199 protein-coding genes and 11 tRNA genes (2 of these 210 cut by a window edge) are annotated in these 228570 nt (G+C 62.3%); 138 read left to right on the top strand and 72 right to left on the bottom strand.

The genetic code is table 11. The features are described from left to right. Together ACQ4WZ_RS14475 and ACQ4WZ_RS14470 are read right to left on the bottom strand one after the other, a co-directional pair. Positions 1-800, bottom strand: the 5' portion of a protein-coding gene (locus tag ACQ4WZ_RS14475; protein WP_436573744.1) for a YihY/virulence factor BrkB family protein. Its footprint begins 148 nt before the window's first position; 800 of the gene's 948 nt are visible here — the first part of the coding sequence; it begins with the start codon at positions 798-800; the stop codon falls past the left edge of the window. 70 nt (positions 801-870) lie between these two features. Continuing rightward, positions 871-1896: an OmpA family protein gene (locus tag ACQ4WZ_RS14470; RefSeq protein WP_101480364.1), complete on the bottom strand. Its 1026-nt coding sequence runs from the start codon at positions 1894-1896 to the stop codon at positions 871-873. Between the two features lie 471 nt (positions 1897-2367). Between ACQ4WZ_RS14470 and ACQ4WZ_RS14465 the strand changes: the two genes are divergently transcribed. The 3 genes from ACQ4WZ_RS14465 to ACQ4WZ_RS14455 all read left to right on the top strand — a co-directional run bounded on the left by ACQ4WZ_RS14465 (position 2368) and on the right by ACQ4WZ_RS14455 (position 11098). Next, positions 2368-8130, top strand: a complete 5763-nt coding sequence (locus ACQ4WZ_RS14465) for an alpha-2-macroglobulin family protein (RefSeq protein ID WP_436573743.1) — start codon at positions 2368-2370, stop codon at positions 8128-8130. A gap of 32 nt (positions 8131-8162) precedes the next feature. Then, the gene (pbpC, locus tag ACQ4WZ_RS14460) at positions 8163-10247 is read left to right on the top strand and encodes a penicillin-binding protein 1C (protein ID WP_436573896.1); all 2085 of its coding nucleotides are present in this window, start codon (positions 8163-8165) and stop codon (positions 10245-10247) included. A 284-nt stretch (positions 10248-10531) separates the two neighbouring features. After that, the gene (locus ACQ4WZ_RS14455) at positions 10532-11098 is read left to right on the top strand and encodes a hypothetical protein (RefSeq protein WP_436573742.1); all 567 of its coding nucleotides are present in this window, start codon (positions 10532-10534) and stop codon (positions 11096-11098) included. Positions 11099-11119: 21 nt separating this feature from the next. Here the strand turns inward: ACQ4WZ_RS14455 and ACQ4WZ_RS14450 are convergent, their stop codons facing one another. The 9 genes from ACQ4WZ_RS14450 to ACQ4WZ_RS14410 form a co-directional block, all read right to left on the bottom strand. Continuing rightward, on the bottom strand, positions 11120-11350 hold the full coding sequence (locus ACQ4WZ_RS14450; protein WP_436573741.1) for a hypothetical protein: 231 nt from the start codon (positions 11348-11350) through the stop codon (positions 11120-11122). A gap of 56 nt (positions 11351-11406) precedes the next feature. Next, complete coding sequence (locus tag ACQ4WZ_RS14445; RefSeq protein ID WP_436573740.1) at positions 11407-12087, bottom strand: hypothetical protein; 681 nt, start codon at positions 12085-12087, stop codon at positions 11407-11409. 69 nt (positions 12088-12156) lie between these two features. Beyond that, positions 12157-12447, bottom strand: coding sequence for a hypothetical protein (locus ACQ4WZ_RS14440; RefSeq protein ID WP_133992770.1), 291 nt, complete (start codon positions 12445-12447; stop codon positions 12157-12159). A gap of 105 nt (positions 12448-12552) precedes the next feature. Further along, on the bottom strand, positions 12553-13899 hold the full coding sequence (locus ACQ4WZ_RS14435) for a sigma-54-dependent transcriptional regulator (RefSeq protein WP_436573739.1): 1347 nt from the start codon (positions 13897-13899) through the stop codon (positions 12553-12555). Continuing rightward, positions 13899-15785, bottom strand: coding sequence for a sensor histidine kinase (locus ACQ4WZ_RS14430; RefSeq protein WP_436573738.1), 1887 nt, complete (start codon positions 15783-15785; stop codon positions 13899-13901). Before ACQ4WZ_RS14430 ends, ACQ4WZ_RS14435 begins: the two co-directional genes overlap by 1 nt. Positions 15786-16019: 234 nt before the next feature. Next, positions 16020-16811: an ABC transporter ATP-binding protein gene (locus ACQ4WZ_RS14425; protein WP_034786306.1), complete on the bottom strand. Its 792-nt coding sequence runs from the start codon at positions 16809-16811 to the stop codon at positions 16020-16022. Between the two features lie 11 nt (positions 16812-16822). Beyond that, positions 16823-17632 carry an ABC transporter permease gene (locus ACQ4WZ_RS14420; RefSeq protein WP_373917182.1) on the bottom strand — a complete coding sequence of 270 codons (810 nt, stop codon included), beginning with the start codon at positions 17630-17632 and terminating at the stop codon, positions 16823-16825. Between the two features lie 42 nt (positions 17633-17674). Then, entirely contained in the window at positions 17675-18676 is a 1002-nt protein-coding gene (locus ACQ4WZ_RS14415) for an ABC transporter substrate-binding protein (protein ID WP_436573737.1), read from the bottom strand. 406 nt (positions 18677-19082) lie between these two features. Continuing rightward, on the bottom strand, positions 19083-19319 hold the full coding sequence (locus ACQ4WZ_RS14410) for a hypothetical protein (RefSeq protein WP_436573736.1): 237 nt from the start codon (positions 19317-19319) through the stop codon (positions 19083-19085). A 447-nt stretch (positions 19320-19766) separates the two neighbouring features. Here ACQ4WZ_RS14410 and ACQ4WZ_RS14405 point away from each other — a divergent pair, with 447 nt between their 5' ends. Next, positions 19767-20267: a winged helix-turn-helix domain-containing protein gene (locus tag ACQ4WZ_RS14405; protein ID WP_010396453.1), complete on the top strand. Its 501-nt coding sequence runs from the start codon at positions 19767-19769 to the stop codon at positions 20265-20267. 274 nt (positions 20268-20541) lie between these two features. Beyond that, positions 20542-21414 (top strand): M90 family metallopeptidase, encoded by an 873-nt coding sequence (locus tag ACQ4WZ_RS14400; protein ID WP_436573735.1) that lies wholly within the window; start codon positions 20542-20544, stop codon positions 21412-21414. A 12-nt stretch (positions 21415-21426) separates the two neighbouring features. Here the strand turns inward: ACQ4WZ_RS14400 and ACQ4WZ_RS14395 are convergent, their stop codons facing one another. Together ACQ4WZ_RS14395 and ACQ4WZ_RS14390 are read right to left on the bottom strand one after the other, a co-directional pair. Next, positions 21427-22116, bottom strand: coding sequence for a LytR/AlgR family response regulator transcription factor (locus ACQ4WZ_RS14395; RefSeq protein ID WP_436573734.1), 690 nt, complete (start codon positions 22114-22116; stop codon positions 21427-21429). Further along, on the bottom strand, positions 22104-23798 hold the full coding sequence (locus ACQ4WZ_RS14390; RefSeq protein WP_436573733.1) for a histidine kinase: 1695 nt from the start codon (positions 23796-23798) through the stop codon (positions 22104-22106). The genes ACQ4WZ_RS14395 and ACQ4WZ_RS14390 overlap by 13 nt, the downstream gene beginning before the upstream one ends. Positions 23799-23962: 164 nt before the next feature. On the opposite strand from ACQ4WZ_RS14390, the gene ACQ4WZ_RS14385 reads away from it, so the two are divergent. The 7 genes from ACQ4WZ_RS14385 (at position 23963) to ACQ4WZ_RS14355 (ending at position 30341) form a co-directional block, all read left to right on the top strand. Beyond that, positions 23963-26077 carry a serine hydrolase domain-containing protein gene (locus ACQ4WZ_RS14385; RefSeq protein ID WP_436573732.1) on the top strand — a complete coding sequence of 705 codons (2115 nt, stop codon included), beginning with the start codon at positions 23963-23965 and terminating at the stop codon, positions 26075-26077. A gap of 95 nt (positions 26078-26172) precedes the next feature. Continuing rightward, positions 26173-27003 carry a transporter substrate-binding domain-containing protein gene (locus ACQ4WZ_RS14380; protein WP_101480380.1) on the top strand — a complete coding sequence of 277 codons (831 nt, stop codon included), beginning with the start codon at positions 26173-26175 and terminating at the stop codon, positions 27001-27003. Between the two features lie 20 nt (positions 27004-27023). After that, complete coding sequence (locus ACQ4WZ_RS14375) at positions 27024-27701, top strand: amino acid ABC transporter permease (protein ID WP_101480381.1); 678 nt, start codon at positions 27024-27026, stop codon at positions 27699-27701. Beyond that, positions 27701-28393: an amino acid ABC transporter permease gene (locus ACQ4WZ_RS14370; RefSeq protein ID WP_436573731.1), complete on the top strand. Its 693-nt coding sequence runs from the start codon at positions 27701-27703 to the stop codon at positions 28391-28393. The genes ACQ4WZ_RS14375 and ACQ4WZ_RS14370 overlap by 1 nt, the downstream gene beginning before the upstream one ends. After that, complete coding sequence (locus ACQ4WZ_RS14365; RefSeq protein ID WP_436573730.1) at positions 28390-29133, top strand: amino acid ABC transporter ATP-binding protein; 744 nt, start codon at positions 28390-28392, stop codon at positions 29131-29133. The genes ACQ4WZ_RS14370 and ACQ4WZ_RS14365 overlap by 4 nt, the downstream gene beginning before the upstream one ends. A 98-nt stretch (positions 29134-29231) precedes the next feature. Further along, a complete protein-coding gene (locus ACQ4WZ_RS14360) occupies positions 29232-29798 on the top strand; it encodes a glycine zipper domain-containing protein (protein ID WP_101480384.1) in 567 nt (188 codons plus the stop codon). 186 nt (positions 29799-29984) lie between these two features. Beyond that, positions 29985-30341, top strand: coding sequence for a hypothetical protein (locus ACQ4WZ_RS14355; RefSeq protein ID WP_101480385.1), 357 nt, complete (start codon positions 29985-29987; stop codon positions 30339-30341). A gap of 21 nt (positions 30342-30362) precedes the next feature. Here ACQ4WZ_RS14355 and ACQ4WZ_RS14350 read toward each other — a convergent pair whose 3' ends face one another. Continuing rightward, positions 30363-31229 carry a universal stress protein gene (locus tag ACQ4WZ_RS14350; RefSeq protein ID WP_101480386.1) on the bottom strand — a complete coding sequence of 289 codons (867 nt, stop codon included), beginning with the start codon at positions 31227-31229 and terminating at the stop codon, positions 30363-30365. A gap of 168 nt (positions 31230-31397) precedes the next feature. Here ACQ4WZ_RS14350 and phbB point away from each other — a divergent pair, with 168 nt between their 5' ends. Beyond that, positions 31398-32144 (top strand): acetoacetyl-CoA reductase, encoded by a 747-nt coding sequence (gene phbB, locus ACQ4WZ_RS14345; protein WP_101480387.1) that lies wholly within the window; start codon positions 31398-31400, stop codon positions 32142-32144. 201 nt (positions 32145-32345) lie between these two features. Here phbB and ACQ4WZ_RS14340 read toward each other — a convergent pair whose 3' ends face one another. From ACQ4WZ_RS14340 to ACQ4WZ_RS14315, 6 genes are all read right to left on the bottom strand, one after another. Then, positions 32346-32759 carry a TraR/DksA family transcriptional regulator gene (locus ACQ4WZ_RS14340; protein ID WP_243858197.1) on the bottom strand — a complete coding sequence of 138 codons (414 nt, stop codon included), beginning with the start codon at positions 32757-32759 and terminating at the stop codon, positions 32346-32348. 78 nt (positions 32760-32837) lie between these two features. Next, positions 32838-33257 carry a VOC family protein gene (locus ACQ4WZ_RS14335; protein WP_101480389.1) on the bottom strand — a complete coding sequence of 140 codons (420 nt, stop codon included), beginning with the start codon at positions 33255-33257 and terminating at the stop codon, positions 32838-32840. 80 nt (positions 33258-33337) lie between these two features. Next, on the bottom strand, positions 33338-33799 hold the full coding sequence (locus tag ACQ4WZ_RS14330; protein ID WP_436573729.1) for a hypothetical protein: 462 nt from the start codon (positions 33797-33799) through the stop codon (positions 33338-33340). Then, positions 33784-34590, bottom strand: a complete 807-nt coding sequence (locus ACQ4WZ_RS14325) for a hypothetical protein (RefSeq protein ID WP_436573728.1) — start codon at positions 34588-34590, stop codon at positions 33784-33786. The genes ACQ4WZ_RS14330 and ACQ4WZ_RS14325 overlap by 16 nt, the downstream gene beginning before the upstream one ends. A gap of 88 nt (positions 34591-34678) precedes the next feature. Then, positions 34679-35488, bottom strand: a complete 810-nt coding sequence (gene otnI / locus ACQ4WZ_RS14320; protein WP_101480392.1) for a 2-oxo-tetronate isomerase — start codon at positions 35486-35488, stop codon at positions 34679-34681. Between the two features lie 243 nt (positions 35489-35731). Beyond that, complete coding sequence (locus ACQ4WZ_RS14315; RefSeq protein WP_101480393.1) at positions 35732-37099, bottom strand: DEAD/DEAH box helicase; 1368 nt, start codon at positions 37097-37099, stop codon at positions 35732-35734. 284 nt (positions 37100-37383) lie between these two features. Between ACQ4WZ_RS14315 and ACQ4WZ_RS14310 the strand changes: the two genes are divergently transcribed. From ACQ4WZ_RS14310 to ACQ4WZ_RS14295, 4 genes are all read left to right on the top strand, one after another. Next, positions 37384-39105 carry a methyl-accepting chemotaxis protein gene (locus tag ACQ4WZ_RS14310; RefSeq protein ID WP_436573727.1) on the top strand — a complete coding sequence of 574 codons (1722 nt, stop codon included), beginning with the start codon at positions 37384-37386 and terminating at the stop codon, positions 39103-39105. Positions 39106-39199: 94 nt separating this feature from the next. After that, on the top strand, positions 39200-39577 hold the full coding sequence (locus ACQ4WZ_RS14305) for a BlaI/MecI/CopY family transcriptional regulator (RefSeq protein WP_101480395.1): 378 nt from the start codon (positions 39200-39202) through the stop codon (positions 39575-39577). 3 nt (positions 39578-39580) lie between these two features. Next, entirely contained in the window at positions 39581-41008 is a 1428-nt protein-coding gene (locus tag ACQ4WZ_RS14300) for a peptidoglycan DD-metalloendopeptidase family protein (protein WP_436573726.1), read from the top strand. 65 nt (positions 41009-41073) lie between these two features. Continuing rightward, entirely contained in the window at positions 41074-43218 is a 2145-nt protein-coding gene (locus tag ACQ4WZ_RS14295; protein WP_436573725.1) for a TonB-dependent receptor plug domain-containing protein, read from the top strand. A 2-nt stretch (positions 43219-43220) separates the two neighbouring features. On the opposite strand, the gene ACQ4WZ_RS14290 is transcribed toward ACQ4WZ_RS14295, so the two are convergent. Further along, entirely contained in the window at positions 43221-43463 is a 243-nt protein-coding gene (locus tag ACQ4WZ_RS14290) for a hypothetical protein (protein WP_143452511.1), read from the bottom strand. 214 nt (positions 43464-43677) lie between these two features. Here ACQ4WZ_RS14290 and ACQ4WZ_RS14285 point away from each other — a divergent pair, with 214 nt between their 5' ends. The 4 genes from ACQ4WZ_RS14285 to ACQ4WZ_RS14270 all read left to right on the top strand — a co-directional run bounded on the left by ACQ4WZ_RS14285 (position 43678) and on the right by ACQ4WZ_RS14270 (position 46607). Continuing rightward, positions 43678-44331 (top strand): hydrolase, encoded by a 654-nt coding sequence (locus tag ACQ4WZ_RS14285; RefSeq protein WP_101480399.1) that lies wholly within the window; start codon positions 43678-43680, stop codon positions 44329-44331. 70 nt (positions 44332-44401) lie between these two features. After that, positions 44402-46252, top strand: coding sequence for an amidohydrolase (locus tag ACQ4WZ_RS14280; protein WP_436573724.1), 1851 nt, complete (start codon positions 44402-44404; stop codon positions 46250-46252). An 8-nt stretch (positions 46253-46260) separates the two neighbouring features. Then, positions 46261-46452, top strand: a complete 192-nt coding sequence (locus tag ACQ4WZ_RS14275; protein WP_101480401.1) for a DUF1427 family protein — start codon at positions 46261-46263, stop codon at positions 46450-46452. Further along, positions 46449-46607, top strand: a complete 159-nt coding sequence (locus tag ACQ4WZ_RS14270; RefSeq protein WP_101480402.1) for a DUF1427 family protein — start codon at positions 46449-46451, stop codon at positions 46605-46607. Before ACQ4WZ_RS14275 ends, ACQ4WZ_RS14270 begins: the two co-directional genes overlap by 4 nt. Before the next feature lie 53 nt (positions 46608-46660). On the opposite strand, the gene ACQ4WZ_RS14265 is transcribed toward ACQ4WZ_RS14270, so the two are convergent. After that, positions 46661-47443, bottom strand: a complete 783-nt coding sequence (locus ACQ4WZ_RS14265) for an inositol monophosphatase family protein (protein ID WP_035826389.1) — start codon at positions 47441-47443, stop codon at positions 46661-46663. Between the two features lie 195 nt (positions 47444-47638). Between ACQ4WZ_RS14265 and ACQ4WZ_RS14260 the strand changes: the two genes are divergently transcribed. The 12 genes from ACQ4WZ_RS14260 to ACQ4WZ_RS14205 all read left to right on the top strand — a co-directional run bounded on the left by ACQ4WZ_RS14260 (position 47639) and on the right by ACQ4WZ_RS14205 (position 61561). Next, positions 47639-48403: an RNA methyltransferase gene (locus ACQ4WZ_RS14260; protein ID WP_101480403.1), complete on the top strand. Its 765-nt coding sequence runs from the start codon at positions 47639-47641 to the stop codon at positions 48401-48403. After that, on the top strand, positions 48400-49314 hold the full coding sequence (locus ACQ4WZ_RS14255) for a LysR substrate-binding domain-containing protein (RefSeq protein WP_436573723.1): 915 nt from the start codon (positions 48400-48402) through the stop codon (positions 49312-49314). The genes ACQ4WZ_RS14260 and ACQ4WZ_RS14255 overlap by 4 nt, the downstream gene beginning before the upstream one ends. A gap of 92 nt (positions 49315-49406) precedes the next feature. Then, entirely contained in the window at positions 49407-50600 is a 1194-nt protein-coding gene (locus ACQ4WZ_RS14250; protein WP_243858196.1) for an MFS transporter, read from the top strand. Positions 50601-50700: 100 nt separating this feature from the next. Continuing rightward, complete coding sequence (locus ACQ4WZ_RS14245) at positions 50701-51225, top strand: hypothetical protein (RefSeq protein WP_101480405.1); 525 nt, start codon at positions 50701-50703, stop codon at positions 51223-51225. A 10-nt stretch (positions 51226-51235) separates the two neighbouring features. Further along, positions 51236-52876: a GMC family oxidoreductase N-terminal domain-containing protein gene (locus ACQ4WZ_RS14240; protein WP_436573722.1), complete on the top strand. Its 1641-nt coding sequence runs from the start codon at positions 51236-51238 to the stop codon at positions 52874-52876. Further along, positions 52873-53832 (top strand): esterase/lipase family protein, encoded by a 960-nt coding sequence (locus ACQ4WZ_RS14235; RefSeq protein ID WP_436573721.1) that lies wholly within the window; start codon positions 52873-52875, stop codon positions 53830-53832. Before ACQ4WZ_RS14240 ends, ACQ4WZ_RS14235 begins: the two co-directional genes overlap by 4 nt. 302 nt (positions 53833-54134) lie before the next feature. Further along, positions 54135-57773, top strand: coding sequence for an EAL domain-containing protein (locus tag ACQ4WZ_RS14230; RefSeq protein WP_101480408.1), 3639 nt, complete (start codon positions 54135-54137; stop codon positions 57771-57773). A 132-nt stretch (positions 57774-57905) separates the two neighbouring features. Then, on the top strand, positions 57906-58487 hold the full coding sequence (locus tag ACQ4WZ_RS14225) for a phasin family protein (protein WP_101480409.1): 582 nt from the start codon (positions 57906-57908) through the stop codon (positions 58485-58487). Positions 58488-58625: 138 nt separating this feature from the next. Next, positions 58626-59297 (top strand): TetR/AcrR family transcriptional regulator, encoded by a 672-nt coding sequence (locus ACQ4WZ_RS14220; protein WP_101480410.1) that lies wholly within the window; start codon positions 58626-58628, stop codon positions 59295-59297. 41 nt (positions 59298-59338) lie between these two features. Then, a complete protein-coding gene (locus tag ACQ4WZ_RS14215; RefSeq protein ID WP_101480411.1) occupies positions 59339-60112 on the top strand; it encodes a tetratricopeptide repeat protein in 774 nt (257 codons plus the stop codon). 11 nt (positions 60113-60123) lie between these two features. Continuing rightward, complete coding sequence (locus tag ACQ4WZ_RS14210) at positions 60124-60657, top strand: LOG family protein (RefSeq protein WP_436573895.1); 534 nt, start codon at positions 60124-60126, stop codon at positions 60655-60657. 310 nt (positions 60658-60967) lie between these two features. Continuing rightward, positions 60968-61561 carry a PEP-CTERM sorting domain-containing protein gene (locus ACQ4WZ_RS14205; protein WP_133993630.1) on the top strand — a complete coding sequence of 198 codons (594 nt, stop codon included), beginning with the start codon at positions 60968-60970 and terminating at the stop codon, positions 61559-61561. A gap of 87 nt (positions 61562-61648) precedes the next feature. On the opposite strand, the gene ACQ4WZ_RS14200 is transcribed toward ACQ4WZ_RS14205, so the two are convergent. The 3 genes from ACQ4WZ_RS14200 to ACQ4WZ_RS14190 all read right to left on the bottom strand — a co-directional run bounded on the left by ACQ4WZ_RS14200 (position 61649) and on the right by ACQ4WZ_RS14190 (position 63261). After that, positions 61649-62161 (bottom strand): YgjP-like metallopeptidase domain-containing protein, encoded by a 513-nt coding sequence (locus tag ACQ4WZ_RS14200; RefSeq protein ID WP_096234633.1) that lies wholly within the window; start codon positions 62159-62161, stop codon positions 61649-61651. Between the two features lie 138 nt (positions 62162-62299). Further along, positions 62300-62701: a KGG domain-containing protein gene (locus tag ACQ4WZ_RS14195; RefSeq protein WP_101480414.1), complete on the bottom strand. Its 402-nt coding sequence runs from the start codon at positions 62699-62701 to the stop codon at positions 62300-62302. A gap of 47 nt (positions 62702-62748) precedes the next feature. Next, positions 62749-63261 (bottom strand): phasin family protein, encoded by a 513-nt coding sequence (locus tag ACQ4WZ_RS14190; RefSeq protein ID WP_436573720.1) that lies wholly within the window; start codon positions 63259-63261, stop codon positions 62749-62751. Between ACQ4WZ_RS14190 and ACQ4WZ_RS14185 the strand changes: the two genes are divergently transcribed. The 3 genes from ACQ4WZ_RS14185 (at position 63260) to ACQ4WZ_RS14175 (ending at position 65069) form a co-directional block, all read left to right on the top strand. Next, positions 63260-63442: a hypothetical protein gene (locus ACQ4WZ_RS14185; RefSeq protein WP_166674834.1), complete on the top strand. Its 183-nt coding sequence runs from the start codon at positions 63260-63262 to the stop codon at positions 63440-63442. The genes ACQ4WZ_RS14190 and ACQ4WZ_RS14185 overlap by 2 nt on opposite strands. A gap of 164 nt (positions 63443-63606) precedes the next feature. Then, complete coding sequence (purU, locus tag ACQ4WZ_RS14180) at positions 63607-64476, top strand: formyltetrahydrofolate deformylase (protein ID WP_133992736.1); 870 nt, start codon at positions 63607-63609, stop codon at positions 64474-64476. Between the two features lie 50 nt (positions 64477-64526). Continuing rightward, the gene (locus ACQ4WZ_RS14175; protein WP_034758748.1) at positions 64527-65069 is read left to right on the top strand and encodes a YaeQ family protein; all 543 of its coding nucleotides are present in this window, start codon (positions 64527-64529) and stop codon (positions 65067-65069) included. A gap of 60 nt (positions 65070-65129) precedes the next feature. On the opposite strand, the gene ACQ4WZ_RS14170 is transcribed toward ACQ4WZ_RS14175, so the two are convergent. Beyond that, positions 65130-65918 (bottom strand): head GIN domain-containing protein, encoded by a 789-nt coding sequence (locus ACQ4WZ_RS14170; protein WP_436573719.1) that lies wholly within the window; start codon positions 65916-65918, stop codon positions 65130-65132. A gap of 188 nt (positions 65919-66106) precedes the next feature. Here ACQ4WZ_RS14170 and ACQ4WZ_RS14165 point away from each other — a divergent pair, with 188 nt between their 5' ends. After that, positions 66107-66742, top strand: coding sequence for a class I SAM-dependent rRNA methyltransferase (locus tag ACQ4WZ_RS14165; protein WP_046682538.1), 636 nt, complete (start codon positions 66107-66109; stop codon positions 66740-66742). Positions 66743-66794: 52 nt separating this feature from the next. On the opposite strand, the gene ACQ4WZ_RS14160 is transcribed toward ACQ4WZ_RS14165, so the two are convergent. Further along, a complete protein-coding gene (locus ACQ4WZ_RS14160) occupies positions 66795-68069 on the bottom strand; it encodes a c-type cytochrome (RefSeq protein WP_436573718.1) in 1275 nt (424 codons plus the stop codon). Next, positions 68066-68794 (bottom strand): c-type cytochrome, encoded by a 729-nt coding sequence (locus ACQ4WZ_RS14155; RefSeq protein ID WP_436573717.1) that lies wholly within the window; start codon positions 68792-68794, stop codon positions 68066-68068. Before ACQ4WZ_RS14155 ends, ACQ4WZ_RS14160 begins: the two co-directional genes overlap by 4 nt. Before the next feature lie 150 nt (positions 68795-68944). Between ACQ4WZ_RS14155 and ACQ4WZ_RS14150 the strand changes: the two genes are divergently transcribed. Continuing rightward, entirely contained in the window at positions 68945-70357 is a 1413-nt protein-coding gene (locus tag ACQ4WZ_RS14150) for an aminotransferase-like domain-containing protein (RefSeq protein ID WP_436573716.1), read from the top strand. 100 nt (positions 70358-70457) lie between these two features. Further along, positions 70458-70805, top strand: a complete 348-nt coding sequence (locus ACQ4WZ_RS14145) for a DUF4870 domain-containing protein (protein ID WP_208327750.1) — start codon at positions 70458-70460, stop codon at positions 70803-70805. 21 nt (positions 70806-70826) lie between these two features. Here ACQ4WZ_RS14145 and ACQ4WZ_RS14140 read toward each other — a convergent pair whose 3' ends face one another. The 3 genes from ACQ4WZ_RS14140 to ACQ4WZ_RS14130 are packed head-to-tail and all read right to left on the bottom strand — an operon-like array spanning position 70827 to position 72434. Next, positions 70827-71252, bottom strand: coding sequence for an SMI1/KNR4 family protein (locus ACQ4WZ_RS14140; protein ID WP_101480422.1), 426 nt, complete (start codon positions 71250-71252; stop codon positions 70827-70829). Positions 71253-71273: 21 nt separating this feature from the next. Continuing rightward, positions 71274-71915 (bottom strand): 3'-5' exonuclease, encoded by a 642-nt coding sequence (locus ACQ4WZ_RS14135; protein WP_101480423.1) that lies wholly within the window; start codon positions 71913-71915, stop codon positions 71274-71276. Positions 71916-71924: 9 nt separating this feature from the next. Then, entirely contained in the window at positions 71925-72434 is a 510-nt protein-coding gene (locus ACQ4WZ_RS14130; protein WP_436573715.1) for a ProQ/FINO family protein, read from the bottom strand. Between the two features lie 567 nt (positions 72435-73001). On the opposite strand from ACQ4WZ_RS14130, the gene rpoD reads away from it, so the two are divergent. Continuing rightward, the gene (gene rpoD / locus ACQ4WZ_RS14125) at positions 73002-75551 is read left to right on the top strand and encodes an RNA polymerase sigma factor RpoD (RefSeq protein WP_133992722.1); all 2550 of its coding nucleotides are present in this window, start codon (positions 73002-73004) and stop codon (positions 75549-75551) included. 64 nt (positions 75552-75615) lie between these two features. Here the strand turns inward: rpoD and ACQ4WZ_RS14120 are convergent, their stop codons facing one another. The 3 genes from ACQ4WZ_RS14120 to ppc form a co-directional block, all read right to left on the bottom strand. Then, positions 75616-76755, bottom strand: a complete 1140-nt coding sequence (locus ACQ4WZ_RS14120; protein ID WP_436573714.1) for an HAF repeat-containing protein — start codon at positions 76753-76755, stop codon at positions 75616-75618. Between the two features lie 55 nt (positions 76756-76810). Continuing rightward, a complete protein-coding gene (locus ACQ4WZ_RS14115; RefSeq protein WP_436573713.1) occupies positions 76811-78604 on the bottom strand; it encodes a PAS domain-containing sensor histidine kinase in 1794 nt (597 codons plus the stop codon). A 178-nt stretch (positions 78605-78782) separates the two neighbouring features. Continuing rightward, positions 78783-81632, bottom strand: coding sequence for a phosphoenolpyruvate carboxylase (gene ppc / locus ACQ4WZ_RS14110; protein ID WP_436573712.1), 2850 nt, complete (start codon positions 81630-81632; stop codon positions 78783-78785). 280 nt (positions 81633-81912) lie between these two features. Between ppc and hemC the strand changes: the two genes are divergently transcribed. From hemC to ACQ4WZ_RS14090, 4 genes are read left to right on the top strand one after another with little or no spacing between them, the layout of a single operon-like run. Next, complete coding sequence (gene hemC, locus ACQ4WZ_RS14105; RefSeq protein ID WP_373918893.1) at positions 81913-82884, top strand: hydroxymethylbilane synthase; 972 nt, start codon at positions 81913-81915, stop codon at positions 82882-82884. Next, positions 82877-83659 (top strand): uroporphyrinogen-III synthase, encoded by a 783-nt coding sequence (locus ACQ4WZ_RS14100; RefSeq protein WP_436573711.1) that lies wholly within the window; start codon positions 82877-82879, stop codon positions 83657-83659. Before hemC ends, ACQ4WZ_RS14100 begins: the two co-directional genes overlap by 8 nt. Then, a complete protein-coding gene (locus tag ACQ4WZ_RS14095) occupies positions 83656-84810 on the top strand; it encodes a uroporphyrinogen-III C-methyltransferase (protein ID WP_436573710.1) in 1155 nt (384 codons plus the stop codon). The genes ACQ4WZ_RS14100 and ACQ4WZ_RS14095 overlap by 4 nt, the downstream gene beginning before the upstream one ends. A gap of 4 nt (positions 84811-84814) precedes the next feature. Beyond that, entirely contained in the window at positions 84815-86011 is a 1197-nt protein-coding gene (locus ACQ4WZ_RS14090; RefSeq protein WP_101480429.1) for a heme biosynthesis protein HemY, read from the top strand. An 86-nt stretch (positions 86012-86097) separates the two neighbouring features. Here ACQ4WZ_RS14090 and ACQ4WZ_RS14085 read toward each other — a convergent pair whose 3' ends face one another. Beyond that, entirely contained in the window at positions 86098-88524 is a 2427-nt protein-coding gene (locus ACQ4WZ_RS14085) for a membrane-bound PQQ-dependent dehydrogenase, glucose/quinate/shikimate family (RefSeq protein WP_436573709.1), read from the bottom strand. A 670-nt stretch (positions 88525-89194) separates the two neighbouring features. Between ACQ4WZ_RS14085 and ppa the strand changes: the two genes are divergently transcribed. Then, the gene (gene ppa / locus ACQ4WZ_RS14080; RefSeq protein ID WP_101480430.1) at positions 89195-89737 is read left to right on the top strand and encodes an inorganic diphosphatase; all 543 of its coding nucleotides are present in this window, start codon (positions 89195-89197) and stop codon (positions 89735-89737) included. Between the two features lie 59 nt (positions 89738-89796). Here ppa and ACQ4WZ_RS14075 read toward each other — a convergent pair whose 3' ends face one another. Next, the gene (locus tag ACQ4WZ_RS14075) at positions 89797-90930 is read right to left on the bottom strand and encodes a GNAT family N-acetyltransferase (protein WP_436573894.1); all 1134 of its coding nucleotides are present in this window, start codon (positions 90928-90930) and stop codon (positions 89797-89799) included. A 102-nt stretch (positions 90931-91032) separates the two neighbouring features. Between ACQ4WZ_RS14075 and ACQ4WZ_RS14070 the strand changes: the two genes are divergently transcribed. Then, the gene (locus ACQ4WZ_RS14070; protein WP_436573708.1) at positions 91033-92649 is read left to right on the top strand and encodes an NAD+ synthase; all 1617 of its coding nucleotides are present in this window, start codon (positions 91033-91035) and stop codon (positions 92647-92649) included. A 41-nt stretch (positions 92650-92690) separates the two neighbouring features. Then, on the top strand, positions 92691-93029 hold the full coding sequence (locus ACQ4WZ_RS14065) for a P-II family nitrogen regulator (RefSeq protein WP_034758685.1): 339 nt from the start codon (positions 92691-92693) through the stop codon (positions 93027-93029). Positions 93030-93195: 166 nt separating this feature from the next. Here ACQ4WZ_RS14065 and ACQ4WZ_RS14060 read toward each other — a convergent pair whose 3' ends face one another. The 3 genes from ACQ4WZ_RS14060 to trxB form a co-directional block, all read right to left on the bottom strand. Beyond that, on the bottom strand, positions 93196-93825 hold the full coding sequence (locus tag ACQ4WZ_RS14060) for a trimeric intracellular cation channel family protein (RefSeq protein WP_034786156.1): 630 nt from the start codon (positions 93823-93825) through the stop codon (positions 93196-93198). Positions 93826-93959: 134 nt separating this feature from the next. After that, positions 93960-94634, bottom strand: coding sequence for a Smr/MutS family protein (locus tag ACQ4WZ_RS14055; RefSeq protein ID WP_071078510.1), 675 nt, complete (start codon positions 94632-94634; stop codon positions 93960-93962). 7 nt (positions 94635-94641) lie between these two features. Then, positions 94642-95595 (bottom strand): thioredoxin-disulfide reductase, encoded by a 954-nt coding sequence (gene trxB, locus ACQ4WZ_RS14050; RefSeq protein ID WP_436573707.1) that lies wholly within the window; start codon positions 95593-95595, stop codon positions 94642-94644. A 215-nt stretch (positions 95596-95810) separates the two neighbouring features. Here trxB and ACQ4WZ_RS14045 point away from each other — a divergent pair, with 215 nt between their 5' ends. The 3 genes from ACQ4WZ_RS14045 (at position 95811) to ACQ4WZ_RS14035 (ending at position 100211) form a co-directional block, all read left to right on the top strand. Next, positions 95811-98171 carry a DNA translocase FtsK gene (locus ACQ4WZ_RS14045; protein ID WP_101480434.1) on the top strand — a complete coding sequence of 787 codons (2361 nt, stop codon included), beginning with the start codon at positions 95811-95813 and terminating at the stop codon, positions 98169-98171. Positions 98172-98176: 5 nt separating this feature from the next. After that, positions 98177-98833, top strand: a complete 657-nt coding sequence (gene lolA / locus ACQ4WZ_RS14040; RefSeq protein WP_436573706.1) for an outer membrane lipoprotein chaperone LolA — start codon at positions 98177-98179, stop codon at positions 98831-98833. A gap of 70 nt (positions 98834-98903) precedes the next feature. Continuing rightward, the gene (locus tag ACQ4WZ_RS14035) at positions 98904-100211 is read left to right on the top strand and encodes a replication-associated recombination protein A (protein ID WP_436573705.1); all 1308 of its coding nucleotides are present in this window, start codon (positions 98904-98906) and stop codon (positions 100209-100211) included. A gap of 2 nt (positions 100212-100213) precedes the next feature. Here the strand turns inward: ACQ4WZ_RS14035 and ACQ4WZ_RS14030 are convergent, their stop codons facing one another. Both ACQ4WZ_RS14030 and ACQ4WZ_RS14025 read right to left on the bottom strand, forming a co-directional pair. Further along, the gene (locus tag ACQ4WZ_RS14030) at positions 100214-100957 is read right to left on the bottom strand and encodes an NAD-dependent epimerase/dehydratase family protein (protein WP_436573704.1); all 744 of its coding nucleotides are present in this window, start codon (positions 100955-100957) and stop codon (positions 100214-100216) included. Beyond that, entirely contained in the window at positions 100954-101244 is a 291-nt protein-coding gene (locus tag ACQ4WZ_RS14025; protein ID WP_166674831.1) for a DUF2917 domain-containing protein, read from the bottom strand. Before ACQ4WZ_RS14025 ends, ACQ4WZ_RS14030 begins: the two co-directional genes overlap by 4 nt. Positions 101245-101424: 180 nt before the next feature. Here ACQ4WZ_RS14025 and ACQ4WZ_RS14020 point away from each other — a divergent pair, with 180 nt between their 5' ends. The 14 genes from ACQ4WZ_RS14020 to ACQ4WZ_RS13955 all read left to right on the top strand — a co-directional run bounded on the left by ACQ4WZ_RS14020 (position 101425) and on the right by ACQ4WZ_RS13955 (position 115899). Then, a complete protein-coding gene (locus tag ACQ4WZ_RS14020; protein WP_436573703.1) occupies positions 101425-102846 on the top strand; it encodes an aminotransferase-like domain-containing protein in 1422 nt (473 codons plus the stop codon). A 149-nt stretch (positions 102847-102995) separates the two neighbouring features. Continuing rightward, the gene (locus tag ACQ4WZ_RS14015; protein WP_133992697.1) at positions 102996-103199 is read left to right on the top strand and encodes a hypothetical protein; all 204 of its coding nucleotides are present in this window, start codon (positions 102996-102998) and stop codon (positions 103197-103199) included. A gap of 147 nt (positions 103200-103346) precedes the next feature. Next, entirely contained in the window at positions 103347-104636 is a 1290-nt protein-coding gene (serS, locus tag ACQ4WZ_RS14010) for a serine--tRNA ligase (protein WP_101480441.1), read from the top strand. Positions 104637-104747: 111 nt separating this feature from the next. Further along, positions 104748-104837: transfer RNA gene (locus ACQ4WZ_RS14005), tRNA-Ser, on the top strand. A gap of 320 nt (positions 104838-105157) precedes the next feature. Then, positions 105158-105247 (top strand) — tRNA-Ser (locus ACQ4WZ_RS14000). A 224-nt stretch (positions 105248-105471) separates the two neighbouring features. Beyond that, positions 105472-106527, top strand: a complete 1056-nt coding sequence (gene hisC / locus ACQ4WZ_RS13995; RefSeq protein WP_436573702.1) for a histidinol-phosphate transaminase — start codon at positions 105472-105474, stop codon at positions 106525-106527. A gap of 56 nt (positions 106528-106583) precedes the next feature. After that, the gene (locus ACQ4WZ_RS13990) at positions 106584-107453 is read left to right on the top strand and encodes an NAD(P)-dependent oxidoreductase (protein ID WP_436573701.1); all 870 of its coding nucleotides are present in this window, start codon (positions 106584-106586) and stop codon (positions 107451-107453) included. A gap of 203 nt (positions 107454-107656) precedes the next feature. Further along, on the top strand, positions 107657-108721 hold the full coding sequence (locus ACQ4WZ_RS13985; protein WP_101480444.1) for a YeiH family protein: 1065 nt from the start codon (positions 107657-107659) through the stop codon (positions 108719-108721). A 16-nt stretch (positions 108722-108737) separates the two neighbouring features. After that, on the top strand, positions 108738-110042 hold the full coding sequence (locus tag ACQ4WZ_RS13980) for a D-amino acid dehydrogenase (protein ID WP_436573700.1): 1305 nt from the start codon (positions 108738-108740) through the stop codon (positions 110040-110042). Beyond that, the gene (locus ACQ4WZ_RS13975) at positions 110039-110854 is read left to right on the top strand and encodes a thiazole synthase (protein ID WP_133992693.1); all 816 of its coding nucleotides are present in this window, start codon (positions 110039-110041) and stop codon (positions 110852-110854) included. The genes ACQ4WZ_RS13980 and ACQ4WZ_RS13975 overlap by 4 nt, the downstream gene beginning before the upstream one ends. Positions 110855-110934: 80 nt before the next feature. Then, positions 110935-111945, top strand: a complete 1011-nt coding sequence (locus ACQ4WZ_RS13970) for a porin (protein WP_133992691.1) — start codon at positions 110935-110937, stop codon at positions 111943-111945. 226 nt (positions 111946-112171) lie between these two features. Continuing rightward, entirely contained in the window at positions 112172-113998 is a 1827-nt protein-coding gene (gene xsc, locus ACQ4WZ_RS13965; protein WP_436573699.1) for a sulfoacetaldehyde acetyltransferase, read from the top strand. 136 nt (positions 113999-114134) lie between these two features. Then, positions 114135-115136: a phosphate acetyltransferase gene (pta, locus tag ACQ4WZ_RS13960; protein WP_436573698.1), complete on the top strand. Its 1002-nt coding sequence runs from the start codon at positions 114135-114137 to the stop codon at positions 115134-115136. A 1-nt stretch (position 115137) separates the two neighbouring features. Beyond that, positions 115138-115899 carry a TSUP family transporter gene (locus ACQ4WZ_RS13955; RefSeq protein WP_436573697.1) on the top strand — a complete coding sequence of 254 codons (762 nt, stop codon included), beginning with the start codon at positions 115138-115140 and terminating at the stop codon, positions 115897-115899. 9 nt (positions 115900-115908) lie between these two features. On the opposite strand, the gene ACQ4WZ_RS13950 is transcribed toward ACQ4WZ_RS13955, so the two are convergent. Beyond that, positions 115909-117315, bottom strand: coding sequence for an RtcB family protein (locus ACQ4WZ_RS13950; protein ID WP_436573696.1), 1407 nt, complete (start codon positions 117313-117315; stop codon positions 115909-115911). 436 nt (positions 117316-117751) lie between these two features. Here ACQ4WZ_RS13950 and ACQ4WZ_RS13945 point away from each other — a divergent pair, with 436 nt between their 5' ends. The 3 genes from ACQ4WZ_RS13945 to ACQ4WZ_RS13935 all read left to right on the top strand — a co-directional run bounded on the left by ACQ4WZ_RS13945 (position 117752) and on the right by ACQ4WZ_RS13935 (position 120914). Continuing rightward, a complete protein-coding gene (locus tag ACQ4WZ_RS13945; RefSeq protein WP_436573695.1) occupies positions 117752-118639 on the top strand; it encodes an RNA ligase family protein in 888 nt (295 codons plus the stop codon). After that, a complete protein-coding gene (locus ACQ4WZ_RS13940; protein WP_373917216.1) occupies positions 118636-119778 on the top strand; it encodes an AAA family ATPase in 1143 nt (380 codons plus the stop codon). Before ACQ4WZ_RS13945 ends, ACQ4WZ_RS13940 begins: the two co-directional genes overlap by 4 nt. A gap of 221 nt (positions 119779-119999) precedes the next feature. After that, a complete protein-coding gene (locus ACQ4WZ_RS13935; RefSeq protein WP_436573694.1) occupies positions 120000-120914 on the top strand; it encodes an NAD(P)H-binding protein in 915 nt (304 codons plus the stop codon). Between the two features lie 4 nt (positions 120915-120918). Here the strand turns inward: ACQ4WZ_RS13935 and ACQ4WZ_RS13930 are convergent, their stop codons facing one another. The 3 genes from ACQ4WZ_RS13930 to ACQ4WZ_RS13920 are packed head-to-tail and all read right to left on the bottom strand — an operon-like array spanning position 120919 to position 124498. After that, positions 120919-122649: a cobaltochelatase CobT-related protein gene (locus ACQ4WZ_RS13930; RefSeq protein ID WP_436573693.1), complete on the bottom strand. Its 1731-nt coding sequence runs from the start codon at positions 122647-122649 to the stop codon at positions 120919-120921. After that, a complete protein-coding gene (locus ACQ4WZ_RS13925; RefSeq protein WP_436573692.1) occupies positions 122646-123620 on the bottom strand; it encodes an AAA family ATPase in 975 nt (324 codons plus the stop codon). The genes ACQ4WZ_RS13930 and ACQ4WZ_RS13925 overlap by 4 nt, the downstream gene beginning before the upstream one ends. A gap of 41 nt (positions 123621-123661) precedes the next feature. After that, positions 123662-124498 carry an IclR family transcriptional regulator gene (locus ACQ4WZ_RS13920; protein WP_369811606.1) on the bottom strand — a complete coding sequence of 279 codons (837 nt, stop codon included), beginning with the start codon at positions 124496-124498 and terminating at the stop codon, positions 123662-123664. A 200-nt stretch (positions 124499-124698) separates the two neighbouring features. On the opposite strand from ACQ4WZ_RS13920, the gene xsc (ACQ4WZ_RS13915) reads away from it, so the two are divergent. From xsc (ACQ4WZ_RS13915) to ACQ4WZ_RS13865, 11 genes are all read left to right on the top strand, one after another. Continuing rightward, complete coding sequence (xsc, locus tag ACQ4WZ_RS13915; protein WP_436573893.1) at positions 124699-126504, top strand: sulfoacetaldehyde acetyltransferase; 1806 nt, start codon at positions 124699-124701, stop codon at positions 126502-126504. A 232-nt stretch (positions 126505-126736) separates the two neighbouring features. Further along, positions 126737-127162 carry a nuclear transport factor 2 family protein gene (locus tag ACQ4WZ_RS13910; RefSeq protein WP_133992673.1) on the top strand — a complete coding sequence of 142 codons (426 nt, stop codon included), beginning with the start codon at positions 126737-126739 and terminating at the stop codon, positions 127160-127162. Between the two features lie 25 nt (positions 127163-127187). Further along, positions 127188-128627: an NAD(P)/FAD-dependent oxidoreductase gene (locus ACQ4WZ_RS13905; RefSeq protein ID WP_436573691.1), complete on the top strand. Its 1440-nt coding sequence runs from the start codon at positions 127188-127190 to the stop codon at positions 128625-128627. Positions 128628-128750: 123 nt separating this feature from the next. After that, entirely contained in the window at positions 128751-129803 is a 1053-nt protein-coding gene (gene tauA, locus ACQ4WZ_RS13900) for a taurine ABC transporter substrate-binding protein (RefSeq protein WP_373917220.1), read from the top strand. A gap of 80 nt (positions 129804-129883) precedes the next feature. Then, positions 129884-130699 (top strand): taurine ABC transporter ATP-binding protein, encoded by an 816-nt coding sequence (locus ACQ4WZ_RS13895; RefSeq protein ID WP_070219220.1) that lies wholly within the window; start codon positions 129884-129886, stop codon positions 130697-130699. 79 nt (positions 130700-130778) lie between these two features. Beyond that, positions 130779-131573, top strand: coding sequence for an ABC transporter permease subunit (locus tag ACQ4WZ_RS13890; RefSeq protein ID WP_243858333.1), 795 nt, complete (start codon positions 130779-130781; stop codon positions 131571-131573). Positions 131574-131851: 278 nt separating this feature from the next. Further along, on the top strand, positions 131852-133285 hold the full coding sequence (locus ACQ4WZ_RS13885) for an amino acid permease (RefSeq protein ID WP_101480459.1): 1434 nt from the start codon (positions 131852-131854) through the stop codon (positions 133283-133285). Then, on the top strand, positions 133278-134504 hold the full coding sequence (sorA, locus tag ACQ4WZ_RS13880) for a SorA family sulfite dehydrogenase catalytic subunit (protein WP_436573690.1): 1227 nt from the start codon (positions 133278-133280) through the stop codon (positions 134502-134504). Before ACQ4WZ_RS13885 ends, sorA begins: the two co-directional genes overlap by 8 nt. Positions 134505-134514: 10 nt before the next feature. After that, positions 134515-135135, top strand: a complete 621-nt coding sequence (gene sorB / locus ACQ4WZ_RS13875; RefSeq protein ID WP_436573689.1) for a SorB family sulfite dehydrogenase c-type cytochrome subunit — start codon at positions 134515-134517, stop codon at positions 135133-135135. 302 nt (positions 135136-135437) lie between these two features. Beyond that, the gene (locus tag ACQ4WZ_RS13870) at positions 135438-136865 is read left to right on the top strand and encodes a glycoside hydrolase family 19 protein (RefSeq protein ID WP_436573688.1); all 1428 of its coding nucleotides are present in this window, start codon (positions 135438-135440) and stop codon (positions 136863-136865) included. Between the two features lie 103 nt (positions 136866-136968). Further along, the gene (locus tag ACQ4WZ_RS13865; RefSeq protein ID WP_436573687.1) at positions 136969-139353 is read left to right on the top strand and encodes a chitinase C-terminal domain-containing protein; all 2385 of its coding nucleotides are present in this window, start codon (positions 136969-136971) and stop codon (positions 139351-139353) included. A gap of 72 nt (positions 139354-139425) precedes the next feature. Here ACQ4WZ_RS13865 and ACQ4WZ_RS13860 read toward each other — a convergent pair whose 3' ends face one another. Beyond that, positions 139426-140694 carry a maltoporin gene (locus ACQ4WZ_RS13860; protein WP_436573686.1) on the bottom strand — a complete coding sequence of 423 codons (1269 nt, stop codon included), beginning with the start codon at positions 140692-140694 and terminating at the stop codon, positions 139426-139428. A 310-nt stretch (positions 140695-141004) separates the two neighbouring features. Here ACQ4WZ_RS13860 and ACQ4WZ_RS13855 point away from each other — a divergent pair, with 310 nt between their 5' ends. The 8 genes from ACQ4WZ_RS13855 to ACQ4WZ_RS13820 all read left to right on the top strand — a co-directional run bounded on the left by ACQ4WZ_RS13855 (position 141005) and on the right by ACQ4WZ_RS13820 (position 150741). Next, the gene (locus tag ACQ4WZ_RS13855; RefSeq protein ID WP_133992665.1) at positions 141005-142309 is read left to right on the top strand and encodes an ABC transporter substrate-binding protein; all 1305 of its coding nucleotides are present in this window, start codon (positions 141005-141007) and stop codon (positions 142307-142309) included. 139 nt (positions 142310-142448) lie between these two features. Next, positions 142449-143309: a carbohydrate ABC transporter permease gene (locus ACQ4WZ_RS13850; RefSeq protein ID WP_101480465.1), complete on the top strand. Its 861-nt coding sequence runs from the start codon at positions 142449-142451 to the stop codon at positions 143307-143309. Positions 143310-143319: 10 nt separating this feature from the next. Beyond that, the gene (locus ACQ4WZ_RS13845; RefSeq protein ID WP_101480466.1) at positions 143320-144138 is read left to right on the top strand and encodes a carbohydrate ABC transporter permease; all 819 of its coding nucleotides are present in this window, start codon (positions 143320-143322) and stop codon (positions 144136-144138) included. A gap of 31 nt (positions 144139-144169) precedes the next feature. After that, positions 144170-145219: an ABC transporter ATP-binding protein gene (locus ACQ4WZ_RS13840; protein WP_436573685.1), complete on the top strand. Its 1050-nt coding sequence runs from the start codon at positions 144170-144172 to the stop codon at positions 145217-145219. Continuing rightward, positions 145219-146694, top strand: coding sequence for a mannitol dehydrogenase family protein (locus ACQ4WZ_RS13835; protein ID WP_436573684.1), 1476 nt, complete (start codon positions 145219-145221; stop codon positions 146692-146694). Before ACQ4WZ_RS13840 ends, ACQ4WZ_RS13835 begins: the two co-directional genes overlap by 1 nt. A gap of 15 nt (positions 146695-146709) precedes the next feature. Beyond that, positions 146710-147627 (top strand): helix-turn-helix domain-containing protein, encoded by a 918-nt coding sequence (locus ACQ4WZ_RS13830; RefSeq protein WP_436573683.1) that lies wholly within the window; start codon positions 146710-146712, stop codon positions 147625-147627. Between the two features lie 54 nt (positions 147628-147681). Beyond that, positions 147682-148608 carry a helix-turn-helix domain-containing protein gene (locus ACQ4WZ_RS13825; protein WP_436573682.1) on the top strand — a complete coding sequence of 309 codons (927 nt, stop codon included), beginning with the start codon at positions 147682-147684 and terminating at the stop codon, positions 148606-148608. 72 nt (positions 148609-148680) lie between these two features. Further along, positions 148681-150741, top strand: a complete 2061-nt coding sequence (locus tag ACQ4WZ_RS13820) for an esterase-like activity of phytase family protein (protein WP_436573681.1) — start codon at positions 148681-148683, stop codon at positions 150739-150741. Between the two features lie 170 nt (positions 150742-150911). On the opposite strand, the gene ACQ4WZ_RS13815 is transcribed toward ACQ4WZ_RS13820, so the two are convergent. After that, positions 150912-152996, bottom strand: coding sequence for a S9 family peptidase (locus tag ACQ4WZ_RS13815; protein ID WP_436573680.1), 2085 nt, complete (start codon positions 152994-152996; stop codon positions 150912-150914). A 238-nt stretch (positions 152997-153234) separates the two neighbouring features. Between ACQ4WZ_RS13815 and ACQ4WZ_RS13810 the strand changes: the two genes are divergently transcribed. The 3 genes from ACQ4WZ_RS13810 (at position 153235) to ACQ4WZ_RS13800 (ending at position 156533) form a co-directional block, all read left to right on the top strand. After that, positions 153235-153831, top strand: coding sequence for a hypothetical protein (locus ACQ4WZ_RS13810; protein ID WP_436573679.1), 597 nt, complete (start codon positions 153235-153237; stop codon positions 153829-153831). A 358-nt stretch (positions 153832-154189) separates the two neighbouring features. Continuing rightward, positions 154190-154735, top strand: coding sequence for a cyclic di-GMP phosphodiesterase (locus ACQ4WZ_RS13805; RefSeq protein ID WP_436573678.1), 546 nt, complete (start codon positions 154190-154192; stop codon positions 154733-154735). 145 nt (positions 154736-154880) lie between these two features. Beyond that, positions 154881-156533 carry a methyl-accepting chemotaxis protein gene (locus ACQ4WZ_RS13800; RefSeq protein WP_133992655.1) on the top strand — a complete coding sequence of 551 codons (1653 nt, stop codon included), beginning with the start codon at positions 154881-154883 and terminating at the stop codon, positions 156531-156533. Here ACQ4WZ_RS13800 and ACQ4WZ_RS13795 read toward each other — a convergent pair. The 3 genes from ACQ4WZ_RS13795 to ACQ4WZ_RS13785 form a co-directional block, all read right to left on the bottom strand. After that, the gene (locus ACQ4WZ_RS13795) at positions 156505-157353 is read right to left on the bottom strand and encodes a DUF2071 domain-containing protein (RefSeq protein ID WP_436573677.1); all 849 of its coding nucleotides are present in this window, start codon (positions 157351-157353) and stop codon (positions 156505-156507) included. The two genes, ACQ4WZ_RS13800 and ACQ4WZ_RS13795, sit on opposite strands and share 29 nt — an antisense overlap. 63 nt (positions 157354-157416) lie before the next feature. Then, the gene (locus tag ACQ4WZ_RS13790; RefSeq protein ID WP_101480476.1) at positions 157417-158199 is read right to left on the bottom strand and encodes a 3-hydroxybutyrate dehydrogenase; all 783 of its coding nucleotides are present in this window, start codon (positions 158197-158199) and stop codon (positions 157417-157419) included. A 91-nt stretch (positions 158200-158290) separates the two neighbouring features. Next, complete coding sequence (locus ACQ4WZ_RS13785; RefSeq protein ID WP_436573676.1) at positions 158291-159367, bottom strand: AraC family transcriptional regulator; 1077 nt, start codon at positions 159365-159367, stop codon at positions 158291-158293. 139 nt (positions 159368-159506) lie between these two features. Here ACQ4WZ_RS13785 and ACQ4WZ_RS13780 point away from each other — a divergent pair, with 139 nt between their 5' ends. From ACQ4WZ_RS13780 to ACQ4WZ_RS13765, 4 genes are all read left to right on the top strand, one after another. Next, positions 159507-161117, top strand: coding sequence for an FAD-binding oxidoreductase (locus tag ACQ4WZ_RS13780; RefSeq protein WP_436573675.1), 1611 nt, complete (start codon positions 159507-159509; stop codon positions 161115-161117). Next, on the top strand, positions 161114-162682 hold the full coding sequence (locus ACQ4WZ_RS13775) for a glycerol-3-phosphate dehydrogenase/oxidase (protein WP_436573674.1): 1569 nt from the start codon (positions 161114-161116) through the stop codon (positions 162680-162682). The genes ACQ4WZ_RS13780 and ACQ4WZ_RS13775 overlap by 4 nt, the downstream gene beginning before the upstream one ends. A 63-nt stretch (positions 162683-162745) precedes the next feature. Continuing rightward, positions 162746-163033: a hypothetical protein gene (locus ACQ4WZ_RS13770; RefSeq protein WP_436573673.1), complete on the top strand. Its 288-nt coding sequence runs from the start codon at positions 162746-162748 to the stop codon at positions 163031-163033. Positions 163034-163035: 2 nt separating this feature from the next. Beyond that, a complete protein-coding gene (locus ACQ4WZ_RS13765; protein WP_436573672.1) occupies positions 163036-164616 on the top strand; it encodes an FGGY-family carbohydrate kinase in 1581 nt (526 codons plus the stop codon). Positions 164617-164646: 30 nt separating this feature from the next. Here the strand turns inward: ACQ4WZ_RS13765 and ACQ4WZ_RS13760 are convergent, their stop codons facing one another. The 3 genes from ACQ4WZ_RS13760 to ACQ4WZ_RS13750 all read right to left on the bottom strand — a co-directional run bounded on the left by ACQ4WZ_RS13760 (position 164647) and on the right by ACQ4WZ_RS13750 (position 168589). Further along, positions 164647-166005 carry a diguanylate cyclase domain-containing protein gene (locus ACQ4WZ_RS13760; protein WP_101480481.1) on the bottom strand — a complete coding sequence of 453 codons (1359 nt, stop codon included), beginning with the start codon at positions 166003-166005 and terminating at the stop codon, positions 164647-164649. Between the two features lie 302 nt (positions 166006-166307). Beyond that, positions 166308-167501, bottom strand: a complete 1194-nt coding sequence (locus tag ACQ4WZ_RS13755; protein WP_101480482.1) for an aminotransferase-like domain-containing protein — start codon at positions 167499-167501, stop codon at positions 166308-166310. Between the two features lie 176 nt (positions 167502-167677). Further along, positions 167678-168589 carry a DMT family transporter gene (locus ACQ4WZ_RS13750; RefSeq protein WP_133992639.1) on the bottom strand — a complete coding sequence of 304 codons (912 nt, stop codon included), beginning with the start codon at positions 168587-168589 and terminating at the stop codon, positions 167678-167680. A 132-nt stretch (positions 168590-168721) separates the two neighbouring features. Between ACQ4WZ_RS13750 and ACQ4WZ_RS13745 the strand changes: the two genes are divergently transcribed. The 3 genes from ACQ4WZ_RS13745 to ACQ4WZ_RS13735 all read left to right on the top strand — a co-directional run bounded on the left by ACQ4WZ_RS13745 (position 168722) and on the right by ACQ4WZ_RS13735 (position 172596). Beyond that, the gene (locus ACQ4WZ_RS13745; protein WP_436573671.1) at positions 168722-170140 is read left to right on the top strand and encodes an aminotransferase-like domain-containing protein; all 1419 of its coding nucleotides are present in this window, start codon (positions 168722-168724) and stop codon (positions 170138-170140) included. A 98-nt stretch (positions 170141-170238) separates the two neighbouring features. Further along, positions 170239-172158, top strand: coding sequence for a molecular chaperone HtpG (htpG, locus tag ACQ4WZ_RS13740; RefSeq protein WP_101480485.1), 1920 nt, complete (start codon positions 170239-170241; stop codon positions 172156-172158). A 72-nt stretch (positions 172159-172230) separates the two neighbouring features. Beyond that, entirely contained in the window at positions 172231-172596 is a 366-nt protein-coding gene (locus tag ACQ4WZ_RS13735) for a hypothetical protein (RefSeq protein ID WP_436573670.1), read from the top strand. On the opposite strand, the gene ACQ4WZ_RS13730 is transcribed toward ACQ4WZ_RS13735, so the two are convergent. Next, entirely contained in the window at positions 172573-173304 is a 732-nt protein-coding gene (locus ACQ4WZ_RS13730) for an alpha/beta fold hydrolase (protein WP_436573669.1), read from the bottom strand. The genes ACQ4WZ_RS13735 and ACQ4WZ_RS13730 overlap by 24 nt on opposite strands. A 134-nt stretch (positions 173305-173438) precedes the next feature. On the opposite strand from ACQ4WZ_RS13730, the gene ACQ4WZ_RS13725 reads away from it, so the two are divergent. Next, positions 173439-174476 carry a hypothetical protein gene (locus ACQ4WZ_RS13725; RefSeq protein ID WP_101480488.1) on the top strand — a complete coding sequence of 346 codons (1038 nt, stop codon included), beginning with the start codon at positions 173439-173441 and terminating at the stop codon, positions 174474-174476. Positions 174477-174478: 2 nt separating this feature from the next. Here the strand turns inward: ACQ4WZ_RS13725 and ACQ4WZ_RS13720 are convergent, their stop codons facing one another. From ACQ4WZ_RS13720 to kynU, 5 genes are all read right to left on the bottom strand, one after another. Then, entirely contained in the window at positions 174479-175504 is a 1026-nt protein-coding gene (locus ACQ4WZ_RS13720) for a leucine-rich repeat domain-containing protein (RefSeq protein ID WP_436573668.1), read from the bottom strand. Between the two features lie 2 nt (positions 175505-175506). After that, entirely contained in the window at positions 175507-177561 is a 2055-nt protein-coding gene (locus ACQ4WZ_RS13715) for a toxin-antitoxin system YwqK family antitoxin (RefSeq protein ID WP_436573667.1), read from the bottom strand. A 96-nt stretch (positions 177562-177657) separates the two neighbouring features. Next, positions 177658-178203 carry an RBBP9/YdeN family alpha/beta hydrolase gene (locus tag ACQ4WZ_RS13710; protein ID WP_436573666.1) on the bottom strand — a complete coding sequence of 182 codons (546 nt, stop codon included), beginning with the start codon at positions 178201-178203 and terminating at the stop codon, positions 177658-177660. A 9-nt stretch (positions 178204-178212) separates the two neighbouring features. Then, positions 178213-179100 carry a tryptophan 2,3-dioxygenase gene (gene kynA / locus ACQ4WZ_RS13705; RefSeq protein ID WP_133992627.1) on the bottom strand — a complete coding sequence of 296 codons (888 nt, stop codon included), beginning with the start codon at positions 179098-179100 and terminating at the stop codon, positions 178213-178215. A gap of 8 nt (positions 179101-179108) precedes the next feature. Then, a complete protein-coding gene (gene kynU / locus ACQ4WZ_RS13700; protein WP_101484447.1) occupies positions 179109-180359 on the bottom strand; it encodes a kynureninase in 1251 nt (416 codons plus the stop codon). 604 nt (positions 180360-180963) lie between these two features. Between kynU and flhD the strand changes: the two genes are divergently transcribed. The 14 genes from flhD (at position 180964) to cheY (ending at position 193942) form a co-directional block, all read left to right on the top strand. Then, positions 180964-181281, top strand: a complete 318-nt coding sequence (gene flhD, locus ACQ4WZ_RS13695) for a flagellar transcriptional regulator FlhD (RefSeq protein WP_034758381.1) — start codon at positions 180964-180966, stop codon at positions 181279-181281. Between the two features lie 39 nt (positions 181282-181320). After that, positions 181321-181875, top strand: coding sequence for a flagellar transcriptional regulator FlhC (gene flhC, locus ACQ4WZ_RS13690; protein WP_101480493.1), 555 nt, complete (start codon positions 181321-181323; stop codon positions 181873-181875). A gap of 65 nt (positions 181876-181940) precedes the next feature. Continuing rightward, the gene (locus ACQ4WZ_RS13685; RefSeq protein ID WP_436573665.1) at positions 181941-182747 is read left to right on the top strand and encodes an SAM-dependent methyltransferase; all 807 of its coding nucleotides are present in this window, start codon (positions 181941-181943) and stop codon (positions 182745-182747) included. 219 nt (positions 182748-182966) lie between these two features. Continuing rightward, positions 182967-183827, top strand: coding sequence for a flagellar motor stator protein MotA (gene motA / locus ACQ4WZ_RS13680; protein WP_077401985.1), 861 nt, complete (start codon positions 182967-182969; stop codon positions 183825-183827). A gap of 58 nt (positions 183828-183885) precedes the next feature. Then, entirely contained in the window at positions 183886-184863 is a 978-nt protein-coding gene (motB, locus tag ACQ4WZ_RS13675) for a flagellar motor protein MotB (RefSeq protein WP_101480495.1), read from the top strand. Between the two features lie 46 nt (positions 184864-184909). Further along, entirely contained in the window at positions 184910-185458 is a 549-nt protein-coding gene (locus ACQ4WZ_RS13670) for a chemotaxis protein (RefSeq protein WP_101480496.1), read from the top strand. An 83-nt stretch (positions 185459-185541) separates the two neighbouring features. Then, positions 185542-185907, top strand: a complete 366-nt coding sequence (locus ACQ4WZ_RS13665) for a response regulator (RefSeq protein WP_034758362.1) — start codon at positions 185542-185544, stop codon at positions 185905-185907. 43 nt (positions 185908-185950) lie between these two features. Beyond that, on the top strand, positions 185951-188152 hold the full coding sequence (gene cheA, locus ACQ4WZ_RS13660) for a chemotaxis protein CheA (protein ID WP_436573664.1): 2202 nt from the start codon (positions 185951-185953) through the stop codon (positions 188150-188152). A gap of 31 nt (positions 188153-188183) precedes the next feature. Continuing rightward, positions 188184-188690: a chemotaxis protein CheW gene (locus tag ACQ4WZ_RS13655; RefSeq protein ID WP_071078260.1), complete on the top strand. Its 507-nt coding sequence runs from the start codon at positions 188184-188186 to the stop codon at positions 188688-188690. A 195-nt stretch (positions 188691-188885) separates the two neighbouring features. Continuing rightward, positions 188886-190598 carry a methyl-accepting chemotaxis protein gene (locus ACQ4WZ_RS13650; protein ID WP_436573663.1) on the top strand — a complete coding sequence of 571 codons (1713 nt, stop codon included), beginning with the start codon at positions 188886-188888 and terminating at the stop codon, positions 190596-190598. Positions 190599-190668: 70 nt separating this feature from the next. Continuing rightward, positions 190669-191541 carry a CheR family methyltransferase gene (locus ACQ4WZ_RS13645; RefSeq protein ID WP_070278818.1) on the top strand — a complete coding sequence of 291 codons (873 nt, stop codon included), beginning with the start codon at positions 190669-190671 and terminating at the stop codon, positions 191539-191541. Between the two features lie 9 nt (positions 191542-191550). Then, entirely contained in the window at positions 191551-192159 is a 609-nt protein-coding gene (cheD, locus tag ACQ4WZ_RS13640) for a chemoreceptor glutamine deamidase CheD (protein WP_071078257.1), read from the top strand. 166 nt (positions 192160-192325) lie between these two features. Continuing rightward, a complete protein-coding gene (locus tag ACQ4WZ_RS13635; RefSeq protein WP_101480500.1) occupies positions 192326-193396 on the top strand; it encodes a protein-glutamate methylesterase/protein-glutamine glutaminase in 1071 nt (356 codons plus the stop codon). Positions 193397-193543: 147 nt separating this feature from the next. Next, positions 193544-193942, top strand: coding sequence for a chemotaxis response regulator CheY (cheY, locus tag ACQ4WZ_RS13630; protein WP_010396677.1), 399 nt, complete (start codon positions 193544-193546; stop codon positions 193940-193942). Between the two features lie 77 nt (positions 193943-194019). On the opposite strand, the gene ACQ4WZ_RS13625 is transcribed toward cheY, so the two are convergent. Continuing rightward, on the bottom strand, positions 194020-194772 hold the full coding sequence (locus tag ACQ4WZ_RS13625) for a glucose 1-dehydrogenase (protein ID WP_436573662.1): 753 nt from the start codon (positions 194770-194772) through the stop codon (positions 194020-194022). A gap of 293 nt (positions 194773-195065) precedes the next feature. On the opposite strand from ACQ4WZ_RS13625, the gene ACQ4WZ_RS13620 reads away from it, so the two are divergent. Continuing rightward, positions 195066-195530: a hypothetical protein gene (locus ACQ4WZ_RS13620; RefSeq protein ID WP_436573661.1), complete on the top strand. Its 465-nt coding sequence runs from the start codon at positions 195066-195068 to the stop codon at positions 195528-195530. A gap of 40 nt (positions 195531-195570) precedes the next feature. On the opposite strand, the gene panC is transcribed toward ACQ4WZ_RS13620, so the two are convergent. The 5 genes from panC to metG all read right to left on the bottom strand — a co-directional run bounded on the left by panC (position 195571) and on the right by metG (position 200384). Next, positions 195571-196410, bottom strand: a complete 840-nt coding sequence (gene panC, locus ACQ4WZ_RS13615) for a pantoate--beta-alanine ligase (protein WP_101480503.1) — start codon at positions 196408-196410, stop codon at positions 195571-195573. 54 nt (positions 196411-196464) lie between these two features. Beyond that, positions 196465-197397 carry a segregation and condensation protein A gene (locus tag ACQ4WZ_RS13610; protein ID WP_166674828.1) on the bottom strand — a complete coding sequence of 311 codons (933 nt, stop codon included), beginning with the start codon at positions 197395-197397 and terminating at the stop codon, positions 196465-196467. Between the two features lie 17 nt (positions 197398-197414). After that, a complete protein-coding gene (locus ACQ4WZ_RS13605) occupies positions 197415-197624 on the bottom strand; it encodes a DUF3460 family protein (protein ID WP_034778041.1) in 210 nt (69 codons plus the stop codon). A gap of 108 nt (positions 197625-197732) precedes the next feature. Continuing rightward, positions 197733-198212 (bottom strand): GNAT family N-acetyltransferase, encoded by a 480-nt coding sequence (locus ACQ4WZ_RS13600; protein ID WP_101484448.1) that lies wholly within the window; start codon positions 198210-198212, stop codon positions 197733-197735. Positions 198213-198221: 9 nt separating this feature from the next. Continuing rightward, entirely contained in the window at positions 198222-200384 is a 2163-nt protein-coding gene (gene metG, locus ACQ4WZ_RS13595) for a methionine--tRNA ligase (RefSeq protein WP_101480505.1), read from the bottom strand. Between the two features lie 160 nt (positions 200385-200544). Here metG and apbC point away from each other — a divergent pair, with 160 nt between their 5' ends. From apbC to ACQ4WZ_RS13580, 3 genes are all read left to right on the top strand, one after another. After that, the gene (gene apbC, locus ACQ4WZ_RS13590; RefSeq protein WP_101480506.1) at positions 200545-201633 is read left to right on the top strand and encodes an iron-sulfur cluster carrier protein ApbC; all 1089 of its coding nucleotides are present in this window, start codon (positions 200545-200547) and stop codon (positions 201631-201633) included. Positions 201634-201719: 86 nt separating this feature from the next. After that, the gene (locus tag ACQ4WZ_RS13585) at positions 201720-202127 is read left to right on the top strand and encodes a DUF4399 domain-containing protein (protein WP_436573660.1); all 408 of its coding nucleotides are present in this window, start codon (positions 201720-201722) and stop codon (positions 202125-202127) included. Positions 202128-202266: 139 nt separating this feature from the next. Next, on the top strand, positions 202267-203970 hold the full coding sequence (locus ACQ4WZ_RS13580) for an alkaline phosphatase family protein (RefSeq protein ID WP_436573659.1): 1704 nt from the start codon (positions 202267-202269) through the stop codon (positions 203968-203970). A gap of 131 nt (positions 203971-204101) precedes the next feature. Here ACQ4WZ_RS13580 and ACQ4WZ_RS13575 read toward each other — a convergent pair whose 3' ends face one another. Beyond that, the gene (locus ACQ4WZ_RS13575) at positions 204102-205664 is read right to left on the bottom strand and encodes a phospholipase D family protein (protein ID WP_436573658.1); all 1563 of its coding nucleotides are present in this window, start codon (positions 205662-205664) and stop codon (positions 204102-204104) included. Positions 205665-205736: 72 nt separating this feature from the next. After that, positions 205737-206981 (bottom strand): diaminopimelate decarboxylase, encoded by a 1245-nt coding sequence (lysA, locus tag ACQ4WZ_RS13570; RefSeq protein ID WP_436573657.1) that lies wholly within the window; start codon positions 206979-206981, stop codon positions 205737-205739. Positions 206982-207083: 102 nt separating this feature from the next. Between lysA and ACQ4WZ_RS13565 the strand changes: the two genes are divergently transcribed. From ACQ4WZ_RS13565 to aqpZ, 19 genes are all read left to right on the top strand, one after another. Next, positions 207084-207995, top strand: a complete 912-nt coding sequence (locus ACQ4WZ_RS13565) for a LysR family transcriptional regulator (protein ID WP_101480511.1) — start codon at positions 207084-207086, stop codon at positions 207993-207995. A 68-nt stretch (positions 207996-208063) separates the two neighbouring features. Beyond that, positions 208064-209470: a glutamate--tRNA ligase gene (gltX, locus tag ACQ4WZ_RS13560; RefSeq protein ID WP_101480512.1), complete on the top strand. Its 1407-nt coding sequence runs from the start codon at positions 208064-208066 to the stop codon at positions 209468-209470. Positions 209471-209594: 124 nt separating this feature from the next. Continuing rightward, a tRNA-Ala gene (locus tag ACQ4WZ_RS13555) sits at positions 209595-209670 on the top strand. Between the two features lie 67 nt (positions 209671-209737). After that, a tRNA-Glu gene (locus tag ACQ4WZ_RS13550) sits at positions 209738-209813 on the top strand. 134 nt (positions 209814-209947) lie between these two features. Next, positions 209948-210023: transfer RNA gene (locus tag ACQ4WZ_RS13545), tRNA-Ala, on the top strand. 36 nt (positions 210024-210059) lie between these two features. Further along, positions 210060-210135 (top strand) — tRNA-Glu (locus tag ACQ4WZ_RS13540). Between the two features lie 50 nt (positions 210136-210185). Continuing rightward, positions 210186-210261, top strand: a tRNA-Ala gene (locus ACQ4WZ_RS13535). 238 nt (positions 210262-210499) lie between these two features. After that, positions 210500-210575 (top strand) — tRNA-Ala (locus ACQ4WZ_RS13530). 583 nt (positions 210576-211158) lie between these two features. Next, positions 211159-212253, top strand: a complete 1095-nt coding sequence (locus ACQ4WZ_RS13525) for a DUF5694 domain-containing protein (protein ID WP_436573656.1) — start codon at positions 211159-211161, stop codon at positions 212251-212253. Positions 212254-212438: 185 nt separating this feature from the next. Then, positions 212439-212514 (top strand) — tRNA-Glu (locus ACQ4WZ_RS13520). Between the two features lie 124 nt (positions 212515-212638). After that, positions 212639-212714 (top strand) — tRNA-Glu (locus ACQ4WZ_RS13515). A gap of 57 nt (positions 212715-212771) precedes the next feature. After that, a tRNA-Glu gene (locus tag ACQ4WZ_RS13510) sits at positions 212772-212847 on the top strand. Between the two features lie 98 nt (positions 212848-212945). Then, the gene (earP, locus tag ACQ4WZ_RS13505) at positions 212946-214115 is read left to right on the top strand and encodes an elongation factor P maturation arginine rhamnosyltransferase EarP (RefSeq protein ID WP_436573655.1); all 1170 of its coding nucleotides are present in this window, start codon (positions 212946-212948) and stop codon (positions 214113-214115) included. A 135-nt stretch (positions 214116-214250) separates the two neighbouring features. Further along, on the top strand, positions 214251-214826 hold the full coding sequence (locus tag ACQ4WZ_RS13500) for an elongation factor P (protein WP_100876390.1): 576 nt from the start codon (positions 214251-214253) through the stop codon (positions 214824-214826). Positions 214827-215032: 206 nt separating this feature from the next. Further along, positions 215033-216208, top strand: coding sequence for an amidase family protein (locus tag ACQ4WZ_RS13495; protein ID WP_436573654.1), 1176 nt, complete (start codon positions 215033-215035; stop codon positions 216206-216208). 35 nt (positions 216209-216243) lie between these two features. Then, on the top strand, positions 216244-216654 hold the full coding sequence (locus ACQ4WZ_RS13490) for a hypothetical protein (RefSeq protein WP_101480517.1): 411 nt from the start codon (positions 216244-216246) through the stop codon (positions 216652-216654). A gap of 65 nt (positions 216655-216719) precedes the next feature. Further along, entirely contained in the window at positions 216720-217178 is a 459-nt protein-coding gene (locus ACQ4WZ_RS13485) for an Ivy family c-type lysozyme inhibitor (RefSeq protein ID WP_166674827.1), read from the top strand. Further along, entirely contained in the window at positions 217178-217588 is a 411-nt protein-coding gene (locus ACQ4WZ_RS13480) for a GNAT family N-acetyltransferase (protein ID WP_436573653.1), read from the top strand. The genes ACQ4WZ_RS13485 and ACQ4WZ_RS13480 overlap by 1 nt, the downstream gene beginning before the upstream one ends. A gap of 220 nt (positions 217589-217808) precedes the next feature. Next, positions 217809-218498 carry an aquaporin Z gene (aqpZ, locus tag ACQ4WZ_RS13475; RefSeq protein WP_101480520.1) on the top strand — a complete coding sequence of 230 codons (690 nt, stop codon included), beginning with the start codon at positions 217809-217811 and terminating at the stop codon, positions 218496-218498. A 30-nt stretch (positions 218499-218528) separates the two neighbouring features. Here the strand turns inward: aqpZ and ACQ4WZ_RS13470 are convergent, their stop codons facing one another. Next, a complete protein-coding gene (locus tag ACQ4WZ_RS13470) occupies positions 218529-219356 on the bottom strand; it encodes an AraC family transcriptional regulator (protein WP_101480521.1) in 828 nt (275 codons plus the stop codon). Between the two features lie 177 nt (positions 219357-219533). Between ACQ4WZ_RS13470 and ACQ4WZ_RS13465 the strand changes: the two genes are divergently transcribed. From ACQ4WZ_RS13465 to ACQ4WZ_RS13450, 4 genes are all read left to right on the top strand, one after another. Continuing rightward, positions 219534-220736, top strand: a complete 1203-nt coding sequence (locus ACQ4WZ_RS13465) for an MFS transporter (protein ID WP_101484449.1) — start codon at positions 219534-219536, stop codon at positions 220734-220736. Positions 220737-220974: 238 nt separating this feature from the next. Then, positions 220975-222351, top strand: coding sequence for a cysteine--tRNA ligase (gene cysS, locus ACQ4WZ_RS13460; RefSeq protein ID WP_436573652.1), 1377 nt, complete (start codon positions 220975-220977; stop codon positions 222349-222351). Positions 222352-222407: 56 nt separating this feature from the next. Then, the gene (locus ACQ4WZ_RS13455; RefSeq protein ID WP_436573651.1) at positions 222408-222977 is read left to right on the top strand and encodes a hypothetical protein; all 570 of its coding nucleotides are present in this window, start codon (positions 222408-222410) and stop codon (positions 222975-222977) included. Further along, positions 222970-223521 (top strand): hypothetical protein, encoded by a 552-nt coding sequence (locus tag ACQ4WZ_RS13450; RefSeq protein ID WP_436573650.1) that lies wholly within the window; start codon positions 222970-222972, stop codon positions 223519-223521. The genes ACQ4WZ_RS13455 and ACQ4WZ_RS13450 overlap by 8 nt, the downstream gene beginning before the upstream one ends. On the opposite strand, the gene dbpA is transcribed toward ACQ4WZ_RS13450, so the two are convergent. The 4 genes from dbpA to ACQ4WZ_RS13430 all read right to left on the bottom strand — a co-directional run. Further along, a complete protein-coding gene (gene dbpA / locus ACQ4WZ_RS13445) occupies positions 223508-224935 on the bottom strand; it encodes an ATP-dependent RNA helicase DbpA (RefSeq protein WP_133992586.1) in 1428 nt (475 codons plus the stop codon). The genes ACQ4WZ_RS13450 and dbpA overlap by 14 nt on opposite strands. 104 nt (positions 224936-225039) lie before the next feature. Continuing rightward, positions 225040-225276: a hypothetical protein gene (locus ACQ4WZ_RS13440; protein WP_101480526.1), complete on the bottom strand. Its 237-nt coding sequence runs from the start codon at positions 225274-225276 to the stop codon at positions 225040-225042. Positions 225277-225510: 234 nt separating this feature from the next. Further along, positions 225511-227175 (bottom strand): acid phosphatase, encoded by a 1665-nt coding sequence (locus ACQ4WZ_RS13435; RefSeq protein ID WP_133992584.1) that lies wholly within the window; start codon positions 227173-227175, stop codon positions 225511-225513. Positions 227176-227291: 116 nt separating this feature from the next. Beyond that, positions 227292-228570, bottom strand: the 3' portion of a protein-coding gene (locus tag ACQ4WZ_RS13430) for a TonB-dependent siderophore receptor (protein ID WP_436573649.1). It continues 1178 nt past the right edge of the window; the window shows 1279 of its 2457 coding nt (coding positions 1179-2457); its start codon lies beyond the right edge, outside the window; its stop codon occupies positions 227292-227294.

Below are 228570 nucleotides of genomic sequence, written 5' to 3'. Positions count from 1 at the left end.
AGCAGGGCTACCAGCGAACCGGCCGCGCCATAGCTGCTGGCCACGCCGCTATTGCCGATATACACGCCTATGGCATATTTGCCCAAGGAAAACATGAAAGCCGTGCCCACGGCTCCGATCAACACGTCGCGCCAGGACAGGCGCACGCGCGGCAGCATTTTATAGATGACGGCGAACAGGCTGGCGATGACGGCAAAGCCGATCAGGTTCGACAATATGGTAAACAGCACGGCTGTGTCTTTCCACACGCCTTCCCAGAAGTTGGCGAGGATGGCCATGGCGGCGTTGACTACCAGCGACACCATTAGCAGGAAGGCCAGCACCAGCACCAGGCCGAAGGACAGCAAACGCGTGCGCAGCATGTCCCAGGCGCCCGCTTCCTTCAGCGGCGGCACTTGCCAGATTTCATCGAGACTGGCTTTCAGTTCGGCAAACACGCTGGTGGCGCCAAACAGCAGCAGGGCGCTGGCGATCAGGGTGGCGATGCGCCCCTGTTCATGGTTCTTTGCGCCAGCCAGCACCAACTGGATGGCTTCGGCGCCCTGCGTGCCCAGCAAACCTTGCAGTTGCCCCATCAGCTCGCCGCGCGCGGCGGCCGGTCCATAGAAAAAGCCGGCGATGGCAATCACCAGCACGAGGATGGGGGCGATGGAAAACAGGGTGTAGTAGGCGAGGGCCGCGCCCTTGCTTGAGGCGCGGTGTTCCAGCCATTCGGTGACGGAACAGACGAGGACACTGCGCATCTGTTTGCTGAACGGTGCCAGGCCGGCCAGTCTGGGATAGCGGGTAGAAAAATTCATGATGGCTTTCAATGCAAAAAAGGGGCGCGAGCCCCTTTTTTTATTCATAAGTGGCGTACCACTGTTCAGCTTACTGCACGCGGCGTTCGATAGTGATTTGTTCCACTTCAACGCGGCGGTTTGGTTCCAGGCACTTGATCAGGTCGGCACGCTTCTTGTTATTGCAGGTGACGACAGGATTGGTGGAGCCCTTGCCTTCGGCCGTCAGGCGGTTGGCGGCGACACCGTTAGCGACCAGGTATTCCTTGACTGCATCAGCGCGCTGCTGCGACAGTTTCAGATTGTACTTGGGCGAACCGATGCGGTCGGCATAACCACTGATGACGACGTTGTTGACGTCCGGCGCTGCGTTCAGCACGCGGGCGATTTCGTCGAGCTTGGTCTGTGTCGGACCCAGCTTGGCGCTGTCGAACGCGAACAGTTCCGTTGCTGCCATCGTCACTTTTTCAAAGCGCGGTGGCGGTGGTGGCGGTGGCGGCGGCACGACCACGACGACTTCCTCGCGTACTGGCGGCGGTGGCGGTGGTGGTGGCGGTGCAGGTGGTTTGTCGAACGCGAAGTTCAGGCCCAAGGTCACGTAGTAGTTGTTGGACTTGCTGCTCGGATCGAAGGTATTGCCACGCAGGAAACCGTGCACATTGCGCACGTCGGCCTGGAACGACAGTTGATCGGTGATGGTGGACTGGAAGCCCAGGCCCACGCTCGCGTATGGCGAGCTCTTGCTGCGTTCACCGAAAGCGAAGCTGGTGTCCTTGTCGCGCTGCATGCCGGCACCGACCAGCAGGAAGGGGCGGAAGGCTTTGCGAGAGAACATGTACAGACCGTCTACGCCCAGCGTATTTTGCTGGTAGCGCTGACCGCCATCCTTGGAGCGGGCATACGTGGTGCCCAATTGGATATCCCAGTCCTGGGAAACGGGTTTACCGAAACGCAAGCCTGCGCCATAGCCGGTTTTATCCGTGGCGAAGTCGGAATCTGGCTTGAGTGCGTTGAGGCTAGGTTGAATGTACCAGGAAGGATTGATTTCCTGGGCCTGTGCGCCGAGGGCGGAGCACAGAACTGCGGCGGCAACGGCGATTTTTTTTAGTTTATTCACAAGTAACTCCCAACGTTGATAAGAGATTTTCTCTATTGCATCAATGCGACTACTGCCAGACATGCTATTGCTAGAGATAGACAACAATTCCAGGTGCGCTTTCTTGCGATAAATGCACTGCTGTTGGACTAGAGAATACGATGGCAGGTTCGCAAGTTCCGTGCGTTAGCGCACAAAGCATTGTGGTATATCAATGATGTTGCAGATTCACGACAAAGACTTCAGTGTTGAAAAAAACTAATTTGCCTCGGGAAACTTTTGCAATCACAGGCACTTCCCGGGGGCGCGACCAGCGGCAATCGTACGACTTGTTACCCGCGTGCCACTGTATATTAGCAACAATGATGAGCTTGATAACTAATATTACATTGATGTTGTATTCTTGCCGCGTTCTGTTGCCTTGCCGGGCTTCCTCCGGGCAACTTTTGCGCGCCGCAGCCAGCTCCGCCACTTTTCATCAAGGAGTCACCCGTGCCTGACCTGTCCCGTATCTTTTCTTCCCCGCTTGCTGGCAAAGTGGGCCCGCTGGGTCTGCTGTGCCTGCTGCTGTCACCGGGCATGGCGACGCCGGCCTGGGCCGATAGCGGCGTGTCCCTGTTTTCGCCCAGTGGCACGGTCAAGGCCGTGCGCCAGGTGCGGGCCCAGTTCGCCACGCCGATGGTGCCGTTCGGCGACATGGGTTTGCCCGCGCCGTTCGCCATCGATTGCGGCAAGGCCGAGCCTGCCGTCGTGGCGGGTGCGGGGCGTTGGGCCGACGAGCGCAACTGGAACTATGATTTCGAGCGCGACTTGCCGGCCGGCGTAGCATGCAGCTTTACCTTGAAAGCGGGGCTGAAGGACCTGGCGGGCAAGCCCTTGCAAGGGACGACGTCCTACCGCTTTTCCACGGGAGGCCCGGCCATCGTCGAGGCTGTACCCTATGACGGCCAGCCGTATATCGATGAAAACCAGATCTTCGTGCTGGGCCTGGACGCCGTGCCAAACGAGGCCAGCGTGGCCGCGAATGCATATTGCCGCGCCGATGGCATCAATGAAAAGATTCCCGTGCGGCGGCTTGTGGGCAAGGAGCTGGAGCAGGTATTGACCCTGCGCAAGAGCTTTCTCGACCGCTACTTGACCGTGTACTTCAAGAAGCGGGGCACGCTGTGGAAAGTGGGTATGCCCGTCGCCAGCAAGGGTGCGCCGCCGTTGCCCGTCACCGTGCTGCAATGCAAGCGCAGCTTCCCCGCCAACGCCAAGGTCTCCCTGGTCTGGGGCGAGGGCATCGCCAGCGCCAGCGGCATCGCCACGGAGAAGGCGCAAACCCTGCAGTTCAAGACGCGTCCCGATTTTACGGCCAAGTTCAGTTGCGAACGCAGCAACCCGAAGGAACAGTGCATCCCCTTCCTGCCCATGCGCTTGCAGTTTTCCGCGCCCGTGAAAGCGTCGCTGGTGCGCGCCATGACCCTGACAGGGGGCGGCAAGACGTATGCGCCAACGATCTCGAAGGAAGAGGAAAAAGCGGAATTTGTACAAGACGTGACGTTTAACGGGCCATTTCCCGTGCAAGCCAGTTTTGTCCTGAACCTGCCGCCGAAACTCACGGACGACGCGGGCCGTGCCTTGCTCAACCGCGCGCGCTTCCCCATGACGGTGCGCACGGGCGAACAGCCGCCGCTGCTGAAGTTCCCGGCCCCGTTCGGTATCATCGAAGCCAAGGGCGACGGCTTGCTGCCCGTCACGGTGCGCAATATCGAGCCCGTGCTGTCGGGCAAGGAAATCGCCAGGGAATCGGCACCGGCATCGGCCGCCACGGGCGCCACCTTGCGCGTGCCCGACAATGACGACAAATTCATCATCGAGTGGATGCAGCGCCTGGCCGGCAATGGCGACGGGGGCGAATACTGGCAACCGTATGCCCAGTATGCTGGCAACATGAGCAAATCCGTGCTGGCCGGTGCCGCCGGCACGCGCCCCATCAGCCTGCCGCGCCCCGATGGCAAGAAAACCTTTGAAGTGATCGGCATTCCGCTGCAGAAACCAGGCTTTTACGTGGTCGAGCTGGCCAGCCCCATCCTGGGCAAGGTGCTGCTGGGTAAACCGACCACGGCCTACATCCGCACTGCCGCGCTGGTGACCAACCTGGCGGCCCACTTCAAGCACGGTGCGCAATCGTCACTCGTGTGGGTAACGTCGCTGGACAAGGGCGCGCCTGTTGCGAAAGCACAAGTGGCCGTGCGCGACTGCGCCGGCAAGCTGCTGTGGCAAGGCGCCACGGGCGCGGACGGCGTGGCGCACATCCCCGGCGAGCTGGCCAATTCCAGCTGCAAGAACAATGGCCGCTACTTTATCAGTGCGCGCAGCGGCGGCGACATGACGTTCACCCTGTCGGACTGGGTGGGTGGCATCGAAGCCTGGCGCTTCAATTTGCCTACGGACGACACGCGCGCCGACAACACTTTGCTTGCCACGGTATTTGACCGCACCTTGCTGCGCGCCGGCGAAACCGTGCACATGAAGCATTTCATCCGCAAGCACACGGCCGAAGGCATGAGCCTGGTCGACAGGAACAACGGCCCCGGCAGCGCCACTTCCGTCGTCATCACGCACCAGGGCAGCGACCAGAATTACCAGCTGCCCCTGCGCTGGTCGGCCAGCGGCACGGCGGAAAGCGACTGGCTCATTCCCGCCGACGCCAAGCAGGGCGAATACAGCGTGACCATGGCGGGCCGCCCGTCCGGCAGTTTCCGTGTGGAAGCGTTCCGCGTGCCCACCATGAAAGCCGTGCTGCAGGGCCCGAAAGCGCCCGCCGTGCAGGCGAAACAGCTGGCCCTGGATGCGCAAATCACGTATCTGGCCGGCGGCGCCGCCACCAACGCGCCCGTCAAGCTGCGCACGGTGCTGCAGGACAAGAGCGTGACTTTTCCCGATTATCCCGATGTCAGCTTCAGCAATGGCGACGTGAAAGAAGGCCTGGTGAAACAGGGCACGGGCTATGACGACGATGAGGGCGAATGGCAGGACGAAGGCAATGGCGGGCCAGCGGGCCCCGGCGCCACGGCCGCGCGCACGCAAAGCTTGACCCTGGACAAGGCGGGCGGCGCGCGCATCGTCATCGACCAGCTGCCGCAGCTGTCCGCGCCGCGTGACCTGGTGGCGGAAATGGCTTTCCAGGATGCGAATGGCGAGACGGCTTCCGTCGCCACGCGCGTGCCGCTGTGGCCATCGAACTATGTGATCGGCATCAAGCCAGACGCCTGGGCCTTGAGCAAGGATGCCTTCAAGTTCACAGTGGCCGTGCTGGGCACCAATGGCAAGCCCGTGGCAAACGCGGCCGTGGCCGTCGACTTCTTTCAGCGCAACAGCTATTCGCACCGCCGCCGCCTGATCGGTGGTTTCTATGCGTATGAAAACAGCAGCGAAATCGTCAAGCTGGGTTCCGCCTGCACTGGCAAGACGGACAACAAGGGCTTGCTGGTCTGCGACGTGAAGGCACCGGCCAGCGGCAATTTGATTCTGCGCGCCCGCACGCAGGATGCGTCCGGCAACGCGGCAGTCGCCAATCGCGAAACCTGGGTGGCCGGCAGCGGCGACTGGTGGTTCAACGCCAGCGACAATGACCGCATCGACGTTTTGCCTGAAAAGAAACGCTATGAACCGGGCCAGGAAGCGAGCTTGCAAGTGCGCATGCCGTTCCGCTCGGGCACGGCGCTGATCACGGTCGAGCGCGAAGGCATCCTCGACACCTATGTGCGCCAGCTCAATGGCCGGGAACCGGTGGTGAATATCCCGGTCAAACCGAACTACGCGCCAAATGTGTATGTCTCCGTGTTTGTCGTGCGGGGCAGGGTGGATGGCGTGCAGCCGACGGCCCTGGTCGACCTGGGCAAGCCAGCCTACAAGATGGGCATCGCGCCCCTGAACGTGGGGTGGCAGGCGCATGAGCTGAACGTCATGGTGGTGTCCGACAAGGAAGTGTATAAAACGCGCGACAAGGCAGAGGTGTCCGTGCGCGTGCGCCGCGCCGATGGCAAAGCCTTGCCAGCTGGCGCGGAAGTGGCGCTGGCAGCTGTCGATACGGGCTTGCTGGAACTCATGCCCAACGATAGCTGGAAATTGCTCGACACCATGATGGCACAGCGCAGCCTGCAGGTGGAAACGGCGACGGCGCAGATGCAGGTGATCGGCAAGCGTCACTTCGGCCGCAAGGCCTTCCCGGCCGGCGGTGGCGGCGGCAAGGGCGCCAGCCGCGAACTGTTCGACACCCTGCTGTTCTGGAAGGGTACCGTCAAGCTCGACGCCAAGGGCGAAGCCACGGTGCAAGTACCGCTGAACGACTCGCTGACGGCGTTTCGCATCGTCGCCATCGCCAGCGCGGGCAAGGAATTGTTTGGCACGGGCAGCACGGATATCCGCAGTTCGCAAGACCTGATCCTGATGTCCGGCTTGCCGACCCTCGTGCGTGAAGGCGACCAGTTGCGCGCAGGATTCACCGTGCGCAACACCTCGGCCGCATCCTTGAGCGTGGAACTCAATGCAACGGCGGCCGGCAAGGCGCAGCCGCGCCAGAACTTGACCTTGGCGGCGGGCGAAGCGCGCGAAGTGGGCTGGGATTACCAGGTGCCGCTTGGCGCGCAAACTGTCGTGTGGGAGATTAGCGCGAAAGCGGGCAGCCATACGGATAAACTGAAAATCACGCAAAAGGTAGGCCAGGCCACCCCCGTGCGCACCTACCAGGCCACCTTGCTGCAGTTAGAAAAGCCGGTGAATATGTCGGTGCAGATGCCGGCCGGTGCCTTGCCTGGCCGGGGCGGTATCCAGACCAGCTTTGTCGCCAAGCTGGGCGGCGAGCTGCCCGGAGTGCGCGAGTACATGGCCGCCTACCCCTACACCTGCTTCGAGCAGAACACCTCGAAAGCCATCGCCCTGCAAGACCAGGATGCGTGGAACAAGCTGGCCGCCAGCTTGCCCGCCTACCTGGACAGCGATGGCATGCTGAAATATTTCCCCATCATGGAGCAGGGCAGTGACAGCCTGACGGCGTATGTGCTGTCGGCAAGCAGGGAAGCGGGCTATGCAATTCCCGAGCAGACGAAGAACCGCATGGAAGAAGCCTTGACCGCCTTCGTGCAGGGCCGCATCGTGCGCCGCTCTGCGCTGGCCACGACCGACCTGGCCGTGCGCAAGCTGGCCGCGCTGGAAGCACTGTCGCGTTCCAACAAAGTGCCACCCGATGCCTTGGAGAGCATCAGCATCAGTCCGAACCTGTGGCCCACTTCCGCTGTCATCGACTGGAGCTTGTTGTTGCAACGCACGCCAAGCCTGGCGCGCCGCGATGCGCTGCTGGCCGAGGCGCAGCAGATTTTGCGTTCGCGCCTGAATTTCCAGGGCACGACCATGGGCTTTTCCACCGAGCGCAAGGATAACTGGTGGTGGCTGATGGTCTCCGGCGACGTCAACGCCAACCGACTGCTGCTGGCCGTGATGGACGACCCGGCGTGGAAGGATGACATCGGCCGCCTCGTGCGCGGCAGCATGGGCCGCCAGAAAAAGGGCCGTTGGGATACCACGGTGGCCAACGCCTGGGGTACCCTGGCGATTGCCAAATTCTCGGCCAAGTTCGAGTCCACTCCCGTGACGGGCGCCAGCGCCGTGAAGCTGGGCAGCGACACGCAAGCGCTCGTGTGGAACGGCGCCGCGAAAGTCGGCCCCGTGCTGCAAGCGTGGCCGAAGGGCATGGATACCCTGGGCCTGGCCCACAGCGGCACGGGCAAGCCTTGGGCCACCGTGCAAAGCCTGGCGGCCATCCCGCTCAAGGCGCCCGTGTCGAGCGGTTACACGATCAAGAAGACCATTACGCCCGTGGAACAGAGAACCACTGGCGTATGGTCGCGCGGCGATGTGTACCGCGTGCGCCTGGACTTGTCGGCGCAGGCGGACATGAGCTGGGTGGTGGTCGACGACCCGATTCCCGCCAGCGCTACAGTGCTGGGCAATGGCCTGGGGCGCGATTCGCAGCTGATGACGGCCAGCGAAAAATCCACCGGCTGGGTCTGGCCTACGTTCGAGGAACGGGCCTTCGACGCCTTCCGCGCCTATTACGCCTTCGTGCCGAAGGGTAACTGGAGCGTGGAATACACGGTGCGCCTAAACAATGCGGGCGACTTCAGCCTGCCTGCCACGCGCATCGAAGCCATGTATTCGCCCGAGATGTTTGGCGAGTCGCCGAACTCGAATGTGAAGGTCGGGCAGTGAGAGGTAAGACTGTGAAGCGGTTGATTTTTGTCATGGGTTGCGTGCTGGCTGGCCCCGCATTTGCGCAAGCTGTGCTGACGCCGGCCCAGGTGCAGGCCGCCTACCGCAGTTCGGAAGCGCAGCTGCTGGACCGCAGTGGCGCCCCGCTGCAATCCTTGCGCGTTGACATGAAGGTGCGGCGTTTGCCGTGGGTGCCGCTGGCCGAAATCTCCCCCGCCGTGCAGCAGGCCGTGCTGCTGGCGGAAGACCAGCGCTTCATGCGCCATGGCGGCGTGGATGTGTCCGCGCTGGCCACGGCCGCCTGGGACAATCTGTTTTCAAAAAAGCCCCGGGGCGCCTCGACCATCACCATGCAGCTGGCGGGCCAGCTCGACGCGGACTTGCAGGCTCAAGCGGGCGGGCGCAGCCTGCGCCAGAAATGGGACCAGATGCGCGCGGCGCAAGCCATCGAGGATAGCTGGAGCAAGGCCCAGATTTTCGAGGCTTACCTGAATCTCGTCTCGTTCCGCGGCGAGCTGCAAGGCATCGCGTCCGCCTCGTACAGCCTGTTCGGCAAGGCGCCATCGGGCCTGAACCAGACGGATGGCATCATTCTGGCCAGCCTGGTGCGGGCGCCGAATGCGCCGCCGGCCACTGTCACGCGCCGTGCCTGCGCGCTGGCGAAGGAATGGCGCATGGACAGCAGCTGCCAGCTGATCGGCCAGCGCGTGCAGACGGCCTTGCAGCGCACGGCCCTGTACGCCGACCTCGCACCGGCGCCGCAGGTGGCGCAGCAGCTGCTCAAGCAATCGGGCGCCTCCGTGCGTAGCACCCTCGATGGCCCCTTGCAGCGCTTTGCGCAGGAAAATCTGCGCCAGCAGCTGGCGTCCTTGCGCGAGCGCAATGTCAACGATGGCGCCATCATCGTGCTCGACAACCGCAGCGGAGAAGTCCTTGCTTATGTGGGCAATGCGGGCGGCAGCCATGTCGATGGCGTGACGGCCCTGCGCCAGGCCGGTTCCACTTTGAAACCATTCCTGTATGAACTGGCCATCGAGCGCCGGCTGATGACGGCCGCCTCCGTCATGGACGATTCGCCGCTGGACGTCGCCACGGCATCGGGCATGTATGCGCCGCAAAACTACGACCGCAACTTCAAGGGTTATGTCAGCGCGCGCACCAGCCTGGCCAGTTCGCTCAACATTCCCGCCGTGCGCACGGTGCTGCTGACGGGGCAGGACGGCTTCTACAATCGCCTCAAGGAAGTGGGCCTGTCCAGTCTGACGGAACCGGCCGAATATTACGGCCCTTCGCTGGCGCTGGGCTCGTCGGAAGTGACCCTGCTGGAACTGGCCAATGCCTACCGCGCGCTGGCGAATGGCGGGCTGTACAGCACTGCCAGCCTGCAGCCGGGGCAGGCGGGCAAGGATAGGCGCCGCGTGATGGAGCCGGGCGCCGCCTTCATCGTCGGCGATATCCTGGCAGACCGCGCCGCGCGCAGCATGACCTTTGGCTTGCGCAACGAGCTGGGGACGAATTTCTGGAGCGCCGTCAAGACGGGCACCAGCAAGGACATGCGCGACAACTGGTGCATGGGCTACTCGGAACGCTACACGGTGGGCGTGTGGGTGGGCAACTTCGACGGCAAGCCCATGTGGGACGTCTCGGGCGTGACGGGCGCCGCGCCCGTGTGGCGCGACGTCATGGACTACCTGCACAAGAACGTCCCCAGCCATGCACCAAAAGCGCCGCCCGGCGTGCTGCAGCAGATGGTCGCTTACCAGCCCGCGCTGGAAGCGCCGCGCCGCGAATGGTTCATCGCTGGTACGGAAAGCCCCGTCATCGCCGTGCTGGGCGACACCGTGAAGCCAGCCGCCATCGTGTATCCGGCCGAGGACAGCATCCTTGCCATCGACCCCGACATCCCGCCCGCCCTGCAGCGCGTGTTCTTCCAGGCGCAGGGCAGCCATGCCTTGCGCTGGGTGCTCGACGGCAAGGATATGGGCGCCGCTCTTGATAGCATCAGCTGGCGCCCCGTGCCGGGCAAGCACGCACTGGCCCTCGTCGACGACCTTGGCAAAACGGTGGCGCAGGTGGCGTTCCAGGTGCGGGGGAATGCGCTGGCGCAGAGGCATTAGGTCTGACGGTATTGCGGCTGCCATTCGCCTGTCCTGCTGTTTGAATCATGCCCGTTGACTCATTGATCAGAAAAGTGTGCTGCTGTTCCTGTCATGGATGCTGTCTCTGTTGGAATAGTGTGTGGAATGTCAAAGTGGAAATATCGGCAAAAATGTGTAGATGAAAAGCTCCAAAAAAAGCGGGAAAAAATAGATACATTCCAATAGGGGGAGTATATTCTCGCTGTCTTCTGCTGCAAGATCGCTAGCGGCTGGTGTATGGCAAGAGAGGTTGTGGAACAACCTTGCCCTATTTTTATGTTGAAAATAAATTTCAGAAATATTTTGCGGTAATTAAGATGCGGAACTTCTATTTTCTTGTTATTTTTTTGGGGTTTGGAATAATGCTGCCACCAGGGCATGCTACAGAGAGAGTAGTAGCTACTGAGGAAAAAACTGTCAATGTCAGAGCATTGGATTTTAGCTTTATGAAAGAGCCACCTGATCGGAAGATAAAAAACAGGGTGGATCTTTCTGCAATCAAGACTGCCGAAGATTTGGCTGTGGTGAAAGATGCTATTAATCCTGTGATGGACTTTTTCCAGGTTTATAGCCAGGTTCGAGCAACCCCATCATCATTTTCCGCGCTTGCTTCCAGTGACGGGATCAAGCAGATGCGATTTCCTCCGAAAATAGATCACCTAAATTATTACATATCGAAAAAAATATGGAATTGGGTGGTGCACGATCCCCAGACTATTTTCTTGACCGTGGATTTTCGCGGCATGCCGCCCGACACCGGAGTTCATCGCGATACTTTTGTATTTGTGAAAAGGGATGGCGTATGGTTGTTTGATCGCCATGATCTCTAGCTGCGGCGGGGGACGGCCCTATCACTGGGCCAGTTTTTTGACTGCCAGGCCAGGCGCCAGCCATAGCAGCAATATCCAGAGCAGAAAAGAAAGGCTACGCTGCAGCGGCACGCAGCACAGGCTGAAAATAGTGATCCAGGCCAAAGAAAACGTGCGTGGTACTTGCGCGCAATCTAGCAGCCACAGCGTCGCGCCCATGGCGAGAAACATGACTGGCATGGCAAACCACCATTTGCGTTCGATCGGCGACATGATTTCCTGATAAGAGAAGTATGTGTCCCCGATTCTAACGTAAAAGTTGTCAAAAATTACGGCGCGCTGATGATTTTCGTCAATGCGATACGGTAAGCCGGCTGCACATCGCCATCCTTGTCCAGCTTGTCCGTCATGATCACGCCGTAGCCTTGCGCGTACCACACGTATTCGCCGCTTTTGCCTTTGCTTTTGCCACCGACGTCACGCAGTTCGAACTTGCAGGCGTCGGGGAAGCGGCGCCCGCCCAGTTCCAGGCGTTCCCAGCCCAGGAAGGTGATGGAGAAATCGCGTTTATCCGTGCGCGTGGAGGTGGTGATTTTGTCGGACAGGCCCGCCAGCGGGTAGTGGGTGCTTGTTTGCGTGTCCGTGAACTGTACGCGCACTTCCTGGCCGGGGCGCATATTGGCGGGGATGGCCGACTGCGGCGCGTAAACGTTCTTGCTGCGCACGCTGCCGTCTTCATTGTAATGGACCGTGCCCGTCAGGAATACCTGGCCGTCGCGGATGTCCTGATAAGACGTGGCCAGCAGGACGCCGCCGTCGAGGATTAGCTGCGTGCCCTTGAGTTTTTTGCCCTCGAACAGTTCCTCGACGTTGACTTGGGCGTCGCCATTGTTCTTGCTGAACTTGATACCCGTGGTCAGTTCCATGCACTCGCCCACCGTGGGGGCCGCCTGTACACCGGCGGCGGCCAGCACGCCTGCCGCCATCATCGTTTGCCATGCTGCTTTCATTGCCATCCTAGCTATCTTGTAAAGTCGCGATGATAGCGTGCCTGGAAGCAACGTGGCGCAGCGCTGATACTATTTCGTAGGGGAGATGGGGATGCTGGGCATAGCGGGTGTGGACGCTGGCGTGGCCGTCGGCTTGTTACGCCGCGTGCGCTTGTCCGTGCGCGCCTTGGCTGGCTTGCCGTCGTGCACCAGCTTGCCTTTGTTGTCCAGTTTGTCGGACTGATCCGATTTCTGGCCCGGATCATTCGGATTGTTGGTGTGGTTGCCCGTCTGGTTGACATTTGTCGTCGACTGGGCTTGTACCCAGGCGCCGCCGACGGTCATCAGGGTGGCGGCCAGCAAGAGAGCGGCGGTTTTCATGGCAGTGTCCTGTGCAAGTATTGATTCGAGCTGGCATTGTCACACAGGAGTCCGCCCGCACGGGTAGGACGGCGCCTCATGCTTGTGTCGGTTAGTTGCCAATGATTATCGGAATTGCTCCGTCGAGATATCAAAGCGCTTGAGCTTGTCGTACAGGGTTTTCTTTGGGATATTCAGTGCGGCCGCCGCCTCGATGACGTTGCCATTGTGGCGGCGCAAGGCTTCTTCGATGATGGAAATCTCGAAGGTGTCGACTTGCTCGGCCAGCGACGCTTCGCGGCAGCCGGCCGGGCTGAGGGTGTCGTCGAGCAAGCCCAGCACGAAGCGGTCGGCCACATTGTGCAGCTCGCGCACGTTGCCGGCCCAGCGCTGCGCCATCAGGGACGCGATCAGTTCGCCGCTGACGAGGGCGGCCGGCTGGCCATAGCGCAGCGCCGCCTGCAGCACGAAAAACTCGAACAGCAGGGGGATATCCTCGCGCCGGTTGCGCAGCGCCGGCAGGGTCAGGCTGGCCACGTTCAGGCGGTAATACAGGTCGGGGCGGAACTTGCCCTGTTCCGCCAGCACACTCAAGTCTTCCTTGGCGGCCGCAATCACGCGGAAATTGACGGAAATGAGCTTGTTCGATCCCAGGCGTTCGACTTGCCGTTCCTGCAGCACGCGCAGCAGTTTTACTTGCAGGGCCAGCGGCATGCTTTCGATTTCGTCCAGGAACAAGGTGCCGCCGTTGGCGTACTCGATCTTGCCGATGCGCTGGCGTTGCGCGCCCGTAAAGGCACCTTCCTCGTGGCCGAACAGTTCCGATTCAAAAATCGATTCGGGCAGCGCGCCGCAGTTGATCGCCACGAAAGGGTGGTCGCGCCGCTCGCTGAAGTCGTGCAGGCAGCGGGCAATCAGTTCCTTGCCGGTGCCCGTTTCGCCCAGGATGATGATGTCGGCCGACTTCGGCGCCAGGTTCAGCACCAGCTGGCGCACCTTGGCCATGGCCGCGCTGCGCCCCACGATGCGCGCCTTGATGCCCACCCGCTGCTCGAGCTGGCGGCGCAAGTTCATGTTTTCCAGCACCAGATGGCGTTTATCGAGCGCGCGCCGGCACACTTCCACCAGCAAGTCGGCGGAAAACGGCTTTTCGATGAAATCGTAGGCGCCACGGCGCATGGCGCCCACAGCCATCGATACGTCGCCATGACCGGTGACGAGGATGACGGGCAGGCTGGCATCCTGCGCCACGGCGATATCGAGCAGTTTCAAGCCATCCATGCCGGGCAGTTTGATATCGCTCAATAAAATGCCCGCAAATTCGGGCACCAGGTAAGGCAGCGCTTCTTCGGCCGTGGCGACGGCCGTCACTTGCAGCCCTGCCAGTTCCAGCGATTGCCGGGCGCCCTTGCGCACGACGGCATCGTCTTCCACCAGCAGCACTTGCATGCCTTCAAAATTATTCTCGTGCATCAGATGTGTCCTTCGTCTCTCTCCCCCGGGTCGCAGCTCAGGGTGATGGTAAATTGTGCGCCGCCCCCTTCCTGCGCGCTGCGGTTGCGCACGGCCAGTGCGCTGCCGGCCGCGCGCAGTATGCCTGCACTGATCGACAATCCCAAGCCCAGCCCGTGTTCCTTGGTGGTATAAAAAGGGTCGAAGATCTTGTCGAGCGAGGCCAGCGGGATGCCGGGGCCATTATCGGTGATATGCAGCACGGCGAGGTCGCCTTCGCGGCGCACCTGGAACCATATATGCACGGGCTCGCTTTCCGGCACGGCATCCATGGCGTTGGTGATCAGGTTGGTAAACACCTGCTCCAGCCCGATGGCGTTGCACAGCACGATGATGTCGTCCTCAAGCCAGCTTTCATGCAGGGTCAGGCGTTGCGAATGCTTGCGCGTGCGGATTTGCAGCATGGTTTGCGCAAACGCCTGGCGCACGCTGACCGGTTTGCGCGCATCGTCGCTGCGCCGCGCAAAGCCCTTCAGTTGCGAGGTGACATAGCCGAGGCGCTTGACGAGGTCGGAAATGGTGGACAGATTGTCCAGCGCATCGTCGATGCGACCCCGTGCCAAAAAGACTTTGGCATTGTCGGAAAAGGTTTGCAGGGCGGCCAACGGCTGGTTCAGTTCGTGCGTGACGCCGGCCGCCATCTGCCCGATGGCAGCCAGCTTGCCGCTTTGCACCAGTTCTGCCTGGGCATAGCGCAGGGTCTGTTCGGCCCGCTCGCGTTCGGCTACTTCCGCCTGCAGGCGGCCATTCGCGTGCACCAGGTCGGCCGTGCGCTGCTCGACCTTGATTTCCAGCTGTTCATAAGCGCGCGCCAGGGTTTGTTGCGCATTGAGCTTGTCGGCGATGCGGCGCCGGCGCTGGCGCGCATACATCTGGGCCAGCAGCAGCAAGGCCCAGCCCAGCGCGGCGGCCATGGCCGCGTTGCGCGCCGCCTCGTTGACCTGGTCGAGTTCGGCCAGCACGGTGATTTGCCACTGCAGCGGACCCAGCGAGCGGTTCACGGCCAGGTAGTCGGCGCTGCCGGACAGGGCCGGCGTGTCGCCCGACTGCTGGCGCTCCAGCGTCATGACGCTGGCGCCGTCGGCGAACTGGCGCAGCACCTTGTGCGGCAAAATGGGCAAGTTTTCCTGCAGGAACTGGCGTTGTTCGCTGATGTCGTTCTTGGCGGCTGGCGACAGGGGCGCCAGGGTCTTGAACTTGAAGGCTTGCGTGGTGGCCAGGATGATCACGCCATTCGCATCCTTGACCCAGATCTGTTCGCCCGCACCGGGCGTGCGCCACGATTGCTCGATCCAGTCCAGGTTGACCTTGGCGGCGACGATGCCGATGATGCGCCCGTCGCGCAACACGGGCTGGGAAATGAAATAGCCAGCCTCGAAGGTGGAGAAGCCGATGCCGTAGAAGCGGCCGATGCCGCCCGCAATGGCGTTCTTGAAATAGGGACGGAAGCCGTAGTTGACGCCCACGTAGGAACTGCGGTCTTGCCAGTTGCTTGACGCCAGGGTCGTGCCCTTGTCGTCGAGCACGTAGACGGCAAAGGCGCCCGCGCGGCGGTTCATGTCGACCAGGTAGGCGTTGATCTGCGTGACTTTGTCGGCGCTGGGTTGCTCCAGCAGCTGCGCCACGGCATCGCTCTGGGCTACGGCCAGGGGCAGGAATTCGTATTTGTTGAGGGCGCCGCCGATGGACGCGGCATACAGTTCCGCGCGCGAGTCGAGCGTGCGGTGCAATTCATCGAGCTGGCGCTGCTTGACCCAGGCATACGACGCCCATGTCAGCATGACCAGTGAACCCACGGCCAGCAGGGGGGCGAGCGCGGGTCTCAGGGGCCATTTGCCGAATGCCATGGTGCTCCGTGTGTCGGGTTGATCTTGCGTGCGCCGCAAAGAAGGAATGGTAGTGTACGGCGGGATTCACCCGAGAGGGTGAATCCTGATTTACGACTGACATGCAAATTTGCAGTGTCTGACAAAACCGTAGCGAGCGGAAGGAAGAGGTGGCCTGCGATGCTCACCGTACTCTAGTACGGTGAGCATCGCAGGCCGCCTATACCGACGCGCAGTAGGTTTGGTCAGACACCACTAATCAGCGGTACTGGCCATCGTTTCTGCATTATGGTGCCTTTGCTGCTCTTCCATCACCATCTCGCCCAGCATGCGCTTGAGGCGATTGAACTCCGGGTCGCTCGGGTCGCGCGGGCGAGGCAGGTCGATGGCCACGTCGCGCTTGATGGTGCCGGGACGGTAGGTCATGACGATGGTGCGGTCGGCCAGGTAGATCGATTCCTCGATCGAGTGCGTGACGAAGACGATGGTGGTGCCGAAGACTTTCCAGATTTTCAGCAATTCATCTTGCAGGTTGCGCCGCGTCAAGGCGTCCAGTGCGCCAAACGGTTCATCCATCAGCATGATGGGCGAATCGAGGGCCAGCACGCGGGCAATGGCCACGCGCTGGCGCATGCCGCCGGACAAGTCTTTCGGGTAGCGGGCACGGAATTCCGTCAAACCCAGCATGCTCAGCAGCATGTCGACACGTTCCTTGATTTCGGCCGGCGTCTTGCCGGCGATTTCCAGGCCGAAGGCGATATTGCTCTCGATGGTCATCCATGGGAATAGCGCGTATTCCTGGAACACCATGCCGCGGTCGGGACCGGGCTCGGTGATCAGCTTGCCGCCGGCCAGGATCTGGCCGGAAGTCGGCTGCGAGAAGCCGGCGATGGCATTGAGCAGGGTCGACTTGCCGCAGCCCGATGGCCCCAGCAGGCAGATGAACTCGCCGCTGGCAATTTCCAGGTTGATGTCCTTGAGGGCGATGACGTCGGCGCCGCCCGTGGTGAAGATTTTATTGACTGCATTGATATTGATCGTGGTCATGGCCGTTCCTCTCAGTGTTCCAGGCCGCGGTGCCACTGCAGCAAATGATTATTCAGGGCATTCATGGCCATATCGATGGCCAGGCCGAACAGGCCGATGGTAAACATGCCGGCGATAATTTTGTCAGACCAGAAATACTCGCGCGCTTCCAGGATGCGGAAGCCCAGGCCGCTGTTGACGGCGATCATTTCCGCCACGATCACGACGATAAAGGCCGTGCCCATGCCGATGCGCGCGCCGGCCAAAATATACGGCGTGGCCGCTGGCAGGATGACGCGGCGGAACATCGTCATCTGGCTGGCGCCCAGGTTGCGCGCGGCGCGGATATAGATGCCGTCGACCTGGCGCACGCCGGCGATGGTATTCATCAGCACGGGGAAGAAGGAACCGATGCTGATCAGGAAGAAGGCGGGCGGATTGCCCAGGCCGAACCACAAAATCGCCAGCGGGATGTAGGCGATGGGCGGAATCGGGCGCAGCACCTGCACCAGCGGGTCGAACAGTTTATAGATGGTCTTGTTGGTGCCCATCAGCAAGCCCAGCGGCAAGGCCAGGCCGGCGCCGATGGCGAAGCCGCCCAGCACGCGCGAGAGGCTGGCCCACGCGTCGTGCGGCAGTTCGCCGGAGAACATCCACACCAGGTAGTTGCCCGCTTCCGGCGTGTACGCTTGCATGGGAATCAGGTATTCATACCACTTCACCAGTACGGCCACGGGCGAGGGCAGGATTTGCGGATTGATCCAGCCAAACGTGGACAGTGCTTGCCAGAACAGCAACACGACCACGGGCACGATGGCACCGTGCGCGAAGCGTTTCATCATTTGAATATTCATCGTGACACTTTCAGATTAGCGTGGTCGTGTTTAGCGTGCTACGTAGGACTTCTTGGCTTTTTCCAGCAAGTCCAGCTTGACCCAATCCTGGGCGGCAGGCGCCTTGGCCATGCGGCCCACGCCAAATTTCACCATGTAGTCGGTGGTCAGCTGCACGTGGCTTTGCGTGATGTCTTCCGTGAAGATGGCGTTGTCGATGGCATCGCGGTAATCCTCGGACGTGATCTGGTTCTTGAACATCGATTCGCGCACGTATTTTTCCGCCAGTTTCGGGTCGGCCAGGAAGGCGCGGGTGGCGGCGACGAAGCAATCCATGAAGCGCTGGGCCACGGCCGGCTTTTCCTTGTACATCTTTTCCGTCATCACGAGGGCGCGCACGGGCTCGCCCAACGGCGTGTCATACGGCTTGATGATGGCCGCACCGTATTTCTTGTGGATTGCCTGGGTCGAGTACGGCTCGGACTGGCTCATGACGTCGATATCCTTGGTCAGCAGCGCCTGGTTCAGGTCCGGGTAGCCCATGTACAGGATTTGCACGTCCTTGCCCGGCTTGTCGGACCAGGTCAGCTTGGCCTTGGTGAGTTCGGCAAACAGCAGGATTTCCTGTGGGCCGCCGCGCGTGACGCCGACTTTCTTGCCTTTCAGATCGGCAATGCCCTTGATGTTCAGGTCGGGACGCCCGACGATTTGCACGCCGCCCTTGGCGAAGCCGCCCACCAGGTACACGGGCAAGCCCGTGGCGCGGCCCGTGATGGCCGCTTCCAGCGCGCTGGCGGACACGTCGATTTCGCCGGCGATCATGGCTGGCACGATGTCGAGGCCCTTGGCGAAGATGCGTTCTTCGATCTTCAGGTCGTATTTGGGCGCGATTTCCTTCATGTAGGCGACGGCGCCGTAATGGGCAAATTTCAGGTTGCCCAGGCGTACCAGGTCGGCCGCGTGGACGGCCAGCGGGAATTGTGCGGCCAGTGCGACGGCCACGGCCAGTGCCTTGGTGTTCAGTAAGGACGAGATGCGGAAGGTGATTGCCATGCTGTTGTCTCCAAAAAGTAGATGGTTTTTATATAGTGGGTCAGGCTGCCGCTCTGGTGGCGGTTATGAAAATATAAAAGCATCTTCCGTGCCAGTGGAGCGCATTTTGGCGTTTATTGCAAGTGATTGTTTATAAAGGTTTAATTTGATTTTGTTGAAAGTGGGAAATATGGATATTCCGTCTTTCCGCACGGCGAGGGTAAAGCTCGTGCGGAATGCCGCATTCTTGGCGGGTGGATTTCATGCTGGCCGGTGCTGCGCCTGCCGTGGAACCTTCATGGCGTGACCGACTCCAATCGTAAAAAAACGCGTTGCAAACAGGCTGGCAACGCGTAACTCCCCCGAGGAGTAGGGGCGGCGCCGCGCGGGCGCCTGCGGGATCGCCGTCTGGCGGTCCTCGTCTGACTTATTTTGGCGTGGTGGCGGGCGGCAGTGCTGGCGCGGTGGCCGGATCGGTCAGCGGCGCGGGCGGTGTCACGTGGCCGGGACCCGTCTCCGGCATGGCCGGGGGCACGGGAGCAGGCATCACTTGTGGGGCGGAGGTGGGGTTAGGCGCCGTTTCGGGTAGCGGCGCTTCTGCCGGTTTTTTACAGGCGGACAGGGTGACGAGCAAGGCGGCGGCCAACAGGGCAGGTATTTTCATGATGTTTCCTTTGCAAGAGTCGAAGGTTCGCGATGCGGGCGGCGGCGCCGCGCGCGAAGCTTAAATTTATTGCAAGATTGTCGACGCATCTGTTCGCTACTTCACCATGAACGCAGAAATGTCACCGTGTTTAGATGCTGTATGGAAATAATTCAGTAGGGAAATATTTTTCACTTTCTTGCTTCTAATGTTCGTTAACGCACAGACCAAGGAAGAGCAGGGTGGCATTCTGTGCCCAGACGCTCAGGATTCGTGGTGTTCTGGTATAAAAATTGCCAAGAACTTAACAATCCGGGCTACCGGCAATCGTTTAAAAGGAGTATTCAAATGCATGCAATGACTCAGTCTCACGTGAAGAGCGAATTAAAGGCAGCGCACCAGGAACTTCGTAGCCCCGAAAAAGGCTCGCAAATGGTAGAACGCGCAGCACCCATCCCCCCGGAGCGCATGAATCCCATTTCCATGGCACCGATAGAGCGCGTGCGTTCGACGTCGGCCACCCTGCGCCGCATCGAAAACATGCAAAAACTGATCGGCGAACTGTCGCTGCACGAGATGCTGGCCGATGAAATCGCCTGGTTCCTCAAGTTTTCGCCATCGGGTGCCCGCAAATACATCCGCGACCTGCGCGAAGCGGGCGTGATCGAACTGGCCCGCTACATCGAAGGCACCGCCACTTATCTGGGCAAGGCAGTGTACCAGCTGACGCCAGATCCAGAGCGCGTGCGTGCTTTCCTGGCCGCTATCGTCCAGCCAAAACGCGAAGGCGCGCCACCGCGCAAGGATCGTCCCGGCCTGCGCGAGCAAAGCATGGCTGGCAGCGGCCGCCACTTCCACATCCTGGCCGATGACACACATTACGCCATCCGCGTCAACCGCGGTCCCGTGACGCGCGATCCATTGGTTGCCGCCCTGTTTGGTGCGCCTCAGCAGAAGGCTGCAGAGTAAACAATATTGCGCCTGACTGGCCGCGCGGCGGCTGGCGGGCCTGATGCTTGTCGTGTGCATTATCGGAAGCATGTTGAAAGCCGGGTTAAGCCCCGGCTTTTGGCGTTGGACCAGGCCCTTTGATCTTGGCGGATTGAAAAGAAGTTAATCAACCCCATGTGGGCTGGACTGCCCGCCCGTCCCGATGCGGGTTCATTCGAAGGAGCTTGTCCTTGTCTGCCTACGCCGTTTTCCTTGGTCTCATTTCCCTCCTTGTCCTGAAGCGGGCCGTCGCATGAATCCGCTGCTATGGATCGTCCTCGTCACGGCCGCCATCGTCTTTTCGCTGTGGTTCCCCCGCTGGCGTTTGAGGCGTGCCCTGGCCAGGCCCTTGCCGCCCGAAGGCCTGGCCGTGCTGGAAAAGAATATTCCCGTGTATGCGCACATGCCGGCGCCGCTGCAGGAACAATTGCGCCGTCTCGTCGTGCAATTCCTGTACCAGAAGAAATTCGTCGGCTGCAGCGGCCTGGAGATCACCGATGAGATGCGCTACACCATCGCCGGCCAGGCCTGCCTGCTGCTGCTGAATCGTCAGACGCAGGTGTATCCTGAACTCGATACCATTCTTGTGTATCCCACGGAATTCATTGTCACGCGCAATGAAGTGGGGCCGGGCGGCGTGGTGACGCCATCGGCGAATGGTTTATTGGGCGAATCCTGGGGCGATGGCCGCGTGGTGCTGGCCTGGGACCACGTGCAGCGCGGGGCCGCCGACTGGACTGATGGCCACAATGTGGTGCTGCATGAATTCGCCCACCAGCTCGACAGTGAATCGGGCGCCGCGAATGGCGCGCCTTACCTGCCCAGCGTGTCCAGCTACCGCAGCTGGGCCACGGTGCTGTCGCGCGACTTCGACAATCTGCGCCACGACGCCATGGTTCAGCAGCAAAGCGTGATGGACCATTACGGCGCCACCAATCCCGCCGAATTCTTTGCCGTGGCCACGGAAACCTTTTTTGAAAAGCCCTACCAGATGGCCGAGCACCATGCAGAGCTGTATGCGCAATTTTTGCAATACTACAAGGTCGACCCGCGCGACTGGATGGCGCCGCCCGTGGAAGCCGAGCACATGGCTTCGCCATTTCCCAACTTTGCCCAGCATTGGTAGCCGGCCTGCATTTCAGCCCAGCAGCCGCTGTTTCAGCGCCGGATAGCTGCTGCGCGACACGGGGATGCCCGTGCTGGTCTGCGTGTCGAGCGCGTATTTTCCGCCCGCGGCGATCTGCAGCCGCTTGAAACCCAGGCTGTTGACGATGTAGGAGCGGTGCACGCGCAGGAAGTGGGGCGGCAGCAAGGCCATGAGCTTGTCGATAGGCAAGTCGTGAAAGCAGTGCTCGCCGCTGCGCAGCACGATATTGCTGTAGTGGCCATCGGCTTGCACGTGGTCGATGTCTGCCATGGCGATCCATTCCAGCGCGCCCCGTTTCTTGACGGCCAGCGAGGCCGCTTCCGTGTGCCGCCCGGTATAACGTTGCAGCGCCTTGTGCAGGCGCTCGCGGCTGAAAGGCTTGGCGACGAAGTCGAGTACGCCGAAATCGAACGCGGTGATAGAGCGTTCCGCGTGGGCCGAGACGATGATGGTCTGGAACGGGGCTTTTTGGACCTGGCGCAGCAAGTCGTAGCCGTCCGCGCCGTGCAGGTGCAAGTCCAGCAGCAACAAGTCATAGTCATGCTGCCGCAAGGCGGCCAGCGCCTGTTCCACATTGTCATGTAGCGCCAGCGCCGCCAGGCGTGCGCCGAAATGCGCGCGCACCTCGCGTTCCAGGCCTTGCGCGATCAGCGGTTCATCTTCCAGTATCAAGACATGCATGGTGTCACCGGCAAGGTGAAGGTGAGGCGCCAGCCTGCTGGCTGTTGTTTGCTGGCATATCCGCTGGCAAATTCGCTGGCATAGCTTGCGGCATCGCCGAAGACGGCATGCAGGCTGGCGCGGATGTACTGTTCACCCACGCCGCTGCCCGCATGCGGGCGCGCCTCGCCTTCGGGCAAGATCAGGGTAAGTACTTGCGTCTGCGCAAGCCTGGCAATGTGCAGGACAAACAGGGCACCCTGGCGGTAGCGGTTGTGGCTGAACGCATTTTCCAGCGCCGTCAGCAGCATGGCGGGCGGCACGGTGATGCCCGCCGCCTCGCCATCGAACTGCAAACGGCACGGCTGCTGCAGCCGCGTGCCCATGATGCTCAGGTAATTCTCGCACAGGGCCAATTCCTGCGTCAGGGCAATGCTGGGCTGCTGGGCAAACTCGTTGAGCATGCGCAACTCGGCGCCCAGCGCCTCGATGAAGGTTTCGGCCGCCTGCGGCGATTGCGCATTGAGTTCGCTGATCAGGCTGAGGGAATTCATCAGGAAATGCGGTTGCATGCTTTTGCGCAAGAGCTGGTTTTCCAGTTGCTGGGCGCGCGCCGCCTTGCTACGTTCGTGCAATAGCTGTGCCAGCAATTGTGCGCACAGGGGCAGCAGCAAAAAGCACACGACGAGGGCGAAGCCGCCTTCGGCAAACTGGCTGCCCGTCAACAGGAACAGGGCGCACGAGGCCAGCGCGATCAGCGCGCCGCCGCGGCTGCCCGGCAGGCGGCGCCACAGGGCAAGCAGGTTGAGCGCCAGGCTCGCTGCCAGGCCCGTCAGAAACATCAGCCAGCAGCGCGCGTCGAAATGCGCGGGCAGCGCGCCGGCCAGCGCGATGCATGCCAGCAGCACTGCCGCCGCCAGGGGCCAGCGGGGCAGGCGCCAGGCCGTATAAAAATACAGGGGCAGCAAGGCGGAAAACAGCCAGGTCAGGGCGCTGACGGCATACAGGCGCGGCAAGTGCCACGGATAGGCATAGCCGGTCAAGCTGCGCCAGATCTCCACCACCAGCAGCAGCGCCGCCACCAGGCACAGCGCGGAAAACATGGACCAGTGCCGTTGCCGCTGGTACAGCACCGTCAAGGCCAGGAAGAGCAGGGCGACGGCGCCCAGCGCCCCGGCCAGCAGCAGCGGCGGCAGCCGGTACCAGGCCAGCCCCGCGCGGTAGTCTTGCCGGTCGACCAGGTACAGCGCATAAAATGGCGACGCCAGGTGCGCCGGCACCTGCTGCGTCGATAACAGCAGGCGCAGGTGGTGCTTGCCGGCGGTCAGCTGCTGTGGCGTCAGGTGGATGGCGAAATCGATGTCACCCGCACGTTCCCCGCTGGCCTGACGGGCCGGTTGGCCATTGCTGCCGATCAATACGCCATCCAGCCACAGCTCGCTGGAAGTCAGCGCGGACAGTACCAGCAGCTGCGTCGACGATGGCGTGGCGGCCAGGGTGACGTCGCGCTCGACGCACAGCAGCTGGCCCGGCCGGACCAGCTGCTGCAGTGAGGCGGCTGGCGCAGATGGTGTGTTGCCGCAAGTGCGCCAGCCTTCGTCCAGCCATAGCGGCTGCATGGCGCAGGCAAAGGTGGGCAAGGCCAGGCAGCAAGCGAGGCAGTACCGCAGCAGGTAGTGGAAGTAAGAGGGCATGGCGGGCATTGTAGCTGCTCATTTGCGACCCCTTTGCAACATTTTCATCAACTTCGGTGCCGTTCGTGCGGGGCAAGTGCATTTCGTGCACCGCCCGCCAAAAATGTGTAAAAGACACTTACCATGCATCAGCGCCGCGTGGTGGACGCGGCCCTCACCAGGAATGATTGACTATGCAAAGCAGCAAACATTACGGTTTCGCCGGCGCACTGGCGCTATTGTGCGGCGTGGCGCAGGCCGCTTCCGAACCTGCCCCCGCTCTGGCCGCGCGCCTGGCGGACTTCGACGGCTGGGCGGCCCAGCGCATGGCCACGCAGCGCTTGCCGGGCGTGACCGTCGGTTTCAGCCAGGGCGACGTGGAATGGGTGAAGGGTTACGGCTATGCCGACCTGGAAAACCGCGTGCCGGCCACGGCCCGCTCCAGCTACCGGCTGGCGTCCGTCACCAAGCCCATGACGGCGGTAGCCATTCTGCAACTGGTCGAACAGGGCAAGGTCGACCTGGATGCGCCCGTGCAAACCTATGTGCCGTACTTCCCCGTCAAACCGTTCCCCGTGACGGTGCGCCAGCTGCTGGGCCACCTGGGCGGCATCGATGCCTACCGCAATAGCCAGGTGGAACAGCATTTCAAGGAGCACAAGGATACGCGCCAGTCCATCGCCGTCTTCGAGCAGTTCGACCTGATCGCCGAACCGGGCACGCGCTTCCGCTACACCAGCTATGGCTACAACTTGCTGGGCGCCGTCATCGAGGGCGCCTCGGGCGAAAGCTATGGCGGCTACATGCGGCGCCATGTGTGGGGGCCGCTGGGCATGGATGCCACCGTGCTGGATGACCCGGACGCCGTGATCGCCCATCGCGTGCGCGGCTACCGGCTGGCCGGCAAGGAGTTGAAGAATTCCGAATTCGTCGACATCAGCAGCCGCTTTTCGGCCGGCGGCACACGCGCAAGCGTGCCCGACATGCTGGCGTTCGGCAGGGGTGTCCATGCAGGCAAGATACTGTCGGCGGCCAGCGTGGCCGCCATGGTGCAGCCGATGGCCACGCGCGCCGGCCGCTTGACGAACTATGGCATGGGCTGGGAAATCTTCCCCACGGGTGGGCGCTACGCCATCGCCCACAGCGGCCAGCAGCCGGAAACCGTCACCTATCTGTACAGTTTTCCCTCGCGCAAGCTCACCATTGCCGTCGCCGCCAATCTTGAACGCGTCAATCCCGAGGCCTTCGTGCAGCGCCTGTTCGAGGTGGTCACGGGCGAGCCGTGGCAGCTGAAAACGTATATCGCCGATGCGGGCGCGCAGCGCGCTTACCAGGTGGCGCAGGGCCTGTTCGAGGAGGGCAGGGCGCACGCCGAGCGCACGCATGAACCTTATGCCGATGCGGCCGCCACGCGCCTAGCCTTTACGCAAATCAACGGGCAAGCGCTGGCGCCGGACGCCACGGTGGCGCGCCCCTTCATCGAGGCGGCCCGCCATCCCGCCGGCGGAAGAGTCTTCCTGGCGGCCGGCGCCAGCATGGCCGAGGCGCTGCGCCAGTCGGGCATTGACCTGGACACCTACTCGCGCGGTGGCGCGCTGGCGTTTGCGCGCGACTATGTCCTGTTGTCACGAAGCAAAGCGGCCGGCACCTTGCCCCGTTTTGACCCCGCCTTCGAGCAAGCCATGGTGGCCCTGGCCGCCAGTTGGGACAGCACGTCCGCCATCGCCTGGCCGGCCGCACCTGCACCCGCCTCCGCCTCCATCGCCGCAATCGACAGGCAGCTGCGTGCGGCCTTCCACGGCCAGCGAGCCTATCCCGATTTCGTGCCCGAGCTGCAAGAACTGGCGCAAGCGTCGGCCGGGCGCGGCGAGGCGGAATCGGCGCTGGCGGCCAGCCGCCTGGCAGTGGAGCTGTATCCGCTCAGCGATCGCGCACATGCGCTGCAGGGCTTGACCTTGCTGGGCGCCGGCAAGCGGGAACCGGCCCTTGCCGCCCTGCGCCTGGCGCTGGCCCGCGATCCGCTGGGTGCGGCCAGTCCGGCGGCGCTGAACCTGGAAGCTTACCGCTTGAAAGGCAGCGGCGCCGTGGCACAAGGCATGGCCGTGCTGCAGGCGGCCGCCAGCCTGCATCCGCGCGATGCGAATCTGCAGGACAGCCTGGCCGAGTTTTATGTCGAGCAAGGCTTGCGCCCGCAGGCGGTAGCAGCGTATCGCCAGGCGCTGCAGCTCGATCCCCGCTATCCGGGCGCTGTGGGCGCCAGGGCGGCAATCATTCGCCTCGGTGGCGAGACGAAGGCGCTGGCGCCTTAGATGAATTCTGCATAAACATGGGTGAAAAGATTCCTTTTTGGAAATAAGCGCGCCGCGGTCTAATGGCGGCATTCGTTATCCACCAGAGGAATTCCATGCAGACCCGTCTTCACTTCGCCGCGCTTCTTTTCACCTCCATCGCCTTCACGCAAGTGGCGCAAGCGGACCAGCTGGCCGCCATCAAGGCGAAGGGCGAGCTGGTCTGCGGCACCCTGGGAACGGACGAGCCGAACAGTTTCATCGACGCCAAGTCGCGCCAGCTGGTCGGCTATGAAGTGGACCTGTGCCGCGCCATCGCCCAGGGCCTCGGCGTCAAACCGGTGATCAAGCAGCTGGCCGTGGCTGCCCGCATCCCCGAATTGCAGCAGGGTCGCATCGATATCCTGACAGCGTCCCTGACGCACAACAAGGAACGTGAAGCCTTGATCGACTTTTCCCTCTCCACGTTTTACACGGGCCAGCGCGTGCTGGTCAAAAAAAGCAGCAATATCACGACGGTCGCTGGCCTGGCCGGCAAGAAAGTGCTGACCGTCAAGGGCGGCACGCAGGAACCGAATATCCGCAAGGCCGTGCCCGGCGTGGACGTGGTGACGTTCGAGACGGCGGGCCAGGCCTATCTGGGCTTGCAGCAAGGCAAGGGCGTCGGCTATGTCGACGATGAAGTCTCGCTGCTGAATAATTACGCCAAGCTGGGCGCCGCGCAAAAGGATTATCTTGTGCTGCCGCAAAACATCAGTCAGGAAGTGTTTGCCTTCGGCATCCGCAAGGGCGAGACGGGCGTGAAAACAGCCGTCGACCAGGTGCTGCGCGGGCTGGAAAAATCGGGCGAGGCAGAAAAACTGTTTTTCAAATGGTATGGCCCGACCAGCAATGTGAAATTTCAAAAACGCACATTCAAGATCGAATCGGACAAGATCGACGCCTGAACCTCGCCTGACTCTTCCGCATGTTTGATCTGAACTTTTTGCTGTCCGGCGACTACCGCGACTGGCTGGTTTCCGGCTTGCTGCTGTCATTGCACCTGATGGGCATCACCTTGCTGCTGGCCCTGCCGCTGGCGTGCGGTGTCGCCATGCTGCGCCTCGCCCCGTCGCGCCTGCTCAATGCCCTGGGCGCCGCGTATGTCGAGCTGATCCGCAACGTGCCCTTGCTGGCGCACTTCCTGTTCTGGTACTTCGGCGCACCAGAACTGCTGCCCGACACGTGGAAGGAGCGCTTGTATGCCGGCAATATCGAAGCCGTCAGCGCCGTCACTGCCCTGACTTTATACACGGCCGCCTACATGGCGGAAGACATCCGCAGCGGTATCCGCGCCATTCCTGTCCAGCAATTCGAGGCGGGCCGGGCGCTGGGTTTCAGTTTTCTCGCCACCATGCGCCTGTGCATCGTGCCGCAGGCGCTGCGCCTGGCCGCGCCACCGCTGCTGTCGCAAACCCTGAACCTGTGGCAAAACACCAGCATTGCCACCGTCATCGGCGTGGCCGAGCTGATGTACCAGACGCAGCGCGTGGAAGCGGCCTCGTTCCGCAGCGTCGAGGCGTTCGTCTTCGCCAGCGTGGCTTACCTGCTCGTCTCTCTGGTGATCGCCGGCCTGGCAGCCTTGCTGCAAAGGAAGGTGTCCTGATGCTGGAACTGTTGCAGGACTACTGGCTGTATTTTCTCGTGGGACGCTATCCCGAGGGGCCGCTGGGCGGTTTGGCGCTGACGGTGCTGCTGGCCAGCCTGGCGCTGGTGCTCAGCTTGCCCTTCGGCCTGCTGCTGGGGCTGGCGCGCCTGAGTCCCTGGCAATTGTTGCGCTGGCCTGTCGCCGCGCTGATCCACGTGGTGCGGGGCATCCCCTTGCTGCTGGTGATCTTCTGGGCATATTTCTTCCTGCCCAGCATCACCGGCCACGAAAGCGGGCAGTTCGGCACCATGCTGGCGGCCCTCGTCATCTTCGACGGTATTTACCTGGCCGAGATCGTGCGCGCCGGCGTGCAAGCCGTGCCCAAGGGGCAGGTGGAGGCGGCCCGTTCGCTGGGCTTGAACTACTGGGACAGCATGCGCTCGGTGGTGTTGCCGCAGGCGCTGCGCCACATGCTGCCGTCCTTGGTGAACCAGTTCGTCTCGACGATCAAGGAAACGTCGCTCGGTACCATCATCGGCCTGGCCGAAGTGTCGTTCATCGCCTCGCAAGTCAATGGCCTGGTGCTGACGAAACCCGTGCAAGTGTATTTCCTGCTCGGCATGACGTATTTTGTTTTGTGTTTCAGCCTGTCGCGCGCCGCCTTCTGGCTCGAGCGGCGCCAGGCGCGACTCCTGAAAGCGGCTGCATGATTAGCTTTGACAACGTCAATAAATACTATGGCGACTATCACGCCTTGAGCGGCATCAATGAACACGTCGCCAAGGGCGAAGTACTGGTCGTGTGCGGCCCGTCCGGTTCCGGCAAGTCGACCCTGATCCGCACCATCAACCGCCTGGAGGCGATCGCCTCGGGCCGCATCACGGTGGCGGGCCAGGACATTTACGCTCCAGGGCTGGACGTGAATGCCCTGCGTTCGCACATCGGTTTTGTGTTTCAGCAATTCAACCTGTTTCCCCATTTATCGGTGCTGGACAATTGCGCGCTGGCGCCGCAGCGCTTGCGCGGCCTCAGCCGGCGCGAAGCGCAAGAGCGGGCGCTGGCCCTGCTGGAACGGGTGGGGCTGGCGCACAAGGCGCACGCCATGCCGGCTGCCCTGTCGGGCGGGCAGCAGCAGCGGGTGGCCATCGCCCGCGCGCTGGCCATGCAGCCGCCGCTGATGCTGTTCGACGAACCGACCAGCGCGCTGGACCCGGAAATGGTGGGCGAGGTGCTGCAAGTGATGCGCGACCTGGCGCAGGGCGGCATGACGATGGTATGCGTCACGCACGAGATGGGTTTCGCGCGCGAGGTGGCGGACCGCATCTGGTTCATGGATCACGGGCAAGTGCTGGAGCGGGCCACGCCCGAAGAGTTCTTTGCGCGGCCGCAACATGCGCGCGCCCAACAGTTCCTGTCCGATATCCGCAGCCCGTTCAGCGTGTCCGCATGATCGGCTGTGTGCGCAAGCGAACGGTATTTCGCGGTCGGTGAGCGCACTCTAGAAGAGTGGCGCATGGTGCGCCCGCAGCCGACCAGGAGGGCCGTATCATGTCACGCATCATTGCAGGTCATTTTCAGTTGCAGGAGCAGATAGACGCCGCGCGCGCCGCCCTGAACCAGGCGGGCTTTCCCGATAGCCGCATCAGCGCCTTCTTCGTCAACCAGCCGGGCCAGCACGACTTGCACGCGTTTGGCGGCGACCGCGACGTGTCGCCTGGGGCCAAAGAGACGCCGGAGGGCGTGGTCGAAGGCGTGGCCGTCGGGGCCGCCGTGGGCGCGGGCATCGGCGCGGCCGCCACCCTGGCGACGGGGCCGCTGGGCCCGGTGGTGGGAGCGCTGGTGGGCGCCCACGTGGGCTCGCTCTACAGTTTCAATAAAATGAAGGAGGCGGGCGAATCCGAGAAGCATGGCGACAAGAACGGCGAAAACCGCCGCCAGCCACGCCATCCGGGCATGCTGATTGCCGTGGCACTGGGCGGCCTCGACGAGCGCGAACGGGCGCTCGAGGTGATGCACCGGCTGGGCGCCGAGCATATCGAGGAAGCGGAAGGCACGATTGCCAATGGCGACTGGTACGACTTTGATCCGCTCAGCATTCCCGTGCTGGTGGCGTGAGCCTGCGCACCAGCCGTGCAATATGCTTAAATGCCGCGCCGTACGAATTTTAGGTATGATCCTTGTTAGTATTGGTAATCAATGCCGACAGGGATAGTTTCCGCGCGCCCGTAGTGACACTGGACCAAGGTGACTGCCTGTAGTACTTGCCTCGCATGCTAACGAGTATGAATAGGAGGTCGCGTCATGACACAGGCATGGTTCATTCTGACACGGGCCGATGGGCGCGACATCTGCGCGCCCTCGCCGGCACAGCTGGCCGATGCGCTGGCCGAAGTCTACCGCGGCGGCGTCACGCCGGACGGTAGTCCGGCCGCTGTCTTGTTACGCTTTGGCTACGACGACGGCTTGATGTATCAGGTCGAGGTCGCTAGCGGAGGCGAAGTTACTTTCGAGGAATGGTCGGACCGCGATTGCGAAATCGCCCTGGCCAGTCCGCGCCATATGTCAGCCCTGCCGCAGGACGCCGCTCTGCAGCTGTGGCAGTGGCTGACGCAGCGCCAGGTGGCGAAGATCCGCAGCCAGCCCTGGCAGGGCGGTTAGCCCTGCCGTCTCTCCCAAGGCCTAGTGCGCCATCAGCACGGGGATCGTCATGCTTTGCAGTATCGTGCGCGTGACGCCGCCCAGGATGGTCTCGCGCAAGCGCGAATGGCCATACGCTCCCATCACCAGCAAATCGGCCGACAGGTCGGCCGCCTGCGACAGCAGCGCTTCGCCGATATCGCCGCGCCGCACGCCACCGCCATCGAGCAAATGCAGGCGCGCCTCCACGCCGTGCCGCGCCAGGTAGTGCGTCAGCTCGGCGCCCGGCTGTTCGCCATGCTCGGTGGCATGCACCTGGGCATCGAAGATGGCTACGTGGACTTGCCCCGCGCGCTGCAGCAGGGGCAGGGCGGCGCTCACTGCGCGGCTCGCTTCCTTGCTGGCATTCCAGGAAATGAGCACATTGCGCGCGGCCGCCGGCGGCGCCAGCAGGGGAAGCGGCGGCGCATACGGCACGATCAGCACGGGGCGGCCCGAATGCAGCAGCACATAGGCGGGAAAGTCGCGCATCACGGACGGCGATTTATCCTTGGCATTGTATTGGCTGATGACGACCAGGTCCGCATAGCGGGCCAGCTGGCTAATGCCGCCCGCCGCCTCGTCGTCGAGCACGCGCTGTTCGAACGAGGCGACGCCGGCCGCGCGCACCTGTTGTTCGAAACCGTCGAGGGCGCGCGTGGCCCGTTCGCGCAGGAAATTGAGGTGCAAGCTCAGGTTCGGGTCGGCATCGAGGTCGGGCTGGTTCTGGTACAGCAGGCGCGACACGCCCGTCAGCGCTACGCCCGTCAGGTGGCCGCCGCAAGCTTGGGCGATGCTGGCGGCCGTTTCGATGCGGGCTGCGCGCCCGGCGCTGTCGTCGATGTGGAGCAATACGGTCTTATACGTCATGGCCTGGCCTCTCGCTGTGCAGTAGTGGCCATTCTGGCACAATCCGGGGTGCCGGCCGCGCACGACTGCATCAGGCTGAGCACTTGATCTGGCGCAAAGCTGGCGATAAGAACTGCTCCTACACTTGATCCCACGCAGAATAACCATAACAAGCGGGGAGGGACAGCAATGAGGGAACAGAAGGTAGCGCTGGTCACAGGCGGCATGGGTGGGCTGGGCACGGCCTTGTGCCGCCGGCTGTATGCGGCGGGCTTTGCCGTCGTGGCGGCGCACACGCCTGGCAATGCGCGCGTCGGAAGCTGGCTCGACGAGCAACAGGCGCAGCAGTATTATTTTCATCCCTTGCCGCTCGACGTGAGCGATTTCGATGCCTGCAGCGTAGCCGTGGCAGGCGTGCTGGCGCAGTTTGGCCGCATCGACGTGCTGGTCAACAACGCCGGCATCACGCGCGACCAGAGCATGCGCAAGATGGAATTGCCGCACTGGGCCGAGGTCATGCGCACCAATCTCGACAGCCTGTTCAACATGAGCAAGCAGGTGCTCGAACCGATGCTGGCCAAGCGCTGGGGCCGCATCATCAATATCTCGTCCGTGAATGGCCAGAAGGGCGCATTTGGCCAGTGCAACTACGCGGCCGCCAAGGCGGGCGTGCATGGCTTCAGCAAGGCGCTGGCGCTAGAAGTGGCGCGCCACGGCATCACCGTCAACACGGTCTCGCCCGGCTACCTGCGCACGCAGATGGTGACGGCCGTGCCAGCCGATATCCTGGAAACGAAGATTTTGCCGCAAATTCCCCTGGGTCGCCTGGGCGAACCGGACGAGGTGGCGGCCCTGGTGGCCTACCTGGCGTCGGACGAGGCGGCGTTCGTCACGGGCGCAAACATCGCCATCAATGGCGGACAGCACATGAGTTAATCAAGCCGAGTCAAGCAAGTTGAGTCAAGCAAGCTGAGTCAGGCGAGCTGAGTCAGGCAAGCGTGCAGCTTGCAGCAGGGCAATGGCAGTAGAGGAGACCCGTCCACCCAGCCGGCACACAGACGCTGGCGGACAGACGGATGGCAGTTGCTAGACAACAGGGGGCAGGGTAGTGATGCCTTGCCCTTTGTTGTTGCGCAGTCATGGTGGCGAGCGCTGGGCTTTTTCCAGCCGTGTCTGGCAATCGATGCACAGGAGCGCCTCGGGGCGCGCATTCAGACGCGACAGGCCAATGGCTTCGCCGCAGTTGTCGCACAGGCCGTAGCTGCCATCGGCAACCTTGACCAGTGCGTGCTTGATGATGGCCAGCTGTGCCTGATTGTGCTCGGCCGCTTCGCTGACGAGGTCGTTCAAGGTGCGCACGCTGGCGTTGTCGGCCGGCGAGGCTTCGATTTCATTGAGCAGCGAGGCGCGCGCATCCGCTTCGGCCGCTTCGTTCTCTATCTGTTCCAGCAACGCCAGCTTGCGTTGCTCCAGCACGCCTTGCAGGTGCTGCAGCTGGTCTTGCGGCAATCCATTCATGGTCATCACCCGGTAAGAGCTTATTGTCATCATGGTAATCCAAGATTGGCAGCTCTGCTTGCGCCACTACCTGCGCCGCATTTGACGCGACGCAGGCAGGCATGGGCCGTTCTAAGCTGGGTCCTTCAGGCAGTTGACCATCCAGGCGACGCCGAACTGGTCTTTCAGCATGCCGAAGCGCTTGGCCCAGAATGTTTCCTCCAGCGGCATCTGGATATTGCCGTCCCGCGCCAGCGCGTTGAAGGCCTGTTCCGCTTCCTCGGGCGTGTCGAGGGTCAGGCAGACGGCGCTGCCGCTCATGCCCTTGGCGCCATCTTCGGTGCAGCCACCGTCCGAGCCCATCAGCATGGTGGGACCCAACTGCACGGAGCCGTGCATGATCTTGTCGTACCAGTCTTCCTTGACTTGGTCCTGGGCTGGCGAGCCCCGATACGGCATCAGGTACAGCCTGTCGCCATGCAGGTGCTGGCGGTAGTATTCCAGCGCTTGCGCGCAATTTCCATTGAATTGCAAATACGGTTCGATACGCATATTGGCCTCCTCTGGTTGGCCCGCCGACACGATTGCCAGGCCGGGACGTCCCAGTATAGGCGCTCGCCGGCCAAATTCAATCAGTCCGGCGCCATCTCCTGCAACCGCTCACGTACCTTGCCCAGGGTGCCGAGGATGCGCTCGGGATTGCCGGCGAGGACGGCGCTGCCCAGGTGCAACAAGCTCGTCGCCAGGCTGATCCAGTGCCGCACGTCGTCGTTGCGGGCGATACGCAGGCGCACCGTGTCGAGCAGGCCGCTGAGGTGGCGCTGCGCCGTTTCCAGGCCGGCCACCGTATGCCCGGCGGCATCGGCATACAGCTGGTTGGCTTGCTGGCGCAATGCCACTTCCAGGGCGAAGACGGCCTGTGCCTGGCTGTGGCTGATACCGTTTTCTCCCTGGCTGGCGCGCTTGCGGATGGCGCGCATGACGGCACCATGCAGGGTGACGGCCGCCTGCGACAGGCTATCGGCCAGTTGCTCGACGCGTATGGCGCTGCTGAGAGCCGCTTCGCGTCGTTCGCTGCTTAGCGATCCGTCCATCGTGCCTCCGTGGTGGTGAGGGCGGCAGCGAGCTGGGCGTGTTCGCACCCCAGTGCTGCCAGTTTCCGGCGCGCCAGCGTATGGCGCAGGCCAATCAGCCGATATTCCTCGGCTTTGCTTTGCTGCATGTTTTTCGCCAGCACGGCCAGCAGGCGCTGCTGCGGCGTGTCGGCATACGCGATGTCCACGTCCAGCAAGCCGAGCACGATGTCGCGCTCGTTATCACCGCTTTTGTCGTACAGCAGCAGCAAGTTGTCGAGCGCGGCCAGCAGGGCTTGCAGCGGCGCGTCGCCGTCGTGCAGCACTTGTGCCAGGTGCGCCTGCTGGCTGGCCGCGCCGCCAAGGCGCGATAGTTGCTGCAGCAACAGGGTGTAGGCGCTGACATGGCGGTCGTCGATGCCGCTGCCAGGCCAGGCGCGGATGGCGGCGCCAGCACCAGCCAGTTCGGGCTGCACGTCATACGCATCGGCTTGCGCCAGCCGGCCCAGCGCCTGCAGGTACAGGCGCACGGCTTGCGTCAGGCGCGCGACATCCGCTTGCGCGGCGTGGCGCTGCGCATCGAGCAGCCGTTCGCGCGCGTCTTCGGCCGGTGATAGAAAGGGACGGGCGCGCTGGTAGCTGTCCACGTGGCGTTGCGACAGTTCGCTGAAGGCGTTCAGGGCATCGGTGCCGGCGGCAAGGGCGCGTACTTGCGCGAGGTCGGTACGTGGAGTGGTGCAGCCGCACAGGACTGCAACCAGGCAGAGGCGCAGGCAAAGGGTGCGGCGATGGCGGGCGGGCAGGGCGAACACGTCACCTCTCGACAGGAAATACTGTATGGAAAGGTATTGTCGTGTCGCACTGCGCTGCCCGCCTTGTGCGGGCGCAAGCGCGTTGCGATCAGTTGCCTATCGCGCGCGCAATGTTTGATGTGCCCGTCAATTGCTCTCGCCAGCCCAGTCCGGCCACGGTATCGCTGGCGGGACGGTATTCGCAGCCGACCCAGCCTGCGTAGCCGACCTGGTCCAGCAGCTTGAACAAGTGGCGATAGTTGATCTCCCCCGTGCCCGGTTCGTGACGGCCCGGCGTGTCGGCGATCTGGATGTGGCGGATCAGGGGCAGCATGGCGCGGATAGTATTGCTCAGTTCGCCTTCCATGCGCTGCATGTGATAAATGTCGTATTGCAAGAAAATATTGCTGCGCTGACAGTCGGCGATGATGTCGGCCGCCTGCTGGCTATGGTTCAGAAAGTAAGCGGGCATGTCGTAGTGGTTGATCGGCTCGATCAGTACGTTGATGCCGTGTGGACGGCAGGCGTCGGCCGCACATTGCAGGTTGCCGATCAGGCATTGCCGCGCCCGCTCCTGGCTCATGCCGGGCGGCACAATGCCAGCCATGCAGTGCAACTGTTTCGCCCCCAGCGCTAGCGCATAGTTGAGCGCCAGTTGCACGTTGCTGTGGAATTCCTCGCGCCGGCGAGGATCGCAGGCGATGCCCCGTTCACCATGTTCCCAGTCGCCGGGCGGAAAGTTGAACACGGCCAGTTGCAGGTGGTGGCGTTCCAGCCGCATGGCGATCTGGCGCGCCTCGACGGCATAGGGAAACAGGAATTCGACGGCATCGAAGCCCGCTTCCCTGGCGGCGGCAAAACGGTCCAGGAAGGGCAGTTCGGTAAACATCATGCTGAGGTTGGCAGCGAAGTTCGGCATGGCAGCACGCAGGTGAGGACGATAGACACTATCCTAGCCCAAATTGGCAATTGGTGGCGTGCATAAAAAAACCGTTCCAGAAGCAAGTTCTGGAACGGTCTTATCGTCTTTTTAATCAAGACAAACGCCGCCTGAAAGCGTAGCGAGCGGCAGTGATATTGCGTCGAGTCGCGCAGCCGTACTGGCGTACGGCGAGCAAGGCAAACGCAATAGCGCCCCGCGCAGCAGCTTTAAGGCCGCGGTTTAGCGGCCGCGGCCGCCGGAACGGTGATTCGCTGCCGAACGCGGCGCATTGCCGCTACGGTTGCCACCACCGCCGCCCGCTGGGCCGGCGCTGCGTGGCTTGGCGCCGCTGCCGCCGGTTTTCACGCGCACCACGGCGCCTGCTGGCGCGCGGCTGTTGTTGCGATGACCACCGGTGCCGCTGCGCAATTGCACAGGCTGGGCGCGGGCGTTCAGGTCTGGCTCGAAGCCTTCGATGACTTCGCGCGGCAGGGTTTGCTTGATCAGCTTTTCGATGTCTTTCAACATTTCGTGCTCATCCACGCAGACCAGCGACACGGCTTCGCCCTTGGCGCCGGCACGGCCCGTGCGGCCGATACGGTGTACATAGTCTTCCGGAATGTTCGGCAAGTCGTAGTTGACGACGTGCGGCAACTGGTCGATATCGATACCGCGCGCGGCGATGTCGGTGGCGACCAGCACTTGCAAGGTACCATCCTTGAACTCGGACAGCGCGCGCGTGCGCGCCGACTGGCTCTTGTTGCCGTGGATGGCCAGGGCGCCAATGCCGTCCGCGCCCAGTTGCTCGACCAGTTTATTGGCGCCATGCTTGGTGCGCGTAAACACCAGCACTTGCGTCCAGTTGTTCGATTTGATCAGGTAGGACAGCATCGGGTGCTTCTTGTCGCGGTCGACGGGATGGATCTTTTGCTTGATCACTTCCACGGTCGAATTGCGGCGCGCCACTTCGATCATGGCTGGCTTGTTCAGCAAGCCGTCGGCCAGGGCCTTGATCTCTTCCGAGAACGTGGCCGAGAACAACAGGTTCTGGCGTTTTGGCGGCAGCACGGCCAGTACTTTCTTGATGTCGCGGATGAAGCCCATGTCGAGCATGCGGTCGGCTTCGTCGAGAATCAGGATTTCCACTTTCGACAGGTCAACCGTACCCTGGCCCATGTGGTCCAGCAGGCGGCCCGGCGTGGCGACGAGCACGTCGACGCCGTGTTTGAGCTGCTTGATTTGCGGGTTGATGCCGACGCCGCCGAAGATTACGGTGGAGTTCAGCTTGGTGTATTTGCCGTAGGTGCGCACGCTTTCCTCGACCTGCGCGGCGAGTTCGCGCGTCGGTGCCAGGATCAGGGCGCGGATCGGGCGCGTGGAAGTGTTGCTGGTGATGGCCGCGCCATTCGCGTCAGTCGACAGGCGGTGCAGCACGGGCAGGGTGAAGCCGGCCGTCTTGCCGGTGCCGGTCTGTGCGCCGGCAAGCAAGTCGCCGCCAGCCAGCACGGCGGGAATCGCCTGCGACTGAATCGGGGTCGGCACGGTGTAGCCGTGTTCGGTAACGGCACGTACGATAGCGTCGGACAATCCGAGGGAGGAAAAGGACATGGTAACTTTATTGTGAGATCGGCCTGTCGCCATCGTGGGGCGCCAGTCGCAGGCAATCAGATTAGGGGTCGAAAGACAGCGGCAAGGGGACTGGTCATATGTGCCGCACACGCGAAGTATAACAGCATGGCAAAAACGCGCCTGTTTTGTTTCAGGTTTGCAATGCCGCAAGTAAAGAAAAGTAAGGGCGCGCTTCGTATTGTCGTTCTTCCCTATTATTCCCTGCAGCACTCCATGCGCGGGACTCACCGTGGCGCCGGGGTGTTCATTCCTGGAGGATTATCATGCGTATCGCCGATCTTCGCATCGCCACCCGCCTGTATGGCGGTTTCGGCACCATCGTCCTGTTGCTGGCCGCCCTGGTCACTGTCGCCACACTGAATGTCTCACGGCTGGGCGACGCCAATGCCATCAATACCCACACTTACCAGGTACTCGCCGAAAACAGTGCGATCCTGGAAAGCCTGATCAACATGGAAACAGGCCAGCGCGGCTACGTGATCACGGGCGCGGAGGCATCGTTGGAGCCCTACAAGGCGGGTCAGGCCGGGTTTGGCACGCACCTGGCCACGGCGCGCGCCTTGACTATCGATAACCGGGCTCAGCAGGAGCGCCTGGCGAAGCTCGATATTGCCAAGCAAGCCTGGCTGGCTGGCGCGCTCGAGCCCGTGATCGCCATGCGGCGTGCCGTGGCGCAGGGCACGGCCGCCATCGAGCCTGTACTGGCGCTGGTGAACGAGGGCCGGGGCAAGCAGGGCATGGATGGCATGCGGGCACTGCTGGGCGAAATCGGCCAGGCGGAAACGACGCTGCTGGCGCGGCGCTCGGAAGCGGCGGCGGCCTTGCAGGCGCAGGCGCATTGGACCTTGCTGGGCGGCGGCGCGGTGGCGCTGATCCTGGCCGCCATGATCGCCTGGTGGCTGGCGCGTAACATCAGCACGCCGTTGCGCTCGGCGATCAACGTGGCCAGGCAGGTGGCGCAGGGCGACTTGACGGTGCAGGTGGAAGTGCGCTCAAAGGATGAGACGGGCGAGCTGATGCAGGCATTGAAAGACATGACGACCAGCTTGCTGCGCATCGTCACCGAAGTGCGCGGCGGCACGCAGGCCATCGCCACGGCATCGCGCCAGATTGCCTCGGGCAATATCGACTTGTCCGCGCGCACGGAACAGCAGGCCAGTTCCCTGGAAGAGACGGCGTCGTCGATGGAGGAACTGACCAGCACGGTACAGCAGAACGCGCAGAATGCCAGCGAGGCCAACGGCCTGGCGGCGTCGGCCTCGGCCGTGGCCGGCAAAGGCGGCGCAGTGGTGGCGCAAGTGGTGGACACCATGGGGTCGATCAACGACTCGTCGCGCAAGATCGTCGACATCATCGGCGTGATCGACGGCATCGCCTTCCAGACGAATATCCTGGCCCTGAACGCGGCCGTCGAGGCGGCCCGGGCGGGTGAGCAGGGGCGCGGCTTTGCGGTCGTCGCCACCGAGGTGCGCAACCTGGCGCAACGTTCGGCCAGTGCCGCCAGGGAAATCAAGGCTCTCATCAACGACTCGGTGGCGCAGGTGGAGAGTGGCGCGCGCCTGGTCGACGAGGCGGGCCACACCATGCGCGAGATCGTCGATAGCGTGCACAAGGTCAGCAGCATTGTCGGGCATATCTCGGCCGCCAGCGACGAGCAGCGGGCCGGCATCGAGCAAGTCAACCAGGCGATCAGCGAGATGGACCAGGTGACCCAGCAAAACGCCGCGTTGGTGGAAGAGGCTGCCGCAGCGGCGGAATCCATGCAGGAGCAGGCCGCCCGTCTGGCCGATGCGGTGAGCGTGTTCACGACAGCGCAGGTGGACGCCATTCCGGCGCTGGCTCCCCGTCCCATCGTGCGCCATCCCGCGCCCGTGGTGGCAGCGCGCGCTGTGGCCCGTCTTCCCGCCAGGGCAGTGGCGCCCCGCGCGCCACAAGCTCTGGCGGGAAAACAGCATTCGGGAGGAGATGAGTGGGAAGAATTCTAATGATTCAGCGCATGCGACATTTGTCGCAAATAGGGCTTGCGCGCGTGTGACTGTTGTCGCATAATTGTGTCAATAGTCACTAGAAGGAATCACCATGAGCACGCCCTCCGTCACTGAACTATCGTTATTGAAAGCCCTGTGGAAAGAGCAGCCGCTTTCCGCGCGTGAGTTGCACGCCCGCGTGGAAGATGCGCTGGGCTGGTCGTTTTCATCCACGCGCAAGACCCTGGAGCGCATGCTGGACAAGGGCATGCTGCTGCAGCGCAGCGTGCACGGCGTACTCGTCTATGAAGCCAATGTGGACAAGGTGGCCACCCTGGCCGCGTTCGCCCATGACTTCGGCCGCCGCGTGATGGAAATCGATAGCCCCTTGCCGGTCAGTATGTTTACAGGCAGCAAACTGGTGGACCAGCAGGAACTGGCGGCGCTGGAACAACTGCTGCACGACTGGCCTCTCGACAGCAAGGAGTAAGCGATGAGCTTGTTTACCCTGACTTTGCTGCAGGCAACGGCTGCCTGCCTGCTGAGCGGCTGGCTGCTGCAAGGCTTGCTGTACCTGGGGCAACGGCGCTGGCCTGCGCTGGCGGCGCAGCGCAGCGTGTGGCTCGGCGCGCAATTGGTGCTGGCCGCCGTGTTTGTGCTGCCGCTGTTGCCTGACACGCGACAGCTGAGCGTGGTGCCCGGGGTGAGCGTGCCGGTTTCCCTGGCCAGCGCAATGCCCGGCATGGCGATGGCCATGGATGCGCCAGTTGCCGGGCTGCCATCCGGTGCTGCGTGGCTGTCCCTGGTTCCGGCCGCCTGGAGCCTGGTCTATCTGCTGGGCGTCGCTTGCACAGCCTGGCGCTGGCAGTGTGGCCGCGCCATGTTGCGCACCTTGCTCCGGCTGGCGCAGCGGCGCCGGCTGCATGGCATGGATGTGCTGGAAGTGGATGCGCCTATTTCGCCGATGCTGGTGGGCGTATGGCGGCCGCGTCTGCTGCTGCCGGCACACCTGGCGCAATTTACGCCCGAACAGCAGCAAATGGTGATCGCCCATGAGTTGACCCATGCACGCCGCCGCGACCCCTCGCTCCTGCTGCTGGCCACCATGCTGCAGGCGCTGCTGTGGTTCAATCCGGCCGCACGCTGGCTGTCCGGCAAGCTGGCTTGGGCGCAGGAGCTCGGTTGCGACCGCCAGGTACTGGCTGGCCGCCCTGCGCGCCAGCGCCAGCAATATGCGGCGGCGCTGGTCAAGCAGCTGGGCCTGCAGGCCCAGCCGCTGCCAGGGTTGGCGTTTGGCGGCGGCCGCCTGGCCGAGCGCCTGCTGCGGATGCGTGACGGGCAGGATCGCTTGCCTCCGGCCTTGCGGGCACTGACGGCGCTGCTGCTGTGCGCCATCGGCGCGGCCAGCCTGGCGCTGCAGCCGGCACTGGCGTGGGCGGTGGCTGGCGCACCGGCAGCCGTGCTCGCTGCGCCAGCCCCGGCGCCAACTGTCTGGCGCAATCCCCTCGATACCATGCGTGTGACCGGCTTCTTTGGCGTGGTGCGCGAGATGACGCCGCAAGGCCATGGCGGCATCGATTTGGGCGCCAGGCGCGGCACGCCCGTGCATGCGGCGGCCGACGGCATCGCCAGCGTCAGCGAAGATGCGCGCCTCGGCAAGGCCGTCCGCATTGATCATGGCGGTGGCATCGAGACGCTGTATGCGCATCTCGACCGGGTCACGCTCACGACCGGCATGGCCGTCACGGCAGGGCAGGCCATCGGCTCAGTGGGCGCCACGGGCCTGGCGACGGGGCCGCATTTGCATTTCCAGGTCAGCCATAACGGGCGCTTGCAGGATCCGCAGCAGTGGCTGGCCGGCCTCGATGCCAACGCCAGCGCGCGCGCCTTGCGCATGCGCAAGGAGCAGTTCGGCCGCTGACGCCTGCAGGCCGGGCCGGCGCGGCGCGCCTGGCCCGGTGACCGTTCATCCTTTTTGGAATTCCCATGCGATTGAGTATTCTCTTGTGCAGCCTCGCGCTGCCGTTGACGGCGCACGTCCGTGCCGACGACACCCTTCCTTCCGTGACAGTCAGTGCGGGAAAAATGGACCAGCGCCGCAGCGACTCTGTCGCCGGCATCGTCGTCGGCCACGATGAGCTGATACGCCAGGGCGACCGCGTGCTGTCCGATGCCTTGAAGCGCCTGCCCGGCGTTACCATCGGCGCGCCGGCCGGCACGCCTTCGGGCACGACTGGCGGGCAAATCCAGCTGCGCGGGCTGGGACAGGGGTATACCCTCGTCATGCTCGACGGCGTGCCCGTGCCGGCCGGTTTTTCGCTCGACTCTCTGGACCCGGAACTGGTCGAGCGCGTGGAAATCATGCGCGCCGCCACGGCGGAGTTTTCCGCGCAGGCGATCGCCGGCTCCATCAACATCGTGCTGAAAAGATCTGGCAAGCGGCGCGAGCGCACCTTCAAGCTGGGTAGCTCGGCCAGCAACGGCATGTCCGCCGGCAGCGCTGGCGTGCAATGGACGGACCGGGACGGGCGCCTGTCGTATGCGCTGGCCGGCACGCTAGGCCACACAGGGCGCCGGGGTTTGCTCGATGAATGGAACCGCGAATATGCTGCCGGTGGCACGCCCACGGTAGTGCGCCACATGCCGCTGACCGAGCGCGTGACCAGTGATACGTTCGAGCTGGCGCCCCGATTGCAATGGGCGCTGGCGGGCGAGGGCAGCCTGGCCTGGCAAAGCCTGCTCAATGTCCGCCGCCTGGCCAGCCGCCGTCATGTGGTGGAAACGGCTTACCTGGGCGGTCATACCGGGTATCCGGACAACGACGCCGCCTTCAATCAGGACAGCAGCACCGTGCGCAGCGATCTGCACTGGCTGCGCAAGCTCGAACATGGTGCCAGCCTCGATGTAAAACTCGGCCTCGATGTCAACCACCGCAGCAGCGATTATCTGTTCCAGGGTGTCGGCGCCGTGCCCGGGCCGGCGAATGTGCGCCTGGTCGATGCGGGCGTGGACGATGTGGGCGTGCAGGCCAGCGGAACTTATCGCCGGACTCTGGGCGAGGGGCACGCGCTGGCGGCGGGCTGGGAAGCGGGCCACCGGCGGCGCGCGGATTTTCGCCGCGAGCGACAGCTGGAACCGGGCGGGCCGCCTGTCTTGCCGGAAGAAGAGTATGTGGCCACGGTGCGGCGCCTGGCTCTGTTCGCGCAGGATGAATGGGAGGTGTCCGCGCGCTGGTCGCTGTATCTGGGCCTGCGCTGGGAAGCCTGGCGCACGGCCAGCGCCACCGGTGGCGCGGAGCCCGTCGACGTGCGCGCACAGGTGTGGAGCCCCGTGCTGCAAAGCCTGTGGAAGTTCGCTGGCAAGGATCAAGTGCGCCTGGCCATCACGCGCACCTACAAGGCGCCGCAGATTTTCCAGCTGATCCCGCGCCCCTATATCGTCGACAACGGCAATAGTCCCACGAACCCCGACAACCAGGGCAACCCTGCGCTGCGCCCTGAACTGGCATGGGGCCTGGATGCCGCCTACGAATACTACCTGGGCGAGGGGGCCATGTTGGGTGCCAGCGCTTCGCTGCGCACGATCAGCGACGTCATGCTGGACCGCCTGCACCTGGCCAACGGGCGCTGGTTGGCCGGGCCCGTCAACAATGGCCGTGCGCAGGTGCGCAGCATCGAGCTGGAAGCGAAGCTGCCGTTGACGGCGCTGTTTGCCGGTGCCCCTGCGCTGGACCTGCGGGCGAATCTGGCGCGCAACTGGTCCGCGGTGGACGCCGTCCCCGGCCCATACAACCGCCTCGATGGCCAGCTGCCGTGGAGCGCCAACCTGGGCGCGGATTACCAGCTGGCCAACAGGCCGCTGACCCTGGGCGGCAACCTGCATTACCAGGCGGGAGGGCTGTCGCGCGAGTCAAGCCAGCTGCTGGCCTGGCAGGGCGCCCGGCGCGAGCTGGATATTTATGCGCTGTGGAAGTTCAGCGAGCAGCTGCGCCTGCGCGTGTCGGGCGCCAACCTGCTGCGGCAGCCTGAGCGCACGCGCAGCCTGTATGCGGATGGCGCGGGCAGTGCCCTGCGCACGGTCGCTGCGGGCACCTACCGCAGCTGGCGGGTGATGCTGGAAGGCGCCCTGTAGCTTCAGTCGTCGATCTCCTCGACGGCATGCGGCACGCCCTGCGCATCGAGGTAGGAGCGCAGGGCGTCCAGGCCATGCCACGCCTCCGGGCGCAAGGACTGGCAGATATACAGGCCGGCATTCGTCAGCCTGACGTCCGTGTCGGGCATGTTGCTGGGCGCCTGCGGCCGCGCCGCCAGCAGTTGTTCGAGGTGCTGGCGCTGGCCCGGCGTCAGGCTGGCCGTGATCCTGAATTCAAATCCCATGTTTTTCTCCGTGTAGTTGGTCTCGGTGTGCTTATTTTGTATCATCGAAAAAATCGAATATAGCTTGGTATTCTTTCCGTTTTTGTTTTCAATTTGATGCATGCATACTGCATATCACTGACCCGCAGCATGCTGGCGCAAGAAGAAAGGCGCTACATTGCGCGGGAGGGACACGATTATTTTTATATTCAATTATTTTCACGAGGAAAACATCATGCCTGTCGCCACCGCCCAAGCCGCACAAAAACTGCTGACCCCGAACGATCATACCCTGATCATGATCGATCACCAGTCGCAGATGGCGTTTGCCACCCGCTCCATCGACCTGGCCCTGCTGCGCAACAATGCGGCCCTGGTGGCCAAGGCGGCGGCCGAATTCACGGTGCCGACGATCCTGACGACGGTGGCCGCCAAGTCCTTCTCCGGCCCCATCTTCGACGAAATCCAGTCCGTCTTCCCGGAACAGGCGCCGGTCGACCGCACCAGCATGAACACCTGGGAAGATGCCCGCATCGCCGACAAGGTGAATGGCTACGGCAAGGACAAGATCGTGCTGGCGGGCCTGTGGACGTCCGTCTGCATCGTGGGCCCCGCGCTGTCGGCGCTGGAGCAGGGATTCGAGGTGTACGTGATCGCCGATGCCAGCGGCGACGTGTCCGATGAAGCGCATGCGATGGCCATGCAGCGCATGATACAGGCGGGCGCGCAGCCGATGACGTCCGTGCAATACTTGCTGGAACTTCAGCGCGACTGGGCCCGCGGCGAGACCTACAACGAGACGGTGGCGACGGCCGTGGCGCACGGCGGCGGCTATGGCCTGGGCTTGATCTACGCCAAATCCATGTTCAACGCCAGCGAAGGCCATTGAGATTTTATTGATATCACGCCACCGCCGCCCTACGGCGGGGCGGTATCATTCACCTGAATCGGGAGTTCCCATGCACGCTAGCACGATTTTACTCAATGGCCGTTTCCATACGGTCGACAGGACGCAGCCGCTGGCGTCCGCCGTCGCCATCGCCGATGGCAAATTTCTCGCCGTGGGCGACGCTGAAGACGTGATGCGCCATCGCGGTCCCGCCACGCAGGTGATCGACCTGGATGGCCGCACGGTGATTCCCGGCCTGAACGACTCGCATTTGCACCTGATACGAGGCGGCTTGAACTACAACCTGGAATTGCGCTGGGAAGGCGTGCCCTCGCTGGCCGACGCCTTGCGCATGCTGAAAGATCAGGCGCTGCGCACGCCAAATCCGCAATGGGTGCGCGTGGTGGGCGGCTGGACGGAATTCCAGTTCGCGGAAAAACGCATGCCCACTCTCGATGAAATCAACGCGGCCGCGCCCGACACGCCCGTCTTCATCTTGCACTTGTACGACCGCGCCCTGCTGAACCGCGCCGCCCTGCGCGCCGTCGGCTACGATAAAAATACGCCGAACCCGCCGGGCGGCGAAATCGTGCGCGACGCTGCCGGCAACCCCACCGGCTTGCTGATTGCCCGCCCGAACGCCATGATTTTATATGCGACCCTGGCGAAAGGCCCGAAATTGCCGCTCGATTTGCAAGTCAACTCCACGCGCCAGTTCATGCGCGAACTGAATCGCCTGGGCATCACCAGCGCCATCGACGCGGGCGGCGGCTTCCAGAATTATCCCGAGGATTACGCCGTCGTCGATGAGCTGGCGCAAAAAGAGCAGCTGACCATCCGCATCGCTTACAACCTGTTCACGCAGAACAAGGGCGCGGAATTGCAGGACTTCCAGAAGTGGACCGGCATGGTGAATCCCGGCGACGGCACGGACTTTTACCGGCATAACGGCGCCGGCGAAATGCTGGTGTTTTCCGCCGCCGATTTCGAGGATTTCCTCGAACCGCGCCCGGAGCTGGCGGCCGGCATGGAAGACGAGCTGGAAAAGGTCGTGCGCCACCTGGTCGAGCAGCGCTGGCCCTTCCGCCTGCACGCTACCTATGACGAATCGATCAGCCGCATGCTCGACGTGTTCGAAAAGGTCAACCGCGACACGCCTTTCGGGGGCTTGCACTGGCTGTTCGACCACGCGGAAACCATCAGCCCCAAAAATATCGACCGCGTCAAGGCGCTGGGCGGCGGCCTGGCCATCCAGCACCGCATGGCTTTCCAGGGCGAGTACTTTGTCGAGCGCTATGGCGCCGACGCAGCCAAGGCGACGCCGCCAGTGCAGCGCATGCTGGATGCGGGCGTGCCCGTGGGCGGCGGCACGGATGCAACGCGGGTCGCCAGCTACAACCCGTGGACGGCGCTGTACTGGCTGGTATCGGGGCGCACCGTGGGCGGGCTGGCCCTGACGGATGCAGCGGGCAGATTGTCGCGCGATACGGCGCTGGAACTGTGGACGGCGGGCAGCGCCTGGTTTTCCAGCGAACAAGGCAAGAAGGGACGTATCCGCGAAGGCATGCTGGCCGACCTTGCCGTGCTGTCGGCCGATTATTTCACGCTGCCGGAAGAGGCGATCAAGTCCATCGAATCCGTGCTGACCATGGTGGGCGGCAAGATCGTCTACGGCCAGGGGGCATTTTCCTCCCTGTCGCCGCCTTTGATTCCCGTGCTGCCCGAATGGTCGCCCGTGCGCGCGGTGCCGGGCCATTACCGTCCTGCAGCCAAGCCGGCGCAAGCCTTGCTGCCGCACCAGTGCGCGGGCGCCTGCGGCGTGCATGCCCATGCCCACGACAGGGCACGCAAGTCGGCCGTGCCGATTGCCGACTTTTCCGGTTTCTGGGGCACGCTGGGCTGCAGCTGCTTCGCGTTCTAGGAGGCGACATGCGCTACCGGAAAGTGATGCTGGGCCTGCTGCTGGCCTTTGTCGTGGGTTTTGTCTGCCAGTTGGCACGCATCCCCGTACCGGCGCCGCCCCTGCTGGGCGCCGCGCTGCTGGTGTTTCTGACCAGCTGCGGCTACTGGTTGACGGACCTGTACCTGCAGCGCCGTGCATTGACGGGGGAGGCGCCATGAACGTGATGCTGGCCGGCTCCGTGCTCGGCGTGCTGGTGGGCGTGGCATGCCGCTGGTTCGACCTGCCATCGCCCGCGCCACCCACGCCGACAGGCGCGGCGATGGTGGTGGCCATGACCCTGGGTTTTGTCGTGGCGGGGCATTTCAGCCCCTGAATGCAAAAAAACCGGCCAGAGCCGGTTTTTTCGTGGGAGCTGCTTGTGTTACATCAAGCGAATGGCGTCAGCAAGGTAATCATCTGGCCAAAGATCTTCGGGCTGGCGGCGATGACGTCGCCCTTGTACAGGTAGTCCGATTCGCCGCTGAATTCACCGACGATTCCGCCCGATTCCGTGATCATCAGGGCGCCGGCGGCGATATCCCATGGCTTCAAGCCTTTTTCGTAGAAGCCGTCCAGGCGGCCGCAAGCGACGTAGGCCAGGTCCAGTGCGGCCGAGCCGGCGCGACGTACGCCCTGGCTGCGTTCACCCATGATCGCGTACATCTTCAGGTATTCATCCAGCGCGCGGGCGCTGCCGGCCACGTAGCCGGTGCCCAGCAGGGCGTTCGAGATGCGGTCCAGCTTGGTCACGCGGATGCGTTTTTCGTTCAGGTAGGCGCCGGCGCCCTTGGTGGCCGTGAACAGGTCGTTGCGTACCGGATCGTAGATGACGGCTTGCGTGACGACGCCGCGATGCGCGAGCGCGATCGAGATGCAGTATTGCGGGAAACCGTGGATAAAGTTGGTGGTGCCATCGATCGGGTCGATGATCCACTGATATTCATTCTCGTCGTGCGAGTTGGCGGAAGCTCCCGATTCCTCAGCCAGGAACGCGTGGTCCGGGTAGGCTTTGGACAGCACCTCGATAATGGCTTGTTCAGCCGCCTGGTCGACGTCAGTGACGAAATCGTTATGTTGTTTTTCCGTGACGACGACGCGGTCGAGGTCAAAAGAGGCGCGATTGATGACGGCGGCGCCGCGGCGGGCGGCTTTGATCGCCGTGTTGAGCATTGGGTGCATGTGAGCTTCCGTTAAAAGCACGCGACCGCCCAGCGTCGCCTTTCGGCGCCGGTACGATAGAGTGCAAGAATGAATTAAAGAGCGGAGCGGTGCCGAAGTGGTTAAAATCCCGGCCTGGAGTCAGCGTTTTGTGACTCCGTTTCCCGAAATTTCCTGTATCGATACCGCGCAATAGCGCTATTTTAAATGAATCTGCCCGAAATCAACACGTCTCTTTTCAAACGCCTGCGATTTATTCTTGTCGAAACTAGTCGTCCTGGCAACATTGGCGGCGTCGCGCGGGCCATGAAAACGATGGGTTTTTCCGATCTGGTGCTGGTCAATCCCCGTTTTCCCGATGCCTTGACGGACGCGGAAGCGGTGGCCTTCGCCAGCGGCGCACAGGATATTTTGTCCGGCGCGCGCATCGTTGGCTCGATCGCCGAGGCGCTCGAAGGCTGCAACTACGCGGCCGCTGTCTCGGCCCGCCTGCGCGAATTCTCGCCGCCCGTCACGGCCCCGCGCGCCATCGCGGCCCAGCTGGCGGCCGGCACCGAGCTGCACGCGGCCGTCATCTTCGGCAACGAGCGTTTCGGTTTGCCCAACGAGATCGTCGAGCAGTGCAATGTGCTGATCAACATCCCCGCCAATCCCGAGTATTCCTCGCTGAACCTGTCGCAGGCGGCGCAGGTCGTCGCCTATGAATGCCGCGTGGCGGCCCTGGGTGATGGGCAGCTGGCCAGCCCCGTCGGTTTCCATGGCGACGCAGCCAGCCTGGCGCAGGTCGACGGCATGTACGATCACTTGCAGCAGGCGCTGGTGGCGATCGATTTTCTGGACGCCGACAACCCGAAAAAACTCATGCCCCGCTTGAAACGCCTGTTTTCGCGCACGGGGCTGGAAACGGAAGAAGTCAATATCCTGCGCGGCATCGCGCGGCATATCCTGGCGATGGCGAAAAAAGGCCCATGATAGAAACCCGGCTGCTGCGCCAGTTCATCGCCGTCGCCGAGGAACTCAATTTCCGGCGCGCGGCCGAACGGCTGCACATGGCGCAGCCGCCGTTGTCGCAGGCTATCCTGCGGCTGGAAGCGGCGTTGGGCTACCCCGTATTCGAGCGCAGCAACCGCAAGGTCAGCTTGAGCCCGGCCGGCAGCACTTTTCTTGTCACGGCGCGCCAGGTGCTGGCCAGCCTGGAAGAGGGCGTGGCCGCCACGCGCCGCGTGGGGCAGGGCATCGAGGGGCACTTGCGCCTCAGTTTCATCCACATCACGCCGTATGCCCACGTATTGCAAGCCTTGCGCGCCTTCCGCGCCGCTTCGCCCGCCGTGCAATTCACCTTGCGCGAAGCGTCGACGCAGCAACAGGTCGAGTGGCTGGAGCAGGGTGAGGTGGATATCGCCCTGCTGCGCGCGCCGGGGCGCAGCACGCCGGGCTTGCGCTTCGAGCGCCTGTCCGGCGAAGACATCCTGGTAGCGCTGCCGTCCGACCACCGCTGCGCGGGGCAGGCGAGGGTGGATCTGGCAGACCTGGCCGGCGCCGATTTCGTCGCCTCGCCACGCGAGTTGGGCCAGGGTTTTCATGACCAGCTGGCCAGCCTGTGCCTGCATGCGGGCTTCGTGCCGCACGTGGCGCAGCAGGCGCGCCGATTGCAAACGGTGCTGGGCCTGGTAGCGGCCGGTTTCGGCGTGGCCCTGCTGCCGGCCAGTCTGGCCGCGTCTATGCCCGCCGGTGTCGTCATGCGACCGCTGCACAGCGCTGCGCCCGAAGCTTTGCGTCAGCTTGACCTGTATATGGCGTGGGACCCGCAGCGCCATTCTCCCGTCCGCGAGCGGCTGCTGGCGCAACTGCGGCTGTCTGCACCCAGTGTGACGTTAGATTGAGACGTTAAGCGTCTCGTTTCAAGATAAATAAGATATTTTACAGATGATGGCCCAGGGGCCAGCATGGCGTTTTTGCCTGTCCTGGAATCGCCATGTCCCTAGCTTCTACCTCCGCCGCGCCCCGCGCCGCCACCGCACTGCCGCCCGCCATTTATCTGCTCTCCCTGTGCAGCTTTGCCTTCGGCCTGTCCGAATTCATTGCCGCCGGCATGTTGTCCGGCATGGCGCGCGACTTGCATGCCAGCGTGGCCGCCGCCGGTGGCGCCATCGCCGCGTATGCGCTGGGGGCGGCCATCGGTGCACCCATGCTGACGGCCATGCTGGCGCGCCGGCCCACGCGCCAGGTCCTGGTGGCCACGATGGCCGTGCTGGCGGTCGGCAGCTTGGGCATGGCGCAAGCGCCGGCACTGGGCGCGCTGCTGGGCGTGCGCTTTGTCGTGGGCCTGGCGCATGGCGTGTTCATGGCGGTGGCCTCGCACGCGGCCACGAGCCTGGTCGACCCTTCCCGTGCGGGGCGCGCCCTGTCCATCGTCTGGCTGGGCCTGACCCTGGCGCTGGCCGGCGGCGTGCCGCTGGGGACCTGGGTGGGCGCCGTCTCGTCCTGGCGCTGGGTATTCGCCGCCATCGGCGTGCTGGCCCTGTGCGGCGGCGCCGGCTTGCGCTTCGCCATGCCTGCCGCGCGCCAGGAGACGGTTGCCGCATCGCCGCTGGCCAGCCTGCGCGCCATCGTGCGGCCGCCCCTGCTGCTGGCGGCCGGGGTGGCGGCGCTGGTCAGCGTAGCCGCCTTCAGCTTTTTCACGTATATCTCGCCCTTCCTGCTGCAACTGGGCGGACTCGATGCGGGCTGGCTGGGCGCCGCCATGCTGTGCTTTGGCGCGGGCGCCATCGGCGGCAACCTGCTGGGCGGCTGGTGCGCGGATCGCCCATCCGCATTGAGATCCACCATGCTGGCCCTGGCTGCGCTGGCGTGCAACCTCCTGGGGTTTTATGTACTGCGTGCCCAGCCGCTGGCCATGCTGGCCCTGTGCGGCACTTTGGGCTTGCTGTTCTTTGCCCTCGTCACCCTGTCGACCATGCGTTTGCTACGCCTGGCGCAGCAGCATTGCCCGGGCAGTGACGCCGTGGCGGCGGGCTTGAATATTGCCGCCTTCAATGCGGGCACGGCCGCTGGCGGTGCGCTGGGCGGCGCGCTGATCGTCGCCTTCGGCTTGCCCAGCATCGCCATCGGCGGCGCGCTGGCGGCGCTGCTGGCCATGCTGCTGTTATGGTTTGCGTCGAAAAAATAGACGCGACGCTCTAGGTTTTGCGTGCGGACAGCCCATGCCTTTGGCGTACACTGGCCTGCAAAAGGCCGTACAAAACAAGGGGAGACATGGTGGTGGAGACATGCTGATGCGACGCAGATCGTTTCTGAAACTGGGCTTGCTGGGCGCCTGTGCGCTGGCCGCCGGCGGCGCCGCGTACCGCGCGCTGCGGGGGCCGGCGCCACCGGGCCGTTTTGTACTCGATGGCGAGGCGCGCGCGGCGCTGGCGGCCATCGTGCCGGCCATGCTGGGCGAGGCCTTGCCACAGGGGGGCGATACACGCAGCAAGGCGCTCGATGGCGCTATCGCCGGGGTGGAAACGGCCATCCACGGCCTGCCCCTGGCGGCCCAGCAAGAGGTGCAGGACCTGTTTGGTTTGCTGGCGCTGGCACCCGCGCGGCGCTTCGTTGCCGGCGTGCACGGTGGCTGGCCCGGGGCCGACCCGGCCCAGGTGGCCGCTTTCCTGCAGTCGTGGCGTACGCACCGCCTGGCTACCCTGCAGACGGCTTATCTGGCCCTGCACGACCTGATCCTCGGCGCCTGGTACGCCGATGCCGCCCACTGGGCCGCCATCGGCTATCCGGGACCGCTGCCCGAACTGAGCTGACATGGACACTATGAGCACATCTCCCATTCCCGACCCCATCGCCATCGGCGTGGCCAGTGGCTGGAACGTCACCGACGCCAGCACCCTGGCCTCCGACCGAAGCCTGGAAGCTGATGTCGTCGTCATCGGCAGCGGTGCCGGTGGCGGCGTGACGGCGGAAATCCTCGCGCTGGCTGGCCTGAAGGTCTTGATCGTCGAAGAGGGCGGCTTGAAGTCCTCAAAAGACTTCAAGATGCGCGAAGCGCAGGCCTATCCTGCGCTGTACCAGGAATCGGCCGCGCGCAAGACGCGCGACAAGGCCATCAACATCCTGCAGGGACGCACCGTGGGCGGCTCCACCACCGTCAACTGGACCTCGAGTTTTCGCACGCCGCCCGGCACCCTGGAATACTGGCACAAGCACTTCGGCCTGGCCGGCTACACGGTGGATGCGATGGCGCCGTGGTTCGCCATGATGGAAAAACGCCTGCACGTGAGCGACTGGGCCGTGCCGCCCAACGAAAACAACGATCTGCTGCGCCGTGGCGCCACGGCGCTGGGCATCCCGACGGCAGCCATCCGGCGCAATGTGAACGGCTGCTGGAACCTTGGCTACTGCGGCATGGGCTGCCCGACCAACGCCAAGCAGTCGATGCTGGTGACGACGATCCCCGCTGCGCTGGCGCTGGGCGCGGGCCTGCTCGTGCATGCGCGCGCCGAGCGTTTCATCTTCAAGGGCGAGCGCATCGACAGCCTGCAAGTGACCGCGCTGGACGCCAGCGGGCAGGTACCGACGGGCGTGCGCCTGACCGTGAAGGCGAAACATTTTGTGCTGGCCGGCGGCGCCATCAACTCGCCGGCGCTGCTGCTGCGCTCGCAGGCGCCTGACCCGCATGGCTTGCTGGGCCGGCGCACCTTTTTGCATCCGACGGTGATCTCGGCGGGCCTGTTCCCGCAGCGCGTCGACGCCTACGCGGGCGCGCCGCAAACGATTTATTCCGACCATTTCCTGCACGTGGCGCCCATCGATGGTCCTATCGGCTACAAACTCGAAGCGCCGCCTTTGCACCCGCTGCTGATGGCCACCACCATGGGCGGCTTCGGTGATGAACATGCGCGCACCATGCGCGAATTCCCCCATGCGCACGGTTTGCTGGCGTTGCTGCGCGACGGCTTTCACCATGATTCGGCGGGCGGCAGCGTGTCCATCGACAGCTTCGGCGCGCCCGTGCTCGACTATCCGCTCACGCCATTCATCTGGGATGGCGTGCGGCGCGCGCTGCTGTCGATGGCGGAAATCCAGTTCGCCGCTGGCGCGAAAAGCGTGTATCCCGTACACGAGCTGGCCAGCCACTACACCAGCTGGGCTCAGGCGAAACAGGCCATTAACGGCTTGCCATTCAAGGCGCTGCTGGCCAGAGTGGTGTCAGCCCACGTGATGGGCGGCTGCGCCATGTCGGACGATGCGCGCCTGGGCGTGACGGGGGCCGATGGCCGCTACCACGGCGTGCGCAACCTGTCGGTGCATGACGGTTCGCTGTTCCCCACCTCGATAGGCGCCAATCCGCAGCTGAGCATCTATGCGCTGGCCGCGCGCCTGGCCAGCGGCCTGGCGCAAGCGTTGACGGGCAAGCCCGCGCCCGTTCCCGTTTCTGCTGCGACGACGGCATGATCGCGCGCATCCTCAAGTGGCTGATGCTGCTGCAAGTGCTGGCCGTGCTGGCAGTGGCATATCTGGCCATGCAGGCATGGGGCGTCGCCTCTCCCGCCTTGGCCGTGCTGCTGGCGCTGGCCATGCTGCTGGCCGTGCGTGCGCTGATCGTGGCGCGCAATTTCTGGCAGAGCCGACGCGCCGGCAGCCCCGTGCCAGCGCAATATCAGTTGGGTGTGCTGGGCGTCGCGCGCCTGTTCCTGGGCGAATTGCGCGCCACCTTGTGGACCTCGTCGTGGGACATGCTGCGGCCGCGCCTGCAGGCGCCTGGCGCCGCCACGGATGCTGGGGACTTGCCGGTGCTGCTGATTCACGGCTATGTGTGCAACCGCGGCTACTGGACGCAGCTGAGCCGTCAATTGGCGCGGGCCGGCATCGCGCATGACGCCGTCGACCTGGAGCCCATAGCCGCCGATATTGAGGATTTCGTGCCGCAAGTCGAGCAAGCCATTACCCAGCTGTGCGCCCGCACGGGCAGCGGGCAAGTCATTCTGGTGGCCCACAGCATGGGCGGCCTCGTGGCGCGCGCCTGGCTGCGCCGGCATGGCGTGGCCCGCGTGGCCCGCATCATCACCATCGGCACGCCGCACCATGGCACGGCGCTGGCCAACCTGGCGGCTGGCAGCAATGCGCGCCAGATGAGCCGCATCAATGGCGCACCGGACGCCTGGCTGTCGCAGCTGGCCGCCAGCGAGACGCCGGAACGGCGCGCACTGATCACTTCGATGTATTCACATCACGATAATATTGTCGCGCCTCAAACTTCCGCCCATTTGCCCGGCGCGCGCAATCTGGCCTTCGGCGGCATCGGCCATGTGGCGCTGGCCAGCGATGCGCGCGTGCTGCGTCAGCTCTTGGCACAAATCACTATCAAGAACGAAGTCACCCAGCCCCCGTCTTGCGCCCACTTTTCCTGAATCTTGTTGTGTTTTGTCTGCACGGCAAGACTGACTCTTTTGACTCTGCTGTTGCCTGTATTTAACAGCGCAAGGGACAGATAATGCTGTTTTCCACTGGCGTACTGTATTAAGCTAGCGTCGGAAGACAGCCGGGAAAAATTTACTCCCGAGGCCGCTTGTGCCGTTCCGCAGGCGACTTGCAGCCACCTATTTCTCTGAATGTATGGCAAGATGTTGCAGGATTGTTATGTAGGCCGCGCATGCGGAAAATCGAACGCAGGCAGAAAATGAGTCCATGCAGTTTTTATTGGGGGTGCTAATTGTCCGCACGTATCCTGATTATCGAAGATAACGCCACCAATATGGAATTGATGGTGTACCTGTTGCGTGCCTTCGGGTACACACCACTGGCCGCCTATGACGGCGAAGAAGGCGTGCGCATGGCACGCAGCGAATTGCCGGACCTGATCATCTGCGATGTGCATTTGCCCAAGCTTGATGGCTATGGCGTGGTGGCCGAACTGAAGAAAGACCCGCTGCTGCGCAAGATCCCGGCCCTGGCCGTGACGGCGCTGGCCATGGTGGGCGACCGCGAACGCCTGCTCGAAGCGGGTTTCAATGGCTATATAGGCAAACCGATTGAGCCGGACCTGTTCGTGGCGGAGCTGGAATCTTTTTTACCCGGGGCGCCGTCGACGCCAGTTAAAAACGACATAGCTACCATCTTGATCGTTGACGATCATGTGCTGAATCGCGAATTCCTGACAGCACTGCTGGGCTACGGCGGCCACCGCCTGCTGGAGGCGGCCAATGGCGCCGACGCGCTGGAGATACTGCGCACCGAGCGGCCGGACCTGATCATCTCGGACATCCTCATGCCGAACATGGACGGCTACGAATTCGTCACGCGCGTGCATGCCGATCCCGCGCTGACCGACGTGCCCATCATCTTTTATACGGCCACCTACCGCGAGCAGGAAGCGATCTTGCTGGCGCAGGCATGCGGCGTGCGCTGGGTGTTGCCCAAGCCGTCCGACCCCGAGGTGATCGTGCGCACGGTCAATGAGGCGCTGGGACTGATGCCGGCGGCCGCCCAGGCGCCCGTTGTGCCGGGCGCGGGCGATGGTGCGGCCCCTCCCGCCACTGGCAAGCTGGCCGGCATCGATCACCAGGTCAGCGGCTACCTCGACGAAGTTGAGTCCAGCAGCCAGCAGATTTCGCAGCTGGCCAGCCAGAGCGAAGGCCATGCCGCCATGCCCGAAGACCTGGGCATCATGACCGAGCGCCTGTCGCGTTCTCTGTCGAGCCTGCAGGCGGTGAGCCTGCGCCTGACGGCCCTGATCGAACTGGGCATCGAGCTGGGTGCAGAACGCGATCCGCGCGCCTTGATCGAGGCGGGTTGCAAGGTGGCGCAGAATATTTGCGTCTCCAAGTACGCCTGCATCGGCGTGCTGGAAGAGGGCGCCGAAAAGCTCAGCTATTTTTCGTCGTGCGGTGCAGAGAAAGACCTCGAGCGTATCGCCAGCGCACCGCGCACGGGTATCCTGAACCGCTTGCTGGAACAGCGCCAGCCCTACCGTGTAAATGGCTTGAAGGGCGACCCCGGCGCGCTGGGTCTGCCCGACACGCACCCGCCCGTGCACTCCTTCCTGGGCGTCGCCATCGCCTCGCGCGAGCGCAGTCACGGCTGGCTGTACCTGGTCGACAAGCTGGGGGCGAACGAGTTTTCCGAAGTCGACGAGCGGGTGGCCGCCACGGTGGCGGCGCAGATCGCCGTCGCCTATGACAACCTGCTGCTGTACGACGAGATCAAGCGCCACCACGAGCAGCTGACCCTGGACATGGCGGCGCGCATCCGCCTCGATGAAGACTTGCGCCGCTTCCGCCTGGCGATGGATGCCACGGCTGACGCGATTTTTCTCGTCGACCGCGCCGGCATGTGCTTCGTCGACGTCAACCAGACTGCCTGCCGCATGCTGGGCTTTGAACGCGAGGACTTCCTGCGCGTGGGGCCGGGGCGCGCGAACGAGGGCGAGACCCAGTTGGAAGAGCTGTACAACAAGCTGCTGGCCGGCGACCAGGGCGGCCCGATGACGGAATTGCAGCTGCAGCGCAAGGATGGCTCGCCGCTGTCGGTGGAAGTGCAGCGGCGTACCCTGCGCTCGGGGCAGAGCTGGATTCTGGTGGCCGTGGCGCGCGACATCACCGAGCGCAAGGATGCCGAGCAGCGCCTGATGAAGCTGGCCCATTTTGATACCTTGACGGGCTTGCCGAACCGCAGCCAGTTTTACGCCTCGCTGACGCACTCGCTGTCCCAGGCGGCCGAGCACCAGTGGGCCGTCGCCGTGCTGTTCATGGACATCGACCGCTTCAAGAATATCAACGACACCCTGGGCCACACCATCGGCGACGACCTGCTGCGCCAGTTTTCCAGCCGCCTGGTCGATTGCCTGCGCGTGCGCGATACCATCGGCCGCTTTGGTGGCGATGAGTTTGCCACCATCCTGGTGCTGCCAGAAGGCGCCCAACATGCCGTGGGCGTGGTCGACAAGATCCGCGAAGCGATGCGCAAGCCTTTCGACTTGCAGGGCCACGAGGTGACGGTGACGGTCAGCATCGGCATTTCGGTGTTCCCCGAAGACGGCGTCGATGCGGACACCCTGATTCAGTACGCCGACACGGCCATGTACCGCGCCAAGGAGGCCGGGCGCGATGCCTTCCGCTTCTTTACGGCGGAAATGAATGCGCAATCGATGGCGCGGCTGGACATGGAAAATGCCCTGCGGCGTGCCATCGACAACGAGGAATTCGTACTGTTCTTCCAGCCCAAGGTGAATATCATCTCGGGGCGCATCAGCGGCGCCGAGGCGCTGATACGCTGGCGCCGCCCCGGCCACGGCATGGTCTCGCCGGCCCTGTTCATCCCCCTGCTGGAAGAAACGGGGCTGATCGTGCGCGTCGGTAACTGGGTGCTGGACGAAGCCTGCAAGAAGATCAGCGAATGGTGTGCCAGCAGCATCGGCCCCGTACACCTGTCGGTGAATGTGTCGGGTATCCAGTTTTTCGTCGGCGGCCTGGAAGAAGAGGTCCTCAAGGCGATCAGCAAGCACGATATCGCGCCCGACCTGCTGGAACTGGAGCTGACGGAAAGCTCGCTGATGTCGAATGCCGAGGAAACCATCGCCGTGCTGCGCAACCTGAAGGCGCTGGGCATCCAGATTTCCATCGACGATTTCGGCACCGGCTATTCCAGCCTGGCCTACCTGAAGCGTTTCCCCATCGACAAACTGAAGATCGACATCGCCTTCGTGCGCGAAGTGACCAGCAATCCGGACGACGCGGCCATCGTGCTGGCCATCATCAGCATGGCGCACAGCATGAAGCTGGAAGTGATCGCAGAAGGCGTGGAAAACGATGCGCAACTGGCCTACCTGCGTCGCCACGGCTGCGACGAGATGCAGGGTTATTATTTCAGCCGCCCCGTGCCGCAGGAAGAATTCGAGCAGATGCTGATGGGCGGCAAGCTGCTGCAGGCGCCGCAGGATGCCGATGGCGACGAACAGCAAACCTTGCTGATCGTCGACGACGATGTTTTCATGCTCGACGTGCTCAGCGACTTCCTGGCGCAGGACGGCTACCGCATCCTGACGGCGCAGACGGCCGCGGAGGGCTTCGACATCCTCGCGCGCCACAAGGTGCAGGTGATCCTCTGTGACCAGTGCATGCCGCTCATGAGCGGCACCGAATTCATGGAGCGGGTCAAGCACTTGTGTCCCGCCACCTTCCGCATCATGCTGTCGGCCTTCGCCGACCTGACGCCCATCATGGCGGCCATCAACCGTGGCGCCGTCGACCGCTTCTATACCAAGCCGTGGAAAGGCGCTGTGCTGCGCGAGAATATCCGCGAAGGCTTCCGCCTGCACAAGCTGCTGCATGGCCCGGTGAAAGCGGCCGCCTAGGGGGGCATTGGGTGCGCTGGCGTACGTTTAGAAGCAGCTTTCTATCGAATTAGACTCCCGTCTCTAGTTTTGCTCTCTAGAATAAAAAGCATCCATGAAGTGGCATGGCCTTTCATATGACGGGAGCGGGCGATGGTGAAGAAATTGAAGGAGTTGACGGAAGACAAGGAATTGGCGAGCGCCGTGCGCGCGTCCGCGCAGCAGATCTGGCAAGCGGGCCTCGGTGCCTTCGCCAAGGCGCAGGAAGAGGGCGGGCGCGTGTTTTCCAAGCTGGTGAAGGACGGCACGGAGTTCCAGAAGCGCGCCGAAGACAAGGTGGCCGATGTCAGCGACAGCGTCAGCAAACTGGCCGATGGCGTGGGCAAGCAGGCCAGCGGCTCCTGGGACAAGCTGGAACAGGTGTTTGAAGAGCGCGTGGCGCGTGCTCTGGCCACCATCGGCGTGCCCATGCAAAACGATATCGCCGCGCTGCATGCCAAGATCGATGCCTTGAGCCTGCAGGTGGCAGCGCTGTCCGGCAAGGCTGCGCCGGCGCCCAAGCCGAAGGCTGTGGCCAAGCCCGCCGTGAAAGCGGCGCCGAAAGCAGCACCGAAGGCGGCCGTCGCCAAGGCCCCGGCCAAGCCGGCAGCCAGGGCCGCGCCGCGCGCCGCAGCCCAGCCAGTGAGCAAGCCTGCTGCGAGAGCGGCGGCGAAGAAAAAAGCGCCGCCAGCCTGAGTCGGCGCAGCATTCCTCCAGCCTGCTCGCGCAGGCTTTTTTTTGCCCGGACTTTTCGCCGGCGCCGTGGGGCGGCGTGTTTCATTACGGCTATCTAAGGTGGTATGCTTGAGGCAGAACACAGAGAGATTGCCCGCCATGCTACAAAAAGCACCACGCCGTACCCGCGAACGCATCCTGGAGTTGTCGCTACGCCTGTTCAATGAGTTTGGTGAGCCGAATATCACGACGACCGTGATTGCGGAAGAGATGAATATTTCGCCGGGAAACCTGTATTACCACTTCCGTAACAAGGACGACATCGTCAATTCGATCTTCGTCCAGTTCGAGGCGGAAATCGAACGCATCCTGACCGTGCCTGACGGGCGCCGCTCGAATATCGAGGATGTCTGGCTGTATTTGCACCTGATGTTCGAACTGATCTGGCGCTACCGCTTTTTCTATCGCGACCTCAATGATTTGCTGTCGCGCAACCGCAAGCTGGAACTGCACTTCAAGCTGATCCTGGCGCACAAGATCAAGGTGGCCACGCAGCTGTGCGAAGATTTGCGCAGCGAACAGTCCCTGGAGGCGTCGGACATGGAAGTCGCTGCCATGGCGACGAATATGGTGGTCGTTGCCACCTACTGGCTGTCGTACGAGTATGTGCGCAACCCGCGCAAGTATAGCGAGCAGCAATCGATGTCCGATGCGCTGGCGCGCGGCTGCTACCAGGTCCTGTCCCTGATCGGGCCGTATTTGCGCAATGAAACGCATTTGCTGTTTCGCAAACTGTCGGAAGAGTATGTGACCAAACTCAAGAAAGACTGACACGGTCGCTGGCGGCAAGTGCTTATTTACAGGAGAAATGTATGGCTTGGAAACAATTCCCCTATCCGGGCGAAGCATATGTCTACACGCCGCAAACCCTGGAGGCAGCCTGGGCGCGCCTGCATGCGGGCGACGTGGAACCGTTTCCCACGCACGCGGCGCTGGTGCAGGCCTGGCTGGCCTTCCACGCGGGCGACTTCGAGCGCGCCGTGAAGCTGGGCCTGGCCGTCGGCGTGCCCGGCTATGCGGTGGCGCACAAGGCGACCTGTATTTATGCCACGCACCTGGAGGTGAACGACAGCCAGAAACTCGACATGTACGAAGAAGTGGCCGAGCGCTGCGAGCGCCAGCAGAGCGAGCAGCCGGACAATCCGGCCGGCTACTACTGGCATGCCTACAGCCTGGGCCGCTACGCGCTGGGTACGTCCGTCGTCAAGGCCCTGGCGCAGGGCATGGGGGCGCGCGTGCGCAACAGCCTGGACCGCACGATGACCATGGCGCCCATGCATGCGGAAGCGCATATCGCGTTTGGGATATATCATGCGGAAATTATCGACAAGGTCGGCGCCATGATAGGCGGCCTGACCTACGGCGCCAACAAGGAAGATGGCTATCAGCACTTCAAGACGGCGCTGGCCCTGACGCCGTATTCGGCGCTGGCGCACAGCGAGTACGCGCGGGCCTTGAACATGCTCGACGGAAAGAAAAAGCTGGCGGAAGCGCTGGCCCTGTATGAAAAGGCGGCCGAGTGTGTGGCCCTAGACGCCAAGGAACGCCTCGAGGTCGAGGCGGCGATCGATGAACTGAAAGGGTAGGAAATACTGTGATCAAGGCTTTATGTGTGTACTGTGGCGCTAACGCGGGTGTCTCGCCCGACTATGCGGTGGCGGCGCGCGTGCTGGTGGCGGAAAATATCTCACTGGTGTATGGCGGCGGCAAGGTCGGCCTGATGGGCGTGATCGCCGATGAAGTGCTGCGCCTCGGTGGCGAGGTGACGGGCGTGATTCCCACCCAGCTGGTTGAACGCGAAGTGGGCCACACGGGCTTGACGCGTCAGTTCATCGTGAAGGACATGCATGAACGCAAGGCGATGATGGCCAGCCTGTCCGATGCCTTCATCGCCATGCCCGGCGGCTATGGCACCCTGGAAGAGCTGTTCGAGATGCTCACGTGGGCCCAGCTGGGCTTGCATGCCAAGCCCATCGGCCTGCTCAATGTTGACCGTTTCTATGATGGCCTGATTGCTTTCGTGGAAAACGGCAGGGAACAGGGCTTCATCCGCCCGCAGCACGCGGCTTTCCTCAACGCCGATGCCGATCCTGCCGCGCTGGTGCAGCGCCTGAAGGACTGCGCGCCCTAGCGTCGTCGATGCCTTGCGATACAGCCATGCCTTGGAAAGTGCATGGCTTTTTTGTTTCCGCACGGGAAAATTGATCGCGCTCAACATTTCAATTAATAAAAATATATCTAAAATATTTCCTTCGAGGCATGTTTTTTTGAAAATGAAGATGCTTTTTATGCATGGATGTGGTCTACTGGCATGGTTCAAAAGTTAGGAATATCGGACACCGACGAGTGTTGTACGGACTCCCAAAAAAAGGTGCCGATCCGTTTCCAGTTGCCGCAACCACGCTACTTCATCATCTCGAAAGGATGCTATTTTGAAACCAATGACCCTCTTGCGCGCGACTGCTGTCGCTGCCCTTCTCGCCGCTGGCGGCGCCCACGCGCAAACCACTACCATCGGCTTCGATGCGCTGGAACAGCCCGGCATCCTCGGTTCCCTTTTCCCCTCCTACTCGGAAGGCGGCTACGATTTCAACAGCAGCTTCCTGGGTCTGTTGAGTTCTGCGCATCAGAGCAGCTTGGCCTACGCGGGCTCGGCCGGCCTGAGCGCCACGCTGCTGTCGACGACAACCTTGAGCCGTACCGACGGTGCTGCATTCTCGCTCAGCTCGATCAGCCTGGCTGACTTCGTGAGCCTGCCCGGTTCCTACGACGTGACCTTTGTCGGCCATCAGGTGGGCGGCGGCACGGTGACCCAGACCTTCAGTCTCGATGGCAGCCATACTTTCAGCGATTACACGTTCACGGGCTTCGACAATCTGGTGTCGGCATCGTGGAAGGAAGGCGCCTTGCACACCTTCCAGGTCGATAATATCGCCGCCAGTGTGAGCGCCGTGCCCGAACCGGCCACGTATGGCATGCTGCTGGGCGGCCTGGGCCTGCTGGCCTTCCTGCGCCGCCGCAAGAACGCCGCCTGAGCCTGAATTAGCGCCGACCCTGCCGGCGAACACGAAAAAAAGCCGCCTTTTACCAGGCGGCTTTTTCACGCCGGTCGACACCGGCCGTCACGACCACAGGCGCTGGCCCGACAGGTCGAGCTGGGTCAGGTACAGGCGCACGTCGAATTCGTACTGGTGGTACTGCGGTTCCATGTACGCACACAGCTTGTAGAAGGCCTTGTCATGTTGCTTTTCTTTTACATGCGCCAGTTCGTGCACGGCGATCATGCGCAGGAATTCCAGCGGCACTTCCTTGAACATGGTGGCCACGCGGATTTCATGCTTGGCCTTGAGCTTGCCGCCCTGCACGCGCGAGATCGAGGTATGCAAGCCCAGCGCATGCTGGATCACGTGGATCTTGCTGTCGAACGCCACCTTGTTAATGGGCTCGGCGTTGCGCAGGAATTCATTCTTCAAGTCTTGCACGTACTGGTACAACGCCTTGTCGTTGCGCACATCGTGCGCATTCGGGTAGCGTTTTAACAGGACTTCGCCCAGCTTGTCTTGCGCGATCAGTTGCTGCACTTGCGCTTGCGTTTGTTCGGAATAGGCGCTCAGGTATTTCAGGGATGGCTGCATGCGGGGAAGGGCGGGGTGGCGGGGAAGGCGAGAATGTACCATACCGCCGCCCCCCGCGCTGCGCCGGCCCCGGCATGGGGCCGCCAGCGCCGCCCCGTGCCGTCCTCAAGCCGTGCGTGGCAGGTCAGCCAGTCAGCACTAGCCCTGGCCCTTGTCGTCCTCGTCTTTGCTGCCTTGCCGGCTCGCCTTGGCTTGCTGCTCGGCGCTGCCGCTGCCTGCCGTGCTGCTGCTGCGGCTTTCATTGGCGCGCTGGGCCGATTGCCGGCTTTCGCCACCCTTGCGGCCGATTTCCGCCATGTGTACACGGTTGCGGCTGACGGCTTCACCGCCTTTCTGCCCGGCCCGGCGCGCCTCTTCCGAGTCGAATTCATGCGCCGTGCCCTTTTGATGGGCTGCCTGACCGCCCTTGCTGGCAATTTCGCGTTGCTGCTGCTCGTTCATGGCGGCGAAGCCGCGCTTGATCGTTCCTTTGGCGTTGCCCGATTCCTTGGTTTTCTGGCTGCTGCCAGCGCCGTTGCCCTGCTCATTACTGTTAGCCATGTCGCTCTCCTTGCTGTCGGGTGGGGTCTGGTGTTCAATTCAAGTGCTCAATGCACCTGATCGGATTGCCTGCTGGTATCGCCGCTGTGGCCCGCGCCATCGCGGTGCTCCATGGCGTGCATTTTCTCGATCATGTCGCGCTGGCGCTGCGTGGCCTTTTCCGTTTCTGCCGCTGTCTTGCGCGCCACTTCGTCAGCAAAGGCCACGGCTGTGCGGCTCGCTTCGGGCAGGTGATACTGTGCCGTTTGGTTCATCTCGACATTGGCACTGGCGACGAGATTGCCGAGTCGCTGCTGGTATTGGCGTAGTTTGTTGCTGCCCGGCTGGAATTGGGCAGCGGCCAGCGACATGAACTCGCCCGTGTCGCGCGCGCACAGCAGTTGCTGGCTGGCGCTGATCCACTCCTGCAGCAGGTCTTTCGCCAGCCGCAGATTGAGCTCGCTCAGTTGCTGCGCCGTGTCGAACAGCTTGCGCGATAGGTCTGTGGCGAAATTGCACTGGGCCTCCAGATGGGACTTCAGGGCGGGGATGGGACTTGGGGGGAGACTGTTTGTGGACATGTTCTACCTCAATGAAAAGCTGATCCAGGAAACACCCGGCGCACCGGATGCGACGTATGCGGAGACAAGCAAAGAGATAGACGCCGAATGGCGTGCCAGGTTCCACGCCGGATGCCCGTTTAGCCCGGAAATGGCAGCTGGCAGGTGGAAAATCGCGATGACTTTGTGCCAGATCAAATGAACGACAATCGTCTTGCCAGCGCTGGCAGTCATGCTGCTTGTGTGGAAAATGCTGGCTTACAGGCCCTGCCGTGCGACAATAGCTAGCTCGCGGCAGCGCAGCCGATGGCCGGCGCGCGTGGCTGAGCCGAGCATAGACCACCTTTTTTGCCTTATTCCGCGACCATGACGCATCCCGAATACATCCTGACCCTGTCCTGCCTGGACCAGCGCGGCATCGTGCACCGCGTATCCGGCTTCCTGGCCGAACACGGCTGCAACATCATCGATTCCGCCCAGTTCGGCGACCAGGAGTCCCAGCTGTTCTTCATGCGCGTGCATTTCGCGCTCGAAGACGGCGCCATCAGCGACGCCCAGTTGCGCAGCGACTTCGCCGACCTGTCGCAAGCCATGCAGCTCAATGGCCAATTACACGATGCGCGCGTCAAGCCGCGCGTCATGCTGATGGTGTCGAAGATTGGTCACTGCCTGAACGATTTGCTGTTCCGCTACAAGAGCGGCTTGCTGAACGTGGAAATCCCCGCCATCGTATCGAACCACATGGAGTTCTACCAGCTGGCGGCCAGCTACAATATTCCCTTCCACCACCTGCCGCTGGCGGCTGGCGCGCCGGAAGCGGCCAAGCTGGCGCAGGAAGCGAAGATCATCGACTTGATGGACACGCACAAGATCGACCTGGTGGTGCTGGCGCGCTACATGCAGATCCTGTCGCCCGGCCTGTGCCAGGCGCTCGACGGCCGCGCCATCAATATTCACCATTCTTTCCTGCCCAGCTTCAAGGGCGCCAAGCCGTATGCGCAGGCGCACTTGCGCGGCGTCAAGCTGATCGGCGCGACGGCCCATTTCGTCACGGGCGACCTGGATGAAGGCCCGATCATCGAGCAGGATGTCGAGCGCGTCGACCATGCGATGGATGCCGAAACGCTGACGGCCATCGGCCGCGACGTCGAGTGCGTGGTGCTGGCGCGCGCCGTGAAATGGTTCGTCGAACACCGCATCCTTAAAAATGGCGACAAGACGGTAGTGTTCCGCTGATACCGTCGCCCGTACAATATTGACACCCACTTTACCGAGACAGAAACACGATGGCCCTTAAAGCAACAATTTTCAAAGCCGATCTGCAGATCGCCGACATGGACCGTAACTATTACCAGGATCACGCGCTGACCCTGGCACGCCACCCGTCAGAAACGGACGAGCGCATGATGGTGCGCCTGCTGGCGTTCGCCATCCACGCCGACGAGGCGCTGACTTTCACCAAGGGCTTGTTCGATACGGAAGAACCCGACCTGTGGCAGAAAGACCTGACGGGCGCCATCCAGCTGTGGATTGAAGTGGGCCAGCCCGACGAAAAGCGTATCCTGAAGGCGTGCGGGCGTTCGGAACAAGTGATCGTCTACAGCTATGGCGCAACCAGCCATATCTGGTGGAAGCAAATCGCGAACAAACTGGAACGGGCGAAGAACTTGACCGTAATCAACCTGCCATCCGAGGCGGCGCAAGACATGAGCAAGCTGGCGCAGCGCAACATGCAGTTGCAATGCACGATCCAGGATGGCCAGATCTGGCTGACCGACAGCGTCAACACGGTCTTGATCGACCGCGAACCGGTGAAGCCGGCGCGCTGATTCTGACCGTTAGAAACGCCAAAAGCCCGGAGCGATCCGGGCTTTTGTCATTGCAGGCGCTTAATTCGGCGCGCTGCCCAGGCGCTTGATGCTGCTGGAGCGTTGCATGCTGCGGCTGATGCGCGGATCGCCGTAGTAGCTCACCTCGCCCGAGCCGCCTATGCTGATGGTCAAGTCGTCCTTGGCCCACACTTCCGCCTCGCCCGAGCCGCCGATGCTTACCTGCACCTCACGCGCGGCCAGGCGGCCCGCCTGGATATTGCCCGAGCCGCCGATCGATGCCGTCAGTTGCTCCGTCTTGCCGCTGGCCTTGAAGTTGCCGCTGCCGCCGATGGCCACGGCCACCTGGCGGCTGTCGAGATCGCGCGCGTTGATGGAACCGGAGCCGCCCACGTCGAAGCGCAGATTGTCGGCGCGCAAGCCCGTCGCCGTGATGCTGCCCGAGCCGCCCACGCTGATGCGCTCCACCTGGCGCGCCTGGATGACGATGGTCAGGTTGCTCTGGCGGAAAAACGTATTGCGCCTGGCGGGGCGGATGCGCAGGGTGCCGTTTTCCACCACCGTTTCGATCAGCGGCAGGATATTGTCGTCGGCCTCGATGGTGATGCTGTCCGTGTTGCCAATGCGCAATTCGACCGTGCCCTGCACATTCAGCGCCACGCCATGGAAGCTGCCCACTTCGCGCGTCTGTTTTTGCAGCTTGCCGCTGCCCTGGATACCGTTGCTGGAGATCCAGTCGAGCGGCGACGCCAGCGCCGGCGCCGCCGGGATGGCCAGGGCGCAGACGGCCAGCAGCAGGGCGGCGCCAGCGTGGCGGCGGTGGCGCAGGTGGAAAAGTGGCTGTGTCATTCTTGCTCCCTGTTTTGAATTGGACTGCCTGCATGGTATGCCAGCCGGTGGTGCCTGCGTACCGTGCTGCGACAGACTGCGGCAGCGGCGGCACAGAATGCGGGAGGATGCGACAGGATGGCATGAGGTATCATGCGGGTATTGGACATACGACGACCGGCACGCGCCGGCCACACTACTGGAATTACATGCTGATCATCACCATCAAACAGGGCAAGGAAAAGAGCTTGCTGGGCCAATCGTGGATTTACGCGTCCGCGATTGAAAAAGTCGAAGGCAAGCCGCAGGAAAAAATGAAGCCCGGCTCGACGGCCATCGTGCAAAGCTCGGCCAAGCAGTTCATCGCCCGCGCCGCCTACAATTCGAAGTCGCAGATCCGCGCGCGCATCTGGAGCTTCAAGGAAGACGAACCGGTCGACCACGCGCTGATCAAGCGCAGGGTCAAGGCCGCCATCGAGAAAAAGCTGCCGGCCATCAAGAAGGCGGGCGAGAACCAGCTGTTGACCCTGATCAAGGGCGAAGACGAGGGCTTGCCGGGCCTGGTGGTGCAGCTGTTTGGCGGCGTGCAAGGCTATCTGATCTGCGAATTCAATGCCGGTGGCGTCGATGCGTGGAAAGTGGCCATCGTGCAATCGCTGATGGCGTCCACGGGCTGCGTGAACGTGTATGAGCGTTGCGACGACTTGATGCGCAAGGGCGAAGGCTTGCCCCTGATCGACGGCGCCCTGGCCGGCGAAGAGCCGCCCGATGAAGTCATGCTGACGGACAACGGCGTGCGCTATGCGCTGGATTTGAAGACGGGGCACAAGAGCAAGTTTCGCTGAGAATTGCTGTGGTTCATGAAAAAGCCGGCGCGAGCCGGCTTTTTCATGCCTGCTACTCCAGCGGCACGCTGCGGTATTTATTGACTTCCAGCGCAGACACCGCCGGCGCGTCATTGCCCCAGGAAGCGCGCAGATACGTCACCACGGCTGCCACCTCGGCGTCATCCATGACGGGGCCGAACGGCGGCATGCCGTAGGGGCGCGGGTTGCCGCTTGTCCCCGGCGCAAAACCGCCGTTGAGCACCAGGCGGATGGCGTTGACGGCCGAGGCCGTCGTCAGCGCGCGGTTGCCGGCCAGCGGCGGGTAGCCGGGCGGCACGCCCTTGCCGTCGGCCTGGTGGCAGCTTGCGCATTGCGCTTCATACAGTTTTGCGCCCAGCGCCAGTTGCTGCCTTGCTTGTTCCGATGTCTCGCGCGGCGCCCGTGGCGCCGCCTGCGCCGGGCCGGGCAAGCTTTTCAGGTACACGGCCATCGCTTGCAGGTCGGTGGTGCCCATGTATTGCAAGCTTTGCCGCACCACCTCGGCCATGGGGCCGAAGACGGTGGCGCGCGGCGAGACGCCCGTTTGCAGCAATTCCACGATATGCGCCGTGTCCCAGTCACCGAGGCCCGCTTCCGCGTCCGACGTCAGCGAAGGTGCGTACCAGCCCAGCACGGGGATCAGGCCGCCCGACAGGCCGTCGTCGCTGCCGCCCAGGGTGGTGCGGCTGCTATGGCAGGCGCTGCAGTGGCCCAGGCCCTGCACCAGGTAGGCGCCGCGGTTCCATTCCATGCTTTGCGTCGTCAGCGGCTGGTACACGCCCGGCTTGAAGTACAGCGCGCGCCAGGCGGCCAGCGCGATTTGCTGGTTGTAGGGGAAGCGCAGCGCGTGCGGCGCGTTTGCCTGCCTGTGCGGCGGCACGCTCTGGAAGTACGCGTACAGGGCGTCGCTGTCTTCGCGCCGCACCTTGGTGTAGCTGGTGTAGGGAAAGGCCGGGTACAGCAAACGGCCATCTTTCGACTTGCCGTTGTGGATGGCGCGCCAGAAATCGTCGGCCGTCCAGCTGCCGATGCCCGTTTCCCTGTCGGCCGTGATGTTGGGCGAGAGCACTTTGCCGAACGGCGTCTGCAAGGTCCGTCCGCCAGCGTACGGCACGCCGCCCCGTGTCGTGTGGCATGCCATGCAGTCGCCCGCCTTGGCCAGGTAGGCGCCGCGCGCGACCAGCTGCTGCTGGCTCAGGGTGCTGGCAACGGCGGGCGGGCCGATGTCGTCATCCGGGTACAGCAGGAATTTGGCGCTGCCGCCAGCGATCAGCACCAGGCCGGCCGCGATCATCCATTTTTTCATGGCGCCACCTGCGCGCCGGAGCCTGGCACGCCGCCGCAGTGCAGGTGCAAGGGCAGGGCAATGCTGCTGGCGGGACGCGCATCGGCGCTGGCCACCTGCGTGCCGAGCCAGGCCGAGACGGCACCCACGTCCGCGTCCGACAGGCGCTGCGCTACCTGCGCCATGCAGTCGGGCGCATGGGCGCGGCGGATGCCGTTCTTCCAGGCGCCCAGCTGGGCGTTGATGTAGTCGCGCGGCAAGCCCAGCAAGCCGGGAATGGCAGGCGCCACGCCAGCCAGTTGCTGGCCATGGCAGGCGATGCAGGCCGGGATTTTTTTCGCGCTATCGCCTAGCAGCACCAGTTGCTTGCCCCGCGCCAGGGCCGTCGTGCCGGCGCTGCTGGGCTGGGCCGGCGGCGGGGCAGGGTGCTGCGCCGCAAAATAGTCGGCGATCTCGCGCAGGTAATCGTCCGGCAAGTGCTCGACCATGTAATTCATCATCGGATACTGGCGCCTTCCCTCGCGGAAATTGAGCAGCTGGTTGTACAGGTAGCCGGCCGGCTTGCCGGCGATGCGGGGGAAAAAGGCGTCATGGCGCTCTTTTTGCGCATGACAGGCCGTGCAGGCCTTGATGCGCTGTTCCAGGCTGTCGTGGCCCGCTGGCAGGGTGGCCGGTGCGGCCTCCGCCATGCGGGGCAAGGTGCTGGCCAGGACCAGCACCAGCACGAGGGGAGAATGCAGTAGCATGGAAAGTCGCATGGGAAAATAAGCTGTCTCGTCGGTCGGTGATATGCCGGTGTTGCTGCCCGGATGTTGTTACCCTAGCATATACCGGGCACTGTCATTGTGACAGGATCAGTTGTGCAATAAAACTACGGATCAGTTTGAGGAGCAGGGTTGAAACGATATGAGGAATTGGCGGAAGAAGTTGCCGCCATGATCAGCACGCAGTTGTTGCTGCCAGGTGATAAATTGCCCTCCGTGCGCCAGCAGCATGCGCGCAGGGGCGTGAGCCCGTCGACGGTGTTCCAGGCGTATTATTTGCTCGAAGCGCGCGGCATGATCGTCTCGCGTCCCCGCTCCGGCTATTACGTGGCGCCGCAGCGCGCCGCGCTGGCGCCCGAGCCGGACAGTTCGCGCCCGCTCGACGCCAGCACCACCGTCGATGTCAGCGACCTCGTCTTCGAGGTGCTGGGCGCCGTCGGTGCGCGCGATATCGTGCCCTTCGGCTCGGCCTTTCCCAGCCCCCATCTGTTCCCGATGGAACGGCTGGCGCGGGCCGTTTCGGCCAGCATGCGCCGCCTCGACCCGTGGAGCACGGTTACGGATTTATCCCTGGGCAATGCAGAATTGCGCCGCCAGATCGCCCTGCGCTATCAGCTTGACGGCGTGCTCGTCTCCAGCGAGGACATCGTCATCACGAATGGCGCGCTGGAGGCGCTGAACCTGTGCCTGCAAGCCGTCACGCGGCCCGGCGACACGGTGCTGATCGAGTCACCCAGCTTTTATGCCTGCCTGCAGGCGCTGGAGCGGCTGGAACTCAAGGCCGTCGAGATCGCCACCAGCCCGCGTGAGGGCGTCGATCTGGCGGCGCTGGAAGAGTTGTTGCAGCGCCACCAGCCCAAGGCGTGCTGGCTGATGACGAGTTTCCAGAATCCCCTGGGCAGCCTGATGCCGCCGGAAAAGAAGCGTGCGCTGGTGGAACTGCTGGCGCGCCATGGCGTGCCGCTGATCGAAGATGATGTGTATGGTGAGTTGTATTTTGGCAAGCAGCGCCCGGGCCTGACGAAAAGCCATGACAGCGCTGGCCTCGTCATGCATTGCAGTTCGTTCTCCAAGACCCTGGCGCCCGGCTTCCGCCTGGGTTGGGCCGTGGCGGGCCGCTACGCGCGCCAGGTCGAGCGCTTGAAACTGACCACCAGCCTGTCGGCGCCGATCCCGCTACAGATGGCACTGGCCGATTACCTGGCGCAAGGTGGCTACGACCGCCATTTGCGCCAGCTCCGGCTGACGTTGGCGGCACAGCAAAACACCATGCTGCAAGCCATCGCCGTGCATTTTCCGCGCGGCACGCGGGTCACTCGGCCGCAGGGCGGTTATTTTGTCTGGGTGGAAATGCCTGCCGGCGTCGATGCGCTGGCCTTGCACCGCAGCGCGCTGGCGGCAGGCATCAGCATCGCGCCCGGCCCCATTTTTTCCGCCACGCGCGCGTTTCGCCACTGTATCCGCCTCAATTACGGCCACCCGTGGAGTCCGCAGCTGGAAGAGGCCATCGCTACCCTTGGGCGGCTGGCGCTGGCGGCGGCATAGGGGCGCGTGAAAAAAAGTCCCTTGCGCCAGCAAGTGTTTCATTTCAAAAAGAAATATTACTGTTATATTGGTGTATCTATAACTAATGATGGGAATAATAATGGATAACATGCAGCCGGAAGTGGCTCGTACGCAAGATACGACGCTGGCCATCCTGTCCCACGTTGGCGGCCTGTTCACCAGTTGGGTGGCGCCGCTGATCATTTATTTGATCAAGAAAGATGATGCGGATAAATTCTCGGCCGAGAACGCCCGCGAAGCGCTGAATTTCCAGATCACCCTGATCATCTGGTATTTCGCCTGCTTCATCCTGTCGTTCGTGCTGATTGGCCTGTTCCTGTTCTGGGTGGTGGCGCTGGCCAACCTGGTGTGCTCGATCGTCGCGGCAGTCAAAGCCAGCAATGGCATCACTTACCGTTATCCATTGACCTTGCGCCTCGTCAAATAAGGTTGTGCTGGCTGCCGGGTTTCAGCCCGGGCGGCCGGGCAGTGCCAGGAATGCGGCAAAGTCGGGCGCCACCGAGCTGGTGGCGCCTGTTTCGTGCGACCACAGCACGACCACTGCTTCACCGCTCGGCCCCGTTTGCGCATAGTCAAAGCAGTAATAGTCGCCGGTGCCGAACTGGGCAAAGGGCAGCAGCTCACCCGCATCGTTGCCGCCATCCACATTCTCCAGCCATTCCTGCCAGCTTGTGTTGTAGTGGCGTGTTATCGATTCCCAGGTCTTGCGCGCACAGTTCGCGTCGTAGACGGGAAACACGTTCAAGGCGCCCAGCGCGCGGCCATTGTTTTCCAGTAACCATTGCACGTAGGACGCGGGCAGTAGGCGTCCCAGCGTCTGTTCGGCAGCGGTGATCGCTGCCAGGCTGGTGCCGATGGATTTGTTCTTGCTCATGCTGCAGGGCGGCGCGCCGGCTCAGGCGGTAATAGGCGGCGTGGCCGGTGGCGTGCTGGCACGCGGCGCTTTTTGTGGCGCTACCTTGCCACCGTCGGCGATCCAGCGGCGGTACACGCGCAGGGCCACTTGCGCATCGTCGGCGGCATACAGGATCTGCTTTTCCGTCAGGCGCGACGTAGCCCAGTTGGTGGTGGAGATCTTTTTCGACTTCTGCAGGTGCAGGCCGAAGAATTTGGCCACGGCCGTCTTGGCGCCCAGATCGTTGCGCTGGCCGCCGCGCAGGGCGACAGACAGGTCCAGCACTTGCGCTGGAACAATTCCCAGCTTGTTGCGCAGGCGCTTGACGTCGTCGGACAGGCCAAAGCCCACCTTCAGGGTCGTGGTTGATTCGAGGATGGCTTTCAGTTCGGCCAGGGGCGGCGTGGCGCCCACCTGGAACAGGTAGGCAATCTCGTCGGTGGCCAGCTGGATCAGGTGTGGCCCCGTGGAGGACTCGCCCTTGACGAACGTCGGCTTCGATTCCGTATCGAAGCCGATGGCGTCCGCTGCCAGCAGGGCGGCCATGGCTGCCCTGGCGTCGTCACTGGTGCGTACCAGCTTGACATGGTCGAGTGCAATGCCTTGATAGGGGGGCAATGGCGGTGCGGCAGCTGTATCCATGAAACCGGATCAACCTTTGCGCGAGAATTTCGCGGTCAGCTGATTCAGTTTTTCCAGGCGCAAACGGTTCGCTTCTTCGGCGGCAGCCGCGTCGCGCTCGGCTTTCTTGCGCTCGGCTTCCTTCTTGAAGCGCTGCTGCAGTACTTGCGTGGCGTGGTCGCGGTGGGTTTGCGTCACTTCCGCGCCGGCGGTGCCGTCGAGGTCGTAGCGGATCTTGGCTTTTTCCATCACGCGCAGGTAGCGCAGCGAACCCGTGTGGATGCCCAGCGCCGTGCGCATCAGCTTGCGGTCCAGATCTGGCAGGCACGCCAGGATCTGCTTGTCGATACCGATCGACAAGGGCAGGCAATCGCGGAATGGCGGGAATTGCTCCTGGAACTGCTTCAGCAGGGCGCGCGCGGTCAGGCCGGCAGGTGCCGGCGTGGTTGCTGCGGCCGGTGCCGCCGCTGGGGCTGCATCGACTGGCGTGTCAGGAGTGGTGGCTTGCTGGTCTGGCGTGGAGCTGGTCATCGACATCATTGGTTGGGCTATAAAAGGGGAGCATAGCACGCGCCACAGGCAAGTGCATTGTCTTTTTTGGCAACTTGCACAGAGATAAGCGGGCCCGGACTACAGTGTGCGCAGCGCGAAATGCGGGAAATGTGTATAATGTCGGCTTGCGCTGATGACTGGACCCCGTATTTGACGGTCTGGCTCAGGTGTGCAGGGGATAGGAGCAGTGCGGTGCAGGGCCATCATTATTGATATTTTTGATATCAGATATTTTGCTTATCAATTATCCAGATAACTGGCCTTCGTGCATAATCTTGCTCTCCGCTGTGTCTTCACTGAACAACAATAGATTCAAGCCCGTTCTGGTACGGGCTTTTTTTCATTCCGCAATGTACATCGCTTATTTATCTGATCCGGCTTCGGCCCCGCCGCTCTCGTTGCGGGATGCGCGGGCTTTGAGCGCCCCGATAGACAGGCGCCGCTGCCTTTGACGGCAGCCGCAACAACACGCTCCATCGAGTCCGGTTTCGCAGGCTTAGGTGGAATCATTCACTTCGCGCCGACACCATCTGGTCTCGCATTAAGAGATATCTCATGAAGAATACGCCAAAAACTTTAACGTTGTCCGCCAAGGCGCCACGCCCAGCTGCGGCGCCACTTGCCGTACCCAAAACGACTTTATCTTACTTCATCGATAATGCGCAAGCGAATCCGGAAGCCACCGTCACGACGGCGCCCACCGTCGTCACCGTGGTCAAGAAAAGCCGTTCGCGTCTCGCTGCCGTGCCACCGGCCGAGTTGGCTGCGGAAGCCTCCGTTGCCGTACCGGCCGCCGAGGCCGTTGCCGAGGTCGCCGACGCCGCAGCAGTCAAAACGCCGAGCGTCAAAGTGGCCCCAGGCGCCAAGGTGGCGCCTGCGCCACGCAAGGTCAGCGAAAGCGCCGCCACGAATAAAGTGGTGACGGCAGCCCGTTCGAAAGTCGTGCGCGCCAAGCCCGAAGCGGCGCCCGTGACCATCATTACCGGCGCGCAAGTGGTCAGCAAGACGACGGACGCCGATGCCCTGGCTGCCATCGATACCTCGAATTACTTCTTGCCGACCGTCAAGGTGCCGGGCCGCCGTGGCCGCAAACCAAGCGAATTCACGCCGGAAAACGATGAAGTGGCAGCACTGAACGCCGTCGAGCGCGCCGAACTGAAGGCCGTGTCGAAAGCGCGCGACCGCAAGGCCAAGGGCGGCCTGGCGGACGCGCTCGGTGATCCGGAAGCCTCGGCAGCGGACCTGGAACGCCGCCGCAAGCAGATCACGGGCTTGATCAATATGGGCAAGGAACGCGGTTTCCTTACCTATGCCGAGATCAATGACCAATTGCCGGAAAACATCATCGATCCGGAAGCGATCGAAGGCATCATCGCCACTTTCAACGACATGGGCATCGCCGTCTACGAGCGCGCCCCTGACGCGGAAAGCTTGTTGTTGACCGACAACGTCGCCACTGTCACCAGCGACGATGAAGTGGAAGCGGCTGCCGCTACCGCCCTGTCGACGGTCGACTCCGACTTCGGCCGCACCACCGACCCCGTGCGCATGTACATGCGTGAAATGGGCGCCGTGGCGCTGCTGACGCGCGAAGGCGAGATCGAGATCGCCAAGCGCATCGAAGGCGGCCTGAAAGACATGATCCAGGCGATTTCCGCCTGCCCCACCACCATCGGCGAAATCGTTGCGCTGTCGCAAAAAATCGCACGCGATGAAATCAAGGTCGATGAAGTGGTCGATGGCTTCGTGGATTTGAATGAAAGCAATGCCCCGGCGCCTGCCGTTGCCGCCGCACCTGCCGCCGCCAGCGGTGACGACGAGGAAGAGGAAGAAGAAGCCGAGGAAGAAGATGGCGACGCCAATGGCGGCGCGGCCGGTTTCTCCAGCGAACAGTTGGCGCAGCTGAAAAAGAATGCCTTGGAGAAATTCAACGTCATTTCGACGCAGTACGACAAGATGCGCAAGGCGCCCGAGGGTTACAACTCGAAAGCCTACATCAAGGCGCAGGAAGCCATTTCGCAGGAATTGCTGGGCATTCGCTTCACGGCCAAGGTCGTGGAAAAGCTGTGCGACACCCTGCGCGGCCAGATGGAAGAAGTGCGCCACATCGAGCGCGCCGTGCTGGAGTTGTGCGTGAACAAATGCGGCATGCCGCGCGCCCACTTCATCAAGGTATTCCCGGGCAATGAATGCGACCTGGAATGGGTCGACCGCGAAGTCGATTGCAAGTATCCGTACAGCGCCATCCTCAGCCGCAACGTGCCTGCCGTCAAGGAACTGCAAAAGAAGATGATCGATCTGCAAGCGCGCGTGGCCCTGCCATTGGCTGACTTGCGCAAGATCAACAAGCAGATGGCTGCAGGCGAAAAGCGCGCCCGTCACGCGAAACGCGAAATGACGGTCGCCAACTTGCGTCTGGTCATCTCGATCGCCAAGAAATACATCAACCGCGGCTTGCAATTCCTCGATCTGATCCAGGAAGGCAACATCGGTCTGCTGAAGGCGGTCGATAAATTCGAATACCGCCGCGGCTACAAGTTCTCGACCTACGCCACCTGGTGGATCCGCCAGGCCATCACGCGTTCGATCGCCGACATGGCCCGCACCATCCGTGTGCCGGTGCACATGATCGAAACGATCAACAAGATGAACCGCATCTCGCGCCAGATCATGCAGGAAACGGGCAGCGAGCCGGACCTGGCGACCCTGGCCGTCAAGATGGAAATGCCGGAAAACAAGGTGCGCGAGATCATGAAGATCGCCAAGGAGCCGATTTCCATGGAAACGCCGATGGGCGAAGATGGCGATTCGCAACTGGGCGACTTCATCGAAGACAACACCACCCTGGCACCGCTGGACGCCGCGTTGCACGCGTCGATGCGCAACGTGATCAAGGAAGTGCTCGATTCGCTGACGCCGCGCGAAGCGAAAGTGCTGCGCATGCGTTACGGCGTGGAAATGTCGAACGACCATACGCTGGAAGAAGTGGGCAAGCAGTTCGACGTGACGCGCGAGCGTATCCGCCAGATCGAAGCGAAAGCCATGAGCAAGCTGCGCCAGCCTTCGCGTTCGGACAAGCTGAAGACTTTCCTGACGCAAAATTAAGCGTAGGGCAAGCACACAAAAAAGAGGCGCAAGCCTCTTTTTTTACGCCTGTAGCATGCCTTGTCTACATAAAACGCGTGCGCTCTCCCAGCAGGCCCATGCGATAGTTGTGCTGCAATTTGTACAGCACCACGCCGCTGGCGGAGATGAGGATGGTGATGACCAGCCAGTCCAATGGGTTGCTGCGGTGTGGTGCGGGAGCCGCTTGCGATGGCACGGCGAAGGCCTGGAATTTATGCCCCGTATAGATGGCGCCCACCACCAGGCCGGCGTCCGTGATCTTGTTGGTCAGGTACAGGCCATCGTCGCGGCGGCGCACCGTCATCACGCCTTCCTTGTAGACAAAGGTCATCGGTTCAAAGCCGTTGATGTTGACGCTGCCGACGATATGTCCGGCCGCGTTGACTGCCGTGGCGTAGCTATCGCCCTGGCCGATCATGGCGCCCAGGTCGAGCATGCGCTTGCCATCCCAGGCAAAGGCGTGCCAGCGGCGTTTTTCCGTTTCCGAGGCGCCCACGACCAGGCCCGCGTCATTGATGGCGGTGGCCGAGCTGATGCGTCCGCCGGGCAGGGTGCCGATTTCCTGCATGCCCGCGCCGGGACGGTAGACGAAGGCGCGGCGGTAGCCATCGCCCCGCTGCGCCGTGCCCACCACCACGCCATGCCGGTTCAGACCGCTGGCATAGCTGCTGGCACCGCCCAGGGTGCCCAGGTCCTGCAGGCTGTGGTCGGCTTTCGTGACAAAGGCGTGGAAATCGCCGTCGCTGGTATCGGCATAGCCGGCCACCTGGCCGTCGCGCGTGATGGCCGTGGCATAGCTGCTGGTGCCGCCCAGGGTGCCCAGGTCGCGCATGCCGCCCGCTTCTTCAAAGCGGAATGCATGCCAGGCGCCACTGGGCGTTTGTGCCGAGCCCACCACCACGCCATGGGTATTGATGGCCTTGGTGAAACCTTCATTGCCGCCCAGGGTGCCCAGCTCGCGGATGCGGCCATGCTGATACGTCACGGCGCGGCGTCGTCCTTCTGCTTCCATGATGATGCCGGCCACCAGGCCGGCCGGGTTCAGGTCGGACGCGATGCTGCCATTGCCATCTTTTTCACCAAAGCCGTGTTCGGCATAGATGGTGGCGCTGGCAGCGGGGACGGTGGCCAGAAGGAATAGGCCGAGCACTGTGGCAGGGAGGCAGGGGAACCGTAGCAGCATGATAGTTTCCTCATAGAAAAAACTTACTATACTTTTTTATGCTGCAAATGCATACTTAATTTGCTACCATTTTTACTAATTTTTGTTTATTGCTATCGGCATGCCCTTTACTTGCCCGCTGCGGCAGATGGATGGCCAGCGCCGTCCCCTGGCCTGCCTGGCTGTCGATGTGCAATTCACCACCCAGCGCGTGGACACGTTCGCGTATGCTTTTCAGGCCGAAGGCGGCCCGCTTGCCGTGGTCGCCCGGCTGCATGCCGATGCCGTTGTCGCTGATGCGCAGCACGATGGCATCCGCATCTTGCGCCAGCGCGACTTCCACTTCGCTGGCCTGGGCGTGGCGCACGATGTTCGACAGCGATTCCTGCAGCACGCGGAAGATGGCCAACGTCTGGCGCTGGTCCAGGCCCAGGTCGGGCGCCTCGCTGTCGAGCGTGAGCCAGTAGCGGATGGCGCTGCGGCTTTCCATCTGGCGTATCAGCCACTCGGCCGCCGGGCCCAGTCCCAGCTCCAGGGTGCTGGGATGCAAGTCATTGATGATGGTGCGCACGGAGCGGATGGTGGTGTCGATGGTGTCGAGCACGCGCTGCGCATGGTGGTGCAGGCGCGGGTGGGTGGTGGCCGTGCGCGCGTGCAACAGCGACACATCGATGCGCAGCACCATCAGATTCTGGCCCAGGTCGTCATGAATATCGAGCGCGATGCGGCGTCTTTCCTGTTCCTTGATGGTTTGCTGGTGGTCGGTCAGTTCGCGCAGCTGGGCCAGGGTGCGCTGCAGGTTTTCCTCGTTGCGCTTGCTGTCGGTGACGTCGACGGCCATGGCGATGATCATCTGCGGCCGGCCGTCGGCGTCAAACACGGGTTTCTTGTGCGTCTGCACGAGGCGATTTTCCTGCAACTGCGCGTTCCATACCAGTTCTTCGCGTATCACCACCTGACGGCTGGCAAACGCCTGCTGGTCGGCAGCGAGGAAGCCCGCGTTCTGTTCCTCGGGGAAGTGCTGCAAGTCGCGCCCTTCGGCGATGTCCTGCTGGCGCACGCCCCATTGCTGCTCGCAGGCCTGGTTCATCAGCACGATGCGCGAATCGGCATCTTTCAGGAATAGCGACAGGGGCATCATGGAAATGATGTCCTGCAGCCGCTCCTCGCTGCGCGCCAGGGCCGCTTCCGTTTGCGCGCGCATGGCGATTTCCGCGGATAGCTGGATATTGACGTCGAGCAACTGGGCCGTGCGCAGGGCCACGCGGCTTTCCAGTTCCGCATGGGCCAGGCTCAACGCGTGTTCGGCCCGCTTGTGTTCCGTGATGTCGCTGGCCATGACCAGCGCGCCCGTCAAGGCGCCGTGCTGGTCGTGCAGGCGGCGGCCGCTGAGCATGGCCCAGCGCTGCGTGCCGTCGCCATGCTGGTAATGCAGTTCGCCCATGCAGCTATCGCTCGCCGTCTGGCGTAGCGGACACAGACGCAGCAAGGTGGCCTCGTCGTGGAATTCGTCCATGGCGTGGTCCAGCAACTGTTCGGCGGGGATGCCCAGCATGTCGCACAGTCGCTGGTTGACGTACAGAATGCGGCCGTGCGCATCTGTTTGCCACATGCCGTCCTGCGCCGTTTCGCTCAGGTGCTGGTAGCGCATGAGGCTGGCATCCAGCTGGGAGCGCGTGCTGGCGAGGTGGGCGCGCAGCCTGTGCATCAGCCACATGGCCGTGCCGGCGGCGGCGGCCAGCAGCAGGGTCAGCCAGACATGCTCCCAGAAGTCGAGCGCCGGCCAGGCCGCGCCCGCCAGCCAGCCCAGCATGATCAGGATCAGGGCGGCGCATGCCGCACTCGGCGTTTCAATCGACCATTTGCTCATCCGCGTCCCTGGCGTCATGGTTGGCCGTTGCTGTGCGCATGGGGCCGGAGTAGGGGAAAGTACCCGACGCTAGTGTAATACCAATTGTTGTTTTATTGAGAATATTTTGCTAACGAGCAAGCAAAAGGGCCGGCCCTTGCGGTGCCGGCCCCTGCCTGGCAAAAGCAGCCTGACGCGATCAGCCCGTGTTGCGCAGGCCGGCCGCGACGCCGTTGATCGACAGCTGGATGCCGCGGTGGACCCTTTCGTCGATCTTGCTTTCCGTCGACAGGGCGCGGTTGCGCTTGATCAATTCCACTTGCAAGTGGTTCAGCGGGTCGAGATAGGCGAAGCGGTTCTGGATCGAGCGGGCCAGCAGCGGATTGCCCGCCAGGCGCTCGGTGTTGCCGGTGATCAGCTCCAGGCAGCGCAGGGTGTTGCCATGCTCATCCGTGATGCGCTTGTAGATGCGTTCGCGCAAGTCCTGGTCGGCCACCAGTTCCGCATAGCGCGAGGCAATTGCCAGGTCCGTCTTGGCCAGCACCATGTCCATGTTCGACAGCAGGGTGGCAAAGAAGGGCCATTCGGCGTACATGGCGCGCAGGGTGGCGATCTTTTCCTCTTTCGCGGCACCCGCAGCATCGTTGATCCACGCCTCGATGGCGCTGCCGAAGCCGAACCAGCCCGGCAGCAGCAAGCGGCACTGGCCCCAGGAAAAGCCCCAGGGAATGGCGCGCAAGTCTTCGATGCGCTGGTTGGCCTTGCGCGAGGCCGGGCGCGAGCCGAGGTTCAGCTCGGCGATTTCCGCAATCGGCGTGGCCGAGAAGAAATACTCCGTAAACCCCGGCGTTTCATACACGAGGTGTCGGTAGGCGTGGTAGGCCAGTTTCGACAGGTCCGCCATCACGGCTTCGAACTGCGCCAGCTGGCTCGCGTGCGCGGGATTGGCAGCCTGCGGTGCCAGGCTCGCTTCCAGGGTGGCGGCGACCAGCAATTCCAGATTGCGCCGGCCGATTTCCGCGTTGGAAAACTTTGAGGCGATGATTTCGCCCTGTTCCGTCAGGCGGATCTGGCCGTTGACGGTGCCCGGCGGCTGGGCCAGGATGGCTTCATAGCTGGGCCCGCCGCCACGGCCCACCGTGCCGCCGCGGCCATGGAACAGACGCAGCTTGACGCCTGCCTTCTGGAAGTCGGCGACCAGTGCCAGTTCCGCCTTGTACAGTTCCCAGTTCGAGGTGAGAAAACCGCCATCTTTGTTTGAATCGGAATAGCCGAGCATGACTTCCTGTAACTGCCCTTGCTTGGCGATCAATTGCTTGACCAACGGCAAGGCCATCACCTCGCTCATGATGCCGGCCGCGCGCTGCAGGTCGGGTATCGTCTCGAACAGGGGGATGACCATCAGCTCGCACGTGCTGTCGCCGCCGGCCCTGGCCTTCCAGTCGGTGCGCAGCAAGCCCGTTTCCTTTTGCAACAGCAACACTTCCAGCAAGTCGGACACGGTTTCCGTGTGCGAAATGATGTAGTTGCGGATGGCCCGCGCGCCGTAGCGCTGGCGGATGTCGCGCGCCGCGCGCAAGATCGCCAGCTCGGAATCCGTTTCCGTGGCGTAGGCGATGTAGGGCGAGTACAGCAGACGCGGCTGGGCCAGTTCGCTCAGCAGCAGCGCCTGCTTGTCTTCCTCGCTCAGGGATGGGTAGTCGGCGGCCACGCCGCTTTTCGCGAACAGGTCGGCCAGCACGCGCTCGTGCACATCGGAAGTCTGGCGCATGTCCAGCGATGCCAGGTGGAAACCGAAGATGTCTGCCGCACGGGCCAAGGTGGCCAGGCGGGGGCGCACGAGGGCTGCGCCATGGTGCGATTCGAGCGAGGCGACGATGGTGCGCAAGTCGGCGACAAACGCGGCCGCGTCGGGATACGCGGCGGCCGGCCCCACTTCCTTGCGCAGGATGTTGGTGGCGCCCAGGGCGCGAGCCGTGGCGGCCAGGCGCGCATAGATGCCGATCAGGGCGCGGCGGTACGGTTCGTCGCTGCGGTGCGGCGAGGCGTCCGGCGACTGGTCGGCCAGCGCCTGCAGTTCGGCGCTCACGCCCACCATCAGGGTCGAGACGGATAATTCCGCGCCCAGGGTGTGCACTTCGTCGAGGTAAAAGTCGAGTATGGTGGTGGCGTGGCGCGCCAGCGCATGCTGCATGGTGCCCGCATTCACGTTGGGGTTGCCGTCGCGGTCGCCGCCGATCCAGCTGCCCATCTGCACGTAAGCGGCGTTGATGGGTTCGATGGTGCCGTCGCCGTTCGGGTATTCGGCGGCGATATCTTCCTCGATATCGTCATACAGGCCCGGCAGTTCGCGCAAAAAGGTGATGCGGTAGTAGGACAGGGCGTTTTCGATCTCGTCGGCTACAGTCAGCTTCGAGTAGCGCAGCATGCGCGTCTGCCACAGGGTGGAGACGCGCGAGCGCAGCAGTTGCATATTGGCTTGCCGCTCTTTCGGCGTCTGCGGCAGGTCGCGCTCGGCCAGCAGGCGGGCGATGTCGTGCTCGGCGTCGAGGATGCTCTTGCGCTGCACTTCCGTCGGGTGGGCCGTCAGCACGGGGGCGATCAGGGCGTCCTGGAAGAAGGTGTCGACGGTTTTGCGCGGCACGCCGGCGGCGCGCAGTTTTTTCAGCGCGAAGCTGACGCTGCCCTTTTGCGCAGGCGAGCCGGCCAGCAGGTGGGCGCGGCGGCGGCGGATGTGGTGCTGGTCTTCCGCGATGTTGGCCAGGTGCGAAAAATAGGAAAAGGCGCGCACCACGGAAATCGTCTGTTCGCGGCTCAGTTCCTTGAGCATGGCGTCGAGTTCCAGCGCGGCGCCCGCGTCCGCTTCGCGGCGGAAGCGTACGGACGTCTGGCGTATGGTTTCCACCACATTGTAGACGGCGTCGCCTTCCTGTTCGCGCAGCACGTCGCCCAACAGGCGGCCCAGCAGGCGGATATCTTCTTTCAGTGGCGCGTCCTTGTCGGAGCCGGCCGCTGGAACTATTTCTGGTGCTACTGCGTCATTGAGCATAATAAAGAACCAAAGTAAGTGTAAAAGCAAGGGAATGTGGATCGCACCGGGCGTTTGGCCGCAGAGGGGAGGGGGCGCATGATAAAATTTATGGTCTTCAACATGGACGCTAGCCTGACTTGGCCTTCTAGGCTAAGGGATACCGATTATAGCGACGCCGGGCGCCACCCGATACAACTGATATCGGACGGGCGAAATGGCAACGATAATGACAACGACAGTCACAGCGAAAGAACTTGTTTTGAAAGCATCCGAATTGACCCCGAACGAATTGAAGCCGATGATTCCCGCCCGCCTGGTGATCGCCTCGCGCGAGAGCCGTCTTGCCATGTGGCAAGCTGAACATGTGCGCGCGCGCCTGGCCGCCCTGTATCCGCAGTGTAGCGTTGAAATTCTCGGCATGACCACACGCGGCGACCAGATTCTCGACCGCGCCCTGTCCAAGGTAGGCGGCAAGGGCCTGTTCGTCAAGGAACTGGAAGTGGCGATGGAGGATGGCCGTGCCGACCTGGCCGTGCATTGCCTCAAGGATTTACCGATGGACTTGCCGGAAGGGTACACCCTAGCCGCCATCATGGAGCGCGAAGATCCGCGCGACGCCTTTGTGTCGAACGACTATGCCAGCCTGGCCGAGTTGCCGCATGGCGCCGTCGTCGGCACCAGCAGCCTGCGCCGCCAGGCCCTGATCGCCGCGCACTATCCGCACCTGACGATTTTGCCCCTGCGCGGCAACCTCGATACGCGTTTGGGCAAGCTGGACCGTGGCGATTACGCCGCCATCATCCTGGCTGCCGCCGGCCTGAAACGCCTGGGCCTGGCGTCGCGCATCCGCGCGCTGTTGTCGCCGGAACTGAGCCTGCCAGCTGCCGGCCAGGGCACGCTGGCCATTGAAATCATGGGCCAGCGCGCCGATGGCATCGACCTGCAGCGCCTGCTGGCGCCCCTGAACGACGTCGAGGCCACGCAAGTGTCGCTGGCCGAGCGCAAGGTGTCGCGCATCTTTGGCGGCAGTTGCCAGATTCCATTGGCGGCCTACGCCACCATTGACGGCGACACCATGCGTTTGCGCGCCATGGTCGCCACGCCGGACGGCGCACGCATGGCCAGCGCCGACGTCAGTGGCCCGGCTGCTGCGCCGGAACTGCTGGGCGAACAGGTGGCCGAATTGCTGCGCGGCCAGGACGCCGCCGGCATCCTCGCCTCGTGCGCCGTCACCCCCGACAACCATGAAGGCCTGGCGCCGCATGCCTGACACCGTGGTGATCACGCGGCCCGCAGCGCAAGCGGGGCCGCTGGCCGCCAGAATCGCGGCGCTGGGCTTGCCCGTGACCTTGCTGCCGCTGCTGGAAATTCATGCGCTTGACGGCGAGGACGAATGCGCGCAGCTGCAAGCCGTGCTGGCGCGCCTGGCCGAGTACGACCTGGTGGCGTTTGTCTCGCCCAACGCCATCGATTGCGTCTTTGCGCACTTGCCGGCCTGGCCGCCTGGTGTGCCCTTGGCAGTGGTGGGCGAGGGCAGCCGTATGGCATTGGGGGCGCACGGCGTCACGGATGCCAATGCGACCATCACCAGCCCGCTCGATACGGCGCGCAGCGATTCCGAACATTTGTTACTGGCGCTGGACTTGCCGGCCCTGCGCGGCAAGCGCGTGCTGATCGTGCGCGGCGATGGCGGCCGCGATTACCTGGCCGACGGCTTGCGCGCAGCGGGCGCCGAAGTCGAGTTCGTCACGGCCTACCGCCGCAAGGTGCCGCTGCTGACGCCAGCCTTGCGGGCGACCCTGGAGAACCTGTTGCAGCATAATAATGACTGGGTCATCACCAGCTCGGAAGCGCTGCGCGGTTTGCTGGCGCTGCTCGAAGAATTGGATGGTAAAAAGACGGCTGTTGCGAAAATGCAACAGCAGCATCTGATCGTGCCGCACGCCCGCATTGCACAAACGGCGGCGGCCCTGGGTTTTGCCCGTGTCACCTTGACAGGATCAGGCGACGCAGGAGTGCTCGCCGCGTTACAATCACGACCATGAACGAAATGCCTACACTCTCCGAACCGAATGCAACGCCTGGCAGCGCCGTGAAGACGGCGCCGCAGGCGGCCGACCAACCCGCTGGCCGCGCGCCGACCCTGCTCGAACAGCTGCAAAAGCCCATGAGCATTGCCGTCATCGTGCTGGCCGTGCTGCTCGCTGCGCAAAGCTGGTCGACCAGCAAGCAGATCCGCAACCTGCGCGAAGAAGTGGCCAAGCGCCTGCAAAAGGGCGATGTCAGCAATGCCGAAACGGGCGTGCTGGCGCGCAACGTGCAAGAAGGCACGAAAGAGCTGCAAATCAAGGTGGGCGCGCTGGAAAACCGCCAGAGCGAAACGCAAAGCCAGCAGCTGGCCCTGGAACAACTGTATAACGACTTGTCGAAGAACCGCGACGAGTGGGCGCTGACGGAAATCGAGCAAGTGCTGTCGACGGCCAGCCAGCAGCTGCAACTGGCCGGCAACGTGCCCGGTGCGCTGATCGCGCTGCAAAACGCCGACCGCAGCCTGTCGCGTTCCGACAAGCCGCAATTCATCACCATCCGCCGCGCCATCGGGCGCGACATGGAAAAACTCAAGGCCCTGCCCAGCGTCGATTCGACGGGCGTGGCCTTGCGCCTCGATGCCGTGATCGCCCAGGTCGACTCCCTGCCGATGCTGTCGGATGAAACGCCCGCTTTGCCGGCCGCGCCGGAAAAGCCAGGCAAGGCCGGGGCCAAGCCCGTGCGCGATGCCAGCGGGAAGCTGGTAGGGCCGCCCGCGCCGGAACCGCTGCTGCAAAAAGTGCGCGACGGCTGGAATACCTGGAGCGGCGACATGTGGGCCGACGTGCGCCAATTGATACGCATCCGCCGCGTCGATACGCCGGAAGCGCTGATGCTGTCGCCGACGCAATCGTATTTCTTGCGCGAAAACGTCAAGCTGCGCCTGCTCAATGCCCGCATGGCCTTGTTGTCGCGCAACGAAACAGCTTTCAGGAATGATCTGATCGCCGCGCAGGATGCGCTGGCCAAGTATTTCGATACCCGCGCCAAGAGCACGCAGACGGCGCAAGCCTTGCTGCGCCAGGTGCAGGGCAGCAACCTGGCCATCGAAATGCCAACCTTGTCCGACAGCCTGACGGCTGTGCGCAACTACAAAGCGAAGTCCTGAGCCCATGCGTCTATTTCTCTGGTTACTCGCCCTGATGGCCGCGGCGATCGGTATCGCCGTGACGGCCCGTTTCAATCCCGGCAACGTGGTGCTGTTCTATCCGCCTTACCGCATCGATTTGTCGCTGAACTTCTTCCTGTTGCTGCAGGTCGTGCTGTTCGTGCTGCTGTACCTGCTGGTGCGCGCCGTGCGCGCCACCGTGCGCATGCCGGCGCAAGTGGCAGCCTACCGCCAGCGCAAGCGTGAGCGCGATGGCAACAAGGGCTTGCGCGAAGCCTTGAAAGCCCTGTTCGAAGGGCGTTTCGGCCATGCGGAAAAAGCCGCCCTGCGCGCCGCAGAACTCGATGAGAACGCCGGCCTGGCCGCGCTGATCGGCGCGCGTGCCGCGCACCGCATGCGCCAGTCCGAGCGCCGCGACAGCTGGCTGGCCAGAGTCGAAGGCGATGCCAGCCTGAAGACGGCCCGTTTGATGACGGTGACGGAATTGCTGGTCGACGACCACCAGCCGGAAGCGGCCCTGGCGGCGGTACGCGAACTCAATGCCAGCGGCACGCGCCACATCCACGCGCTGCAATGGTCGCTCAAGGCCGAGCAGCAGGCGAAGAACTGGCCGGAAGTGCTGCGCCTCGTGCGTTCGCTCGACAAGCACCGCGCCCTGCATCCGGCCCTGTCGTCGCGCTTGCGCGAGCTGGCCTACGACCATCTGCTGTCCGACCCATCGCATGACGCCGAATCCCTGATGCGCGTGTGGTCCACCGTGCCAAGCGCGGATCGCGTCAAGCCGTATATTGCCTGCCGCGCCGCCACGGCCCTGAATGCGCGTGGCCTGCACGATGAAGCGCGCCTCGTGTGCGAAGAGTCGCTGGCCGCCGATTGGGACGAGCGCGTCGTGCGCGCCTACCGCGAAGCGGCGGCACCTGCCGGCACGCCGGCCCTGCTGCTGCAGATCGAGCATTGCGAACAATGGATGAAACAGCGTCCGCTGGATGCGGAACTGGCGCTGACCCTGGGCACCTTGTGCCTCAAGCAAAAACTGTGGGGCAAAGCCCAGCGTCACCTGGAGCAGGCTTTGTCGGACGCGAACGAGCCGCAAATGGTGCGCGACGCTCACCTGAAGCTGGCGCAAATGCACGATGCCTTGCAGCAAACGGAGCAGGCCGCGGCCCATTACCGGCAGTGCGCCTTGGCCACCATGCTGTAAGCTACTCGCAGACGTAAAAAAGCCGTTCAGTGCAGACTGAACGGCTTTTTTTACGTGCGCACTGCATGGCGCAGTGCGCTGCTACCTTACTTCTTCGGTACGGCGGTGCCTTCCGGCAAGGCATACGCGATCAGGGTGTCGCTCATCTTCGTACCCAGCGAACCGTGGCCACCGGCCATGACGACGACGAACTGGCGTCCCGACTTGTTCGAGACATAGCTCATCGGCGTAGCCTGGCCGCCGGCGGGCAAGCGGGCCTTCCAGATGACTTTACCGTTGCTGACATCGTAGCCGCGGATATAGTAGTCGAGCGTGCTGCTGAGGAAGGTCACGCCGCCACCCGTGGTGACCATGCCGCCCAGGCTGGGCACGCCCAGCGGCAGTGGAATCGGCACGGGACCGCTGTCGCGCGTGGTGCCGTTCTTGTGCATCCACACTTTTTTCATGGTGCGCAGGTCGACGGCGGCCACATAGCCCCAAGGCGGTGCCTGGCATGGGAAGCCCAGCGGCGACAAAAAGGCCTTGATTTCCACGGCGAACGGTACGCCCGTCTGTGGCTGCAAGCCCATTTCGCCGCCCGTGCCGCCCTTGGCCGTCGTTTCGGCGCGTGGCACGAGTTTTTCCAGGAAGCCCATGTAGTCAGGGTTGACGATCAACAACTGGCGCACGGGGTCGATGGCTGCGCCGCCCCATTCGAAGATGCCCAGCGGGCCCGGGGAGATGACGGCACCCTTGCCGGCTGTTTGCGGCGTGAACGGGCCTTCATAGCGGCGTTCCTTGAAGATGATGCGGCAAGCAAGCTGGTCGAACGGCGTCGTGCCCCACATGTCTGCTTCGCTGATGTTGCGCTCAGGTAAGAAGGTCAGGGCCGAGAAAGGCTGCGTGGGTGACAGGGTGTCGCCAGCGGCAGGATTGCTCGTTGGCACGGGTTTTTCCGGCGCCGGCACGACCAGGCTGCCATCGCGGCGGTCGATCACATAGATATCGCCCCGCTTTGTCGTGGCAACCACGGACGGGACCTTGCCTTTTGGCGTATCGATGTCGACCAGCGAAGGTTGTCCGCCGATATCCATGTCCCAGATATCGTGGTGCACGGTCTGGTACACCCAGCGTACTTTGCCCGTCGCCAGGTCCAGCGCGACGATGGCGCTGTTGAATTTCTCGCCATTCTTGTTGCGATTGCCGCCCCAGGTATCGGGGGTTTCATTACCCATCGGAATGTAGACCATGTCCAGCTTTTCATCGATGCTGGCCACGCCCCACGAGTTGGGCGAGTTGTTGGTGTAGTTCTTGCCTTCAGGGAAGGGCTTGGTATCTTCCGGCGTGGCGGGGTCCCAGTTCCACAGCAGCTTGCCCGTGACAGGGTCATAGCCGCGGATAACGCCCGACGGTTCTTCCGTCGAATGATTGTCCGTCACGCTGGCGGCGATCACGGCCACGTTTTGCGCTACGGCCGGCGGGGAAGTGGGCATCAGGAAACCGCGCTTGATCATGGCCATGTTTTTATACAGGTTGACGACGCCGTTGTTGCCAAAGCTCTTGCACGACTCGCCCGTATCGGCATTGACGGCGATCATGGTGCCATCCATGGTCGGCGCCAGGATGCGGCGCGGACATTCCATGCTGGCAGCTTCGGGGGCAGGATTGTTCCTGGCGCGGCCCGCATTGACGTCCCAGTAGGCGACGCCACGGCAGATCATGTGCTGGTAACTGGCCGCGTCGCGGTTGATCTTCGGGTCGTGGCGCCAGATTTCCTTGCCTGTGTCCGGATTCAGGGCGATGACGATATTGTGCGGCGTGCACAGGTACAGCATGTCATTGACCTTCAGCGGCGTGACTTCGTTGGCGATCTCGCCCGGGTCGTTCGGTCCCTTGAAGTCGCCCGTGTGATAGGTCCAGGCTTCTTTCAGTCCGGAAATATTGGCCGGCGTGATCTGCGCAGCCGGGGCATAGCGGTCGCCATAGCCGGAGCGGCCATACGCGGACCAGTCGTTGTGCTCGACGCCGGGCGCCAGGTCGCCAGTGGCGGTAGCCGCCATGTTGTCGGCTGGTACGTCGCCATGCAAGTCATGGTAGTCCTGGAACAGGGCGATGACGCCGGCGATGACGGTCAGGGCCACGGCGGCGCTGAGGGCCGTCTTTCCCACTTGCGGCTGTTTCGCTGCGGCGGGTGGCGCCAGGCGGCGGCTGACGAAGGGCAGCAGCAGCCAGACGGCGGCGGCAAACCAGATGTCGAGGCGCGGCAGCAATTGCCACCAGTCGAATTTCACTTCAATGACGGACCAGATGAGGGTGGCGATCAGCAGCAGCGCCATGAACGGTTGCGCACTGCGCTTGCCCTGGAACACCAGCACGCCGGCAACGAGCATGCCTATGCCTGCCAGCAAGTAGTACCAGGAGCCGCCGAGACTGGCCAGCCAGATGCCGCCGCCCAGCAGGGCGAGGCCAAACAGAATGAAAATAACACCGGTGACCTTTAATAAAGGACCGGGTCGGAAAGAGGGAATCATCATATTCCTTTTTGCAAGGATTTATCGGTGGCGCGTTGAGAACGCCATATTGAATTCAGGGAAGGCGTCGATTGCAGAATATACAAAGTTTGGAATCACCAGAATGTTATAGTTTATCAGAATTGATGATTGTCTTCTGGTTGCGCCATTTTTTGGCGGGGTCGCCATTTGAATCAATTGAAGGCTTCAAATAAGAACAAATATTATGCTCGATGGTGGGTTTGCCGGGCTGGAAGGTTCCCTGCCGGGCGATGATCGACGGGTCTTGACATGGCGGCGCAATAACAGGGATTTATTGGGTATAGATTAATCGGCAAAACCGTTGCCATAAGTGGCTGTAAAAATTGCAATTCCACATATAATAACCATATTATCGGCATGGTGATATTGAAGTGAAAATATGCAGATGCTTCCTGTATTAATTCAGGGTTCCCGTAGTATTACTTAAGTGTTTTCACTTATTATGTTCGGCGGCCGCTTTATTCTCTCGTTGGCCGGCTGCGGCGGACAGTAAAGCCGGGCGGGCGGCAGGCTGCGCGGGCGAGGGGGCCGTGCATGCCACTGTTGTTGGCGTGATGCGCAATACGCCGGCGGGCCGCTGCTGCATCGCACAAGCCGCCTGTACTTCGCTATAATTGCGCGGTTAAAACACAATCCGCTAATGAGGAACCCCATGAGTTTGAATAACGTCTCTTCCGGCCGCGACCTGCCGAACGATTTCAACGTCGTCATCGAAATCCCGATGAATGCCGATCCGATCAAGTACGAAGTTGACAAGGAAAGCGGCGCGATCTTCGTCGATCGCTTCATGGGTACCGCCATGCATTACCCGTGCAACTACGGCTATGTGCCGAACACCCTGTCGCCGGACGGCGACCCGGTTGACGTGCTGGTCATCACCCCATTCCCGCTGATCCCGGGCGTGGTCGTGCGCTGCCGTCCTATCGGCGTGCTGAAAATGACCGACGAGTCGGGCGAAGACGCGAAAGTACTGGCCGTGCCAGTCGACAAGGTCCTGTCGATCTACAGCCACTGGCAAAAGCCGGAAGACTTGAACGAACTGCGCCTGCGCCAGATCCAGCATTTCTTCGAGCACTACAAAGACCTGGAAAAAGGCAAATGGGTCAAGATCGACGGCTGGTATGGTCCAGACGTGGCCAAGGAAGAAATCCTGAACGGCGTCGCCGCCTTCAAGAAAGATGCTGAAAAAGCATAACAGCACCTGGTAAAAAAAACGCTCCCCGCCAGCGATGGCCGGGAGCGTTTTTTATTTTTCTAGCCGCGAAACGGGCTGTGGTCGTTCAATTCGTCGAGGTAGGCATCGATGCCGCCCCGTTCGCGCTCGAGGAAGCGCTGCACGGCGTCGGCGAAAGCCGGATGCGCCAGCCAGTGGGCGGACCAGGTCTTCTGCGGCAGGAAGCCCCGCGCCATCTTGTGCTCCCCCTGGGCGCCCCCTTCGAAGGTGGTGATGCCGTTAGCGATGCAAAATTCCAGCGGCTGGTAATACGCCGTCTCGAAATGCAAGCAGGGCACGTGCTCGAGCGCGCCCCAGTAGCGGCCATACAGGGTGTCAGTCGTGTGGATCACCAGCGAGGCGGCAATGGCCCGGCCTTCGCGCTCGGCGATCACCAGTAAAATGTTCTGCGGCATGCTGGCACCGATGCGCCGGAAGAAGTCCAACGACAAATACGGCGAGGAGCGGTGTTCCGCATAGGTATTGCTGTAGCAGCGATGGAACAGTGTCCAGTCGGCGTCAAGGGCGTCCACCCCGCGCACCTGGCGCATGGTCACACCCGCTTCCTGTACCTTGCGCCGCTCGGCGCGGATATTCTTGCGCTTCTTGTTTTCCAGAGTGGAGAGGAATTGCTCGAAATCCGTGTAGCCGGGATTGATCCAGTGAAATTGCACGCCACTACGCATCAGGTAGCCGGCTTGCGCCAGCAGGCGCGCCTCGTTTTCCGGCGGGAACAGGATGTGGCAGGACGAGACGGCGCTGGCTTGCTGCTGGGCCTGCAGGAAGGCCAGCAGGGCGGCGCGTGCCTGGCCATCGCGGGCCAGCAAGCGCGCGCCGCTGACGGGCGTGAAGGGTATCGCGGACAACAGTTTCGGGTAATATTCAAGGCCATGCTGCTGATACGCGTCGGCCCAGGCCCAGTCGAACACATATTCGCCATACGAGTGCATCTTCAGGTACAGGGGCAGGGCGGCAGCCAGGGTCTCGCCTTGCCACAACGCCAGGTAATTCGGCTGCCAGCCCGTCTCTGCGCTGGCGCAGCCGGACTCATGCAGCGCGTGCAGAAAGGCGTAGGAGAGGAAGGGAGTGGCGTCCGCCTGGCTGGCCAGCAGTTCAGTCCAGGCCGCTTCGCCAATTTCAGCCAGAGTGGAGACGATAGCCGTGCGATAATTCATTGTTGTAGTGTGCATTCTTCACTCTCGGGGCGCCACCATCGGCCTGCGCGCCCCTGTCTTGTTCTTGTTTAATAAAATTAATAAAACGAAATTTCCACCATCATGACAGTCAAAGTCGCAATTGCTCAAATGAATAGTACGGTCGGCGATCTGGCCGGCAACCGTGCCAAGATCTTCGACCTTTCCCGCCGCGCCTTTGAGGCGGGCGCCGATATCGTGCTCACGCCGGAACTGTCGCTGGTCGGCTATCCACCCGAGGACCTGTTGCTGCGCAATGCATTCTACGCAAAAACGCAGGAAGTGTTTGCGGGGCTGGCCTTGGAGCTGGCCCAGTTCAAGGATTTGCACGTGGTGGTGGGCTTGCCCCTGCAAGATGAGAAGGGCGTGCGCCACAATGCCGCCTCCGTGCTGCTGAACGGCGAAGTGCTGGGCACCTACCGCAAGCACGACTTGCCGAACACGACCGTTTTCGATGAAAAGCGTTACTTTACGTCGTCGGACCAGGCCTTTGTGTTTGGCGTGAAAGGCGTGCGTTTCGGCATCAATATCTGCGAAGACACGTGGTTCCAGCACGCGCCCATGCGCGCCCGCGCGGCCGGTGCGCAAGTGCTGCTGGTGCCGAACGGCTCGCCGTATCACATGAACAAGCAGCATCTGCGCTATGAAACCATGCGCAAGAACGTCAGCGCGCAAGGCATGGCCCTGGTCTACGCCAACCTGGTCGGTGGCCAGGATGAGCTGATTTTCGATGGCGACTCGTTTGTCATGGATGCGGCCGGCACGATTTGCGCCCAGCTGCGCCATTTCGAGGAAGATTTGCAGCTGGTCGAGTTCGACGGCGCCACGCCCGTGCCGCAGGCCCTGGCCGCCCCGTTGACGACCGAGGCGCAGGTGTACCAGGCGCTGGTGCTGGGCGTACGCGACTATATCGGCAAGAATGGCTTCCCTGGCGTGCTGATCGGCATGTCGGGCGGCGTCGATTCCGCCCTGACCCTGGCCATCGCCGTCGATGCGCTGGGCGCCGACAAGGTGCGCGCCGTGATGATGCCATCGCAGTTTACGGCCGATATCTCGTGGATCGATTCGCGCGACATGGTAAAACGCCTCAATGTGCGCTACGATGAAATTCCGATCAAGCAAACCTTCGATGCCTTCCGCGCCACCCTGGGAGGGGAATTCGCGGGACTGGCGGAAGACGCGACGGAAGAAAACATCCAGGCGCGCATCCGCGGCACCTTGCTGATGGCCCTGTCGAACAAGCATGGCAGCATCGTGCTGACGACGGGTAACAAGAGCGAGATGGCCGTCGGTTATTGCACCCTGTACGGCGACATGGCGGGCGGCTTTGCCGTCATCAAGGATATCGCCAAGACGCTGGTGTACCGCCTGTGTGCCTGGCGTAATAGCGTGTCGGACGTGATACCCGAGCGTATCCTGACGCGCGGACCGTCGGCCGAGCTGCGCGCCGACCAGCTGGACCAGGATTCCTTGCCGCCGTATGAGGTACTCGACGGCATCATGCAGCTGTACATGGAAGAAAACCGTCCGATCGCCGAGATTATCGAGGCTGGCTACCCGCCGGCCGATGTGGCCCGGGTCACGCGCCTGATCAAGATCAACGAATACAAGCGGCGCCAGTCGCCGGTGGGCATCCGCGTCACGCACCGTGGCTTCGGCCGCGACTGGCGCTATCCGATTACCTCCAAGTTCTACGAGTAAGCAGCCATCTGTCCACAATCCAACAATGTTAAGGAGTAGCCATGAAACAGATTACCGCCATCATCAAACCATTCAAGCTCGACGAAGTACGCGAGGCCCTGGCCGATGTGAACGTGACGGGCTTGACCGTGACGGAAGTGAAGGGCTTTGGCCGCCAGAAGGGGCATACCGAGCTGTACCGTGGCGCCGAGTACGTGGTCGACTTCTTGCCGAAAGTTAAAGTCGAAGTGGTGGTGGACGACAGCGTATCCGAACTGGTGGTCGACGCCATCATCAAGGCTGCTCGCACGGGCAAGATCGGCGATGGCAAGATCTTCGTGCGCGACGTGGAGCAAGTGATCCGCATCCGCACAGGTGAAACGGGTCCGGACGCCGTCTAAGTTTTTGCTGGTGGCTGCGCCAGCGATGTTGTCGGATTACGGCTCTTCGAGCCTCATCCGACCTACGTATAGCAATGTGTGTCATGCCGTAGGTCGGGTTAGCGCGCCAGCGCGTTAGCCGACGCTGCTGAGCCGCCAAAGCTGCCGGATTGCGCAGCAGCGCGCTTCACCGCCCCAGCCGCATGTCGAATTTCCAGCATATCAGGCGCAAGATTGTGATGCCGCTGGCGCTGGTCCACAGCGCGAAGTCGTGCTCGGCGCCGAAGTGCATCTGCAGCAGGTAGGCCCAGCAGCCGAAAAACGCGCAAATGGCGTACGGTTTGCCGTCGCGAAATACCATCGGTACTTCATTGCAGACGATGTCGCGCATCACGCCGCCAAAAATTCCCGTAATTACCCCCATCATTGAGGCGATGAAGATCGGCATGCCGGCGCGCATGGCTTCGGCCACGCCCGCGATGGCGAACATGCCCAGGCCGATGGCGTCGGCAATGACGATCAGGCGTTCCGAGACGATCTGGCGCAAATGCTGGATCAATGGCGCGGCCGTCAGGGCCAGCACGAAGATGAGAATGGCGTATTCCTGGTGCGAGACCCAGAACAAGGGCCGCTTGTCGAGCAGGATATCGCGCAAGGTGCCGCCGCCAAACGCCGTAATGAATGCCACGACGAACACGCCGACCAGGTCCATGCGCTTGCGGCGCGCTTCGATGAAGCCGGAAAACGCGCCCACCAGGATGGCGATGACCTCAATGATCTTGATCAGCGAGCCAGGCGGCAATTGGGGTGGCATCATGGGTGGAGCGCTTGAGCAGGAAATAATTGTCACAGGTTAACATGACACGGCCCCGAATGGTGACAAACGGGGCCGTGTGCATGGGACTTAATTGGGCTAACTTGTTACTGAATTGTGTTTTCTTGCTGGCAAGCTCAGCGAATGGGCTGAAGAGCGGAAGAAAGCAATACCACCAGCGCGCCATCGCCCCCTTCGGAGCGGCGTGCCTGGCAAAAGGCGATGACTTCATCCTTTTGCACGAGCCAGCTGTGCACCATCGATTTCAAGACCGGTTCCTGGCCTTTCGAGCCAAAACCCTTGCCGTGGATCACGCGCACGCAGCGCAGCTTGCGCCGCGTGGCCTGGTTCAAAAAGGCACCGATGCCGTCGCGCGCCTCGTCGCGGCGCAAGCCATGCAAGTCCAGCTCATCCTGGATGGGCCAGTGGCCCTTGCGCATCTTCTTCACCACGTCCGGTCCCACGCCGGGGCGGGCGTAATTCAGGGCCGGATCGTTTTCCAGGTAATGGTCGACCTCGAACAAGTCCGACAGCGACTCGCGCAGCACGGCCGCATGATCCTCTTCGGGCGTCAGCTTGCGTGCTGGCTGCTGGGCCGCCATGGCGCCCGCCTTGGGCAGGCTGGGCACGTAGCGATCCGACTCGGGCAGGCGCTTGACGCCGCCGATGCTCGCCTTGAACAGATTGCTTTCCACGGCCTGCACCTTGACCTGCTGGGCGCGTTCAGCCGCAGCTTGCGCGCGCGCGTCTGCCTGCTCCTTGAGCTGCTTGCTGACCGCTTTCAGGTCGGCAAAGTCTTTCATCGACGCCATGCGACGCTTACTCCTGGCCTTCCAGGTAGCGCTGGGCATCCAGTGCTGCCATGCAACCCGTGCCGGCGCTGGTGATGGCCTGGCGGTAAATATGGTCTTGCACGTCGCCTGCGGCAAACACGCCCGGCGCGCTGGTGGCGGTGGCCATGCCTTCCAGGCCCGTCTTGGTCTTGATGTAGCCGTTGTGCATCTCCAGCTGGCCTTCGAAGATGCCCGTGTTCGGCTTGTGGCCGATGGCGATGAATACGCCGTGCACGCTCAACGCTTCGACCGTGCCATCGATGGTCGATTTGATGTTCAGGCCCGTTACGCCGCCTTCGTTGCCCGTCACTTCGTCCAGAGTGTGGTTATATTTCAACACAATCTTGCCTTCGGCAACCTTGGCGTTCAGGCGGTCGATCAAAATCGCTTCCGCGCGGAACTTGTCACGGCGGTGGATCAGGGTGACTTTATTGGCGATATTCGACAGGTACAGCGCTTCTTCGACGGCCGTGTTGCCGCCGCCGACGACAGCCACTTCCTGGTTGCGGTAGAAGAAACCATCGCAGGTGGCGCAGGCGGACACGCCCTTGCCCATGAATTGCGCTTCCGATGGCAGGCCCAGGTATTGCGCGGACGCGCCCGTGGCGATGATCAGTGTGTCGCACGTGTATTCGTGGCTGTCGCCCTTCAGGCGGATCGGCTTTTCGTTGAGGAAGGTGGTGTGGATGTGGTCAAACACGATTTCCGTATTGAAACGCTCGGCATGCTGCAGCAAGCGCTGCATCAGGTCCGGGCCTTGCACGCCCATCGGGTCGCCTGGCCAGTTTTCCACGTCCGTGGTGGTCATCAACTGGCCGCCCTGTTCCACACCGGTGACCAGCATTGGGTTCAGGTTGGCGCGGGCGGCGTAGACGGCAGCGCTGTAGCCGGCTGGGCCGGAGCCGAGGATCAAAACGCGGGCGTGTTTGGTAGTGGTCATGGGAAGCTTCTCTATGAGTGGGGTCTATCCGAATTGGGGGCATACGCGCGAAGAACAAGGGCGTATTGCGCTTGCGCAAGCAATCCACGATTATAGACCAAGCCGCCTGTAGCGACGAATCGTGGGGCCGTCCGGGGCATATATGGCTTAGAATACTTCCTTATTATGGGAAATTCCCTTTCAGAAACATTTATCACCTTGCAGCGCTTCCCAGAATGACTAAACCAGCCCAGGCCAATCAAAATAGCTACACCCGTAAACCGGTCGAACGCCGGCCTCTGCCGAACCGGCTGGTACGGCTGCTGTCCGAGGCGCGCTGGTTCGCGCTGGCCGCGTTTGCCCTGTACTTTGTGCTGATACTGGCCAGCTTCCACAAGCTTGACCCGGGCTGGTCGCATGCGACCTCCGTCGACAAGGTGGCCAACCTGGGCGGCAAGCTGGGTGCGACCTTCTCCGATCTGTTGCTGTATATCTTCGGCTTTTCCGCCTGGTGGTGGTGCGTGTGGCTGCTGCGCACGGTGTGGAATGGCTATCGCCGCCTGAGCAAGCGCTTCCTGCTGGAAGAGGAAGAGGTGGAGCGCGAGCACCATGTCGAGATGCTGATCCGCATCGTCGGCTTCTCCATCATGCTGATCGGCAGCATGGGCCTGGAATACCTGCGCATGGCGAAGAGCCTGCACGTGCAGCTGCCGCGCGAGCCGGGCGGCGTGCTGGGCCAGCTGGTGGGCCACTCGGCCCACGTGGCGTTTGGTTTCACGGGCGCCACCTTGTTGTTGCTGCTGCTGTTTGGCCTGGGGTTCAGCCTGTTCTTCCATGTGTCCTGGTTGCAAGTAGCCGAGCGCATCGGCGGCACCATCGAAGACGCCTTCAACTGGTTCGTGCTGCGCTACCAGGACCGCGAAGACCGCCGCCAGGGCGAAGTGGCTGCCGTGCGCCGCGACGAAGTGGTGGTCATCGAGCGGGCCAAGCACGTGGAAAAGCACGTGGCCGCGCCGCCCGTGAAGATCGAGCCGCAAGTCGTTACCGTGGTGAAATCGGAGCGCGTGGAAAAAGAGCGCCAGGCGCATCTGTTTGAAACCCCCGGCGATGGCAAGCTGCCGCCGCTGTCCCTGCTTGACGAGGCGCCGCCCGTGGTGGAAACGGTGTCCGTGGAAACGCTGGAATTTACGAGCCGCCTGATTGAAAAGAAATTGTCGGACTTTGGCGTGGACGCCAAGGTAGTGGCCGCTTACCCCGGCCCCGTGGTGACGCGCTATGAAATCGAGCCGGCCACTGGCGTGAAGGGTAGCCAGATCGTGGGCCTGGCGCGCGACCTCGCCCGTTCGCTGTCGCTGACCTCGATCCGCGTTGTGGAAACCATTCCCGGCAAGAATTACATGGCGTTGGAATTGCCGAACAGCAAGCGCCAGATCGTGCGCCTGACGGAAATCCTCGGCTCCAAGGTCTACAACGATGGCGTGTCCAGCCTGACGATTGCGCTGGGCAAGGATATCGCCGGCAAGCCCGTCGTGGCGGACCTGGCCAAGATGCCCCACTTGCTGGTGGCCGGCACGACCGGTTCCGGTAAATCCGTGGGCATCAATGCGACGATCCTGTCGCTGCTGTATAAATCCGACCCGCTCGACGTGCGCCTGATCCTGATCGATCCGAAGATGCTGGAAATGTCCGTCTACGAAGGCATCCCGCATTTGCTGGCGCCCGTGGTCACCGACATGCGCCAGGCCGGCCACGCGCTGAACTGGGCCGTGAACGAGATGGAACGCCGCTACAAGCTGATGAGCAAGATGGGCGTGCGTAACCTGGCCGGCTACAACGCGAAGATTGCCGATGCGAAAAAGCGCGAAGAACATATCCCCAATCCGTTCAGCCTGACGCCGGATTCGCCGGAACCGCTGGATAAACTGCCAACCATCGTCATCATCATCGACGAGCTGGCCGATTTGATGATGGTGGTGGGCAAAAAAGTCGAGGAATTGATCGCGCGTATCGCGCAAAAGGCGCGTGCCGCCGGCTTGCACTTGATTCTGGCCACGCAGCGCCCATCTGTAGACGTGATCACGGGCTTGATCAAGGCCAACATTCCTACGCGTATCGCCTTCCAGGTATCGTCGAAGATCGACTCGCGCACCATTCTCGACCAGATGGGCGCGGAAACCCTGCTGGGCATGGGCGACATGCTGTACATGCCGCCCGGCACCGGTTTGCCGATGCGCGTGCACGGTGCGTTTGTGTCTGATGAAGAAGTGCACAGGGTCGTCAGCCATTTGAAGCTGCAGGGCGAACCGAATTACATCGAGGGCATCCTCGAAGGCGGCACCCTGGAAGGCGATGGCGCCGAAGGCGGCGCGCCGGGCGAGGGCGGCGGCGAGGCCGATGCCCTGTACGACCAAGCGGTGGCGGTGGTGCTGAAAAACCGCCGCGCGTCGATTTCGCTGGTGCAGCGTCATTTGCGCATCGGCTACAACCGCGCCGCCCGTCTGCTCGAGCAGATGGAGCAGAGCGGGGTAGTATCAACCATGCAATCCAATGGCAACCGGGAAATCCTGGTGCCGGCGGCAAGTAGCGAACAAGGGTAAATAGAATGAAAAGCAATACTTTCGCAACAAAAATGATGATAGGTGCGGCCAGCGTTGCCTGCAGCCTGCTGTTCGCGGCCAGCGCCTCGGCCAGCGCGCTGGAACAATTCAAAAGCTTTGCCGCCGGCACCAAGTCGGCCAAGGGCGAGTTCGTGCAGCGCCAGGTCAAGAAGGCGGACGCCAGCGGCAAGGCGAAAGTGTCGACGCCGGCCAGCGGCACGTTCGAGTTTGCCCGTCCAGGCAAGTTCATCTGGACCTATCTGAAACCGTACGAGCAGCTGCTGCAAGCCGATGGCGACAAGTTGTATATCTACGACAAGGACTTGAGCCAGGTGACGGTCAAGAAACTGGGCGACGCGCTCGGTTCCTCGCCAGCCGCCATCCTGTTTGGCAGCAACGACCTGGAAAAGAATTTCACCCTGGCCGAAGCGGGTACGCGCGATGGCCTGGAATGGCTGAAAGCGACGCCGAAGGCCAAGGATACGACGTTTGATGAAATCACCATCGGCCTGCGCAATGGCGTGCCGGAAGCGATGGAATTGCGTGACTCGTTCGGCCAGACCTCGGTGCTGGCGTTCAAGAATTTCCAGAAGAATCCCGCGCTGGCCCCGAACCATTTCAAATTCGTGATGCCAAAAGGCGCAGACGTCATTAATAACTGATTGTTGACGTCTTGCTGTTGACCGGCCTCGCAGCGATGCGGGGCCTTTGCATTCTTACCCGGTAAATATTATGGCGGATCTTTTTTCCACCGCACCGCGCCAGCCGCTGGCCGAAGCCTTGCGGCCTGCGACCCTCAACGAAGTCATCGGCCAGACGCATCTGCTGGGGGTGGGCAAGCCGCTGCGCCTGGCCTTCGAGGCGGGCAAGGCCCATTCGATGATTTTATGGGGGCCGCCCGGCGTGGGCAAGACCACCCTGGCGCGCCTGATGGCGAACGCCTTCGACAGCGAATTCATCGCCTTGTCGGCCGTGTTTGCGGGCGTGAAAGATATCCGCGCGGCGATGGATCAGGCCCGCCACAGCCTGGACCAGTTCGGCAAGCACACCTTGTTGTTCGTCGACGAAATCCACAGGTTTAATAAATCGCAACAGGATGCCTTGCTGCCCTTTGTCGAATCGGGCCTGGTGACGTTTATTGGCGCGACGACGGAAAACCCCAGTTTTGAGGTGAATTCAGCGCTGCTGTCGCGCGCGCAAGTGTATGTGTTGAAATCGCTCAACGAAGACGAGATGAAGCTGCTGCTGGCCAAGGCGCAGTCGACGGCGCTGACGCACTTGAGCTTCGACGAGGCCGCCGCCGACACCCTGATCGGCTACGCCGATGGCGATGCGCGCCGCTTCCTGAACTTGCTGGAACAGGCCGAGACGGCCGCCAGCTCGACGGGTACGACGAAAATCGACGCGGCCTTTGTCGACAATGCGCTGACCCTCAATTCTCGCCGCTTCGACAAGGGCGGCGACAATTTCTATGATCAGATTTCCGCCCTGCACAAGTCCGTGCGGGGTTCGAACCCGGATGCGGCCCTGTACTGGTTTTGTCGCATGATCGATGGCGGCGCCGATCCGCGCTATTTGTCGCGGCGCATCGTGCGCATGGCCTGGGAAGATATCGGCCTGGCCGACCCTCGCGCCTTGACCATGGTCAATGACGCGGCGGAAACGTATGAACGCCTGGGTTCGCCTGAAGGCGAACTGGCGCTGGGCCAGGCCGTGATTTACCTGGCGATTGCCGCGAAAAGCAATGCCGGCTACAACGCTTTCAACACGGCCATGGCGTTTGTGAAGAAGGACAAGTCGAAGGAAGTGCCCGTGCATCTGCGCAATGCACCGACGAAACTGATGAAGGAACTGGGCTACGGCCACGCTTACCGCTACGCGCACGACGAGCCCGATGCCTATGCTGCCGGCGAAACCTACTTCCCGGACGGCATGGCCGAACCGGGTTGGTACCAGCCCGTGCCGCGCGGCCTTGAAAGTAAAATAGCCGACAAGCTGGCCTGGCTGCGCGAGCTGGACAGGAAAGCCGGCAAGGGCTGAGGCTACAAACCCAGCAATGTAAAACCGTCATCCTGCGGCGCGTAGCCCACCAGCTGGCGCGTCGCCGCGATCGACAACCGTTTATAGCGGTTGTCCGACACGCCATGCACGACGTGGTAGCCGGCCGGCACGTCGGCGGCGATGCAGCGGGCCAGCAATTGCACCACGTCGCGCTCGCTGATGAAGGCGGCAATGTCGCGCGCGCTGTGCTGTTGACCTGGCGCAAAGTGGGCCACGTTGGCGATGCGCACGGCTATCGTCGTCATGCCATGCTGTTGCGCGAACGCGCAAGCCACGCCTTCGCCGAAGGCCTTGCTGGCGCCATACATATTGGCTGGCCGCGCCGGCATGCTTTCCTGCACCTGCATATCCAGCGGATAGCCTTCCACGGCTTGCGCGCTGCTGGCAAACACCACTCTTCTCACTCCCTGCGCCTCTGCCGCGCGGAAGATGTTGTGCGTGCCGATGATGTTCGGCTGCAGCAATTGCGCATCGAAGTCGGCGCTGGCGTGCGGCACGCCGGCCAGGTGCAGCACCACGTCGACGTCCGCGCAGGCGGCCAGGCAGGCGGCGTAGTCGGCCACATCGAGCCGGGTGGAGGGGCAGGGCGCTTCAACCAATCCCTCAGTGTGCAGGTCGGCCAGGCGCAGGGAGAAGTCCCCGTGCCGGCGCTTCCAGAAAGCGGTGCCGATGATGCCGGCCGCGCCCGTGACGAGGACGCGTAATGGGGTGGCTGCTAGAGTCATGTATTCCTTGTATTCAGTGGGTGAGGAAGTGCCAGGTTCAGCCAGCGCAGCAGGGCGGGACGGGGTGCGGCTGTCCCATGCACGCGGATGTGGCCGCTACCCACGGCTTCGACCAGCACCAGGCCGTCATTCGGTATCGTGTAGCGTTCGCCGCTGCGCAGCACGCAATCCTCGAACTGGGCATAGGCCGTAATCCAGGCCGTGCCGGACAGGCATTCGATGACCTTGGTGCGCGCTTTTTCCAGGCGTAAAGGTCGTTCGCTGCGTAATTCGTGGTCGGTATGCATGGCATCGCTCCTGTTGTGCTGACAGGAACAGCTTAGGCGCTTGCCTTGAACCATGACAGATGCAGGAAAACGAAATTGTAATGATCACAGTGACCTTTGCCGTACACTGTGCTTGTCAAAAAATTGGGCAACTGTATCTGTGCGGGCCGCGCGCGGCAGCCGCATACTGAAGGGATGAACATGAGCGCGCATTTGAATCTGTACGAGCACCTGGCCAACGAGCTGGGCGCCCTGATCGACTCGCGCGTGTTCGCGCCCGGCGACCGGCTGCCGTCGATCCGCCACCTGGCGCAGCAAAAGCGCATCTCCGTGAGCACGGTGATGCAAGCCTTGCGCCTGATGGAAGACCGGGGGCAAGTCGATGCGCGGCCCCAGTCCGGCTATTTCGTGCGCCACCGCGCGCCGCGCCGGCCCTGCAGCGCGGAAGCCCAGCACTTGAAGGAACCGGCCTTTGTCGGCATCAACAATCTCTTGATGCGCGTGCTGAAGGACAACGAAACGGCGAATATCGTGCAGCTGGGCACGGCCTGGCCGCCCGACGAAATCCTGCCCGTCAAGCGCATGCAGCGCACCATCAGCGCGGTTGCTCGGCGCGAACCCGCTTTATTGAGCAAGGTCAGTTGCTACGACGTCAGCGAAGGCAATTTCTTGCGCCAGGTCACGCGCCGGGCGCTGGACTGGGGCAAGCTGGACCCGCACGAGATCGTCGTGACGAATTCCTGCACGGAAGCGATCAGCCTGTGCCTGCGCGCCGTGGCCAAACCGGGCGACACCATCGCCATCGAGTCTGCCACGTATTTCGTGCTGCTGCAGATGATAGAAAGCCTGGGCATGAAGGCGCTGGAAATTCCCACCGACCCGAAGACGGGACCGTCGCTCGACGCGCTGGAGCTGGCCTTGCGCGCCGGCCTCGTGCAAGCCTGCCTGTTCGTGCCGAATGCGAATAACCCCCTCGGTTGCGTCATGCCGGAAGCAAACAAGAAGCGCCTGGCCAGTCTGCTGTCGGAGTTCAATATTCCGCTGGTGGAAGACGATGTGTATGGCGACCTGTGCTTTGCGCCGCAGCGTCCGTGGCCCGTGAAAGCCTATGATACGAGCGGCAACGTCTTATTGTGCTCCTCGTTTTCCAAGGCCATCACGCCCGCCTCGCGCGTGGGCTACGTGCTGGCAGGGCGCTTCGCGCAGGAAGTGGCCCTGCTGAAAACCGTGTCGAGCGGCGCCACCAGCCATTTCTTCCAGGCCGTGCTGGCCGATTTCTTGGAGGGCAGCAGCTACGACCAGCAGCTGCGCAAGATGCGGCGCACCCTGGTGCAGCGCATCGCCTGTATGTCCGACGCCGTGGCGGCCCACTTTCCGGCGGACTGCATGCTGTCCGAGCCGCAGGGCGGTTTCGTGCTGTGGGTGCAGATGCCGCCGCAAGTCGATGCGCTGGCCCTGCATGGCCAGGCCATCGCTGACGGCGTGGCGTATATGCCGGGCCAGCTGTTCTCGGCTTCGGGCAAGTTCAGCAATTACCTGCGCCTTAATTGCGGCAATGCCTGGACGCCGCGCATCGAGCAGGCGATCAGCCGTTTGGGGCGCCTCGTCAAGGATTCCTTGTAACTATTCTTTGCGCTTCAGTCCCCGTTTTTCACCGTTCGCTCCCTGTTTTTCGCTGCTGGTCGCAAGCCGGTGGCGTTGTTTGTCGCCGTTGGCTAAAGTACCACCATACCAGCAGCAGTCAACGACGCAAACCAACCAGGAGTCACATCATGCACGCACTGAAAAACATGGAAATCACCTTTGTCGCCGCCGCCATCATCGCCATCGGCGCCAGCTTCGCCACCGCCGGTGCGAATACCGTGGAAGTGAGCGCCAATAACACCGTGATCGCCCAGGCTGCCGACAGCACGATACCCGTCGTCACCGTCAGCGCCCGCCGCCTCACCGCTGCCGAAAAAGCCGCCTTTATTTGAGCCGCAACCTGAGCACCAGCCGTAAAGCGGGCGCGAGTGCCCAGCCTTGCCGCCATGACGATGGTTGGCCATGTGCAAAACTCATAAAGAACTGATCGGGTCTTGGTACAATGAGTGCTTTCGATACATCGGCACCGCCATCCACCCATGATAGATATCCAACTTCTCCGTAAAGACATCGCCACCGTCGCAGAACGCCTGGCGACGCGCAAATTCCAGCTCGACGTGGCAGGTTTCAATGCCCTCGAAGCCGAACGCAAGGCGATCCAGACGCGTACCGAAGAGCTGCAGGGCAAGCGCAACGCGCTGTCCAAGCAAATCGGCATGTTGAAAGGCAAGGGGGAAGACACCTCGGCCGTGATGGCGCAAGTGGCCGGCCTGGGCGATGAGCTGAAAGCCGATGAAGCGGCCCTGACCCTGGTGCAAGCCAAGCTGAGCGATTTCATCATGGCCGTGCCGAATTTGCCGCACGAGTCGTCGCCCGTGGGTACGGACGAGTCGGGCAACGTGGAAGTGCGCAAGGTCGGCACGCCACGCGCCTTCGATTTTGAAGTCAAGGATCACGTCGACGTGGGTGCCCCACTGGGTCTGGATTTCGAAGTGGCGACCAAGCTGACCGGTTCGCGTTTCTCCGTCATGAAGGGCGGCATCGCCCGTTTGCACCGCGCGCTGGCGCAATTCATGCTCAACACGCACGTGGACGAGCATGGCTACACGGAATGCTATACCCCGTACATGGTCAACGCCGATTCGCTGCGCGGCACGGGCCAGTTGCCGAAATTCGAAGCCGATCTGTTCTCGGTGAAAAAGGGCGGCGCGGAAGGCGAGGGCGAGACCTTCTACCTGATCCCCACGTCGGAAGTGTCGTTGACCAATATCGCGCGCGATGAAATCCTGGCGCTCGATCAATTGCCCCTGAAAATGACGGCCCACACGCCATGCTTCCGTTCGGAAGCGGGCAGCTATGGCCGCGACACGCGCGGCATGATCCGCCAGCATCAGTTCGACAAGGTGGAAATGGTGCAAGTGGTGCACCCGGACACGTCGTACCAGGTGCTCGATGAAATGGTCGGCCATGCGGAAGCGATTTTGCAACGCCTGGGCCTGCCATACCGCGTGATGTCGCTATGCACGGGCGACATGGGCTTTGGCGCCACCAAGACCTTCGACCTGGAAGTGTGGCTGCCGGCGCAAAACACCTACCGCGAGATTTCGTCCCTGTCGAACTGCGAAGCCTTCCAGGCCCGCCGCATGCAGGCGCGTTTCCGCAACGCTGCCGGCAAGCCGGAACTGGCGCACACCCTGAACGGCTCCGGCCTGGCAGTGGGCCGCACCCTGGTCGCCGTGCTGGAAAATTACCAGCAGGCGGACGGCAGTGTCGAGATCCCAGCAGTGCTGCGCCCGTACATGGGCGGCCTGACGCATCTGAAGGCGTAAAAGGTTTGCGCAGACTGTGCAATGGAAGGCTGAAAATAGTCCTTCCATTTTTTCAAGCGGCTGCTATAATCTTGCCTTCCCGCAGCAATGCGGGAAAAGACCGCAGTAAATGGAGAGGTGGCAGAGTGGTCGAATGTACTTGACTCGAAATCAAGCGTACGTTAAATCGTACCGTGGGTTCGAATCCCACCCTCTCCGCCAGAACAAATAAAAAGAGCTCCCGCAAGGGAGCTTTTTTTATTTGTGCCGGCGAAGAGGAGTACGCCCCCTGCGGGGCGTACGCGTGGGATTCGAAGCTCCGCGCATATTTGCGCGGAGCTCTCCGAATCGTCCAATTGATTTTTGCCTTGGCGTACGCGGGCGCGGAGCTCACCGATTCGCGCATATGGGTTTTGGTTTTAATTACCAGCCCTCAGTTGCAATTCACCAATAAAACCCCTACCCAAGCCAACAATGCCCATGCTAAAATAGCGCCTCGTTCAAACCGGCACGCCAGTTTGAATGAATAGACCGCAGTAAACGGAGAGGTGGCAGAGTGGTCGAATGTACTTGACTCGAAATCAAGCGTACGTTAAATCGTACCGTGGGTTCGAATCCCACCCTCTCCGCCAGAATACATAAGAGAAGCTCCCGCAAGGGAGCTTTTTTTATGCCCGCCACAGATGCCAACCGACCTGCGAGGTATCAATGCAGGTAGAAAAACCGCCCAAAGCGCGCAGCGCAAGGCGTTTTTTCCTCCATTCAAGCGCTAATGGCCAGCGCCCCGCCACCTTGATCTATCCCAGCCATGGTAATCTACCCGATCACCATCCTGCCCCCATACCAAAGCAAAGCAATGAGCCGATTCTGGAGCAACATCGTCAGCGAGCTGACCCCCTACATCCCCGGTGAGCAACCCAAACTGCCCGACCTGGTCAAACTCAACACCAACGAAAACCCCTATGGTCCGTCGCCGCAGGTGCTGGCCGCGCTGCGCGAAGCAGCCAACGACAGCCTGCGCCTGTACCCGGACCCGTCCGCCAGCGAATTGAAGCAAACCCTGGCCGCCTACCACGGCTTGACCAGCGCGCAAGTGTTCGTCGGCAATGGCTCCGACGAAGTGCTGGCGCTGGCCTTCATGGCCTTGCTCAAACACGATGCGCCGTTGTTGTTCCCCGACATCAGCTATAGCTTCTATCCCGTGTACTGCAAGCTGTACGGCATCGATTACCGCACCGTGCCCCTCGACGACGCCATGCGCATACGCCCGGAAGACTATCAGGGCCCATGCGGCGCCATCATCTTCCCCAATCCCAACGCGCCCACGGGCGTGGACTTGCCTTTGGCCGGCGTGGAAACCTTGCTGCGCGAGCATCCCGATGCCGTGGTGGTGGTCGATGAAGCGTATGTGGATTTCGGCGGCGAGAGCGCCGTGGCTTTGGTCGACCGTTATCCGAACTTGCTGGTGGTGCAGACGTTCTCGAAATCGCGCTCGCTGGCCGGCTTGCGCGTGGGCTGTGCCTTCGGGCATGCGGACCTGATCGAGGCGCTGGAACGGGTCAAGAACAGTTTCAACTCGTATCCGCTGGACCGGCTGGCGCTGGCCGGCGCCGTCGCTTCGCTGCACGACGAAGCGTATTTCCAGCAGACGCGCCAGGCCGTCATCGCCAGCCGCGAACAGCTGACGGCGGACTTGGCGGCGCTGGGCTTCGAGGTGCTGCCTTCGGTGGCCAATTTTGTCTTTGCCCGCCACCCGCAGCATGACGCGGCGCAGCTGGCGGCCGGCTTGCGCGCCCGCTCCGTCATCGTGCGCCATTTCAATGCACCGCGCATCAGCCAGTATTTGCGCATCAGCATCGGTAACCCGGCCGAGTGTGCAGCCTTGATGATCGCATTGCGCGAAGTGCTTTGATCTTGTGCAAGGTAATGCAACAATAATCGGATTCATTCATCGACAGGACGGACAATATGGCAAAAGTGGCATTCATCGGTTTGGGCGTCATGGGTTTCCCCATGGCAGGTCACCTGGCGGCGGGCGGACATGACGTCACCGTGTACAACCGCAACCCGGCCCGCGCGGCCGCCTGGCTGGAGCAGCACAAGGGCAGCAGCGCCGCCACGCCGGCCGCGGCCGCTGCGGGCGCCGAGTTTGTCTTCACCTGCATCGGCAACGATAACGATCTGTATCAAGTCATCCTGGAAGAGGGCGGCCTGCTGTCCGCCATGGCGCCGGGCAGCATACTGATCGACCACACGACGGCTTCGGCCGAAGCGGCGCGCACCATCCACGCGGCGGCGAAAGAGAAGGGCGTGTTCTTCCTTGACGCGCCCGTGTCCGGCGGCCAGGCGGGCGCGGAAAACGGCAAGCTGACGGTGATGGTGGGCGGCGACGCGCAAGCCTATGCGCGCGCCGAACCCGTCATCGCCTTGTTCTCGCGCGCGGTCACCTACATGGGCGCGTCCGGTTCCGGCCAGTTGACGAAGATGGTCAACCAGATCTGCATCGCCGGCCTGGTGCAGGCGCTGAGCGAAGGCATCGCCTTTGCGGAAAACGCGGGCTTGGACGCGCCGCTGGTGGTGGACGTCATTTCCAAGGGCGCGGCGCAGTCGTGGCAGCTGGAAAACCGGGGCAAGACCATGATCGAACGCAAGTTCGACTTCGGTTTTGCCGTCGACCTGATGCGCAAGGACCTGGGCATCTGCCTCGCCGAAGCCAGGCGCAACGGCAGCGACTTGCCCGTGACGACCTTGACGGACCAGTTCTATGGCGAAGTGCAGCAGGCGGGCGGCAACCGCTATGACACGTCCAGCCTGATCACCCGCCTCAGCAAGAAATAGATCGTCACAACGTCAATGAGCGGCGCGTCTCTGCAAAGGGCCGCGCCGCTTGTCGTTTACGCCAGTATCAACATCAAAACGTCAGTTTCCGGAACATCCGGTTTCGATTTTCATGGAAAAGCATGGACTTCGCTAGCTCATCGTGTATTATTAAAAAACGAGATGAAATGTCCCAATTTTTAAAACATTATGAGCGGACCCGCATGAAAACCAACTCCTCAGCGATAACACGCGTTGTCGACAAAAACATTCCCTACCTGTCTTCCGCCGTTGCCATCTGGCGCCCACGCGCTGTGCTGCGCAGCTGGCCCGGCGTCGCCATCGCGCTGGTGATCGCCCTGTCGGCCACCTTTATTTCCAGCAATTACGGCGGCCCCCAACTGCTGTATGCGCTGTTCTTCGGCCTGGCCTTCCACTTCCTCGCCTCCGATCCCACCTGCAAGCCCGGCATCGAGTTTTGCAGCAAGGTGCTGCTGCGCACGGGCGTGGCCCTGCTGGGCGCGCGCATCACCTTCAATCAGATCGCTTCCGTGGGCGTGACGCCCCTGCTGATCGTCGTCGGCGGCCTGATTGCCACCCTGGGTTTCGGTTATTTGCTGGCCAAGTGGCTGAAACGCCCCATCACGGAAGGTATTTTGTCGGGCGGTTCCGTGGCCATCTGCGGCGCCTCGGCCGCGCTGGCCATCTCGGCCGTGCTGCCGCAAACCAAGGAAAATGAAAAATTCACCCTGCTGACGGTGGTGGGCGTGACGTCGCTGTCGACCCTGGCCATGATCGTCTACCCGCTGCTGGTCAAACTGCTGGGCTTTGACCCGACGGAAGCGGGCGTGTTCATCGGCGGCACCATCCATGACGTGGCGCAAGTGGTGGGCGCCGGCTATCTGGTGAGCAACCATACGGGCGACGTTGCCACCTTCGTCAAATTGACGCGCGTGGCTTGCCTCGTGCCCGTCGTGCTGGGCCTGTCGATCATGTTCAAGCGCAAGGATGGCAAGAGCGAAGTCGATGCGCCGCCGCTGGTGCCTTTCTTCCTGATCGGCTTTGTCTGGCTGGTGATTACCAACAGCCTGGGCCTGATCCCGCAGGAAGTGAATGGCTGGATCAACAATGCCTCGCGCGCCTGCCTCGTCATCGCCATCGCCGCGCTGGGCGTGAAAACCTCGTTCCAGTCGCTGGCCTCGCTGGGCTGGCGTCCCGTGATCATGCTGGTAATGGAAACGGTGTGGATCGCCGCCTTCGTCGCCATCGCCGTGCTGCTGACGCGCTAAGCGAGTCGAGCCCGCCATGAAGATCCTTGTCCTCGGCGCCGGCGTGGTCGGCACGGCATCGGCCTGGTATTTGCGCCAGGCGGGCCACGATGTGCGCGTGCTTGAGCGCCAGGCGGGCGCCGCGCAGGAAACCAGTTTTGGCAATGGCGGGCAGATTTCCGTCTCGCACGCGGAACCGTGGGCCAACCCCGCCACCTTGCGCAAGGTGCTCACGTGGCTGGGCAAGGATGATGCGCCGCTGCTGTTTCGTCCACGCCTTGATGTGCTGCAATGGCAGTGGGTGCTGCATTACCTGCGCGAATGCCTGCCGTCGCGCGTGTCGCGCAATATGCGCCAGATCGTCGCCCTGGCCGAGTACAGCCGCCAGAGCCTGCAAGCGTTGCGCCGCGAGACGGGCATAGCCTATGACCACCTGGAGCGGGGCATCTTGCATTTCTATACGGACCAGCAGGAATTTGACAAATCGCAAGCAGGTGCCGCGCTCTTGCGCGCACTGGGCTGCCCGCGCAACACCGTCAGCGCCAATGAAGTGATACGGCTGGAACCTGCCCTGCGCCACGTGCGCAGCCGCATCGTCGGCGGCGACTTTACTGCCAGCGACGAGTCGGGCGACGTGCATTTGTTTACCACGGCCCTGGCCGCGCGCGCCGTTACGGCGGGCGTGGATTTCCGGTACGGCACGACGGTGACGCGCTTGCTGGCAGATGGCGAGCGCATCATTGGAGTGGAATGCATCGATGCGCAAGGGCGTCATCGCCTCGAGCATGCGGATGCCGTGGTGGTGGCCATGGGCAGCTTTTCCGCGCCCCTGCTGCAGCCGCTGGGCATCCGCTTGATGCTGTATCCGGGCAAGGGATACTCTGCCACCTATCCGATTGTCGACCCCGTCAGCGCACCTTCCGTCTCGCTGACGGACGACGGCCACAAACTGGTGTTTTCGCGCCTGGGCGAGCGCCTGCGCGTGGCGGGAACGTGCGAGTTGAACGGCTACACGCGCGAACTCAATTCCGTGCGCTGTGCCGCCATTACGCGCCGCGTGCAAGCGCTGTTTCCCCACGCCTGCGATTACAGCGACCCCGCCTACTGGGCCGGCCTGCGCCCCCTCACGCCCTCGAACGTGCCGTACATCGGCGCCACGCGCTACCGCCAGCTCTTCCTCAACACGGGCCACGGCACCCTGGGCTGGACCATGGGCTGCGGCGCGGGCAGGGCGATTGCGGATCTCGTGTCAGGACGGCGGCCCGAAGTCGATTTTGCGTTTTGCGGGGAGCCACCCCGGCAAGAGGCCGCTTTGGTTCAACTTAGGAGAGCACCACGATGAGAGACGACGCCACCCCCAGCCAAGCACCTACCGGCCTGACCCTGGCCGGCACCACCTACCAGTCGCGCCTGCTGGTGGGTACAGGAAAATACAAGGATTTCGAGGAAACGCGCCTCGCCATCGAAGAGAGCGGCGCCGAGATAGTCACCGTCACGATTCGCAGGGTCAACATTGGCCAGGAGAAGGGCGAGCCGAATTTGCTGGACTTCATTCCGCCGTCAAAATATACGATTTTGCCCAACACGGGCGGCTGCTACAACGCCCGCGACGCCGTCTACACCTTGCAACTGGCACGCGAACTGCTGGGCGGCCACCCGCTGTGCAAGCTGGAAGTGCTCGGTGATGAAAAGACCCTGTTCCCGAACATGCCGGAAACGTTAAAAGCGGCCGGGGAGCTGGTGCGCGACGGCTTCCAGGTGATGGTGTATTGCAGCGACGATCCCATCCAGGCGCGCATGCTGGAAGACCTTGGCTGCATCGCCGTCATGCCGCTGGCGTCACTGATCGGCTCGGGCATGGGCATTTTGAATCCGTGGAATCTGTCGCTGATCATCGAGCAAGCCACGGTACCCGTGCTGGTCGATGCCGGCGTCGGCACGGCGTCGGATGCGGCCATCGCCATGGAGCTCGGTTGCGACGGCATCCTGATGAATACCGCCATCGCGGCGGCGCGCGAACCGATACGCATGGCGCGCGCCATGAAACTGGCAGTGCAGGGCGGACGCGAGGCTTACCTGGCCGGACGCATGCCCCGGAGAGCGGGCGCCATGAGCGCCTCGCCCTCGTCGCCGATGGCCGGGCTGATCGCCTGAGTCGCCGCATTACCGCATTTGCAGCACCGTTGTTGATTCCTGTTTGAAGCACGATAAAAACCACAATACCTGGAGATGACATGAAACACACACTCGTAGCGGCGGCCGTCATGGCCACACTCTTCGCCGGCAGCGCCAGCGCCCAATCGTCCGTCACCGTGTACGGCTTGCTCGACGCGGGCCTGACGTCCGAACACGGCGGCGCGGACGGTTCCGTCACCAAGCTGGCCACCGGCGTGCAGTCGGGCAGCCGCATCGGCTTCAAGGGCACGGAAGACCTGGGCAACAAGCTGAAAGCCAATTTCTTGCTGGAAAATGGCCTCGACCTCGATACGGGCGCTTACCGCCAGGGCGCCTTGTTCGGGCGCAAGGCCTACGTGGGCCTGTCGGGTGACTTCGGCGCCGTGAATATCGGCTTGCAGCACAATCCGCTGTTCACCGCGCTGGACAATATCGACCCCTTCGAGACGGGCCTGACGGGCGCCTCGATCAACCTGATGAGCGTGGCCAGCCTGCGCACGAAAAACTCCATCATGTACGAAACGCCGAAGGTGAACGGCTTGTCGGCCGCCATCATGCTTGGCCTTGGTGAAAAGCCGGACAGCAACACCCTGGGCCGCACTATCGACTTTTCCATCGATTACGCCAACGGCCCGCTGGTGCTGACCCTGGCGCACGACAACCGCAAGGACACGCCGCTGAACACGGCGAAAGTCACCTTGCTGGGCGGTACCTACGACTTCGGCCCCGCCAAGCTGCACGCCGCGTATGAAACGGACAAGGATGATGCGGGCACGGATTTCCGCGATGTCATGCTGGGCGTGTCGGCCCCCGTGGGCGTGGCTGGCAGCGTGATGGCGTCTTACATCAAGAAGGATGACCGCACGAATGCGCGTCGCGGCGGGCGCCAGCTGGCCATCGGCTATACCTATGCCTTGTCCAAGCGCACCAATCTGTACACCTCGTACGGACGTATCAGCAACGATGGCGCGGGCACCAACTTCGTTGGCGACGCATCGAGCGGCGGCAGTGTGCCCTTGCCGGGCCATAACTCGAGCGCCTTCACGGCCGGCATGCGCCTGAAGTTCTAGGACGCAGCGCACGAGGTATCGATGGCGGGCTGTCTTTTGCGGATAGCCCGCCATTGTTGTTTCAGGAGTGGGTCAAAGCCACGGATTCCGGATTCAGGAATGAAACAGTCCGATTTTTCATGAATTTTCATTGACAGCGCATTTCGCAACCGTTAAATTGAACACGTATTTCAAATATCGGAACAAAATATACCGATTTTTTATAAAACCGTAAGGAGACTGTGCCATGACCGATTTGTCCGACCAAAAAGCCGCCGCCGCTGCCACTACCGCAGCAAACCCGGTGGGCCCGCAAAAGATGACGCCTTCCGAAGCGTTCGTGGAAACCCTGGCCGCCAATGGCGTGACCGACATGTTCGGCATCATGGGCTCGGCCTTCATGGACCCGATGGATATCTTTGCTCCCGCCGGCATCCGATTGATTCCCGTCGTGCACGAGCAGGGCGCCGGCCACATGGCCGACGGTTACGCCCGCGTCTCGGGCCGCCATGGCGTGGTCATCGGCCAGAACGGCCCCGGCATCAGCAATTGCGTGACAGCCATCGCCGCTGCCTACTGGGCGCACACCCCGGTCGTCATCATTACCCCTGAGACGGGCACCATGAGCATGGGCCTGGGCGGCTTCCAGGAAGCGAACCAGCTGCCGATGTTCGAGGAATTCACGAAATATCAAGGCCACGTGACCAATCCTGCCCGCATGGCCGAATTCACGGGCCGCTGCTTTGACCGCGCCATGTCGGAAATGGGCCCGACACAACTGAACATCCCGCGCGACTATTTCTATGGCGAAATCAAGGCCGAGATTCCAAAACCGAACCGCCTGGACCGTGGCGCCGGCGGCGAGCAAAGCCTCAACGATGCGGCCGAACTGCTGGCGAAAGCCAAGTTCCCCGTGATCATCTCGGGCGGCGGCGTCGTCATGGGCGAAGCGATCGAAGAATGCAAGGCACTGGCCGAACGCCTCGGTGCCCCCGTCGTCAACAGCTATCTGCACAACGACTCGTTTCCCGCCAGCCACCCGCTGTGGTGCGGCCCGCTCGGTTATCAAGGATCCAAGGCGGCCATGAAACTGATCGCCAAGGCCGACGTCGTCGTCGCCCTCGGTTCGCGCCTGGGCCCGTTCGGCACCTTGCCGCAGCACGGCATGGATTACTGGCCGAAGAACGCCAAGATCATCCAGATCGATGCGGACAACAAGATGCTGGGCCTGGTGAAAAAGATTTCGGTGGGCATCTGCGGCGACGCCAAGGCGGCCGCGAAAGCCATCCTGTCCCGCCTGGATGGCAAGAGCCTCGACTGTGACGCGACGCGCGACGAGCGCTATGCCACCGTGCAAGCGGAAAAGGCCGCATGGGAAGAGGAATTGACGAACTGGACGCATGAAAAAGATGCGTACAGCCTGGACATGATCGAAGAGCAAAAGAAGGAGCCGGGCAATTACCTGCACCCGCGCCAAGTCTTGCGCGAGCTGGAAAAAGCCATGCCGGAAGACGTGATGGTGTCGACCGACATCGGTAACATCAACTCGGTGGCGAACAGTTATTTGCGCTTTGAAAAGCCGCGCAGCTTCTTTGCAGCGATGAGCTTCGGCAACTGCGGCTATGCGTTTCCGACCATCATCGGCGCAAAAGTGGCCGCACCGCACCGTCCGGCCGTGTCGTATGCGGGCGACGGCGCCTGGGGCATGAGCTTGATGGAAACGATGACCTGCGTGCGCCACAACATTCCCGTGACGGCCGTGGTGTTCCACAACCGCCAGTGGGGCGCGGAAAAGAAAAATCAGGTCGATTTCTACAATCGCCGCTTCGTGGCCGGTGAGCTCGACAACCAGAGCTTCGCGGAAATCGCGCGGGCCATGGGCGCCGAAGGCATCACGGTCGACAAGCTGGAAGACGTGGGTCCGGCCTTGAAAAAGGCCATCGACATGCAGATGAATGAAGGCAAGACCACCATCATTGAAATCATGTGCACGCGCGAGCTGGGCGATCCGTTCCGCCGCGATGCGCTGAGCAAACCTGTGCGTCACCTGGACAAGTACAAAGACTACGTGTAATCAGTCAGCAGTCTGCCCGATCCTTGTATGACCCCGGCTTGCCGGGTTTTATGTGCCGGAACCATGGTTTATTCTTCATGCTTCATGCTTCATGCTTCCATGGTTCCGGCACTTTTTTTACCGAATTGGAGTACCCATGAAAGCCCTGCACCGCATCATCGAGCAAGCCCGCGCCGTGCCGAAAAACATCGTGTTGTGCGAGGGCGACGATGCGCGCGTGCTGCAGGCGGCCGCGCGCGCAGCAAGTGTAGGCTTGGCGCATATCACCATTGTTGGCAAGCCGGCCGCCATCCTGGCGCTGGCGCATGAACATGCGCTGGACCTGGACGCCGTGCGCCTGGTGGACCCTGCCACTTCCGAGGAGTCGGAACACTATGCCCAGCAATTGTTTGTGCTGCGCCAGGCCAAGGGCATGACGGTGGAGCAGGCCAGGCTCGCCGTGCAAGACCCGCTGTGCTACGCCAACCTGATGGTGCGCCTGGGCGACGCCGACGGCTGCGTGGCGGGGGCCGTGCACACGACGGCCGACGTGGTACGCAGCGCCATCCAGATCATCGGCGTCGATCCGGCCTTCAAGCTGGTATCCAGCTTTTTCCTGATGATGCTGTGCGAACCATTCCACAGCCTGAAGGGCGGTTTCATTTTTTCCGATTGCGCCCTGGTAGTCGACCCGAAGGCGGAAGAGCTGGCCGACATCGCCATGGCCGCCGCCGACAGCGCGCAAGCCTTGCTGATGGAAGCGCCCCGAGTCGCCATGCTGTCGTTTTCCACCAGCGGCAGCGCCCACCACGCGGCCGTCGACAAGGTGCATGCGGCCACGGACCGGGTCAAGGCCCAGCGTCCGCTGCTGGCTATCGATGGCGACGTGCAGCTTGATGCGGCCATCGTGGCCGAGATTTCCCAGCGCAAGGTCAAGGATTCCGTCGTCAACGGACGCGCGAACGTGCTGGTGTTCCCGAACCTCGATGCAGGCAATATCGGCTACAAACTGGCCGAGCGCATGGGCGGTGCCGTCGCCATCGGCCCCTTGCTGCAAGGCTTGAACAAGCCGGCCAATGATTTGTCGCGCGGTTGCAGCGCCGACGATGTGTATAACGTCATTGCCGTGACGTCCGTGCAGGCCCAGGGTGGGCGCTGAGTTGTTCAGCCTGCCCGTGCTGGCGCTGCTGGGCGTGGTGGCGGTGGGTACATATTTCCAGACCGTCACGGGCTTTGGCCTGGGCATGATCGTCATGGGCGTGGCCAGCGGACTGGGCCTGGCGCCCGTGCCCGCGCTGGCGGCCCTCGTCAGTTTGTTGTCGTTGGCTAACTGCCTGGTGGCATTGCCGGGTGCCTTGCACCACCTGGACTGGCGCGCCATCCGCGCGGCCAGCATCGGCTTGCTGCCGGCCATGGCGGCCGGCGTGTTGTTATTGGGATATCTGGACCAGGCATATGCGCCCTTGCTGAAGCTGCTGCTGGGCGCGGCCATCGTGTATGGCGGCGTCAGCATCCTGCTGCAGGCGCCGCCTGGACCGGGCGCGGCCGATAAACGCAGCTTTTTCATCAGCGGCGTGTGCGGCGGCCTGTTCTCGGGCCTGTTTTCGCTGGCCGGGCCACCGCTCGTGTATCAGTTTTACCGCCAGGAAATGAGCTTGACCACCATCCGCTACAGCCTGATCTTCCTGTTCGCCATCAGCGCGGGTGGACGCTCGCTGATGGCGGGCAGCCAGGGCCAGCTGGATGCGAAAGTCCTGCTGCTGTGCGCGCTGGCCTTGCCCGTCGGCGTGCTGGCCACGATGGCCGGCAAGCGCTACCCGCCACCGATCGCCCAACGTGGCATGCGCCGCATTGCGTTTGCCGTGCTGACCGCCATCGGTATCTCATTGATGGCCGCCGCCGTGCCGCAATTGCTGCATTAGACCTTGCCCCTAGGCCTTGAACGTCAATAAAGGTTTCAGTCGCGCCACCGATTGCAGCAAGCCCGCTTCCTCCTGCGCGGCGATGACGGGACCGATCTTCTTGTATGCCATCGGCGCTTCCTCGACGCGGCGTTCTTCGCGCAGGGTCACGCACTGGAAGGCCATTTCGTCGCTACCCACCGTGGGCCTGATCGCGCGCATGGCCTGGCGGCGGATGCTGCGCCCCGCGCCATGCGAACACGACCACAGCCAGTCTGGATTGCCCATCCCCGTTGCTACATAGGAATAGTCGCCCATGGAGCCGGGGATCAGCGCCAGGTCGCCTTCGCGCGCCGGCGTGGCGCCCTTGCGGTGGATGTTCATGCCGTGCTCGCGCAAGATGACGTTGTGCGGCACGTCCACCACCAGGCGCGAGCTATCGTGCGCATACACCTGCGACAGGCTGTCACGCACCAGCTCGGCCAGCACCATGCGGTTGAGCCAGGCGTAGCGCGACGCCAGGCCCATGGCGTCCATGTAGTCGCCGGCCAGTTCGCCCGTCAAGCCGTACAGGCCCGATTGCGGGTGGCGCATGCCTGTCGGCCAGGCTTCTTTGGCGCGGTCCATCCAGCGGCTGCCGACGAAAAAGCCCACGTCGCGGCTGCCGCTGTGGATCATGACGACTACTTCGCCGGGCACCAGTCCGTGCCGGTACGCGGCGTGGCGGTCCATGACAGTATCGACCAGCTGGATTTCCACGAAATGGTTGCCCGATCCCGTGGTGCCCAGGCTGGGGTCGCGTATCACTTCGCGCGTGCCCACCAGCGCTTCGGGCGCATGGCGCAAGCCGCCGCCCAGTTCGCGCAGGGCAATGCAATCGTCGAGTTCGCGCAGCAGCCGCGCCTTGTCGACCCGGGGCCACAAGCCGCACATGCCATCCTTGTGCAAGCTGTCGATGAACGCTTCCGGCCCCACGTCGAACAGGGCGGCAAACGCTTTCGAACGCAGCGGCACGTTGCGGCCGTCTTCCAGCAGCACATGCTTGAGCTTGCTCAACAGCTGCGGCTTGCGCGCTTCGAACTGCGCCAGGGTCAAGCCTGTTGTGATCAGGCGCATGCCGCAGGCGATGTCCGTGCCGGGGATGGCGGGGATCACCATGTCGGCACTGGTGGCGACGATGCTGCCCACGGGCGCGATGCTGCCAGGGTGAAAGTCGGGCGTGGCGCAGGCCTTGCGCACATGGCCATCCTGGCCGGGCACGGCGACGGCGGCAAACTCCATCAGTTGACGCACGGCTTTTTCCTCGAGGGGAAAGTTGTGGGGCAGCAGCACGGACGCCTGGGCGTGCGGATTGCTGAGTGTATAAATGCCGTCGGCATAGGCGACAGCGATGCCCTGGCGGCGCAGGGCTTTTTGTAATCTGGATAGGAGAAACACGATTCTGCTCCGGAAATAACGAATGCACGGCTTTTTTGCAAGGGCCATGTTTGTTTTCCACGCAGCAGCGACAGGAAGTGCCGCCAGCTTAGCAAATTTCGTGGTGATTGCAAAGCGAGGGTCAGCACTGGAGTGCGCACGATACGCGGAGCCACTTGCAAAATAATCAAACAGCCTTTATATTCCACGTTCTTTCTCGAACCTCTTCCTTATTGGAGCCAAAAGTGCCTCGCTACTTCGCCATCACCTGCTAACGCTGACGAAATGCTCTCTGCAGCATCGTTCGGCGCGTTGACGCCCCCGATTGCTGCGGCACTGTTTTTGCTCCATCCGCACACGTATCCGTGACGCTAGTCTCGATCGTCCACGCCCGAACACGTCGTCAGCACCCCTGACCCTGTATGGACACGCCCCGGTGAACGCGGCGTGGGACGCTATGTTTTTACAATCTTTACCCTTATTCAAATACCCGCGCACGCCGCACCTGGAAGGCTCGCGCCTGCAGGACGGCGACGACGGTTCCGACCAGATGCCCCTGAAAAAGCTGGCCGGCCAGTACGTCGTCATCGAAGAAAAAATCGATGGCGCCAACTCTGCCGTGTCGTTCAGCGATGCGGGCGAGGTGCTGCTGCAGTCGCGCGGTCACTACCTGGCAGGCGGCGGCAGCGAACGCCAGTTCAACCTGTTGAAACCGTGGGCGCATGCGCATGAACACGCCTTGCTGCATTTGCTGGAAGATCAATTTGTGCTGTTTGGCGAATGGTCTTACAGCAAGCATTCCGTGTTTTACGACCGCCTGCCCCATTATTTCAACGAGTTCGACGTGTATTGCCGCCGTACGCAAATGTTTTTGTCGACGGCGCGCCGCCACGCCATGCTGGCCGGCTCGCCCGTGCTATCGGTTCCCGTGCTGTATGCGGGCAAGATGCCTACGTCGCCCAGGCAGCTGTGGCAGCTGCTGCGCCATTCGCTGGCCAAGTCCCTGCTGTGGCGCGATGCTTTTGAACACGCGGTGGCGCGCGAGCGCCTGCCGCTGGACCTGTGCTGGAAACAGACGGACAAGTCGGACCACGCGGAAGGGCTGTACCTGAAAGTGGAAGACGACGAGCAAGTGCTGGCCCGCTACAAGCTGGTGCGGCATGACTTTACGCAAACCATCCTCGACAGCGGCTCGCACCACAGCACGCGGCCATTGATCCCCAACCAGCTGGCCGAGGGCGTGGATCTGTACGCGCCGCAGCCGCTGGTCACGTGGGAGAGCCTGGGCTTGCACACCTGCCAGTCGCTGGATGAACTTGCTGCAATGCAAAGGAGTACAAAATGATGCACTGGAAAACCCTGCAACAACTGGTGCCGCCAGCGGGTCGCTCACCCGACTTTAGCGCCTGCCTGGCTGCCTTTCCGCAACTGGAACTGGCGAAGACGACACCGCAAAATCCCGTCTACCACGCGGAAGGCGATGTGTGGACGCATACCATGATGGTGGTGGAATCCTTGCTTGCCATGCCCGACTACCAGGCTGCCACGCGCGCCGAACAGGAAATCGTGTTCCTGGCTGCATTGCTGCATGACGTGGCCAAGTGCAGCACCACGGTGATCGACCCGGCGACGGGTGCCATCGGCCAGCCCGGCCATTCGCGCAAGGGCGCGCTCGATGCGCGCATCGCGCTGTGGGACTGCGACGTGCCATTTGCCGTGCGCGAGGAAATCTGCCGCCTGATCAATGTGCACCAGGTGCCCTTCTTTGCGCTGGAAACATCGCGGCGCGGCGTGACGCCGGAATTTACCGTGCGCGAACTGTCGTGGCAGGTCGATATCCGCTTGCTGGCCATGCTGGCCGAGGCGGATATTCGCGGACGCATCTGCCCCGATCCGCAGCGCATACTTGACGCCATCGAGCTGTTCAGAGAGCTGGCGCGCGAGGAGGGTTGCTATGGACAGCGGAGGGTTTTTGTTGACGACCACACGCGCGTGAAATACTTTCGCGGCGCCGAGGCGCATCCCGATTATCCCCTGTTCCAGGAGCCGGGTTCGCACGTGATCGTCATGTCGGGCTTGCCCGCGTCCGGCAAGAATACGTGGGTGGACAAACACCATCCGCGCCTGCCCGTCGTGTCCTTCGACGATGCGCGCACGGCCTTGGGCTTGAAGCACGGCAAGAACGAGGGGCAGGTGGGTGATTATGCGGAAGAACGGGCGCGCGAACTGTTGCGCAAGGGTGAACCGTTCGTGTGGAACGCCACGCATCTGTCGAAACTGATGCGCGAAAAGACGCTTAACCTGCTCTATAAATACCACGCGCAGGTGGAGCTCGTGTACCTGGAACAGCCGCGCAAGGAATTACTGCGGCGCAACGGCCAGCGCGACACCTCGCTGAGCAACAAGAAGTTGCAATCGATGCTGTGGAACTGGGAAATCCCGCTGCCGATGGAAGCGCATGCCGTGCGCTATTGCGTCAGCTAGCCCAGCAGCGGTCAAGCGCAGTCGAAAGCGCTTGACCGGCCCCGCGCCACGCGCCATGATGGGCGCATGACCCTTGTTTTCCCTTCTTTCCTGTAAGCCTGCCGCAGATCCGCCCCGCAGGGGGCGGGCCGCTGCATGGCTGCCTTTGATTCCCTTACATCATCGTCGTGCGTTGCCGCCCCCGCATGGGGTACGCCTGCGCGCGCCACAAGGAAAAGAACATGAAAACAATGCATCTCGCCGTCGCCGGCGCCTCCGGCCAACTGGGCACCCTGGTCGTCAATGAACTCATCCGGCAGCGCGCCATCCATCCGGGCATGGCGCTCACGGCTATCACCCGCACACCCGGGCACCACGCGGCGTGGCAGGAGCAGGACATTGATGTGCGCTTCGGCGACTACGACCAGCCGCAGGGCCTGGCCGCCGCCTTCCACGGCGTCGAGCGCCTGCTGTTGATCAGTACAAATGCCATCGATGGCACGGGGCGGCGCCTGGAGCAGCACCGCCATGCCATTGCGGCGGCGCGGCTGGCGGGCGTGGACCATATCGTCTACACCTCGTTCCTGCAGCCGGAGGAGGGGAAAAGGTCGTTGCTGAACGACGACCACCTTGCCACGGAAGCCCTGCTGCAAGAGAGCAGCATCGGCCACACGATTTTGCGCAATGCGTTTTACCAGGACTTGCTGCTGGTGGTATTGGGCACTGCCGCCATGGATGGCCAGTTGCGCACGGCCATGGGGCAAGGCCATGTGTCCTGCGTGGCGCGCGAGGATTGCGCGCATGCGGCCGCCGCAGCCCTGGCGGCTGACTACCGTGGCAACCGCATCCTGGATATCACGGGTCCCGCCGCCCTCGATGCACGGGCGCTGGCCGCCATCGCCGCCCAGGTATTCGGCAAGTCCATCGAGGTCGTGGCCCTTGATGCGGATTCGCGCGCGCGCCATTTCATCGCTGCCGGCATGCCCGCGCCGATGGCAACGATGCTGGCCGGTATCGAGCGCTGGCTGGCCACCGATGCCATGCACCTGGTCAGCGATGACTTTACCCGCTCGACGGGCAGGCAGGCGTCGCCAGTGCAAGCGTTTTTGCAGGCGCATCGCCGGCAGTTGCTGGCGCCGACGCTGCCGCCGGCATAGGACGCTATTTTTTTCGCCCGGCGAGCAGATGCGCGATTTCGCTGAACAGCTCATTGTTCAGCGAGGCGGGCAGGGTGGTGGCCAGGCTGCGGCTGTAGTAGGCGCCCAGGTCCAGGCCCAGTCCCAGGCCGCGGATTTCCACGGCGCCCTGCGCTTCGCGGCGCGCCACCACTTGTTTTAAATGCTGCGCCAGGTAAAACTCGTCGTTGGCCAGATTCGTGGCCGTGTCCATCGGGCAACCGTCGGAGACGACGAGCAGGATGCGCCGCCGCTCCGGGCGCGCCAGCATGCGCTTGCACGCCCAGTCCACGGCTTCGCCATCGACGCCTTCGCGGTACAGATCTGCCTTTAACAGGGCCGCGATGTCGGGACGCGCGCGGCGCCAGTTCGTGTCGCCATCCTTGAAGACCATGTGCACGCGTTCGTTCAAGCGGCCCGGGTTGACGGGTGAGCGGGCGCGCATCCAGTCGCGTTTGACCCGTCCCCCGTTCCATGCGCCCGTCGTAAAGCCCAGCAACTCTGTCTTGATGCCAGCCTGGTCCAGCGCGCGCAGCAATATGTCCAGCAACACGGCCACGGATTCCGCATGCGTCTTCATGGAGCCGGAGCAATCGACGAGGAAGGTGACCAGGCAATCGGCCTGGGGCAGGAATTGTTCCTTGCGAAACAGCCGGCGCTCGGACGGCGAGCTGATCAGCTGCGCCAGGCGGCGACCATCGATAGTCCCTTCTTCCTCGCCGAACGACCAGCCGTCGCGTTGGGGCACGGCCAGCAGTTGCGTAAAACGCCGTGCCAGGCGCGCCGTGTTGATGCCCAGGCTGGCGATGCGACCATCCATGCGCTCGCGGTAGTCGAGCAGCAGGGCGCGGCGCACCAGTTCGCCCGCTTTTTCTTCCCGGTCGTATGCCGTGGAGTAAGCCCTGTAGGCGCCATCGCCGTCGCCGAAGGCACGGCTGTCGCCCAGCGGGGCGCTATCGGGAAAATTGTCGTTATCGCTGTCGAAATCGAGCAGCAGCTTGAAGGCCGCCTGCGCTTTCGCGTCCTGGGCCGCGTTTTGCTGCTCATCCTGCGCCGCTTGCGCCTCTTTCAGCATGGCGTCGACGGCATGGGCAATGGCCAGCGCGTGGAGGGCAAAGGCAGCCTGGGCCAATCGGTGGCGGCGCAATCCCGCCAGGTCGCCACTTAGTTGCGAAGAAACGGACCAGCGCGTCGCCTCGATGAAATCTTCCGTCTTTTCCAGCACGGGCCGGGCCGTCAGGCGCGACCAGCACATCTGGAACACTGTATACAAGAGCAAGCCGGAAGCGCCTTCGGCCAGGCCGGAATCGTAAAACGCGTGCGACCAGGCCGTGAAGCGGTGGCGCAGGTTGTTGATCACTCCGGCATGTTGATCTGGCGCAAGCGTTTCCACTCTTAACTGCTCCAGCAGTTCGAACACCAGACGCGCCACGGGTTCTGGCGGACACAGCGTTTTGTGCAGGGCAGCGTCCGTATGCAGCAAACGCAGGGCCACGCTGTCGGCCGCGCCGCGCAGCGAGGGCAAATCCTGCAGCGCCGCATCGGGCTGCAGATGGGCCGCATGGATGGGCAGGGGGCGGTGGCCGTCGTGCAGGCGCCGGCCCCGGTAGCGGATGGCGGCAACGCCGCTCAGCGCCCGGATCGCGCCCGCGCACAGTTCATCCGTTTCCTGCTGTTCACGCGTGTAGGGGGCAGGCGCGGTCGCTTCGGCGCTCATGGCGCCGTCGCCAGCAATTCCTCGTTAAAACAGCGCTGGTAATACTCGGCCACCATGGGCCGTTCGGCCTCGTCGCATTTGTTGAGGAAGGACAGGCGGAAGGCCAGCGCCGGATCGCGGAAGATCTGGCAATTCTCGGCCCAGGTAATCACCGTGCGCGGCGACATCAAACAGGCCAGGTCGCCCGCCGCATAGCCGTGGCGCGTGAGGCCGGCCACGGCCACCATGCTGCTTGCCAGCTGGCGGCCCGCCTCGTCATTCATGGCGGGGACACGCGCCAGCACGATCTCCGTTTCTTCCGCCTGCGGCAGATAGTTCAAGGTGGCAACGATGTTCCAGCGGTCGATCTGCGCGTGATTGAGCACCTGCGTGCCGTGGTACATGCCGTTCAAGTTGCCGAGGCCCACGGTGTTCGAGGTGGCAAACAAACGGAAATGGGGATGCGGTGTGATGACCCGGTTCTGGTCCAGCAGGGTGAATTTCCCGTCGCGCTCCAAAATGCGCTGGATGACGAACATCACGTCTGGGCGGCCCGCGTCGTACTCGTCGAAGATCAGGGCCACGGGGCGCTGCAATGACCAGGGTACGATGCCCTCCTGGAACTCCGTCACCTGCTGCTGCTCGCGCAGCACGATGGCGTCCTTGCCGACAAGATCGAGGCGGCTGATGTGGCCGTCGAGGTTGACGCGCACGCAGGGCCAGTTCAGGCGCGCCGCCACCTGCTCGATATGCGTGGACTTGCCCGTGCCATGCAAGCCTTGCACCATCACGCGGCGGTTGTGGCTGAAGCCGGCCAAAATCGCCAGGGTCACGTCCTTGTTGAAGCGGTAGGCGGGATCGATGTCTGGCACATGCGGATCGCGCTCCGTAAAGACGGGCACGAGCAGGTCGCTGTCGATATTGAACAGGCTGCGCACGGACTGCAAGGTTTGCGCCGCTGCGGCGGGGGGATGTTGGCGTGAATCTGGCACCTTGTTCTCCTGGTCTAGCCGCAGCATGGGTGCCGCAGCGGTTATGAATTACCTGCCTGCAATGCGTCGTCGTCCCCGCCCGTCGTCGGCATGGTTTCTGATTCGATGGCGGCCAGGGCTTGCGCGGCGCGTTGCAATGCTGGTAAGAAATGTAAAGCCTTGTCGTGCGTCAAACGGATGATGGGTGCCTGGATCGCCACGGCCAGGTTCGAGCGGCCGTTCGGATTCGGCACCAGCACGGCCACGCACAGCAGGCCGGGCAGGAATTCCTCGTCGTCCAGCGCGTAGCCGTTGCGGCGCACCAGTTCCAGTTCGCGTTCCAGCTTGACGGGGTCCGTTTCCGTCTTGTCCGTAAAGCGCGTCAATTCCATATGGCCCAGCAGGCGGCGCCGCTGCACGGGCGTCATTTGCGCCAGGAACAGCTTGCCGCTCGACGAGCAGTGGGCCGGCACCCTCGAGCCGGGATGCAGGTAGAAGCGCAGCGGGGCCGCCGTTTCCACCCTGTCCAGGTACACCACTTCGCTGCCGCTGAAGGCCGTCAGGTTGCAGCTTTCGCCCACTTCCTCGACCAGCTGGCGCAAGACCATGCGGCGGGCGCCATGGAAAGTGTTGTTAATCAGCAGGTTCGATGCCAGCCGGCGCAGGCGCACGCCCGTGCTGTAGTGGCGGCCATCGCTTTCGCGCTGCAGCACGCCCACGCTTTCCAGCTGTTGCAGCATGCGGTGCAAGGTGGGTTTTGGCAGCCCCGTTTCTTCCACCAGCGCTTGCAGCGACAGCAACTGGTCCTTCTCGGCAATCACTTCCAGCAAGGCAAACAAACGCATCGTGGGCGTGTCGCCTTCCAGCTTTTCTGGCTCAAGTTTTGGGGATGAAATCATGTCCATGGTGGCCTCGGTGTGTTATTTCATTTTCGAACTCAAATTGTACCGTTTCCTTGAAAATCTGTTTGACTTTTGATTCCCGAACGCTTAAATTGAATTGTATATCAAATTTCGGAACAAAATATACCGATTTTTAATAAATGAGTTGATCATTTCAACAGCCTCACACCACAGACCAGGAGACACCCATGAATGACATGACTGAGCAAAAAGCCGCCGCAGCCGCGATACCTGTAGGCCCGCAAAAGATGACGCCTTCCGAAGCGTTCGTGGAAACCCTGGCCGCCAATGGCGTGACCGACATGTTCGGCATCATGGGCTCGGCCTTCATGGACCCGATGGACATTTTTGCTCCCGCCGGCATCCGATTGATTCCCGTCGTGCACGAGCAGGGCGCCGGCCACATGGCCGACGGTTACGCCCGCGTCTCGGGCCGCCATGGCGTGGTCATCGGCCAGAACGGCCCCGGCATCAGCAATTGCGTCACAGCCATCGCCGCCGCCTACTGGGCGCACACCCCGGTCGTCATCATTACCCCTGAGACGGGCACCATGAGCATGGGCCTGGGCGGCTTCCAGGAAGCGAACCAGCTGCCGATGTTCGAGGAATTCACGAAATATCAAGGCCACGTGACCAATCCTGCCCGCATGGCCGAATTCACGGGCCGCTGCTTTGACCGCGCCATGTCGGAAATGGGCCCGACCCAGCTGAACATCCCGCGCGACTATTTCTATGGCGAAATCAAGGCCGAGATTCCAAAACCGAACCGCCTGGACCGTGGCGCCGGCGGCGAGCAAAGCCTCAACGATGCGGCCGAACTGCTGGCGAAAGCCAAGTTCCCCGTGATCATCTCGGGCGGCGGCGTCGTCATGGGCGAAGCGATCGAAGAATGCAAGGCACTGGCCGAACGCCTCGGTGCCCCCGTCGTCAACAGCTATCTGCACAACGACTCGTTTCCCGCCAGCCACCCGCTGTGGTGCGGCCCGCTCGGTTATCAAGGATCCAAGGCGGCCATGAAACTGATCGCCAAGGCCGACGTCGTCGTCGCCCTCGGTTCGCGCCTGGGCCCGTTCGGCACCTTGCCGCAGCACGGCATGGATTACTGGCCGAAGAACGCCAAGATCATCCAGATCGATGCGGACAACAAGATGCTGGGCCTGGTGAAAAAGATTTCGGTGGGCATCTGCGGTGACGCCAAGGCGGCCGCGAAAGCCATCCTGTCCCGCCTGGATGGCAAGAGCCTCGACTGTGACGCGACGCGCGACGAGCGCTATGCCACCGTGCAAGCGGAAAAGGCCGCATGGGAAGAGGAATTGACGAACTGGACGCATGAAAAAGATGCGTACAGCCTGGACATGATCGAAGAGCAAAAGAAGGAGCCGGGCAATTACCTGCACCCGCGCCAAGTCTTGCGCGAGCTGGAAAAAGCCATGCCGGAAGACGTGATGGTGTCGACCGACATCGGCAACATCAACTCGGTGGCGAACAGTTATTTGCGCTTCGAAAAGCCGCGCAGTTTCTTTGCAGCGATGAGCTTTGGCAACTGCGGCTATGCGTTTCCGACCATCATCGGCGCAAAAGTGGCCGCACCGCACCGTCCGGCCGTGTCGTATGCGGGCGACGGCGCCTGGGGCATGAGCTTGATGGAAACGATGACCTGCGTGCGCCACAACATTCCCGTGACGGCCGTGGTGTTCCACAACCGCCAGTGGGGCGCGGAAAAGAAAAATCAGGTCGATTTCTACAATCGCCGCTTCGTGGCTGGTGAGCTCGACAACCAGAGCTTCGCGGAAATCGCGCGGGCCATGGGCGCCGAAGGCATCACGGTCGACAAGCTGGAAGACGTGGGTCCGGCCTTGAAAAAGGCCATCGACATGCAGATGAATGAAGGCAAGACCACCATCATTGAAATCATGTGCACGCGCGAACTGGGTGACCCGTTCCGCCGCGATGCGCTGAGCAAACCTGTGCGTCACCTGGATAAATATAAAGACTACGTCTGATTTGCTGGTGTTGTTGGATTACGCCCTCTGGGCCTCGGCCCGGCGTAATCCGACACAGCGTTGTGACCAAATTCTCACAGATTGTCACTGAAGCATCATAATTTCATTAAAGAATACAAGGCGTCCCGTTTTTTGGATTATTTGATTTGACAAGGCCATACTTAAGGCTTAAATTCAATAAAATACAAAAAAACGGAACGTATCGTATCAAAAACGATTTACGGAGACAGAAATGAACACACGAGTACCTACCGACGCCGTCACCACCGCCGTGACTACTGATTTCCTGCAAGCGTTCGGCGATGCCTGGAACCGCCACGATATCGACGCCCTGATGGCCGCCATGGCCGATGACTGCGAATTTCACGCCGTGGCCGGTCCTGACTTGCTGGGCAAGAGCTTCATCGGCCGCGACGCCGTGCGCGCCGGCTTCGAGCTGGCCTGGCAAACTTTCCCCGATGCCGCCTGGCTCAACCCCGTGCACTTCGTCAGCGGCCAGCACGGCGTGACGGAGTCGACCTTTGCCGGCACCAAGGCGGACGGCACGCGCATCGAAGCGCGCATGGTCGACATCTTCACCTTCCGTGACGGCAAGATCGCCGTGAAGAATGCCTTCCGCAAGGATCGCCCACCGGTCGTCACGGCTGCCAAAGCCTGAGCCAGCACGTTCACCAGGAATGATCATGAACAAACCTGTCGACACCCCGCCTGGCGTACTGGGCAACAGCACCGCCGCCCGCACGCCATACGATCCCGCCTTTGATCCGCTGGTGGCCCAGCGTCCCGGCCACGGCAATGCCTACGCGCCCACCTACTGGATCGGCACGGCCGGCGAGCCGCCTGCCGACGATGGCCCCATCACGCATGACATCGACGTCGACGTGGCCATCATCGGTTCCGGCTTCACGGGCTTGTCGTGCGCCATCTTCCTGGCCCAGGAACACGGCATCAAGGCGACGGTGCTGGAAGCGAACCGCGTCAGCTGGGGCTGCAGCACGCGCAATGGCGGCCAGGCCCAATGCACGACGGGCCGCCTGAAGCGCTCGCAGTGGATAGACCGCTACGGCATGGATACGGCCCTGAAACTGCACACGGAAGTGTGTGACGCGATGGAAACGTTCAAGAAGATCACGGCCGACATCGATTGCGAGCCGCAACCGGGCGGCCACCTGTACATCGCCCACAAGGCGAAAGCCATGCCCGCGCTGGAAAAAGAAGCCAAGGTCATGCGCGAGATCTTCAAATACGACGCGCGCATACTCGACGCCGACACCGTCAAGCGCGAATTCGTCGACGACAAGGAAGCGGCCGGCGCGCTGCACGAGCCGGAAGGCATCGGCATCCACGCGGGCAAGCTGGCTTTCGGCTACCTGCGCAAGGCGCGCGCGCTGGGCGCCAAGGTGCATCCGTCCAGCCCGGTGATGGGCTGGGAAACGCGCAACGGCGTGCATTATCTGCAAACGCCGGGTGGCGTGGTGCGTGCACGCTCCGTGGCCGTGGCCACGGGCGGCTACACCTCGCCCCATCTGCATCCGCAAGTGAAAAACCGCTTGCTGCCGATTTTGTCGAACTCGCTCGTCACGCGTCCGCTGACCCCCGCGGAAATCGAGGCGTGCAACTTCCGCACCCACCAGGTGATCACGGATACGCGCATCCTGCGCCACTACTACCGCTTGATGCCGGACAATCGCGTGCAGATCGGCAGCCGTAGCGCCATCACGGGCGCCGACGCGCCGGACGACAAGTACAAACAGTTTTTGATCAACGATCTGCACCGCAAGTTCCCCGCGCTGACGGGCATCGCCATCGATTATTCGTGGTGGGGCTGGGTCGACGTCAGTCACGACATGATGCCGCGCATCGTGCAACCGGACCCCAGGCAATCGATTTTCTATTCGCTCGGTTACGGCGGCAACGGCGTCATGTACTCGGCGCAGGCTGGGCGGCGCATGGCCGAGCGCATCGCGGGCAAGGCCAGCGACACGGGCTTGCCGATCTTCAATTCGAAACTGCCGTATCCCAACATGATGGAACTGGTCGAGTCGCAAGCCTTCGCCCCGTTCCGCCGCCTGGGCCAGCGCTTCCTGTACCGCTGGTATCACTTGAAGGATGAAGTGTTTTAAATAGTAATAGCAGTAGCCGTACTAAGCCGCCGCATGCGTTGACATAGATCGACCAGCGGCGCCTCCCGCGAGGGATGAGATTGCCCGCACGTTCACACATAACAATAAATCTTGGAGTGAGACATGAACACAAATACGAGCAAAAACACGGTTTTTTCAACGATGCGCCGCGCCGTCCTCGGCACCCTGGTGCTGGGCGTTACCCTTGCCTCCAGCGGTACGGCCTTTGCGCAAAGCAAGGAAGTGACGATTGCCTATCAGGAAATCAACGGTCCCTTCCTGGTGGCCATCGCCAGCGGTGAAGTGGAAAAAACCACCGGCTATAAAATCAACTGGCGCAAGTTTGATTCGGGTGCCAAGGTGGCCACCGGCATGGCTTCCGGCGACGTGCAGATCGGCGTCATCGGTTCCAGCCCCCTGACGGCGGCTGTCAGCCGCGGCGTCGATCTGCAACTGTTCTGGATCATCGACGACATCAATGAAGCCGAAGCGATGGTGGCCCGCAATGGGGCCGGCATCAGCAAGCCCACCGATTTGCGCGGCAAGAAGATTGCCGTGCCATTCGTTTCCACCACGCACTTCCACACCATGTTCGCGCTGGAAACCTGGGGCATCAAGCCCACGGAAGTGAAGTTGCTCAACATGCAGCCGAATCAGATCGCCGCCGCCTGGGAACGGGGCGACATCGATGCCGCCTTCGTGTGGGATCCGGCCTTGAGCAAACTCAAGCAAAACGGCAAGGTGCTGGTGACCTCCGGTGAACTGAGCAAGAAGGGCAAGGCCACGTTTGACGGCATGGCCGTCGAGCGCGCCTGGGGCGAAGCGAATGCGGATTTCATGGCCAAGTTCGTCAAGGTGATGGCCGCGGCCGACGCCGACTACCGCGCCAATCCGAAGGCGTGGACCATCGATTCGCCGCAAGTGAAAGCCAACGTCAAGCATTCGGGCGCTGCCGCCAAGGACGTGGCCGCTTCCGTGGCCCTCTACGCCTACCCATCGCTGCAGGAGCAGGCTTCACCGGCCTGGCTCGGTGGCGGCGCGAAGGGCGGCGTGGCGCAAGCCTTGCTGGCCACGGCGCAATTCCTCAAGGGCGAAGGCAAGATCGACACCCTGGCAACAGATTACGCCAAATATGTGACACCCAAGTATGCACAGGCCGCCGGCCTGCTGAAGTAAACGTTGTGCGATGGCGCGCCTGCGGGCGCGCTGACTGAACAGAATGCGTTGAACTGAAGTACTACCTATGCGGGGACATCATGGAAAATCTGTACGTCAAGGATGTCAGCGTGATTTATCCGGGCAAGACGGCCGGTGAACGCGTACATGCCTTAAATAACATCAATCTGACCATCAATAGCGGCGACTTCGTCGTTGCGCTGGGTGCATCAGGTTGCGGCAAGACAACCTTGCTGAGCCTGATGGCGGGCTTTATCGCCCCGTCCAAGGGCGAAATCATGCTGGGCGACAATAAAGTGGAAGGGCCGGGCGCCGACCGTGGCGTGGTGTTCCAGAAACATGCTTTGCTGCCATGGCTGAACGTGATGGAAAACGTGGAATTCGGCTTGAAGCTGCAAGGCGTGCCTAAAGCCGTGCGGCGCGAACAGGCGGCCAAGAACCTGGCGTTGGTGGGCTTGAAGGACTTTCACGACAATATGATTTATCAATTGTCGGGCGGCATGCAGCAAAGGGTAGGCATCGCCCGCGCCCTGACCAGCAATCCCGCCATGCTGCTGATGGATGAACCGATGGCGGCGCTCGATGCGCTGACGCGCGAAACCATCCAGGAATTGCTGCTCGATATCTGGGCCAAGTCCAGCACCATGTTCTTCTTCATTACCCACAGCGTCGACGAGGCGCTGTTCCTGGCGAACCGGCTGATCGTCATGTCGCCCCGTCCGGGCCGCATCACGCACACGTATGAACTCGATTTCAACAAGCGCTTCCTCGAATGCCGCGATGCGCGCGCCGTGAAATCGAGCCCGGACTTCATCAAGATGCGCGAAACGGTGCTCAACATCATTTATGGCGACGAGCGCGCAGTCAACAAAGAGCTGGAGGTGTCCCATGCATAGCCCATCCGTCGTGGGATTTCCTCCCACCACCGCCAAGCGCGCCGGCTTTTTTGCGCGCCTGTTCGCTCCCCGCTGCGCCATGCCGGGCGAAGCGTTCGGCGCGCCGGGGCAGGGCAATTCCAGCCGCATCGCCACCGTTACCGTCATCGCCGTGCTGCTGCTGTGGTTAGCCGTGACGGCCAGCGGCATGGTCAAGCCGCTGTTCCTGCCGTCGCCGCAAGCCGTGTACGAGAAATTCATCATGGCGGCCACGACCGGTTTCGGCGGCGCCACTTTGTGGGAACACACGGTGGCCAGCCTGGTCCGGGTGTTCGGCGCCTTCGGTCTGGCTTGCCTGTTTGCCATCCCCGTCGGCGTGATGATGGGCGTCAATCGCGTGGCACGCGGCATCTTCGATCCCTTGATCGAGTTCTACCGTCCGCTGCCACCGCTTGCTTACTTGCCACTGGTCATCATCTGGTTCGGTATCGGCGAATTCTCGAAGGTCTACCTGATCTTCCTGGCCATCTTCGCCCCGATGGCGATTGCGGCCCGGGCCGGCGTCAGCTCCGTATCGCTGGAGCAAATCCACGCGGCCTACTCGATGGGTGCTACCCGCTTCCAGGTCATCGTGCATGTGATTCTGCGTGCCGCCATCCCGGAAATTCTCACCGGCATGCGCATCGGCATCGGCGTGGGCTGGACCACCCTGGTGGCGGGCGAGATGGTGGCGGCCACGCGCGGCCTAGGCTACATGGTGCTCAGCGCCTCCGAGTTCCTGGCCAGCGATGTGGTGATCATGGGCATTATCGTGATCGGCTTCTTTGCTTTCCTGTTTGATTTGATGATGCGTTACCTCGAACGTACCCTCGTGCCATGGAAGGGCAAGGTGTAAGACGTTCCCGGGAGTGGCGCGCACGCCACAAGTGTTGCCGCCGCTCCCTTTTTTCAACCGCCATACCCCGTAGGTATCCTCCTGTGCGCTTGTCCCTTGGGCGCCGCGCCGGGCCGCTGCATTTCCAGATTGACTTCTGGCATGCAGCCAACCAGACTGATTTGATGATGTATCGATGCTGCTTGACGGTGTTGCCCAAATAAAACAAAGCCGCGCGGCACTTCCCCGCCGCAGCAGGCCAGGGTGCACCGAGCTTCAGATATTACTAGGAGACAAAAATGATTAGCGACAACCACAACAACACGGGCTTGCAGCACTCGCTGAAGCAACGCCACATGAGCATGATCGCCATCGGCGGCGTGATCGGCGCCGGCCTCTTTGTCGGCAGCGGCGTCATCGCCAAGGCCGCCGGACCGGCAGCCATCCTTTCTTTCTTGCTCACGGGCGGCCTGGTCGTCCTGATCATGCGCATGCTGGGCGAGCTGGCCTCGTCCCTGCCCGTGGTCGGCTCCTTTTACGAATATGCGCGCCTGGCCTTCGATGACAAGCCGAAAGTGTCGAAATTCCTCGGCTTCATGAGCGGCTGGATGTACTGGTATTTCTGGGTCGTCGTCGTGGCGCTGGAAGCCATTGCCGGCGCCAAGCTGGTCAACTTCTGGCTGCCCGACGTGCCATCGTGGTCCATCAGCCTGGTGCTACTCGTGTCGATGACCATCCTGAACCTGTTTTCCGTGAAGGCCTTCGGTGAATTCGAGTTCTGGTTCGCCTCGATCAAGGTGGTTGCCATCGTCGTCTTCCTCTTTGTCGGTGCTCTGTTCATTACAGGCAGCTTGCCCAACAGCATCCCTAGCCTGGGTTTCCTGACCAGCAACGGCGGCTTCATGCCTCATGGCTGGGGGCCTGTATTGAGTGGCGCCGTCGCCGCCACGGCCTTTTACTCTGGCGCCGAGATCGTCACCATTGCCGCCGCCGAAACGTCGGACCCGGCCAAGGCCATCGCCCGCGCCACCAATTCCGTCATCACGCGCGTGCTGATGTTTTATGTGGGGTCCATGTTTGTTGTCGTCTGCATCGTGCCCTGGGATTCGCCGGCCATCGCCACGCCCTTCGTCAGCGCCCTGACCGTCATGAACATTCCGTACGCGGCCCACATCATGAACGCCATCATTTTGACGGCCGTGCTGTCGGCCTTGAATTCCAGCCTGTACGCTTCGTCGCGCATGATCTTTGCGCTGACGCGCCGCGGCGACGCGCCCACGGGCCTGGTCAAACTGAGCAAGAACGGCGTGCCCATTCGCGCCATACTGTTCAGCACCCTGTTTGCCTATTTCGCCATTGCCGTCTCGTATGTGTCAGCCGACCTGGTGTTTCCCTTCATCGTCAATTCCTACGGCATCCTGATCCTGTTTGTCTACCTGCTCATTGCGATATCTCAATTGCGTCTGCGCCGTCGCCTGGAGCGTGAATGCCCGGAACGCATCAAGGTGCGCATGTGGCTGTTCCCCTACCTGACGTATTTCACCATCATCGCCATGCTGGTGATCCTGGGCGCCATGAGCGTGTCCTCCGATACGGAGCAGCGCGTGTCGTTCTGGTTCGGCCTGTTGAGCGTGGTCATCATGAGTGTCATGTATTACATCAAGAAGCTGGTCAACGACGACCGCAACGGCGGTGAAGCGGCCGACACCAAAGTGGAGCTCAAACATGTCTGATGCGACCTTGTTGCCTGCAAGCAGGCGCCGCTTCCTGCGCACCACGACCGCTCTGGGCGCCGCTGCAGTGGCGGGGCCTGGGTCAGCCTTGGCTGCTTCCGTCACCTTGCCGTTTGAAAATGGCGAGCGCGAACTGGTGGCCTTCCCGCAAAAGCGCCCGCTGATCCTGCTGACCAGCCGTCCGCCCCAGCTGGAAACGCCGTTCAGCGTCTTCAATGAAGGCGCGATTACTCCCAACGAGGCGTTTTTCGTGCGCTATCACTGGAGCGGCTTGCCTACCAGCATCGATGGCGGCAGCTACCGCCTGCGCATTGCCGGCCTGGTCAAGACACCTTTGGAGCTGTCGCTGGCGGAACTGAAACAGCTGGCCGAACCCGTCGACGTGGTGGCCGTGACGCAATGCTCGGGCAATAGCCGCGGCTTCTTTGCCCCGCGCGCCAACGGCGGGCAGCTGGGCAATGGCGCCATGGGGAATGCCCGCTGGACGGGCATTCCCCTGAAAACCGTGCTGGAAAAGGCCGGCATCGGGGCCGGCGCCGTGCAGGTGGCCTTCAATGGACTGGAAACGCCGCCCGTGGGCGACGGCCCCGATTTTCAGAAAGCCTTGTCCGTCGAGCACATCATGGCCGGTGACGTACTGCTGGCCTGGGCCATGAATGGCGAAGACATTCCCTTCCTTAACGGCTATCCGCTGCGCCTGATCGTGCCCGGCTATTACGGCACTTACTGGGTCAAGCACCTGAGCGACATCACCGTGCTCGACAAACCCTTCGACGGCTTCTGGATGAGCACGGGCTACCGCATCCCCGACAATGGCTCCGGTTTCATCGAGCCGGGTGCGCCCGTAGGCAAGACGACGCCCATCAGCCGCCTCAACGTGCGCTCCTTCATTACCAGCGTGCAAGATGGCGCGCAAGTCAAGGCCGGGCGCGACCTGGCCTTGCGCGGCATCGCTTTTGATGGCGGGCAGGGCATCAGCGAAGTGGCGATTTCAGCCGATGGCGGCCAGAGCTGGCAGGAAGCAAAGCTGGGCAAGGACCTGGGGCGCTTTTCGTTCCGCGCATGGACGCTGGTCCTGAAGGCGCCGCGCAAGGGAAAACACGTGCTGATGGTGCGCGCCGTCAACCGCGTTGGCCAGAGCCAACCGATGAAAGCCCTGTGGAATCCCATGGGTTATATGCGCAATGTGGTGGAAACCACGCGCATCCAGGCAGTGTGAGGAGAGTGCCATGCTGATAAGAACACTTGCCACCGCCGTGGCCCTGATGCTAACGGGCAGCGCGGGCGCGCTGGAAATCCATTTGCCGCCGGAAACGGCGACTTACAAACCCAGCGAATTACCCGGCTACCAGTTGGTGCAGCGTAATTGCATGACGTGCCATGCGGCCCAGTATGCATCGAGCCAGCCGCCTGCCTCGCCGCGCGCCTACTGGGAAGCGACTGTCAAGAAGATGAAAAAGCCGTTTGGCGCCCAGTTTGACGACGCGGACATGCCGGCCATGGTCGATTACCTGGTGAAAACCTATGGCGCGGAGCGGGGCGCCGCCGTCCCTGCAGCGGAAGTGGGCAGGCCAGCCGCAGCGGCTGTCCAGGCCGCCAGCGGCAAGGATGTCAAAACCTTGCTGGCTGCGAATGGCTGCATGGCATGCCACGCCCTGGACCAGAAAGTGGTCGGTCCCGGCTTTGCGGAGGTGGCAGCCAGATACAAGGGCAAGGACAGTGCCGCTGTCGTGGCGGCGAACATCCGCAGTGGCGGCGCCGGCAAATGGGGCCCTGTGCCCATGCCGCCATTCAGCCAGCTTAGCGTAGCCGATGCGGAGACCCTGGCGAAATACGTGCTGAACAGATAAGTTCGTCCTTGTTGCGCGGCAACCCTTAATACCACTTGCCGCCACGCCTCCTGCGCGGTATTGCCCGCTGCCATCATGCAGCGGGCTTTTTATTACTTCCGCCATTCGCCGACGCATCGCTTGCCAGCGCAGTGATTGCTACCACTGGTATTGTAAAAAACACCGTTATATAAAACCACTTGACTACCAATTTTCGGCGTCGCATTCTCTGTGCAGAAAGCCGATGCTTCGCTGCGCTTTCTTTACGTACAACATAAAAAGCTACTTCGATAGTTTTCGTATAACGTTCAGGAGACAATGTGATGACACGGCAATCAAGCCGGCTGGCTACGCCATTCATGGCTGGCCTGCTGGGCAGCGCGCTCCTCGCTTGCGGCGGCAATTCCATCACCGAACCCCCGGCGACCCTGCTGGCCGCCGCCACCACCGCCAGCGACAGTTGCGCGGCCTGGAGCGCCAGCGCTGTCTACACGACGGGGCAGTGCGCCGTGTACGACGGCAAGGTGTATCGGGCCAAATGGTGGGTGCAGGGCACGGCACCGAGCAACGACCAATGGGGACCGTGGAGCCTCGACATCACCACCCCGACACCGACGCCTACCCCGACACCCACCCCGACACCGACACCCACCCCAGGCGTGCCCACCAAAGCCCAGGCCGAGGCGAACGAGGCGGCGCTGACGAACAACGATTTCTTCCGCAAGGTAAAAGCGTCGATCCGCACCCTGGGCAATACGGCCGTCGAAGCCGTGCAGCCTGGCCTGGCCAGCAATCCGCTCAACGTCAAGCGCGTCGAACGCCTGCTGCCGGCGGCTAAGTGGGAATACTATTTTGCTGCGCGCGACGCCAGCTATACCTACCAGCGCTTCCTGCAAGCCGTCGCCAAGTTCCCCGCCGTGTGCGACGACTACAGCGACGGGCGCAATGCGGATGCCATTTGCCGCCACAGCCTGGCCACCATGTTTGCCCACTTCGGGCAAGAAACGGGTGACCATAATGCCAGCAGCCCCTTGCCGCAATGGCGCCAGGGATTGAAGTATCTGCGCGAGCTGGGCTGCGATGAAACGGGCGCGGGCTGCGGCTACAACATCGAATGCGCGGACCCCGTCTTCAACAAGGTGTGGACCTGTGGCAAGAATGCCGACGGCAGCTTCAAGAAATACTTTGGTCGCGGCGCCAAGCAGCTGTCCTACAACTACAACTATGGGCCGTTTTCGCAAGCGATGCATGACGGCGATCAATCCGTCCTGCTGAAAAATCCGGACCTGGTGGCATCGACCTGGCTGAACCTGGCATCGGCCACGTTCTTCTTTGTCTATCCGCAACCACCAAAACCATCGATGCTGCATGTGCTCGACGGCACGTGGGTGCCGAACGCGGCCGATACGACGGCCGGCGCGGGCAATAATTTCGCCACCACCATCATGATCATCAATGCGGAATGCGGGCAGGGCACGGAAAAACAGGCAGCGCAAAACCGCATCGATTACTACAAGCAGTTTGCCGCCGACATGGGCTGGGATTATTCCGGCGAACAATTGTCTTGCGCCAACATGCAACGCTTCACCCCGGCCAGTTCCGCTTCCTACAACATTTACTGGGAAAAAAACTGGAGCGCCGGTGGCGACAACCAATGCCAGCTGGTCAGCTATCAAACCCCGTACAGCGCCTTGCTGGCCGGGAACTACGTGAAATGCGTGGAAGCCAACTGGAATGTGAAGTTGCAGTAGCAGCAAAGGCAGGACTAGCCGGCCAGGGATAACAGTTGACAAGAGCCCCTCGAGGGGCCTGCAACAGCTCTCGATGTAAAACCATAACGGAGACCAATACAACATGAAATCGAATGCATTATTGATGGCCCTGCTCAGCGGCGTGCTCGTCGCTTGCGGCGGGGGCCAGGAAGGCGCGACAGCCACGCCAAACACCCTGCTTGCCACCGTGGAAGCGTGCGCCGTCTGGGATGCCGCCACCGTCTATACGGGCGGCCAGTGCGTGCTTTACCAGGGCGTCACTTACAAGGCCAAGTGGTGGACGCAGGGCAATGTCCCCAGCGCCACCGACCAGTGGGGACCGTGGGCCGTGACGGATACGCCAACCCCGACGCCGACGCCGACGCCGACGCCGACGCCGACACCGACACCGACACCGACACCGACACCAACACCGACACCAACACCAACACCGACACCAACACCAACACCAACACCAACACCAACACCAACACCAACACCAACACCAACACCCACGGCTTGCCGTCCCGACGGCTTGATCTCGGCCGTGCCGAATGTGCCGTATTGCAAGGTGTACGACGCGAATGGCCGCGAAGTGCTGGGCAATGGCTTGAACCGGCGCATCGTCGGCTATTTCGCCAGCTGGCGCACGGGCGTCGATGGCAGCCCGGCGTATCTGGTGAATAACTTGCCATGGGACAAGATCACTCACCTGAACTATGCGTTTGCCTCCGTCGACCCGGCGACGTCAAAGATCGCCATCGGCAGCGGCGCGGTCAATCCCGATACGGGCTTGACATGGCCCAACGTGCCGGCGGCAGCCATGGACCCATCCTTGCCGTACAAGGGCCACTTCAACTTGCTGGCGCAATACAAGAAGAAATATCCGGGCGTCAAATTGATGATTTCCGTGGGCGGCTGGGCCGGTAGCGGCGGCTTTTACACGGCCACGACGAACGCGGACGGCAGCATCAACACGGCAGGCATCAATACCCTGGCCGATTCCATGGTGGCCTTCGTGCGCCAGTACAACTTCTTCGATGGCGTCGATGTCGATTACGAACACCCGACCACCAACAATGAGGCGGGCAATCCGAACGACTTCGCCGCCTCGAAACCGCGCCTGGCGGGGTTGATGACGAGCTACAACGTGCTGCTGAAAGTGCTGCGCCAGAAGCTTGACGAAGCGGCCGTGCAGGACAACAAGTATTACCTGCTCACCATCGCCGGTTCCGCTTCGGGCTGGGTGTTACGGGGCGAGGAAAACATGTCGGGATTGAAATATCTCGATTACGCCAGCCTGATGACCTACGACTTGCACGGCGCGTGGAACCAGTACGTGGGACCGAACGCGGCGCTGTTTGACGATGGCAACGATGGCGAGTTGCGCGCCGGCAATGCCTACCAGTATCAGAACATCGGCTACCTGAATACGGACTGGGCTTACCGCTACTACCGTGGCGCCATGCAGGCGGGACGCATCAATATCGGCGTGCCGTTCTACACGCGGGGCTGGAAGGATGTGACGGGCGGCACCAACGGCTTGTGGGGCACGACGGCGCTGACCAATTCCACCGTCACGTGCGCCGGGGTGAAAACATGCGGCACGGGCGCCACCGGCATCGATAACGTGTGGTACGACCTCGATTCGCAGGGCAAGCCGACACCGGGCGGCGGCAACCCCATCTGGCATGCGCTGAACTTGCAAAACGGCATCGTTCCAAGCTACCTCGACGCCTATAAAGTCACGGACAAGGCGCTGGTAGGCACCTATGTGCCGTACTACAGCAGTACCATGGTGGCGCCGTGGCTGTGGAATGCGAGCAAAAAAGTGTTCCTTTCCACGGAAACAACACAGTCGATCGCGGCCAAGGCCCAGTACATCGTCAACAACAATATCGGCGGCGTGATGATCTGGGAAATGGCGGGCGACTATGCCTGGGATGCCACGCGCAATGGCGGCAAGGGTGAGTATTTCATGGGCACCACCCTGACGGACGTGCTGTACCAGGCCTTCCGCACGGCTGGCGTGTATGGCAACAAGCGCGCCGAAATCGCCATGCCGGGCACGGCGGCCAACGTCAGCATCACTTTGGGCGGCTGGAAGCTGGGCGATAACAACTTTCCCATCAATCCGGTGATGACGGTGAAGAACAACACGACGTCGACCTTGCCTGGTGGTACCGTGGTGGAGTTCGACTACCCCGTCTCGGCGCCATCGGACATGAGCGACCAGTCGGGCTTCGGCTTGACAGTGATCAATGCCGGTTACACGGGGCCGAACAATATCGGCGGTTTCACGAAGAACTACAACCGGGCCCGCTTTGCGATTCCCGCCTGGCAATCGCTGGCGCCGGGCGGCTCCGTGGCGCTGACCCTGAACTATCGCCTGCCGATTTCGGGACCGGCCAACTATACGGTCACCGTGGGCGGCACCAAGTATGCGCTGACGCAGGAGTACCCGGAATTGCCGGTGGCCTTGCCGTAAGTTGGTGATGCCGTAAAGTAAAAGGGCGGAACCGAGGTTCCGCCCTTTTTTAATTGCGACCGTTAAGCTGGCTTAAAACCACGTTTCTACCTGGAAACCGTAGGAAGTGCCGCTGGTATTGTTGTTATAGATAGGGCCGCCGTTGTTCGACGCATTGACCGACGCGGTGGCCGCATCGTTCCATTTGCCGTAGGTGACGAAAGCGCGCAGTTCAGGACGCGACCACAGGCCAGGGCCGGCGGAAATCGTCGGTGCAATGGTCAGCTTGGTCAAACGCTTGGCTGGCAGGCCGCCCGCTTGCGTTACGCGGTCCGTGCCCAGTTCGCCCACCAGCTTGAAGTTGTCGGTGAACGCGTACACGGGACGCACGCCAACCGAGGTCCAGGTCGAGGAACCGGTGGCATTCGACTCGTCTTTTTGCCACAGGGCGACGAATTCCATGCCGAAGTTGGCCATCGGCTGGATCGCCATGTCATTGAAGATGCGCGTGCGTTTCACGTCCGAACCGAAATTGGTGTCGCCCGAAGCGCCGAACTGCGCGCCCTTGCCGGTGCCAGGACCGACGCCGTATTGCACGCCGAAGGTATTGCCGCCGCCAAATACTTTACCTTGACGGTGGAATGCCGACAACTGCCAGCCATTGTGTTTCTGGCCAAAAGCGTCGTTGTCCTTGCCTTCACCGATGATGTAGGTCGCAGCCAGGTCCAGCGTGCCGTTTTCATTGACGGGAATTTCGCCGTAAATGAAGTTCTGGCGCACGGCAGACTTGGTGCTCACGACGCCGGTCGGCGACACGGTATTGATATCGTTGTCCTTGAAGAAGGCATACGAGAATTTACCCGGGCCTGCAGGAATGCGGTCCAGGCCGGCGCCCGTGCCGTTCATGTTGATGTATTGCAAGTCCAGCATGTGGATGTCAGGACGGTAGTAGAAGCGCTTACCGATCCAGGCCGTGCCGCCGTTCAGGAAATCGAGTCCCTGCGCTTCGACATAGGCCTTGACGATGCCCAGCTTGTTGTCGCCGAAATCGGAATTTGGCGCGTAGGCATTGACCCAGATGGTGGCCAGGTAGTTCACGCCGCCGGACTTGGCGACGGACTTGGTGTAGCCGAATTCCGTGTAGGCGTCGCACTCATTGCCCAGACGGTATTTCATGGTATTGCCACCCAGGCCGAAGCAGCCTTGCGAACCGCCGTCGCCCGATGTATTGCTACCGGCGCCAGCGCGCAGGTAGCCATGGAAGCCTTCGGAGTCACTTGGGTACATGGGGTCGGCCAGGGCGGAAGCGCTGGCGATGGCCAGGAGCAAGGCAGGTAAGGTTTTCAATGCAGTGCGATTCATGCAGTCTCCAGAATAATGTAGGTGGTAGCGCTGGCGCCCCCGAGGACGGCCACCGCATACGGTCTAATGCCGAAAACCAAGTCTAGCAGCGCTTTTTTAACCACCCTGATACAAAACGAACAAGTGACGATACTTTCTTTCAGAGTGTTGTTTTTGCTGCATATCGATACTCTCGCGCATAGTGGGCTTGCAAAAGAGTATCGAATTGCGGTTTTGGAGTATCAGAAAGTATCAAAGGCCGGTGCTACATTGTGGTCGTGGTGCTAAGTATCTGAGCATTGCCAACGACAAAAAACACTGGAGACACACAATGAAACGTTCCGCCATCGCCGCGCTATGCGCCGCCTGCCTCAGCTCGTCCGCCTTTGCCGCCACCGACCTGGTCATCGCCACCGTCAACAACGGCCACATGATCGAAATGCAAAAGCTCGGCAAGTTCTTCGAGCAAGCCAATCCCGACATCAAGCTCAAATGGGTGACCCTGGAAGAGGGCGTCTTGCGCCAGCGCATGACCACCGATATCGCCACCAAGGGCGGCCAGTTCGACGTGATGACCATCGGCTTGTATGAAACGCCCATCTGGGGCAAGAAAAACTGGCTGATCCCCATCAAGCCTGACGCCAAATACGATATCGACGACTTGCTGCCGGCCATCCGTGAAGGGCTCTCCGGCGACGGCAAGCTGTACGCGTCGCCGTTCTATGGCGAAAGCTCGATGATCATGTACCGTAGCGACCTGGTCAAAAAAGCGGGCATGACGATCGAAGACCGCCCCACCTGGAACCAGTTGCGCGACGTTGCTGCCAAGCTGCACGATCCGGCCAACGGCGTGTACGGCATCTGCCTGCGCGGCAAGCCGGGCTGGGGCGACAACATGGCCCTGATCACCACCATGGCCAATTCCTACGGCGGCCAGCTGTTCGATATGCAATGGAAGCCGCAATTTACCAGCAAGCCGTGGAAGGATGCGGTCACCATGTATGTCGACCTGATGAAGAAATACGGCCCGCCGGGCGCAGCGGCCAACAGTTTCAATGAAAACCTGGCGCTGTTTAACCAGGGCAAGTGCGGCATCTGGATCGACGCGACGATCGCCGCCTCCTTCATTACCGACCCCAAACAAAGCAAGGTGGCCGACAAGGTGGCGTTCGCCCAGTCGCCCGTGGGCGTGACGGAGCGGGGCGCCAACTGGCTGTGGATCTGGTCGCTGGCCATCCCGTCGAGCTCCAAGCACCCGAATGAAGCGCAACGCTTCATCAACTGGGCAACTTCGCCCGACTACGTGAAACTGGTGGCCAAGGAAACGAGCTGGGCCAACGTGCCGACGGGTACGCGCAAATCGACGTATGCCAGCCCCGAGTTCCAGAAAGTGGCGAAATTTGCCGCCGCCGAAGGCAAGGCTCTGGCCACCACGCGCGCCGTGCAAAGCACCATGCTGCCATCGCCTTACGTGGGCGTGCAATTTGCGTCCATCCCCGAATTCCAGGTGATCGGCGTGGCCGCCGGCCAGCAGATGGCGGCAGCGCTGCTGGGCAAGGTAACGGTGGACCAGGCGCTGGAATTGTCGCAGCAGACGGCGGAGCGCGAGATGCGTAAAGGTGGCTACTACAAATAAGGCAGTGTCTTTGTCGAGTAGCTTGCTTACCCCAATGGCGTAAAGCAGGGGTCAATCCTTCGGATCGGAATGCGTCCCATTGGGCCGCATTCCCCCGCCGGGTCTGACCCCAGACTTCCCCTTGTCCCAAGAGAACATTATGAAACGCATTATCCCCCGGACTTTGCTGACGCCGGCCGTGGTCGCCGTCTCCGTCATTTCCGTCATTCCGCTGCTGATTACCCTGTTTTACTCGTTCGTGCGCTATTCCATGCTCGATCCGAGCGGCCATCCTTTCCATGGCCTGGCCAATTTCCACTTTTTCTTTACCGATGCCTCGTTCCTGCCGGCATTGCAGAACACCTTTACCCTGCTGTTTTCCGTCATGCTGATCACGGTGGTGCTGGGTACGGCGCTGGGGCTGCTGATCAATGAAGCCTTCCCGGGGCGCGCCATCGTGCGCGTGCTGTTGATCTCGCCGTTTCTTGTCATGCCGGCCGTGAATGCCCTGATGTGGAAAAACATGCTGCTCAACCCGATCTACGGCCTGTTTGCGCAAATCAGCATCTTCTTTGGCGCCACGCCCGTCGACTGGCTGTCGGCCCACCCCCTGTTTTCCATCATCATGATGGTGTCTTGGCAATGGCTGCCGTTTGCCTGCCTGATCTTCATGACGGCCCTGCAATCGATGGACCGCGAGCAGCTGGAAGCGGCGCGCATGGATGGCGCCACCTACCTGCAGCAGTTGCGCTACCTCTACATTCCCCACCTGGGCCGCGCCGTTTCGGTGGTGCTGATGATCGAGATGATCTTCCTGTTGTCGATATTTGCGGAAATATTCACCACCACGGGCGGCGGTCCCGGCTTCGATACGACCACCATCACCTTCATGATTTATCAGCAGGCATTGCTGTCGTATGACGTGGGAGCGGCCTCGGCCGGTGCCCTGTTCGCCGTGCTCATCGCCAACATCGCCGCCTTCTTTCTGATGCGCGTCATCGGCAAGAATTTGTCGAAATAAGGAGACCTTGATGCCTAGCAAATTCAATCTGGTTGGCCGCACGGCCGCCGCCTGGCTGTGCGCGCTGCTGCTGTTCTTTCCCATTTTCTGGCTCGGCCTGATGGCTTTCAAGACGGAAGGGCAAGCCATTTCCACGCCGCCCCTGCTGTTCTTCACGCCGACCCTCGACAGCTTCCGCGAAGTGCTGGCGCGCGACAATTACTTCGGCTACGCGTGGAACTCGCTATTTACCAGCGTGGTGTCGACCGCCATCGGCCTGCTGATCGCCATTCCCGCCGCGTATTCGATGGCCTTCTTCCCCACGGGCGGCACCATCGGTTTGCTGAAATTCATGCTCAGCTCGCGCTACATGCCCGGCGTGGGCGCCCTGATGCCGATCTATATCTGCTACCAGTACTTCGGCCTGCTCGACACGCGCATTGGCCTGACCATCATGTTCATGCTGATGAATTTGCCCATCATGATCTGGCTGCTGTACACGAGCATGAAGGAGTTGCCGCGCGAAATCCTGGAAGCGTCGCGCATGGATGGCGCCACCGTGTGGGATGAATTCCGCCACGTCGTGCTGCCCCTGTCCGTGGGCGGCATCGCTTCCACGGCCCTCGTGTGCATGGTCTGGTCGTGGAATGAATCGTTCTGGTCGCTGAACCTGGGCGCGTCCAATGCGGGCACCCTGGCCTGGCTCATCGCCTCGTATTCCAGCCCGGAAGGCTTGTTCTGGGCCAAATTGTCGGCCGCTTCCCTGATGGCGATCGCCCCCATCATGGCGCTGGGCTGGTTCTGCCAAAAACAATTGGTCCAGGGTATGACCTTTGGCGCAGTCAAGTAGCATCGAAAAACAAATCAGAATTGAGACAATCATGGCTTACCTTCAACTGAGCAATATCGAAAAATTCTTTGGCGAGCACCGCGCCATCAAGGGCATCGACCTGGACATCCAACAGGGCGAGTTCGTCGTCTTCGTGGGACCGTCAGGTTGCGGAAAATCAACCCTGCTGCGCCTGATCGCAGGCCTGGAACCGATCGACGGCGGCAAGCTGTCGCTCGACGGGCGCGACATCACGAACGTGCCGTCGTCCAAGCGCGACCTGGCGATGGTGTTCCAGTCGTATGCGCTGTACCCGCACATGACGGTGTTCCAGAACATGTCGTTCGCCTTGAAACTGGCCGGCGTCGATCCGGCCATCATCCGCGAGAAAGTCGACAAGGCGGCCGCCATCCTTGACCTGGGGAAGTACCTGGAACGCACGCCGAAGGAGCTGTCGGGCGGCCAGCGCCAGAGGGTGGCCATCGGTCGCGCCATCGTGCGCGACCCGAAAGTGTTTTTGTTCGATGAACCGCTGTCGAACCTCGATGCGGCCCTGCGCGTGCAGACGCGCATCGAGATCGCCAAGCTGCACCGCGAGCTGGGCGCCACCACCATCTATGTCACGCACGACCAGGTCGAGGCGATGACCCTGGCCGACAGGGTGGTGGTGCTGCGCGACGGCCAGATCGAGCAGCATGGCTCGCCACTGGAACTGTATGACCATCCCGCCAACCGTTTTGTCGCGCAATTCATCGGCACGCCCAGCATGAACGTGGTACCCGCCGACGCTGCACCGCAACTGCTGGCGCAGGCGGGCAGCGCGGCGCAGGCCGATGGTTTTGTCGGCATCCGCCCCGAACACGTGCACCTGGGCGCGGCGCAGCCGGGCAGCGTGCCCGTCACCGTCGACCTGGTAGAGTCCCTGGGCGTGGAAACGCTCACTTATGTGCGCTTGCCGAACAATGTGCAGCTGGTCTCGCGCGGAGCCGAACGCAGCAGCCTGCAGCCGGGCCAGCAGACGCATTTGACGTTCGAACCGGGCTTCGTGCATTTTTTTGACCGCGCCGGCAAGACTTACGCGGCGGCGAAAGGAGCGCTGTAATGGACGCCATCGCATTGAACCAGGCGAACCTGGAGCGACTGCCCGCCAACGTTGCCGTGCCCGCGTATGCGCGCGGCGCGCTCGTGGACAGCATCGTGCATATCGGCGTGGGCGGCTTTTTCCGCGCCCACCAGGCCGTGTACCTTGACGATTTGCTGGCCTTGCCCGGAAATGAGCAATGGGGCTATTGCGGCGTGGGCTTGCTGCCGCATGACGCGGCCATGCGCGACGCCATGCGGAAGCAGGACGGCTTGTACACGGTGGTCGAGCGCAGCGCGGCCGGCGATACCGCGCGCATCATCGGCTGCATCGGCGAATACCTGTATGCGCCCGACGAGCCGCAGGCTGTGCTGGAAAAACTGGCCGACCCTGGCACGCGCATCGTCGCGCTGACCATCACCGAGGGCGGCTACTATGTGAACCAGGGCACGGGCGAATTCGACGCGCAACACCCCGACATCGTGCATGAACTGGCGCACCCGCAGGCGCCGCGCTGCTCGTTCGGCTACCTGGCCGCCGCCCTGGCCTTGCGCCACCGGCGCGGCCTGGCGCCGTTTACCGTCATGTCCTGCGACAACCTGCAAAACAATGGCGATGTGACGCGCAAGATGCTGCTGGCCTTTGTCGCCCTGCGCGACGTGGAACTGGCGCGCTGGCTGGCCACGCATGGCAGCTTCCCCAACAGCATGGTCGACCGCATCACGCCGGCCACCACGGATGAACACCGGGCGCTGGTGCGTGACAGCTTCGGCATCGTCGATGCATGGCCTGTCGTGTGCGAGCCGTTCCGCCAGTGGGTTATCGAAGACGAATTCCCGCAGGGCCGGCCGGCCTGGGAAAAGGTGGGTGCGCAGATGACGCACGACGTGCTGCCATATGAAAAAATGAAGCTGCGCTTGCTCAATGCCAGCCACCAGGCCCTGTGCTACATCGGCATGCAGCTCGGCTACACGTTTGCGCATGAAGCGATGCTTGACCCTGGCATCCGCGCGCTTGTGCGGCGCATGATGGATGACGAGGTCACTCCCCTGCTCGGCGCAGTGGAAGGCATCAACCTGGCCAGCTACAAGGATACCTTGATCGAGCGCTTTTCGAATCCGGCGGTACGCGACCAGCTGGCGCGCATCGGCACGGAAGGCTCGGCGCGCATCCCGAAATTCGTGCTGCCCTCCGTGCGCGAAGCGCTGGCGCAAGGCGGCGCCATCAAGCTGCTGGCTTTCACGGTGGCGTGCTGGTTCCGCTACCTGGAAGGCCACGACGAGCAGGGGCGCGAGATGCCCCTGAACGACCCGTATGCGGTGCGCCTGCGCGCGCTGGCGCTGCAGGGCGGGGCGGATGCCTCGCCGTTGCTGTCCTTGCGCGAGCTGTTTGGCGACCTTTCCGACACGCCCGCGTTTACGCAGGCGGTGGGGCAGGCGCTGGCCAGCCTGTACGGCCTGGGCGCGCGCGCGGCGCTGGAACGGGTACTGGCCTGACGGGGAGGGCGCGCCATGCCACGCAAAGCCGATGCCGCATTGCCGCAGATGGAGCTGGAACAGCAGCGCGACGCCACGCCCGGCTTCGAGCCCAAAGGCAGTTTTGGCTTCATCCGCTACCTGGAGCACGGCTTTCCGAATGCGCTGGTGCGCTGGCATTACCACGACGAGTACGAGCTGCACCTGATCGTCGAGACGAGCGGCAAGGTCTTCGTGGGCGACTACATCGGCCAGTTTGCGCCCGGCCACCTGGTGCTGACGGGGCCGCGCGTGCCGCACAACTGGGTCTCGCTCGACACGCCTCCCGAAGGCGTGGCCCTGCGCGACATGGTGATCCAGTTTTCGCATGCGCCGCTCGCTTCGATGGCGGCCGCCATCCCGGAACTGAAAGGAATTTTTCCGCTGCTGCAGCGCGCCCTGCATGGCGTGGAGTTTTTCGGGGCCAGCGAGCAGTCGCTGCGGCGCTTTCGGCGCATCCGCGACAGCAGCGGTTTGCCGCGCTTCATCGAATTTCTGACACTGTTGGGCGAACTGGCGCAGACGAGCGACTACCAGCTGCTGTCGACGGTGCCCATGCAGTCGAGCGACGACGACGTGGCTTTGGCGCGCATCAGTTCAGCCATCAACTTCATCGTGCACAATTACAGCAGCCAGTTTTCGCTGAAACAGCTGGCCGAGCAGGTGGACATGCCAGAGCGGACGTTTTCGCGCTTCTTTCGCAGCGCCACGGGCAACAGCTTCACGGACTTCGTCAACCGCCTGCGCATCAACAAGGCGTGCCAGCTGCTGATGGAGACGGAGCGCTATGTCAGCAACATCTGCTACGAAGCGGGATTCAATAATGTGGCCAACTTCAACCGGCGCTTCCTGGAATTGAAGGGCATGACGCCGAAGGAGTTTCGCCAGCAGGCGCTGGGCCGCTTTGGAGAATGACGGTAATTGGAGTACATTGGATGGCACAGGCGGGACAGCCTGGGAGGGACAAGCATGGAACACCTGTGGCAAAAGGACAGCGATCGCAAGGCGCCCGAACTGGAGCGCGAAAGCTACGACGGCATCATCAATTACCTGGAACATGGCTATCCCAGTTCGCGCGTGCGCTGGCACTGCCATGAAGAGTATGAACTGCACCTGATCGTCGCCACCAGCGGACGATTGTTCGTGGGCGACTATATCGGCGAGTTCTCGCCCGGCCACCTGGTGCTGACGGGGCCGCGCCTGCCGCACAACTGGATTTCCAACGTGGTGCCGGAAGGGGGCGTGGCCTTGCGCGACATGATCGTGCAATTCGCCCACGCGCCGCTGGCCAGCGCCGCGCGTGCCATCCCCGAATTGCGCGAACTGCTGCCGCTGCTGGAGCGCTCCAGCTATGGCGTGGAGTTTTTTGACATGGGCCACGAGGCCGAGCAGCAGCTGGCGCGCATCCGCGTCACGCATGGCGCCGAGCGCTTCGCCGAATTCGTGCAATTAATGAGCAAACTGGCGCGCACCGCCAATTACCGTTTGCTGTCGAGCGCCTCCCTGCGTTCGTACGACGATGACGCCACCCTGGCCAAGGTCAATGCCGTCCTCAACTACATCACGGACAATTACCGCGAGCCGATTTCGGCGGAAATGCTGGCCGAGCAGGTGGGCATGTCGCTGAGCAAATTCTCGCGCTTCTTCCGCAAGGCGACGGGCAACAGCTTCACGGATTTCATCAGCCGCCTGCGCATCAACAAGGCCTGCCAGCTGCTGATGGATACCGATCATTATGTGTCGAACGTCTGCTACGACGTGGGTTTCCAGAACGTGGCCAACTTCAACCGCCGCTTCCTGCAGGTGAAGGGCGTCACGCCCAAGGAATTCCGGCGCCAGGCCGACGGTCGCTTTGGCGGCATCGGCGGGCCTGTTGCGGATACGCCACTGGCCTAGCCGCTGTCATTACCTTGTCATTATGTCCAGCTAATCTCCTCGGTTTCACTCTCAACCTGAACCGAGGAATGCATGAACGTCGCAGCGACCCTGAAACCGACCCCGAAACTGACCCTGCTGGCCATCGCCGCCGGCTTGTGCCTGTCCGCTTGCGGCGGCAGCGATAATACGCCGGCGGAACCGGCCAAGCCCGTGGCGCAGACGGGCGTCTTCCTCGACGGCGCGGTGGAGGGCCTCGATTACGTGGCCGGTAGTGCGGCCAAGGCCAGCACCAATGCCAAGGGCGAATTCATTTGCAACCCTGGCGAGACGGTGGCTTTCAGTGTGGGCGGCCTGGCCCTGGGTTCGGCGCCATGCGGCGCCGTCGTCACGCCGCTGGCGCTGGCCGGCAGCACGAATGTGGCGGACGACAAGGTCGTCAACCGCCTGCTGGCGCTGCAACTGCTCGATGACGACAGCGATCCGTCGAACGGCATCAAGCTCACGGCCGAAGTGAAGACGGCGCTGGCCGGCAAGACACTGGACTTTGCCAGCGCCCCCGCCGTATTCAATACGGCCCTGGCCGCACACTTGAGCAGCGCGGGCGGAAAATTCGCCAGCCGCACGGTCGACGGGGAGCGCCGCGCCCTCGTGCGCGAGCATTTCGAAGACACCCTCGCTTCCAAGGTGGGTGCGCCCTTCAATGAAGCGCTGACGCAGGCTAATTCGGTCGGCGAAGTGAAAGTCACGGTGACGCGCTACCAGATCCAGGCGGCGGACAAATACTATGTACCGTACGAAGGCGCGAATGCCAAGATCAAGGGCGAGTTCCCGAACGGCTTTTTGCCGTCGTACGGCTCCGGCCTGGCCTACAAGGGCAAGAATGCGGCGGGCGACCTGGAGTTCTATGGCTTGACGGACCGCGGCCCGAACGGCGACGGTCCGCTGGTGCCCGATCCATCGGGCAAGGGCACCATCGGCAGCAAGATCTTCCCGTCGCCCAGCTTTACTCCCTCTTTTGGCGTGCTCACGGTGGGCAAGAACGGCGCCATCTTGACTTCGTCGACGCCGATCAAGGTGTCCGCCACGGTGAACACCTCGGGCTTGCCCGTGCCGGTGGGCGCGGTGGGCAATTCGGCCGAGATTCCCGTCATGGATGTTATGAAGTTCGACCCGGCCGGCAAGGCCGTCTTCAACGCGGGCGGCCTCGATTCGGAAGCCATCGTCGTCGATGCGAAGCGCAACGCGCTGTGGGTGTCCGACGAATACGGCCCCTTCATCATCAGGATCGATGCGGCCACGGGTATCATCCAGGCCAAGTACGAGCCGGGCAAGGGCTTGCCGGCGCTGTTCGCCAAGCGCCGCGCGAACCGGGGCATGGAAGGCATGACCCTCGACACGAGCAACGACAAGCTGTACGCCTTCCTGCAAAGCCCCCTGTCCGATGGCACGGCACCGTACTCGGTGACGAAGAAAAATGAACAGGTGGAGCGTTTCGCCCGCTTTACGCGCTGGATCGAATTCGATCCGACGACGGGCACCAGCGGCAAGATGTATGCGTATCCCCTGAATGCGGCCGATTACCAGGATGGCCGCACGGGCAATGCCAAGCTGGGCGACATGGTGGCGCTGGGCGGCGGCAAGTTCCTCGTCATCGAGCAGGGTGCCGCGCCATCGGGCAAGGTCTTCAATAAACTGATGCTGGTCGAATTGAAGGGCGCCACCGATATCGCGGCCGCCGCCTTCAACGCGACGACCTCCGACCTGGAAAAGAGCAGCATGGGCGGCGCGGCCGTCAATGGCGCCGACTGGGCCGCTGTCACGCCGCTCAAGAAAACCCTGCTGCTGGACTTGAACGCCATCGGCTGGGCGGCGGAAAAAGCGGAAGGACTGACCCTGATCGACGACTCCACCATCGCGCTGGCCAACGACAATGACTTCGGCCTGAAAACCAAGATCTTTGACGCGAATGGCGTGGAAGTGGCGGACGCCGACGTGACCAAGTGCACGGTCGACGCAAACGGCGCCATCGTCACCAGCGCTGCCGTCGGCTGCACTGCGGGCAATACCATCCGCGTGGCGCGCGGCGACGACCGTGAACGTCCAAGCCGCCTGTGGATCGTGAAGTTCGCCAAGGCGCTCAATACGTATTGATATGATGTGCAGTGTCGGATTACGCGGCGCGCGCGCCGCTAATCCGACCTACAAAACAAAAAGCCGCGCGGTGCTGGATGCACCGCGCGGCTTTTTATTGTGGAAATCGAGGGTAGTTCGGATTAGGCGGGGCCGCCGAGGCCAAAGGCCGTAATCCGACATTCACCCGCTTACTTCTTGGTGTAGGTATTCAACCAATCCAAAACCGTGTGATGCCACAGCAGCGAGTTGGCCGGTTTCAGCACCCAGTGGTTTTCGTCAGGGAAGACCAGCAGCTTGCTCGGGATACCCTGGCGCTGCAGCGCCGTGAAGGTGCCCAGGCCTTGCGCGGTGGGGATGCGGAAGTCCAGGTCGCCCTGGACCACCAGCATCGGCGTCTTCCAGTTTTTCACGAAGTTCACGGGATTGAACTGTTCGTGCTTGGCTGGCGCATCGTAGTACGGGCCGCCGTTTTCCCATTCGGTGAACCAGAGTTCTTCCGTCGCGTAAGCCATGCCGCGATTGTCGAACACGCCATCGTGGTTGACCAGGCATTTGAAGCCGTCCGGCCAGTTCCCGGCGATCCAGTTCATCATGTAGCCGCCGTACGACGCGCCCAGCGCGCAGCTGCGCTCGCGGTCCAGCCATGGGAACTTCTTGGTGGCCGCTTCCAGGCCCTTTTGCAGGTCGACCAGCGGCTTGCCGCCCCAGTCGCCGCTGATGGAGTCCGTGAACTTCTGGCCATAGCCGGTGGAGCCATGGAAGTCGATGAAGACGGTGGCGTAGCCGGCGCCTGCATACACTTGCGGATTCCAGCGGTAGCTCCAGCTATTGCCAAAGCTGCCTTGCGGGCCGCCGTGCACGAGGAATGCGACAGGATACTTTTCACCCGCCTTGGCGTTCCATGGCTTCATCACGTGGCCGTAGACGGTTTCGCCATTCGCGCCCGCGAACGAGAATTGTTCATATTCGCCGAAACGCACATCGGCCAGCGCTTGCGCATTCTGTTTCGTCAGCTGGACCATCGGCGCGATTTCCGACTTCGCGTCGAGCTTGCGCGTGTACAGCTGCGCGCCCGAGGCCAGGTTGGCTTGCGCCATTACGATGGTGTTGCCGCGCACGTCGAAGTCGCCCACGGCGCCCTTGCCAGTCAGCGCATTGACCTTGCCGCTGGCCGCGTCGATGTGGAACAGACGGTGCTGGCCTACGTCATCGGCGGCGACGAGGAAGGCCTTGCCATCCGGCGTCCAGCGGAAGTCGGCCACGGAACGGTCCCAGTCGTCGGCCACGGTGCGCTTCTTGCCTGTGGCGACATCCATCAAGACCAGGTGGAAGCGGTCCGCCTCGAAGCCCGGCTTGGTCATGGCCACATAGGCCAGGGTGCGGCCATCGGGCGAGTAGGTGGCCTTGGCATCCCAGGCGGGATTGTCCGCGGTGAGGTTGCGCGGCGCCTGGCCACCAGTTGCTGGAATAGTGTAGACGTCGAAGTTGGTCGACCACGATTCCGTGCGACCGGCCACGCGCACGGAGAAGGCTACCGTCTTGCCGTCCGGGCTGAAGTGGTATTCGCCATTGTCGCCGAAGGGCTTCGATGGCGCGTCGCCATCGAGGGTGCCGCTCAGGCTAACGGGCGTGGCGCTGACCTTGCCGGTGGCGTCGATGGGCGCCGAGTACAGCGCGTTGCGTCGGCCGTCGGCCCAGGTATCCCAGTGGCGCACGAACATCTGGTCGTAGACCATGCCGCTCGCCTTGTTCTTGGCTTTTTCATCCAGGCGCTTCTTGGTGCAGGCGATATCCGCGCAATCGAGGAAGACGCCCATGCTGAAGGCCAGGCGATCGCCCTGCGGCGACAGCCGGTAGGTGTCGACGTCCAGCGCCAGGTCGGTGACCTTTGCTGCTTCGCCGCCGTTCAGGGGCAGCTGCCACACTTGCGAGGAGCCGGAGCGGCCGGACAGGAAGTAGATGGCGTCGCCGTTCGGCGACCATTGCGGGTCGCTGGCGCTGGCATCGCCGCGCGTGAGCTGGCGTGGCGCCGCGTTCGGCGCGCGCAGGTCGATCATCCACAGCTGCGTGTTGCCGCGGTTTTTGTCCAGGTTGGTAGTACGCACCGTGTAGACGACGCGCGTGGCGTCCGGCGACAGCACGGGGCTGCCTACGCGTTCCATGGCAACCATGTCTTCGACGGTGAAACCGCGCGGAGCGGCCAGCGCAGGGATGGCGGCGGTGGTGGCCATGGCGGCACTGAATGCTCCCAAGAGCAGCAGACGTAAACTCATTCAAACTCCCGATTCTTATGACGACGTTATTGATATGGTATTGACGTGGCCGGCTGTACCGCCGGCAGCCCGACATCATAGCAATAAAGACGTGCTTGCTGCGGGAGTTGACCGTCGGTTAGCCGGTCGGCGGTGCCAGTTGGTCGAGTGGTCGGGCGCGCAGATGTTTTCTTACAGAAACAGCTGTTTTTATGCAAAGTGCTAGACTGCCGGCCTTTGACAACTACTCTCGACACCCATGCGCCTGACTTCCCTTGCCCTGACCGCCGCCGCCCTGTTCGCCGCCTTGCCGGCCCATGCGGCCGCCATGCCGACACTTGAACAAATCCACGCCGCCGTGCAGGCGGGCGTGGCCAAGACCCAAGCCAAGATGCAATCGGCTATGCCGGTACCGATCGCCGTCAAGGTCAAGAGCCTGCAGGGTTGCCAGGATTCGCTGGAAGTGCCGGGCGAAGTGGTGTGCCTGGTTGGCATGAGCGCCGGCATGCGCGACGGTTTTAATGTATTGCCGCTGCGCAATGAAGGCGACACCTGGGTCGGCGTCGAGCGCAAGAACGCCAAGTTCGCGGGACCCTCGCCAGCCGAGGCGCAAGCGATGATACGCGCCTGGGCCAAGGAAGAAGTGGCGCGCAATCCGGAAGCGGCCAAGGATGTGCAGATGCAGGAAGCGCAGAGCACCATGCAGGTCAAGGTCGTCAACGAGTGCGATGTCCAGCGCAAGACTGGCTACCTGGTATGCGATACGGAATTGAGCCTGCCGAGCCGCCCGCAAGGCTTCAATACGGAACTGACCTTCATGCTGGAAAGCGGCAACTGGCGCTACGTGCCGCGTTAAGCTGCCGGCCGTCACACCGCTCACGTATCAAAGTGCGGCGCGCCAGCGGCCGCATTCCCACACCTCATCCCCACACTCCTGCCCGGGCATTGCTGCGCGTCCATCAGACATGCGCCCGGCGGCAGGCAGACATTCCTTCCCCTATAGCGCCAGCATCTCTTTCAATCAATATGGATTAATTGATTAATTTATCAATTAATTACTTGTTTTCAATGAAAGTGATAGAATTGGTGATTATTACTGAATTTGTTGTGATTTCACCATATAAACTAATTTATTTGTTTTAATCATTATTTTTGGCGTATGATATTGATAATGCGAAAGTAAATGCCGCAATGTGCATGTCTGGAGAGTCGCCTTGCTGAAAAAAATAACGAGTAGCGAACTGGTGTTGGGACTGTATGTCGAGCGCCTGGCCCGATCCTGGCTAGCCACCCCTTTCTGGACGCGTTCCTTCCTGCTCGAGTCGCCGGCTGACCTGGAGCGTATCCGCACGGCACGCCACTGCGAGGTGTACGACGCGATCACCTCGAACCGGCCGTACAAGAAGGGCTGGTGCCCGGCCGAGTCGCTGCGCCGCATGGCGGCCTGGCGCGGCGGGCATCTGGACGCGAGACTGTTTGCCGCCTTCGTCAAATGCCTGGGCATTTATCCGCTGGGCACCCTGGTGCGCCTGCAATCGGAGCGCCTGGCCGTGGTGGTGGGGCAGGCGGCGGGCAAGACGCTGACTTCGCCCACGGTACGCGTGTTTTTTTCCATCCGCGCCGGCACCTGTATCGCACCCTGCGTCATTGACTTGGCGGCGCCAGGTTGCCAAGAGCGCGTTGTTTCCACGGAAAGCGCGGAGCGGTGGGGCTTGCTGGACGTCGACCGTTACTGGGCCGGCGAACCAGCCGTGGCATAGCGCAAGCCACGGCTGGAATTAAGTATATTTTGTTAATAACAAAATATTAAAATAAGGGTGCCAGTGCCGCGTCCGTTTTCCTGTCTGGCGACTGTGCCTTGTCCGCTTACCCGTCACCGTACGGGCTACCTCTGAGGATGTGACCATGCGACTCAATCTTCCCGTCAGCGATACCGAGATCAATCTGAGCGATACCGAGACCATCGTCTCGACTACCGACTTGCAAGGCAATATCACGTATGCGAACCCGTACTTCATCGCCGTCAGCGGTTACAGTGGGGAAGAGTTGATAGGCGCGCCGCAAAACATTCTGCGCCATCCGGACATGCCGGTCGAAGCGTTTGCCGATTTCTGGGCCACCATCCGCTCAGGGCGTTCGTGGAGCGGCATGGTCAAGAATCGCTGCAAGAATGGCGATTACTACTGGGTGCTGGCGAACGTGACGCCGGTGGTCGAGGATGGCGTGGCTGTCGGCTACATGTCCGTGCGCACCAAACCGACGCGCCAGCAGGTGGCGCAGGCATCCGCCCTGTACGCGCGCATCAAGGCGGGGCAGGCCGATGGCATCGTTATCAGCCAGGGCGCGGCGGTGCGCACGGGCTGGCTGGCCAAGGTGCTCAGCTTGCGCGACCTGGCGCTGGGCAAGCGCATTGGCTGGAACCTGGGTTTGCTGAGTTTGGTACTGCTGCTGCAGCTGGCGTGGACTGCGGGCGTGCTGCCGGCAAGCGCGGGCGGCTGGCTGACGGGCCTGTCCGCGGTGGCCTTGTGCGCGACCCTGTATTTCTGGCATAGCTTGTACCGCGCCGTGCTGCAGCCCTTGCAGCAGGCGCGCCAGGCCTGCGACGTAATGGCAGGCGGCGACCTGACAGGCGAGTTCGACACCACGCGGCGCGACGAGATGGGGCAGCTGCTGCGCTCCTTGCGCCAGTTGCGCGTGAACTTGCACTCCATCGTCGGCGATGTGCGTGGCAATTTCCTGCGCATCAGCATGGCAAGCCAGGAAATTGCCGCCGGCAATATGGACTTGTCGGGCCGCACCGAAGCGCAGGCATCGGCCCTGGAGCAGACGGCATCGAGCATGGAGCAGCTGGCGGCCACGGTGCAGCAAAACAGCGGCAACGCCGTGCAAGCCAGCGACATGGCGGGCAAGGTGCATGGCCTGGCGGGGCGCGGCGGCGAGATCGTCGGCCAGGTGGTGAGCATGATGGCGGAAATTAACGCATCTTCGAAGAAAATCGGCGACATTACGGGTATTATCGAAGGCATTGCCTTCCAGACCAATATCCTCGCCCTGAACGCGGCCGTGGAAGCGGCGCGCGCGGGCGACCAGGGACGTGGTTTTGCCGTCGTGGCGGGGGAGGTGCGCAGCCTGGCCCAGCGCAGTGCGTCGGCGGCCACGGAAATCAAGCAATTGATCACGGCATCGCTGGCCCAGGTGCAGGCGGGCGCGAAGCTGGCGCAACAGGCGGGCGCCAGCAGCGCCGAGATGCTGGGCGCCGTGCAGGGCGTGCATGGCATCATGGAGGAGATCGCCTCGGCCTCGCGAGAACAGAGCCATGGTATCGGCCAGGTCAACATGGCCGTCACGCAGATGGACGAGGTGACGCAGCAGAACGCGGCGCTGGTGGAGGAATCGGCGGCCGCCTCTGCGTCGCTGCAAGACCAGGCCTTGCAGCTGGAGCAAGCCATGGCCTTGTTCAAGCTGGAACGGCGGAGCCGGGGGCAGGCGGGCCCTGCCAAGCCCCTGCGCGCACCGGAGCGCCGCCGCGCTACAGCAGGCGCTCTGACAGCGCCTTGAAGTCCACTTGCGGTACGAGAAAGGCAAATGGCTTGGATAGGGGCGGCAGCTGCCCCAGCATGCCGCAGTCGGCGCGCAAGGCCGTCAGCGCTTGCACTTGATCCACATCAACGGGCAGGTCGATTTCGCCGAAAACCAGCTTGCCGTTGCGCGGCACGTGCGCGATGGCCGCATCCTGGCAAGCCAGGAAGGCGACGGCATCGTGCCAGTTACCGAACAGCGCTTGCCAGTCGGCATCAAGATCATGCTTCGCGGTGATGTCTGCCTGCACATCCAGCGCAGGGGCGCTGCCGGTCCCGCCTGCAATGCTGCAGTGCGCCTGCGTGGCGCTGACTTCCAGTGTCATGTTGTCGGCCAGGTGCGTCGGTAATATATCGCTGAACAGCCGCGTGCCCAGCGCATGTGGCAAGCCATCCATGATGTTTTTCAAAAAAAACACGCAGGGCACGGCGGGCGCTCCCCGTGGCGTGTGGTCCAGATATAAACGCCAGTTGCTTTGCAGGGGCGATGGCAGCAGCCGGCGCAAGGGGCCTGGCAGGGCAGGGCCGAAATGTCCGTGGCGGTAGCTCAGCACGGTAAACGGCGTCTTGCCGTCGCGCTGCCACAAGGTCACGCCGGCGGGCAACAGCCGCTGCGCTGCCCGGGCGTCCACCAGCCAGCTCACGTAGACGACGTCGCGCACGTCGCTGTGCAGGGTAAGGAAAGGCAGGCGGGACATGACAGCCTGGCGCACGTTGGCAAAGTGCGTGCAGTTGGCAAGCGCGGCAAACAGGCGTCCTGGCCAGCCCGCGCGCGGGTGACGGTAAGTATTGTCTTGCAATGGGGAAGTCCTTCGGTTGCGGTGATGCAGGCGGACGGCGCCGCCTGCCGTAAACGCCAGGTGTTACTGCATGTGCCAGCCGTGGCTCACTACGATGGACTGGCCGCTCAGCGCCGTCGACGGGAAGGCTGCCAGGAAGACGGCCGTTTGCGCCACGTCCTGCGTGGTGGTGAATTCGCCGTCAATCGTGTCTTTCAGCATCACTTTCTTGATCACATCTTCTTCGCTGATGTTCAGCTGGGCCGCCTGTTCGGGGATTTGCTTGTCGACCAGCGGCGTGCGCACGAAGCCGGGGCAGATGACGTTGGCGCGGATGTGATCTTTTGCGCCTTCCTTGGCCACGACCTTGGCGAGGCCAAGCAAGCCGTGCTTGGCGGCAACGTAGGCGCTCTTGAAGGGCGACCCTTCGTGCGAATGCACGGAACCCATGTAGATGATGGCGCCGCCGCGGCCCGCCTTGATCATTTCGCGCATGCAGGCGCGCGTAGTAAGGAAAGCGCCGTCCAGGTGGATGGCCAGCATCTTTTTCCACTGATCGAACGGGTAGTCGACGACGGGGCTGATGATCTGGATGCCTGCGTTGCTGATCAGGACATCGATGCCGCCAAAGTGGGCCACGGCATCCGCCACGCCCTTGTCGACCTGTGCTTCGCTGGAGACATCCATGGCGACGGCAAACGCCTGGCCGCCCGACTGCCTGATTTCTTCGGCCGTCTTGCTGGCCGCTTCCAGGGCAAGGTCGGCGATGACCACCTTGGCGCCTTGTTTCGCGTATTCAATGGCCATTTCCTTGCCGATACCACTGGCGGCGCCGGTAATCAGTGCGACTTTGTCTTTGAGTTGCATATTAATCCTTTGCATTGCGGGTTGGAGTGATCGTGGAATTCAGACTATGCCAGTATAGCCAGAAAACGCGCCAGGCATGGCCCGCGCACGCCTACAAACCGGCTTGCCTTGCCTGCATTTCTTGCAGGCGCCAGGCGCCGGGATTGGTGCCCGACCAGGTGCGAAACGCGTGATTGAAGGCGCTTTGTTCCTGGTAGCCCAGCAGGAAGGCGATGTCGACCAGCGACAAATCCGGTGCGCGCAAATAATCGCGCGCCAGGCCGTAGCGGGTCTGGTCCAGCAGGGCCTGGAAGCTGGTGCCCGCGTCGGCCAGCTTGCGCTGCAGGGTGCGCGGCGTGACGGCCAGCGTGGCGGCAACGCTGGCCAGCCGCGCCGAACCCTGGCGCAAGCCGGCCACGATGGCCGCGTGTACCTGCGCCTCGATGGCGCCGCCGTTCTCTGCTGCGGCATGGCGCTGCGCCAGCAGTTGTTCCGCATGCTGGCACAGTACTGGGTACAGGCTGACGTCGGCGTTCGGCACGGGCCAGTCCAGCAATTGCGCGTCAAAGGTGGCCGTGTTGGCGCTGGCGCCAAAGGCGGGCAGGCTGCCCAGCACGCGCACGTATTCGTCGCGGTGCGCGGCGTGGCGCAGCAAGTCGCCGCCGCCATCATGGGTAAACGCCAGTTGCGCCGGCGGCAACGGCATGCCCGCCAGCCAGTCACCGCACACGCGGATGCCGGCAAAGACGCTGTCGACCAGGTGCCGGCTGGCGCCCGGATAGTGGCTGGTCCAGCGGTAATGCGCGAGAGCTCCATCGCGCTGCAGGGTCGAGCGGCCCAGGTCGTGCGCCAGCCGTTCATAGCGTGCCGTCTGTTCCAGCGCCTGGCCCACGTTGCTGCAACTGAGTAAAATCAGGCCATACGCGCTGTAAGTGCCCATGCGCACCCGCTGGCCCACGTGCAGGCCGAAATGCGCGTCGCCCGCCAGCTGCGCGCCCGCATCGAGCAGGTGCACGTAGTCGTGCGCGGCCAGACTGGCCGCTGTCGCTTCCAGGCTGTGCGGCGCCACGCCGGCCGCGCTTGCCAAGATGGTGGCAGTGATGCCGTGCGCGCCGGCCGCTTCGAGCAGCGGCTGCAGATAGGCGCCGGCGACCCGGCCTTCCGCGTCGCGGCTGTCAATGCCTGGCATGATGGAACAATGCAATTGTCATGAAAAACCAATACCCTTCGTCTTAGGCGGCATATGCTATTGATCTAGCAAGAAAATCAGGCAAGGACAGTATAGCAAGCCGCCGTGGCGCGCAACTGGCCAAACACAGGGGATGTCGATGCAACGCTGGAATGGGTGGGGGGACGAGAGCGTCACGTATGCGCTGAGCGCGGAGGCACTGGCTTTTTTGGGCGAGCGCCTTGGGCCGGGCAGCGGCATGCTGGACGCCACAATGGACGACGTTTGCGCGCAAGTGCCCGCGTCGCGCCTGGCGCCGCATCCGCTGATCGATACCACGCCCGCCACGCGTGTGCGTCATGCGCTGGGCCAAAGCCTGCCCGACTGGTTTAAATTGCGCCACGGTCGCATCGGCGCCGTGCCCGATGGCGTGGCCTTTCCCGACAGCGCGCTGCAAGTGCGCCAGCTGCTCGAGTATGCGCGCCAGGCGTGCGTGGCCGTGATACCCCACGGTGGCGGCACCAGCGTGGCAGGGCACCTGACGGTGGCGGCGGGGCCGCGCCCCGTGCTGGCGCTGAGCCTCCGGCGTTTGTCTGCGCTGGGTCACCTGGACCGCGAAGCGCAGCTGGCCACGTTTGGCGCGGGCGTGTATGGCCCCGACCTGGAAGCGCAGCTGCGCGCGCACGGCTATACCCTGGGCCACTATCCGCAGTCGTTCGAATACTCCACCCTGGGCGGCTGGATCGCCACGCGCTCGTCGGGCCAGCAATCGCTGCGCTATGGCCGCATCGAGCAGCTGTTCGCGGGCGGCGAGGTGGAAACGCCGTCCGGCACCATGAGCATCCCCACGTTTCCCGCCTCGGCGGCCGGCATCGACCTGCGCGAAATGGTGCTTGGTTCCGAGGGGCGGCTGGGCATCCTGACGCAGGCCACCGTGCGCGTCTCGCCGCTGCCGCCCTACGAAGCATTCCATGCCGTGTTTTTCGCCGACTGGGGCAAGGCTCAGGCGGCCGTGCGGGCGCTGGCCCAGTCGCGCCTGCCCCTGTGCATGCTGCGCCTGTCGAACGCGCTCGAGACGAAAACCATGCTGACCCTGGCCGGGCATGAAAGACTGGTGGGACTGCTGGAGCGCTACCTGTCCCTGCGTGGCTGTGCGGAAGAAAAATGCATGCTGATGGTGGGCGTCAGCGGAGACGCGAAACCGGCGCGCGCAGCGCTGCGCGGCGCCTTGGCGCTGGCGCGGCGGCACAAGGGCGTGCACGTGGGACGCCACATGGGCGACAAGTGGAAGCAGGGGAGATTTCGCAACGTCTACCTGCGCAATGGCGCCTGGGAACACGGCTATGTCATCGATACGGTGGAAACGGCCGTTGACTGGCCCCGTGTCACGGCGATGATGGCGGCACTGGAGCAGGCAGGCGCCAATGCGCTGGCGGCGCATGGCGAGCAGGTGCACGCATACACGCATCTGTCGCACGTGTACGCGCAGGGCGCCAGCGTCTACACCACGTATGTGTACCGGCTGGCGCATACGTATGAAGAAAACATGGCGCGCTGGCGTACCTTGAAAGACGCCGCCTGCGCCGCCATCGTGGCCAATGGCGGCACTATCAGCCACCAGCATGGCGTGGGCACGGACCACGCTCCGTGGCTGGCCGCCGAAAAGGGAGAATTGGGCATCGCTGCCATGCGCGCGCTGTTCCGTCAGGTCGACCCGCAGGGCATGATGAACCCCGGCAAACTGCTGCCTGAGGCGGGGAGCGGCTTGTGAACAGGGCGGATCTGCCTGGCCTCCTGGCGCGCGACTGGGATGTGCTGATCGTCGGCGGCGGCATCACGGGCGCCGGCATCCTGCTGGAAGCATCGCGGCGCGGCCTGAAGGCGCTGCTGGTGGAGCAGCGCGATTTCGCCTGGGGTACGTCGAGTCGCTCCTCGAAGCTGGTGCACGGCGGCTTGCGTTATTTGAAGCAGGGACAGTTCGCGCTGACGCGCGAATCGGTGCATGAGCGGCAAGCCTTGCTGACGGATGCGGCGGGCCTGGTCGAGCCGCAGGGCTTTGCCTTTGGCGACTACGCCGGCAGAAAACCGGGGCGGCGCCAATTCATGCTGGGCCTGGCCATTTATGACGTGATGGCGGGCCGGCGCGCGCGCCGCTATGTTAATGCCGTCGATTTTTCCATGCTGGCGCCGCACGTCCAGCGCGAAGGGCTGCAAGGCGGCATGCTGTACCAGGATGCCAAGACAGACGACGCGCGCCTGGTGCTGCGCGTGCTGCAGGAAGCGCGGCGCCATGGCGGCGTGGCCTTCAATTACCTGGGCGTGGAATCACTGCTGCGCGAGGGCGACAAGGCCGTCGGCGCCAGTTTGCACGATGCGCTCGACGGCGCGGTAGGCAGCGTGCGCGCGCGCCTGGTGATCAGCGCCACGGGTGCCTGGGCCGACGGCCTGCGCGGCCAGGTGGGAGAAAAGCCGAAGCTGCGGCCCCTGCGCGGCAGCCATCTGCTGCTGCCTGCCTGGCGCCTGCCGCTGGCGCAAGCCGTCAGCCTGATGCACCCGCAGGATGGCCGTCCCGTGTTTGCGTATCCATGGGAGGGCGTGACCCTGGTGGGCACCACCGATGTCGATCACGGCGCCAGCCTGGACCTGGAGCCTGCCATTACGCGCGGCGAACTCGATTATCTGATGACGGCGCTGCGCTGGCAGTTCCCGCAGCTGGCGCTGGGCGAAGACGATGTGCTGGCCACGTTTGCCGGTGTGCGGCCCGTCATCGACAGCGGCCAGCTTGACCCGTCGAAGGAAGCGCGCGAACATGCGCTATGGCTGGAAAACGGCTTGCTGACGGTGGCCGGCGGCAAGCTGACGACGTTTCGCGTGATCGCCCTTGACGCGCTGCGCCGCGCCGCGCCGCTGCTGCCGGGCTGGCAGGCGGATTTGACGCCCTTGCCTATTTTTGACGCCACGCCGCCCCTGTCGGGCAAGGCCTTGCTGCTCGATGTCGAACAGCGCGCGCGCCTGCTGGGCCGTCATGGCGCGGCCGCGCAAGCCCTGTGCGATGCGGCGCACGACGGCGAACTGGAGCAGATTCCCGGCACGCAGACCCTGTGGGCGCAGCTGCGCTGGGGCGCGCGCAACGAGGACGTGCAGCACCTGGACGACCTGTTGTTGCGGCGCACGCGCCTCGGTTTGCAGCTGGCCGGCGGCGCGCTTGCTATCATGCCGCGCCTGCGTGCCATCTGCCAGCGTGAACTGGGCTGGGACGATGCGTGCTGGGAGGCGGAACAGGCGCGCTACCTGGCACTGTGGCGCAGTCATTACAGCGTGCCGCAAGGCAACTGAAGCAAAGATAAAAATATAAAAGAGGAGAGCATCATCGAGACCATCCTGTTTGGCCAGCCCCTGGTGCTGGGCGAGGCCCGCATCACCTATGACAGCCTGTCGCCGCTGGACCTGCGCCAGCCCGTGGATGTCCTCGTCGACGATCTGGGGGAAGACCTGCTGCAAATCACGTGCGCGAATGGCGACATCGTCGACGTAGGCTGGTATCCGGCCTGGAGCGAACAGGGACGCTTGCGCGTGGTGGCCGTGCGCGGGCAGGACTGGGAAGCGCCCGTGTTCAGCGCGCAGCCGGAAAAAGATCCGCAGGCGCTGCTGCAGGCACTGCGCTCCGCGCTGGCCAGCGTGGCATAACCATGGACTCCGTAGCGGGCAATGGCCCATATATACTCTCCATCGACAATGGCACACAAAGCGTGCGCGCGCTGCTGTTCGACAGGGATGGCAAGCTGGCGTCCAAGGCGCAAGTGTTCCTCGATCCGTATTTCTCCGAGCATCCCGGCTGGGCCGAGCATGATGCCGACGGTTACTGGCAAGCCGTGTGCGAAGCGTGCCAGCAGCTGTGGCGCAGCACCGTCATTGAAAAATCGTCGGTCGTAGGCGTGGCCGTGACCACGCAGCGCGGCACGGTGGTCAACGTGGATGAACATGGCGTACCCCTGCGTCCCGCCATCACCTGGCTGGACCAGCGCAGCACGCGCCAGATTCCCCGGCTGGCGCCTTGGTGGCGCGCCGCTTTCCGCGTCACGCGCCTCGAGGGCACGATCGCGTACTTCCGCCGCGAGGCCGAGATCAACTGGATCGCGGCACACCAGCCCGATATCTGGCGCCGCACGCACAAATTCCTGCTGCTGTCGGGTTTTCTGAATCACCGCCTCTGCGGAAAGTATATCGATTCGACGGGTTCGCAGGTGGCCTACATCCCGTTCGACTACAAGCGCCACGCCTGGGCCGGCCGCTTCGACTGGAAGTGGCAGGCACTGGCGATTCAACGTTCCATGCTGCCGGAGCTGGTGACGCCGGGCACGCGCATGGGCGCCATCACCAGGGCTGCCGCTGCGGCGACGGGAATCCCTGAAGGTACGCCCTTGCTGGCGGCCGCCGCCGACAAGGCGTGTGAAGTGCTGGGCGCCGGCTGCGTCGAACCGCATGTGGCGTGCCTCAGTTACGGCACCACGGCCACCATCAACACGACCAACCGCAACCACGTGGAAGTGACGCGCTTTATTCCGCCGTATCCGGCCGCCATGCCGGGCGCCTACAGTACGGAAGTGCAGATTTTTCGCGGCTATTGGATGGTCAACTGGTTCAAGGAGCAGTTCGGGGACCGCGAACGGGCGGCGGCCGCCGAAGATGGCACGGGCTTGTCCGCCGAGGCGCTGTTCGACCGTCTGGTCGAGGCCGTGCCGCCCGGGTCCATGGGATTGATGCTGCAGCCGTACTGGAGCCCTGGCATCAAGGTGCCTGGCCCGGAAGCGAAAGGCGCCATGATCGGCTTTGGCGACGTGCACACGCGCGCGCACATCTACCGCGCCATTCTCGAAGGCCTCGCGTATGCGCTGCGCGAAGGCAAGGAGCGCATCGAGCGGCGCAGCGGTATTGCCATTACGGAGCTGCGCATCGCGGGCGGTGGCTCGCAAAGCGACGCGGCCATGCAGCTGACGGCCGACATCTTCGGCATGCCCGCCGCGCGCGCCCACGTGTATGAAAGTTCGGGCCTGGGCGCGGCCATCGCCGCCGCCGTGGGGCTGGGCTGGCATGCGGATTTTCCCGCAGCCGTGCAAGCCATGACGCGCAAGGGCAAGGTATTCCAGCCGAACTCCGGACACAGCAAGGTCTATGAGCAACTGTATCGGCGCGTGTACCAGAAGATGTACGCGCGGCTGCAGCCCCTGTACCGCGAGATCGCCGACATTACCGGCTATCCTGAAAAGTGAAGGTGAAGGTGAAGGTGAAGGTGAAGGTGTCTAGGGCTGGACGAGCGCCTTGACCATTTCCCGGGCCATGCTGCCCGAATGCGTGGCGCGCACCTGGTTGCGCCCCCCTTCCTTGGCCACGTACAGGGCGCGGTCGGCGGCGACGAACAGCGCTTCGCGGTCGTCCAGCTGGTGCGGGAAGATGGTCGCCACGCCGATGCTGACGGTGATCCACGGCGAGGTGGCGGAGCGGGGGTGCGGCAGTTGCAGTGCTTCGATGTGCATGCGGATGGCTTCTGCCAGATGCAGGGCGCCGTCGGCGTCCGTGTCGGCGAACAGCATGACGAATTCCTCGCCGCCGTAGCGGGCTGCCAGGTCGCCCGGGCGGGCGGCATGCGAGGCGATGGCTTGCGCCACCTGCTGCAGGCAGCTGTCGCCGGCCGGATGGCCCAGGCTGTCGTTGTATAGCTTGAAGTGGTCGACGTCGAGCACCACCAGCGACAGGGCGGCGGCGCCGCGCACGGCGCGCTGCCACTCTTTTTCCAGGAAACTGTCGAAATGCCGGCGGTTGGCGATCTTTGTCAGCGGGTCGAGGTAGGCGGCGCGCTGCAAGGCGTTCTCGGACTGCTTGTGGTGCGTGATGTCATGCAACAGGCCGATATACAGGGGCTGGCGCAGATACATGGGCGTGAGCGTCAGGTCCATGCTCAGCGTCGCGCCGTTGCGGTGGCGGACCGCCACTTCGCGCGTGCCGTGGTTGTGCGCCGTCTCCGGATTGGCTGCGTACATGGTGAAGTAATCGAGGTATTCCTGCGTCACCAAGGGGCTGAGCAGTTCAGCGATCGAGCGTCCGGCCAGTTCGTTTTCGCGGTAGCCCAGGTACTGGTCGCAGGCGGGGTTGGTGTACTGGATGCGCCCGTCCGCCTCGATGATCAGCAAGCCCTCGGCCATGTTGTTGACGATGGTGCGCAGGCGCTCGGCCTGTTCCTGCTGGGTTTCATTGCTGCTGCGGATGTGCAGCTGGGCGCGCACGCGCGCACACACTTCGGCCATGCGCAGCGGTTTGCTGATGTAGTCGACGGCGCCGCAGTCGAAACCGGCCACCACATCTTCCGTTTCTGTCCTGGCGCTCATGAAGATGACGGGAATGCCCTGCGTCAGCGGATGCTGCTTGAGGCGGCGGCACGTTTCGATGCCATCCATGTCCGGCATCAGCACGTCGAGCAGGATCAGGTCGGGATGGGCGCGCTGGGCGATCTCCAGCGCCCGTTCGCCGGACGTGGCGACATAGGTTTGATAACCCTGTTCGCTCATCAGCTTGCGCAGCAGCTCAAGGTTGGCCGGCGCATCATCGACAATCAAAATGGCGGCGTCGTGCCGCTGGGAATGCCCCACACTGCCTGGACTCATTGCTTCCGGCCTTCTCGGATGTACTCTGCGATGCCAGCGTTTGCTGCACCTTCGGTGATGCTGACTAGGTTCAAATCGGATACAGCGGTTAAATCATACCGCCTTGCCAATTTCTTGGGTGGAAAAATCGATGCTGAAAGAGGCGGTAAAATATTATTCTTATATTGTTTTTATGATATTTTTAAGAATATATACACGTAGTAGTTATCGTGATGGCGGTTTTTAGGTGGAAAAGACGCGTGCCCCTTGGTGCTGGGGCAGCAGTGACACGCCCCGCGTCAGGCGGGGCGTGAGGAGTGGAATTACATTTTTGCGGCGATCAGTTTGCCCAGAATGGCGATACCCTCGCGGATGCGTTCCGGCGGCACCGTAACGAAGGACAGGCGCAGGGTGTGCGTTTCCGGCGTGTTTGCATAGAACGGCGCGCCTGGCACGAAGGCGACCTTGTTGGCGATGGCTTCATCGAGCAGTTTCATGGCGTCGATGTGTTTCGGCAGGGTGACCCAGATGAACATGCCGCCTTCAGGCTTCGTCCAGGTGACGCCGGCCGGGAAGTGCTCGTCCAGCGCCGACAGCATGGCCTGGCACTGGTTGCCGTACAAGCTGCGAATGCTGGGGATATGCCGGTCCAGGAAGCCATCCTTGATGACTTCATGCACGACCATCTGCGTCAGCTGGGACGTGTGCAGGTCGGCCGCCTGCTTGGCCAGTTCCAAACGGCGCACCAGCGGCATCGGCGCCACGACGTAGCCGAGGCGGATGCCGGGCGTGAGCACCTTGGAGAACGAGCCCATGTAGATGACGCCATCCGGATTCATGTTGATCATCTTCGGATACGGCTCGCCGCTGTAGCTCAGGGCGCCGTATGGATCATCCTCGATCAGCGGCAGGCCGTGGCGGGCGCAGGTTTCCACCAGTTCCACGCGGCGCGCCACGGACAGGCTGCGGCCCGTCGGGTTCTGGAAGTTCGGCAGCGCGTACAGCAGCCGCGCGCCATCGGCGACGGGGTCGATCGACGACGGCACCAGGCCTTCGTCATCGGTGTCGACGGAAACGAATTCGGGGCGATAGACGGAAAACGCCTGGAGCGCGCCCAGGTAGCTGGGAGTTTCTACCAGTACGCGGCTGCCTTCATCGATCAGCACCTTGCCCAGCAAGTCCAGCGCCTGCTGCGAGCCGGACGTCATCAGCACTTGTTCGGGCAGGATGGTGCTGCCATTGCTGGACAAGGAGTCGGCGATCCACTGGCGCAGCGGCAGGTAGCCGTCGGTGGGGCCGTATTGCAGGGCCACCTTGCCATTGTTCGACAGGACCTTGTCGAAGGCGGTCTTCATTTCTTCCACGGGGAAGGTGGCGGGCGAGGGCAGGCCGCCGGCAAACGAGATGATCTCTGGACGCTGCGTGATCTTCAGGATTTCGCGGATGAACGAGCTTTGCAGCTGTTCCGCGCGTTCGGCAAAGCGCCATTGGATCGGATTCGGATTTTCAATTTTCATACGAGTCTCACAGAAGATGCCGAGCTGCGCCGGCTGGATTTGTTGGCCCGCTTGTGGCGGTGCGTGCGCAAGCGGCGCCGGATAGGCGTCGCCATGGTGCTGCAGTATTGTACGGCTTGCACGCCGCTCTGCCCATCTGCACGCGCAAGGGCGTTGCAAACGGGCGTCAGGCCAGCCTATTTCAGCTTGCGTCCGATGGCCACCACGGCGATCACGGCACCGGCAAACAGCAGGCTTTCGCCCGTCAATGGCTCGTTCAGCAGCACGGCCGCGCCCACCAGCGTGAGGAAGGGCTGTAGCAGCTGCGTCTGTCCCACGCGGGCCACGCCGCCCAGCGCCATGCCCCGGTACCAGAAAAAGAAGCCGATAAACATGGAAAATACGGAGATATAGGCAAAGCCCAGCCAGGCCGCGCCGCTGGCCTGCGCCATCAGCGCGCGCTGCGGCCAGGCGTTCCACAGCACCACGGGCAAGACAAAAGGCACGGCCAGCAGCAGCGCCCAGGAAATTACATGCTGGCCCGGCATGGCTTGCGCCAGGCGTCCCCCTTCGGCATAGCCGAGTGCAGCCAGCAGCACGGCGGCAAAGATCAGGCAGTCGGCCAGGTGGAAGCTGCCGCCGCCCTGGCGCAGTGCGAACGCCACCACCAGCGCCGTGCCGAGCAGAGCCATCAGCCAGAAGCCCGGAGAAGGGCGTTCCTTGCCGCGCAGCACGGCAAACACGGCGGTGGCCAGCGGCAAAATGCCCACCAGCACGGCGCCGTGCGAGGCGGGCAGGCTGCGCATGGCGATCGACGTCAGCCAGGGGAAGCCCAGCACGCAGCCCAGCGACACGAGCGCCAGCGGCATCCATTGTTCGCGGCGGGGCAAGGGTGCGCGCTGCTGCCATAGCCACAGGCCGGCCAGGCAGGCAGCCACCAGGGCGCGCCCCAGGGCGACAAAGGTGGGGTCGAGTTCGGCCACCGCCATGCGCGTAAAAGGCAGGGTCAGGCTGAAGAGGATGACGGCGATGAGGCCCAGCAACAGGCCTTTGCGGTCGGCGTCGAGGCGCAGGGGGTGGCTTGGGGAGGTGGTGGCGTGCGATGGCATGGCTGTCCTGGTACGGTGGCATGGGTCTATGGGCAGGGTGGATAAATCCGCCCCGTACTGTTATCCTAGAGCTCAATTGCAATACAGTGCAAATACACTTCCACGCATAATTTCACATACTGTAATGGTCAAATGAGTCATACACTTCCTTTGCTGTCGCGCGCCTCGGGCGAAACGCTGATCGACCAGATCGTGCGTTCACTGGCGGCACGCATCGACGACAAGCTGCTGCGCGGCGGCGCGCGCATGCCCTCGATCCGCCAGTGCGCCGCCAAGCTGAACGTGTCGTGCGCCACGGTGGTGGCCAGCTACGACAAGCTGGTGGCGCGCGGCTACCTCGAATCACGGCGCGGCGCCGGCTTTTTCGTGCGCGAGCGCTCGCCATTGAACGCGCCGGCGCCACCGGCCGGCGCGCAGGATGCGGCAGCGCAGACTATGGATGTGGTGTGGCTGATCCGAAACATGTTCCGCCAGACGCCGGTCATCCCCGCGCCCGGCTCCGGCATGCTGCCCGCCGAGTGGCTGGACGGCGACCTGGTGGCGCGCGCCTTGCGCGACGTCAGCCGCCAGCCCGGCAACTTGCTGCTGGGGTATGGCGCGCCGCAGGGTTTTCTGCCGCTGCGCCAGCAGTTGCAACTGAAACTGGCGGGGCTGGAAATCGCCTGTCCGCCCGAGCAGATCGTCACCACGGTGGGCGTGATGCAGGCGCTGGACCTGGTGGCGCGCGAGTTTGTCCGTCCTGGCGAAACCATTTTCGTCGACGATCCTGCGTATTGGCTGATGTTCGGCGCCTTTGCCGCCATGGGCATGAACGTCATCGGTATTCCTCGCCTGAGTGACGGCCCCGATATCGCCGTGCTGGCCGAACTGGCGGCCTTGCACCGCCCCAAGCTGTATGTGATCAATTCGGTGCTGCACAACCCCAGCTCGACGTCGCTGTCGGCAGCCAAGGCTTTCCAGGTGCTGCGCCTGGCCGAACAGCACGATTTCCTGCTCGTCGAGGATGATATCTATTGCGACATGCACCCGGGCGGCGCGGTACAGCCGGCCACGCGCCTGGCTGCACTGGACCAGCTGCGCCGCGTGATCTATCTGGGCGGCTTTTCCAAGAGCCTGGCGGCGAACCTGCGGGTAGGCTTCATCGCCACGTCGCCGGAGCGGGCGCAGCGCCTGGCCGACCGCAAGATGCTGGCTACCCTGACCACCAGCGACATCGGCGAGCGCGTGGTGTATAAAATCCTCTCGCAGGGCCTGTACCGCAAGCATGCGGAGCGTCTGCGCGCGCGGCTCGACAATGTGCGCGAGAGAACTTACCGCAAGGTCGAGCAGGCGGGCTTGCGTTTCGAGCCGGCGCCGGCTGGCATGTTCGTATGGGCGGACGCGGGCTGCGACACGAATGTGCTGGCTGAAAAGGCGCTGGCCGAGGGGCTGGTACTGGCGCCGGGCAGCCTGTTTTCGCCGCGCCAGCTGCCGTCCACCCGCATGCGCCTGAACCTGGCCACGGTGCAGGACGAGCGCATATGGGCATTTTTCGCCCGCGCACTGGGATAAACAGGACATTGCAGGACATTCGGCCGGGGCTCTTGAAATCGCTTGTACCATCCCCAACTCCGTAGAATCCGTCCCATCCACAAGACTATGAGGTAAAAATGGCTGTCTCCGAAAAGCAAACCCTGGGTTTTCAGACCGAAGTGAAGCAAATGCTGCACCTGATGATCCATTCCCTGTACTCGAACAAGGAAATCTTCCTGCGCGAATTGATTTCGAACGCTTCCGACGCGGCCGACAAATTGCGCTTCGAAGCGATCGATAACGATGCCCTGTATGGCAACGATCACGAATTGAAGATCAAGGTCAGCTTCGACAAGGATGCGCGCACCATCACCATTTCCGACAATGGCATCGGCATGACCCGTGACGAGGCGATCTCGCACCTGGGCACCATCGCCAAGTCGGGCACCAAGGAATTCTTCGGCAAGTTGTCGGGCGACCAGCAGCAGGACGCGGCCCTGATCGGCCAGTTCGGCGTGGGCTTCTATTCGGGCTTCATCGTGGCCGACAAGATCACCGTCGAAACGCGCCGCGCCGGCGCACAAGCTGCTGAAGGCGTGCGCTGGGAGTCGGCTGGCGAAGGCGACTACAGCATCGAGAACATCGACAAGCCGTCGCGCGGCACGGACATCATCCTGCACCTGCGCGAAGGCGAGGACGAATTGCTGTCGAGCTGGAAGATCAAGTCCATCATCCGCAAATACTCGGACCATATCTCGCTGCCGATCGTGATGCAGAAGGAAGAGTGGGACGAGGAGAAAAAAGAAACCGTCCTGAAGGACGAATTCGAAACCGTCAACCAGGCCAGCGCCCTGTGGGCCCGCAACAAGGCCGACATCACGCCGGAACAGTACGACGAATTTTACAAGCACGTGTCGCACGACTTCCAGTCGCCGCTGACGCACACGCATAACCGCGTGGAAGGGCGCAGCGAATACACGCAGCTGCTGTACATCCCGGCCAAGGCGCCGTTCGACATGTGGGACCGCAACAAGCGCGGCGGCATCAAGCTGTACGTCAAGCGCGTCTTCATCATGGACGATGCCGAGCAGCTGATGCCGACCTATTTGCGCTTCGTGCGCGGGGTGATCGATTCGGCCGACCTGCCGCTGAACGTGTCGCGTGAAATCTTGCAGGAATCGCGCGATGTGAAAGTCATCCGCGAAGGCTCGACCAAGCGCGTGCTGGGCATGCTGGAAGAATTGGCGAACGCGGACGAGCAGGACAAGAAGGACAAGTACGCCGCTTTCTGGAAGGAATTCGGCCAGGTGCTGAAAGAAGGCATAGGCGAAGACGCGGCCAACAAGGAACGCCTGGCCAAGCTGCTGCGCTTTGCCTCGACCGCCAATGACAGCGACGCGCAAATCACCGCGTTCGCCGACTACGTGGCGCGCATGAAGGAAGGCCAGGACAAGATTTATTACGTCACGGCTGACAATTACGCCGCCGCCAAGAACAGCCCGCACCTGGAAATCTTCCGCAAGAAAGGCGTCGAAGTGCTGCTGCTGACGGATCGCGTCGATGAATGGATGCTGTCCTTCCTGCAGGATTTCGAAGGCAAGGAACTGGTCTCCGTCGCCAAGGGTGGCCTGGACCTGGGTGCGCTGGAAGACGAAGCGGAAAAGAAAGAGCACGAAGAAACGGAAACCTCGTACGCCGACCTGGTGGGCAAGATGAAGACCGTGCTGGCCGACAAGGCCAAGGACGTGCGCGTGACGTTCCGCCTGACCGATTCGCCAGCCTGCCTGGTGGCCGATGAAAACGAATTGTCCGGCAACCTGCTGCGCATGCTGAAGGCGGCGGGCCAGAGCGCGCCGGAATCGAAGCCGATTCTGGAGATCAACCCGAACCACCCGCTGGTAACGCGTCTGAAGTACGAAGACGCGCAAGGCGGCAAATTCGGCGACTGGGCCAACATTCTGTTCGACCAGGCCATGCTGGCCGAAGGCGGCTCGCTGGCCGATCCTGCCAGTTTCGTCAAGCGCCTGAACGAATTGCTGCTCAATACGGCGAAGTAATCGCTTTGCTGTCGACGTAATCAAGCCGGCCCTTTCTTCGTGAAAGGGCCGGCTTTTTCTTTTGGGAGTCTCATGAAAATCCGCTTGATGGCGGGCCTGGGCGCGCACGCGCTGGGCTGCCTGCTGTTTATTGTATTGAGCTGGCTGGGTTTTTACCTGTACACGCAGCTGTTCGGCAGCCTCGGTTCGCGCGGCGTGGCCGGTGGCCTGGCCTTGCTGCTGGTGTTCTATGTGTATGCGGCGACGAATCTGCTGCTGGCGCTGCTGCCGCCCGGCAGGGTGAAACTGCTGCTGTGCGGCTTGCTGGGTGCGGCGGTGTTCGCGTATCTGCTGCCCCAGCATCCGTTGCGCGCCATCTATTTCAGCGTGCTGTCGGGCGCCTTGAGCTGGCTGGCCGTGCTGGCCAGTTCACGTTTAGTTGGGCGCCTGCGGGGCTGACAGACCCGTGAGAAAGGCGGCGACCGCGCCGGCGGCCGCTTCCGGCGCCGCTTGCAGCAGCATGTGCGGCGCGGCGATATCGACCAGCTGCGCGCCCGCTGCCTGCCGCAGTATCTGCAGGGCGTTTGCCGGCGGCACCAGGCGGTCATGGCGGGCGCGCAGATACAGCACGGGCAGGCTGCCGCGCGCGAAGCTGGGAGAGGCATCTGTTTCCAGCACGGCGCGCAGGCGCTGGCGCAGCACGCTGGGCGGCACCTGCGCCAGCGCCGCTGCCAGTTCCGCCTGCAGTGGCGGCGTGGCGTAGGGCGCCAGCAGCGCCTGGCGCAGGGCGAAGCCGGGCAGGGCGCCAAAGGGGACGAGGTCCAGCAGGTGGCGCAGTGGCGCCAGCATCGGGCGCGGATTGCGCACGAAGGAACAGCACAGGATCAGGGCGCGCATGCCGGGCGGCGGATCGGCGCGCAAAGCTGCCCCCAGCGGTCCCGAAAACGATTCGGCCAGCAGTACGAAAGGGCGGTCGCACGGCAAGCGTTCGCGCACGAACGCTTCCAGTGCCGCATAATCCAGCGGTGCTGCCGGATAAGCGATGGCCAGGGTGTCGATGGCGGCGAGCGCGCGCAAGGCGGCATCAAAATGGTGGAAAAGTCGGGCCGTGCCATCCATGCCGGGCAAGAGGACAAGCAGTGTCGAGGCGGGGGGAGAGATCGTCATTGCGGCCATCATAACAGCCGCACCGGCACACCCGCCGTCCGCCAGCCGCACCGCATGGGGGCTGGCGCCATGCTAGAATCAGCGGCGCGTCATGCGTGGCCGTCACAGCGGCCAAATTCCCGACAGACAGAATCATGCATATCATCTTTTCGAATTACCGCACCCTGGGCTGCGCCTTGCTGGCAGCGGCCTGCGTCCTTTCCCAGCCCGCCCGCGCCACGGCGGCACCCTCGGCGCCTGCCGGGAAAAGCCTGTCTTCCCTGGCGGCCGGCGGTCCCTTGCCGCGCCTGAGCGACGATGCGCAGGTGCGTGCGGCCCTGTTCGATTTCTTTGGCTATGCGCGCGGCAGCTACACGGAAGACGATGAACTGCTGCTGGCGCAGGCGCTTGAAGCGATCAGCGAAAAGCGCGACGCCACGCGCACCGTACTGGCCGATGGCCGCCAGTTGCTGGCGTCGATGAATGACCGCAAGCAGGGCCGTGAACGGGGCGCCATGCTGCTCGACAAGCGTGGCGCCATCATCGCCTTTGGCCTGGTCAACGGGCATTGCCGCCTTGAGGGCCAGCCGCTGGCGAAAGTCTGCAATCCCGACCCGAATGCAGTGCTGACGGTGTTCCACCGCAAGGGCATGCTGGTCGGCGAAGCGGCGCCCTTGCTGGCCTGGTCCCGGCAATTGCCGCCCATGCTGGCGCTGATCGCGGGCGACAAGGAAGCGGGCGCCGATGGGCAGAAGATCTCCAGCGTCGAATATGTGCTGGCGCAGCCGGCCTTGCCGGGCTGGAACCGCGCCCAGCTGCCGCCCGCGTATCCGCCGGCGCTCTTGCCGCTGCTGCTTGATAAATCCACGGTGCTGACCTCGGCCGGCGCGGGCATATTTGCCTATCCGCTCACGCTCAAGGGCAAGAAACAGGACAATGTGCTGGATCATGCCGAAGGCCGCCCGCCGCGCGACCTGGAAGTGGCGCTGCGTAGCTACGCCAGTTTCGATGCGGTGGTGGAACGCTACCGCCAGCTGGCCAAGGGCGCCCGGCTCCAGCGCAACGAACGCACTGCTTACCTCGATGGCGACATGGGGCAGGGCAGCTACCGCGTCTACATCCGCAACACGGGTGCGGACGGCGTGATGATCGACGTGGCGCTGTGGCAGCGCAAGCTGGCGGCCAGCCGCTAGCATCAATAGAAGCGCGCCTTGTCGTAGCCCAGTTGCGCCAGCTGCGCGGCGATGGCGTCATCGCGTGTTTTCCTGCCGGTGCGCAGACGCGCATGCGTCAGGGACGCGGGCAAACCATGCGCCAGCAGCGCGTCGATGTCGAGCATGGTATCGGATGCCGACAGCTGGCGCAAGGTGGGCAGTGTGGCGAGGCCGGGCAGGCTGTCGAGCGTCTTGCAGGTGTGCAGGTCCAGGCGTTCGAGCATGGGATTGGGGCCCAGTGCGATCTGCCGCAGCTTGATCTGGTCTTCCACCCATAGCGCCTGCAGGAAGGGGAAACGGCCAATATCGCCCAGCGTTTCCAGGCCGCGCACACGTATCACTTCCAGTTTCTTCAACAGCGGCGCCTCGATGTGCGCGAGCGATTCGCGGCCACCCAGCTGCAACAGCAGCCTGTCCAGGCGGGCCATTTCCGATATGAAATCCAGCGGCACCTTGTTTTTGATGCGGTACAGCGACAGCTCATGCAGCGCCGGCAGGCCAGCGAGGGTGTCGATATGCTGGTGGTGGCCCTCGATGACCAGGCTGGCCAGATGCGCATAGTGGCGCAGGGGGGCCAGATCGATATTGTTCCTGGCCGCCTCGCCCAGGTTCAGGTATTCGAGGCCGCGTAAATTTTCCAGCTGCAGGATGTCGGCTTGCGCCAGCTCGTACACGCCCAGGCTCAGGCGCTTCAGGTGGCGCAGCTCGCCCAACGCTTCCAGATGGATGGCTTGCCGGTGGCAATCGATGGACAGGCTGGCCACATGCGGCAGCGCGCGCAGGATGCGGGCATCGAACACCCTCGGGTCGTAGCCGTAGATGCGGATGGTCAGCGCCGTGCCGCAAGTGGCGGCCAGGGCGTCGAGGTCGGCCAGCAGCGGCCCCGGCTCGCCCAGGGTATTGAACTGCACCAGCACCTGCTGGCCGCCCGCGATGGCGGCGCGGATCGCCCCGGCGTCGATGCGCTCGGGGTTCTGGATGCACTGCGGCTGTCTTGCTTGCGTCATTGTCACAGTCCGATGGGGTAGTCCACCTGCCTGGCGGGCGGGCAGCCTTCCGGCCCCGGGAACGTCTGCTTGCCCGTGTCATCGAAGCGCTTGCCGCAATCGACGAGCACGCGTTTGCGGAAAGTGAAAATGCTGGCCACCTTGCCGTTCGGGTGGTAGCAGATATTGTCGCCATCGCGGTCGGCCGAGCCGTAGCTGATCATGCTCTGGCCATTCACCGTGCGTGTGCTGTGGCCGCTGCGCGGTTCCGTGCATTTGAGCTGGCCGCTTTCGTAATACGCGTTGACGACGGAAGTGTCGGCGGCGCGGTCGACCAGCAGTTCGTCCTTGCGCTTGCCGTTCGGGTAGTTCGAATAGCCTTCCTGGCGCTGGCCGTACTGGAAGGCGTAGTAATACTGCGGCTTGCCGTCCGGGTAGTACATGTGATGGTATTCGCATACGTCGTCGCGCGTGCTGCCGTACTCTTTGAAGGTGCAGCGGTGGATGTCGTTGAGCAGCTGGCCGTCTTCGTAGTATTCGCGCAGGTGCGTGAGGAGTCTGCCCTGGTCGATGACGGCCAGGCGCTCCGGCTTGCCGTTCGGGTAGTAGCGCGCGTCCAGGCCCTGCTTCTTGCCGTTGTCCCACAGCGTATCGAGGCGCAGGATTTTGCCGCTGTCGTCGAACGCCTGTTCGCGGCCATCGAGCTGGCCATTGCGGTAGGTGGCCGTGTAGATCACGTATTCCTTGCCGGCAGGACCCAGATAGCGCGTGCGCGCGCCTTCCAGCACCCCCGCCTGGTAATGGTCGCGCTGACGCAGCGCGCCTTGCGCATCCGTGTCGACTGCCTCGCCCTGTTTTTTGCCTTTCACGAAAGTGACGCTTTGCGTGACCTTGTCCTTGAGCTTGAGTTTCCACGGCCCGTCGCGCAAGCCTTCGATAAAGCTGCCGTCGCCGTCTTCCGTGATCCACGCTCCATGGCGCGTGCCGTTGACGTAGTTGCCGCGCGTTTGCAGCTTGCCTCCCATGCTGCGCTCGTGCGGCCCATTCAGCTGGCCGCCCGCGTAGGTGTCGAAGCCCGTCACCTCCTCTTCAGCGGCATAGTTGACGATTGTCCAGCGGCCTTCGCGCTTGCCGGCCCGGTACATGCCGCTCTCACTCTGTTTGGGATAATCGAAGTGCCACAGGCCTTCCTGCAGGCCGTTGACGAAATGTCCCTTTTCGCTTCCTTCGTGCATGCCTTCGCGTACCCACAGGCCCTGGCGCTTGCCTTTCACGTATTGACCCCGTTCGACCACCGAGCCATCGTCCCAGGCCAGGCTGTAAATGACGGACGGGCCGTCTGCGCTGCCAGTGAATTGCTTTGGCATCGTCTCCCACGTCACTTGCCACAGGCGGTAGTTGGGCAGGATGCCCGCGCCCGCGTCGCTGTACAGGGTGTAGCTGGCGGTGAGATAGCGGTCGCCTTTTTTCTGGAAGGTTTTCTTGTAGGTGATGGCGTCCTTGCCACCGCTCGCCACGGGCTTGCCGTCATCGCTGTAGTAGCCGACGATGGTGCCTTGCGTATGGTCGATGGCGTCGAAGTCCGCATTGCCGCTCTTGCCGCGCGGGACGCTGTAGTCCATCGGCGCCAGTTTCGCCAGTGCGGCCTTGACCTGTCCCGCGTTGGGAGCGCTGCTTTGCGCCACGATACGGTTCAGTGCCGGCTGCAAGCCGTCCAGGCGCCGGTATTTGCCGGAGCTACGATGGTAGCGGTAGGCGCGTAAGCCATTTTTGTCGCCCTGGCGGAACAGCACCAGCATGGTTTGCACGCTGTCGTCCGTTTCCTTGTCCAGTGAGGCGTAGAAGACGGAACGGATGACGGCATTGCCGAACTGGTCGAGCAAAATGGGTTTCGCGCTGCTGCTCTTGCACTCGCAGTAATAGCCGTTGACGCTTTCTTTTTCCTTGAGAAAGGCGACCTCCAGGCCGCTGTCTTGCGAAGCGCTGATGGCGGGATGGGCGAGGCTCTTGCCTTCGTAGAAGGGCGCGCCGTGGGCGAGGGCGGAGCAAAGCAGCAAGGGCAGAAGCAGACGTTTCATCGTGAGGCTGGCGCCAGAGCGCCGCAATGGAAAGGCCACGATTCTGCCTGTGTTCTTACTTGCGGGCAAATACTGGTCTATCGTGCGCGCCCCGATTCAGGGCTGGTGCGCGGCGCAAAAATCCAGCAGCATATGCTCGCCTTCCGGCCACGGGCCGTAGCCGGCATCGCCATTGACATGGCCGGCGTCGCCGATCATGGTGAGATCGCTGCCCCAGGCGGCGGCAAACGCGCGTGCCCGCGCGAAGCTGACATAGGGATCATCACCGCTGGCCACCACCAGGCTGGGAAACGGCAAGGCTTGCAGCAGCATGGGCGCAAAGCCCGTCGTGCCGGCGGGATAGGAGGGCGCCTCTACATCGCTGGGGGCGACGAGGAAGGCGCCGGCGATCTTGTGCGGCGAGCCGCTGGCCGCCCAATGGGCCACCAGCGCGCAGGCCAGGCTGTGCGCGGCCAGCACGGGCGGGCGCTCGCAGGCGGCGATGGCGCTGTCGAGCTCCGCCACCCATTCGTCCTTGTCCGGCGTCTGCCATTCCCGGTGCGGCACGCGCGACCATTGCGGGTGGCGCGCTTCCCAATGGGTTTGCCAGTGCTGCGGCCCGGAATTCCACAGGCCGGCCAGGGTCAGGACGAGAGGCGACATCGATGCTCCTTAAAGTTCGGTGCGTAGGGCGAAAAGCTCCGGGAACAATACCACGTCGAGCATCTTGCGCAAATAGCTCACGCCCGCCGTGCCGCCGGTACCTGTCTTGAAGCCGATGATGCGTTCCACCGTCGTCACATGGCGGAAGCGCCAGAAGCGGAAGGCCGTTTCCAGATCCACCAGCTTTTCTGCCAGCTCGTACAGGGCCCAGTGTTTCGACGGGTCGCGGTAGACTTCCAGCCAGGCCGCTTTTACCGAGGCGTCGGTGGTGGTTGGCAGGGTCCAGTCGGCGTTCAGGCGCTCGGGCGCGATGGGCAGGCCGCTGCGCGCCAGCAGCTTGATGGCTTCATCGTAGACGGATGGCGAGCGCAGGGCGGCATCGAGCACTTTGTAGGTGTCGGGTGCCGTCGTATGTACATTCAGCAGGGCGGCGTTCTTGTTCCCCAGGATGAATTCGATTTCGCGGTACTGGAAGGACTGGAAGCCGGACGAGGCGCCCAGGTAGGGACGGATGGCTGTGTATTCGGGTGGCGTCATGGTGGCCAGTACGTCCCAGGCATGCACCAGCTGGTCCATGATGCGCGCCACGCGGGCCAGCATTTTAAAAGCGGGCGCCAGGTCGCCGCTTTGCAGGTTGGCGCGCACGGCGTGCATTTCGTGCAGCATCAGCTTCATCCACAGTTCGCTCGTCTGGTGCTGCACGATGAACAGCATTTCGTTGTGGTTCGGCGACAGCGGATGCTGGGCCGTCAGGATGCGGTCCAGTGCCAGGTAGTTACCGTAGCTCATCGATTCGCTGAAATCCATCTGCGCGCCATGCCACTGCGCATCCTGGGCGCCCGCATGCATGGGGCAGCCGCTGGTGTTTTCCTTGTTCATATTCTTGTCGTCGCTCATGGGATGCTTCAGGTGACGGCATCGCGCTTGGCGGCGATGTCATAGGCTTGGGTGTCGAGGATGTCGCGCAGGATTTCCACGGCATCCCACACGTCGGCAAAGCTCGTGTACAGGGGCGTGAAACCGAAGCGCATGATGGCCGGCTCGCGGTAGTCGCCGATCACGCCGCGCGCGATCAGCGCCTGCATCACGGCATAGCCGTGCGGATGCGTGAAGCTGACCTGGCTGCCGCGCCGCGCATGCTCGCGCGGCGTGACGAGGCCCAGCGGATGGCTGGCGCAGCGCTGTTCCACCAGGGCGATGAACAGGTCCGTCAGAGCCAGCGACTTGCGCCGGATGGCTTCCATGCTCGTCTGCGCAAAGATCTCCAGGCCGCATTCGACCAGGGCCAGCGAGACGATGGGCTGCGTGCCGCACAGGGCGCGGGCGATACCGTCGGCGGGCGCAAAGCCCGGATCCATGGCGAACGGCGTAGCGTGGCCCCACCAGCCGGACAGCGGCTGGCGGAAGCGCGCCTGGTGTTTTTCGGGTACCCAGATGAAGGCGGGCGAGCCTGGGCCGCCGTTCAGGTATTTATAGGTGCAGCCAACGGCCAGGTCGGCGCCGGCGCCGTTCAGGTCCAGCGGCACGGCGCCGGCCGAATGGGCCAGGTCCCACAGCGCCAGCGCGCCTTGCGCGTGGCAATGGCTGCTGATGGCTGCCATGTCGTGCTGGTAGCCGGTACGGTAGTTGACGTGCGTGAGCATGGCGACGGCACAATCGGCGGCTATGGCCTGCGCCAGCTCCTCGGGGCTGTCGACCAGGCGCAGCTGGTAGCCGCGATCGAGCCAGGCGGCAAGACCTTGCGCCATGTACAGGTCGGTAGGGAAGTTGCTGCGTTCGCTGACGATGATTCTGCGCGCGGCATGCGCGGGATCGCTGGCCTGCATCTGCAGGGCGGCGGCCAGGGCCTTGAACAGGTTGACGGAGGTGGTGTCGGTGATCACCACTTCACCCGTGCCGGCGCCCAGCAGGGGGGCCAGGCGGTCGCCCAGGCGCTTGGGCAAGTCGAACCAGCCGGCGGTATTCCAGCTGCGGATCAGGTCGGTGCCCCATTCGGCCGTAATGACGTGCTGGGCGCGGGCAAGGGCCGCTTTCGGCCGCGCACCCAGGGAATTGCCATCGAGGTAAATCACGCCTTGCGGCAAGTCGAATTGCTGGCGCAGGGGCGCCAGGGGATCGTCGAGATCGCGCGCGCTGCAGTCGTGTCGAGAAATCATGGTGGCTTTCATGTTGATACTTGTCTCAAAGGCATGATATTGCTTGAGGCTTAAAGTATTGTGCGGAAGCAGGCAGTGTAGCAAATCCCCGCCAAAATGCGGAATTTTCGCCCCGGATGGGATGCGGAAAGTATCTCTTTGCCGGGCGTCAACGAAAAAAATCACCTTTTTTTTAAAATATTTTCAAATCACCCTAAAGTTTAGCCAGACGCCGCCGTCAACGATTACATGAACGGCGTCAAGCCGCCAAAAAGAATGCGGGTTTTAAAATATTTTTCAAAAAAACCCTAAAGTTCCTGTCAAGGCAGCCGTTATCTAGGTAAGCAGACTTGACTTTGGTCAAGTTGTTGTAAAAAAGTGATATTTTTTACAGGCCTGAAACTGGGTAAATCCCACACAGCGGCCACCTTCCACATCCGCGCCGCTACGGGCGTGCGACCATGATCGAGTAGTGTTTGTCAGACAAACACCTACGGTCCTGCCCGTCATTTCCCGACCAAAAATACAGTGCTTCGCCTCTGTTGCATTTGATGTTGCTCCTGCAGAATGTATCTCACTGGCAACATACAACGCCAGCTGAATTCAACGGATTGAGGAGATGGAAATGACTGCTAACGACATGATGGCTGAGATTCGCGACGCTAACCTGAGCTACCTGATGCTGGCCCAGCAAATGATTCGTGCGGACAAGGTAACGGCCATCTTCCGTTTGGGCATCGCCGCCGAAATCGCCGAATTGATTGAAGGCATGAGCAATGCGCAGATCCTGAAGCTCGCTGGCGGCAACATGATGCTGGCCCGCTTCCGCTTCGACGACAGCGCCATCCTGGGTATGTTGACGAACTATAATAAAGACCGCTCGCTGGCCCAGTCGCATGCCGCTATCCTGATGGCCGGCCAGGGCGTCGAAGAAATCGCCTAAGTTTTTAGATTAGTACTCGTCAGTCCCGGAGCAGTCAGCATGGCCAAGAAAAGTGTCGTATCGGAAGCGCAAGAAATCCAGCTGGCCATCGAGTTGATACAGCTGGGCGCACGCCTGCAACTGCTGGAGACGGAAGTCTCGCTGTCGCGCGAACGCCTGCTGAACCTGTACAAGGAATTGAAAGGCGTCTCGCCGCCCAAGGGTATGCTGCCCTTTTCCACCGACTGGTTCCTCACCTGGCAGCCGAATATCCATTCCTCGCTGTTCATCAATATCCACAAATTCCTTGTCGACCACGCTGGCGCCACCGGTATCGAAGCCGTGATGAAGGCGTATAAACTGTATCTGGAGCAGATGCCGCCCGAAGCCGGTGAAGAGCCGCTGCTCTCGCTGACGCGGGCTTGGACACTGGTGCGCTTTTTCAGCAGCAAAATGCTGGACATGGCACCCTGCGGCAAGTGTGGCGGCAAGTTTGTCGTCAACTGCCTCGACCTGAATTCCGATTATGTCTGCGGCCTGTGCCATATGCCTTCGCGTGCCGGCAAGACCAAGAAGGCGCGCGATGAAGCGGCCGCTGTTGCCCACCGAGCATAAGCACCTGAGATTGCTCCGCATCGTACCAGCCGGAGCCGGTCGCCAGACCGGGCTCCGGCTTTTTCATGCTGCTTTCGCTTACACTGGCGTTTTCCTCCGACGACTGTCCCATGCTGCAACAAATCCTGCGTGCGCCCGCGCTCAAGGCCATCCTGATCCAGGTGCTGGCTTTTCCTTTGATGTTGCTATTGGTCTATTGCCTGGCGCGCGCAGGGGTGGTCATGTCATTGCCAGTCGTGGCCTTGCTGCAAGGTGTGCTGGCGGCCCTCATTACCTGGCGCGCTGGCCTGGCGCGCTGGTGGTGTGCCATCGGCCTGCTGTTTGCGCCCGCGCTGCTGGCGGCCAGCCTGCTGCACTGGCCCCCGGCCGTGTTCCTGGCGGCCTTTGTTTTCCTGCTGAGCCTGTATTGGTCCACGTTTCGCACCCAAGTGCCGTTCTATCCGTCAGGGCCGCGCGTGTGGCATGCGGTCGCCGAGTTGATCGCGGACCGTCCCGGCGTGCGTCTGGTCGATATAGGTAGCGGCCTGGGCGGCCTGGTGCTGGACCTCGCGCAACGCCGTCCCGATGGGCAGTTTTCCGGCATCGAGCTGGCGCCGCTGCCGTGGCTGGCAAGCCGCCTGCGCGCGCGGCTGTCGGGAAGTCGCGCGCGCTTCATGCGCGGCGACTACGAAGCGCTCGATTTCAGCCGCTACGATGCGGTCTTTGCCTACCTGTCGCCGGCGGCGATGGCGGCTCTGTGGGGCAAGGCGGAAAGGGAAATGTTGCCCGGTAGCATGCTTCTTAGTTACGAATTTCAGATTGCGGCACGCGAACCCGATAAGACCATCGCCGCCACAGAGGGTGGCCCTTTGCTTTACATATGGTGCTTTTAAGCAATTGTCTGCGTTATTTGCTTGCCCGGAGGGCAATCTCACGTTATTGTAGTTCCACACGGCATTTTCTCGGAATTGCGTTGAAAAGCAGGGCATTTCAATTAACTTCCGGTTACTTTTTTTGCCGCTGTCTTCGTCGGCGGCGCAGCCGCCAGAGGGCAGGAACAGGTTTGAACATGCCGGGCACACAGCCCCGGCCATTATTGGGAGTCAGGGCACTTGTTAGTCATAATCGGATACATCATCGTCTGCGCCTCGGTCTTTGGCGGCTTTGCGCTGGCCGGCGGCCATCTGGCGGCGCTGTTCCAGCCGCTGGAGTTGCTGATGATCGGCGGCGCCGCCCTGGGCGCCTTCCTTGTTGGTAACAATAACAAGGCGATCAAGGCGACGATCGCCGCCTTGCCCAGCCTGTTCAAAGGCTCCCGCTATACCAAAGAGCTGTACATGGAACTGATGTCGCTGCTGTTCGAAGTGCTCAGCAAGGTGCGCAAGGAAGGCTTGATGTCGATCGAAGGCGATATCGACAAGCCCGAAGAAAGTCCTTTGTTTTCCAAGTATCCGGCCGTGCTGGCCGATCACCACATCGTCGAATTCATGACCGATTACCTGCGCCTGATGGTATCGGGCAATATGGATGCCTTCCAGATCGAAAACTTGATGGACAACGAAATCGAGACGCACCATCACGAAGGCGCTGTGCCAGCCCACGTGATTGCCAAGGTGGGCGATGGCTTGCCCGCTTTCGGTATCGTCGCCGCCGTCATGGGCGTGGTGCACACGATGGAATCGGTGGGCATACCCCCAGCCGAGCTTGGCATGCTGATCGCGCACGCGCTGGTCGGCACCTTCCTCGGCATCTTGCTGGCCTATGGTTTCGTGGGCCCACTGGCCAGCCTGCTGGAGCAGAAGCTGGAAGAGTCGAGCAAGATGTTTCAGTGCGTGAAAGTAACCCTGCTGGCCAGCCTGAACGGTTATGCGCCGGCGCTGGCCGTGGAGTTCGGCCGCAAGGTCCTGTTCTCGACCGAGCGCCCGACGTTCAACGAGCTGGAAGACCACATCAAGAAATCGAAAACGAAGTAAGCAGTGAACATACGCCTGAACACCATGAGTCATTTGCAGCACACGGAAGGGGGACGCCATGGCCGATGAAGGCATGCGCCCGATTATTGTCAAGCGCATCAAGAAAACGGCCGGTGGGCACCATGGCGGGGCGTGGAAAATCGCCTACGCCGACTTTGTCACGGCCATGATGGCCTTCTTCCTGCTGATGTGGCTGCTTGGCTCCACTTCGAAGGGCGACTTGAACGGCATATCGGAATTTTTCAAGACACCCCTGAAAGTGGCGATGGCGGGCGGCTCCGGCAGCGGCGAGAGCAATTCCGTGATCCAGGGCGGCGGCCAGGACCTGTCGCGCCAGGATGGGCAAGTGCGCAAGGCGCAGGAAGAGCAGCAGCGCAAGTCGTTCGACCTCAATTCCGCCAAGGCCGCGCTCGAACGCGAGGAAGGCAAGCGCCTGCAGGCGCTCAAGGCGCGCATCGAAGCGACCATCGATGCCAATCCCCTGCTGAAAAAATACAAGAACCAGTTGCTGCTCGATATCACCAGCGAAGGCTTGCGCATCCAGATCGTCGACGAGCAGAACCGTCCGATGTTTGCGCTCGCCAATGCGAATCTGCAACCGTACACCAAGGAAATTCTGCATGCCATTGGCTCCGTGCTCAATGAAGTGCCGAACCGCATCGGCCTGTCCGGGCATACGGATTCGACGCCCTACATGAGCGATGCCGGCTACAGCAACTGGGAATTGTCGGCCGACCGCGCGAATGCGTCGCGGCGCGAACTGGTGATTGGCGGCATGAAGGAAGAGAAAGTATTGCGCGTGGTGGGACTGGGCTCGGCCGCCCACCTGGACAAGCTTGACCCCTTCAACCCGATCAACCGGCGCATCAGCATCATCGTCATGAACAAACGCACGGAAGAAAATGTCCTGCGCGATGGATCGGCGATAGAGCTGCCGGTGACCGATGCCGCTTCCGCTGCTGTCGCTTCGGGGCTGGCGGCCGGTGCGCCGCCTGCGGCGGCACCAGCTCCCGGCCCGGCAGCGGCGAAAAAATAACACGCATGGATGTCAACGCGTGGTGTATTGAAACAATGAGACCTTTATGACAAGAAAGAAAATACTTGGCTCGCATGTAAAGCGCCTGCTGTCTGGCGTATCGGACCATGGCCGCAAGCACTTGACGGAGGTGGAAACCGACCTGGTGCAGACCGGCATCTTGCTGGAAGAGGCGATCGAGAAGCTGTCCTTCAATTTCATGGCGATACACGCAGCCGTCGCTGCGCAGCAAGATACCATCGCCATGCTGCTCGAAGGCGGTATTCCGGCCGAGCAGCAGCGGGAAAAACTGCTGGCATTGCAGGACGAAGTTGGGGGGTACGTGAATGCCGCCATCACCAGCCTGCAGTTCCAGGACATGACCAGTCAGCTGATCGAGCGCACCTTGAAGCGCGTGACGGGCTTGCGCGAGTTCCTCGGTACCTTGGGCTCGCATGGCGCGGAGATGTTGCCGGAAAGCGACAATGAAGAAATTGTCGCTTTGCTGGGGCGTGTCAGCATGGCGCTGGCGATTCAAAGCCTGGAGTTGCGCAGCGTGCTGCGCAAGGCTGTCAGTCAGCAGCATTTGGAAAGTGGCGACATCGAGCTGTTCTAGCATGCCAGTGCGGAACACTTGCGGTTGCATGGATTGATTAATCAAATACTCGGGCAGGATGTCCGGAATAAGTGGGAGCAAAGATGGCCAAAACGATACTTGCAGTGGACGATTCCAGCTCATTGCGCCAGATGGTGGCGTTCAGTCTGAAAGCCGCCGGTTACCAGGTGGTGGAGGCCGTCGACGGCCAGGACGGACTGGAAAAAGCCAAGCTGCAAACCGTGGACCTGGTATTGACGGACCAGAACATGCCGCGCATGGATGGCCTGGAGCTGATCAAGTTGCTGCGAGAACTGCCGACGTACCAGAAGGTGCCCATTCTGATGCTGACGACGGAGTCGTCGGACGAAATGAAGTCGAAAGGACGTGCTGCCGGCGCCAATGGCTGGCTGGTCAAGCCCTTCGATCCGCAACGCCTGATCGAAGTGGTCAAGAAGGTAATCGGCTGATGCCAGCCGCGCAGCGCAACGATGCAAATGACGGAGTCACCCTATGACCATCGATATTAGCCAGTTTTTTCAGGTCTTTTTCGATGAGGCCGAAGAACTGCTGGCTGAAAAAGAACGGCTGTTGCTGGCCGTCGATATTGCGGCGCCCGACGCCGAAGACCTGAATGCCATTTTCCGCACGGCCCATTCGATCAAGGGCGGCGCATCGACGTTCGGCCTGAGTGACATGAGCGAGGTGACGCACATCCTCGAGTCGCTGCTCGACCGCATCCGCCAGGGCCAGATGGCCCTGACGGCGGAACACGTCGACGCTTTTCTGGCCGCCAAGGACATCCTCAAGATGCAGCTCGACGGCCATCGTCTTGGCAGCGCCGTCGACCAGGATGCCGTGGCCAATGTGCGCATGATGCTGCAGTCGTTCTCGCAGGACGTGCCCGTGGCCGCGCTCACGCCCGTCGCGCCAGCCTTCCATACGGCGGAAAAAGCAGCCGTCAGCCACGCCGGTGGCCAGCGCTACCGCCTGGAGCTGCCGAAGATGGAGGAGCGCGAAGTCGAGGCACTGGCGGCCGAGCTGGGCTTGCTGGGCGACGTCGCCATGTCCACCCTGGCCGACGCACGCAAGGTGCTGGAAGTGACGACGCATGAAAGCCTGGACGATATCCTGGCCATCTGCTCGTTCGTGCTCAATCCCGACGACATGGTGATCACGCAGGCACCGCCATTGGCGCCAGGCGAAGCCGAAGCGGCCCGCGCGGCGCAGGAAAAGGCCCAGGGCTATGGTTTCTTCGACCCGCTGCCAGGGGCGCCTGCCGCTCAGGGCGCGGCGGATCCCGGCTATGGCTTCTTCCAGCCGCTCGAGGATATCCGCGCCGCCGCCGGTGTGCAGAGCGAGGCCGAACAGGGCTACGGTTTTTTCCAGCCTTTGGCCCAGATCCGTGCCGATGCCGCCAAGGCGGGCAACGCCGGCGCTGCCGCCGTGCCGGCCGTGGCGAGCGCCGCGACCGAGGTAGAGCAGGAAAAGAAACCGGCCAAGAAAGAGGGCGACAAGGCTGGTGCCGAATCGTCGTCGATCCGCGTCTCGATCGAAAAAGTCGACCAGCTGATCAACCTGGTGGGCGAACTGGTGATCACGCAGGCGATGATCGAGCAGCGCGCCAGCGCGCTCGACCCGATGCTGCATGAAAAACTGCTCGACAGCGTCAGCCACCTGACGCGCAATACGCGCGACTTGCAGGAAGCGGTGATGTCTATCCGCATGATGCCGATGGATTTCGTCTTTTCGCGCTTCCCGCGCATGGTGCGCGACCTGGCGACCAAGTTGGGCAAGAAGGTCGACTTCATCACCAATGGCGCCGCCACGGAACTGGACAAAGGTCTCATCGAACGCATCGTCGATCCGCTGACGCACCTGGTGCGCAACAGCATCGACCACGGTGTGGAAATGCCGGCCGCCCGCGTGGCCGCCGGCAAGACCGAGGCCGGCCGTTTGTTCCTCTCGGCCAGCCACCAGGGCGGCAACATCATCATCGAAGTATCCGATGATGGCGCGGGACTGAACCGCGAGCGCATCCTGGCCAAGGCGCAGCAGCAGGGACTGGACGTGTCCGAGACGATGAGCGACGCCGACGTGTGGCAGCTGATATTCGCGCCCGGCTTTTCCACTGCCGAAGCGGTCACCGACGTGTCGGGCCGCGGCGTGGGCATGGATGTCGTCAAGCGCAATATCAGCGCCATGGGCGGCGTGGTCGACATTCGTTCGGCGAAGGGTTTTGGTACGACGATTTCCATCTCGCTGCCGCTGACCCTTGCCATCCTGGACGGCATGTCGATCCGTGTCGGCGATGAAGTGTATATTTTACCGTTGGGCTTTGTCATCGAATCACTGCAGCCAGCCGTTGAGGATATCAAGGACATCAGTGGCAAGGGGCAAGTGGTGAAAGTACGCGGCGAATACCTGCCGTTGATCCCCCTGTACCAGATGTTCGACATCGCACCGCGCTTTACCAGTCCATCGGAAGGCATCTGCGTGATTCTCGAGACGGAAGGGCGCAAGGCAGCCCTGTTTGTCGACGACCTGGTGGGACAGCAGCAGGTCGTGGTGAAAAACCTCGAATCGAATTACCGCAAGGTGGTCGGCATTTCCGGCGCCACCATCCTGGGCGATGGCGGCGTGTCGCTGATTCTTGATGTCGCCGCCCTGATCCGCTCCTCTCGCCAGCTAGCCGACGAGTCCATTTTTTCGTAATACCGATAGATAAAAGATAGGAAAACGCACCATGTCAGATACTCAACAAACATCCGGAAGCAATACGGGCGACGGCAAGGACATCGCCGGACGTGAATTCCTGGCCTTCACCCTGGGCTCCGAAGAGTACGGCATCGATATCCTGAAGGTCCAGGAAATCCGTGGTTACGAAGCGGTCACCCGCATCGCCAACGCGCCTGAATTCATCAAGGGCGTGATCAACCTGCGCGGCATCATCATTCCCGTGGTCGACATGCGCATCAAGTTCAACCTGGGCACGCCCGTATACGACCAGTTCACGGTGGTGATCATCCTGAACATCGGCGGACGCATCGTCGGCATGGTGGTCGACAGCGTTTCCGACGTGACCACCCTGACGCCGGAGCAAGTGAAACCGGCGCCGGAAATGGGCACCGCCTTCTCGACCGACTACATGATTGGCCTGGGTACCATCGACGAGCGCATGCTGATCCTGGTCGACATCGACAAGCTGATGTCGAGCAGCGAGATGGGCCTGATCGACAAGCTGGCGGCGTAAGCAGCCGCATGGCAGCAAGGCGGCGCCAGGTGCGCCGCCGTTTTGGCACGCAAAGAATCACTACAGATATGCATGTACCGGCGCGAGCAGCATCTAGAGGCGCGCCGGCAGGCTGCAAGGTCCGACAGAGACCAGGCCACAACACGGCGCCGTCCGGTTGAACGGGCGCCGTTCACATAAATATTGGAGACTGTAATGAGTTTGCGCGATTTCAAGATAGGCACCCGGCTGGGGATAGGTTTTGGCAGCATCCTCGCCATCCTGGTGGTGGTGATCGTTTCGGCGAATGCACTGAATTATCGTAACAAGGCCCAGTTGCTCACGGGCCTGGAGCTGGCAAGCGAAAAAAATACGCAGGCGTCGTTGATGAAAAGCGCGATGCTGGAAACCGGTATCGCCATGCGCAATATCGGCCTGCAGGGCGATGTTGGCCTGATGCAGGTGGAGGAGGGCAAGGTGCGCGAGCAGCGCAAGCTGTATGACGGCGCACGCGGCAAGCTGTCCAGCCTGGGCCTGTCCGATGGTGAGAAGACGCTGCTGGCCAATATCGCCAAGGTCGACGGCGAAGTCGATGCCGCCTTCAAGGAGGCGATGGGGCAGGTGCTGGCGTTTAACAGCGAGGGCGCGGCCAAGGTGATTGCCACCCGCATCGACCCTTTGAACAAGACGACCCTGGCCGATATCAACAAGCTGCTCGCCTTGCAGCATGTGGCCCAGCAAAGCTTCATGGACGACTCGCTGGCGGCTGACGCGCGCCTGATGACGGTACTGTTCATCCTGGGTGGGGCGGCGGTGGTGATCGGCGCCTGGTGCGCCATCTTCATCACGCGCTCGATCACGGTGCCCTTGTCCGGTGCCCTGGCGGTGGCGCAGAAGGTGGCAGCGGGCGAGCTGACATCGCACGTGGTGGTCGAGGGCAAGGATGAAACGAGCGCGCTGCAGCAGGCGCTCAAGGACATGAACGAAAGCCTGGTACAGACGGTCAGCGACGTGCGCAATGGGACGGACACCATCACCGTGGCGTCGCGCGAGATCGCCAGCGGCAATGCGGACCTGTCGGCGCGCACGGAAACGCAGGCCAGTTCGCTCGAAGAAACGGCGTCGTCGATGGAAGAGCTGACGTCGACCGTGAAGCAGAACGCGGACAACGCGCGTCAGGCCAACCAGCTGGCCGTGTCGGCATCGTCGGTGGCGGAGCAGGGCGGCAAGGTGGTGGCGCAAGTGGTCGATACCATGGGTTCCATCAAGGACAGTTCGCGCAAGATTGTCGATATTATCGGCGTCATTGACGGCATTGCGTTCCAGACGAATATCCTGGCGCTGAATGCGGCCGTCGAGGCGGCGCGTGCAGGCGAGCAGGGACGTGGCTTTGCGGTGGTGGCGTCCGAAGTGCGCAATCTTGCCCAAAGATCCGCTGGCGCAGCCAAAGAGATCAAGGGACTGATCGGCGACTCGGTCGACAAGGTCGATGCCGGTAGCCGCCTGGTGGACGAGGCGGGGCAGACCATGGGTCTGATCGTCACGTCGATCCGGCAGGTGGCCGACATCATGGGCGAGATTACGGCGGCAACGCAGGAACAGAGCCATGGCATCGAGGAAGTGAACCAGGCCATCGCGCAGATGGACCAGATGACGCAGCAGAATGCGGCGCTGGTCGAGGAAGCGGCGGCCGCCGCCGAAAGCATGCAGGACCAGGCGCAGAAACTGGCCGACGCCGTCAGCATCTTCAAGCTGGGCGGCGAGAGCGCGGCGCTGGCGTCCATGCCGGCGCCCGTGAAGGCGGTGGCACGGCCGGCACCGAGTGTGGCGGCAAATACACGGCGGGTGGCAAAGGCGGCGCAGGCCGGCACGCCACCGCCTGCGAAAAAGCTGGCGGCGGCCGGCGGCGACGATTGGGAAGAGTTCTGACGCCAACCCGGTCCCGCTAGTTATACTTGCAAAGGCATTGGTCAGAGTAGTCATAGAGAGGTAAAAACAAATGCCGCAAACTAAAACGGATTCGGTCAAGGAATTTGATTTCACTGGCAAGGACTTCGAGCGGGTCCGCGCCATGATTTACAAGCGGGCCGGCATCGCGCTGGCCGACAGCAAGCAGGAGATGGTCTACAGCCGCCTGGCCAGGCGCCTGCGGGCGACCGGCATCTCCTCGTTCGTCCGCTACCTGGACGACCTGGAAGCGGGCCGCATGGGCGACGAGTGGGAAGCGTTCACGAATGCGCTGACGACCAACCTGACGTCGTTTTTCCGCGAGGCGCATCACTTCCCGTTGCTGGCCGAGCATGTGAAAAAACTGAGCGGGCCGATCACCATCTGGTGTTCGGCCAGTTCCACCGGCGAGGAGCCATACTCGATCGCCATGACGGTGTGCGAGGCGTTCAATACGCTCACGCCGCCGGTCACCATCATCGCCACAGATATCGACACGAATGTGCTGGCTACGGCCGCCAATGGCGTCTACAACCTGGACCGGCTCGACAAGATGCCGGCCGACCGTGCGCGGCGCTTTTTCTTGCGCGGCAAGGGTGATCGCGAGGGGCAGGTGCGGGTGCGCCCGGAACTGCGCCAGATGATCACCTTCAAGCCGCTCAACCTGCTGGCCGACAGCTGGCCCCTGACGGGACAGTTCGACGTCATCTTCTGCCGTAACGTGATGATTTATTTTGACAAGGCGACGCAGCGCAAGATTCTGTCGCGCTTTGTGCCGTTGATGAAGTCCGATGCCCTGCTGTTTGCGGGCCACTCGGAGAATTTTCTGTACGTGTCGGATTCATTGAAGCTGCGCGGTAAAACAGTCTATGAGCTCGACCAGCCGCGGGGCGCCGCACCCAAGGCATCGTCGCATCGTACATGAGAGTGAAATATGAGCCTGGAATCCAAAGAGCAATTTGCCACTAACGTCTATTACGACAGGACGTTCAATTGTGACGCCGCCAAGATCTTGCCTGGTGAGTATTACTTTACCAACAAGGACATGCTGATCGTCACCGTGCTCGGCTCCTGCGTCTCGGCCTGCATCCGTGATCGTGTCACCGGTCTGGGCGGCATGAACCATTTCATGCTGCCCGACGGCGGCAGCGATCCGAATAGCCCGATTTCAGCGTCGATGCGCTATGGCACCTACGCCATGGAGATATTGATCAACGATCTGCTGAAGGCCGGTGCGCGGCGCGAGAACATGGAAGCGAAAGTATTTGGCGGCGGCGCCGTGCTGCGCGGCTTCACGGCGATTAACGTCGGCGAACGCAATGCGGCCTTCGTTATCAATTACCTGAAGGCGGAAAAGATGCGCGTGGTGGCCGAGGACTTGAATGACATCCACCCGCGCAAGGTGTATTTTTTCCCCCGCAGCGGCAAGGTGCTGGTGAAAAAGCTGATGCAGACGCATAACGATACCTTGGTGCGCCGCGAACTCGATTACGCAAGCCGTCTCAAGGTTGCGCCCGTGGGTGGCGAGATCGAGCTGTTCTAGTAACACCAGGCCCAACCTGCTGCGCGTCGTGCTTTGCGGCCTGCGATGCTCACCGTGCTTCAGCACGGTTGCGCTTCTTGGCCACAAATCACTGCCGCTCGCTACGGTTGTGTCTGGCGTTTTTACCGATTAAGAATAAGGGCCGCAAGGTCTGGAAGGGTATTGTATGAAGATCAAAGTATTGATCGTGGATGATTCGGCGCTGATCCGCAGCGTCATGACGGAAATCGTGAATAGCCAGCCCGACATGGAAGTGGTGGGGGCGGCGCCCGATCCTTTGGTGGCGCGCGAGATGATCAAGCAGACCAACCCCGATGTGCTGACCCTGGACGTCGAGATGCCGAAGATGGATGGCCTCGATTTCCTGGAAAAACTCATGCGTTTGCGTCCGATGCCGGTGCTGATGGTGTCGTCGCTGACCGAGCGCGGTTCGGAAATCACCATGCGCGCGCTGGAGCTGGGCGCTGTCGATTTTGTCACCAAGCCAAAGATTTCCATCCAGAGCGGCATGCGCGAGTACACCGACATGATTGCCGACAAGATCCGTGCCGCCGCGAAGGCGCGCATCCGCGCGCGCACCCTGCCGTCGGCCGGCGACAGGGTCGCCGCACCGTTGCCTGCGCTGCGCAGCCCCTTGACGTCGAGCGAAAAGCTGATCATCGTGGGTGCCTCCACGGGCGGCACGGAAGCGATCCGCGAATTCCTCATGCAGATGCCGTCCGATTGCCCCGGCATCCTGATCACGCAGCACATGCCGGAAGGCTTTACGCGTTCGTTTGCGCGCCGCCTCGATTCGCTGTGCAAGATCTCGGTGCAGGAAGCTGCAGGCGGCGAACGCGTGCTACCCGGCCACGCCTACATCGCGCCCGGTCATTCGCACCTGACCTTGACGCGTAGTGGCGCCAATTACATGACCAAGATCGACCAGGGTGAACCGGTCAACCGTCACCGCCCCTCGGTCGACGTGTTGTTCCGTTCGGCCGCGCAATCGGCCGGCAAAAATGCCGTCGGCGTGATCCTGACCGGCATGGGCAAGGATGGCGCACAAGGCATGTTGGAGATGAAGGCCGCAGGAGCGTATAATTTTGCGCAGGATGAAGCCAGTTGCGTGGTGTTCGGCATGCCGCGCGAGGCGATCGCCATCGGTGCTACGCATGAGGTCGGCGCTCTGACGGCGCTGCCCGGCATGGTGCTGGGACACCTGGCTGCGCATGGCATGCGTGCTTTGCGCGTGTAAGCCACGTTTTATATGATCTGGGGCAAGTTTGTTCGCCTAAAAGCAACGAAAATGCTATCCTACAGCTTGCTGCCGTAGTGTCGACCATAATGTCGGCATTCATGTCGATATTATTAACAAACCGCTACAGAAACAACGGAGTTATTCATGGCTGATCCAAAGATGAAATTTTTAGTCGTTGACGATTTTTCGACGATGCGCCGCATTGTCCGGAATCTGTTGAAGGAACTGGGTTATGCCAACGTCGATGAGGCGGAAGACGGCGTGATGGGCCTGGCCAAGCTGCGCGCGGAATCCTACGATTTCGTCGTCTCGGACTGGAACATGCCTAACATGGACGGCCTGACGATGCTGCAGCATATCCGCGCCGATCCCGCACTGGCCAAGTTGCCCGTGCTGATGGTGACCGCCGAGGCGAAAAAAGAGAACATCATCGCCGCCGCGCAAGCTGGTGCCAGCGGTTATGTTGTCAAGCCGTTCACGGCCGCAACCCTCGATGAAAAGCTGAACAAGATTTTCGAGAAGCTGGAAAAAGCCGGCGCCTGATCACGGTTTGAACCGCTTCAGAAAAAACGCTGCCAGTGCGAACTGGCAGCGTTTTTTTTCGTCGGCCTGCACCTTGCTTACACCAGGCCGCCGTTGGCGCGCAGGGTCTGGCCATTGACCCAGCGGCCGTCGGGGCCAGCCAGGAAGGCGACGGCGGCGGCGATGTCGTCCGGCGTGCCCAGGCGTTCCAGGGGGGCCATCTTGCTCATGCGCTGTATCGCTTCTGTCGTCTTGCCGTTCAAGAACAGGGCCGTGGCCGTGGGGCCGGGGGCGATGGCATTGACGGTGATGTTCTTGCCGCGCAATTCCTTGGCGAAGATGGTCGTCATCGTCTCGATGGCGGCCTTGCTGGCGCCGTAGATAGAATAGCCGGGCAGGGCCAGGCCAATCACGCTGCTCGAGAAGTTGATGACGCTGCCGCCGTGGCGCAAGCACGTCGCCGCCTGGCGCATGGTGTTGAAGCTGCCCTTGACGTTGACGGCGAACAGGCTGTCGAAGGTGGCGTCATCCGTGTCTGCCAGGGCAGGCAGCGCGGGTGGCATGATGCCGGCGTTGTTGACCAGCACGTCAACGCCGCCGAAGGCCGCTTCAGCCGCGGCGAACAGCGCCTGCACCTCGTCCGCATTGGCCACGTTGGCCTTGACCGCGATGGCGCTGCCGCCGTCGGCAAGAATGGTTGCCACCAGCTCGTCTGCCGCCTCCTTGCCGCTCGCGTAATTGACGACGACCTGCATGCCGTCGCGCGCCAGGCGGCGGGCGATGGCCGCGCCGATGCCGCGCGAGGCGCCCGTGACGATGGCGACCTTGGCCGGGGTGGATGCTGTATTCATGGTGTTTCTCCTGTCGTGGTGGCAAGCCTGTGGAAAGTCGTTGCGAGCCCGTATGGCGATTGTGATCTTTATTGTTGTGTGGATAAAGATGGCTGGAATAGTTTAAGTGTGCAATCCAGATTAACAATCCTGTTCAATCCGCTGCGCTGCCGGTCTGGCAAATGCGGTCACGCAGCCAGTTGCGGTATGGAATTAAATATTTCCGAAAGTTAACTTTACACGTCAACTAAAGTGGCTCATGATCGCAGCACTATTCCACCTTTGTCCCCGCCCCCGACAAGAAGGAGCGCAATATGCGCCGAGCACCCGTATTATTCTTTGCCCTGAGCACGGCCTTGCTGGCTGCTTGCGGCGTGAGCCTTGAACAAACCAGCGTCGCACCGGCCATCGTCGAGGCGCAGCCCGGCGATGTCCAGGAGCCGGCCGCGCAATTGCCTGCCGAAGGCGATGGCCGGCATGCCTATCTGCACCGCCTGGGCGGCCACGATTACGTCAGCCTGAGCCAGAATGGCCCGCAGGGCGGCTTGCCGATCCTCACGGGGGCGAAGCGCGGTGCGCACGCCATCCGCCTGCTGGCGGCCGATCCGGCCCAGGCCAGGGCCATCCTGCGCAGCCTGAGGTTGCCTGCGAACCAGCGCAAGCTATGGTCGGGAGAGGAAATCGTGCTCGATGCGGCCAGTTATGACATGCTGCAGGCGGCACGCGGCCACAACAAGCCGCTGTTTGCCGAGCTCAAGCTGGTAGGGATGGAGAAGTAAGAAAAAGAAACGGGGCCGAACGGCCCCGCTGTGACTGCGCTTAAATTTCCAGGTTGTCGATCAGGCGCGTCTGCCCAAGCTTGGCGGCAGCCAGCACCACCAGCGGTTCACCGGCGGCCAGTTCGGCGGCGCTCGGCGCCTGCAGGTTGGCGCGCTTGCGCACGGCGATATAGTCCGACTTCCAGCCACGGCTGTTCAGTAGCTGCATGCTGGCCTGTTCCAGTTCAGCGACAGCCAGATTGCCCTTGCGCACTTCCTCGGCCACAAAATTGAGTCCCTTGAACAGTTCCGGGGCCTCGGCGCGTTCACTTTCCGACAGATACATATTGCGCGACGACAAAGCCAGGCCATCGTCGGCCCGGTACGTTTCGGCGGCAATGATTTCCGTCGGCAGCGCGAACTGGCGCGCCATGTTGCGGATGATCATCAACTGCTGGTAATCCTTCTTGCCGAACACGGCCACTCGCGGACCCACGCAGGAAAACAGCTTGGTGACGACCGTGCACACGCCCTCGAAGAAGCCGGGGCGGAATTCCCCTTCCAGGGTATTGCCCAGGTCATCGGGCGGGCGCACGCGGTATTCCTGCGGTTCTGGGTACAGTTCCTTTTCCGTCGGGGCGAACAGCACGTACACGCCTTCCTTTTCCAGCTTGGCGATATCGGCCGCCATGGTGCGCGGGTATTTTTCGAAGTCTTCGTTCGGGCCGAATTGCAGGCGGTTCACGAAGATCGAGGCGACGACGGGGTCGCCATGCTTGCGCGCCAGGCGCATCAATGACAGATGGCCTTCATGCAGGTTGCCCATGGTGGGGACGAACGCCGTGCGCAGCTGTCCGCTGAGCTGGTCGCGCAATTCTTCGATGTCGGAAATAATTTTCATGGATTGCTTTCGCTAAAACCCCGTTGTACGGTGGTCAGTGACAAAGGGAAGGGATCAGGCGGGCGAATACGCCAGCCGGACGTAGATGGGGGCAAACGGTTCTGCCTGCGTGATTTCGATCAGGGTTTCCTTGGCCAGTTCCAGCAGGGCCACGAAGTTGACCACCACCACGGGCACGCCGCCGGCAATGTCGAACAGCTCGCTGAACTCGACGAAGCGCGATGATTGCAAATGGCGCAGGATGCTCGACATGTGCTCGCGCACGGACAGTTCCTGGCGGCTGATGCGGTGGTGCTGGGTCAGCTTGGCGCGTTTCAGCACATCGAGCCACGCCTGCTGCAAGTCCACCGGTTCCACGTCGGGCCAGGTGGGCGTCAGGCTTTGCTCGATGAAAATCTGCGTGCGCACGAAATCGCGCTCGAACTGGGGAATGGCGTTCAGGTCGTAGGCGGCCAGCTTGATCTGCTCGTACTCGAGCAGGCGGCGCACCAGTTCAGCCCGTGGGTCGCCGCCATCTTCCTCAACGTCGCTCTTGCGCGATGGCAAGAGCATGCGCGACTTGATCTCGATCAACATGGCGGCCATCAGCAGGTATTCGGCGGCCAGTTCCAGGTTGCGCACGCGGATCTGGTCCACATATTTCAGATATTGCAGGGTCACCTGCGCCATCGGAATATCGAGAATGTTGAAGTTTTGCTTGCGGATCAGGTAGAGCAGCAAGTCGAGCGGGCCTTCGAAGGCTTCGAGGAAGATTTCCAGCGCGTCCGGCGGAATGTACAAATCCGTCGGCATGCGTAGCATGGGCTCGCCATACAGGCGGGCGATGCCCAGGGGATCGGCGGCGGGCGCCGCATCCGTCACCGCTGTTGCAGAAGTTGCAGGGTCGCCGCCGCCATCGCCGCCAGCGACGGTTTCGGGCAACTCGATGACTGCGCCGGCACCGGAGGCGTCGGCTTCCGGCGTGACTGCAGACTCTTCAGGCAACATCGTGCCGGATCCAGGTCTTAGTTCTTGTTCTGGTAAACGTAAGCCTGTTGCTTGACGGCCGATGCCAGCTGGCGTTCCTGCTCATCGATGCTGACGGCCGGCTTGTCCCACAGCAGGGCGCGGCCCGCTTGCTGGCCCGCTTCCATGCCAGGATTCTTGGCCTTCAGTTCGGCGATGAACAAAGTGTGGTCGGATACGTAGTTGTTGTGTTTTGCAGGCAGTTTCATATTCTCTTCTGAGTGTCTTATAAGTAAGGTCAGCCGGCCGTATTTTACCGCGCCATGTCGCTTGGCGGGTTGTTGTATCGGCAAGTCCGGGGGCGAAATTGCTAAAAATCAATAACGCAACAAACGCCGCATCACCATCGGCGCCGGTTCGGCGGGGTTGGCGTGCGAATATTCCAGTTCTTCGGCCAGTTCGAATTCAAAGGCCGCATAAAAATCGATCAGTTTGCGCTGGTCGCGCCGCACGGCGAGGCGCAATTCCTCGGCCTGGCACGACAGGCCGTGATGAATGATGGCTTCCAGCAAGTGCTGCGAGACATGGCTGCCCCGGTAAGCGGGCAGCACGCCCATGCGTGAAATCTTCCAGATGGCGGGGTCGCTGTCGAGCGGCATCCAGCGCAGCGAGCCGGCTGGAATGTCGTCGATCAGCAACACAAAGCCGCCGCCGTGGCGCAGTTGCTCTTCCACCTGCCGTGCCGTCTCGTGGTGTCCACTGGACGAGGCCGCCACCTTGCCGGCCCACGCAGCGCGGGTCAGCTCGGCCATCAGTTGTGCATCGGCATTTGTTGCTTCGCGCACCACGATATTCATCATTGGTCCTTAGCGGATGCGCATGCCAGGTTCGGCGCCCGGCCACGGGTTCAGGATGTAGATGCCCGGATTCGCCTTTTCATCGGCGGCGGACGCTGCCATGACCATGCCTTCGGAAATGCCGAACTTCATCTTGCGCGGCGCCAGATTGGCTACCAGCACCGTCAGCTTGCCGATCAGTTCTTCCGGCTGGTAAGCCGAGCGGATGCCGGAGAACACATTGCGCAAACGGCCTTCGCCCGCGTCCAGGGTCAGGCGCAGCAGCTTGTCCGAGCCGTCCACCAGTTCGCAGTTGACGATTTTGGCGATGCGCAGGTCGACCTTGAGGAAGTCGTCGATCTTGATCTCGGGCGCCAGTTCCTCGATGGCGGCTGCTGCTGTGGTAGCGGCTGGCGCGGCGGCGTCATTGGCGGCGTCGCCGGCGGGCGCGGCAATAGCGGCGGCCGCTTGCGGCGCGTCGAACAGCGCTTCGATCATCTTTGCATCCATGCGCGTCATCAAGTGGCTGTAGGCGCCGATGGTGCGGCCCAGCATGCTGTTCGACACGGCGTCGCCAAACACTTGCGTGTCGGCCCAGGTAAATTGTTCGTCGTTGAGGAAGGACGCCACGTTCTTCGCCACGCCCGGCAGGACCGGCGACAGCAAGATCGTCAGCTGGCGGAACAGGATCAGGGCCGTGGTGCACACGTCGTGCAGCTCGGCCGTTTTTTCGACGTCCTTGGCCAGGATCCACGGTTTGTTTTCATCGACATACTGGTTGGTGATGTCGGCGATTTCCATGATTTCGCGCAAGGCCTTGCCGAATTCGCGGTTCTCGAAGTGCGCGGCGATGCTGGCCTGGCGCTCGACGATGACGCCGTTTACGTCCACCGTCAGTGCGCGGTTGATCCAGCTTTGCGCGCCTTCCGACAGCATTGATGCCAGCTTGCCGTCGAAACGCTTGGCGATGAAGCCGGCGCAGCGGCTGGCGATGTTCACGTACTTGCCGATCAGGTCGCTGTTCACGCGGGCCACAAAGTCTTCACCGTTGAAGTCCAGGTCTTCCACTTTGGAGTTCAGCTTGAAGGCGATGTAGTAGCGCAGCCATTCCGGGTTCATGCCCAGGTCCAGGTAGCGCAGCGGCGAAATACCCGTGCCACGCGACTTCGACATTTTTTCGTTGTTGACCGTCAGGAAGCCGTGGACGTTGACTTTCAGTTTGTCGATCACCGGGTGATTGGCAAATTTCAGCATGGCAGGCCAGAACAGCAGGTGGAAGGAAACGATGTCCTTGCCAATGAAGTGGATCTGTTCGGTTGTCGGGTCATTCAAAAAGGCGTCGAAATCGATGCCTTTCTTGTCGCAATAGTTTTTCAGGCTGGCCAGGTAGCCGACGGGCGCGTCCATCCATACGTAGAAGAACTTGCCCGGCGCATCGGGAATCGGGATGCCGAAGTAGGGCGCATCGCGCGAGATATCCCAGTCGGCCAGCTTTTCGCCCGCTTCGCCCAGCCATTCGCTGACCTTGTTGACCATTTCCGGCTGCAAGCGGCCTGGCGTATTGAGCCATTCCTTGAGGAATTCGAAGCAGCGCGGGTCGGATAGTTTGAAGAAATACTGTTCCGACGGCTTCATCACGGGCGTCGCGTTGGTAAACACGGAGAACGGGTTGACCAGGTCGGTCGGCTGGTAGGCGGCGCCGCACACTTCGCAATTGTCGCCGTACTGGTTCTTGGCGCCGCATTTCGGGCATTCGCCCTTGATGTTGCGGTCGGCCAGGAACATGCCTTTTACCGGGTCGAAGAAGCGGTCGACGGTTTTCGTGACGATCAGGCCCGTATCGCGCAGCTTGCGGTAGATCGATTGCGACAGGTCGACGTTTTCCGGCGAATCGGTCGAATACCAGTTATCGAAGGCGATATGGAAGCCATCGAGGTACTGGGCGCGACCGGCGGCGATGTTGGCGACGAATTGCTGCGGCGTGATGCCTTCCTTTTCGGCGGCGATCATGATGGGCGTGCCATGCGTATCGTCGGCGCCCACAAAGTGCACTTCACGGCCGGCTGCGCCATCGCGTTGCATTCGCTGGAACCGGACCCAGATATCAGCCTGGATGTATTCCATGATGTGGCCAATGTGAAAAGCGGCGTTTGCGTAAGGCAGGGCAGTGGTGACGAACAGCTTGCGAGTCATGATTGATGCACTTTTGGGATGGATAATAGGTCATTTTAACAGCGGAAAGGCAATAAGAGCAGATGCAGCGCCGGCAAGTGATGCTTTTGCCGCCATCGCGCCATGCAAATTTGCGCTAGACTGCGCGTATTGCACATATGTAGTACACACGGAGATTTACATGAGCATCACAGTAGAAGACGTCAAGGCCGCGCTGGCCCAGGTTATTGATCCAAATACACATAAAGATTTCGTTTCCAGCAAAACCGTCAAGAATCTGAAAGTCGATGGCAATGATATTTCGCTCGACATCGAGCTGGGCTACCCCGCCAAAAGCCAGATCGATCTGATCCGCAAATCCGTGCTGGCCGCCCTGCGCGTGCTGCCGGGCGTGGGCAACGTCAGCGTGGGCGTGTCGTCGAAAATCATTTCGCACACGGTGCAGCGCGGCTTGAAGCCGATGAGCAACGTGAAAAACATCATTGCGGTGGCTTCCGGCAAGGGTGGTGTTGGTAAATCCACCACGGCCGTCAACCTGGCCCTGGCCCTGGCCGCCGAAGGCGCCACCGTCGGCATGCTGGACGCCGATATCTATGGCCCGTCGCAGCCGATGATGCTGGGCATCAGTGGCCAGCCGAAGACCCTCGATGGCAAGAGCATGGAGCCAATGGAAAACCATGGCCTGCAAGTGTCGTCGATCGGCTTCATGATCGATCCGGACGAGCCCATGGTGTGGCGCGGCCCCATGGTCACGCAAGCCTTGCAGCAACTGCTGGATCAGACGAACTGGCGCGATCTCGACTACCTGATCGTCGACATGCCGCCAGGCACGGGCGACATTCAATTGACGCTGTCGCAGAAAGTGCCGGTCACGGGTGCCGTCATCGTCACGACGCCGCAGGACATCGCGCTGCTGGACGCGCGCAAAGGCTTGAAAATGTTCGAGAAAGTCGGCATCCCGATCCTCGGCGTGGTGGAAAACATGAGCACGCATATCTGCTCGAACTGCGGCCATGCGGAAGAAATCTTTGGCGCCGGCGGCGGTGCGAAGATGTGCGCTGACTTTGGTGTGGAATTCCTCGGCGCCTTGCCACTGACCATGGCGATCCGCCAGCAGACGGATTCGGGCACGCCCACCGTCGTGGCTGAGCCGGATGGCCCCGTCGCCGTGATCTACAAGCAGATCGCCCGCACCATCGCCATCAAGGTGGCGGAAAAGGCGAAGGATATGACGAGCAAGTTCCCTAGCATCGTGATCAAGAACGATTAAACGTTGGGCTTGGCGCTCCCATGCGCCAGTGTCAGCGGGGGATGGTTTCATGCAGTCCGTGTTGTTATTAAACAAGAGGAGACATCATGCAATTGACCACCGTATTCCTGCGCCAGGCTGCAGTCCTGATTGCTGGCAGCCTGTTGGCCGCCAGCGCGTTTGCCCAGTCCGTTTCATTTGTCGAGCCGGTTGATGGTGCGACAGTGACCAGTCCGTTCAAGGTCAGGTTTGCCGTCAGCGGCATGGACGTCAAGCCGGCCGGCGACATGACGGCCAAGACGGGCCATCATCATTTGCTCATCAATGTGGGGCCGATGAAGGCGGGCGAGATGATACCCATGGATGACAAACATTTGCATTTCGGCAAAGGGCAAACGGAAACGGACGTCACCTTGCCGCCGGGCCAGTACACCTTGACGATGCAGTTCGCCAATGGCGCGCACCAGTCGTATGGGCCGGAGTTGAGCAAAAGCATCAAGGTGACGGTCAAGTAAGTCAGACCTATTCATCTGTTTCGGCAAAGGCCGGGTTCCTGCGATGGAACCTGGCCTTTTTTATATTGTTGCCTCTTGTCATTATTGTGTCATATAGTCGGCGTATGCTGGCCGGTGGCCTAACTTTGGATGAGTGCATATGAGCAAGAATTTCTCCCTTTCCCGACAACTGGCGCAGGCCTTGCTGCTGGTGGCCAGCGTGGCGGCGTGCCAGGCGCACGCGGCCAAGGCCGTTCCAGCTGCTGCTGCTGCTGCTGCTGCTGCCACGGCGGCGCAGCCGAAGCTGGTGGTGGTGCTGGTGGTGGACGGCTTGCCGCAGGAGCAGGTGACGCGCTACCGCGACCAGTTCGGCCAGGGTGGCTTCCGCCGCCTGCTGGAGCAGGGCGCGTGGTTCAGCGATGCGCACCAGGCGCATGGCATCACGGTGACCGCCATCGGCCACTCGGCCGTGCTGTCGGGCGCCTACCCGTACCAGCATGGCGTGATCGGCAATAACTGGATCGATCCCGTCACGAAAAAATCCGTATATTGCACCGAGGATGGCAATTTCCATTACATCGGCGAAGAGACGAAGCCCGACGATGGAACGGCGCCGACCAAGCTGCGCGTGAGCACCCTGGGCGACGAGCTGCGCTATTCCACGGGCGACAAGGCCAAGGTCGTCACCGTCTCGGGCAAGGACCGTGGCGCCATCCTGCTGGCGGGGAAAACGGGCACGGCCTACATGTACATGGAAAAGACGGGTAACTTCGCCAGCAGCACCTATTACATGCAGCAGCATCCGCAATGGGTGCAGCGCTACCAGGCGGCCAGGCCGCAGGACCGTTATTACGGCAAGAGCTGGACACCGCTGCTGGCCGATTCGGCCTATGCGCGGGACGCCCGTGATGATCTGGTGCCGGCCAAGCCGGGCACGCGCAACACCTTCCCGTTCGCCTACTACAGCGACAGCGGCAAGCTCGATGGCGAGTACTACAGCCGGCTGAAGTCCGGTCCCTTCCTCGACGAGCTGACCCTGGAATTTGCCCGCGCCGCCGTCGATGGCGAGAACCTGGGCCGCAACCCGGCCGGCGTGCCCGATATCCTGGGCGTGAGCCTGTCCGCGCACGATTATGTGAACCACGCCTACGGTCCGGAAAGCAAGATGTCGCATGACCACCTGCAGCGCCTGGACCGCATGCTGGCCGGTTTCTTTGCCGACCTCGATAAAAAAGTCGGCATGGACAACGTGCTGGTGGTGCTGACGGCCGACCATGGTTTTGCCAACGTGCCTGAATTTACGGAAGCGCGCGGCGGCTTTTCCGCCAAGCGCATCGACGGCGACAAGCTGGTGGCGGCATTAAACCAGCACCTGGCCACGACCTTGGGCGCGGACAAGCTGGTGACGTCGTCGTCGCTGCCGAATATCTACCTCGATTACGCGCTGGCGGAAAAGAGCGGCGTCAATCGCGCTGCCCTGGAAGACGCGGCAGCCCGCTTCCTGCTGCAGCAGGACGGCCTGGCGCAAGTCTACACGCGCACGCAGATGGAATCGGGGGCGGTGGCCACGCGCATGGATACTCTGATGCGCCGTGCCTGGAACCGCCAGCTGTCGGGCGACCTGATGCTGGTGACGAAACCGGCCTGGTACTTCGGCAAGGGCGTTGGAGGCACCTCGCACGGCACGCCGTACACATATGACACCAATGTGCCGCTGATGGTATTCGGTCCCCGCTGGATCAAGCCGGGCGCCTATGGCCAGTACGCGGAAGTGGTCGACATCGCCCCGACCCTGGCCCATTTGCTGCGCATACGCCAGCCGTCCGCGTCGGAAGGGCGGGTGTTGACGGAAGCGGTGCGGTAAAAGAGGGGGCTACGTGCTTGTCGGGTTACGCGCTTTGCGCTAACCCGACCTACGATGACCTTGCGAAGAGCGTAGGTCGGATTAGCGGGGCAAAGCCCCGCGTAATCCGACAACAGTGTTGGCAAAACAGCTTACAGCAGCCAATCGATCGGTAGCACCGACAGAATCGCCACTCCCATGCGCTTCCACACGCTGGTGCCCGGCTCCGTGTCGTAGCGCGTGACACCGCCGTTGGCGTCGCGGGCGAGCCAGTACAGCGCGCCATCGTCGCCAAGCAGCACCTGGTAGGCGCGCTGCGGGATGGTGGTGCGCATGGCTTTCCCCAGCTGGCTGGCCAGTGCGGGACTGTCGATGACGAGGCCCATTTCCGTGTTCAATGCGATCGAGCGCGGATCGAAGTTGAACGAGCCCACGAAGATGCGCTGGTCGTCGACGGCAAAGGTTTTTGCGTGCAGGCTCGATGCGGAGCTGCCCAGGTGACCCGGCTGCGCGCGCGCATCGCCTGCTTCCCACGAACGGCGCGATTCATATAGCAGCACGCCCGCTTCCAGCAGCGGTTTCCTCCACTTCGCATAGCCCGCATGCACGGCCGCCACGTCGGTTGCTTCCAGCGCATTCGTCAGGATGCGCACGCCCACGCCCTGTTTTGCCAGATCGGCAAAGGCCTGGGTGCCGGATTTGCCGGGAACGAAATACGGCGACACCAGGTCCACTTCCTTGTCCGGCACGCCCAGCAGGGTTCGCAGGTTTTCCGCCACGCCCGTGCCTGGCCGGGCCTTGTCCAGCACTTTCGCCGGGTCGTCGCTGACCATGCGCGTGCGCGCCCATTCGAAGGGCAGGGTGCGTTCCATCATCTGCTTGACGAAGGGCGAGGTGCGCAGCGCCTGCACGTATTCCCCGGCTGCCCTGGTGTCGTCGATGTGCTCCGCTTCGGCGGCGATGGTGGCAGCGTCGCCATCGACGGGGCTGGTCAGCAGCAGACTGGCCGGGTAGGCCGAGGCGCTGTTCCAGTAGCGGTCGAATTCCTGCGAGACCTCGTTGACGACGGGGCCGACGGCCAGTACGTCAAGGTCGGCAAACAGGACATCGCCGGCCGCGCCAAAATATTCATCGCCCACATTGCGCCCGCCCACGATGGTGGCCTGGTTATCGGCCGTGAACGATTTATTGTGCATGCGCCGGTTGAGGCGTGAAAAATCGGCGACAAAGGCCAGCGCGCGCGGCGCACGGGGCACGAAGGGATTGAACAGGCGAATTTCCAGATTCTGCTGCTTGCCCAGCATGGTCAGGGTCTGGTCCAGGCCCGTCGTGTTGTTATCGTCGAGCAGCAGGCGCACGCGCACGCCCCGTTCGGCCGCCTGGCGCAGGGCGTCGAACAGCAGGGTGCCGGTGATGTCCTTGTGCCAGATGTAGTACTGCACGTCCAGGCTGCGCTGGGCGGCGGCGGCCAGCAGGGCGCGCGCGGCAAAGGCGTCGCGGCCATCGACCAGCGGGTAAATGCCGGACACGCCGGGATGCTGCGCCACCATGGGCGCTATGGCCGTGGCCAGCTGGGTGTGCGCCGTATCGGTGATGACGGTGGAGGCGCTGCGTCCGTCCAGCGAGGGCAGCGCGGCGCAGCCGGCAAGGACGGCGGACAGCAGCAGGGGCAGCAGGAAACGGGTGCTGCAGCGGGCAAGGGTGGTGGCGGGCATGGCGGGCTTTCATCGAGTTGCCCCGATGTTAGCAGATGCGCATGCCCGCACGGGGCGGGTATCGGAAACCGCTTAGAACTGTTCCAGCGCGATCAGTTCTGCCACTGTCTGGCGGCGGCGGATCAGCCGCGAAGCCTCGCCATCGACCAGGTATTCGGCCGCATGCGGGCGGCTGTTGTAGTTCGACGACATCGACGCGCCATACGCGCCTGCGCCTTCGAAGACGACGTAGTCGCCCACCTGCGCTGCGGGCAACAAGCGGGTTTCCACCACGCCGCCATCGCGCTGGGTAAAGACGTCGCCCGATTCGCACAGGGGGCCGCCGACCACGGTGGGGCATGCCGGGTTGGCATCGAGAGCGCGGCCGTCATGCGCAATCACCGACATTTCATGGTAGCTGCCGTACATGGCGGGGCGCATCAGTTCATTGAAGCCCGTATCCAGCAAGGTGAAGTGGTTGCCGCCCATTTGCTTGGTGGCGCGCACTTCGGCCACCAGCAGGCCCGCGTCGGCCACCAGGAAGCGGCCCGGTTCGATCTCCAGGTGCACGGCGTGGCCCAGGTGCGCCTCGATCTGCTTGCGCGCCGCATCCCACAGCTGGAAGTAGTGGTCAGTGTCGACGGGCTGTTCGCCTTCGCGGTAGGGCACGGACAGGCCGCCGCCCGTGGAAATGGCTTCCAGGTCATGACCCATGTTTTTGACCAGATCGACCATGGTGCCGCAGACGGTTTCCAGGTGGCTGTAGTCAACGCCGGAGCCGATGTGCATGTGCAGGCCCACAAGGTGCAGTCCATGTGCGCGGATGACGGCCAGCGCCTTTGGCAGCTCTTCATGCCAGATACCGTGCTTGCTGTTTTCGCCGCCGGTATTGGTCTTGTTACTGTGGCCATGGCCATAGCCGGGATTGATGCGCAGCCAGACGCGGTGGCCGGGAGACACTGGGCCCAGCTGGCGCAGCATGTCGACGGAGCCGCAATTGACTTCGATCTTCGCCGCCGCCACGCGCGCCAGTGTGGCGCGGTCGAACAGGTCGCAGGTAAATACCACGCCGGCGGCGCCGTTGGTCTGCGCCGGCGTAAAGCCTGCCTGCAGCGCGCGTTCGATTTCGCCCAGCGACACGGCGTCCACGTGCACGCCAGCTTCGCGCATCAGGGTGAGCAGATGGATGTTCGAATTGGCCTTTTGCGCGAAGCGCACGGTATCGAACTGCGCCAGCTGCGCCACGCGGGCGCGGATGGTGGCCGCGTCATACACCCATAGTGGCGTGCCGTGTTCCTGGGCGAGTTGGGCGAGGGTCTGGTCGTTGACGGGCTTCATCGGGTGCTTTCGGGGGAATGGGGAGATGACTGCATGATGGCCGATTGCGCTTCGACTATAAAATATCCATTTGGGCCTACCTTATTCATTTATGATATGACCATGACTATCTCCTTGCGCCATATCGAGGTCTTCCGCGCCATCATGACGACGGGCAGCGTGACGGCCGCCGCCGCCATGCTGCACACCTCGCAGCCCACCGTCAGCCGCGAGCTGGCGCGCCTCGAGCACTTGACGGGCCTGACCCTGTTCGAGCGCGAGCGGGGGCGGCTGCGCCCCACGGCCCAGGCGCTGCAGTTGTTCGAGGAAGTACAGCGCGCGTATTTCGGCCTGGAGCGCATCGTCAGCACGGCGGCGGCCCTGCGCCAGTTCGACCAGGGGCAGTTGTCGATCGCCTGCCTGCCCGTGTTTTCCCAGTCGCTGCTGCCGCAGGCGTGCAAGCGCTTCGTGGCTGATTTTTCGAAGGTGAGCATCAGCATCACGCCGCAGGAGTCGCCGCTGCTGGAAGAGTGGCTGTCGGCGCAGCGCCACGATATCGGCCTGACGGAAGTGGGCAATGCGCCGCCGGGTACCGTACTCGATACCCTGATGTCCGTCGATGAAGTGTGCGTGCTGCCCGACGGCCATCCTTTGGCCGGCAAGATGACCTTGGCTCCGGAAGACTTTGCTGGCCAGCCTTTCATCAGCCTGGCCGCCGTCGACCCTTACCGCCAGCAGATCGACGCCATTTTCGCGCAGGCTGGCGTGGAGCGGCGCATGGCGCTTGATACGCATAGCGCCGCCTCCGTCTGTGCCATGGTGCGCGAAGGCGTGGGGCTGGCCATCGTCAATCCGCTCACGGCCCTCGATTACGCGGGGCAGGGCTTGCAAGTCCGCCGCTTCGCCGTGTCCTTGCCGTTCACCGTGAATCTGGTCAAGCCCCTGCATCGGCCCCTGTCGCAATTGGTCGCCCTGTTCGAGCTGGCGCTGCATGCCCAGGCGGACGAGGTGAAAAGTCGGCTGATGCAGCTGTGATGTCGCTTATGGAGCGGCGGCGGTCAACAGAGTAAAATGGTGTTTTTCTTCAAAGCCTGATTACTTCGATGACCACAACCGCTACTCCCGTTCGTACCCGTTTCGCTCCCAGCCCGACCGGCTATCTGCACCTGGGCGGCGCCCGCACCGCCTTGTACAGCTGGGCGTATGCCCGTCACTTCGGCGGCACTTTCGTGCTGCGCATCGAAGACACGGACGTGGAGCGCTCCACGCCGGAAGCCGTGCAAGCCATCATCGAAGGCATGAAGTGGCTGGGCCTGGACCACGACGAAGGCCCGTTCTACCAGATGCAGCGCATGGACCGCTACCGCGAAGTGGTGGCGCAGATGCTGGCCGAGGGCACGGCTTATCATTGCTACTCGTCGCCGGAAGAAGTCGAAGCGATGCGCGAGCGCATGCGCGCCGCTGGCGAAAAGCCACGCTACGACGGCACCTGGCGCCCGGAGCCGGGCAAGACCCTGCCGGCCGTCCCCTTTGATCGCAAGCCCGTCGTGCGCTTCAAGAACCCGCTCGATGGCGACGTGACGTGGGACGACGTGGTCAAGGGCACGATCACGATTTCCAACCGCGAGCTGGACGACCTGGTGATCGCGCGCCCGGACGGCACGCCGACATATAATTTCTGCGTGGCAGTCGATGACTGGGACATGCAGATCACCCACGTGATCCGCGGCGACGACCATGTCAACAACACCCCGCGCCAGATCAATATCCTGCGCGCCATCGGTGCACCGCTGCCCCTGTATGGTCACCTGCCGATGATTTTGGGTGCGGACGGCGAAAAGCTGTCGAAGCGTCACGGCGCCGTCAGCGTGATGGATTACCCGGCGCAAGGCTTCCTGCCGGAAGCGATGCTGAACTACCTGGCGCGCCTGGGCTGGAGCCATGGCGATGATGAGGTGTTCTCGACCGAGCAGTTCTGCGAGTGGTTCAACCTGAATCACCTGTCGAAATCGGCGGCCCAGTTCAACAATGAAAAACTGGCCTGGCTGAACAACCACTATATCAAGCAGGCCGACAACACCCGTCTGGCCGACCTGGCCCGCCCGCAAATGCTGGCCGCCGGCGCCGTCTTCGAAGGCGCGCCTGATCTGGCGCAAGTGCTGGGCATGATGAAAGAGCGCGCCAATACGGTCAATGAACTGGCTGCCGCCTCGATGCTGTTCTTCCGCGAGCCGCAGCCGGAAGCGGAACTGGTGGCGCAGCACATCACGGATGCCATCAAGCCCGTGCTGGTGCAGTTTGCCGAGCGCATCGCCGCGGTGGAGTGGAGCAAGGAAGCCGTGGCCGCCATGATCAAGGAAGTGCTGGCTGCCAACACCATCAAGATGCCGCTGCTGGCCATGCCCTTGCGCCTGATCTTGACGGGCCAGCTGCAGACGCCGGCCATCGACCAGGTGGTGGTGATGTTCGGTCGCGAGACCGTGCTGGCGCGCCTGGCAAAGTGGCTGTAAGCATCGCGACGAAAGAACCGCAAAAACAGGGCGCGGAAACCTCTCCTATGAAAAGTTGCTCATAGGCGTAAAAGGGTATTTGCAGAGTGAAACTTCTTTGCTATACTCTTGTTTCTGCACCAACGGGGGTATAGCTCAGCTGGGAGAGCGCTTGCATGGCATGCAAGAGGTCAGCGGTTCGATCCCGCTTACCTCCACCAGCAGCAAAATCGCAGTCAGGTTTTGTTAGTCGTTGAAGTGGTGCAGATGTTGTTTGGAAGTTCCGCGGTCCCCATCGTCTAGAGGCCTAGGACATCACCCTTTCACGGTGAGTACAGGGGTTCGAATCCCCTTGGGGACGCCAAGTAGTTGTGGTATAGTAGTGGCAGTTGTTTGTACTGATTGTTGTAAGTTCAGGCCGGTAAAAAACGGGTTCTGGATGGAAAGCAAGTAGTGGAACAAAGTCGCCAAGTGCGGCTTTTATTATTTCTGCGCCCGGGGGGTATAGCTCAGCTGGGAGAGCGCTTGCATGGCATGCAAGAGGTCAGCGGTTCGATCCCGCTTACCTCCACCAACAGCGCAGAAGTAAGGTAGCAAACGTCGTTCCGTGGTCCCCATCGTCTAGAGGCCTAGGACATCACCCTTTCACGGTGAGTACAGGGGTTCGAATCCCCTTGGGGACGCCAGTTCAGTCTGGTGTTTTGGTAGTGAAGAAGTAGCAGTGTTTCTGCGCCCGGGGGGTATAGCTCAGCTGGGAGAGCGCTTGCATGGCATGCAAGAGGTCAGCGGTTCGATCCCGCTTACCTCCACCAACAGCGCAGAAACAGCTAGTGAATAAATCAAAGTCGCCTCGAGCGGCTTTTTTTATTTGCGTCAGCGATTTCTTCGCTCGGGGGAATATGGCTAAGCTGTTAGCGCGCTTGCATGGCATGCAAGAGGTCAGCGCTTAGCTCCCGTAAACCTCCACCAGCAGCGCAGAAACAGCTAGTGAATAAATCAAAGTCGCCTCGAGCGGCTTTTTTTATTTGCGTCAGCGATTTCTTCGCTGGGGGGGGTATGGCTAAGCTGTTAGCGCGCTTGCGTGGCATGCAAGAGGTCAGCGGTTCGATCCCGCTTACCTCCACCAACAGCGCAGAAACAGCTAGTGAATAAATCAAAGTCGCCTCGAGCGGCTTTTTTTATTTGCGTCAGCGATTTCTTCGCTCGGGGGAATATGGCTAAGCTGTTAGCGCGCTTGCATGGCCTGCAAGAGGTCAGTGCTTAGCTCCCGCTTACCTTCACCAACAGCGCAGAAACAGCTAGTGAATAAATCAAAGTCGCCTCGAGCGGCTTTTTTTATTTGCGTCAGCGATTTCTTCGCTCGGGGGAATATGGCTAAGCTGTTAGCGCACTTGCATGGCATGCAAGCGGTCAGTGCTTAGCTCCCGCTTACCTTCACCAACAGCGCAGAAACAGCTAGTGAATAAATCAAAGTCGCCTCGAGCGGCTTTTTTCGCCTTTACTTTCTGCTTTCCTTGTTGCTCGCGCGCGGCATATCCGCATCATTTGCGTTTCGGAATGCCATTTTTACCATTCATCGCTTTGGGGTGGAGATTGTAGTGCCGGGTGTTTAAGATTTCTGGCGTTGAAGCTGCCGATAGTCAGGTCTGCGTATGCGGCAGTTTTTGCGCCTGTCAGTATTCATGGAATTACTTAACTCCGGAGGTGGAATGTCCCGTTTGCTTGTCAGCATTTTGTTTGCCGCTTTCTTTTCCGCTCCGGCTTTCGTTGCCGCGGCACCTGCTGCTCCCTTCGATCCCGCTGCCTACAAGTTGCAATCGGGGCGTATCAATGAGGTGATGGTGCTGGGCACGCCGCACCTGTCGCAGTTGCCGAAGTCGTTTGATCCCGCGCATCTGAGCACCTTGAACGCGCGCTTGCTGAGCTGGAAGCCGCAAGCCATTGCCATCGAGGCCTTGTCCGGTCTGCAGTGTGCGTACCTGCGCAGCTACCCGCAACGCTATGCGGACACGATCAAGTCCTATTGTTGGGATCCTGCCGCCGCGCATGCGGCGACCGGCCTGGATGTGGTGGCGGCCACCGTGCAGGCGCAGCGGTTGCTGGCCGCATGGCCGGCGGCACCATCCGCCGCGCAGCGGCGCACCCTGGCGTCGCTGTTCCTGGCTGGCGGCGAGCGGGCATCCGCGCTGGTGCAATGGTTGCGTCTGCCGGAGGCGGAGCGACGGGCGGGCGACGGGCTTGATGTCAGGCTGGTGACCATGCTCAATGACCGGCTGCAGCGGGGCGGCGAGGATGTGCTGATCGCAGCCGTGGTGGCGGCGAAGAGCGGTCATGAGCAGGTGTATGCCATGGACGACCATACGTCGGACGCGCCCGCCGACAATGCGCGGGAGGAAAAGGCTTCCGGCGAGGCGATCATGAAGGCGTGGGACAATCCGCATACGGCGCAGCGCAAGCGTAGCAGTGCAGCGCTGGAAGCGGCATTGGCGACGCCGGCAGGCGTGCTGGCCATGTACCGTGCCTATAACGAGCCTGGCCAGGCCGAGCTGATCTTCCGCAGCGATTTCGGTGCGGCGCTGGAAGAGCCGTCGCCACAGCATTTCGGCCGCAATTACGTGGCCTACTGGGAGACGCGCAATTTGCGCATGGCATCGAATATCCGCGAAGTCATGATGGCGCGGCCGGGCATGCGCGTCCTGGTGGTAGTGGGGGCGTCGCACAAGGCATACCTGGAAGCCTATTTGAACCAGATGCATGACGTTCGCATCGCTGGCACGGATGCTGTCCTGCGCCAGGCAGACTGATCGCCCGTTTGCTTGCCTTCCTGCCATCATCGCGTTTCCATGGGGGCGGGAAGTGCAATAAGATGGAAAATAAGAGGCCAGCAGTTGATTTCGTGAATCGCTTCGTGTTAAACTTCGCGCACGCTTTTTTGAGGGGCTAAGCAAAGCCTTCAACGAAGAGTCCGCTGAGAGTAAAGCCAGCACAGGTCCCCATCGTCTAGAGGCCTAGGACATCACCCTTTCACGGTGAGTACAGGGGTTCGAATCCCCTTGGGGACGCCAGGATTTAGTTGTAAGGTAATAGCGCAGTGCTGAACGGGCCTGACAAGTCAGGCTTTTTTTGTTTCTGCAACATTGCTGCAGTACCGGGTCAGGATGCGGAGTACTGCATTCAGGACAGATTTCTGTCCCCATCGTCTAGAGGCCTAGGACATCACCCTTTCACGGTGAGTACAGGGGTTCGAATCCCCTTGGGGACGCCAGATTCGCAAGTAGCAAGAGGTCGGGATGCAGGGTAGCGCATCCAGGACAGATTTTCTGTCCCCATCGTCTAGAGGCCTAGGACATCACCCTTTCACGGTGAGTACAGGGGTTCGAATCCCCTTGGGGACGCCAGACCGGCTGAATCAGCCAACAAAAAAGCCGCCTGGTAACAGCGCGGCTTTTTTGTTGTTTGCCGGCATGCCAACGTTTTCCCATCATTTTGCCTGCTCATGTCACTACCTAGCGATCGCGCACCATCCCTGGCCATCTTCTGCAAAGTCGTCGACAACTACGGCGATATCGGTATTTGCTGGCGCCTGGCGCGGCAGTTGAGCGGGGAGCATGGCGTTGCCGTCACCTTGTGGGTTGACGATCTTGTAAGCTTCCAGCGCATCTGCCCCGGCATCGACGTGGCGGCGGAAATGCAGCAGGCCAGCGGCGTGACGGTGCGCCACTGGCGCGATCAGGATGGCGTGTTTGCGCCTGCCGATGTTGCCGACATCGTCATCGAGTTTTTTGCCTGCGACATTCCGCCCGGCTACATCGCGGCCATGGCGCAATGCGCGCCGCAGCCGGTGTGGCTGAACCTGGAAGGCTTGACGGCGGAAGAGTGGGTCGAGGGCTGCCATGCGCTGACGTCGCCGCGCCATGGCATGATCAAGCATTTCTTCTTTCCCGGTTTTACCAATAAAACGGGCGGCCTGCTGCGCGAAGCGGCGCTCGACGAAAAAAGGCTGGTATTCCAGGCTGATGCCGGCGCCATGGCGGCATTCCTGGGGCAATTCGGTGTGAGCCAGGCGGAAATGTCTGCTTTGAAAGTGTCGCTGTTTTGCTATCCGTCCGCCCCGGTCGCCGAGCTGTTTGGCGTTTGGCAGGCGGGCAGCGAACCCGTGACGTGCCTGGTGCCGGAAGGCGTCGCATTCGATGCTGTTCAAGCGTTTATCGGCGACGATGCCGCCGCAGCCGGTGCGGCGCGTACACGCGGCGCGCTCACCGTGCGCGTGCTGCCGTTCGTGTCGCAAGACGATTACGACCGCCTGCTGTGGGCTTGCGACGTCAATCTCGTGCGCGGCGAGGATTCCTTTGTGCGCGCCCAGTGGGCCGGCCAGCCTTTTCTCTGGCATATCTACCTGCAGGATGAAAACTTGCACCACGTGAAATTGCGCGCCTTCCTGCAGCGCCATGCGGTGGATGCGGACGGTGCCATCGACAGCCTGGTGCAGGCGGCGCTGGCCTGGAATGGCGCCAGCGCGGATGCCTTGCCGTGGACGCTGCTGTGGCCTGCCTTGCAGGCCGACCTGGCGCGCATCCGGGCGCGCGCGCAGGCCTGGCAGCTGCAGATGCAGTCCAATGGCGATCTGGCAAGTAACTTGCTGGCGTTCGCCGGCGCGACGAGATAGGCGCTTGCCAAAAATTAAGGTAAAATGCCCGGTTATTTCTAACGTATTTTTAACCGATCAAACGCAAGCTTGCGGCGCTGATGGCGCACAGGCGGCAGATGGTCTTCATGCAACCCACTTTTTACGTACATTCCTATGAAACCCGCAAAAGAAATTCGTGTTGGCAATATCATCATGGTCGACAGCAAGCCAATGATCGTGTTGCGTTCTGATGTCAACGGTTCGAGCCGCACGGGCTTCACCTACAAATGGAAGATGAAAAATCTTCTGACGAACACCCCGATGGAAAACGTGTTCCGCGGCGACGACAAGTTTGACGTTGTTGTTCTGGATAAAAAACCAGTGACGTATTCGTACTTCGCCGACCCGCTGTTCGTCTTCATGGACACCGAGTACAACCAGTACGAAATCGAAGAAGAAAACCTGGGCGATGCACTGCATTACCTGAAGGACGGCATGGAATGCGAAGCCATTTTCTACGACGGCAAGGCTATCTCCGTTGAACTGCCTACGACCATCGCACGTCAAGTGGTGTACTCGGAGCCTGCAGTCAAGGGCAACACTTCGGGCAACGTCCTGAAAGAAGCCAAGATCGAAAACGCCATCGACGCACATCGCCACATCGTGCAAGTACCGCTGTTCGTGGCACAGGACGACGTCATCGAAATCGACACCCGTACCAACGAATACAAGCGTGTCGTACGCAACTGATAGCTCGTCACGCTGCGCTGCTCGCAGGGCCCGGCAAACGCCGGCCTGGCTTGCTCCAGTGTTCGACCATCAAGAAACGCTGCCTTCGGGCGGCGTTTTTTTTGCTTAAAAATTAATGCCCGTCGACAACAATTGAGTTGCAAGGACTGCTATGCTATGGATAGTGCATTATTGCGTTAGAAACACTTAAGTTTCCTGGAGATACCATGCAGCGTAGTCATATGGTGCGCAACGGCGCATATCGGGACGCGAAGCCTGTCGCAGCGGCCGTGCCAGCACGCGTGTCGCGCCCCGTGCTGCCCCGTGCCACAGCGCCCGCCAGCCCCATGGCCCATCTGCTCGATGCGGGCGTGTTGCCGCAACAGCAGATGATGCAGGCAGGCAAGCTCAGTTCTCATGCGCTGACGTCGCAGTACCTGGCCCGTATCCGCTCCCTGTGCAGCATCGGCGCGCGTGCCTATCCCGGCATTGAAATCAATCCCGATGCGCTGAAAATTGCCCTGGAAATGGACCGTGAGCGGCAAGGGCACAAGGTGCGCGGCCCCTTGCATGGCATCCCCATCGTTTTGCGCGACAATATCGCCACGGGCGACCGCATGAAGACGCGTACGCAGGCGCCGCTGGCCACGCATGCCAGCTGTGATTCCTTTGTCGCGGCGCGCTTGCGCGCGGCCGGTGCCGTCATCATCGGCAAAAGCAATTTGCGCCAGTGGGCCGCCGTCAGCGTGCCGCATGCCAGTGCCAGCTGGGCCGGTCTGACCATCCTGGCCGTGGACAGCGCGGCGGACGGTTCCATCGTCGCGCCCGCATCGACGTGCGGCCTGGTTGCCATCAAGCCCACGGGCAGGCCTGCCAGCGGGCAGGGCGGCGAGCCAGCCACGGCGGGGCCGATGGCACCCAGCGTGCGCGAGGCGGCCTGGCTGCTCGCTGCTCTGAATGGCGAGCGCCTGGCCGATGGCATGGTGCTCGATGTCGCCGGCTTGCATGGGCGCCGCATCGGCGTGGCGCGCCACCTGTTCGGCCAGTGTACCGGGACCGATGCCGTGATCGAGCAGGCACTGCTGGTGCTTCGCGAACAGGGTGCGGAGCTGATCGAGCCGCCGCCCGCGTCCGAGCCCGGCGGCATCGCAGCGTTGCTGTGCTCGCATGGGCTCGATGCGCTGGTGGGACCCACGTGTCATGGGGTATCGCAGGCGCAGTCTGCCTTGCCGCACATTACGGTGCCTGCCGGCCTGGCAGGGGGCTTGCCCATCGGTTTGTCCTTCATCGGCCCTGCCCATGGCGAAATGCCGCTCATTGCGATGGCATATGCCTACGAGCAGGCGACCTTGCACCGGCGCACACCCGCATTGCCGTCCAGCATCATGCAGGCGCTGCGTTGACCATGATGATACTTTTCGCTTTCTATCGCTAAACTATGCTTGCAACCTTGCTGCTGAGTGTGGCCGTGGCCGCCACCCCGACTCCTTTTGATGCCGCGCAACTGTCTGGTAGCTGGTCCGACAGCGTGAATACCAATAGTGTTTGCGAAGAAGCGCGACACTTTACGCGCATGCAGCTGTCTGACGACCATCAGCGGCTGGCGATCTTCAACGACCGCACCTGGAAGAGCAAGCTCGGTGAAACCAATCGCTTTGCCGCGACCGTGGTGGCGGAAACGGAGCGCAGCCTGACTTTGCGCTATGACAATGAGACCCGCCTCAATGCCGCTGGCAAGCTGGTGGAATGGCAGTTGATCATCGTCGCGCCCGGCGTGTACCGCTGGCGCGAGACGGGCTGGCCCGAAGGCAAGGTTAACGGGGTCGTCGGCATCCGCTGCTCTCCTTGATGCCGTTGTGCAAGCATGGCATTCTGCTATGCTGCCCGCATTACACGATGCTTTTAGGAGATGTCATGTCCGCACGTATGCTGTTCCCCTTGTTTCTGGGCGCCGCCGTAGCGCTGGCCGCCATGCCGGCACAAGCGCGAACGCCCAAGCTGTCGCTCGTTGAGCAAGCGCAAAGCTGCGACGGTGGCCACACCTGTCCGTATTTCCCCGACGTCTACAAGGCGGACTACGCCTTTCGCAAGGCCTTCAATGTGGGCTTGAAAAAAGCCGGCCTGAAGCGACAGCGCTGGGTGCCGGACGGCGTGGCCAGTCCGCTCAAGCCTGTCGAGATCGATGGCAAGGCACGCCTGCTGAGCAGTGTTTGCGAACCGCACAATTGCGGCCACCACTACACCATCCTGTACGATCCCGTCGAGCGCAGCATGACTGGCGTGTATATGGGCAGCGATGCCAAGGGCGGCTTGCGCACCGTGTACTTCGGCGAGCCCAGCATCGCCGAAGCTGACTTGTTGTTCAAGAACTGATGCACGCGCCACTGCGCATTTCCAGCGAGCGCGACGAACTTGACATCCCCATGATCCACCGCTACCTGAGCGAACAGTCGTATTGGAAGCGCGGCGTGGCGATTGAAACGGTGGGCAAGGGGATCGCCAACGCCCTGTGTTTTGGCGGCTATGTCGATGGCCAGCAAGTGGCTTTCGCCAGGGTAATCACCGACTACACGGATTTTGCCTATCTGCGCGATGTGTTTGTGCTGCCCGCTTTTCAGGGGCGGGGATATGGCAAGCAGATGGTGGCCGCCGTGCTCGGCGATGCACGCCTGCGCGATGTCGCCTGGATGCTGGGGACCGATGATGCGCATGGTCTGTATGCGGGCTTTGGTTTTGCGCCACTGGAGGCACCGCAACAATACATGCGCCGCCCCGCGCCGTAGAAATTATCAAAAAAACCTTTTATTGGCAAGAAAACTATTAGCATTATTGTACTGAATAATGTTGCATTGATAATGACGTCATGTCATTATTCGCGCTCTGCAGCGTGCAGTGCGTTGCTGGTGCTGTGCTTTGTCGTCGCCTTCGGGCGCGGGCAATGTTGGTGAGCGGTCCGATTGGTCGTCCCTGGCACGTTTTCTCGTTACTTTAAAGGAATACATCATGAAACAATATGGAGCCGAGTTCCTCGGCACGTTCTGGCTGGTGCTGGGCGGTTGCGGCAGCGCCGTACTTGCCGCTGGCTTTCCCGGTCTGGGCATCGGTTTTGCCGGCGTGGCGCTGGCGTTTGGTCTGACGGTGCTGACCATGGCCTACGCCATCGGCCACATCTCGGGTTGCCATTTGAATCCAGCCGTGTCGATCGGTCTGTGGGCCGGTGGCCGCTTTCCCGCCAATCAATTGTTGCCATACATTATCGCCCAAGTGCTGGGCGCCATCGTGGCCGGCGGCGTGCTGTACGTGATCGCCAGCGGGCAGGCCGGCTTCGATGTCAGCAAGGGCTTTGCCTCGAATGGTTATGGGGCCCATTCGCCGGGCGGCTATTCGATGCTGTCGGCGCTGGTGATTGAAATCGTGCTGACGATGTTCTTCCTGATCGTCATCCTGGGTGCCACCGACAAGCGGGCGCCGGCCGGCTTTGCCCCACTGCCTATCGGCTTGGCGCTGACCCTGATTCACCTGATCAGTATCCCCGTGACGAATACCTCCGTCAACCCGGCCCGCAGCACGGGCGTGGCCTTGTACGTGGGCGACTGGGCCACCAGCCAGCTGTGGCTGTTCTGGCTCGCTCCCATCATCGGTGCCTTGCTGGGCGCGCTGGCTTACCGCTTGATCGCCGGCGAGAAGAAGTAGCCGACAATGCCGACAGCGTAGCTTGTCGACTTACGCGGCGCGCCACTCGCTGAGGTAGTGCTGCGGAGTGCGGCCCAGGATGCGGCGGAACATGGCGCTGAAGGCGCTGGGGCTGGCATAGCCCAGCGCATAGGCGATGGCCGCCACGCCTTCGCCCCGGTCCAGGCGGCAAAATGCCTCGGCCAGATGGACTTGCTGCAGCCATTGGCGGTAGTGCAAGCCCGTTTCCTTGGGGAATAGACGGATCAGGGTGCGCGCACTGGCGCCCGCATCCTGCGCCCAGTCTTCGATGCTGCGCCGGCTGCCCGGCGCGCTCATGATGGCCGAGCAGACGGCCACCAGGCGGCGGTCGCGGGGCCACGGTATGGCGATGGGCACGGTATCGGCCGCCGTCAGTTCCGACAGGATCAGGTGCGCGAGCCAGTCGCCGCGCCCCGCCAGCGCATATTCGATCGGTTCGGCCAGCAAGGCCAGGATCAGCTCGCGCAGCAGCCGGCTTACTTCCAGCACCTTGCAATCGGCGCCGTACGGGGCCGCCACCTGCGCATCGATGTACACGGTGCGCATGCTCAGTTCACTCAAGATATGGACTTCATGCACGACGCCCACGGGGATCAGCAGGGCGCGCCGGGGCGGCAGGATCCATACGCCGTGCTCGGTGGAGACGCGCATCACGCCTTCCGTTGCATACAGCAGTTGCGCCCGCACATGGCTGTGCGGCGCCGTATAGTCGCCCACTGCATATTGCCTGGACATGGCCGTCACTGGCCGCGGTACGTGCTGGTAATCGTGCGAGCTGGTGCTGCGGCTGAAGGGCACGCCGTCGGGGTGGGTCTGGGCGGGTTGCTGGGTGTACATGTGGGCCGTTGGATTCTCACTTAATTGTCACTCAGTTGTCACTTAAGCGACGATTATTGGAAGTTATCAGTTCGATGACCATACTATACTGGCTTCTTTGCCGGGCCGCCCGTCGTGCCCGATCATTGCGGAAGACACATGCACACAACACCACCTGCCCCAGCATTGGCCAAGTCCATGCCGGCGGCCCCCTCGCTTCATCGTTCCGAACAACAATCCGGTCTGGCCATGCACATCCTGGGCGCCGTTGCCTTCGTGCATTTGCTCAATGACTTGATCCAGGCCTTGTTGCCGTCGATTTACCCGATGCTGAAAGCCGAGTTTTCACTCAGTTTTACCCAGGTCGGCCTTATAACCCTGACGTTCCAGTGCACGGCATCGTTGCTGCAGCCCTGGATCGGCTTGTACACGGACCGCCGTCCGCTGCCATTCCTGTTGCCCATCGGCATGTGCTTTACCCTGGCCGGCGTGCTGATGCTGTCCATCGTCTCGACTTTCCCGACCCTGTTGCTCGCCTCGGGCCTGATCGGTGTCGGCTCGTCGACCTTCCACCCGGAAGCGTCGCGCGTGGCGCGCATGGCCTCGGGCGGGCGCTACGGCTTTGCCCAGTCGCTGTTCCAGGTAGGCGGCAATGTGGGCTCCGCCCTGGGGCCGCTGCTGGCGGCGGCCGTCATCGTGAACCGTGGCCACGGCAATATCGCCTGGTTCGGCCTGCTGGCAGTGCTGGCCATCGGCGTGCTGTACAAGGTCAGCCATTGGTACAGCGGCCACCTGGCCAGCTTCAAGCCGAAGGCGGGCGGGCATGGGCCGAACTTGTCGCGCAACAAGGTGATGGGCGCGCTGGGCGTGCTGGCCCTGCTGGTGTTCTCGAAGTACATCTACATGGCCAGCCTGTCGAGCTATTACACCTTCTACCTGATCGACAAATTCCACCTGTCGCTAGGCGATGCCCAGCTATACCTGTTCCTCTTCCTCGCGGCCGTGGCGGCCGGCACCTTCATGGGCGGTCCCATCGGCGACCGGATCGGCCGCAAGCGCGTGATCTGGATTTCCATCCTGGGCGCGGCGCCGTTTACCCTGCTGCTGCCGTATGTCGACCTGTTCTGGACGGCCGTATTGACGGTCATCATCGGTTTCGTGATTTCGTCCGCGTTTTCCGCCATCGTTGTTTTCGCACAAGAATTGGTGCCGGGCAAGGTGGGCATGATCGCGGGGATATTCTTTGGCCTGATGTTCGGCGTGTCCGGCATTGCCGCCGCCGCCATGGGCCACCTGGCCGACGTGTCGGGCATCGCTTATGTGTATAAAATCTGCTCCTACCTGCCGCTGCTGGGCATATTGACGGTGCTGCTGCCGCATATCGAGCAGGCGAAAAAATAGGCCAATGTCGCGGGCGGGCTTGACGGCCCGCCCGCGCGCATGCGATATTTGTTCTATGATCATCTTCATCCTCCCTCCAGTTCTTGCATACCGCGCCGCTGCTGCGCTGTGTCCGTGTACCTGGCTTCGTGAGGATGCGGCCCGGCGCCGTTAAACTTTTTACTCCTCATTCCGATGGCCACAGTGTTGAAAAACCTGTGGCCATTTTCTTTTTCCGCGCCACTCTGGAAGGACACGCATGACACTCCATCTGTACGACACGTATAGCCGCAGCCTGCGCCCGTTTGAACCCATCGCTCCGGGCCAGGCGGGCCTGTACGCCTGCGGTCCCACCGTCTACGATTACGCGCACATCGGCAACTTGCGCACCTATCTGTTCGTCGACGGCTTGCGCCGCGCGCTCGCGTTCAACGGCTTGCAGGTCCGCCACGTGATGAATATCACGGACGTGGGTCATTTGACGTCGGATGCGGACAGTGGCGACGACAAGGTCGAAGCGCGCAGCGCTCGCAGCGGCAAGTCCGCCTGGGACATCGCCTCTGAATTTACCCGCGCATTCGAGGGCGATCTGCGCCAGTTGAATATCCTGCCGCCTACCGTCTGGTGCCGCGCCACGGACCACATCGCGGAACAGATCGCGTTCATCGCCGACCTGGAAGCGAAGGGCTATACCTACCGCACCGCCGACGGCATTTACTTCGACACGACGCGCCAGGACGATTATGGCAAGCTGGCGCGCCTGAAGCGCGATGGCCTGCAGGCGGGCAAGCGGGTGGAGCTGGGAGAGAAGCGCGATATCTGCGACTTCGCGCTGTGGAAGTTCAGTGGCGTGCCGGGACAGCGCCAGATGGAGTGGGACAGCCCCTGGGGCCTGGGTTTCCCGGGCTGGCACATCGAATGCTCGGCCATGGCCGAAAAGCACCTGGGCGCGTATTTCGACATCCATTGCGGCGGCGAAGACCATGTGGCCGTCCACCACAGCAACGAAATCGCGCAGACGCAGGCGCGCCACGGCACGCGCCTGGCCAACTACTGGCTGCACGGCGCTTTCCTCAAGACGCAGGAGGCGAAGATGTCGAAATCGTCGGGTGACTTCCTGCGCCTGCAAAGCCTGGTGGAGCAGGGAGTCGATCCGCTCGCCTACCGCTACCTGTGCCTGGGCGCCCATTACCGCAGCAGCCTCAATTTCACGGACGACGCCCTGCGTGCTGCCGCCAGCGGCCTGGCGCGCCTGCGCGTGGCCGTGCATGGCCTGGGTGATGCGGGCGGTGAAGCCGACCCCGCGTGGCTGGCGCGTTTTACGATCTGCATCAACGATGACTTGAATTATCCGCGCGCGCTGGCCGTGGCCTGGGAACTGCTGAAAAGTGATGTACCCGATAGCGCCAAAAAAGCGACCTTGCTGCGCTTCGACGAGGCGTTGGGTCTGGACTTGCTGCGCTGGCAGCCGGCGCAGGTGGACGTGCCGCAGCCGGTGCAGGCGTGGATGGCAGAAAGGGCGCTCGCCCGCGCTCAGCGCCTGTGGGCCGAGGCTGACCGCTTGCGCGCACTGGCGCGTGCGGCCGGCTACGACATCGAGGATACGCCGCAGGGCCAGCAGGCGCGCGCCTTGTGAGTGCCTTATGCGTGCCGGCGGGGCATAATGTCCGCCTGATGAACGCGGGAGATGCCGTGAAGCGTAGCGTGCTGTTATTGAGTTCTTGTTTTGCCTTCTCGTCCGCCCAGGCGGCCAGTGAATGTCCCGGCTTTCCCGCCCTGGCTACGTCGGGCGAGGCGCTGCTGGCGCAGCTGCGCGCGCAGCCGCCCGTCGGCATTGACCGTGAGCTGCAGGCGTGCGCGCCGGCGACCGTCATCGATTTCGCCTACAGCGGCGGGACCTTGTGCCGCTTTGGCGGCGAGGTCGATGCCGCGACAGCCGCCGTCACGCGCCTGGCGGAGGGCGATGAACTGGTCGAGTACTTGTATCTGTTCCCGTATGCGCCCGCCTCGCACGCGCGCTTGCTGGCGCTGCTGGCCGCGCATTTCAGCCAGGTCGACAAGGCGGCTTATCCACCCTTCCTGCAGGCCGCCAGGGCGGGCAAGGAAACCACGGCCCTGTTTGCGCATGGCGGCTACTATATCTCGCTGGGCAAGCCCACCGATGGCGATTCCGCCGCATGGTATTCGAATGTGATCTTTGAAAAAATGGACAAGCCCGCGCTGGGCGTGCGCAAAGTCTGCCAGGATGCTGCCGATGACTGAAGCCGACGCCTTTCCGGCGGCATTGTCCGGCACCTTGGCGGGGCTGTTGCCCGCGCTGTCCACAGGCCAGCTTCACGCGCCGTCGGCACCGTTTGACGTGCATCAGGATGGCAGGCTGCTGCGCATTCCCGTGCGCACCTATTACCAGCGCGAGCAGCTGCTGGCCTGTACGCAGCTGGCAGGCGACGCGGGCGTGCTCGCCCTGTGCCTGGGCACGCGCCACCATGACGGCCATTTGCGGGAAGCCTGTTTGCGACAGTTGCTGCTGCAGGAGCGGGCGTGGATGGCGCCGTTCGTCGTGCACCTGTGCGGCGAATATGTGCTGGAGATTGTCGAGGCAATTGAGGTGGCGCTGCCAGCCTGGAATGCGGAAGCGCTGGCGCGCTATCTGCGGGAGAATCCCGCGTATGTGGCGACGCTGGAGAGGCGCGCCGTCAGCTACTGGAACTGCTACTATCGTTGGCAATATCCCGTGTGGAAAGCGTATCCGGGAAGCAGGGCCATGGCGGCCCTGCGTGCCTTGCAGGCGCTTACGCTTCGATAAAGCGCATCTTGAAGCTGCGGCCCTTGATGTTGCCAAAGTCGCGGCCCAGCGTATTGCCCGCGTTCAGGCGCTTGAAGGCCGCTTCGGCCACTTTGCGGTCCAGCGCCACGTAGGTCATGAACTCGAATACGTTGATCTTGCCCACTTGCTCCTTGGTCAGGCCAGCGTCGCCCGTCAGTGCGCCCAGCAAGTCGCCCGGGCGCAGCTTGTCCTTCTTGCCGCCCATGATGCACAGGGTGACCATGGGCGCCGGCAGCGCCTCGATCCCGTCATCTTCAGCCAGTTCCTTCAGGTCGTGCCATTCGGCGGCGCTGTTCTGGTACTGCTCGATCAGCTTGACCCATTTTTTCTCGTTTGGCGCGCACAGTGACAGGGCCAGGCCCTTTTTGCTGCCGCGGCCCGTGCGGCCGATGCGGTGGATGTGCACTTCCGTGTCTTTCGAGACGTCGACGTTGATCACGGCGCCCAGGTCGGAAATATCGAGGCCGCGCGCGGCAACGTCGGTGGCCACCAGCACGGAGCAGCTGCGGTTGGCGAACAGCACCAGGATTTCATCGCGCTCGCGCTGTTCCAGCTCGCCGTACAGGGCCAGCGCGGAAAAGCCTTGCTGGCGCAGTTCTTCGGCCAGTTCGCGGCAATGGACCTTGGTGTTGCAGAAGGCCAGGGTCGATTCCGGCTTGAAGTGTTTCAACAGCTTGCCAACGGCGCTATTGCGTTCGTCGAAGCCGATTTCATAGAAGCGCTGCTCGATCTTGTCGTTGTCGTGCTGTGCCTCGACCGTCACTTCCAGCGGATTGACGAGGAACGATGCCGTGGCGCGGCGAATGTCTTCCGGATACGTGGCCGAGAACAGCAGGGTCTGGCGGCGTGCCGGGCAGGCGCTGACGATGCCGGCGATTTCCTCGTAAAAGCCCATGTCCGTCATGCGGTCCGCTTCATCGAGCACCAGGGTCTGTACGTGGTTCAGGTTGATGGTGCCGCGACCCAGGTGGTCGCGCATGCGGCCCGGCGTGCCGACGACGATGTGGGCGCCATGTTCCAGCGAGGCGATTTGCGGGCGCATCGGTGCGCCGCCCGTCAGGGTCAGGATCTTGATGTTGCCGGCCGCGCGGGCCAGACGGCGCAGCTCATTGGCCACCTGGTCTGCCAGTTCGCGCGTGGGGCACAGCACCAGGCCCTGCACGGCAAACCAGGCTGGATTGAGCTTGTGCAGGATGCCGATACCGAAGGCAGCGGTCTTGCCGCTGCCCGTTTTCGCCTGGGCGATCAAGTCGCGGCCATCGAGCACCGCCGGCAGGCTTTGCGCCTGGATGGTGGTCATCTCGTGGTAGCCGAGCGAGTCCAGATTGGCCAAAAAGGCGGGCGTCAGCGGCAGGCTGGAAAAAGAATTGGTGTTGGCGGTGGTCGTGTTCATAGGGGCGGAGCCGGTAAAAAGCGGGTGGATGGGCACAGTCTACAGGCTTACGCCCTTGTGCGGTGGTGTGGAAGCCGGCGGCAAACGGCCGCCCGCATGGGGTGTTAATTATCGGGTGCCCAGATGGGCAAACCGGTCAGATCGAGTCCGGCGTCGCGTGTCCACACGGGCAAGCCAGTGGCGTCCGTCGGCTCCAGCAATTCGAGCTGTACCTGCTTCAGCGCCACCTTGCGCACGCGCGTGCGGCGCTGCGGTTCCGGCGCCGGCTCTGGCGCCTCGTGCGCTGGCAGCGGGCCGAAGCCGGGCAGGTCGATGGTGGCGTTGTCTTTTTTATCTCTCATTTCTGAACCTCTGGTCCCTGGCCGCGAAAAATGGCGCCGGGGAGCGGGCAAAAAAGCTGTCCGCTGTGTGAATACTCTGTGCGTCTCGTCCACAAAACAAAAGCCCGGCTACTGGAGTCGGGCTCATTGTTGGAACAACCGTCAGGAATACCTGCCCTGCGGATTTAAGTGCGGCACGCAGTGTATCACAGGCGTGCCGCACTGTGGGAGGCGCCGCGATGTACCGATGCTTTATCAGCGGAAGCTCAGGGCGCCCGTCAAGTCGCCCGGCGGCAGCGCGCCACGGGCCGCGAAGGCATCGTTGCGCACTTTCAGGCCTTCGAGCAGCGGCAAATCATGCAGGCGCGTGATCAGTCGCAGGATCGAGGTCGTGTCATAGAAACTGTGGTCGACGGCGCCTTTCTTCGCGTAGGGCGAGACGACGATGGCGGGAATGCGCGTGCCCGGACCCCAGCGGTCGCCCTTCGGCGGCGCCACGTGATCCCACCAGCCGCCGTTTTCATCGAACGTGATCACCACGATCATGTCTTTCCACTGCGGCGATTCCTTCAGATGCTGGATGACGTTGGCCACGTGCTGGTCGCCCGATTCGATATCTGAATAACCGGCGTGCAGGTTCAGATTGCCCTGCGGCTTGTAGAAGGTCACGGCGGGCAGCTTGCCTGCCACGGCGGCGGCCAGGAATTTGTTCGAGATCGGGCTGTCGCCAGTGCCGCCGTCGCGCAGGTGCTCGGCGCGCGCCGCCGTGCCAGGCGCGAACTGCTTGAAGTAGTTCAGCGGCTGGTGGTGGAACTGGAAATTCGGCTTGCTGCCGCCGCCCTTCTGGTCGAGCGCTGCTTGCCAGCCGCCGCCATACCATGCCCAGCTGACGCCCTTGCGCGACAGCAGGTCGCCGATGGTGTCATAGGTTTGCGGCGGCAAGGTGTTCGCGTCAGCCGGGTCGGCATGCAGCGGATCGCCGTCAAAGGCGGGGCGGACGTAACTCGGTTGATATGGCGGCGCCATGGTGTTGACGGCATAGCCGTCCGGCGTGAGGGCGCCGTCGTTCACGTACTTCGGCTTGCCATCGAGCGCCGAGGCGGGGCACTCGGGGGAGATCGCCAGGCGCACGCCTTGCGGGCCGTCGGACAGCACGGCGATTTTTTTCTTCGCTGCCGTCTCGGCAGCATTGAAATATTCGTTGGCGCGGCCCGTCACCAGGAACTGGTGGTTCATGTAAGAGCCGCCGAAGGCCGCCATGAAGAAGTTGTCGCACAGCGTGTACTGCTCGGCGATCTGCCACAGGTTCAGGTTTTTCGACGTTTCGCCGTAATGGCCCATCACCAGGCCGCCGCTGTCGGCCCACGCGGCAAAGCCGTCGTTCTTGCCGCCGTTGATCTGCATCTGGTTGTTATAGAAGCGGTGCACCAGGTCGCGCGTGATGATGCTCTCGGGCAGGGGCTTGCCGGCCGCGTCGCTCAATTTGTAGGGAGCGTTGGGCAGGCCGGAAATCTGGTCTTCCTTGATCAGGTAATCGATGCCGCCGATATTTTGCTGGTTCGGCACCAGGCCGCCCCAGATTTTCGGCAGGGTGGCCAGCGGCTTGCCGTCGCGGTCCAGCTGCCGCGCCTGTTCGGCCGTGACGGCGGACAAGGGCGCGCTGGTGCCGGGGAAGTTGGCGAACAGGTTGTTGAAACTGCGGTTTTCCAGGTAGATCACGACCACGTTCTTGACGTGGGCCTTGAGTTTCGCGTCGAGCGAACCCTTGGCGATGGTCTTTTTGGCTGGCGCGGCGTCGGCCAGCGCCGGCAGGCTGGCGGCCAGGCCGACTGCGGAAGCGGCCTGAAAAATGCGCCGGCGCGAGGGATTGGCGGGTTGGTCGGCCGGATCGGCTGGCAGGGCGGGGGCGAGGTCCTTCACACATTCTCCTTGGGTGTCTCTGTGGGCACGAGTACCGGTGGCGCGGGCCATCGACACTCGTGAAGCGGGAAAATTGTATCACCGGCCCTGCGCCGGCGTGAACTATTCAGCCAGCCCTAGAACTGATAACGCACCTTCAGTGCCACCTTGCGCGCCGGACCATACATGCCCGAGTACCACCAGTCCGACACGGAAGCCGTGTACTGCTTGTCGAACAGGTTGGCCACGTTGACGGTGGCCGACAGCTTGTCGTTGACGTCGTAGCGCGCCATCAGGCTGGCCACCGAATACGCCTTTTGCTCCCAGTGCAGGGTGCGGTCGATCTGCCAAGCGTCGACCTCCGAATACACGCGGCTTTGCCAGTTCATGCCGCCGCCAAGCGTCAGGCGATTCAGCTCGCCAGGCAGCCGATAAGTGGTCCACAGCTTCACCAGGTGGCGCGGGAAGGTGGTCAGGATCGCTTTGCCGGCATTGTTTTCCGTCTGGCTGTAAGACCACGAGGCCGAGATGTTCCAGCTTGGGGTCAGGGCGCCCGTCGCTTCCAGGTCCACGCCCTGGGTCTTGGCGCCCTTGATGGTGCGGTTGGCGGGATTGTTTGTACCAGGAACGGTGTAGCCCGGGTCCGATTCGGCCAGGTTGCTCTGGCGGATCTGGTACAGCGCGGCAGCCGTGTTCAGGCGGCCATCGAGCCAGCCGCTCTTGATGCCCGCTTCAAAGGTCTTGCCTTCGCGTGGGGCCAGCAGCTTGCCGTAGCGGTCTTGCTGGGCTTGCGGCTGGTAGATGGTGGAATAACTGGCGTAGGCGCTGTGCGTGCCGTCGATGTCAAATACCAGGCCGCCATACGGCGTGACGACGCGGCTCTCCGAGGCTGGGGACGCGCTGTAGAAGGGCACGGAAGGCGCATCCGAGATGTAATTCTCGCTGTAGCGCAGCACCTTGGCGCCGGCGATCAGTTTCAGGCGCTCGGAGAGATTGAGGCGCGTGGCGGCATACGCGCTGGCCTGGCGGCGCGTGCTGTCGTAGGTGACAAAGGTGTCGCCAAACACGGGCGTTGCCATGCGATTCCAGCGGTACAGGTTGGCGGGCGTGGTCTGGATACGCTTGTCGAAGCGGCCATCCGTCGTGCTTTGAAATTCGCTGTAGTCCATGCCCAGCACCAGTTCGTGCTGGCGGCCGAACGCGCTGAAGGGGCCGCGCACATTGATGTCCACGCTGTTGACCTGGAGCTGGTAATCGCGGTAATCGGCGCTCAAGCGCAGGCCATCGCCCGTGGCCTGATCGGGGAAGCCATCGCTCACGTTCAGGTAGACGGCGCGCTCTTCCTGCGACGACTGCACGCGGTCGGCCGAGATTTTCAGCTTCCAGTCGCTGGCCAGTGCGTGTTCCACTGTGACG

It is taken from the genome of Janthinobacterium darwini, assembly GCF_051380905.1.
Lineage (GTDB): Bacteria > Pseudomonadota > Gammaproteobacteria > Burkholderiales > Burkholderiaceae_D > Janthinobacterium.
This window is presented reverse-complemented; position numbering and strand designations above follow the sequence as displayed.

Coding starts and splice junctions, on each gene's coding strand:
- pbpC (WP_436573896.1), top strand. CDS start 8,163: ATGGGTTGCGTGCTGGCTGGCCCCGCATTTGCGCAAGCTGTGCTGACG.
- ACQ4WZ_RS14450 (WP_436573741.1), bottom strand. CDS start 11,350: ATGTCGCCGATCGAACGCAAATGGTGGTTTGCCATGCCAGTCATGTTT.
- ACQ4WZ_RS14445 (WP_436573740.1), bottom strand. CDS start 12,087: ATGAAAGCAGCATGGCAAACGATGATGGCGGCAGGCGTGCTGGCCGCC.
- ACQ4WZ_RS14440 (WP_133992770.1), bottom strand. CDS start 12,447: ATGAAAACCGCCGCTCTCTTGCTGGCCGCCACCCTGATGACCGTCGGC.
- ACQ4WZ_RS14435 (WP_436573739.1), bottom strand. CDS start 13,899: ATGCACGAGAATAATTTTGAAGGCATGCAAGTGCTGCTGGTGGAAGAC.
- ACQ4WZ_RS14430 (WP_436573738.1), bottom strand. CDS start 15,785: ATGGCATTCGGCAAATGGCCCCTGAGACCCGCGCTCGCCCCCCTGCTG.
- ACQ4WZ_RS14425 (WP_034786306.1), bottom strand. CDS start 16,811: ATGACCACGATCAATATCAATGCAGTCAATAAAATCTTCACCACGGGC.
- ACQ4WZ_RS14420 (WP_373917182.1), bottom strand. CDS start 17,632: ATGATGAAACGCTTCGCGCACGGTGCCATCGTGCCCGTGGTCGTGTTG.
- ACQ4WZ_RS14415 (WP_436573737.1), bottom strand. CDS start 18,676: ATGGCAATCACCTTCCGCATCTCGTCCTTACTGAACACCAAGGCACTG.
- ACQ4WZ_RS14410 (WP_436573736.1), bottom strand. CDS start 19,319: ATGAAAATACCTGCCCTGTTGGCCGCCGCCTTGCTCGTCACCCTGTCC.
- ACQ4WZ_RS14405 (WP_010396453.1), top strand. CDS start 19,767: ATGAATCCCATTTCCATGGCACCGATAGAGCGCGTGCGTTCGACGTCG.
- ACQ4WZ_RS14400 (WP_436573735.1), top strand. CDS start 20,542: ATGAATCCGCTGCTATGGATCGTCCTCGTCACGGCCGCCATCGTCTTT.
- ACQ4WZ_RS14395 (WP_436573734.1), bottom strand. CDS start 22,116: ATGCATGTCTTGATACTGGAAGATGAACCGCTGATCGCGCAAGGCCTG.
- ACQ4WZ_RS14390 (WP_436573733.1), bottom strand. CDS start 23,798: ATGCCCGCCATGCCCTCTTACTTCCACTACCTGCTGCGGTACTGCCTC.
- ACQ4WZ_RS14385 (WP_436573732.1), top strand. CDS start 23,963: ATGCAAAGCAGCAAACATTACGGTTTCGCCGGCGCACTGGCGCTATTG.
- ACQ4WZ_RS14380 (WP_101480380.1), top strand. CDS start 26,173: ATGCAGACCCGTCTTCACTTCGCCGCGCTTCTTTTCACCTCCATCGCC.
- ACQ4WZ_RS14375 (WP_101480381.1), top strand. CDS start 27,024: ATGTTTGATCTGAACTTTTTGCTGTCCGGCGACTACCGCGACTGGCTG.
- ACQ4WZ_RS14370 (WP_436573731.1), top strand. CDS start 27,701: ATGCTGGAACTGTTGCAGGACTACTGGCTGTATTTTCTCGTGGGACGC.
- ACQ4WZ_RS14365 (WP_436573730.1), top strand. CDS start 28,390: ATGATTAGCTTTGACAACGTCAATAAATACTATGGCGACTATCACGCC.
- ACQ4WZ_RS14360 (WP_101480384.1), top strand. CDS start 29,232: ATGTCACGCATCATTGCAGGTCATTTTCAGTTGCAGGAGCAGATAGAC.
- ACQ4WZ_RS14355 (WP_101480385.1), top strand. CDS start 29,985: ATGACACAGGCATGGTTCATTCTGACACGGGCCGATGGGCGCGACATC.
- ACQ4WZ_RS14350 (WP_101480386.1), bottom strand. CDS start 31,229: ATGACGTATAAGACCGTATTGCTCCACATCGACGACAGCGCCGGGCGC.
- phbB (WP_101480387.1), top strand. CDS start 31,398: ATGAGGGAACAGAAGGTAGCGCTGGTCACAGGCGGCATGGGTGGGCTG.
- ACQ4WZ_RS14340 (WP_243858197.1), bottom strand. CDS start 32,759: ATGATGACAATAAGCTCTTACCGGGTGATGACCATGAATGGATTGCCG.
- ACQ4WZ_RS14335 (WP_101480389.1), bottom strand. CDS start 33,257: ATGCGTATCGAACCGTATTTGCAATTCAATGGAAATTGCGCGCAAGCG.
- ACQ4WZ_RS14330 (WP_436573729.1), bottom strand. CDS start 33,799: ATGGACGGATCGCTAAGCAGCGAACGACGCGAAGCGGCTCTCAGCAGC.
- otnI (WP_101480392.1), bottom strand. CDS start 35,488: ATGCCGAACTTCGCTGCCAACCTCAGCATGATGTTTACCGAACTGCCC.
- ACQ4WZ_RS14315 (WP_101480393.1), bottom strand. CDS start 37,099: ATGTCCTTTTCCTCCCTCGGATTGTCCGACGCTATCGTACGTGCCGTT.
- ACQ4WZ_RS14310 (WP_436573727.1), top strand. CDS start 37,384: ATGCGTATCGCCGATCTTCGCATCGCCACCCGCCTGTATGGCGGTTTC.
- ACQ4WZ_RS14305 (WP_101480395.1), top strand. CDS start 39,200: ATGAGCACGCCCTCCGTCACTGAACTATCGTTATTGAAAGCCCTGTGG.
- ACQ4WZ_RS14300 (WP_436573726.1), top strand. CDS start 39,581: ATGAGCTTGTTTACCCTGACTTTGCTGCAGGCAACGGCTGCCTGCCTG.
- ACQ4WZ_RS14295 (WP_436573725.1), top strand. CDS start 41,074: ATGCGATTGAGTATTCTCTTGTGCAGCCTCGCGCTGCCGTTGACGGCG.
- ACQ4WZ_RS14290 (WP_143452511.1), bottom strand. CDS start 43,463: ATGGGATTTGAATTCAGGATCACGGCCAGCCTGACGCCGGGCCAGCGC.
- ACQ4WZ_RS14285 (WP_101480399.1), top strand. CDS start 43,678: ATGCCTGTCGCCACCGCCCAAGCCGCACAAAAACTGCTGACCCCGAAC.
- ACQ4WZ_RS14280 (WP_436573724.1), top strand. CDS start 44,402: ATGCACGCTAGCACGATTTTACTCAATGGCCGTTTCCATACGGTCGAC.
- ACQ4WZ_RS14275 (WP_101480401.1), top strand. CDS start 46,261: ATGCGCTACCGGAAAGTGATGCTGGGCCTGCTGCTGGCCTTTGTCGTG.
- ACQ4WZ_RS14270 (WP_101480402.1), top strand. CDS start 46,449: ATGAACGTGATGCTGGCCGGCTCCGTGCTCGGCGTGCTGGTGGGCGTG.
- ACQ4WZ_RS14265 (WP_035826389.1), bottom strand. CDS start 47,443: ATGCTCAACACGGCGATCAAAGCCGCCCGCCGCGGCGCCGCCGTCATC.
- ACQ4WZ_RS14260 (WP_101480403.1), top strand. CDS start 47,639: ATGAATCTGCCCGAAATCAACACGTCTCTTTTCAAACGCCTGCGATTT.
- ACQ4WZ_RS14255 (WP_436573723.1), top strand. CDS start 48,400: ATGATAGAAACCCGGCTGCTGCGCCAGTTCATCGCCGTCGCCGAGGAA.
- ACQ4WZ_RS14250 (WP_243858196.1), top strand. CDS start 49,407: ATGTCCCTAGCTTCTACCTCCGCCGCGCCCCGCGCCGCCACCGCACTG.
- ACQ4WZ_RS14245 (WP_101480405.1), top strand. CDS start 50,701: ATGCTGATGCGACGCAGATCGTTTCTGAAACTGGGCTTGCTGGGCGCC.
- ACQ4WZ_RS14240 (WP_436573722.1), top strand. CDS start 51,236: ATGAGCACATCTCCCATTCCCGACCCCATCGCCATCGGCGTGGCCAGT.
- ACQ4WZ_RS14235 (WP_436573721.1), top strand. CDS start 52,873: ATGATCGCGCGCATCCTCAAGTGGCTGATGCTGCTGCAAGTGCTGGCC.
- ACQ4WZ_RS14225 (WP_101480409.1), top strand. CDS start 57,906: ATGGTGAAGAAATTGAAGGAGTTGACGGAAGACAAGGAATTGGCGAGC.
- ACQ4WZ_RS14220 (WP_101480410.1), top strand. CDS start 58,626: ATGCTACAAAAAGCACCACGCCGTACCCGCGAACGCATCCTGGAGTTG.
- ACQ4WZ_RS14215 (WP_101480411.1), top strand. CDS start 59,339: ATGGCTTGGAAACAATTCCCCTATCCGGGCGAAGCATATGTCTACACG.
- ACQ4WZ_RS14205 (WP_133993630.1), top strand. CDS start 60,968: ATGACCCTCTTGCGCGCGACTGCTGTCGCTGCCCTTCTCGCCGCTGGC.
- ACQ4WZ_RS14200 (WP_096234633.1), bottom strand. CDS start 62,161: ATGCAGCCATCCCTGAAATACCTGAGCGCCTATTCCGAACAAACGCAA.
- ACQ4WZ_RS14195 (WP_101480414.1), bottom strand. CDS start 62,701: ATGGCTAACAGTAATGAGCAGGGCAACGGCGCTGGCAGCAGCCAGAAA.
- ACQ4WZ_RS14185 (WP_166674834.1), top strand. CDS start 63,260: ATGTTCTACCTCAATGAAAAGCTGATCCAGGAAACACCCGGCGCACCG.
- ACQ4WZ_RS14190 (WP_436573720.1), bottom strand. CDS start 63,261: ATGTCCACAAACAGTCTCCCCCCAAGTCCCATCCCCGCCCTGAAGTCC.
- purU (WP_133992736.1), top strand. CDS start 63,607: ATGACGCATCCCGAATACATCCTGACCCTGTCCTGCCTGGACCAGCGC.
- ACQ4WZ_RS14175 (WP_034758748.1), top strand. CDS start 64,527: ATGGCCCTTAAAGCAACAATTTTCAAAGCCGATCTGCAGATCGCCGAC.
- ACQ4WZ_RS14170 (WP_436573719.1), bottom strand. CDS start 65,918: ATGACACAGCCACTTTTCCACCTGCGCCACCGCCGCCACGCTGGCGCC.
- ACQ4WZ_RS14165 (WP_046682538.1), top strand. CDS start 66,107: ATGCTGATCATCACCATCAAACAGGGCAAGGAAAAGAGCTTGCTGGGC.
- ACQ4WZ_RS14160 (WP_436573718.1), bottom strand. CDS start 68,069: ATGAAAAAATGGATGATCGCGGCCGGCCTGGTGCTGATCGCTGGCGGC.
- ACQ4WZ_RS14155 (WP_436573717.1), bottom strand. CDS start 68,794: ATGCTACTGCATTCTCCCCTCGTGCTGGTGCTGGTCCTGGCCAGCACC.
- ACQ4WZ_RS14145 (WP_208327750.1), top strand. CDS start 70,458: ATGGATAACATGCAGCCGGAAGTGGCTCGTACGCAAGATACGACGCTG.
- ACQ4WZ_RS14140 (WP_101480422.1), bottom strand. CDS start 71,252: ATGAGCAAGAACAAATCCATCGGCACCAGCCTGGCAGCGATCACCGCT.
- ACQ4WZ_RS14135 (WP_101480423.1), bottom strand. CDS start 71,915: ATGGATACAGCTGCCGCACCGCCATTGCCCCCCTATCAAGGCATTGCA.
- ACQ4WZ_RS14130 (WP_436573715.1), bottom strand. CDS start 72,434: ATGATGTCGATGACCAGCTCCACGCCAGACCAGCAAGCCACCACTCCT.
- rpoD (WP_133992722.1), top strand. CDS start 73,002: ATGAAGAATACGCCAAAAACTTTAACGTTGTCCGCCAAGGCGCCACGC.
- ACQ4WZ_RS14120 (WP_436573714.1), bottom strand. CDS start 76,755: ATGCTGCTACGGTTCCCCTGCCTCCCTGCCACAGTGCTCGGCCTATTC.
- ACQ4WZ_RS14115 (WP_436573713.1), bottom strand. CDS start 78,604: ATGAGCAAATGGTCGATTGAAACGCCGAGTGCGGCATGCGCCGCCCTG.
- ppc (WP_436573712.1), bottom strand. CDS start 81,632: ATGCTCAATGACGCAGTAGCACCAGAAATAGTTCCAGCGGCCGGCTCC.
- hemC (WP_373918893.1), top strand. CDS start 81,913: ATGATTCCCGCCCGCCTGGTGATCGCCTCGCGCGAGAGCCGTCTTGCC.
- ACQ4WZ_RS14100 (WP_436573711.1), top strand. CDS start 82,877: ATGCCTGACACCGTGGTGATCACGCGGCCCGCAGCGCAAGCGGGGCCG.
- ACQ4WZ_RS14095 (WP_436573710.1), top strand. CDS start 83,656: ATGAACGAAATGCCTACACTCTCCGAACCGAATGCAACGCCTGGCAGC.
- ACQ4WZ_RS14090 (WP_101480429.1), top strand. CDS start 84,815: ATGCGTCTATTTCTCTGGTTACTCGCCCTGATGGCCGCGGCGATCGGT.
- ACQ4WZ_RS14085 (WP_436573709.1), bottom strand. CDS start 88,524: ATGATGATTCCCTCTTTCCGACCCGGTCCTTTATTAAAGGTCACCGGT.
- ppa (WP_101480430.1), top strand. CDS start 89,195: ATGAGTTTGAATAACGTCTCTTCCGGCCGCGACCTGCCGAACGATTTC.
- ACQ4WZ_RS14075 (WP_436573894.1), bottom strand. CDS start 90,930: ATGAATTATCGCACGGCTATCGTCTCCACTCTGGCTGAAATTGGCGAA.
- ACQ4WZ_RS14070 (WP_436573708.1), top strand. CDS start 91,033: ATGACAGTCAAAGTCGCAATTGCTCAAATGAATAGTACGGTCGGCGAT.
- ACQ4WZ_RS14065 (WP_034758685.1), top strand. CDS start 92,691: ATGAAACAGATTACCGCCATCATCAAACCATTCAAGCTCGACGAAGTA.
- ACQ4WZ_RS14060 (WP_034786156.1), bottom strand. CDS start 93,825: ATGATGCCACCCCAATTGCCGCCTGGCTCGCTGATCAAGATCATTGAG.
- ACQ4WZ_RS14055 (WP_071078510.1), bottom strand. CDS start 94,634: ATGGCGTCGATGAAAGACTTTGCCGACCTGAAAGCGGTCAGCAAGCAG.
- trxB (WP_436573707.1), bottom strand. CDS start 95,595: ATGACCACTACCAAACACGCCCGCGTTTTGATCCTCGGCTCCGGCCCA.
- ACQ4WZ_RS14045 (WP_101480434.1), top strand. CDS start 95,811: ATGACTAAACCAGCCCAGGCCAATCAAAATAGCTACACCCGTAAACCG.
- lolA (WP_436573706.1), top strand. CDS start 98,177: ATGAAAAGCAATACTTTCGCAACAAAAATGATGATAGGTGCGGCCAGC.
- ACQ4WZ_RS14035 (WP_436573705.1), top strand. CDS start 98,904: ATGGCGGATCTTTTTTCCACCGCACCGCGCCAGCCGCTGGCCGAAGCC.
- ACQ4WZ_RS14030 (WP_436573704.1), bottom strand. CDS start 100,957: ATGACTCTAGCAGCCACCCCATTACGCGTCCTCGTCACGGGCGCGGCC.
- ACQ4WZ_RS14025 (WP_166674831.1), bottom strand. CDS start 101,244: ATGCATACCGACCACGAATTACGCAGCGAACGACCTTTACGCCTGGAA.
- ACQ4WZ_RS14020 (WP_436573703.1), top strand. CDS start 101,425: ATGAGCGCGCATTTGAATCTGTACGAGCACCTGGCCAACGAGCTGGGC.
- ACQ4WZ_RS14015 (WP_133992697.1), top strand. CDS start 102,996: ATGCACGCACTGAAAAACATGGAAATCACCTTTGTCGCCGCCGCCATC.
- serS (WP_101480441.1), top strand. CDS start 103,347: ATGATAGATATCCAACTTCTCCGTAAAGACATCGCCACCGTCGCAGAA.
- hisC (WP_436573702.1), top strand. CDS start 105,472: ATGAGCCGATTCTGGAGCAACATCGTCAGCGAGCTGACCCCCTACATC.
- ACQ4WZ_RS13990 (WP_436573701.1), top strand. CDS start 106,584: ATGGCAAAAGTGGCATTCATCGGTTTGGGCGTCATGGGTTTCCCCATG.
- ACQ4WZ_RS13985 (WP_101480444.1), top strand. CDS start 107,657: ATGAAAACCAACTCCTCAGCGATAACACGCGTTGTCGACAAAAACATT.
- ACQ4WZ_RS13980 (WP_436573700.1), top strand. CDS start 108,738: ATGAAGATCCTTGTCCTCGGCGCCGGCGTGGTCGGCACGGCATCGGCC.
- ACQ4WZ_RS13975 (WP_133992693.1), top strand. CDS start 110,039: ATGAGAGACGACGCCACCCCCAGCCAAGCACCTACCGGCCTGACCCTG.
- ACQ4WZ_RS13970 (WP_133992691.1), top strand. CDS start 110,935: ATGAAACACACACTCGTAGCGGCGGCCGTCATGGCCACACTCTTCGCC.
- xsc (WP_436573699.1), top strand. CDS start 112,172: ATGACCGATTTGTCCGACCAAAAAGCCGCCGCCGCTGCCACTACCGCA.
- pta (WP_436573698.1), top strand. CDS start 114,135: ATGAAAGCCCTGCACCGCATCATCGAGCAAGCCCGCGCCGTGCCGAAA.
- ACQ4WZ_RS13945 (WP_436573695.1), top strand. CDS start 117,752: ATGTTTTTACAATCTTTACCCTTATTCAAATACCCGCGCACGCCGCAC.
- ACQ4WZ_RS13940 (WP_373917216.1), top strand. CDS start 118,636: ATGATGCACTGGAAAACCCTGCAACAACTGGTGCCGCCAGCGGGTCGC.
- ACQ4WZ_RS13935 (WP_436573694.1), top strand. CDS start 120,000: ATGAAAACAATGCATCTCGCCGTCGCCGGCGCCTCCGGCCAACTGGGC.
- ACQ4WZ_RS13930 (WP_436573693.1), bottom strand. CDS start 122,649: ATGAGCGCCGAAGCGACCGCGCCTGCCCCCTACACGCGTGAACAGCAG.
- ACQ4WZ_RS13920 (WP_369811606.1), bottom strand. CDS start 124,498: ATGATTTCATCCCCAAAACTTGAGCCAGAAAAGCTGGAAGGCGACACG.
- xsc (WP_436573893.1), top strand. CDS start 124,699: ATGACTGAGCAAAAAGCCGCCGCAGCCGCGATACCTGTAGGCCCGCAA.
- ACQ4WZ_RS13910 (WP_133992673.1), top strand. CDS start 126,737: ATGAACACACGAGTACCTACCGACGCCGTCACCACCGCCGTGACTACT.
- ACQ4WZ_RS13905 (WP_436573691.1), top strand. CDS start 127,188: ATGAACAAACCTGTCGACACCCCGCCTGGCGTACTGGGCAACAGCACC.
- tauA (WP_373917220.1), top strand. CDS start 128,751: ATGAACACAAATACGAGCAAAAACACGGTTTTTTCAACGATGCGCCGC.
- ACQ4WZ_RS13895 (WP_070219220.1), top strand. CDS start 129,884: ATGGAAAATCTGTACGTCAAGGATGTCAGCGTGATTTATCCGGGCAAG.
- ACQ4WZ_RS13890 (WP_243858333.1), top strand. CDS start 130,779: ATGCCGGGCGAAGCGTTCGGCGCGCCGGGGCAGGGCAATTCCAGCCGC.
- ACQ4WZ_RS13885 (WP_101480459.1), top strand. CDS start 131,852: ATGATTAGCGACAACCACAACAACACGGGCTTGCAGCACTCGCTGAAG.
- sorA (WP_436573690.1), top strand. CDS start 133,278: ATGTCTGATGCGACCTTGTTGCCTGCAAGCAGGCGCCGCTTCCTGCGC.
- sorB (WP_436573689.1), top strand. CDS start 134,515: ATGCTGATAAGAACACTTGCCACCGCCGTGGCCCTGATGCTAACGGGC.
- ACQ4WZ_RS13870 (WP_436573688.1), top strand. CDS start 135,438: ATGACACGGCAATCAAGCCGGCTGGCTACGCCATTCATGGCTGGCCTG.
- ACQ4WZ_RS13865 (WP_436573687.1), top strand. CDS start 136,969: ATGAAATCGAATGCATTATTGATGGCCCTGCTCAGCGGCGTGCTCGTC.
- ACQ4WZ_RS13860 (WP_436573686.1), bottom strand. CDS start 140,694: ATGAATCGCACTGCATTGAAAACCTTACCTGCCTTGCTCCTGGCCATC.
- ACQ4WZ_RS13855 (WP_133992665.1), top strand. CDS start 141,005: ATGAAACGTTCCGCCATCGCCGCGCTATGCGCCGCCTGCCTCAGCTCG.
- ACQ4WZ_RS13850 (WP_101480465.1), top strand. CDS start 142,449: ATGAAACGCATTATCCCCCGGACTTTGCTGACGCCGGCCGTGGTCGCC.
- ACQ4WZ_RS13845 (WP_101480466.1), top strand. CDS start 143,320: ATGCCTAGCAAATTCAATCTGGTTGGCCGCACGGCCGCCGCCTGGCTG.
- ACQ4WZ_RS13840 (WP_436573685.1), top strand. CDS start 144,170: ATGGCTTACCTTCAACTGAGCAATATCGAAAAATTCTTTGGCGAGCAC.
- ACQ4WZ_RS13835 (WP_436573684.1), top strand. CDS start 145,219: ATGGACGCCATCGCATTGAACCAGGCGAACCTGGAGCGACTGCCCGCC.
- ACQ4WZ_RS13830 (WP_436573683.1), top strand. CDS start 146,710: ATGCCACGCAAAGCCGATGCCGCATTGCCGCAGATGGAGCTGGAACAG.
- ACQ4WZ_RS13825 (WP_436573682.1), top strand. CDS start 147,682: ATGGAACACCTGTGGCAAAAGGACAGCGATCGCAAGGCGCCCGAACTG.
- ACQ4WZ_RS13820 (WP_436573681.1), top strand. CDS start 148,681: ATGAACGTCGCAGCGACCCTGAAACCGACCCCGAAACTGACCCTGCTG.
- ACQ4WZ_RS13815 (WP_436573680.1), bottom strand. CDS start 152,996: ATGAGTTTACGTCTGCTGCTCTTGGGAGCATTCAGTGCCGCCATGGCC.
- ACQ4WZ_RS13810 (WP_436573679.1), top strand. CDS start 153,235: ATGCGCCTGACTTCCCTTGCCCTGACCGCCGCCGCCCTGTTCGCCGCC.
- ACQ4WZ_RS13800 (WP_133992655.1), top strand. CDS start 154,881: ATGCGACTCAATCTTCCCGTCAGCGATACCGAGATCAATCTGAGCGAT.
- ACQ4WZ_RS13790 (WP_101480476.1), bottom strand. CDS start 158,199: ATGCAACTCAAAGACAAAGTCGCACTGATTACCGGCGCCGCCAGTGGT.
- ACQ4WZ_RS13785 (WP_436573676.1), bottom strand. CDS start 159,367: ATGCCAGGCATTGACAGCCGCGACGCGGAAGGCCGGGTCGCCGGCGCC.
- ACQ4WZ_RS13780 (WP_436573675.1), top strand. CDS start 159,507: ATGCAACGCTGGAATGGGTGGGGGGACGAGAGCGTCACGTATGCGCTG.
- ACQ4WZ_RS13765 (WP_436573672.1), top strand. CDS start 163,036: ATGGACTCCGTAGCGGGCAATGGCCCATATATACTCTCCATCGACAAT.
- ACQ4WZ_RS13760 (WP_101480481.1), bottom strand. CDS start 166,005: ATGAGTCCAGGCAGTGTGGGGCATTCCCAGCGGCACGACGCCGCCATT.
- ACQ4WZ_RS13755 (WP_101480482.1), bottom strand. CDS start 167,501: ATGAAAATTGAAAATCCGAATCCGATCCAATGGCGCTTTGCCGAACGC.
- ACQ4WZ_RS13750 (WP_133992639.1), bottom strand. CDS start 168,589: ATGCCATCGCACGCCACCACCTCCCCAAGCCACCCCCTGCGCCTCGAC.
- ACQ4WZ_RS13745 (WP_436573671.1), top strand. CDS start 168,722: ATGAGTCATACACTTCCTTTGCTGTCGCGCGCCTCGGGCGAAACGCTG.
- htpG (WP_101480485.1), top strand. CDS start 170,239: ATGGCTGTCTCCGAAAAGCAAACCCTGGGTTTTCAGACCGAAGTGAAG.
- ACQ4WZ_RS13735 (WP_436573670.1), top strand. CDS start 172,231: ATGAAAATCCGCTTGATGGCGGGCCTGGGCGCGCACGCGCTGGGCTGC.
- ACQ4WZ_RS13730 (WP_436573669.1), bottom strand. CDS start 173,304: ATGACGATCTCTCCCCCCGCCTCGACACTGCTTGTCCTCTTGCCCGGC.
- ACQ4WZ_RS13725 (WP_101480488.1), top strand. CDS start 173,439: ATGCATATCATCTTTTCGAATTACCGCACCCTGGGCTGCGCCTTGCTG.
- ACQ4WZ_RS13720 (WP_436573668.1), bottom strand. CDS start 175,504: ATGACGCAAGCAAGACAGCCGCAGTGCATCCAGAACCCCGAGCGCATC.
- ACQ4WZ_RS13715 (WP_436573667.1), bottom strand. CDS start 177,561: ATGAAACGTCTGCTTCTGCCCTTGCTGCTTTGCTCCGCCCTCGCCCAC.
- ACQ4WZ_RS13710 (WP_436573666.1), bottom strand. CDS start 178,203: ATGTCGCCTCTCGTCCTGACCCTGGCCGGCCTGTGGAATTCCGGGCCG.
- kynA (WP_133992627.1), bottom strand. CDS start 179,100: ATGAGCGACGACAAGAATATGAACAAGGAAAACACCAGCGGCTGCCCC.
- kynU (WP_101484447.1), bottom strand. CDS start 180,359: ATGATTTCTCGACACGACTGCAGCGCGCGCGATCTCGACGATCCCCTG.
- flhD (WP_034758381.1), top strand. CDS start 180,964: ATGACTGCTAACGACATGATGGCTGAGATTCGCGACGCTAACCTGAGC.
- flhC (WP_101480493.1), top strand. CDS start 181,321: ATGGCCAAGAAAAGTGTCGTATCGGAAGCGCAAGAAATCCAGCTGGCC.
- ACQ4WZ_RS13685 (WP_436573665.1), top strand. CDS start 181,941: ATGCTGCTTTCGCTTACACTGGCGTTTTCCTCCGACGACTGTCCCATG.
- motB (WP_101480495.1), top strand. CDS start 183,886: ATGGCCGATGAAGGCATGCGCCCGATTATTGTCAAGCGCATCAAGAAA.
- ACQ4WZ_RS13670 (WP_101480496.1), top strand. CDS start 184,910: ATGACAAGAAAGAAAATACTTGGCTCGCATGTAAAGCGCCTGCTGTCT.
- ACQ4WZ_RS13665 (WP_034758362.1), top strand. CDS start 185,542: ATGGCCAAAACGATACTTGCAGTGGACGATTCCAGCTCATTGCGCCAG.
- cheA (WP_436573664.1), top strand. CDS start 185,951: ATGACCATCGATATTAGCCAGTTTTTTCAGGTCTTTTTCGATGAGGCC.
- ACQ4WZ_RS13655 (WP_071078260.1), top strand. CDS start 188,184: ATGTCAGATACTCAACAAACATCCGGAAGCAATACGGGCGACGGCAAG.
- ACQ4WZ_RS13650 (WP_436573663.1), top strand. CDS start 188,886: ATGAGTTTGCGCGATTTCAAGATAGGCACCCGGCTGGGGATAGGTTTT.
- ACQ4WZ_RS13645 (WP_070278818.1), top strand. CDS start 190,669: ATGCCGCAAACTAAAACGGATTCGGTCAAGGAATTTGATTTCACTGGC.
- cheD (WP_071078257.1), top strand. CDS start 191,551: ATGAGCCTGGAATCCAAAGAGCAATTTGCCACTAACGTCTATTACGAC.
- ACQ4WZ_RS13635 (WP_101480500.1), top strand. CDS start 192,326: ATGAAGATCAAAGTATTGATCGTGGATGATTCGGCGCTGATCCGCAGC.
- cheY (WP_010396677.1), top strand. CDS start 193,544: ATGGCTGATCCAAAGATGAAATTTTTAGTCGTTGACGATTTTTCGACG.
- ACQ4WZ_RS13625 (WP_436573662.1), bottom strand. CDS start 194,772: ATGAATACAGCATCCACCCCGGCCAAGGTCGCCATCGTCACGGGCGCC.
- ACQ4WZ_RS13620 (WP_436573661.1), top strand. CDS start 195,066: ATGCGCCGAGCACCCGTATTATTCTTTGCCCTGAGCACGGCCTTGCTG.
- panC (WP_101480503.1), bottom strand. CDS start 196,410: ATGAAAATTATTTCCGACATCGAAGAATTGCGCGACCAGCTCAGCGGA.
- ACQ4WZ_RS13610 (WP_166674828.1), bottom strand. CDS start 197,397: ATGTTGCCTGAAGAGTCTGCAGTCACGCCGGAAGCCGACGCCTCCGGT.
- ACQ4WZ_RS13605 (WP_034778041.1), bottom strand. CDS start 197,624: ATGAAACTGCCTGCAAAACACAACAACTACGTATCCGACCACACTTTG.
- ACQ4WZ_RS13600 (WP_101484448.1), bottom strand. CDS start 198,212: ATGAATATCGTGGTGCGCGAAGCAACAAATGCCGATGCACAACTGATG.
- metG (WP_101480505.1), bottom strand. CDS start 200,384: ATGACTCGCAAGCTGTTCGTCACCACTGCCCTGCCTTACGCAAACGCC.
- apbC (WP_101480506.1), top strand. CDS start 200,545: ATGAGCATCACAGTAGAAGACGTCAAGGCCGCGCTGGCCCAGGTTATT.
- ACQ4WZ_RS13585 (WP_436573660.1), top strand. CDS start 201,720: ATGCAATTGACCACCGTATTCCTGCGCCAGGCTGCAGTCCTGATTGCT.
- ACQ4WZ_RS13580 (WP_436573659.1), top strand. CDS start 202,267: ATGAGCAAGAATTTCTCCCTTTCCCGACAACTGGCGCAGGCCTTGCTG.
- ACQ4WZ_RS13575 (WP_436573658.1), bottom strand. CDS start 205,664: ATGCCCGCCACCACCCTTGCCCGCTGCAGCACCCGTTTCCTGCTGCCC.
- lysA (WP_436573657.1), bottom strand. CDS start 206,981: ATGAAGCCCGTCAACGACCAGACCCTCGCCCAACTCGCCCAGGAACAC.
- ACQ4WZ_RS13565 (WP_101480511.1), top strand. CDS start 207,084: ATGACTATCTCCTTGCGCCATATCGAGGTCTTCCGCGCCATCATGACG.
- gltX (WP_101480512.1), top strand. CDS start 208,064: ATGACCACAACCGCTACTCCCGTTCGTACCCGTTTCGCTCCCAGCCCG.
- ACQ4WZ_RS13525 (WP_436573656.1), top strand. CDS start 211,159: ATGTCCCGTTTGCTTGTCAGCATTTTGTTTGCCGCTTTCTTTTCCGCT.
- earP (WP_436573655.1), top strand. CDS start 212,946: ATGTCACTACCTAGCGATCGCGCACCATCCCTGGCCATCTTCTGCAAA.
- ACQ4WZ_RS13500 (WP_100876390.1), top strand. CDS start 214,251: ATGAAACCCGCAAAAGAAATTCGTGTTGGCAATATCATCATGGTCGAC.
- ACQ4WZ_RS13495 (WP_436573654.1), top strand. CDS start 215,033: ATGCAGCGTAGTCATATGGTGCGCAACGGCGCATATCGGGACGCGAAG.
- ACQ4WZ_RS13490 (WP_101480517.1), top strand. CDS start 216,244: ATGCTTGCAACCTTGCTGCTGAGTGTGGCCGTGGCCGCCACCCCGACT.
- ACQ4WZ_RS13485 (WP_166674827.1), top strand. CDS start 216,720: ATGTCCGCACGTATGCTGTTCCCCTTGTTTCTGGGCGCCGCCGTAGCG.
- ACQ4WZ_RS13480 (WP_436573653.1), top strand. CDS start 217,178: ATGCACGCGCCACTGCGCATTTCCAGCGAGCGCGACGAACTTGACATC.
- aqpZ (WP_101480520.1), top strand. CDS start 217,809: ATGAAACAATATGGAGCCGAGTTCCTCGGCACGTTCTGGCTGGTGCTG.
- ACQ4WZ_RS13470 (WP_101480521.1), bottom strand. CDS start 219,356: ATGTACACCCAGCAACCCGCCCAGACCCACCCCGACGGCGTGCCCTTC.
- ACQ4WZ_RS13465 (WP_101484449.1), top strand. CDS start 219,534: ATGCCGGCGGCCCCCTCGCTTCATCGTTCCGAACAACAATCCGGTCTG.
- cysS (WP_436573652.1), top strand. CDS start 220,975: ATGACACTCCATCTGTACGACACGTATAGCCGCAGCCTGCGCCCGTTT.
- ACQ4WZ_RS13450 (WP_436573650.1), top strand. CDS start 222,970: ATGACTGAAGCCGACGCCTTTCCGGCGGCATTGTCCGGCACCTTGGCG.
- dbpA (WP_133992586.1), bottom strand. CDS start 224,935: ATGAACACGACCACCGCCAACACCAATTCTTTTTCCAGCCTGCCGCTG.
- ACQ4WZ_RS13440 (WP_101480526.1), bottom strand. CDS start 225,276: ATGAGAGATAAAAAAGACAACGCCACCATCGACCTGCCCGGCTTCGGC.